Raw genomic sequence first — 208172 nt, 5'->3', positions numbered from 1 at the left:
ACGCCACTCGAAGCTGCGCTACCTAAGCCCCATGGCGTTCGAGGACCGAGCCATGCAAACCTAACCCGGTATCCACGGAACCGGCAGCAGGCCATGAACCTGGTGCCCTACATGCGCAGCCTGCAGGACAAGCCCGTCACCATGACCGTCGCGCGCCGCCTGCTGCGGGCCGAGCGCTCCGGCAACAACCGCCTGCGCGCCACCATCGGCACGGATTATTCCGATCACAGCTATACGCGGGAATTCGACCAGATCATCGTCAATCACGGCACGCTGCCGCTCGACGATCTCTATTTCGACCTGAGGCCGCTGTCGCGCAATCTGGGCGCGGTGGATCACGAGGCACTTCTGGCCGGGCAGCCGCAAACCCTCGCCCCCAACCCCGAGGGCGGCTTTCAACTGTTCCGGATCGGCGATGCGGTCAGCGCGCGCAACACGCATGCGGCGATTCACGACGCGCTGCGGCTGGTCAAGGATATCTGAACGCTTCGGAGCGCCCGCGGCCGGGCCCGTGGGCTTGAAATACACGACGAGATGACCGCCCTCGTCGCCCTCGACATGCACTTGTTGCCGGGGGATCCAGATCACGGGTTGGCGCGCCTCGTCGCCTGCCCGCCAGGCGCGATCCGTGACCACGCAGCCAGCCTCTGCCGCGCCGTAATCGGCCCTCGGCGGCACCTCGCGCATGAATAGGAGCCCGCGCACCAGCGTCTCGTCGCCGAGTGTGACATTGCCGCTGCCGAGCACTTTCGGCTCGACGCCACTGGTCAGGGTGGACTGCTGACGGCTCTGCGCCCAGACGCCACAGACCATGGTGCGCCCGTTCCGCTCGCGGATATCGGTGGCCACGGTGATGCCGCCACCGCTGGTGTAACTGCCGCCGCCCAACGCCGGGTCTGGCCCGAGCCGTGCGACCACCTGCGGCGCCAGCGTCGTCATGCAGGCGGCAAGACCGCCCAAGGCTGCGATCATGGTGAAAACGGGCCTGATCATCCTGCGCTCCATTGGTTGGACTCGGTTTTCATCCTAGAGGATATGCCGACCACCGCACAATGCCAGCCGCGCCCGGCTCACGCCTTTGCGACAAATGCGCCGGTTTCCTTGAGCATCTCGGGATACCACTCTTCCAGCGTCGGCAGGAAGGCCTCGCGCAGCCGCGCAACCTGAGCGGCGCTCAGATCGTCGCGCCAGACCCCGGCCTGCCCCTTGGCAAAGAACGCCTGCATACCCTGCGGGCGTTCGGCGAACCCGAGGGTCTCTTCCTGCTTCTTCATCGCCTCGAAACTCGTCGCCTTGACGGCGCGCGCAAGCTTGGGTCCGTCCACCTTGACGCGCAGGAACTTCTCCAGAAGCCCGCGCATGGTCTTGCCGGGGCTTTTCAGCATGTCCTCGTAGCGCACCACGTATTTCGGCAGGCCCGGCGCCTGCGTCCAGAGCCGGATATGATCGTCCCACCGGCCCAGAAGGTCGATGATCCCGTTCGGCGTTCCGGTCAGCGTCTCGGGATTGCACATCTGCGCGATCGCCGTATCCAGATCGCAGGACTGGTGTCGCGCGAAAGACGGCGCAAGGTCGAACGGATTGCGGATGATATAGATCGCCGCCGCGGTCACCTCAGGCGGGATCACGTCCTGATCGAAGACGCGGATGGTCTGGCAATGGGTCTTGACGAAATGGTGGTCGGGCTTTGACGCCGCGATCAGCCGCAGCGCGCGGCCGCGCACGCGCATCCAGTCCTCCAGCCCCTGCCCCCGGAACGGCGCGCCATTGGCCGCGTCGAAGAAATCCTGCCGCGTGTCGCCGGTGGTGAACTGGCGCAGGTTGTTGATGTCAGGGGCCTGACCGGCGGGCATGAAATAATGCGCGAGCAGGCTCCGCATCCAAGTGTTGCCCGATTTGGGATAGCTTGCCAGCCAGATGATGCGTTGCAGGTCGCTCATTCCAGATACCCGTATTTCTGCATGGTTTCCCCGAATCGCTCGCGCAGCTGATCGGCCAGCGCGGGATCGAGATCGGTTGTCCACTGATCCTTCTGGCCCTTGCTGAAGAACTTTTCGCTCTCCTTGGAACGTTCAATAAACCCTTGTTTTTCTTCTTGTTTCGACAGCTCATCGAAACTCGAAAAGCGGATCGCCCGGGCCAGCCGCTCAGGGTCGACGGGCACGCCGATATGCTCCAGCATCTTGCTGAAATGGGTCTCGGGATCGTCAAGCAGATCCTCGTAACGCACCAGAAGCCGCTTCCACGGCGCATAGGTCATCCAGCTGCGCACGTGATTGTCCCAGGAGCTTAGATATTGCGCCACGGTGCGTTCGGTCGGCAGGTTGGCGTTTTCGTGATGCGAGATCTGCCGGGCCGCCTCTTCCGGGGCGATACCGTAATGGCGCGCATAGGACAGCACCATGTCGAGCGGATTGCGCAGGATATAGATGGCAGAGCGGGTATAGCGGTCGGGGATCAGATCCATGCCGCTGGCGGCCAGCCGCGCGTTATGCGTCTTGACGAAATTCACATCGGCATCGTTGGCCACGATACCGCGCAGCACCTTGTCGCGCAGCTTCAGAACCTCGTGGAAGTTCTGAGGGTCGATCGGTCGCCCGGCCACCATATTGTACATGCGGACGATCGCGTCGCCCATCGCAAAGCGATGCGCCTCGTTGATCGGAAACGGTTGCGACGTGTTGGCGAGGTAATTGGCAAGGAAAAGCCGCGTCCAAGTGTTGCCGGATTTCGGATAGGAGGCCAGCCAGATGATGCTTCGCTTCATGCCCCGAAATTCCCCGTCTTTTGGCACGTGATGCGGCACACATAGAAAAGGCGGGGGGAAATGTCACCCCCCGCCCTCAAGTCTTTTGACCCGTCGATCAGAACGACAGGTTGATCGAGGTTCCGATCAGCGTGCCTTCGATTTCGCTGTTCGGGTTGCCGAACGTGCCGCCGAGATCCGCGTTAACGGTGCTTTCGGCGTACACGCCATAGACAGCCCAGGTCACGCCCGAGCCCAGCGAACGGCTGGCGACGAGCTGATAGGCTTCGTACTCGGACTTGTCGGAGGTGCCGTTCACGCCGTTGTACTCACCCTGGAAGGTATCGAGGCCAACCGACCACGGGCCTTCGATGTCGTAGGTCGCGCCGAGGCTCCAGCCTTCGGAGTTGAAGTTGCGGAAGCCGCCATTGCTGTTTTCGCCGTAGGAGCCGCCGAAAGTGAAGCCGGCATAGCCGAACTGCGCGCCAGCGGCCCAGACGGTCGGATCACCGTTGCCCGCGACATTGCTGTTGGCGGTGCCGTAACGGGCCGACAGGCCGATGTCGAAGCCGTTGAAGGTCTGGCTGTAGTTGGCGCCGATGTCGAAGATATCGGTCACGCCGGCATTGCGGTCGACACCGAGGTTGTTACCGGCGTTGTTGCCGCCACCTGCGACCGCTGCACGTGCTGCGGCAGTCCGGTCGGTGGTTGCTGCATAGGACACACCCACGGTCAGGCCGTTGAAGGACGGCGTGTAGTAGGTGATGCGCGGCACGTCGTTGTTGCCCAGAACCTCGGTGTAGGACGAGATGCCCGAATCACGGAAGACCCAAGGCGAGTTGCCGCCCGCGCCGGTCGAGATCGGAACGAAGCCCGAGAGCGACGGCGAGTTGATGCCGATGCCGCCGGACACCTGGGGAGCCGCGAGCGACAGCTTGTAGCCGGCCGAGTTCTCGTTGCCGAGGTCAATGCGGCCCAGCGTGTCGCTGGAGATCGACAGGAAGGTTTCGTCGATACCGACTGCACCGCCGCCGTTGTTGGTGCTTTCCATCTGCACGGTTGCACCGAAGGTCATGCCGTTGTCGAGCGTGACGGACGGGGTGAAGATGATTTCCGCGTTCTGGAAAACATCAACGCCGTCGAAGTCGCTGCCGACATGGACGTTGGTGGTGTCGAGGCCCATATACCCAACGTGTGCGTTGTGGAAACCGCCCCAGTCCATGTCCCATTCCTGGGCCGATGCCGGTGCGGCCATTGCGACGCCGAGTGCGATCGCGCTGGTGCTCAGAAGTTGCTTTTTCAAGGGTGTCCCTCCTCATAAGCAGGTTTTTTCGGATCCGCCGCACCAGTCATTGGAAACGGCTTGGACGAAGAAATGCGCCAAGAGGGACCAGACTGTCAACGTAACCCCCCGCCCGTTTCCGCATCACGCCCGACATGTGACGTAGAAACCACACAGAGTGGAGCAGCACCTTTGTAGATCCGGCGGACTTGAATTTTCATCTCTGGCGCGCGCCGAAGCCCGCGTTGCGAGGGGCGCAGGCGTGTTCCCGCGTCCCTCGCATCTTGCGTGACTGACCTTAGAACGTCAGGTTGATCGAGGTGCCGACCAGATAGCCCTCGACTTCGCTGTTCGCCAGACCGCCCGGAACGCCGGAGAACGACCCGCCAAGCTCCGCATTCACGGTGGTTTGGACATAGACGCCATAGACGGCCCAACTCACGCCAGCCCCGAGTTCGCGGTTGGCGATGATCTGGTAGGCTTCGTACTCGGCCTTGTCGCTGGTGCCGTTCACGCCGTTATATTCACCTTGATAGGTGTCTACGCCAAAGAGCCACGGGCCCGCCATGTCGTAGGTCGCGCCCAGCGCCCAACCTTCGGAGTTGAAGTTGCGGAAGCCGCCATTGCTGTTTTCGCCGTAGGAGCCGCCGACGGTGAAGCCCGCATAGCCAAAGCTCGCACCGAGGACCCAGAGGGACGGATCGCCATTGGCCGCGACATTGCTGTTGGCGGTGCCGTAACGCGCCGACAGGTCGACATCGAAACCGTTGAAGCTCTGGCTGTAGGCCGCCGCAACGTCGAAGATGTCGCTCACGCCGGCATTGCGGTCTACACCAAAGTTGTTGCCGGCGTTATTGCCGCCACCTGCGACGGCCGCACGTGCGGCGCCCGGCCGGTCCGTGGTCGCGGCATATGACACACCCACGGTCAGGCCGTTGAAGGACGGCGTGAAGTAAGAGATGCGCGGCACGTCGTTATTGCCCAGAACCTCGGCCCAGGCCGAAATACCCACATCGCGGAAGAGATAGGGCGAGTTGCCCCCGGCACTGATCGAAAGCGGGATAAAGCCCGAGACCGACGGCGAGTTGATCCAGATGCTGCCATCGACCTGCGGAGCCGAGACGGTCATCTTGTACCCGGCCGAGTTCTCGTTGCCGATGATGACCTTGCCCAGAGTGTCGCTGGACACTTCGAGATAGGTTTCGTCGATACCCACCGCACCGCCGCCGTTATTGGTGCTTTCCATCTGCACGTTGACACCGAAGGTCATGCCGTTGTCGAGCGTCACCGACGGGGTGAACTGGATCTCCGCCTCGGTGTAGACGTCGACACCGTCGAAATCGGTGCCGGCCAGAATGTTGGTGGTCTTGACATCGGCATAAGCGACATGGGCCGAGTGGTAACCGCCCCAGTCCATATCCCATTCCTGGGCCGATGCGGGCAGCGCCGCACCCACGGCGAGGGCGATTGCGCTGGTGTTGAGAAGTCTTTGTTTCACGGGTCTTCCTCCTGACAGGCCGGGCAATGAGCAATGAGTTGCCCGAAGTTTGCGATAAGCAGTGAACTCCGGGCGTTGCGCCCGACGCAGGAAAAGCGATGCTGATGCAATCCTGCCTTGTCCAAACACGAAGATGTGCGCTTCACGTGAAGTCCGCGAGTTTGGCAATTTTGCCACAGCTTGGCAGGGGGCTGACATCAGAATTTCATCATGATATCAATCATATGACAATTTATCTGGGATTACCGCCAAGCATATGACAGACGCGCCCAAGCCGCACACAGCGCCGCAGGATCAGGCTTGACAAACCATCCGCCGACTCACCCCGGCGCCTGATTTGAGGTGTGCCCCGCGCCACCGGCCCTGCTGCACCTGGCCCTTGATCCCCAGGTCCGATGCAGGGCGTGGACTCTGCCGCGACAAGGGCGCAAAATTCAGCCTGAATGATACAACCCATTGCAGGATCAAGGCAGGCTGAATTTGTCCATCAAGATCGAAATGCTCCGCTGTTTCCGCACCGTGGCCGATCACGGCAGCCTCTCCGAAGCTGCCGCGATTCTCGGGCGTACGCCCTCGGCGGTGTCGATGATGCTCAAGCAGTTCGAGGAGCATATCGGCGCGCCGCTCTTTGAAACCGCACGCAAATCCCGCCTTACGCCGCTGGGCGAGTTGGTGCTGCACGAGGCCGGGCGCGGGTTGTCGCATTTTGACCGGACGCTTTCGGCCATCGAGGGGCTGTCGCGTGCCGAGCGCGGGCATGTGCGTCTCGCAGTCACCCCCTCGGCGGCACAGGTCATCATGCCGCCGGTGCTGGAGCGGTTCCTCCGCGAGCGCCCCGGCGTGCGGATCGACCTCACCGACAGCGATTCCGCCACCGTGCAACAGGATCTTCTGGCCGAGCGCGCCGATATCGGTCTGGCCAGCCTGCCGCCCCTGCCGGGGCTGGAGCGCGACCTCATCCTGACCGATGCCTTCGGCCTCGTCTGCCGCGCCGACGACCCGCTGATCGGCAACTGGCCCGGGCACGGCTGGGCGGCCCTCGGGGAGACGCCCTTCATCGCCAACGGGCTTTGCAAGTATATTTCCGACCCGGCATTCGTGCCCGTCCTTTCCGCCGCGCCGCTGATGGTGCGCAACACCGCCTCGATCCTCAGCCTCGTGCGCGCGGGCGTCGGAGTGACGGTCTTGCCCGAACTGACCGTGCTGCCAGGGTCTCACGATCTGGCCTTCCTGCCTCTACCGGGCGCCGGGGCGCGACGCCAATTGTGGATGGTGACACAGCCCGCGCACCTGATGACCCCCGCAGCCCTGGTGCTGGCCACAGCGATTCGCAGCGCTCATCCACAGGCGCATCGCGGGCCAGCCTGAACCGCATCGCCCAATTGTGATCTGGCCGCACGGCTCATGCGTGCTAGTTTGTCGCAGGCAAGGGTGCTGCGATGAAAGGGAGGCCACGCATGACACGGACCATCGGAAACCCCCTCAGCTGGATGGCGGATGCCGCCTTTGGCGCGGGTCGCACCGCCGGCGAGGCGACAGAGGCGCTGCGCGGCACGGTCACCGCCCCGCCCGAAGTGCGCCGCCTGACGACTGCGGATCTGCGCGCGGCCCTGCGTAAGGGCATCGACGATTTCACGTCGCTGCGCAGCGACGTCATCTTCCTTATCGCGATCTATCCGATCATCGGAATCGCGCTCGCGCTTGTCGCCTTTCACATGGCGCGGTTGCCGATGCTCTTTCCACTGGCCGCAGGGTTCACCCTGCTCGGCCCGGTGGTCGCCACCGGGCTATATGAGATGAGCCGCCAGCGCGAGGCGACCGGTCAGGCTGGGTGGGGGGCGGCATTTTCGGTGATGACCGCCCCGGTGATCGTGCCGGTTCTGGTTTTGGGGTTGGTCCTGATGGGCCTGTTCATCGCCTGGATGTTCGCCGCAAGCCTGATCTACAATGTCACGCTCGGGCCGCAACCGCCCGCCTCGGTCAGCGGCTTTATCGCTGAGGTGCTGAGCACCGGGCCGGGCTGGACGATGATCGTGCTGGGCTTGGGCGTGGGCTTTGTCTTTGCCGGAGCAGTGCTGGTGATCAGCCTGATTTCCTTTCCGATGCTGATCGACCGGCGCGCAGGCATCCCGGTGGCGGTGCTTACCTCGCTCAAGGTGGCGCGGGAAAACCCGCGCATCGTTGCGACATGGGGTCTGCTGGTCGCCGTGGCGATGGTGCTGGGCACCCTGCCCGCCTTCCTCGGCCTGGTGCTCGTTCTGCCGGTTCTGGGTCATGCCACTTGGCATCTCTACCGGGCGGCCGTGCCGGGCGAGGCGTGAAGCGGGAGATACGGGGGCGTACAGATGAAGGCGCGGTGGGCTTTGCCGTCGTTTCCGCGCCGGGTCGGTCGCGCAGAGAACCGCTCCAGGACATATCCCCCCGTTCCCTTACCCCACCATCGGCGCAGGCGGCGGGCGCAGCGCGTCGGCAAGTTCGCCGTAGAGCGTCTTACGCTCGTCCTCTGACAAAAACGCCCCGATCTCGACCTCCCGGCCACTGCCCTTCAGCGTGATGTAACGCTCCACCGGGCCTCCCGTGGGATGCATCTGGACCTGCGCCCAGTAGCGATTGCACTCCCACGCCTGCACATCACCACGCGGATTGGTGCGGGTGAGGTGCACCTCGTCCGGTGAAATGACCAGGTTTTCGGTGACGCGGGCACTGCGATAGCTATGCTCCAACGCCCACCAGATGCCGCCTACAGCTGCCAGCATGAAGGGCAACAGCCCCCACAGCACCACCGTTCCCAGAAGTGGATAAAGCGGGATGGTGATCAGCGTGAAGGTGCCCAGCACGAACGCGGCAAAGCCCCGGCGCGGCAGCGACCGGTGCGGCCAGAGCGAAAGGCTGATATCTGGGTCTGCCCCGCGCGGCGGGGTGCTCCATTCATACGGCATGCCTCGTTTGTAGCCCTTGGGCGGAAAATGAAAAGGGTGCGCGGAGGGCCTGTAAGCCGGATTCTGTCCAGGGGTTGCCCCCTTGGATGACCATTCATCTTGACGCGCGGTTGCCCGCGCGCCTCAAGCTGCCAACCCGGACCGCCGGGCCAAGACGTGCCTGCGGGCGGTTTCGGTTGCCCGACCGGTCCCCGCGTGCGGTCCCTATTTGGCATTGCTCCCGGTGGGGCTTGCCGTGCCGGTCCGGTTGCCCGTCCCGCGGTGGGCTCTTACCCCACCGTTTCACCTTGACCCCGGCACTTGCCAAAGGCGAACCCTTGACACAGCTCCGGGGCTGTCTGTTTTCTGTGGCGCTTTCCCTCGGGTTGCCCCGGCCGGGCGTTACCCGGCACCGTTGTCTTGTGGAGTCCGGACTTTCCTCGATGCCCCTTGCAGGGCGCCGCGGCCATCCGGCCCTCCGCGCGAGGTTCGACTTAGGCGGTCGCGGGGTTCCGGTCAACTGGGAAGCGACGCGCGAGATCGGCGATCATCGCGCAATCCTCGGGCGCAAGCGGGCCAGCGGCATGCGGGCGAAAGCGCAGGCGAAAGGCGCGCAGCACATCCTGAGCGGTCACATCCTTGGGCAGTCCATAGCCGAAGCGAGCGGCATCGCGCAGGAAATCGCCCTCCGAAACCGGCCCGGCGGCAGAGACCTTCGGCCAGACCGACAGCCCCGCCCGCGCCAGCCCGCGCCAGTCAAACCCTGGCCCCGGATCGGATTTGCGGGCGGGGGCCATGTCGGAATGGGCGATCACCCGCGCGGGCGCGATCCGCCAGCGCTGCATGATGCCCGCCATGAGCCGCTCCAGCGCCACCATCTGCGGGGCGGGAAAGGGATGCGCGCCGGTATTGGCCAACTCGATGCCGATGGAACGGGAATTGACGTCCACGACATCCCCCCACTGCCCCACACCTGCATGCCAGGCGCGCATCTCCTCCTCGACCATGCGCCAGACGCGGCCGCGCTCACAGATCAGGTAATGCGCGGACACCTCAGCCTGCGCATCACAAAGGCGTTCGAGCGCCGCCTCGGGCGTCGCCATCGCGGTATGATGCAAGACGATCATATCAGGCCACACGCCGTCACGGCGCGGCCCGAAATTGGGCGAGAGACAGGAAGTCACCGGCTGGTGCGCCTCGGCGCACCCGGCCATCAGCCGCCGACCAGGTTCTGGTAGCGGGTCGGATCCCAGTCGCAGGCAAAGCCGTCGCCATCGGGATCAAGACCGAGGCGGTCGCGCTCCGGTCCGCCTTCGTGCAGAAAGTCGATCTGCGCCTCATCGGAGGAAGAATATTGCGCGCAGTTCCGCTCGAACTTGCTTGCCTTGTTGAACCCGACCCGGCTGTAGAGCTGCGTGCCCACGGGGTGCCGGTTGGCCAGTGCATAGGCCACAATATTGGGGCTGGCGTCATCAGGGCGGGTACCGATCGCCTCGGGTTCGATCACCTGATATTGCGCACGGTTCTGTGCAATGCGCGCCGCGTCCTCCTCGATGGAGCGTTCCGAGCCGACAGCATCGAAATCGTTCTCCTGCGAGATCCCCTGCGAATTGAGCACCGGCGGCGGTGGGTTCGAGGGGCTTGCCTGCACCGGCACTTCACCGGAATTGGCCGCCGCGAGCGCGGCCTGGGTTTCCGCCGCAAGACGCTCTGCCTCGCTGTCGCTCGCCGCCTGCCCGGTCGCGTCTAGCGGCTCGGACGAGACCGCATCGGGCGCAGGCAGGGCATTGCCCGCAAGGGCTGCCTCGCGCGCCGCTTTCTCGCGCTGATATTGGTCGTAATCCCCGAACCCGACCCCAGCCCCACTGTCGGGGATCGCCGGGGCACAGGCCCCGAGCGCCGCCATCATCACCAATCCAAGTGCGATCCGCATCTCTAAATGTCCTGCCTTGTGCCCGTTTGCAGGGGCGTTTACCACCATTTCGCGGGCTTGGCTACAAAGCCCGCCGCCTGTTCCAGCGCATAGGCGGTGTTGAGCAGATCGCCCTCGTCCCATGGCCGCCCGATCAGTTGCAGTCCGAGCGGCAGGCCCTGCTTGTCAGTGCCCGCAGGCACCGCGATGCCCGGCAGACCGGCAAGGTTGACGGTCACTGTAAAGACGTCGTTGAGATACATCTGCACCGGGTCGGCATCCGTCATCTCGCCCAGACCGAAGGCCGCGCTTGGCGTGGCCGGGGTGAGGATGGCGTCGATGCCCGCCGCAAAGACCTCCTCGAAGTCGCGCTTGATCAGGGTGCGAACCTTGCGGGCGCGGTTGTAATAGGCGTCGTAGAACCCGGCCGAGAGCACGTAGGTGCCAACCATGACCCTGCGCTGCACCTCATGGCCAAAGCCTTCGGCGCGGGTCTTCTCGTACATCTCGGTGATGCCGTCGCCCTGCGCCAGTTTTGCCCGGTGGCCGTAGCGCACCCCGTCATAGCGCGCCAGATTCGAGGATGCCTCGGCGGGCGCGATCACGTAATAGGCAGGCAGGGCATATTTGGTATGCGGCAGGCTGATGTCGCGGATCTCGGCGCCTGCGTCCTTGAGCATCGCGGTGCCATCGGCCCAGAGTTTCTCGATCTCGTCGGGCATGCCGTCCATGCGGTATTCCTTGGGGATACCGATCACCTTGCCCTTGATGTCGCCGGTCAGCATCGCCTCGAAATCCGGCACGGGGATATCCGCCGAGGTGCTGTCCTTGGGGTCATGGCCGCACATCGCGCCCAGCATGATGGCGCTGTCGCGCACCGTCTTGGTCATCGGCCCGGCCTGATCGAGCGACGAGGCAAAGGCCACGATCCCCCAGCGCGAGCAGCGCCCGTAGGTGGGTTTGATGCCGGTGATGCCGGTGAACGCCGCAGGCTGGCGGATCGAGCCGCCGGTATCGGTCCCGGTGGCCGCCAAGCAGAGGTCTGCCGCCACGGCACTGGCCGAGCCACCGGAGGAGCCGCCGGGGGTCAGCGCCGCCTCGTCATTGCCGCGCCGCCACGGGTTGACGACGTTGCCGTAAACGCTTGTTTCGTTCGACGATCCCATCGCGAATTCGTCCATGTTGAGCTTGCCCAGCATGACGGCACCGGCGTCAAAGAGGTTCTGCGTCACGGTCGATTCGTATTCCGGCTTGAAGCCTTCCAGAATGCGGCTCGCGGCTTGTGAGGGCACGCCGCGCGTACAGAAGAGATCCTTGATCCCCAGCGGAATGCCGCACATCGCGGGCGCATCGCCCTGCGCGATCCGCGCATCCGCCGCCTGCGCCTGCGCGCGGGCCAGATCCGGCGTGTCATGGACAAAGGCATTGAGCGCGCCTGCGCCCTGCACCGCCGAAAGGCAGGCTTCGGTCAATTCCACGCTGGTCACATCGCCCTTGCGCAGCGCGTCGCGGGCCTCGGCAATCGTCAGTTTGTTCAGTTCGGTCATCATTCAACCACCTTCGGCACGGCAAAGAAGCCCTCGCGCTCATCGGGAGCGTTCGACAGGATCTTGTCTTGCTGGTTGCCCTCGGTCACCACGTCATCGCGACGTTTCAGGCGCTGCGGGGTGACGGAAGTCATCGGCTCGACACCCGTCACATCCACCTCGCCCAATTGCTCGATAAAGCCGAGGATGGTGTTGAATTCCTGCGCCAGCGCGGGCAGCGCGTCCTCGTCCACGCGGATGCGCGCCAGCTTGGCCACCTTGGCCGCGGTTTCCAGATCGATCGACATGAGCCACTCCTCTTGTCCGGTTGCTCCCGCGTTTAGCGCCCGCGCGATATGGGTGCAAGACGGAGGCGGGCCCCGCCCCCCTTTATTCTGACCGCAGGCTTGTTACAGTCGCGCCAAATCGCAAAAGGGGAGACGACACATGAATATCATCTGGCTCGGACACAGCTCTTTCCGGATCGAGATCGGCGGGCAGGTGCTGCTGCTTGACCCGTGGCTGAACGGCAATCCGATGCTGCCCGAGGACAGTCACGAGGACGCAACCAGGGGGGCCACCCATATCCTGCTGACGCATGCGCATTTCGATCATGTCAACGACGTGCTGCCGCTGGCGAAATCCCTTGGCATTCCGGTGGTCGGCCAGTTTGACCTGATGGCACATTGGGAGCAGGCCGAAAAGATCGAGACCGTGGGCTTCAACAAGGGCGGCACGGTCGATCTGGAGGGCGTCAAGGTGACGATGGTGCATGCCACCCATTCCACCAGCTTTGGCACCGAAGCGGGGCCGCATGTGCCGGGCAGCGAATGTGGTTTCATGATCGCGGGCGAGGGGCATGTGATCTATGTCTCGGGCGATACTGACGTGATGGCCGATATGGGTGTCTTCCACGACCTGCATCAGCCCGATATCGGCATCTTGTGCGCGGGCGGGCATTTCACCATGGATATGCGCCGGGCGGGCTATGCGGCGAAAAAATTCTTCGACTTCAAGACCGTGATCCCCTGCCATTACAAAACCTTCCCGATCCTGGAGCAATCGGCGGAGGAGCTGGTCAAGGCATTGCCCGGTGTCAATGTGATCGAGCCCGAGGTGATGACGGCGATCAGTATCTGAGCGCGGAGTGGGGGCGCTGCCCCCACGCCCCCGGGATGCTTTCCGCAAGATGAAGCTGTCAGCGGCGGCGACGCTGCGGTTTGCGCTGCGGTTCTGCGGGCGATTTCTTGGTGTCGGGCTGGGGTTCGTCCGGCATCCCCAACTGGTCGCGCAGCACGCGGGGGCGGATTTCCTCGACCGCGCCGGGCTTGAGCTGGCCCAGCTGGAACGGCCCGTATGAGAGCCGGATCAGGCGGTTGACGACCAGGCCCACCGCCTCCATCGCGCGGCGAATTTCGCGGTTCTTGCCCTCGCGGATCGACACGGAGACCCAGGCATTGGCCCCCTGCTGGCGGTCGAGCGTCACCGTCATCGGCTGGAACTTCTCACCCTCGATCACCAGACCCTTGCGCAACGGATCGAAGGTGGCATCGGTCGGCCGCCCGTTGACGCGGGCGCGGTAGCGGCGCAGCCAGCCGGTGGAGGGCAGTTCCAGCTTGCGCTTCAACTCGCCGTCATTGGTCAGCAGCAACAGACCTTCGGAATTGAGATCGAGCCGCCCGATGCTCATCACGCGCGGCATGTCCTCGGGCAGGTCGTCATAGATCGTGGGGCGGCCCTGCTCGTCGCGGGTGGTGGTCACGCGGCCCACAGGCTTGTGATAGAGCCAGAGGCGCGCCGGTTCGGGCGCTGCAAGGGCGCGACCATCGACCACAATCTTGTCCGCAGGTGTGACGTTGAGCGCGGGCGAGGTGATCTTTTGCCCGTTCACGGTGACGCGGCCGGCCTCGATCAGGCGCTCGGCCTCGCGCCGACTGGCGCGGCCTGCGCGGGCGATGACCTTGGCGATGCGCTCGCCGGGGGGGGTGTTGGTGCTCATGGATCACGCGCATAGCGCAAAGCCGGGGCTTGCGAAAGCGCGGATCGCGGGGCAGAGACAGGTCATGACATTCCGCAGCCATATGGACACCGCCCTGACCGAGGCCCGCGCCGCCGCCGCGCGGGGCGAGGTGCCGGTGGGCGCGGTGGTGGTGGATGCTTCGGGCCGGATCGTGGCTCAGGCGGGCAACCGGACGCGCGAGCTCAGCGATCCCACCGCACATGCCGAAATCCTCGCGATCCGCGCCGCCTGCACTGCGCTCGGCTCGGAGCGGCTGGTGCGGCATGATCTCTACGTCACGCTGGAGCCTTGTGCGATGTGCGCCAGTGCCATCGCGGCGGCGCGGATCGCGCGGCTTTATTATGGTGCGGCTGATCCGAAATCGGGCGGCGTGGCGCAGGGCGCGCGGGTCTTCGCGCATCCGCAATGCCACCACGTACCGGAGGTTTATGACGGCATCGGCGCGCGGGAGGCCGAAGCGCTGCTCAAGTCCTTTTTTGCCACCCGGCGCAGGTCAGAATAGGGTCAGGCCATCGGCCAGAAACGGGTGCTGCCGAATCGCCGGATCGACGATGGCCTCCTTGAGAATCGGCTTGAGCCTGGCGGCCAGCGTCTCGGGCATGTCCTGCAAGATGCCCTTGCGCGCGATCACGCTGATCGTGCGCGTGAGCGGCGCCAGCGGCAATTCCAGCACGTCGATCTGATCGGCAAAGCGCCGCGCGCGCATCAACGCCAGTGGCGGCAGGATCGACCAGCCGGTGCCCTGCCCGACCAGCGCCAGGATCGAGTGATAGCTGTCCAGTTCGAAGCGATGCGGCAGGTTCAGCTTTTCGCGCACCAGATGCGCCGAGATCAGCCGCCCCATGTAATGCCGCTGCGTGTACTGGATGAGCGGCAGGCGCTTTAGCTGCCGCAGCACGTCGCGATCGGGGCGGATGACGCGGCGCGGCGCGACCACGGCAAAGCCTTCGCGCAGGACGGGATGCACCTCGGTCCAGTCCGCCGCGTCACCCAGTTCGGCGGCGACGATGAAATCGAGCGCGCGCGCGTCAAGCTGATCATAAAGGTGATGGCTCGCGCCGGTCTCCAGCAGGAACTGACAGCCCGTCAACTCTCCGGCCATGTGGGTGAGCAGTTGCGGCGTCACATCCGCCTCCAGATCCTCGATCATGCCGAGGCGAAAGCGGGTCAGCGTCGACAGGTGCGACATCGCCAGCTCGGCCCGCGCCTGCGCCGCCTCGTTCAGGATGACCTGAGCGCGGCGCTGCATGATCTCGCCCGCCGGTGTCAGGCGGATCGGGCGGGCGTTGCGTTGCAACAGCGTCGCGCCCACCGCGCCCTCCAGATTGGTCAATTGCTGGCTGACCGCCGAGGGGCTGGCCCCCAGACGCCGGGCGGCGGCGGAGATCGAGCGTTCGTCGGCGGCGGCCATGAACACCTCGATCCCCCACAGGGTGATCCGGCCCGGGCTTTCGACCATGGCGGCCTACTTGCTCATCTTCGACAACTTGCTCTGCAACTCCGCAAGCTGCTTCTTGATCTCGTCAAGATCGTCGCTGTCCTGCGCGGTGTCGCCATCGGGCTGCGGGCCGCTGCTGCCGATGCCCTTCAGCCCCCCGGTCATCGCCTTCATGAAGGCCTCCTGTTGGGCGCGCATCGCTTCCATCCCCGGCATCGCGGCGAGCGGATTGGCCTTGGTCATGTTCTCCAGCATCTTGGACTGGCCGTCGCGCAGCATCTCGAAGCTGGCGGCCAGGAATTCCGGCACCACGCTGGTGGCCTGCGTGGTATAGCTGCGCACCAGGTCGTTGAGCACGTTGATCGGCAGCACGCTTTCGCCGCGGCTTTCGTGTTCGGCGATGATCTGGAGCAGGTACTGTCGGGTCAGGTCGTCTCCCGACTTCAAGTCGATGATCTGAACCTCGCGCCCATCGCGGATGAATTCGGCGATGTCCTCCAGCGTGACGTAATCGGAGGTCTCGGTATTGTACAGCCTGCGGCTGGCGTAGCGCTTGATAAGCAACGGTTTCTGGGTGTCGGCCAAAGGATGTCCCTCCCGAGGAATGCGGCTGCAGCACAGACTAGACGCAAGTGCAGAAAAAAGAAAGGGCGAGCCTCGCGGCTCGCCCCTCGCAGTCCATACCCATCAAGGGAGGGGATCAGGGTATGTATCTGCGTGTTCTTACTTGGTCGAAGCGGTCGCTTTCTGAGTCGCTGCGGTGACGTCGTCGGTTGCTTTCTTGACAACCTTGGTGGCGTCTTCCTGCATGGTCTTGCCTGCGGCCATCATCAGTTCGACGGTTTCCATCTGAACCTTCTTGGCGATCTCGGCGAAGGCGGCCATGTTCTCGGCGGCGACTTCGGCATTGGCCGACGCGAAATCGGTCATCGCCTTGGCGTAATCGGCGGGCTCTGCTTTCGCTTTCGACATCTCGCTCAGCTTGGCCAGGGTTTCCTTGGTCCACTTGTTCGAGATTTCGGCCGACTGCTCGGCTGCGGTCAGCGCGACGCCTGACAGTTTCTCGTTCAGCGTTGCCTGATTCTTGAATGCATCTTCCATCGCCTTGGTGTCGACGGGGAAGGTGCCCATGACGTCTTTGAACATCGCGGTGAAATCTTGGTTCTTTGCCATTGGTAAGGTCCTCTCGGGTTAAGCGGAGTGTCCGCTGCTGTCTGCTACTGAGAGGAATATAGATGCTGCAGCGCGGCATTTCAAGATATTTTTCTGCACTGCAGCATTTTTCGATGACCTAGGGGGAAATCTTTTCAAAATCAGATAGTTGCCTTCTTGCGCACATAGGTCCCGGGGGCCGGGGCCAGTGCCGGATGTTCCGAATCGCCCGGCTCGCGGGCCGCAACCATCTTGCCCGACCGCTTCGCCAGCCAGGCCTCCCAGCGCGGCCACCACGACCCTTCGTGATAAGTGGCACTCGCCATCCACTCATCCGCCGACCCGCTCAGATTGTCGTTGATGTAATGCCCGTATTTCTTCTTGGCGGGCGGATTGACGATCCCGGCGATGTGTCCCGATTCCGACACGATGAAGGTGCGATCCTTCGCGCCGGTCTGCTGAAACCCGCGATAGCAATCCTTCCACGCGGCGATATGATCGTTCTCGCAGGTCACCGACATCAGCGGCACCTTGACGTCGCTGACATGCAGCCGTTCACCGCAGATCTCGAACCCGTCGGTCACGAAGTGATTACCCTGACACAGGCCGCGCAGATATTGCACCGTCATTTTCGCAGGCAGGTTCGCCCCGTCGCCGTTCCAGTAGAGCAGGTCGAAGGCGGGCGGAGCCTCGCCCATCATGTAACTACGCACGGCCGGCTGATAGATCAGGTCGCGCGAGCGCAGGAAGGACATGGTGCGCCCCATGATGAAGGAGCGCAGCACGCCTTGCGCGGCCACTTCCTTCTCGATGCCGTCGATGAAATCATCCTGAAGGAAGGGGGTGAACTCGCCCTGTTCGGCGAAATCGGTGAGCGCGGTAAAGAACGTGGCCGACTTGACCGAGGTGTCGCCGCGCTTGGCCATCAGCGCCAGCGTCAGATGCAGGGTGGTGCCCGCGATGCAATAGCCTACGGCGTTGACCTGTTTTTGCCCGGTGATCGCCTTGGCCTCGCGGATGGCGGTGAGAAACCCTTCCTCGATATACTCATCCATTCCGACATCGGCATGGCTCGAATCGGCATTGACCCAGCTCACCACGAAGAGCGTATAGCCCTGATCGGTGATCCACTTGATCAGGCTGTTTTGCGCCTTGAGATCGAGGATGTAGAACTTGTTGATCCAGGGCGGAAAGATCACTAGCGGGATGGCGTGGACCTGTTCGGTGGTGGGGCTGTATTGAATGAGCTCCATCATCCGGTTGCGATAGACCACCTCGCCGGGGGTGGTGGCGATGTTGGTGCCCAGGTCGAATGCCTTGTCATCTGCCAGCCGCACGACCAGCTCGCCATTGTTGGCCTCAAGGTCGGCGATCAGGTTCTCCATCCCCTTCACCAGGCTTTCGCCCTCGGTTTCGATGGCGCGTTCCAGCGCATCGGGATTGGTGCCTAGAAAATTGGTGGGCGACATCATGTCGATGATCTGATGCGCGAAATAATCGAGGCGGCGACGATCCTTCTCCGGCAGATCCTCGTCGATCTCCTCGAGCGCCTGTTCGATCGCCTGCGCATTCAGGGCATATTGCCGCTTGACGTATTTGAAATAGGGGTGTGAATTCCACAGCGGGTTGGAGAACCGCTTGTCACCGGCCAGCAGGTCGGGCGCGTCATCCGGCTCGGCCACCTCGCCGCGGATCAGCATCTGCTGGGCCTCCATGAAATGGCGCACCGATTTGCCCCAGTATTCCAGCTGCTGCTCGTAGATCTTGCCCGGATTCTCGAACATCTCGGTCCAGTAGGACGACGCGGCCTTGGCAAACAGGTCCTGCGACGGCGCGTTCAATGTCGGATTTGCAGGCTTGCGCGAGGCCAGCGCCTGGATCAGCCGCTGCGACAACTGCTCGACCTTGGCGAGATTTTCATTCATCTTTTCAACGTTTTCGCCTGCGACATCGTCTTGCGTTGCCATTTCAATCATTTCCCCTTAACATTTTCTGCTATGCAGCATACCGTCGCCATGACCGGAGGGGCAGTGCGACGAATAGAACCGGGTGCCCACCCGAAACAGGAGACGAATATGCGCTACATGGCCACCTACGACATGATGGAATCCCTCCGCAACGCCAACCAATGGCTCGGAGCCTCCGCCCTCTCCTTCGCATCCTATCCGATGTTCAGCATGGTGCCAAACCCTGCATTGCAATGGATGGCCGCCTGGGGCGAAGTCACCGAACGCAGCTATCAACGCATGATCTCCAAGCCCGACTGGGGCATCCGCACCTTCACCCATGAAGACGGACGCGATCATCTGGTGAACATCGAGACAGTGGTCTCGCGCCCCTTCGGCGATCTGATCCATTTCAATGTCACGGGACGCGAAGAACAGCCTCGCAAGGTGATGCTGGTGGCGCCGATGTCGGGCCATTACGCGACGCTCTTGCGCTCGACCGTCAAATCGCTGCTGGTCAATTGCGAGGTCTATGTCACCGACTGGCATAACGCGCGCGACATTCCCGTGTCCGAAGGCAAGTTCGATATCGAGGATTACACGCTCTATCTTGTCGATTTCATGAAGGCGCTGGGCCCCGATATCAACGTCATAGCCGTCTGCCAGCCCGCGCCGCTGACGCTGGCCGCCACCGCCTATCTGGCCGAACTCGAGCCAGAGGCGCAGCCGCGCACGCTCACCCTCATCGGCGGGCCGATCGACCCGGACGCAACACCGACGGACGTCACCGATTTTGGCCGCCGTGTGACCATGGGCCAGCTTGAAGAGACGATGATCCAGCGCGTCGGCTTCAAGTACAAGGGTGTGGGCCGCCAGGTCTATCCCGGCCTTCTGCAACTGGCCTCCTTCGTGTCGATGAATGCCGAGCGCCACGCCAAGGCCTTTACCGACCAGATCATGCGCGTCAGCCAGGGCGAGGCGAGCGATCACGACGCCCATAACCGGTTCTACGACGAATATCTCGCGGTCATGGATATGACCGCCGAGTTCTACCTCTCGACCGTGGAGCGAATTTTCAAGGGGCTGGAGATTGCGCAGAACCGATTCGAGATCAAGGGACACCGCGTCGATCTTGGCAAGATCACCAAGGTCGCCGTGAAGACCGTCGAGGGCGGCAAGGACGACATCTCGGCGCCTGGCCAATGCGTCGCCGCGCTCGATCTGTGCACCGGCCTGCCCGATCACATGAAGGCCAGCTATCTGGAGCCCGAGGCCGGTCATTACGGCATCTTCGCGGGACGTTCCTGGCGCAACAACATCCGCCCGGTGGTGCTCGATTTCATCGACGCGAATGCCCGGCCCAAGGCGGACCCCAAGGCCGAACCCAAGCCCGCGAATCGCAACGTTGCCGCGAATGGCTGACGCCGCCCCGGCGGCACCGCCCTGCGGTGCCGCCGCCGGGCGATGCGCTACGCGCAGGCTCACGGCGCGCGCTGCCGCCTGAGCCAGCGCCAAAGCGGCACGACATCGAGAGCGGCCACCGCAACCCCCAGTGGAACCATCCAGAACCCCAGCACCGGCAGAAACCCCAGCATTCCGCCGACAATCAGCAGCAGACCGGCGATCAGCCTTACTCCAGGCGGCAATCTGCGCCCGGTCCAGACCTGTACCCGACGGCGCAGTTGGCGCAACCTGCCCTTGGTGGAGCTTTCTGGCTTGCGCCTCGTCTCTGGTCCGGTCTCAGGCATCGACGCGATTCTGCAGCATCAACGGCCGTTGCAGCCAGCCACGCAGCGCCGCCGTCGTTACGTCGGGCTGCTCCAGCACCGGCAGATGCCCGGCCTCGGGCACCTGACACAGCGTGGCCGTGGGTATGAGATCAGCCAGAAAGCTGTGCCGCCGGGGCGGCGTCAGCCCGTCCAGCGCCCCGCACAGAACCAGCACCGGCACCTTGCAGCGGCGCAGCACCGCCTGATAATCGCGCCGCCGTTGCAGGGCGCGCGTCTGCCGGATGATCGCCTCGGGCCCGAGCGCGGTAGCCATCTCCACCACCTGCGCCAGAACCGTCCCACGGCCCGGTCCGGGGGCGAGCACATCGCGCCCCAGCATCATCTCGACCGCATCGGCCACCGGACCCGCGCGCAGCTTGATGATGAAGGGCTCGTATCCGGCGGCGGATTGCGGGGTTTCGGCCAGCGCATTGGTATCCATCAGCGCCAGTCGCGTCACCCGGTCAGGCGCACGTCGCAGGATCTCCATTGCCACGATGCCGCCCATCGACAACCCAGCCAGCGCAAAGCGGCGTGGCAGCACGTCGAGCAAACCCGAGGCGATCTCCTCGATCCGGTCCCCGCCGGTGATCGGCGCGACAGTGACCGCCATATCACGGCTCAGGTCGGCCAGTTGCGGCGCGAAAAGACGCGCGTCACACATCATGCCTGGAAGAAACACAACAGGCTCACTGCTCATCGGACATCTCGCACTCCCCGGGGGTCTGCGCCCCCGCTTTCGGGGATCAGAATGTCACCCCGCAGGACCAAAGTGCAAGCCCCGCCCGCCGCTGCGCGCTGGATTACGCCGGATTTACCGTCGCACTGTGCGCCTGACCGTGTCGCGCGATGACCTCTTCGAGCGTGGACCCGATCAGCGCCAGACAGGTCGGGTCCGAGAACCTGTGATCGGCGCCATCGACCAGAGTGAGCCGAATATCCGGCCCGGTTGAATGGTCCAAAAGCGACAAGGCCACCGATTTATCCACATCTTCATCGGCGGTTCCTTGCAGAAATCGAACAGGAAAGGGCAAATCGAGCGGGGTACGCAACACCAGGTTCTCCCGTCCTTCCTCGATCAGGCGGCGGGTGATGACATAGGGCTCGCCATAGTCGCTCGGAAGGGCAACCTGCCCGTGGTCCCGCAACGCCGCGCGCTGCGCCGCGTCAAAGCCCGCCCACATCGAATCCTCGGTGAAATCCGGTGCGGCCGCGATGGTGACCAACCCGGCCACGCGCTGCGGCATCTCGCGCGCCAGCAAGAGCGCGATCCATCCCCCCATGGACGAGCCCACGAGGATCTGCGGCCCCTTGGTCAGCGCCTCGATCACCGCCCGCGCATCCGCCGCCCAATCGCCGATGCACCCGTCGGTGAACGCCCCCGAGGATTGCCCGTGCCCGGAGTAATCGAACCGCAGGAACGCGTGGCCCATGCGCCGCGCCCACTCCTCGAGCCAGAGCGCCTTGGTTCCCTCCATGTCGGATTTGAAGCCGCCCAGAAACACCACGCCCGGCCCCTGCCCCGGCGTCTGATGATACGCCAGATCGCGGCCTTCCGCTGTGGTCAGATAAGACGGCCCCTGCATCGTGTCCTCCCTCGTCTTTCGAGGCGATCATGCATGGCGCGCCATGGCGACGCAAGCGTGGCTCGGAACCGCGACGAGAGACCGTCGATTCCCCCCCTCCAGCCGCGTTCAGCCGCCGATATAGGCTCCGCGACGCGGACGGTAAAAGACCTTCTGGTTGTGCAGGCGACCCAGCAGATCGTGTATCTGGCGAAGGGTGCCATCGGCATCTCGGTTGCTGTCCTCGGTCTTGTCGTGCTGTGCGGCCACCGGCACGGCACGCGCCGAAAGCTCGGATTTGGTCTGGCGCAGCGCCGCCTCGATCAGCTCCATATCCGCGACCGACAGTTCGAATCTTGAATTGTAACCCGGCATGTCTCTGGCCTCCTGAGCCCGTGCTGCGCGCCGACCGTGCAGGCGCAGCGTAATATTGTTTCGCGACCGATAAGCGGCATTTAGGCCATCAATTCCGACATGTCCAATGATTTTTCCGGCCTGCGGCAAAATGTTATCTTATACCATTGTATGCCGTCCATTTCAGAGGCGGGCCTTGACCTGCGGGCGCGCTGCGGGCATTAGGCGGCAACCATACCCGCAACCGGGCGTTCCGTGGGCGCCAAACCGACGAGGAGCCAGAGCAATGGCCGATATCTCCCTCACCTTCCCCGATGGCACTCCGCGCAGCTATCCCGCAGGCGTGACCCCCGCCGATGTCGCGGAAAGCATTTCGACGTCACTGGCGAAAAAGGCCATTTCGGCGCATGTCGACGGCCAGCACTGGGATCTGCAATGGCCGATCCCGCAGGACGCGGCAGTCAGCATCAACACGATGAAGGACGAGGCCCCGGCGCTCGAACTCATCCGCCATGATCTGGCGCATATCATGGCCCGCGCGGTGCAGGAACTCTGGCCCGATGTGAAGGTCACCATCGGACCCGTCATCCAGAACGGCTGGTATTACGATTTCGACCGCGCAGAGCCCTTCACCCCCGAGGATCTCGGCCTCATCGAGAAGAAGATGAAAGAGATCATCAACCTCCGCGACCCCGTGCGCACCGAGATCTGGGAGCGTCCGCGCGCCATCGAGCATTATCGCGGCACCCATGAGCCCTACAAGATCGAACTGATCGAGGCGATTCCCGGCGACGAGCCGCTGCGAATGTACTGGCACGGGCACTGGCAGGATCTGTGCCGTGGCCCGCATCTGCAACATACCGGTCAGGTGCCCGCCGACGCCTTCAAGCTGATGAGCGTGGCCGGAGCCTATTGGCGCGGCGACAGCAGCCGCCCGATGCTGCAACGCATCTATGGCGTGGCGTTCCAGTCCAAGGAAAAGCTCAAGGAGTATCTCACCTTCCTCGAAGAGGCCGAGCGTCGCGACCATCGCAAGCTGGGCCGCGAGATGGATCTGTTCCACATGCAGGAAGAGGCCCCCGGCCAGATCTTCTGGCACCCCAATGGCTGGACCATCTACACCACCTTGCAGGATTACATGCGCCGCCAGCAGACCCGCGGCGGCTATGTCGAGGTGAACACGCCGCAGGTTGTCGACCGCAAGCTGTGGGAGGCCTCGGGCCACTGGGAGAAATACCAGGACAACATGTTCATCGTCGAGGTCGACGAGGATCACGCGCGCGAAAAGGCGATCAACGCCCTCAAGCCGATGAACTGCCCGTGCCACGTGCAGATCTTCAATCAGGGGCTCAAATCCTATCGTGATCTGCCCCTGCGCATGGCCGAATTCGGCTCTTGCAACCGCTACGAACCCTCGGGCGCGCTGCACGGCATCATGCGGGTGCGCGGATTTGTGCAGGATGACGCGCATATCTTCTGCACCGAGGATCAGATCGAAGCCGAGACGGCGCGGTTCATCGCGTTTCTCTCGACGATCTACCGCGATCTGGGTTTTCCCGAATTCGAGGTGCTGTTTTCCACCCGCCCCGATGTCCGCGCGGGTAGCGACGAGGTCTGGGACCGCGCCGAGGCGGCACTGCTTGCCGCCACCCGCGCCGCCGGGGTCGAGCCGAAGGTGAACCCCGGCGAAGGGGCGTTTTACGGGCCGAAGCTGGAGTTCACCCTGACCGACGCCATCGGGCGCAAATGGCAATGCGGCACGCATCAAGTGGATTTCGTTCTGCCGGAGCGGCTGGATGCGACCTATATCGGCACCGACGGGGCCAAGCATCGCCCGGTGATGCTGCACCGTGCCGTGCTCGGAAGCTTCGAGCGGTTCATCGGCATCCTGATCGAGGAACACGCCGGGCGCCTGCCCTTCTGGCTCGCGCCGCGTCAGGTCGTGGTCGCCTCGATCACCTCGGAGGCCGATGACTATGTATTTGAGGCGGTTGATAAACTGACCGCCCTCGGCATCCGCGCCGAGGCCGACACGCGTAACGAGAAGATCAATTACAAGGTGCGCGAGCACTCCGTTGGCAAGGTGCCGGTGATCCTCGCCTGCGGCATGCGCGAGGTCGAAGAGCGCAGCCTGTCGGTCCGGCGTCTGGGCGAAAAACAGACCAGCATGCGGGCGCTCGACGAGATGGCGCAGGAGCTTGCACGCGAGGCCACCCCACCCGATCTGGCCTGATCCACGGGCCCCCGTCACGGCGCGCAGGGGTCCCGCGCGCTGCGCCCCGTGACGCATGCCGGGCCAACGAAACCACGTCTCTCCTCACGGAATAGTTAGGTTCAATTACAGTCGATATGTGCGACGTTCCGCGCGGGAGACCTTTGCGTCTTGTGACCGAAATGGAGAGACTATCATCATGAAACGCCAGCTTTTCGCCGCCGCCGCGACCCTCGCTGCCAGCCTCACATTGGCCCCCGTCGCCCATGCGGCCTGCGCCGTCGACGTGACCGATCCGTTCGAGCTTGACGCCGCCGCGATCGACGAAATCTATGCCTGCCTCAAGGACGAGATGGCCGAGAATTACGCCAAGGAAGGCAACGAGGTGGCCGCCGCCTATCGCGACTGGACCGTGAGTTCGACCCGCCCCGCCGTCGCGGGCGCGCATGGCAACCGTCTGCTCCAGACCTTTGCCAACGACATCGCCGCAGAGCAATACCTGAAATTCGCCGAAGAGGGCGTGGACATGCCCGCAGGCTCGGTGCTTGCCAAGGAAAGCATCACCATCTCCGCCAAGAAGAAAGAGGCCCGCACCGGCCCGCTCTTCATCATGACCAAGGGCGAGGAAGGCAGCGCGCCCGACACCGCCGACTGGGTCTATGCGGGCGTGCAGCCCAACGGCAAGCCGATGAAGTTCAAGCAGAGCTTTTGCCACGATTGCCACGTCGCATGGGAGGCGCAGGACATGCTCGCCTACCCACTCGAAGAGGTCCGCGTCTCGAATTGAAGCAGTCCACTCACGCAACCGCCCGGTCCCCTGCCAAGGGGGCCGGGTTTTTCTTTGCAAATACCGGAAAGCTGCGCCATTAAGCCCGGATGACACCACAGATGCGCGCGCTTTTAGTTCACCTTTTGACCGCTACCGGCGCGGTATTCGCGATGCTCGCCATGCTCGCCGCGATCAACCGCGAGTGGGAGCTGATGTTCCTGTGGCTGGTCGTGGCATTTGCGGTGGACGGTATCGACGGGCCGCTGGCGCGCAAATATGACGTGCAGCAATACGCGCCCGAATTCGACGGCGTGCTGCTCGACCTGATCATTGATTATCTGACCTATGTGTTCATCCCCGCCTTCGCGCTGTTCAGCTCCGATCTTCTGCCGGGCTGGACGGGCTGGCTGGCGATCATCGTGATCACCTATGCCAGTGCGATGTATTTTGCCGACACAAGGATGAAGACCAAGGACAACTCCTTTTCCGGCTTTCCCGGCTGCTGGAACATGATGGTGATCGTGATGTTCGCGATCAAGCCGTCGTTCTGGATCATTCTCGCGCTTGTGGTGATCCTGTCGGTGGCGATGTTCCTGCCGCTCAAGTTCGTGCATCCGGTGCGCACCGAACGCTGGCGCTGGCTGACGCTGCCGATGGCACTCGGCTGGACGTTCTTTGCGGGCTGGGCGGCCTGGGTGCATTTCGACCCGCAGAGCTGGGCGCATTGGGGGTTGGTGGTGACCAGCGTCTACCTGGTCTTTGCCGGTATCGTGCAGCAGATCATCCCGCCCCGCGACACTCCGATCTGAGACCGCGGGCCCCGCTCAGCCGTCAAGCCGCCCGAAGACCGCGTCGAGAATCGCCGTCAGCCGCGCCGAATCCTCAGCCGTGAAGGCGGCCGGACGGTCGCTGTCAATATCGAGAACCGCGATCAGCGTACCCGCCGCGTTGCGCACCGGCAGCACGATCTCCGACCGGGTCGAGGTGGCACAGGCGATATGGCCGGGAAAGGCATCGACGTCATCGACCAGCTGCACCTCGCCGGTGCGCGCCGCCGCGCCGCAGACCCCGCGCGAGAACGGGATGGTCAGGCAGCCATGCCCGCCCTGATAGGGTCCGATCTTGAGCATCTCCGGTCCCGTGACGCGGTAGAACCCGGTCCAGTCGAAGCGGTCGTCGGCATGGTGCAATTCGCACACCACCGTGGCCATCAGCGCCACGTCGTCGGTCTCGCCCTCGGTAAGGGCGGCAATGGTCCAGGCGATGCTGTCGTAATCAATGCGCATGCCGGGGATATGCCACGGCACGCGCTGCGGCGCCAGCCCCCACAATGTGACCGATCGAAAGCAGAATTTCCGACAACGTCTCCGGCAGAGCGGTGCCGCGCATCGCCTGCACGCCCTGTGGGTCGCCCCTGTCAGGCATGCCGCACGGCAATCATGTGGTCAGGGATCAACACAATTCAAATCAAAGTCGAGACGTCAAATGTCATTGTTGGCGTTTGACGAGGCTCGGATACACTCGACCTGCTGATCAATGGACTTCCGGGTGGACCATGAAAATCCTGTGTGTTGGTGATTCGCATTCCAGCTTGCTGGGCATCAAGCCCAACGAGCCGACATTCAGATACGGCCACATATCTCCGTCCCGTATACCCGGCTTCGAGCAGGCCCATATTCTCAGTCTCAAAGGGGCCACAGCCGCCGGATTTCGACCGAAGAGTGACAAGATGTCTTCCTTTGCCCGTGCGATGCGCGCGATACGGCGGCTCGATCCGGATGTCGTCTGCTTCGGTTTCGGACAGGTCGATGCGGAATTGAGCTGCTACTACATGGCGCTGCGCGACGGCACAGGGATACAGGAAGCGCTGGACGTCAAGTCATTGATATTAAATAGATATTTGTGCGACTGCATGCGGGCGGCCAAGGGTCGTCAGCTCGTCATCAAGGGGCTCAACACGTCGACCCTGCACGAGACCAAAGCCTTGCACAGGATGCTTCTCCGCAAGTTCCCCGACCAACTGCAAATGCCGCGCAGGCAAGTCGCGAAATGGCTTGTGGATCACGACGTCACCGTCACGTCTCATCATCGCATCAACACTGCCATGGCGGCAGCGCTTCATGGGGCTGCCGCGGCACTTGGCCTGCCATATTTCGACCTGCGCGGCTTGACAGGGACACCAGAGCAGCCAGGCCTGACACGCCCCGAGTTCTGCGGTCGCCGAGGCGATGTCCATCTTGCCGACACGGCGCAAATGGAAGCGGCCTTTGCCGAGGCCCTGGCAAATTCCATCGGCAAGGACCATCTCCTGTGTCGCGCGTGATGCCGGGCAGGCCGGGGCAAGGCCATGTCCGGGCGGCGTCAGCACGCCGCAAGGCACCATCCACCGGTCGGAGTTCCCGTCGCACAACCGGTGACTGCCCCCTGGCTTGCATCCCGCCCGCCTCCCGTGGCAAGCCCCGGACCCGAACCCGAATCCCACTTCAAGGAGAGGCCCGATGCCCCGGCTTACCCTGCACCGCAACCACCTCCGCGATCTTGCCCCATTGGCCCGCCTGCTGGCCGACCCCGACGATCTCGCCCTCGTCAACCCCCACGCCGCCCAGCCTTTCGACCCCGGCGAATGGGCGATGAAATGGGTGGGCGAGCGTGACGACGAGACCTTCTACCTGCTTGACCACGAGGGCCGCGAGGTGGGCTTTTTCGCGCTGCGCGTGGGTGTAGGCCCCGAGGTGCGGCACCTCACCTATGTCTTCGTCGAGGAACGCATGCGCGGCGGCACCGGCGAGGAACTGGCCCGGCTGGCCGAGGACGCCGCCCGCGATCTCGGCGCGCTGTCGATCACGCTCAAGGTCGAACTCGACAACGAGCCCGCCCTCAACCTCTATCGCAAGGCCGGGTACGAGGAACTCTCGCGCCGCGGCGGTATGGCCACGATGCGGCGCGATCTCGACGGCTAAACCCTCTCAGGCCCGCTCGATGGCAATCGCCGTGCCCTCGCCGCCACCAATACAGATTGCGGCGACGCCACGCTTGAGCCCGCGCTTTTCCAGCGCATTGAGCAGCGTCACCATGATCCGCGCGCCCGAGGCGCCGATCGGATGACCGAGCGCGCAGGCCCCGCCATTGACGTTCACCCGGTCACGGGGCAGCCCCATCTCGTGCATGAAGGCCATCGGCACCACGGCGAAGGCCTCATTGACCTCCCACAGATCCACGTCATCCACGCCCCAGCCCAGCCGTTTGAGCAGCTTTTGCGCGGCAGGCACGGGGGCGGTGGTGAACCAGCTGGGCGCCTGCGCGTGGCTGGCATGACCCAGAATGCGGGCGCGGATGTTGAGCCCCTGGGTCTCCGCCGCCTCGCGCGAGGCCAGCACCAATGCGGCCGCCCCGTCGCTGATCGAGCTAGAATTGGCCGCCGTCACCGTGCCGCCCTCGCGAAAGGCGGGCTTGAGCTGCGGGATCTTCTCGGGCCGCGCCTTGGCGGGCTGCTCGTCGGCAGAGATCACCACCTCGCCCTTGCGGGTGCTGAGCGTGACCGGCGCGATCTCGCCCTCGAAGGCGCCAGAGGCTTGCGCGTCGAGCGCGCCTTGCAGCGAGCCGATGGCGTATTCGTCCTGCGCTTGCCGTGTGAACTGGAACTTTTCGGCGCAATCCTCGGCGAAGGTGCCCATCAGGCGGCCCGTGTCATAGGCATCCTCCAGCCCGTCGAGGAACATGTGATCGACCACCTGCGCGTGCCCCAGCCGCGCGCCGCCGCGCATCTTGGGCAAGAGATACGGCGCGCAGGACATCGATTCCATGCCGCCCGCGATCATCGTCTGCGCATGGCCGAGCGCGATCTGGTCAAAACCCATCATCGCGGCCTTCATGCCCGAGCCGCACATCTTGTTGAGCGTGGTGGCGGGCACCTCTTCGCCCAAGCCCCCCAGAAACCCAGCCTGCCGTGCCGGGGCCTGACCCTGGCCCGCAGGCAAAACGCAGCCCATCAGCACCTCGTCGACGCTCGCCGCGCGCGCATCCCGCAGCGCCGCCGCGATTGCCGCTCCGCCCAGAACCGGGGCCGCGACGCCGTCGAAATCACCTTGGAACCCGCCCATCGGGGTGCGCGCGGCCCCGGCGATCACAACCTCTTTCATTTTGCATCCTCCCACTGAAATCCTGTGCCTGAATACCGGATGGTAAGGAATCAGGTCTAGCGTGTCCCGTATTACTACGTATCACGCCGGAGGCAGCATGGATCTCGCAACCAATCCCCATCCCGACCTGACGATCATCACGGTGAAGGCCGGGCGCATCGACGCCGCCGCCGCCATCGCCTTCAAGGACGCGATGCGCGCCGCGCTGGCGGATGGGCCCGATCACGTTGTGCTCGACCTCTCGCAGGTCACCTTCGTCGATTCGAGCGGTCTTGGTGCCATCGTCGCGGCGATGAAAATGACCGGCGCCGGGCGCAGGCTCGATCTGGCGGGGCTCACGCCGGATGTGGCCAAGGTGTTCCGGCTGACCCGAATGGATACGATCTTTACCATTCACCCCGATATCGACCGGCTGGTGCGCCGCGCCACCGGATGAGGCCCGCCAGCCCGATCGGTCGCCCGATCGAAACGCGACCCGGAGAGTAACGCAGAGCATGGCAGACAGCTTCCGCCTCGACTGCATCGGCACCGAAACCGCCGTGCGCGATCTGCTGATCGACCTGCGCACGCGACTTCTGGCCGCGCACCTGTCAGCCGAGCATTGCGGCACCATCGAAATCGCCCTTGCCGAGGCGCTCAACAACATCGTCGAACACGCCTACCCGTCGGATACGCCCGGCCAGATCGCGCTTCGGATTGATCTGAGCCCGGTACGGCTGCGCTGCGAACTGCGCGATCAGGGCACCGCCCTGCCGGCCCTTGCCCCGCCCGATACCGGCCTGCCGGACCTTGGCGGCCCGCGCGCAAGCCTGCCCGAGGGGGGATTCGGCTGGTCGCTGATTCGCACGCTGACCACGCGGATGAGCTACGAACGCGGCACCGATGAGAACCGGCTCACGCTCGAATTCAACCTTGACCCTGCGTGACTCAACCTTAGCGTGCCGGTGCCGCATTATCACCGCAATCCGGGCAAACTGGTGCCTCAGGCCACCATCATAACCGTTCCTGTAGCTGCATATGGCTTCCCTCGGCGTCGCGCGTAATTGCCCCCACCCAGTGTGCGGCGTCGAGGTTCTTCCCGAACTCACCCAAAATCACCGACGATTGGCAAAGCCCCGGATAGGTCGTACTGTCTGCCCCATTCACAAGATGAGGCACCAACATGCGCGACTTTCACCTGCCGGGCCGTTCGGCCACCTATGCCACCAACGGAATGTGCGCCACCTCGCACCCGCTCGCCGCCAAGACCGCCATCGACATTCTGGAACGCGGCGGCAACGCAATGGACGCGGCCATCGCCGGCGCCGTGCTTCTGGGCATCTGCGAGCCGCAGATGACCGGCATTGGCGGCGATTGCTTCGTGCTGTTCAACACGCCCGGCGACCAGACGATTCGCGCCCTGAACGGCTCGGGCCGTGCCCCCGCCGCCGCTTCCGCCGCCGCCCTGCGCGCCGAAGGACATGACGCGATCCCTCTGCAAAGCGCGCATGCCGTCACCATCCCCGGTGCCATCGACGCCTTCTGCCAGTTGAGCGCCGATCACGGCAAGCTGGGGCTCGATGCGCTCCTCGCCCCCGCGATCCGCTATGCCGAAGAGGGCGTGCCGGTGGCCCCCCGCGTAGCTTGCGACTGGCCCACGGCGGGCCAGGCGCTCCAGGCGCATGGACTCACCCACTTCATGCCCACGGGCACCCCTCCCGCCGTGGGCGACATGTTCCGCGCCCCCGGTCAAGCCGAAGTGCTGCGCCGCATCGCCCGCGATGGCCGCGCCGCCTTCTACGAAGGCGAGGTGGCCGAGGATATCCTCGCCGCGCTGAATGCGCTTGGGGGCCCGCACCGGGCGCAGGATTTTGCCGCGCAGCGCTGCGACTACACCACACCCGTCAGCGGTGAATACAAGGGCGCGAACCTGGTCGAGCACCCGCCCAACGGCCAGGGGGCCACGGCAATTCTGCTCCTGAACATCCTCAAGCATTTCGACATCGCCGGGATGGACCCGATGGGGGCCGCGCGCCTGCATATCGAGGCCGAGGCCACCAAGCTGGCCTATGACGCGCGCAACCGCTTCATCGCCGATCCCGGTCACACCATGCGACTCGACCACATGCTGTCATCCGAGACGGCGGCGCAACTGGCCGGGCTGATTGATCCGAAACGCGCCATGCCCGCCGCTGCCCCCCTGACCGAGGCGGTGCATCGCGACACCGTCTATATCACCGTGGTCGACCGCGACCGCATGGCGGTGTCGCTGATCTATTCGATCTTCCACGGCTTCGGCTCTGGCATCGCGTCGGAAAAGTTCGGCGTCCTGCTGCAAAACCGCGGCGCGGGCTTCACACTGGAAGAGGGCCACCCCAACGAACTGGGCGGCGGAAAGCGCCCGATGCACACGATCATCCCCGGCATGCTAACCGAAAACGGCCGCGTGACCCTGCCCTTCGGCGTGATGGGCGGCTCCTACCAGTCGACGGGACATGCGCGGCTGACGTCAAACCTGCGCGATTTCGGCATGGATGTGCAGGCGGCCATCGACGCGCCGCGCGCCTTCGCCGATCCCGCCGGGCTCAAGCTTGAACGCGGGTTCGCGCCGGAGGTGGCGCAGGCACTGACGGATCTTGGGCACGCGGTCTATACCCCTCCCGAGGCCATTGGCGGCGCGCAGGCGATCCGCATTCACGACAGCGGCGTGCTCGAAGGCGGCAGCGATCCGCGCAAGGACGGCTGCGCGCTCGGCTATTGAGCACCGTGGCGGGCCACGGCCCGCCACCCCTCAATTCAGTTGGAAATGCAGCGGGTAATGCCCGTCCTCGAACGGCCCGAAGAGATCGGGAATATCTGGATGATCGACCGGCTCGCCGGAATAATCGGCCACCAGGTTCTGTTCGCTCACATAGGCAATATAATAGCTCTGCTCGTTCTCGGCCAGCAGATGATAGAACGGCTGTTCCTTCGACGGGCGGCTGTCCTCGGGAATCGAGGCATACCATTCCTCGGTATTGGAAAACTGCGGATCGACGTCAAAGACAACACCCCGAAAGGGATGCTTCTTGTGACGGACCACCTGGCCCAAGTGATATTTCGCGCGTGTCTTGATCATTTCGTCTTGCCCCTAACACATATTATTAACGGTGCAAGGCCCATTTGTCCAACCATCGCCCGAACGATCAGGGAAACAGTCTGTGAACCATGTCTCGACAGCGGTCGCTCCGCGCGCCCTGCGATTTCGTGATTTCCCCCGGCCCGCGTTTCGGTTAGACTCGGCGAAAAACAAGAGAGCGAGAGGCAGATGAGCAGATCCCTTCGCGCCCTGGCCGTGCTATTCCTGCTGTCCTCCTGTGGCGGCGGAACGGGCTATGGTACGGCCCCGCGCAACCTCGACAACGCCTGCGAGATCATCGCAGAGCGGCCCGAATACGCCCGCGCCTTCCGTGCGTCCGAGCGCCGCTGGGGTGTGCCTGCGCATGTGCAGATGGCGACGATCTACCAGGAAAGCAAATTCGTCAGCGATGCGCGCACGCCGTTCCGCTGGTCGCTCGGGGTCATCCCGACAGGGCGGATCAGTTCGGCCTATGGCTACAGCCAGGCGCTCGATGGCACTTGGGAGGAATACAAGCGCGACACCAACCGCTTTGCCGCGCGGCGCAGCGATATCCACGACGCCACCGATTTCATCGGCTGGTACATGGCGGAATCGAGCCAGAGCCTCGGCATCTCGCCCCTCGACGCCCGCAGCCAGTATCTCGCCTATCATGAGGGGCGCACCGGCTTCAAACGCGGCACCTACAAGGGCAAGCCATGGCTGATGCGGGTCTCCGCAGAGGTCGATGCACGCGCCACCCGCTACCGCGCTCAGCTGGGTGCATGCCGACAGGGCCGCGGCCTCGTCTGAGCCGCGCGCCCGGTCTAGCGGTCGCGGCCCGCCTGCGGCTTGCCCGGGATCTCGAACCGCTCGTCATCGAGCCGCACACCGGTCCGCAGATCGCCCAGAATGACCGTGGTGCTGCTGCCGCTGCCGTCATGGATCACCCATTGGCGCAATTCCACCGGATCGCCGGTGAACACCAGGTCGATGCTGCCATATTCTGGATGTTCGGGATCCTGCGCGCGCACCGTGGTCGAGGTGCCGTCGCTCGTATGCCCGACCACCATCCGCTCGCGCGTCAGATCGACATTGTTGGCGAGGATGATCTTGAGCGGCGTGCGGTGCAGCGGATAGCCCTGAGGCCCGTCATTCGAGCGCGGGTCGATGATCCCCACCGTATCGCCATCGGCCACCACCAGCGTCTCGTCAGGCGGATCGTAGTCGAACCGCACCCGTCCGGGGCGCTTGAGCAAGATCTGCCCGGTGCTGATCGAACCATCCTCGCTGACCTGCGTGAACGCGCCCTGCGCGGACTTGAGCCGGTTGAGATAGGATGAGATTTCCCCGAGCGACAGCTTCTCCGCCGTCGCCGGGAGGGTCATCGCCGCCCAGAGGGCGGGGACCATCAGGATACGCAACTTTGTCATGCCCCTCACATAAGCGGCCCCGCGCGGGATTGCACCTGCGCGGGGCGTAAAATTTGCGTGGTCGAGCGATGCACCGCCGATGCTATTGCGGCTCCGGCACCAGCACCTCGCGTTTGCCGACATGGTTGGCCGAACTCACCACGCCCTCGTCCTCCATCTGCTCCACAAGGCGCGCGGCCTTGTTGTAGCCGATCGCCAGTTTCCGCTGGATATAGGAGGTGGAGCATTTGCGATCCTTGACGACAATCGCTACCGCCTGATCGTAGAGCGCATCCTCGCCATCGGTGTTGCCCCCCGTAGAGAGGCCCAGAACCGCGTCGATGCTGTCGGCCTTGTCCTCGTCGGGGCCTTGCAGCACGCTGCCCAGGTACTCCGGAGGACCGTAGGCCTTGAGATGGCTCACCACCTCCTCGACCTCTTCGTCGCTTACGAAGGGGCCATGGCAGCGGGTGATCTTGCCGCCCCCCGCCATGTAGAGCATGTCGCCCATCCCCAGAAGCTGCTCGGCCCCCATCTCGCCCAGAATGGTGCGGCTGTCGATCTTCGATGTCACCTGAAAGCTGATCCGGGTGGGGAAGTTGGCCTTGATCGTGCCGGTGATCACATCGACCGAGGGACGCTGCGTGGCCATGATGAGGTGAATGCCGGAGGCCCGCGCCATCTGCGCCAGACGCTGGATGCAGGCCTCGATCTCCTTGCCTGCGACCATCATCAGGTCGGCCATCTCGTCGACGATGACCACGATATAGGGCATCTTCTCGGGCGCGAATTCTTCCGTCTCGAATACCGGCTCGCCGGTTTCATCATCGAATCCGGTCTGCACCGTGCGGCTGAACATCTCGCGCTTTTTCTGCGCCTCCTCGACCCGGCCGTTATAGCCGTCGATATTGCGCACGCCCATCTTGGACATCTTGCGATAGCGGTCCTCCATCTCGGCCACCACCCATTTGAGCGCGACCACGGCTTTCTTGGGGTCGGTCACGACGGGGCTCAGCAGGTGCGGAATGCCGTCATAGACGCTCAGTTCCAGCATCTTGGGGTCGATCATGATCAACCGGCACTCATCCGGTGTCAGCTTGTACAGGAGGCTCAGGATCATCGTGTTGATCGCCACCGATTTGCCCGATCCGGTCGTCCCCGCGATCAGCAAATGCGGCATCTTGGCGAGGTTCGCCACAATCGGATCGCCGCCGATATCCTTGCCCAGGGCCAAAGGCAGCTTCTGATTGCCGTCACCATAGGCGCGGCTCGACAGGATTTCGCGAAAGCCCACCATCTCGCGGTTGTCATTGGGCAATTCAATACCGATCACCGACCGACCCGGCACCGTCGAGACGCGCGCCGAGAGCGCCGACATCGAGCGCGCGATATCGTCGGCCAGCCCGATCACGCGGGACGCCTTGAGACCGGGTGCCGGCTCCAGTTCATACATCGTCACCACCGGGCCGGGGCGGACGCTGACGATCTCGCCCTTGACGCCGTAGTCATCAAGCACGTTCTCCAGCATGCGCGCGTTTTCCTCCAGCGCCTCGTCGCTCAGGTGATGCCTCTCGATGCGCGCGGGATCAGACAGCAGGCTCAGCGGCGGCAAATCGTACTCGGGCAGCGCGGGCTCTTCGAATTGCAGCGCGGGCTGCGCCTCGGCGATGGCGCGGGCCGAGGGCTGCGGCGCCTTGCGGGGGACATGCTGCACCACCTTGCGCGGCTCGGGCACCGGGATGCGCGGCGCGACCTGCGGCTGCGCCGCGGGCTCGGCCATATAGGCCTCCATGTAATCATCCACATCGAGCTCCGGCGCATAGAGGTCCTCGCGCTCGATCAATGGCTCTTGGTCCTCTGCCGCGGGCGGCACCGGCGCGGCGTGACGCGCGGTCAGCGGCGGCTCGGGCGGCAGGGTGCCACGCGCCGCGGTGTTGAGGATCAGCGGATCGGGGCCACGTCCCCGCCCCTTGGTGAGCGGCGCGACGCTTTCGGCCCGAACCGCCGGATTCTGTCGCACCCGTGCGCGAATCACATCCGAGATACGCGCCTTGATGCGGTCGTCCTCGGGCCGTTTGGCCTCGCCCGCATAACTTTCCGATTCAACGAGTTCCGGCTCCGGCATCGGATCGGGGCGGCGCATCAGCATCGGCATACGCGCCAGCAACCCGCCGCTCTTTTCCGCCGCCGACGGCTGCGGCGCGCGGCCCAGAACCGGCTCGGACCGGCGCACACGCGGGGCCTCGATGACCGGTTCGTCATCCTCAAAGACCACCGTTTCGGCGCGCCGCGCGCGGCGCTCGGCCATGCGCGCCTGCATCGCCTGACCGGCCTGCGCCATGCCACCGGCCCCGCGACCCAGAAGGCGCATCAGCCCGGCATAGCTCACGATCACGCCGACCAGCAGGAACCGCGCGATCCGGCGCAGTTCAGGACGGGTAAAGCCCAGCACGAACGCCCCGAAGACCAGCACCCCGATCCCCATCGCCAGCGACAAGAGCCTGAGCCCGAGGCCCGGTGCCACCGGCAGCATACCCAGCAGCGTGCCAAGGATCGTATCGCCGAACAGCCCGCCCAGCCCGAAACTATGCGTCGCCGCCCAAGCCTCACCCGGAGCCAGCGTCGCGGCATAAAGCGACAGCACCGCCAGCCAGATCGGCGCAAATATCAGCCGCCCGGTCGCGCGTTCTTCGCCCTTGTGCAAGGCGAACCGCACCCCCCACGCGCCCAGCACGATTGCCAGACCCCAGGCCCCCCAGCCGATGATCATGAACAGCGGCGAGGCGATGGCCGCGCCCGCGCGCCCCATCCAGTTCTGCACCGGCGCATCGGTGACGCTCACCCAGCTTGGATCGTCGGGGCTGTAAGAGACCACCATCGCCGCCACCATCAGCCCGACAGCCAGCAGCGCGAGGCCCAGCAATTCCTTGCCGCGCTTCTCGATCACCTCGGCCGTCGTGCTATCCAGCAAGGGTTCGCGTCCACGTGTCTGATATGCCATCTCGTCCCTCGTCCTCGATCATCCGTAAAGACAGTCACGCAGGCGGGTCAACCCGCGCGCCATCTCGTCCTTCGGGGCCACCATGGCGACCCGGATATAGCCCTTGCCGGGGTTGTCGCCTCCGGCCTCCTGCCCCAGATAGGCCCCGGGCAGCACCCGCACGCCCGTCTCCTGCCAGAGCCTGAGCGTCGCCGCCTCGCCATCCGCGACCGGCAACCACAGGAAAAACCCCGCCTCGGGGCTGTGATAGCCCGGCATATTGCCGAAAATCTCGTCCGCGATCTCGTATTTCTCGCCATAAAGACGGCGGTTCTCGATCACGTGCTCCTCATCGGCCCAGACCCGGGCGGCGGCATGCTGCAACGGCATCGGCAGCGGGCTGCCTGCATAATTGCGCAACTGCTTCATCGCCTTGATGCTCTCGGGGCCCGCCGCGACGAACCCCGACCGCAACCCCGGCAGGTTCGACCGCTTCGACAGGCTGTGAAAGGCGACGATCCGCTCGGGATCGGCACCCAGATCCTGCGCCACCTGCAACACCCCCACCGGCGGGGCATCGCGGTAGATCTCGGAATAGCATTCATCGGCGAAAATGCGGAAATCGTGCTTTTCGGCAAGCCTGATCAGGTTCGCCCAATAGTCCCGCGTCGCCACCGCGCCCTGCGGGTTGGAGGGCGAGCACAGATAGACCACGCCGACCCGGTCCAGAACCTCCGGCGCAACCGCGTCGAAATCCGGCAAATGCCCGGTCGCCTGCGTGGCGTTGAGGAACATCGGCTGCGCCCCCACGCTGAGGGCTGCCACCATATAGACCTGATAGAACGGATTGGGCACGAGGACGATGGGTTTACCGCCGCGCTTTGTCTCGGGGCAAAGCGCCATCATCGCGTTATAGAGCCCCTCGCGCGTGCCGTTGAGCGCCATCACCCGGCTCTCGGGATCAAGCGTTACGCCATAGCGCCGCGCCACCCAGTCGGTTGCCGCCTCAAGCAGCGCGGGCATGCCCTCATTGACCGGATAATTGCCGAATCCTTCGGCATTTTGCGCAATGATATCAACGATCCAGCGGGGAAAGTCGTGCCTCGGCTCGCCGATCGTCATATGCACGACCTCGCCGCCGGGCGCATGGGCGTCAAGCAGGCTCCGCAGGCGCGGAAACGCATAGGCCGGAAGGTTCGAAAACCGCTCGGGAAACATCTGATACTGCCTCAAGGTTCGGGATCGTTCACGCCCCGTTTGAAGCGAATCTACTCAAGCCCTGCCTTCAGGTCCAGCAAAACCAAGGGCTTGACAGGGCGAATGTGGCATTTTTGGCAGCCCGGCCGCGGCTGCCCCCCGATCCGTGCCCGCAAATCGCCCTGCCCCGGCCCGCAACCCGCCTGCTTGTCATAGCCACACACGGGCGCGCGCCCTATAATCCGGGGCAGTGACGCCGCGAGGGGAGAGAGCATCATGTGGGAACGGATCGGGACAGTTTGGCTGGCCCTTGTCGTGGCGTTTGCCGCCGCTCCGGCGCTGGCAGAGCGCGACGGCGCGCGGCTGCATGTCTTCGGCAACAGCCTGATCAACCACCTCAGCGAGGCGGATGGCGATGCCACCACCGTGCCCTATTGGCTGGGCCAACTCACCCGTGCCTCGGGCCGTGATTTCGCCCTGTCGGGACAATGGGGCTTTCTGCGCGATTTCATGCGCGACGGGGCGGCACCGAACTGGTCCTTCAAGGGCGTGACCTCACCGCGCGGGCGGATCGACACGGTGATGATCAACCCCGCCAATTTCATCCAGTATCAGCCCCCCGATGCGCCCTATGAGGGAGACAATCCCGACGGCTCCAGCCCGCTCTCGGCCACGCTCGGGATCATTGACCGCGCGCAGGAGACATGGCCCGGTGCGCGCATCATGATCTACGAGGGCTGGCCCGACATGGGCGGCTTTGGCCGCAGCTTTCCGCCCTCCAATCGCAACCTGCGCCGCTGGCACGGCTACGCCCTCAGCGACTATCACGACTGGTATCGCGGCTATGTCGCACAGCTACAGGACGCCCGCCCCGAGACCGAGATCACCCTTGCGCCGGTCTCCTCGGTGCTCTCGGGGCTGCAAACCGGCCTGCTGGAGGATATCCCGGTCGAGGCACTCTTCACCGACAACGCCCCGCACGGCACGCCGACGCAGTATTTCCTGGCCGCGCTCGTGACCTATACCGCCCTCTTCGAGGCCCCCGCCCCCGCAGGTTTCGCGGTGCCCGAGGGCATTCACCCGGGCGTGCGCGACCGCTACGACCGGCTCACCGACGAGATCGCGCAGGCACTGGGGCTGGAAGATGCGCGCGCCGCAATCCCCGCCGCGACACAAGAGGCGCGCGCCGGCGTGGGGGTGGCCAATCCGGGCCTCGCCATGGGCCTCAACGGCATCGCCGACTGGTCGAGCCAGCACCCGTTCCTCAACGTGATGAAATCCGCCCGCCCCTGGATCGGCCACACATCCGACGAATGGGGCGCCTTCTCGACCGAGGCGCTGCGCACGGGCGGCTACCTGAACGAGACGGGCTATCCAGTGGCCCTCCCCGATGGCGCGAAATCACTGGAGGCGTTCCTGCTGACCGATCAGCCCGAGGATGCCACCCATCTCACCGGTCGCTACCTCTTGCGCTACGAGGGAGAGGGGGTCATCCGTGTGACCGGGCGCGCCGACAACCTGCGCTACAATTACGACACCCGTGAAATCCGCTTCGACTATCGGCCCGGCGACGGCCCGGTGGTGCTGCGCCTGCTGGAAACCAGCCGGGAAAACCCGATTCGCGATATCTCCATCGTCAAGCAAGAGCATCTGGCGCTGCACGAGGCGGGTGCGCTGTTCAATCCGCTCTGGATCGAGAAAATCGCCGATCTGCGCATGCTGCGGTTTATGGACTGGCAATTCACCAATGGCTCCACCCAGTCCACATGGGACGGTCGCCCCCGCCTCGAGGATGCCAGCTATGTCTGGCGCGGCGCACCGGTCGAGGTGATGGTCGCGCTTGCCAACCGGATCGGGGCCGATCCATGGGTCAACATGCCCCATGCCGCCGATGACGCCTATATGCGCGCCTTTGCCGAATACATGCGCGATCACCTCGATCCCGGCCTCAAGGCGCATGTGGAATATTCCAACGAGGTCTGGAATTTCATCTTCCCCCAGGCCGTCTGGGCCCGCGAGGCCGCCGAGGCACTCTGGGAGGACGCCGCAGGCGATGACGCCTGGATGCAATATGCCGGGCTGCGCGCGGCCCAGATGGTCACGATCTGGCGCGAGGTATTCAAGGGGCAGGAGGACCGGCTATCGGTCGTGGTGGCGACCCATACCGGCTGGCCCGGTCTGGAAGAGCCGATGCTACAGGCCCCGCTCGCGCTCAGGCACGGCCAGCTTGCCACCCCGCCGGTCGATCATGTCGACGGCTATGCGGTCACCGGCTATTTCGGCTTCGATCTGGGGTCCGAGGAAATGGCCGCAACGGTCGAGGGCTGGATCACCGCCAGCCGCGCGGTGGCCCGAGCCAAGGCCGTCGAGACCGATGCCAACCCCGACACCTATCTGGCGTCGCATGAATTCGACCTCGCCTATGATCTCGCCGCCGAGGCGCTGCGGCAGGGTTCGCTTGGCGAATTGCTGACGGATATCTTTCCCTATCACGCCGATCTCGCGGCCCGGCACGACCTGCAACTGATGATGTATGAAGGCGGCACGCATGTGGTCGGCCACGGTGCCGTCACCGAGAACGAGACGCTGACCGACTTTTTCACCGGCTTCAACTACAGCCCGCAGATGGGGCAAATTTACGAGGAATTGCTCGCGGGCTGGCAGGCGGCGGGCGGCACAGCCTTCAACGCCTTCGTGGATGTGGCCACCGCCTCGAAATGGGGCAGTTGGGGCGCGCTACGCCATCTCAACGACGACACCCCGCGCTGGCGCGTGCTGATGGAGGCAAACGCCACGCCCCCTGACTGGGCCAAGCCGCGCCCGCCCGGAACGTTCCTGCACGGCATCACGCAACAGGCAGGCGACGGGGGCGCAACCCTCACCGGCACGGCCAAGGCCGATATCCTGCTGGGCGGTGCGGGCGACGATGTGCTGATCGGCCATGGCGGCAACGACCGCCTGCATGGCGGCCCGGGCCACGATCTGGCGATCCTGCCCGGCGCGCGGACGGAGTATGGCATCGGACGTGACGGCCCGCGCGTGATCCTGCAGGGGCTGGCGGGCGAGATCACGCTCGTCGGGATCGAGGCGGTGCAATTCGGTGACGCGCCCGGCCAGCCGATCCCGCTCGGCGATCTGATGTAGCGCAGCCCGGGCTGCGGAAAAACCCGGCCAATCAGGCTTTTCTTGCCCGATCCGCCAAGAAACCGCCGCCCCGGTCTTGACGGGGTGGCACAGGATCAACAAGGTCAGACAGTTTTCAGAATTGCCAACCGGCCAAGGACTTCGACGTGAGCACGCAACTCTCCGATACCGTAGCCCTGCTGCGCGATCTCATCGCTTTTCCGACGATCTCCGAGGTCAGCAACCTCGACATGATCGCCTATCTCGCCCACCGGCTTGAATCGCACGGCGCGCGGGTCGACATCTTTCATGACGAGATCGGCCACAAGGCCAATCTCTTCGCCACCATCGGCCCTGACGACGTGGATGGCGGCATCGTGCTCTCTGGCCATTCCGACGTGGTGCCGGTGGCCGAACAGGACTGGGCCAGTGATCCGTTCGAACTGATCGAACATGACGGTCATCTCTACGGGCGCGGCACCTGTGACATGAAGGGCTTTATCGCCGCCGCCTGTTCTATGGCTCCGATCTTTGCCGAAAAGGTCCGCGACCGCCCCGTTCATTTCGCCTTCACCTATGACGAAGAGGTCGGCTGCTTCGGCGCGCAGGCGCTGGTCGACAGCCTGAAAAAACGCGGCATCCGCCCCGGCGTCGCGATCATCGGCGAGCCGACCCTGATGCGCATCATCGAGGGCCACAAGGGCTGCTATGAATACACCACCCATTTCAGCGGGCTGGCCGGGCATGGCTCGCATCCCGCACGCGGGGTCAACGCGGTCGAATACGCGGTGCGCTACGTCAACCGCCTGCTGGAGTTGAAAGAGTCGCTGCGCTTTCGCGCCCCACCCGACAGCCGCTTCGAGCCGCCCTGGACCACGATCAACACCGGCTCGCTCAAGGGCGGCGTGGCGCATAACGTGATCGCCTCGAACGCCACCCTCGAATGGGAAATGCGCCCGGTCAGCCTGGCCGATGCGGACTTCGTCAAGGAGGACATGCGCCGCTATTGCGAAGAGGTGCTGCTGCCGCGCATGCGCGGCATTCATCCCGAGGCCAGCATCACCACCGAGGTGATCGGCGAGGTCGACGGGTTGGAGCCGACCGAGATCAACGAGGCCAAGGACATCATGATGGAACTCACCGGCCGAAACGGAGCCGAGCTTGTGCCCTTCGGCACCGAAGCGGGGATCTTCCAGCAATACGGCATGTCGGCGGTGGTCTGCGGGCCCGGCTCCATCGAGCAGGCGCACAAGCCCGACGAATACGTCGCCCTCGACCAGTTGCAGCAATGCCTCGACATGCTCGGACGCTTGGGCGACAAGCTCGCTGCCTGACGCCTCAGACCCGCCGGAAGGTCAGGTAATGCGGCACCCGGCCCTCGCGCAGGGCCTTTTGCTCGTAGCGCGTCGAAATCCAGTCGTCCCACGGCTCCCGCCAGTCTGCGGGCCGCTCCGCCAGCCACTCGAACCCGTGGCGCGGCACCTCTTCCAAGGACTGGCGCACGTAATCCGGAATATCCGTCGCCACCCGGAAAATAGCACCGGGTTTCAGGCACCTGGAGAGCGGGCTTAAATGCTGTCCGGTCACAAAGCGCCGCTTGTGATGGCGTTTCTTGGGCCATGGGTCAGGGTAAAGCAGAAACGCCCGCGAAATGGAGCCCTCCGGCAGCACGTCAAACATGTTGCGGACATCCCCCGGATAAACCGCAACATTCTGCGCATCTGCCTCGCGGATCTTGCCCAACAGCATCGCCACGCCGTTGATATAGGGCTCACAGCCGATGATCCCCACATCCGGGTTTCGGGCGGCCTGATGCACCATATGCTCACCCCCGCCGAACCCGATTTCCAGCCAGACCTCCCGATCCCCGAAAAGCGCTTTCAGATCAATCGGTTTTCGTGCGGGATTTACGTCCCAATCGACCGGTCCGGGCGACAGCTTGCCCAGATCCTCGGCCAGATATTCCTCTTGCTTGGGGCGCAGGGCCTTGCCTTTGAACCGGCCGTGAAAATTGCGCCACGGCGCGCCGGTCGGGTGCTTGTCTTGGCTCATGCGACTTAAACTGGCGCGTGAGGTTCACGCGCCAGCCCCTTGATCAAACAGATTTTTTCAGCGCCTCGACCAGATCGGTGCGCTCCCAGCTGAACCCGCCATCGGCCTCGGGTGCGCGGCCGAAATGGCCATAGGCGGCGGTGCGCGCATAGATCGGACGGGTCAGCCCCAAATGCTCGCGAATACCGCGCGGGGTCAAATCCATGTTCTCTGCCACCGCTTTTTCGATCGCGGTTTCATGCACCTCGCCCGTGCCATGCGTGTCGACATAGATCGACAGGGGCCGCGCCACGCCGATCGCATAGCTCAGTTGCAGGGTGCATTTCTTGGCCAGCCCTGCGGCCACCACGTTCTTGGCCAGATAGCGCGCCGCATAGGCCGCCGACCGGTCCACCTTGGTCGGGTCCTTGCCCGAGAACGCGCCGCCGCCATGCGGGGCCGCCCCGCCATAGGTATCGACGATGATCTTGCGTCCGGTCAGACCGGCATCGCCGTCAGGGCCACCGATCACGAAGGTGCCCGTGGGGTTCACATGCCATTCGGTATGGCTCGTAAGCCACTCTTTCGGCAGCACCTCCCGGATATAGGGCTCGACGATGGCGCGAATGTCATCGCTGGTCTGCGCCTCGTCGGTATGCTGCGTCGACAGAACAAGCTGCGTCACCTCGACCGGCTTGCCATCCTCGTAGCGCAGGGTCAGCTGCGACTTGGCATCGGGCCCAAGCGTCGGCTCGGCCCCGGATTTGCGCACCTCTGCCAGCCGCTTCAGGATCGCGTGCGAAAACAGCAGCGGTGCCGGCATGAGCGCGTCGGTCTCATCCACGGCAAACCCGAACATGATGCCCTGATCGCCCGCGCCATCACGGTCCACGCCTTGCGCGATATGCGCCGACTGCGGATGAAGCATGTTGTGCAACTGCAAGGTATTCCAGTGAAATTCGTCCTGCTCGTAACCGATGTCACGGACGCACTCGCGCACGATCCCGTCGATCCGCCCCATGAAATCCGCAAGCCGCGACTTGTCCGACAGCCCTACCTCACCGCCGACAACCACGCAGTTGGTGGTGGCAAAGGTCTCGCAGGCGACACGCGCGTTTTCTTCCTCTGCGAGAAACGCATCGAGGATCGAGTCTGAAATCCGGTCACAGACCTTGTCCGGATGCCCCTCCGAAACGGATTCGGAGGTGAAGAGGTAATTCTGTCTTGCCATGAAAGTGCTCCATTATGTGACACGCCACGCCAGGAAGCCGTTGTGACGGTTGTGCAGTGTCGTTACGCCCCCCTCCGGCTGGCGTCAATGCAGAACTGCACCGGTTTGCCGCGCCCTGTGTCGCAGCCGTGACAGCCCCAGAAGGAAAACGAACAGCAAGATCATCGGCGTATCGCCCAGCCTTGAATACAGCGTCGGTGGCAAGGGCGGTGGCAGGGGCGCATCGCGCCAGCCCGCCTCGCCCATCGGAATGCGGGCGGTGATGCGCCCGGTCGCGTCAATCATCGCCGAGACGCCGGTATTGGCGACCCGGATCATCGGCAGCCCCATCTCGGCGCTGCGCAGCCTCGCCTGCGCCAGATGCTGGTAGGGGCCGGAAATCTTGCCGAACCAGGCGTCATTGGTAATGAGCAGCAGGAAATCCGCGCGCTCGGGTGCCGCGCGCAGATCGCGCGAGAAAACGCCCTCGTAGCAAATCAGCGGCAGCGCCCGCCCCAATCCCCCGAGGTCGATCACCTGCGCGCCGGGACCGGCGGAATAGCCCTGCCCGGCATTCGAGGCGAGTCCGTGAATTCCCCATTGCGCCAGCAGATCGCCAAACGGCATGTACTCGCCGAAGGGCACAAGGTGATGCTTGTCATAGACCGCCGCGACCGTGCCACCAGCCTCGACATAGGCCAGCGAATTGTAAATGCGCGGCCCGTCAAAGCGTTGAATGCCCAGCACCACCGGCACCCCGCCTGCCGCCCGCGAGATCGTCTCCAGCGTCGGCCCGGCGCGGTTGAGCAGCACCGGCACCGCCGTCTCCGGCCAGACGATCAGGTCGGGGCGCGGGCCGTCGCCTGCCGCCGTGAACTGCAACTGCCGGTCGTAAAACCCTTGGATTTTGTCGGGGTCCCATTTCTCGTGCTGCGGCGCATTGGGTTGCACAAGGCGCACGGTGGCGGCCTCGGCCCCCGCGCCCGCCTCGGGCGTGCGCCATGCTCCCAGCGGCCAGAGGACCACCAACGCCAGCAGCGCCAGCATCGACGGCACATGCCGCGCCGTCCCCGCCTGCCAGATCAGCGCCGAGGCCGCCAGCACCAGTGCCAGCAGCCCCGGCGCGCCCAGCCATGCCGCCCAGTGCAAGAGCGGCGTGTCAATGAGCACATGCCCCGGCTGCGCCCAGGGAAACCCGGTGAAAAGAAACCCCCGCGCCAGTTCCGCAAGGCCCATGCCGCCAATGAACCCGGGCAAACCGCCGCCCATCGCCCGCCCGACGCCCAGGCCCAGCGCCCAGAATAGTGCCAGCCCGGCACCCAAGCCCAACAGCGCAAAGGGTGCCATCCAGCCATGCCGCGCCACGTCCACAAGGAACGGCTCGACGATCCAGTTGAGCGCCATCAGGAAATAGCCGGTTCCGATCAGCCAGCCCAGCCAGGCCGCCTGCCGCCATCCCTCAGTCTTCCGAAACAGACCGTACACCACGGCCAGCGCCAGCAGCGTCACCGGCCACGCCCCGACCGGGGCCTGCCCCAGCGCCGCCAGCGCCCCGATCAGAAACAACAGCGCAACGCGCCGCCCGCACGGCATCAAGGGGATCTGCGCGACCATATCGGCCGCGCGCCCCTGATCAGCCATGCGCCGCCTCGACCAGCCGCACGCGCACCCGCTTGATCCGGCGCGGATCGGCCTCCATCACCTCGATCACCGGGCCCGCGGGGTGCTCGATCACCTCGCCGCGCACCGGCACCCGGCCCAACAGCATGAAGACCAGCCCGCCGATCGTGTCGATCTCTTCCTCGTCCACCTCATCCACATCGGTGAGCGACTGACCGATTTCGGCCTCGAACTCCTCCAGCGGGGTCTTGGCAAGCGCGACGTAGCAGCCCGGCTTTTCCTGGGTCCAGTACTGGCCCTCGTCGATATCGTGCTCGTCCTCGATCTCGCCCACCACCTGTTCGATCAGATCCTCGATGGTGACAAGGCCGTCCACCCCGCCATATTCGTCGATCACCAGCGCCATGTGCCGCCGCTCGGCCTGCATCTTCTGCAACAGCACCCCGATCGGCATCGAGGGTGGCACGAACAAAAGCGGGCGCAGCATCTTCTTGAGCGAAAATTCGGTGCCATTGCCGTTGAACCCGTGCTTCAGGGCAAAATCCTTGAGATGGATCATGCCGATGGGTGTGTCGAGCGTACCCTCGTAGACCGGCAGGCGTGTCATGCCGCTGTCGCGGAAGACATGCACCAGATCGTCCTTGTCGATATCGGCGGGGACCGAGACGATCTCGGCCTTGGGGATGGCCACGTCCTCGACCGCCATGTGGCGCAGGTTCCCGATACCGGGCGCGCCATTGGCGCGCTCGGCGGCGTCCCTTGCCTCGTCGTCGGTGTCCTCACCCGGGTTGAATATCCCAATGACACGGCGGAAGAACCCGCCTGTCTCTTCACTCTCGCTATGGCCTTCCGGCTGCGCGCTCTGCGCTGCGCTAGAAGACCCGTCCGTACTGTCGTCCATCCGTCTCTTTGTCCAAATGAAAGGGGGCGTGGCCCCTCGATGTCTAATATGGGTCACGAACCCCCAGTTTGCCAAGTATGGCCACCTCTGTCGCCTCCATCAAAGTGGCATCTTGGTCACGGATGTGATCGTAACCCAACAAATGCAACACCGCATGCACGATCAGGTGTGTCACATGATCACTCAGCGGTTTGCCGCCTGCCTCGGCCTCGCACGCGCAGGTGTCATAGGCAATCGCGATATCGCCCAGTTCCGGATCAGGCCCGGCCTCGGGCAGGTCGGGCCGCGTGCCGGGGATGTCGGTGCCGCGCTCCTCGCTCGGCCAACTCAGCACGTTGGTGGGCTGCGGCTTGGCCCGGAAATCGCCGTTCAGGACGGCGATCCGCGCATCGTCACAGCCCAGGATGCTGATCTCCCAGTCCCCGGGTGCCAGCCCCAGGTGCAGCAGCGTGGCCGTGGCCGCGCGCTCCGCCAGCGCCTCCAGCCCGGCCGCCTGCCAGCGCTCGTCCTCGATCATCACCTCGGTCAGCATATGCGCCTAGCCTTCGGCCTCATAGGCTTCGATGATCGCGGCCACCAGCGGGTGACGCACCACGTCCCGGGCGGTGAAATAGTTGAAGCTGATCTGCGGAATGGTCTTCAAGAGCCGCTCCGCATCCGCCAGCCCCGAGGGTACGCCGCGCGGTAGGTCGATCTGCGTGCGGTCGCCGGTGATGACCATGCGGCTGCCCTCGCCCAGACGGGTGAGAAACATCTTCATCTGCATCGAGGTGGCGTTCTGCGCCTCATCGAGCACGACAAAGGCATTGGCCAGCGTCCGCCCCCGCATGAACGCGAGCGGCGCGATCTCGATCCGCTTTTCCTCGATCAGTTTCTGCACCTGCTTGCCGGGCAGGAAATCATTGAGCGCATCATAGAGCGGCTGCATGTAGGGATCGACCTTGTCCTTCATGTCGCCCGGCAGATAGCCCAGCTTTTCGCCGGCCTCGACCGCCGGACGGCTCAGGATGATCCGGTCGACATGCCCCTCGATGAACATGTTCACGCCGACCGCCACCGCCAGATAGGTCTTGCCGGTGCCCGCAGGCCCGATGCCAAACGCCAACTCATGCGCGAAGAGCGAGCGCACATAGGCTTTCTGCGCGTCGGTGCGCGGCTCCACCAGCTTCTTGCGGGTCTTGATCTCGACCGCACCGCCCTTGAACATCTCCAGTTGATCCCCGGCAAGACCGCCGGGCTCGTCCTCGCCGCTCCCCATGCGCAATTCGCGGTCCACGTCGCCGCGCTCCACGCTCTTGCCGTTTTCCAGCCGCTCATATAGCGCGCCAAGCACGTCGGCCGCCGCATCGCGCGCCTCGTGCTCACCCACCACGACAAGCTGATTGCCCCGGCGCAGGATCTGAATGCCAAGGGATTTTTCGATATCGGCGAGGTTGCGGTCATATTCACCGCAGAGCTCGATCAGAAGACGGTTATCAGGGAATTCAACAAGGGTTTCGTGGCCTGCGGCCATATCCGGGGCGGGGGGCGGTGCGCTATGGACCAAACATGTCTCCCACTGCAAAAGATCTGAACTCAGAGTGCCAACATGCGGCGCGCGGTGCAAGCGTCACAGGCGGATTGTCACCGGCAGGTCACAAAAAAATGCGGGCCGCTCCCGGCCCGCATCGCGTTCTGCCCTGAAATGGGCCGACTCAGATCGGATCCCCCGTGATGCTGGTCGAGCCCTGTTTGAAGTCGCCGGTCGCCACCGTGGGCGGGGCCGAGCCAGAGCACACGGGCTTGCCGAACTTGTCGAGCCGCTGCGAAAGATAGCCTTCGACGCCGTCGTCGATGATCCAGTGATCGCAACCGTTGGGATCGACCCAGATGCCAGCCCGCATCGTGCTGAGATGATCCTGATCGAAGAGGTTGCGGTCTTCGGTCTTGTCCGGACCGACATCACAGGCGGCCAACAGGCCGACGACGGGAAAGGCGAGCAAAATCTTAATGGTGTTCATGACAATATTCCTCAGCGCCAGCACAGGATTTCGACACGGCGGTTCTGTGCCATGCCCTCGGCGGTGTTGTTCGACGCCTTCGGCATCCGTTCGCCATAACCCCGCACATCGGCGATCCGCGCGCCCGTGCTTGCGGCGACCGAGGCGACGGCATTGGCGCGTCTCAGCGACAGGTCCATGTTATAGGCGTCAGAGGCGCGGCTGTCGGTATGGCCCACGATGGTATAGGACACCGCCCCGGTGTTGCGGAAGAATTGCGCCAGCCGGTCGCGTGCCGAGGCATGGATGCGGGCGCTGTCGGTGGCGAAATGCTGATCCGTGTTGACCACGCCGCACAGGTTCGCCTCACGGCAGACCGGAATGCCCTGACGGCTGACATGCGGGCTCATATAGCCCTCCGCCCCGTCATCCATCACCCAATGCTCACAGCCATCGGGATCAACCCAGATGGTGGGAATGTATCTTTCGCCACTCACGATACGATCGTCCTGAGCGGTCGCTGTTCCAGCCGCCAGCGCCAGTGAAAGCGCCGTGACAGCGGCCCCCCTCACCAGACTGCGCAGCGTTTCCGACGTCAATTTAACCACGGCTACTATCCTTTTATTTCCCCCAGAAGGCGCATCCACCACGGAGGCCCGCGCCAACTCCAAATGCACTAAAAGTTTAACAAGAATGTCGTCAAAGTGAAGCAGTTTCTACCACATATTGTGGACAAATCGGAAACAATCCCAATTCACTGCCGCATTTTCGCCGCATTCCCCGCCGGGCCATGTGTTTCAGACCGAAACCACCCGCCCCGCCAGCGAGTTGGCCGCGCTTTCCACGATCTCGACCTGCGCCAGATTGCCCGGTTTCACACGGTCATCCGCCACATGAACAGCATGCAGATAATCCGACTTGCCGACCATCTGTCCGGCCATCCGCCCGGGCTTTTCAAAAAGCACGCCGACGGTCCGCCCGACCATCGCGTCCTGTGCGGCGCGCTGCTGCCGGGTGATCAGCGCCTGCACCCGGTGCAGCCGCTCGGATTTGACATCCTCGGCCACCTGCGCGCGTTCCGCCGCCGGGGTGCCGGGCCGGGTGGAATACTTGAACGAGAACGCATAGCCGTAGTTCACCGCCTCGATCAGGTCCATCGTGGCCTGGAAATCCGCTTCGGTCTCTTCGGGAAAGCCGACGATGAAATCCCCCGACATCAGGATATCGGGCCGCGCCGCGCGGATACGCTCGACCAGCCGCAGATAGCTTTCGGCGGTGTGGCTGCGGTTCATCCGCTTGAGGATGCGGTCACTGCCCGACTGCACCGGCAGATGCAGATAGGGCATCAGCTTTGCGCATTCGCCATGTGCCGCGATCAGGTCGTCATCCATGTCATTGGGGTGGCTCGTGGTAAAGCGGATACGCTCCAGCCCGTCGATGTCATTGAGCGCCCAGATCAGCCGCGCGAGGCTCCAGTCGCCGCCCTCTCCGGCCCCGTGATAGGCATTGACGTTCTGCCCCAGCAAGGTGATCTCGCGCACCCCGCGCTCCACCAGATCACGCGCCTCTTCCAGCACCCGCGCCGCCGGGCGGCTCACCTCGGCACCACGGGTATAGGGCACCACGCAAAAGGCGCAGAACTTGTCACAGCCCTCCTGCACGGTCAGGAACGCGGTGGGACCGCGTTTTGCCTTGGGGCGATGTCGCAGCGTGTCGAATTTGTCCTCCAGCGGGAAATCGGTGTCGAGCGCCTTGCCGCCCTCGCGCACCCGCGCCTCCATCTGCGGCAGGCGGTGATAGCTTTGCGGGCCGACCACCAGATCGACCAGCGGCTGACGACGCATGATTTCCTGCCCCTCGGCCTGCGCCACGCAGCCCGCCACGCCGATCTTGAGATCGGGCTTTTCCTCTTTCAGCGCGCGAAACCGCCCCAGTTCCGAATAGACCTTCTCGGCGGCCTTCTCGCGGATATGGCAGGTGTTGAGCAGGATCATGTCGGCCTCGGCCGCATCCTCGGTGGTGACATAGCCCGCCCCGCCCATGGCCTCGGCCATGCGCTCGCTGTCATAGACGTTCATCTGACAGCCATAGGTCTTGATATAGAGCTTTTTCACATCGGCCATGCGCCGGGCCTCCGCCTGAGGGGTTCAAGCCGGGTGACTACATCACCACAGGGGGCACTTGCAATGCCCGCGCGTTTGACGGAACCTGCCGCCAACAAGAGGACAGAGCAGCCCATGACCGCCCCGACCCTGACCGAATTTCTCGCGGCCCCCGGCACCGCCCTCGCCAAGGGGCCGGTCGCGATGGTCTTCGCCGAGGACGAGGTCGAGCTTGATTCCACCCTGCGCCACCATATCGACTCGGGCTTCAAGTCGGTGCTCTTCTTTGCCCCCGATGCATTCTCTCTGGCGCAGGACGTGGCCGATGACCCGCTCGTTCATCGCATCGCCTATGACCTGACGTCGGGCGACACCCTGACCGGGGCGGTCGATGCCATGATCAAGGCCGCTCCGGGGGTGTGGATGTATTACTGCTACAATGCCGAATACCTCTTCTACCCGTTCTGCGAGACGCGCACGGTGGGCGAGTTGCTCGCCTTTCACACCGAAGAACGGCGCGACGCGATGCTGACCTATGTGATCGACCTCTATGCCGGCGATCTCGCGCGGCACCCGATCGCCGTCTCGCTGGAAGAGGCGCAGATGGACAAATCGGGCTATTATGCGCTGGCCCGCAATGATCCCGCCAACCACAACCACCCCCGCGAACGGCAGCTCGATTTCTTCGGCGGCCTGCGCTGGCGCTACGAGGAACATATCCCCGTCGCCCGGCGCAAGATCGACCGCATCGCGCTGTTTCGCGCCAAGGAGGGCTTGCGCCTGCGCGAGAACCACACGTTCTCGGATGAAGAATACAACACCTATGCCTGCCCGTGGCACAACAATCTCACAGCGGCCATCGTGTCATTCCGCACCGCCAAGGCGCTCAAGCGCAATCCCGGCTCGACCTTCGATATCGACGGGTTCCACTGGCACAACTCGGTCCCCTTCGAATGGCACTCGCGGCAATTGCTGGATTTGGGGCTGATCGAGCCGGGTCAGTGGTTCTGACCCGCAGCCGGATGTCCTTAGGATGGCTCAAGCAGGCGCGTGCGCGCAACACGGTCGCCTGACGTTGGACAACCGCGCCGAAAGCCATCAGTTCAGGCCCTGCCTTGTCACGCGTCGGGCGGCGGATTGATGGCGTCACGCGGCGCTTTGGGCGGCCCGGCGCTGCAGGCGATTTGCCAGCAGAAAGCTGAAGAACAGGCAAATCGTCGACCATTCAACGAAGGAGGGGTGGCCAGAGTCGCCGGCGATCCAGACTCTGAAGATCGGAACGATTGGAAGAACCGCAATCCACTCCGGTCGGATCGGCAGGGCCCAGTAGGCGGGCTGTGTCGCAACGCGGATGACAAACACGAAGGCGGTGCCGAGGATGAAGACATAGACAAAGATGACCAGAAGAAAGGCAAAGATACCGGCATACATCCACGCGCTGAGGAACAGGTTGTGCACCGGCTGACCATTATATTCCGCCAACCCCGACCCCCAGAGCGGGTTCGCTTCGATCCGCTCGAGCGCCCAGGCATATTGCCGAAACCTGTTGCCCGAGGAATCGTCTGAAAAGCTGAAGCGGTCTGTCATCTGTGCGATCGAGGCAGAGTCCGTCGAGAGGATCAGGACGCTGACGATGATGATCCCGATATAGGCCGCGCTTTTGAAGATGAACTCGCCGGTGCTGTGGACGCCTCTGCGCATCATGCCGATCCATCCGGCCAGGGCCAGGCCCAGCACGACCATGAGCAGAACAGAGCGTGTGTTGAGTAGAAGCAGAACGCCCAGCACCAGCACCGTAACGATCTGCCCGAACCGGTCTGGAGCGGCCTTCACATGCCCTGCCCTGAACAGGATCAGGCCGGTCAGAATGGCCACGGCCGCCATGTTCTTTTCAGAGGCCTGCGCCTCGGAGCCGTTGGCCGCGACAAGCTGGAACAACTGTTTCAGGAACTGATAGAAGATGAATTCCAGATCTCCGGTCGCAAGGAACCTTTCGATCACCATCACCCAGCTCAGGCCCAACTGGCGCGCCAGCACCTCGACAACAGCGAGAAAGCCGATGATGGCGAGCAACCCGCCGTATCGGATGGCCTTGGCATTGGCTCCGCTGGCCACCAAGCCAAGGGCAAAGGTGCACCCGCAGATCAGAAAGAAAACCTGTCGAAGGACCATGCCGTTGGAGGAACCGCCGGCCAGACCGACATGCAGCACCACGAGGTAGAAGACATAGGCAATCAGCCAGGGGGCGATGAGCGTTGGCAGATGCTGCAGCCCAAGGGCCAATTGACCGGGAAACAGGCAGAGCGAGGCCCCGAGCAGGATTGCCATGACATAAGGCAACTGGAGATTGAAACCGCCAACCGTGGTCAGATTGATCCAGGTGAGCGGCATCGAGGCAATCGCCAGCATCACCGTGAAGGGCAGCAACCATCTGACCGCAGGGGGCAGATGAGACAGTGTCATCACCCACGCTCTCCCGCGCGTGCCTGCTTCTGCTGCGACAGCTTGTGGCTGCGCAGGCTCACCAGCTTGCCCCGATTCTGACTCGCCCGGGTGTAGACCTTGTAGGTCGCCCCAAGCCCGATCTCCTTGGTCGCCGGACAGGCATTCATCACGATTCCCGAAATCTTCGACCGCGACAGACGCTGGAAGGCCCTGACGGCCTCGTCGCGCAGGGTGTGGCCCCAGCGCACGACAAAAAGCATCTGATCACAGTATTTCGACAAGATGGTGCAATCCGCAAGATGCGCGACAGGCGGGCCGTCGATGATGATCAGATCGTAGCAATCCCGCGCAAGGTTCAGCATCTTGGGAAGGTGATGCGATTCAAGGGCATTCACGGGCATGTCCGACAAGACCCCGGCCGGCAGGATATCCAGTGTCCCTTCGCCCATGATGTCCATCGGTTGCCAGGTGGCACCCTGCAGAATATCGGCAAAGCCGATCTCATTCTCGAAGCCAAACTTCTCGGTCAACCCCGCACGCCTGAGATCCGCGTCAATGAGCAGGACGTTCTGCGAGGCAAGGCTCGCCGATTTCGCCAGAGCCGAGGCGATCGAGGTCTTGCCTTCACCCGCCCCGCTGGACAGCACCAGAAACACCGGCGCGCCGTTCTCGTCGGAACTCGAAGAGAGCATCATGTACCGCAGCACGGAGATCGTTTCACTGAACGGAGAAAGCGGCTCTTCTTCGATGATATCGGGGATTCTGCCTCCGTTTCTGAGGCGCGGGATCTGGGCGCGCACCTTTGACCCGAGCATCGCTTCCACCTGCTGGGCCGAGCGGAAGGTCGTATCCAGCGCGTCGCGGCACAGTCCGATCAGGATGGCAGTGGCGCCCCCGAACATCATGCTCAGGATGGCAAAGACGGTGACCGTCGGATAATAGTGGTCCAGCGGCACCGTGGCAGAGGTGACGATCTGTGTGCCGCTGGTGGTGAAGGATTTCAGTTCCGCCGCCAGACCGGCATTGTCCAGATAGCGCTGATAATGCTGGCGATAGGCCTCGGCGACGCGTTCCAGCTGGCGCAGCTCGACGCTGATCGTTGTTTCGAGCTTCGATTCGCCCCCCGCTTCCGACAACGCCTCGGACAGCAGCGTTGTCCGGCTTTCAAGCGTCTCGACTTCGTTCGCCAGCATCCCGATGATGCGTCCGACTTCGCCGTCCAGCTGGCGTTTCATCGCCTCGTATTGCTGGCGGACCTGAAACAGCCTCGGATTGGACTGGTTCGAACTGGCGCTGAGATCCCGCTCGCGCAATTCAAGCAGAAGCATCTGATTGCGCAACTCGTAGATCAACTCCGAACCCTGGACTTCGGGCAGGCTGAGCACGTCGCCGTCGCCGTCGGCCACGGCGCGGGCCCGTGCCAGTGCAGCGGTTTTCTGCGCAAGGTCCGCGCGGGCCTCGATCAGCGCGGTATTCACTTCGGTCAGTTGCTGGTCATTCAGCGATACGCCCTCTTCGTCGCTGAAAAGGTCGTGTTCCACGCGGTAATCGGTCACCTCTTTTTCCGCCGTGCTTACCTGCTGGCGGAGCTCTTCGGCGCGGGCCGTGATCCAGTCGCTGAACTCCTTGGCGTCCTGCCTGCGTTTTGCGAGGCGAAGCTCGACATAGGTGTCCGCGACAAGCGTTGTCACTCTCTGCGCCAGCGCCGGTGAATTCGCCCGGACACTGATCGTGATCACATTGGTGTCGCCTTCACGCTCCACGCTGAGCACGTCCGACAGGATGCTCTTGGCGGCCAGTGCTTGGCGCGAGGGGCCACCCTCCGGCAGGCCGCCCGTGTCCGGTTTGGGTCCAAGGATCGCGTCCTTGGCACGCGAGATGGCGCGCCAGACGACATTGGGAGGTTCCTTGTGGAAATAGGGAATCTCCGTCAATTGCCCCCTCTCGACGACCTGCAGAAGCGTGTCATCGGCCATGATCAGCAGGGTCTGGGCATCCACATATTCCAGCGTTGCCGAAGGGAAGCTCGAGGTTTCCACCTCGATCGGGCTCGACGGCACCGGATCTATCATCAGCTGGGCCGAACTCTTGTAGAGCCGCTCCATCTTCTGGGTAACGACCAGGGTCAAACACGCAAAAAGAAAACTGAACAGAAGGATCAGCCAGATATACCGGCGCAAAAAGGTCAGCGACTGCCGAAATACCTCGGACAGAGACGTGGGGTCCATCGCCCCTCCACCAGCCTGTACGCCGACGCTCGTTTTGTCAGGGTAATGCGTCATTGTCCCCTACGTTGCAAAACCACGTTGAAGGTCAGGAGCAACAGCCGGAGATCTCCGGTGAAATTTACCTTCTTGAAATAAGTTGCGTCCATCTCAACCCGTTCCTCGTACTCGACAATGCCGCGCCCGTAGACTTGCCACATACCGGTCAGGCCCGGGCGAAGCGCCAGATATTTCGGCAAATGCGCCTTGTACTTTCCGGTTTCTTCCAACGTGACGGGGCGTGGCCCGACAAGGCTCATATCCCCCCGCAACACATTAACCAATTGCGGCAGTTCGTCCAAGCTTGTCCGACGCAGCCATTTCCCCAAAAAGGTGATCCGGGGATCGTTTGCAAGCTTATGGTTCATTTTCCATTCTGCTGCGGCACAGGGGTCACTGTTGAGCAACGCCTCCAGCACGCGGTCCGCGTCCGGGCGCATGGTCCGGAATTTGAGGCACTTGAACCGACGCCCGTTAAGACCGATCCGTTCATGCGCAAAGATGGGCGCTGCGCCATCAAGCGATGCGACCACGCCGATCACCAGCAGAACCGGCGAGATCAGGGCTAAGGTGATCAAAGAAAAGACGAAATCGAAGCCTCTCTTGAGATAGTCCCGATAGAATTCGGTCGTTCTTGGTGACGTGGAATAAGAGCCCTCGGCCAGTACCGCGCCAACAAAATCTTGCTTGCCTCTATGTTGCATCAGCGAGTCCCCCAACTCTGAAAATTTCGATAATTGAACCCGATAAAAGCCGGTCACAATTTCGTCACAATCTAGTCGTGATTTCGCCATTGCAGTCAATTAAGGTTTTGATTTAACGTCTATTTTCAACGTACGGTTGCAATATTTGCGGCCGCAGCAGAAACAGTAATGGTCTTGCCGGTTGATTGTCCTGTTTGTAATGCCAATTATTTCACCAGAATGGGGCATTGAATGATGAGTGGCCGCCCTGGTGAGGGCAAATTGACCGAATCGGCGCCGACAGAAATCCAGGCATCGCAGCCGCTGCGCATGCTCAGTCTGTGTGAGACGGCGAATGGCGGCGTTGGCCGGTATCAGGAGAATCTTCTGGCTCTCTGCGCGCACGGAATCGCAACCCGCGTCCTGCTTCCCGAAAGCGACAAACACATTCTCTCGTCCGATGCCGACATGGTGACCTACCGGCGCAAACGGCGCGACATTGCCAGCCTGATCAGACTGCTGCGCGCATTTCTGACGCAGCGAAACCAGTTCAAACCCGACATCTACTTTTTCAACAGCACCTTCGCGCTTGTTCCGCTTCTGGTGCTGCGTCTCCTTCGGGACAAGACACCGGCGATCTATTGCGCGCATTGCTGGGCGATTGCCACCATCGACCCCGATGGCTGGAAGGGCCGTGTGTATCGGGCAATCGAAGGAACGTTCTGCGGTCTTGCCGATCTCGTGGTGAATGTTTCAGAGCACGAGGCCGCCACCGCGAAGCGCTTCGGCTATCGCGGCAGGCATGTCGTCGTCGTTCAGGCCGTGCGCGCGCCAGACCCTGACGCGCGGAGCGATCTGTTCGCGCGACAGGCGGACGATGACGTGCATCTGCTCTTCGTCGGCCGGTTCGATCGCCAGAAGGGGCTCGATATTCTGCTGCCGGCATTCGCCCGCGCCCGCGCGTTGAACCGACATCTGCACCTGCATCTTGTCGGCGGCGCGGTGCGGGACGTGGACACCCCGCATCTGGGCGATGGCGTGACCAGTCACGGCTGGGCCGGACCCGATGAGATCGACAGTCTTTATCGGTCGGCGGATGCCCTGATCGTGCCCTCCCGGTGGGAGGCAGGCATGCCTCTGGTGGTTCTGGAAGCCCTGCGCAACGGGACGCCCGTTTTCGCATCGACGGGCTGTGGCATGGGGGATTTTCTGGCGCGCAATGAATGCGGCGCCCGCTTTGATATTGACGGCGAGTCGCTCGAAGATCTGCTGGCCGGGCTGACTCTCACCGGGCTTGCCCGGATGCGGCCTCGGGCGCTGAATGTTTATTTTGACCAGAAATTCACCATTGCCCGCTTCACCGAGGATATGGCAGGCCACGTCCGTGACCTCACCCAGGGCCACACGCATGGCTGAGCGCGGGTTGACCTTGCCGTCGCTCTTCATTGCCGGGGCACCGAAATCAGGAACGTCTTCGGTGTTCCAATGGGTGGCGGATCACCCGCAGGCCCTTGGCTCGACGCCCAAGGAGCCATGTTTCTTCGCCGACCCGGGCAGCCATGTCTTCCGCCCCGATTTCAACGTGTCCTGCGGGCTCGAGCTCTACTCCACGGCGTTTGCCCCTGTCCCCGAGGGGGTCTCATTGATCCTCGACGGGACGCCCAGCTACATTTACAGCCTGACGGCACTGGAGCGTATTCCCGATCTGCCGACCCGCCCGCGCTGTCTGTTCATCCTGCGGGAACCTGCGGCGCAGGTCTATTCGACCTATACCTATTTCCAGAACAACTGGGCCGCGATCCCGGACAAGATGAGTTTTCAGGACTATCTGCATGCGCTCAGACAGCGCACCCATGACTTTTCCGGAAATGAACTGGCCCGCGATGCCTTGCAGAATGCAGCCTATGTCCATTGGTTGCGAAAATGGCGTGCGCGGCTCGGTCCCGACCGCATGAAGGTCTGCACCTTCGATGCACTGAAACAGGATGCGCGGGCATTCATGATGGACTTGGCATCATGGACAGGGTTGGACCCGGCCTTCTACGAGACCTACGACTTCCGGGTCGAAAACCAGAGTTACGTGCCCAGAAACCGCAGCCTTCAGCGGCTCAACATCGCCCTGCGGGACGCCCTGCCCAAGGGGGCGATCTATAGCCTGGCCCGCAGCCTTTACCGCCGGGTGAACACCCGCGCACCCGAACGGGGCGGGCAGGAGGAGACGCTGGCAAGATTGCGGGCGGATTTTTCCGCAGACAACAAGGCGCTGTCCGAGGAATTCGATCTCGACCTCTCGAGATGGGCGTGATGCCGCGTCATGCGGTCTCTTGCGACAGCATCTCTTCATAGATGTCCAGAAGCCGCTCCAGATGCCGTCTTGGCGATATCTCATCGGCAAGCGCGCGCGCGTCGAAGGCCGGGATTGTCGCCACCCGGGTCAGGCTGGCGGCGAGGGAGGGCACATCCGGCGCGCCGTAGACCACCCCGTTCACGCCGTGATCCACGACCTCTGCTGCCGCGCTCCATGATCCGCAGACCACCGGGACGCCGCGGACCAACGCCTCGATCGGCACCAGCGGCTGCCCTTCATACCACAGACTGGGAAAGACGAGCGCGCGCGCGGAGGACAAATATGCCTGCACGCCATCCGGGCTGACCCAGCCGGTGATGGTCGCATCCGGGTTGGCACCGCGGATCGCATCCGCCTCCGGGCCGTCACCAACGAAGACCGCCTTCACGTCGGCAATCTTCGCGGCCTTGGCAAAGAGCAGCCCCCCCTTTTCGGGCGAGAGGCGGCCAACGAAGACATAGGCCTCGTTCCGCCGCGTATCGACCGGCTCTCCGCCGATCTCGATGGGGTTTGGCAGGGCATGACGCCGCGCGGTCGCAGGCAGATAGGCATCCATCGCCCGCAACTGCGTTTGTGAGATATAGGCCACGTGCCGGAGCCCGCGCGGCATATGCCCGATGCTTCGTGCAATCGCGGAACGCGCCACCCGCCACGCCTTGTGCGAGACATGGCGGACATCGCAATTGGTACAGATGCAGCCCAGCGACAACGGGCGGCGGGTGCAGATTTCCCTTGTCTGATAGTCGAAGAAGCCGCCATTGGGACAGGCAAGGAAATACTCGTGCATCGTATAGATCACCGGGACCGGGCTTGCGGCGAGCGCGCGACCGACAGACGGCGACAGCACCTTGGCCCAGCCATGACAATGCACCACGCTGGACGCGGGATCGAGGGCCGCAATCTCGCGGCGCAGGGCCAGCAGTGCCGCGCGGTTCCAAAGACCGGTCGCCATGGCGTCGAAACGGCTGGGATTGCTGGTCAGCGTATGCTGGCCAAGACAAACGGTCCTGATCCGCGGATGGTTGAGCGTGGCGTCCGGCACACCCGACCCGGCGAAGAAAACCACGTCGAGCCCGGCATTCGCCAACAGCCGGGCAGAGTCGATCGCCACTTTCGCCTGGCCGCCGTTGATCTCCGCGAAATCCCCGACGATCAGGACGGTACGAACGCGCCGGTCACTCCGAGATGTGGTCATTGGGAAATGTCCTTTCGGGGATATCTGGTGCCGGGCTTGGCCTGCCGTCGTCCAGGCCGAAGATCCTCGCATGGACAGGGCACGCGATCCGAAGCCTCTGCAATCGCCGTCTTCGACACCAATGAGTGATTTGGTGGACATAAATGCTCTGCCCCTATGACAGGCGCCGGAGAGGATATCATCATTGCGGTATTCAAGCCCCTTGCACAGTCGACGTCGCACCGCTCATCGAAGCGCATCCTTCTTCGCTCTGGCCGGTACACGCTCAGATGAGGCCTGCGAGATCCGCCAGGCTGCTCAGAATTTGGCGGCTTCCCTGATACATCGTCGCGGTCTCGCACAAAAGCGCAAAAAGCGCGGCATGGAAAAGACCGGGGTGCCGGTCGCGGAAATCCAAAAGCTGACTGCGCGACAGCCACTGCGCGACCGGTCGGTGCAGCAGCACGGCAATCAACCCCCCGAGCATGGCGCCTGCCACGATATCGGACATCCAGTGAAACCCCAGCACAAGCCGTGGCAAGCTGATCACCACCGCCGCATGCATCAATAGCACGGCCCCCGCGACGCGGTGATACCAGAGCACGCTGCATGCCAGGGCAAAGTACATCAGGGCATGATCGCTCGGAAAGCTGCTGTCGTTGCTCAGCACGTCGGGCCTGAGCCCCCGCGCCAGCGCGAGGTCAAGCCCTTCGGCGTGCAGGGGTCTGGGCGAGAACGGCAACACCATCTGCAATATGCGCCCAAGAAAGATCGCGACGAAGACGACCACAAGCGTGGCACAGACCTTGGTGAGCCGGTCGGCCTCGTCCTCCCCGCGCGTGTTCAGGATGATCACCAGAACGAAGGCCGCAAAGAGGCCCTTCACCAGATACGACCCCTGCACGAAATCCAGGAACAGATCGAAGGCAGGAAATTTGCCGACAATCTGGTTCATATCCGCAGCCAGAGTCATGTCCATGGGGCGTCCTCGCTCGAAAGGTTAACAGGTCTAAGGGGCGGTTTGGGCATATCCATGTCCGGCCTCCGTCCTTTTTGTGATCTCTTCGCTAGGCCCTATTGCGCGTGTTTGGCAAGCTGCTATTGGCCAAATCCCGAGAAGCGGTCACACTGCGGTTCGGATCATTCAAGATCCGGAGCCGGCTATGTCGATCCTGCAACCTCGGTCGCCCTGCGGGCCGCTGATGATCGGCTCGGGTTTATGGGAACCGCGAACGGAGACGATGCATGCCGGAGAATGGCGATACCGCAGGCGGCAGTGTCACGGTGGCGATAGCCACGACCGGCCGTCCCGAGATCGTAGGCCATACGATCGCCTATCTTGCGGGGCTGAACGACCGCCCCGACCGGGTGATGGTCAGCATTGCGGACCGCGATGACATCGACCTCGAAAGCCTGCCCTCCCTGCCATTTCCGCTTGAGGTTCTGCATGGGCCCAAGGGCTCGAGCGCTCAAAGAAACAAGGTGCTTGATGCAGACCGCGCAAGCGCGGTGATCCTCTTTCTGGATGATGATTTCCTGATTGCCGACGGTCATATCTCGGCCCTTCGCCGTCTGTTTGGCCGGCACCGGGATGTGGTGATGTCGACGGGCCGGGTGCTCGCGGACGGCATCCACGGTCCCGGCCTGACGCATGACGAAGGCGTGCGCGTGCTGGCCGACGCACCGGAAACGCCCGATGTCCCGCAGATCACGGACACCTATTCGGTCTACGGATGCAACATGGCGATCCGTGTCTCGACCCTTGCAAGGTTTCCCGAACGCTTTGACGAGAACTTGCCTTTATATGCCTGGCTGGAGGATATGGATCTCTGCCGACGCATGGCTCACCACGGGCGAATCGTTTCAGATGAAAGCCTGCTCGGTGTCCATCTTGGAACCAAAACCGGAAGATCGGCCGGAGTGTTGCTGGGGTATTCACAAATCGCCAACCCCGTTTATCTCATTCGCAAAGGCACGATCAGGCGCGCGCCCGCGCTCAAGCTCATGGCACGGAACATCGTCGCAAATCTGGTGAAATCGGTGCGCCCCGAGCCGTGGATCGACCGGGCGGGCCGGATGCGGGGAAACATGATGGCCCTGTCTGACCTGGTGCGCGGGCGGTCGTCTCCGGATCGCATTCTCGAACTCGGACAGTCTCTCAGGCGGGGGGGATCCTGATGCACGCGGGATACCGGGCGAGTCCATACCCCCCCTCGGACAGACCGACTTGCCCGTGCTGGGACACCCTCCAGCCCCTCAGGTCCCGATATGCCCAGGGCTGACCCGCCGACACGGATGCGCACCCTTCTGGGGTGGGGGATTCTGGGCCAGCTTGTCTATGTGATCAGCCAGTTTTTGATGCTGCTGGCGCTGAGCCGGTTTGCAACGGTCGCCGAGGTCGGCATTTTCGGCCTCGCCTCGGCGGTGGTGATCCCGGTGTTCTTCTTTTTCGACCTGAACATGAGGGTGAATGTCGCGGCCTCCACAGCGTCGCCTTACAGCTTCCAGGATTTCCGTAACCTGCTGCTGGTGTCGGCATCAGCCGGGTTTGGGGTCGTGCTCATCATCGGCGGCACGGTGTTTTCCGGAACCGCGCAGACCATTCTGATCATCCTCGGGGCAACGAAACTCGCGGAAAGTCTCTCAAACCTCTCTTACGGCGTTTTCCAGCGCTTTGACCGGATGAACCGCGTCGCAGGCTCACTGATGCTGCGCAGCATAGGTGGAACCCTGGTCTTCGTCCTGCTTCTGCAAAATGGCGTTGCCGTGGAATTCGCGTTTCTTGGACAATTCGCGGTGTGGACCATCGTTGCCCTCTTCGTTGACCTGCGCGCCGCGCGCAGGCTCTGGAAGCTCAAAGCGGCTCCGGAAGGATTCGATCCGCGCCGGGCTTTCGACCTGGCCCGAAATTCGGTCTTTCTTGCCCTGAATGGCCTGCTTTCCGCGTTGCAGGGCAATACGCCGCGTTACGCGATCGGCTGGTTGCTGGATATCGTCGCCCTGGGGCAATTCACCGTGGTCGGCTACGCGATGCAGGCGATATCGACGGTCGCCATGGCCGCCATGCAATCCCTGACGTCGCGGTTCAACCGGCTGATCGAAGAGCAGGACCATGCGGCTCTTTGGCATGCTCTGCGCCGGATACTCGGGACGATGGCAGTCGGCGCGGTGATGGGTGTGTCGCTCAGTCTCTGGTTCGGTGACTGGCTGGTTCAGGCGGTGTTCGGGCCGGACTATGCCGATCTGGGCGGGTTGCTGGCGATCTGTGTGCTGGCGGCGGCGCTCAGATCGGTGGGTCTCGCGCTCCAGATGTGCCTGCTTGCCGGCCGCCGGTTCAAGCAGAACCTGCTGATCCGGCTTGGCTCATCGCTGGCCATGGTGGCAACCTGCCTCATCGGTGGCGCGCAAGCCGGCTTGACAGGTGTCGCCTGGGGCATGTGCGCCGCTCTTGTCGTGCATATCGTCGCGCTTGCCGTTGCCGTTCAGCCCCTCGGCAGACAGCCCGCACGATAAGCGGCATCCCGATTGCCTGCCACAATGGACAAGCCGTTGACTCTCACGTACCTGTGCAAACATTATCGGGCGCTGCCCTGCGGACTGAAGAGGTCGATGCCGAATTGGATACCATAAATCGCATCAGAAAGCTCAATCAGGCATTTCTGGACCGCACCGCACCGCAACGCTTCATCTTTCACCACGTCCCCAAATGTGGGGGCACGTCGGTGGCGCGGGCGCTTCGCAGGCGCTACCTGACCAGCCAGGCGACCGTCAAGCCGGAACCCAGCTTTCGGGCCTTCAAGGCGTTTACCGGGCGGACAGACACCGAACAGATGCTGATCGACGTGCTCGATCTTCGCAAGCAGATGATGCTTTATCTGCTTTACGACGATGTCCGCTGCATTTCGCTGCACGTCCCGTTCTCGGGTGTGGCCCATGCACAGTTCGGCGATCGCTACAAGTTCGTCACGATGCTGCGCGAGCCGGTGTCACGCTTCATCTCGCATTACAACTGGAGCACCCGCGGCACCGGCGAGCATGGTCAGCTCCGAGAGGACTTCGATACGTTCCTGACCACGGAACGGGCGCGGCGCATGGGGGCCGAGTTTGTCGAGATGTTTGCGGATCTGCCCAACGAGGCGGATATCCGCACGCCGCAGGCGATCTCGGCGGCGGTGGCAAATCTGCAGCGCTTCGATCTGGTGGGCCGCCTCGAGGATCTCGACGGCTTCTCCGAGGGTCTCAGGCAGGTCCTGGGCATCCGCATCCGCATTGGTCACGAGAACCGAACCGGGCGCGGCGCGGCCAAGGTATCGGGCCGGGATCTGACCGCCACACAGCGCGCGGCTGTTGACCAGGTCTGCGCACCGGACATTGCGGTCTGGAAGGCGCTCTTCGGCAGCGACTGAACGTTCGGTCAGGCCACCAGCCGACGGGCCAGCATCTTGGCCGCCGGGGTCGGGATGGATGTCATCAGGCTCACGGCGCAGGACCGGCGCAGCAGATCCAGGGTCCGTGGGCAGTCATCACGCTTGTGGTCGGGCGGCAATCCGGCCCAGCCCCAGGGATCGAACGCGGCGTGATGCATGCGCCGCTCCAGGATTGCGTCCCACTCCGTGTAGACGTGTTTCGAGCTGTCGAAAAGGCGACGAACGCCACGCTTCCCGGCATAGGCAATGGCCTCGTTCTCGCTGGCGAAGGTCACAGCCACGCCAACCGCCTCGTCGGGACTATTATGTGGGGCGACGGGCATATCGGCAGCCCTCAGCATCGTCTCCAGCAGGGCCGCTCTACGCCGCATGCGCGGCAAACGGCTCTGTAGTTTCGACAGTTGCACCCGCAGGATCGCCCCTTGTATCTCGTTGATCCTGTAATTGTTGCCAAGAAAGATCGGCAGATTGCCATTGCCCTTCTGGGCCCGGTAGCCAATCCCCATGTCATGGGCGTTCAGGGCCCGGTCATACAGGTCCGGATCGCTTGTCAGAACGGCACCGCCTTCTCCGCTGGTCATGTTCTTGTGCTGGTTGAAGCTGAATACGCCCATATCGCCCATCGTGCCGCAGAACGCCTGCTTGTAGCGCACACCGACGGCCTGCGAGGCATCCTCGATCACACGCAGCCGATTGTCGCGGGCAATACGCAGGATGGCGTCCATGTCGCACGGGAGGTTTATCATATGCACCGGGATGATGGCGCGGCTGCGCGGTGTCAGCTTGGCTTCCAGATCGACCGGGTCGATGGTCAACGTCTCGTCGATCTCGACAAGCACGGGAACCGCACCGACCAGAAGGGCCGCTCCGGCCGTGGCCATCCAGGTATAGGCCGGTACCAGAACCTCGTCGCCCGGCCCGATGCCACAGGCCTGCAGCGCGCAGATCAGACCCGCTGTTCCGCTGCTGACACCGATCGCTTGCCGTGCACCGGTAAAGCTGGCCAGTTCCGCCTCAAATCGACGGCACATGTGCAAGCTTTCCTCCGTCCGAAGCAGATGACCATTGGCAAACACACGCCCGACGGCGAGCCACTCCCGAAATCCAAGTCTGACCATCTGAATGCATTATCCTGAAAGCGGCCCGTTGCTCCGGGCGCCGTAGATCTATCACGTACGTCCCGCTCACCAAATGCGACGAACTATGGGGCTGTCAAGCGCGGGACCCGGCGCTATGGTCACGCTACTTGATCAGAAGGATCCCGTCATGACGGTTCACAGCATCGACGCGCTTTCGGAGGACGAGACCCTATCGGCGGATATCGTCATCGTGGGCGGCGGGGCCTGCGGCCTGACACTGGCCCGCGCGTTGTCGGGAACCGGGCTCAAGCTGCTGGTCATCGAAAGCGGCGGGCAGGACGAGGATTGTGACCATGCAAAGCTCAACACCGTTGAAATCGCAGAGGGATCCTGGCAGCCTGCCGAGTTCGCGCTGCGTGACAGATATCACCGAAATCTCACGCGCTTCTGGGACGGCCAATGCCAGACATACGGCGTGCGGTGCCGTGGGCTTGGCGGGTCGACGCAGGCATGGGCTGGCAAATCCGCGCCGTTTGACGCAATGGATTTCGCCGAACGACCATGGGTGCCGCTCTCGGGCTGGCCCATTCCCAGACAGAGCCTCGATCCTCACATCAAGAGCGCGTCGGATCTGCTGAACCTCGGACTCCCGGTTTACGACGAGACCCTGTGGGAGACGATGGGCCGACGCCCCCCGCAGCCGCCTCTGGGCGGTGCGGCCTTCCGGTCGACCTTCTGGCAGTTTGCGCGGTCACGCCGCAATCCGACCGATATCATGCGCTTCGGAGCCGACTACCTCGCGAAACCGCCGGATGACGTGCGCGTCCTGACGGAAGCGACCGTGACCCGGCTGCGCAGCACCCCGGACGGCCGGGTGTTCATCGGGCTCGACGCGCAAGGGCTCTCGGGAAAAAGGATACGTGTGAACGCCCGCACCTGTGTGCTCGCAGCCAGTGCCATCGAGAATGCACGCCTGCTGCTGTTATCGACCGACGCCAATCCCAATGGGCTGGGCAACAGCCATGACCGTGTCGGCCGCTGTCTTATGGATCACCCAACGGCCACGATTGCCCGGGCAACACCCGAACAGGTTGCGCCCATGGCGGCATGGTTCGGCCTGTTCGGCTTTCGCCGGGGCGCGCACACATCCGTCTATATGCATGGCTTGGCGCTGTCGGACACATACCAGCGAGACGCGCGCTGCCTGAACGGTGCCATCTTCGTGACGGAGGAACGCGCAAAGGACGATCCATTCGCAGCACTTCGGCGGCTGCTGCGCAGGCAGAGCGACAAACCCCTAGAAGACCTGCATTCGGTTGCCAAGAGCCCGGCCCGTCTCGCACGTGGGGTCGCGGCCCGCGCGCTGGAGCGCGGCTACCTGCCGGCAACCGTCAGCCGCGTCACCGTGGATTTGGCCCTGCGGCTTTTCCCCAACACCGTCGCACAGGATTATCAGTCGGGGCGCGTCCCGTTCAAACTGGCAGGACTGCGTTTCGAGGCGACAACCGAACAACCGCCGGACCCCGAGAACCGTGTGACCCTGTCCCCGAACCGCGACGCATTCGGCCTGCAGATGGCACGGGTCGCATGGACACCCGGCGACATGGCGCGACAGAACCTGTTGAAGATGGGCCAGGAATTCGCGGCCGCCTTCGTGAGCGCCGGTCTGACACCGCCACGGCTCGAATCCTGGGTCACCGAGAAGGATTCCGGCGCCGCGATTGCCATTGATCTGGGCCATTCCATGGGAACCACACGGATGTCCGCCTCGCCCAGGGACGGCGTGGTGGACGAGCACTGCGCCGTGCATGGTGTCGAGGGGCTCTACATCGCGGGCGGGTCTGTCCTGCCAACCTCGGGGCATGCAAATCCGACCCTTATGATGCTGGCGCTCACCCTGCGCCTCGGCAAAACCCTCCGTCATCGGTTTGGCAAGCATCCGGGTGGCGCGCCCTGAACGCGCTGGCCGGGTAGCAGCCCAGATGCACGCGCCTTGAGGTTGACCGCGGCGGGAGGGCCGACAGCGACAGGCCGGATGACGCCATCGGGTCCGCGCCGGGCGTGCTCTGCCCTGTAGTATCCCCTTACTACCCGCCCCTGCCCCGCGTTGGTAAACTTTCCGGACCAACTGCAACGATCCGGAGGGCATGATGGCCAAAGCCATTCACAGCATGATTCGCGTTCTCGACGAGGCGCGGTCGGTTGATTTCTACAAACGCGCATTCGGGCTCGACGTGGCCGACCGGCTGGATTTCGAAAAATTCACCCTCGTCTACATGTCGAATGACGAAAGCCCCTTCGAGGTGGAACTGACCGTCAACAAGGGCCGCACCGAACCCTATGACCTGGGCGACGGCTATGGCCATCTCGCCGTTCTGGTCGAGGATCTGGAGGCCGAGCACGTGCGGTTCGAGGCGGAGGGGCTCGCCCCCCGCAAGATCGTCGAATTCGCGCCCGACGGCAAACTCGTGGGCAAGTTCTTTTTCGTGGCCGATCCGGACGGCTACGAGATCGAGGTGCTGCAGCGCGGCGGGCGTTTCAAATGAGATAACAGGCGTGGCCGGGGAGGGCCGCGCCGCTTTCATGGGAGGAGAACCAATGACCGATACCAAAGCCCGACAGGGGCTCTCACGCCGCGACTTGCTCGCGCGATCCATGGCGGCGGGCGCAAGTTTCGTCGTCGGCAGCAGTTTCGTGGCCGCCACCGATGCCGCCTGGGCGCTGGAGACCACGGCGCTCAAGCCCGAGACCATGGCGACGCTCATTCAGATGGCGCGCGACATCTACCCGCATGACCATCTGGCGGATGAGTATTACGCCATCGCCGTCAAGGGCTATGACGTGCCCGAGGCCGCCGAGGGGGTCGAGGCCGGGATTGCCGGGCTGAACGCGGCGGCGCAGGGCAAGGGCCATGCCGATTACCTGAGCATCGGATGGGAGCGCGACCGCGTCGATATCCTGCGCGGCATCGAGGACAGCGCGTTCTTTCAGCAGGTGCGCGGTGGGCTGGTGACCGGCCTTTATAACCAAAAGGCGGTCTGGCCGCTGTTTGGCTATGAGGGCGAGTCCTATTCCAAGGGCGGCTACATCAATCGCGGCTTCGACGACATCACCTGGCTCTGAGCCATAGCCAACTGAGGAGGACCCCAACTATGGCTGCACCTTTTGATCTGAGCGACGACTCTGTGATCGTCGTCATCGGCACCGGCGCGGGCGGCGGCGTGCTGTCGAACGAGTTGGCGCAACGCGGCGTGTCCGTGGTGGCGCTGGAGGCGGGCGGGCGCTACCTGCCCGAGGATTACATCAACGACGAATGGGAAAGCTTTGGCCAACTGGCCTGGCTCGACCCGCGCACGACCTCGGGCGACTGGCGCGTCGCGCGCGATTTTTCCGGGCTGCCTGCGTGGATCGTCAAGGCCGTGGGCGGCACCACGACCCATTGGGCGGGCGCGTCCCTGCGCTTTCAGGACCATGAATGGAAGGCCGCGACCAACTATGGCCCGGTGCAGGGCGCTAATCTGCTCGACTGGCCCATCGACGGCGCGGAAATGGCCCCGTGGTACGACAAGGCCGAGAAAAAGCTGGGCGTGACCCGCACCAACGACATGCCCGGTCTGCCCGGATGCAACAATTACAAGGTGTTCGAGGCCGGGGCGAAAAAGCTGGGCTACAAGGAGGTCCATACCGGCCGCATGGCGATCAACTCCGAGGAATATGACGGGCGCATGGCCTGCCAGCAGACCGGCTTCTGCTTTCAGGGCTGCAAATGGGGCGCGAAATGGTCGGCGGCCTACACCGATATTCCGCGCGGCGAGGCGACGGGCAATCTCGAGGTGCGCGAAAAGGCGCATGTGGCGCGCATCCTGCACGATGATCAGGGCCGCGTGACGGGCGTGGAATATTTCGACGCCGACGGCAACCTGCAGATGCAAAAGGCGCGCGCGGTCTGTGTCGCCGGCAACTCGTTTGAATCGCCCCGCCTGCTGCTTAACTCCGCGTCTTCGATGTTCCCCGATGGCCTTGCCAATTCCTCGGGTCAGGTCGGGCGCAACTACATGCGGCACATGACCGGATCGGTCTACGGCATCTTCGACAAGCCGGTGAAGATGTGGCGCGGCACCACGATGGCGGGCATCATTCAGGACGAGGCACGGCACGACCCCTCACGCGGGTTCGTGGGCGGCTATGAGCTGGAAACGCTGGCGCTTGGCCTGCCCTTCATGGCGGCGTTTCTCGATCCCGGCGGGTGGGGGCGCGAATTCACCACGGCTCTGGATTCCTACGAGAACATGGCGGGGATGTGGATCGTCGGCGAGGACATGCCGCAGGAGACCAACCGCGTCACCCTCAACCACGCGGTCAAGGACCAGTACGGCCTGCCGGTGGCGAATGTGCATTTCGACGACCACCCCAACGATATCGCGATGCGCAACCACGCCTACAAGCAGGGGGCGGCGATCTACGATGCGGTGGGGGCCACGCGCACGATGCCGACACCGCCCTACCCGTCCACGCATAACCTCGGGACCAACCGGATGTCCGAGAACCCGCGCGACGGGGTGGTGAACAAATGGGGCCAGACCCATGACATTCCCAACCTCTTCGTCTCGGACGGGTCGCAATTCACCACCGGGGCGGCGGAGAACCCGACGCTGACGATCGTGGCGCTTGCCATCCGGCAGGCCGACCACATCGCGGGGGAACTGTCACGCGGCAACCTCTGAGACGAGGCGGCCCGTACTCTCCCGGTGCCCTCCTCTCCCCAGGGTGCCGGGGGAATTTTCCCGGCCTGCGTCGGCTCAGCCTTTCTGACCGATCTTCGGCTCCGTCCCCGCCCTGATCCGCGCGATATTCTCGCGGTGCCGCCAGAAGATCAGCGCCGTCAGCAGCACCATCAGGACGAGCGCACCGCCATAGCCCAGAAGCAGCACCCAGATCACCGACGAGGCTGCCGCCACCAGCGCCCCCATCGACGAGATCCGCGACAGTTTCGCCGCCACAAGCCAGGTCACGCAACAGGCCACCCCCACCGGCCAGGCCAGCGCCAGCATGACCCCGAGGAAGGTCGCAACCCCCTTGCCACCACGAAAACCCAGCCAGACCGGGTAGCAATGGCCAATAAGCGCCATGAGCGCGGCCAGTTGCACCGCATCGCCCCCCGCATAGGCCCGCGCCAGCAGCACCGCGACCGCGCCCTTGGCCCCGTCCAGAAACAGCGTCAGCGCCGCCGCCGTCTTGTTGCCGGTGCGCAGAACATTGGTGGCCCCGATATTGCCCGATCCGATCTCGCGCAGGTTTCCCAGCCCCATGACGCGCGCCAGCACCATGCCGAAGGGGATCGAACCGAGGCCGTAGCCGATCACGGCCCAGGGTAGAAGCACACTCAGATCGCTGTCAAAGGGGGGCATCACGCGGCCTCGTATACGCGGGTTCCGGCCACATAGGTCGCGGTGACCCGACCCTGTAGCCGTGCCCCGTCAAAGGGGGTGTTCTTGGATTTCGATTTCAGCGCGAACCGGTCCAGCACGAAGGGCTTGCCGGGATCGAACAGCACCAGATCGGCGGGCGCGCCCTTGCTCAGCCGCCCGCACTCCCGTCCCAGCCGTTTCGCGGGGTTGAGCGACATCGCCCGCCACAGCGTCGGCAGATCGAGCGCCTCGGCATGATAGAGCCGCAGTGCGGCAGGCAACAGCGTCTCCAGCGCCACCGCCCCGCTCGCCGCCGCCTCGAAGGGCAGGCGCTTGCTTTCCTCGTCCTGCGGGGTGTGCATCGAGGAAATGATATCAATCAGCCCCTCGCGCAGCGCCTCGATCACCTCCTGCCGGTCCTCCTCGGAGCGCAGCGGCGGCTTGACCTTGAAGAAGGTGCGATAGTCCGACACGTCCAACTCATTGAGCGTCAGGTGATGGATCGAGGTGCCGGCGGTGATATCCAGCCCGTTGCGCTTGGCCCGCCGCAGCGCGGGCAAAGCGCGGGCGGTGGTGATCTGATCGGCATGGTAGCGCGCGCCGGTCATCTCCAGAAGGGCTATGTCACGATCCAGCCCCATCCGCTCGGCCATGGGCGAGACCGCAGGCAGACCTTTGAGCGAGGCGAATTTTCCACTCGTCGCCGCCGCCCCCGCGCTCAGCCCCGGATCCTGCGGGTGCCCGATCACCAATGCGCCGAGGCTGCGCGCATAGCTCAGCGCGCGGCTCAGCACCTTGGTGTCGCGCACCACGTGGTCGCAATCGGTAAAGGCCACGGCCCCCGCATCCATCAGAAAGCCGATCTCGACCATCTCGCGCCCCTCGCGCCCCTTGGTCAGCGCGGCCATCGGCAGGACATTCACCGGGGCGGCTTCATTGGCGCGACGCTCCACGAATTCGAGCACCTCGGGCGTGTCGATGGCAGGCAGCGTGTCGGGTCGCGTGGCCATGGTGGTGACGCCCCCCGCCGCCGCCGCCAGACCGGCAGAGCGATAGCTTTCCTTGTGCCGCTCACCCGGCTCGCAGACCTTGACCCCGATATCGACGATGCCGGGCGCGAGGCACTGCCCGCCGCAGTCGATCACGGTTTCGGCCTGCGGCATGTCTGCACCTTCGCCGCGCGCAGCGATCACGCCCTTGTCGATCAACAGCCAGCCCGGCGCATCCGTCCCCGCCTCCGGGTCGATCAGGCGGGCATTGGTGAACAGGGTTCCGCTCATCGGCTGTGCTTTCTTGCTGAAATCCGTGTCTTGCTCATGCCGCCACCCAGACCATCACCACCGTGAGCGCCACGATTACCAGCAGCGCCAGCATCGCGATCTTGCCGGACATGCGCGGATCTTTCGGTTCCTGCATCGCTCAGCCCTCCTTCAGACCGGCGGCGGCGCGAAGGCGCGCCTCGGTGTCCGCGCGGTCGGCCTGATACTTGATCAGGTGCTTGTCCCCGGCGGCGGTCACCACCTGCACGGCGCTGCCCAGCCCCCGAACGGTTTTGATCTCGGCCAGCCGCACCGCGCGCGTCTGCGGGCCAAGGAGGCGACGGTCGGTCAGATCCCACCGCGCCTTGAGCTCGTCCGAGGCCACGTATCCCGCCCGCACGGCGATGGCGGCCAGCCCGCCGACCGCCCCGGTCCAGGCATGCGGATTGCCGATGGCCCAGAGGACGCCCATGCCAAGCGCCATCGCGCCCGCCGCCAGCCACGCATGATCGCGCCAATAGGTCGCCCGGTCGGGGTGAAAGCTGTGCAGCACCCGCTCGTCCTCGGCCAGCGCGGTGGTCGGCGTCATCGAATGAATGAGCCCCTCGCTCATGAGCCCCCCATCAGCACGAGCACCAGCACCGCCGCGCCAATGAGCAGCCCCACCAGCACCAGCGCCGCCCGGCGCATGCCGCGCGGGGTCTGCGCTGGCGCGCCCGTGCCCGCCACCGTGCCATGCGCGCCGCCCGCAGGCAGCGGGTCGAAACTGACCGGGGTCACGTCTTCCTCGAACCGGCCCACGAGACGCAGCGCACCGCCCACGCGCAGCTTCATCGCCTGCCCCTGAAAGGCCCGCGAGGGCAGGATCAGCACGCGACCCGTCAGCCCGTCCAACTGCCCGCGCATGTCCCTGAGGTCGGTCTCGGCGATGCCATGCCCCTCGGTCAGATAGGCCGACAGCGGCATGTCCTGCAGATCGGTCAGATCGAAGAGCTCGATCTCCTCTGAGCGCAGCTTGCCCTCGGCCCCCAGGGCCTCGAGCACCGCGGCATCCTCCAAAGGCGCGCCCGCCTCCTCGACCACGGAAAAGACCCGCACCACATGCGCCTCCTGCGCGGGGATATCGAGCACCGTGCTCATGCCGCGCGCCGCGCCCGCAGGCCCTGCGCCAGCAGGTCCATCGCCGCCATACGCACCGCCACGCCCATCTCCACCTGATCCTGAATAACCGAGCGGTTGATATCGTCGGCAATCTCGCCGTCGATCTCGACCCCCCGGTTCATCGGGCCGGGGTGCATGACGATGGCATCCGGCTTGGCATGGGCCAGCTTTTCGGCATCGAGCCCGTAGCGGTGGTAATATTCGCGCTCGGACGGGATAAAGCCGCCGTCCATGCGTTCCTTTTGCAGCCGCAGCATCATCACCACATCGGCCCCCTCGAGCCCGGCGCGCATGTCGTCAAAGACCTCGACGCCGAACTCCGCGATCCCCGTGGGCATCAGCGTCGGCGGGCCGATCAAGCGCACCCGGTTTTCCATCTTGCCCAACAGGATGATGTTCGACCGCGCCACGCGGCTATGCGCGATATCGCCGCAAATCGCGATGCTCAGCCGGTGCAGCCGCCCCTTGGCGCGGCGGATCGTCAGCGCATCCAAGAGCGCCTGCGTGGGGTGCTCGTGCCGCCCGTCGCCCGCGTTCAAGACCGCGCAGCGCACCTTTTGCGCCAAGAGATCCACAGCACCCGATTGCGGATGCCGCACCACCAGCAGATCGGGATGCATCGCGTTGAGCGTCATCGCCGTGTCGATCAGCGTCTCGCCCTTCTTGATGGAACTGGCCTGCATCGCCATGTTCATCACATCCGCGCCCAGCCGCTTGCCCGCCAGCTCGAAACTGGCCTGCGTGCGGGTGGAATTCTCAAAGAACATGTTGATCTGCGTGAGACCCGCCAGCGCGTCGCCATGCTTGGCATCGCTGCGGTTGAGCGTGACGTACTCCTCCGCCAGATCGAGGATCGCGGTGATGTCCTCTTGCGACAGCGGTTCGATCCCCAAGAGATGCGCGTGCGGAAATGTCATGCTGTCCTCCGACCGGTGTGCCGCCTTCTTAAGACCCCGGCCCCGCCGGGGCAAGGCGGGGATTGCACGCGGGCGGATCGGCCCTTCAGGCGTCCTGCGCCGCGCAGATCAGCGTATAAAGATGCCACGTCGCATGCCCCAGAAGCGGCAGCACGAGGAACAGCCCCAGAAACGCAGGCAGCATCGCCAGAAAGGTCAGCCCGGCAATCAGCACCGCCCAGATCAGCATCGGCACCGGGTTCGCGATCACCACATGCAGGCTGGTGATCATGGCGGTGACGAAATCCACCTCGCGGTCCAGCAGCATCGGCAGCCCCAGCACCGTGATCGAATAGAGCAGCAGCGCAAAGACCGCGCCCACCCCCGAGCCCACCGCCAGCATGCTTAGCCCTTCGGGTGTGAAATAGATCTCCAGCGACGAGGTCACGTTGGTCATGGTCGACAGGCCCAGAAAGAGCGCAAAGATCATATGCGCAAGGAAGAACCAGAACAGGAACACCATGATGATGATCGCGCAGATCGACGGCAATTGCCGCCGCCGCTGATGCGCGATCACCGCGAATATCTCCGACGCCACCAGCGCGCGGCCCTCGCTCAGCCGGTGGCTCACCTCGTAGAAGCCCACGGCAGCGAACGGCCCCACCAGCGGAAAGCCCACGGCGGCGAAGATCAGCCAGTAACTCTTGCCCGTGGCCGTCGTGATCCAGGCCAGCAGCAGCCCGATCGTCACATAGACCCCGGCAAAGATTACCGCATAGCCCGGAGCGCGCCGCATATCCGCCCAACCCCGGCGCAGCGCCTCGCCCAGCATGGCCACCCGCACCACCCCCATCTCCGGCACGCCCAGGGGTTTCGTCTCGCTTGCGGGCATCGCTTGTCCTCCCCCGATTTTCGGCAAAGGTTAGCGACAGCCGCATCTTATAGAAAGATGCAAGTTGAACTCAGCTTAGCGGCGGCGGGCGCTGCCCCGGCCAATCGGTCGCCGCGTGCCAGGCCTCGGCCAGCTCCAGCAACTGCCGGTCCGCGCCGCGCTTGCCGATCAGTTGCAGCCCCATCGGCAGGCCCTGCGGCCCGAACCCCGCAGGCACCGCCACCACCGGCAACCCGGCCAGCGAGGCGGGCACCACCACCTCCATCCAGCGGTGATAGGTGTCCATCGCCTGCCCGCCTACGGCACGCGGATAAACCTCCTCGGCCGGAAACGGCCAGACCTGCGCCGTCGGCAGGGCCAGCACGTCATGACGCTCGAAGAGCCGCGCGGCGGTGGAATACCACCCGCTGCGCGCCACGCTCGCGCGGTGCACATCAAGCGCGCTCAGCCGCCCGCCTTCCTCCACCTCCCAGACCGCCTCGGGCTTCAATCGCCCGCTCTCCAGCAGCGGCGCGAGATTGGCCGCCACCGCCCAATGGCGCAGCGTCACCCAGGCCTCCCAGAGCGCCTCCCGGCTATGGGGCGCGGCCAGCGCCTCGACCTGCGCCCCCAGCCCCTCCAGCACGCCAAGGGCGGCCTCGCAGAGCGTCAGGATGCCGTCCTCATAAGGCCAGGCCCCGCCCCAATCGCCCAGCCAGCCGATCCGCACGCCCGCCGCGCGCGGCGCGATCTCCGACAGATCCGGCGCCTCCATCCCGTGCGGCTGCCGCCCGTCGCGCCCGGCCATCACCGACAGCAATAGCGCCAGATCGCGCGGGTTGCGCGCCATCGGCCCATTGGTGGACAACTGATGCAGAAAGGTATCGGCGCGCGGCTCCGAAGGCACCAGCGACCAGCTTGGCCGCATGCCATAGACATTGCACCAGCCCGCCGGGTTGCGCAGGCTGCCCATCATGTCAGACCCGTCCGCCAGCGCCAGCATACCGCAGGCCAGCGCCACCGCCGCCCCGCCCGACGATCCGCCACAGGACCGCGCCGGATCGTAAGGGTTCACCGTCACCCCGTGCACCGGGTTGAACGTATGGCTGCCCAACCCGAACTCGGGCGTGTTGGTCTTGCCGATGAAGATCGCCCCCGCCGCGCGCATCCGCGCGACATGAAGATCATCACGCTCCGCCACCTGACCCGCGAAAAGCGGCGAGCCCTGCGAGGTCGGCAACCCCGCCACATTGGCCAGATCCTTGACCGCGATCGGCACGCCGTGCAGCGCCCCGCGCGGCCCGCCTTGATCCACCGCGCGCGCCTCGGCGATCAGATCTGCCTCGTCGCGCAGGCTGACAATCGCGTTGACCCGGGGATTGACGGCCGTGATGCGGTCCAACGTCTCGCGCATCACCGTCTCGGCGCTCACCTCGCGCCGCACCATCCGCCCGATCAGCCCTTCCGCCGTGCCCTCGATCATCTTCACGCCCCTGTTTCTTTATGGCAAAAATACTCAAAAAGCTGCGGGGTCACCCCGCGCGCCCGCGCGCCGTCTTCTTCTCCGCCACGACCTTTTCCGCCAGATCGCGCGCGATGGCAAAGGCCCCCTTGATCCGGTCCGCCTCGCCCTTCCAGTCGCGCCGCACGACGATCTTGTTGTCGCGCACCTTGGCCAGACCTTTCTGGTCGTTGATGAACTCCACCAACCCCTGCGGCGAGGCGAACTTGTCGTTGTGAAACTGGATCGTCGCGCCCTTGGGCCCGCCATCGAGCTTGGCAATCCCCGCCCGCTTGCACATCGCCTTGATCCGCACCACCAGCATCAGCATGTTGACCTCGCGCGGCAGCTTGCCGAACCGGTCAATCAGCTCGGCGGCAAAGCCTTCCATCTCGACCTTGCTCTCCAACCCGCTCAGGCGGCGATAGAGGCCGAGGCGCACATCGAGATCGGGCACATAGGTCTCGGGGATCAGCACCGGCACACCGAGGTTGATCTGCGGCGCCCATTGCTCATCGGCCTCCGACAGCCCGTCGATCTGGCCCGACCTGATCTTGGCAATCGCCTCTTCCAGCATGGACTGGTAAAGCTCATAGCCCACATCGCGCATCTGCCCCGATTGTTCCTCGCCCAAGAGGTTCCCCGCCCCGCGAATGTCGAGATCCTGAGACGCGAGCGTAAATCCCGCCCCCAGCGTGTCGAGACTGCCCAAGACCCGCAGCCGCTTTTCCGCGCCGGGCGTCAGCGGCACCCGCGGCTTGGTCGTCAGATACGCATAGGCGCGGGTCTTGGAGCGGCCCACCCGCCCCCGGATCTGGTAGAGCTGGCTCAGCCCGAACATGTCGGCGCGGTGAATGATCATAGTGTTGGCGGTCGGAATATCCAGCCCCGATTCCACGATCGTGGTCGCCAGCAGCACATCGTATTTGCCGTCGTAAAAGGCGTTCATCCGGTCGTCGAGTTCTCCGGCGGCCATCTGCCCATGCGCCACCACATAGGACACCTCGGGCACCTCATTGGCCAGGAACGCCTCGATCTCGGGCAGCTCCTTGATGCGCGGGACCACGAAGAACGACTGCCCGCCCCGGTAATGCTCGCGCAACAGCGCCTCGCGCACCGTCACCGTGTCGAACTCGCTGATATAGGTGCGGATCGACAGCCGGTCGATGGGCGGCGTGCCGATGATCGACAGATCCCGCACCCCCGACAGCGACAGTTGCAGCGTGCGCGGGATCGGCGTCGCGGTCAGCGTCAGCACATGTACGTCCGAGCGCAACTGCTTGAGCCGCTCCTTATGCGCCACGCCGAACCGCTGTTCCTCGTCGATGATCAAGAGGCCCAGATTCTTGAACCGCACGCTCTTGGCCAGCAACGCATGCGTGCCCACCACGATATCGGCCTCGCCCTTCGCCATCGCCTCGCGCGTCTTGCCCGCCTCGCCCGCGCTGACAAAGCGCGACAGCGGGCGCACATTGACGGGAAAGCCGCGAAAGCGCTCGGCGAATTCCTTGTAATGCTGCCGCGCCAGCAGCGTCGTCGGCGCGATCACCGCCACCTGCAGTCCTGACATGGCCGCGACAAAGGCCGCGCGCATCGCCACCTCGGTCTTGCCAAAGCCCACGTCACCGCAAATCAGCCGGTCCATCGGGCGGCCCGCCGACAGATCGCCCACCACATCCTCGATCGCGCGCAGCTGATCGTCGGTCTCCTGATAGGGAAAGCGCGCGGCAAACGCCTCCCAGGCGTGATGCTCGGCCTCCACCACCGGCGCACGGCGCAATTCGCGCTCGGCGGCCACGCGAATGAGGCGGTCGGCCATCTCGCGGATCCGCTCCTTGAGCCGCGCCTTCTTGGCCTGCCACGCACCGCCGCCCAGCTTGTCGAGCAGACCTTCGTCATGGCCATATTTCGACAGCAGCTCGATGTTTTCGACCGGCAGGTAAAGTTTCGAGCTTTCGGCATATTCCAGCACCAGGCATTCATGCGCCGCGCCTGCCGCCGTGACCACCTCCAGCCCCAGATAGCGCCCGATCCCGTGATCCACATGCACCACCAGATCGCCCTGGCTCAGCGCCTGCGCCTCGGTCAGGAAATTCTCGGCCCGCCGCTTGCGCTTGGCGCCGCGAATAAGGCGCTCACCCAGCACGTCCTGCTCGGCGATCACCGTCAGCCCCGGCGCGATGAACCCCTGTTCCAGCGGCCAGACCGCCAGATGCAGCCCGCGCTTGCCAAGCGCCCGCGCGCTACGGATGGTGACCGCGCCCAGCAGCCCCTCATCCTCCAACAGCCCCTCGATCCGCTCACGCGCACCTTCGGAATAGGACGCGACCACGACCGGCCCCTCGGCCATGCGTGCGTCAACATGATCCTTCAGAACACTGAAAAGGTTGATGTTTTCCTGCTGCCGCTCGGGCGCAAAATTGCGCCCGATGCGCCCGCCCGCGTCGATCACCCCCGGCCCGGTGGCCTGCGGCAGCGCCACGAATTGCAGCACCCGCCGATCCGCCACCGCCGCCTGCCAGCCATCGTCATCGAGATAGAGCAATCCCGGCGGCACCGGCTTGTAGACCGTATCGCTGCGGTTCTTCTGGTTCAGCGCATGCTGGCGCGCCTCGTATTGATCGGCAATGCTCTCCCACCGCGCCACCCGCGCCGGGCCGACCTGATCATCCAGCGTGATCGACGCCTCCGGCAGATAGTCGAAAATCAGCTCCAGCCGCTCATGAAAGAACGGCAGCCAATGCTCGACCCCGGCATGTTTGCGCCCCGCGCTCACCGCCTCGTAGAGCGGATCGTCGGTGCCCGCCGCACCAAATTCGATCCGGTAATTCTGCCGGAACCGCCGGATCGCGGCCTCGTCCAGAATGACCTCCGACACCGGGGCCAGCTCGATCCGCTCGAGCGTCTCGGTGGTGCGCTGCGTCGCCGCATCGAACCGGCGCAACCCGTCCAGCACGTCACCGAACAGATCGAGCCGCACCGGCCCCGCCTCGCCCGGCGGGTAGATGTCGATGATGCCGCCGCGCAGCGCGTAATCGCCGGGCTCGGTCACCGTGGGGGCCTGCGAAAACCCCATCCGCACCAGAAAATCGCGCAGCGCCTTCTCGTCGATCCGCTCGCCCACAGCGGCGGCAAAGGCGGCCTCGCGCAGCACCTCGCGCGCGGGCACGCGCTGCGTCGCGGCATTGAGCGTGGTCAGCAGCACGAACTGCCCCGGCGCGCCATGCACCAGCGTCGCCAGCGTCGCCATCCGGGTGGCGGATATGTCGGCATTGGGCGACACCCGGTCATAGGGCAGGCAATCCCAGCCCGGAAAGCGGATGACCGGCATGTCGGGGGCAAAGAACTCCAGCGCCGCCGCCATCGCCGCCATCCGCTTGTCGTCGCGCGCGACATGGATGACCGGCCCGCCGCGCGCCTCGGCCTCTTTCAGCACCAGCCGCGCGTCAAACCCTTCGGGCGCGCCGCCCACCTTGATGTGATCGCTCATAGCCTCACCCGTTCCGTCGCGCCGTGCCGGTCAGCTCAGCACGTTCGCGTTCATGTTCTGATACATGCCCCAAATCGCGGTGACAAAGATCGACGCCATGCCGATCAGCTGGATTTGCAGCCTGTGGCGCTGGATGCGCTTGACCAGCGTCTCGCCCGCCAGCGCCTGATCCTGAATGACATGCGCCGTGCGCACCGACAGCATGGCGACCAGCAGCAGGGGAAAGCCCAGCAAAAAAATCGCCTGCGCGAATTCGTTGCCATAGACAAACCCCAAAAGCGCCACGCTGGTCACCGCAAACGCCACCAACCCGGCCAGCAGCAACCCGCTCTCGCGCGCGACAAAGAGGATACGATTGGTGTTGATCCGCACCATGTCTTCGAAATCGCGCATCGCCTCGCCGCCGTCTGCCTTGCGCGCGCGCATCGCCATGTCCCACGGCACGCCCAGCACCCAATGCGAGGCCGACGACCACGTCACCGCAAGCGCGATCCAGTACCACAGATTGCTGAAGGAGCGCATGTCGATGAGCTCGAAAACGGTGTCATACCAGTCCAAGGCCGCGCCCCTGTTGCAATGTCGTCGCCCCTCTTAGCGCCGGTGCGCGGCAATTCCTACCCTTGAGATGCGCGAATTTCCATGCCACTCAATTGGCACCCCGAGATCACCAGAAAGTCCGCCCATGCGCCCGACCCAAGCCGCCTTCCCCGCCACCCGCCTGCGCCGCACCCGCCAATCCCCCGCGATCCGCGACATGGTGGCGGAAAACACGCTGACGTCGGCCGATCTGATCTGGCCGGTCTTCGTGCGCGACGGCGAGGATGTCGAAGAACCGGTGCCCTCCATGCCCGGCGTGCTGCGCCGCTCCATCGACCGCGTGGTCGAGGCCGCCCGCGAGGCCGCCGATCTCGGCATTCCGGCCATCTGCCTCTTTCCCTATACCTCCTCCGAGAACCGCACCGCCGACTGCGCCGAGGCCTGGAGCCCCGACAACCTCAGCAATCGCGCCACCCGCGCGATCAAGGCAGCGGTGCCCGACATTGCGGTGATGACCGACGTGGCGCTCGATCCCTATTCCGACACCGGCCATGACGGCTTTGTCGTGAATGGCGAGATCGTCAATGACGCCACCGTCGAGGCGCTGGTGAAACAGGCGCTCAGCCAGGCCGAGGCGGGCGTCGACATCATCGGCCCCTCGGACATGATGGACGGGCGCATCGGCGCCATTCGCGCCGCACTCGAGACAAACGGTCACCCGAACGTGATGATCATGTCCTACGCCGCCAAATACGCCTCGGCCTTCTACGGGCCGTTCCGCGATGCGGTGGGCGCGGGGGCGGCGCTCAAGGGCGACAAGAAAACCTACCAGATGAACCCGGCCAACACCGACGAGGCGCTGCGCCTCGTCGAGCGTGACCTGCGCGAGGGCGCGGATATGGTGATGGTCAAGCCGGGCCTGCCCTATCTCGATATCTGCCGACGGGTAAAGGATAATTTCGGCGCGCCCACCTTCGCCTACCAGGTCTCGGGCGAATACGCGATGATCATGGCCGCCGTGCAGAACGGCTGGATCGACGAGGACCGCGCCATGCTGGAAAGCCTGATGTGCTTCAAGCGCGCAGGCTGCGACGGGGTGCTCAGCTATTTCGCCCCCAAGGTGGCCCGCCTCTTGTCCTGAATTGGCTGTCACGCGCAAGAACCCGCGTAGCACCACAAGCGCTAGTGACAGCGGCGGCGTGCGCGCCTATACTCCGCACCATCAAGGCTGGCATCAGACCGGCACTCCCAGAGGCAACAAGACGGGCACAGACATGAGCACTCTTTCACGACGCGGTTTCACCCTTGGCCTTCTGGCTGGCACCCCTCTGCTTGCGGCCTGTGGCAACGGCGTGGGCAGTTCCGGTGCGACAAGGATCGACGCCCGCGTCGATGCAACCCTCAGCCACATGTACGCCAATTACCCCGGCACGCGGGAACTCGCCAACAAATCTGCGGGGATGCTGATCATGCCGGTGATCACCGAAGGCGGGTTTTTCGTCGGTGGCGGTTATGGCCAGGGTGCGCTTCAGATCAACGGCGTGACGGTCGATTACTACTCCGCCACCAAGGGCAGTTTCGGCCTGCAAATCGGCGCGCAGCAATTCGCGCATGTGCTCTTTTTCATGACCGACGAGGCGCTCGAACGCTTCCGCCGCTCCTCGGGCTGGGCTGCCGGTGGCGATATCGAATACGTGTTCAACGATCGCGGCGACAACCTGCGCGCCGAGACCACGACCGCGACGGCCCCGGTGGTCGCGGTGATCTTCGGTCAGGCCGGGCTGATGGCGGGCGTCTCGCTCGAAGGCATGAAATATACCCGCATCATCCCCTGACAAAAGGCAAGGGTCAGACAGGCGGCCGGTCCCGCACCGGCCGTTTTGCGTGGACCCCGGCCACCGCCCCCGCGCTTGCGCTTTCTTTTTGGCGGAAATACTCAAATCTCCCGCCTGCCCCCTGCGCCACATCCGCCAATCTTCCCCCTAGCAAGCCCGCCCCCCATCGCCTAAGTTTGTCCCAAGCGAAACCGGCCCCGGGGGCGTCATGAGTGAGACCGGACTACAGAAACTGGCCTTCTTCCTGCTGGTGGCACTGATCCTGTTCGTCGCCGCCGCAGGAGGCGTGTGATGGCGCAGCGCTTCGGCGGAAAATTCAGCCCCGACGGCGATGGCTCCCCGCCCCCCGCCCGGACCGGCGGCTATCGCGGCGCGCGGCGCACCCGCGCGGGTGGCCGTGTCAACCTACTCTTCATGGCCCCGCTGCCCCTCGCCGTGCGCGCCTTCACCTCCGGCCCGGTGGAAATGGCACTCAACCTCGCCGCCCTCGGGCTGTTGCTGCTCGCCGCATGGCTCACCCGCGAGGGCATTCTTGCGCAAGAGGCCTATGAGGCGCGCAAGATCGCCCGCCGTCCCGCCATCCCGCGCAAGATTTTCGCCTCGCTGCTCACCGGCGCGGGGCTTGGCGTCGCGGGCTTTGCCACCGGCGGCGGCCTCTTCGAGCCGCTGATCTACGCGGTCGCGGGCACCGCGCTCCACAGCCTCGCCTTCGGGCTTGACCCATTGCGTGACAAGGGCCGCGAGGGCGTCGACAGCTTCCAGACCGACCGCGTCGCCCGCGTCGTCGATCAGGCAGAGGACTATCTCAAATCCATGTCAGACGCGATCCGCCGCACCGGCGACCGCGCGCTTGAATCGCGGCTCGACCAGTTCCAGATCACCGTGCGCGACATGCTGCGCACGGTCGAGGATGACCCGCGCGACCTGACCCGCGCGCGCAAATATCTCGGCGTCTATCTCATGGGTGCGCGCGACGCTTCGGTCAAATATGCCGACCTCGCCACCCGCGCCCCGAACCCGCAAGCCCGCGAGAAATACCTCGCGCTGCTCTCGGATCTCGAACAGAATTTCACCGCCAAGACCCGCGCGCTCATGGCCGACAGCACCACCGATCTCGATATCGAGATCGAGGTGCTGCGCGACCGGCTGGAACGCGAGGGCGTGCACCTTGAAACCAAAGATTTAGCGTAAGAGGATATCCCGATGTCAGAGACCACCCGCCGACAGGCCCAAGCCGCCCTTGCCGATGTCGAATCCGTCAGCCGCGCGATGCTGCCCATGCCGTCGGACGCGGGGGCCATCGTGCCACTCGATCAGGCCGACGCGCCCCAGAGCGCCGAGATCACCCGCCGGATGGGTGAGATCGACATGGCCGACACCCAGTCCATCGTCTCTTTCGGCTCCGCCGCGCAGGCCGAATTGCAGGAGATTTCGCAGAGCATGCTACAAGGCGTGCGCAACAAGGATGTCGGTCCGGCAGGCGACAGCTTGCGCGGCATCGTCACCACGATCCGTGGCTTCTCGGTCTCCGAGCTTGACGTGCGCCGCGAGCGCTCCTGGTGGGAGAAACTGTTGGGCCGCGCCGCCCCCATCGCCAAGTTCACCGCCCGCTTTGAGGAGGTGCAGGGCCAGATCGACAGGATCACCGACGATCTGCTGGCGCATGAGCACACACTGCTCAAGGACATCAAGTCGCTCGACATGCTTTACGAGAAGACGCTCGCCTTCTATGACGAACTCGCGCTCTACATCGCGGCGGGCGAGGCCAAGCTCAAGACGCTCGACGAAGAGGACATCCCCGCCAAGGAGGCCGAGGTGCAGGCCTCCCCCGAGGCCGATCAGGTGATGACCGCGCAGGAATTGCGCGACCTGCGCGCCGCGCGCGACGATCTCGAACGCCGGGTGCATGACCTGAAACTGACCCGTCAGGTCACCATGCAATCCCTGCCCTCGATCCGCCTCGTGCAGGAGAACGACAAATCGCTGGTCACCAAGATCAACTCCACCCTCGTCAACACCGTGCCGCTCTGGGAAACCCAACTGGCGCAGGCAGTGACGATCCAGCGCAGCGCCGAGGCCGCAACGGCCGTGCGCGATGCCAATGACCTCACCAATGAGCTTTTGACCGCCAACGCCGCCAACCTGCGCGAGAGCAACAAGATGATCCGTCAGGAGATGGAGCGCGGCGTGTTCGACATCGAGGCGGTGAAAAAGGCCAATGCCGACCTCATTGGCACCATTCAGGAAAGCCTCGCCATCGCCGACGAGGGCAAGGCCAAGCGCGCCCGCGCCGAGGAAGACCTAAAGAAGATGGAGGCAGACTTGCGCGACACGCTGGCCTCGGCCAAGGCGCGCAAGGATGGCGTCGGCGACACCGCCGGCACCGCCGTGCCCAAGGGCTGACCCGGGGCATGCGGGCAAAGCGATACACGGCATGGATTGCGGGCGCGGCCCTTGCGGCGCTCGCGGCCTGCGATGTGGCGGGCCCTCCGCCGGGGCCCCGCCCCGTGGCGCGCCCGCCGGATGCTGCGCCCGCGCCCGATCCCGGCCCCTCCTACGAGAGCAGCGCGCTTGCCAGATATTACGCCCGGATCGAGCGTGACCTACTGTCACGCGGCCTGTTGCGCACCGATGGCGGCGGGCCGGACACGCCCTATACCGACACCGATCTCCTGCGCAATTTCGAGCGGATCGTGTTCTTCGACGAATACGCCCCCGGCGGCGGCTACCGCCCCTCCTCGGGGCGCGCGGGCGGCTTGCGCAAATGGCAGGCACCCGTGCGGATGGGGATCGAATTCGGTGCTGCGGTGCCGCGCGACCAGCAGGTGATCGACCGCAACAGCATCACTGCCTATGCCAACCGCCTGTCGCAGGCCGCACGCCACCCGATCAGCGCGAGCGCGCACAATCCCAATTTCCACGTTCTCGTCATGGCCGAGGATGACCGCGCCGAGGGCCTCGCCCGCATCCGCGAGATGGTGCCGGATATCGACCCGGCCACGATGGGCATCTTCCGCTCGATGCCGCGCAGTATTCACTGTCTTGTCGTGGCCTTCTCCGGCAAGGGCGATCCCCACATCTATACAAGGGCCATCGCCTGGATCCGGGCCGAACATCCCGACCTGATGCGCTCCTCCTGTGTTCACGAGGAACTGGCGCAGGGTCTCGGCCTCGCCGATGACAGCCCCGCCGCCCGGCCCTCGATCTTCAACGACGACGACGAATTCGCCTGGCTCACCACCCATGACGCAGAGTTGCTGCGCCTGCTCTATTCCCCCGATCTCAAACCCGGCATGACCCCCGACGAGGCCCGCCCCATCATCCGCCGTCTGCTGGATGAATGGCAGGCAGGGCCGGTCTGACCCCCGATTACAGGAGCTTTCACATGCCCATCTTCGATTTCCTCTCCGGCCAGTTCATCGACGTCATCCACTGGACCGACGACACCCGCGACACCATGGTCTGGCGCTTCGAGCGCGAGGGCCACGAGATCAAGTACGGCGCGAAACTCACCGTGCGCGAGGGGCAATCCGCCGTCTTCGTCCACGAGGGGCAATTGGCCGATGTCTTCACCCCCGGTCTCTACATGCTCGAGACCAACAACATGCCGATCATGACCTCCCTGCAACACTGGGATCACGGCTTTCGCTCGCCCTTCAAGTCGGAAATCTACTTCGTCGCCACCAACCGGTTCACCAACCTCAAATGGGGCACCAAGAACCCGATCATGCTGCGCGATCCGGAATTCGGCCCGACCCGCATCCGCGCCTTTGGCACCTATACCGTGCGGGTTTCGGACCCCGCGAAATTCCTCTCCGAAATCGTCGGCACCGACGGCGAATTCACCATGGACGAGATCAGCTTCCAGATCCGCAACATCATCGTGCAGGCGTTTTCCCGCATCATCGCGGGCAGCGGCATCCCGGTCCTGGACATGGCCGCCAACACGCGCGATCTGGGCAAGCTGGTGGCGGGAGAGATTACTGCCGTGGTCGCCGAATACGGGCTGGAGATCCCGGAATTCTACATTGAAAACATCTCCTTGCCGCCTGCCGTCGAACAGGCGCTCGACAAGCGTACCTCGATGGGGCTGGCGGGCGATCTTGGCCGCTTCACCCAATATTCCACCGCCGAGGCGATGACATCGGCGGCCAAGAATCCGTCGGGCGGCGGCGGCATCGGTGCCGGTCTCGGCATGGGGATGGGCATGGCGATGGCGCAGCAGATGGCCGACAAGGGGCCGTGGGGCGCACGGCCCGCGCCAGACCAACCGCCCGCAGCGCCCCCACCGCCGCCGCCCGTCGAACATGTCTGGCATATCGCCGAGAACGGCCAGACCCACGGCCCCTATTCCAAGGCCCGCCTCGGGCGCATGGTGACCGAAGGCAGCCTGACCCGCGACAGCCATGTCTGGACCGCCGGTCAGGACGGCTGGAAACGCGCCGAGGATGTGGCGGAACTGGCGCAGCTCTTCACCGTCATGCCGCCGCCCCCGCCGGGCGCGTGAGCCGATGCGCCGCCGCGCCACCATCACGCTGCACTGGCTGAACCTGTTGCTCCTGCTCTTCGTGCTGGGCGATGGCGGGGCGACCCCATGGCTCTCGCTGCTCTACGCGGCTTGCGCGCTCACCATGTGCGCCCTGGCGCTGGTCTTCGGGCTGATGAGCGGACCGGGACCAAAGCTTGAAGGCGCGGTGCGCGCCCTGCATCCATGGCTGCACCGGGCGATCTACGCGCTCCTCGGCTGGGGCGCCGTGGCGCTTCTGGCCGAAACGCTCGCCACACCCCTGCCCGGCCCCACCGCGCGCCAATTGCTGCTGACGCTGCTCGCGACGACCGCGCTGCACGCGGTGTTCAACCTCTGGCGGCACACCGCCCTTGGCGACGGGGCGCTGCGACGGATCACGCCGCGCGCCATTCACCATATTCTCTGAAGGCCACATGTCAGACACACCACCCCCCGCCCCCGCCACCGTCGAACACCGCTTCCCCTGTACAAGCTGCGGCTCGGATTACCGCTATGATCCCGGCGCGGGTCGGCTGATCTGCGACCATTGCGGTGACGTGGCCGAAATCGAGACCGGCGGCCCGTGGCAGGGCGGCATCAAGGAACTCGATTTCCGCGCCGCGCTCCGCGACCAGCTTCCCGCGCAGGAGATGGAAGAGACCCGCACCACCAAATGCACAAGCTGCGGCGCGCAGGTCGAACTGGGCGACGCCACCCACGCCACCGAATGTCCGTTCTGCGCCTCGCCGGTCGTCACCGATACCGGCACGCACCGCCATATCAAGCCGCGCGCGCTGCTGCCCTTCGCGCTGGACGAATCCCAGGCCCGCAAGGCGATGACCGATTGGCTGGGCCGTCTCTGGTTTGCTCCGAACGGCCTGCAGGACTACGCCCGCAAGGGCCGCAAGATGGAAGGCATCTACGTCCCCTACTGGACCTTCGACGCCGACACCAGGTCGCACTATCGCGGCGAGCGCGGCACCGTTTACTATGAGAGCCGCACCGTCATGCGCGACGGCAAGCGCCAGACCGTTCAGGTCGCCAAGGTTCGCTGGCGCGCCGTCTCTGGCCGGGTCGCGCGGTTCTTCGACGACGTGCTGGTGCTGGCCTCGCACAGCTTGCCCAAACGCTTCACCGACGCGCTGGAGCCATGGGACCTCTCGGCACTGGAGCCCTACACGCCGGAATATCTCGCAGGCTTTCGCGCCGAGGGCTACAGCGTCGACCTCGACGACGGCTTCAACCAGGCCCGCGACAAGATGGACGCCACCATCGCCCGCGACGTGCGCTTCGATATCGGCGGCGACCGGCAGCGCATCCACGACATCGACACCGCCATCAGCGATATCACCTTCAAGCATATCCTGCTCCCCGTATGGCTCGCCGCCTATAGATACCGGGGCGAGACCTACCGCTTCGTGGTCAACGCCCGCACCGGCCGGGTGCAGGGCGAACGCCCGTGGTCGGCATGGAAAATCACCGTGGCGGTGATTCTCGGTGCCGCGCTCGCAGGCGGCATCGGCTATCTCATCGCGCTGGAACAGGGCGGCTTATGATGCGCGCCACCGTCGCGATCCGGATCACCACGGCGCATGCGGGCGGTGAGGCGGGTTTCCCCATCATGGCGCCCTGCGCCACCCACCCGCTGTGGCCTCTTGGCGGCGATCCGCCCGAAAATCGCAGGCCGGGCATGGATCACCGCACAATCCACCCTTATGCTCGCCCCCGAAGACCCCTGGCCCGAGGGCTATCGTCTCTCCGACACATGGCCCGGCACAGAGGAGCCTGAATGACCAACGCCCACGACACGCTCCAGACCATTCTCGACGCGCGCCGATCCTGCCGCGCCTTCCTGTCCGATCCGGTGGCGACAGACGTGATCGAGCAAATCATACGCTCCGCCAGCCGCGCGCCCTCGTGGTGCAACGCGCAGCCCTGGAAGGTGACGGTCACGCAGGGCACGCAAACCGAGCGCTTTCGCCACGCCCTGCTTGAGGCCGTGACCCATGATACACCCGCCCCCGACCTGCCCTGGCCCGAAAGCTATCCGGGCGCGCATGGCGCGCGCCGCCTCGAATGCGGGCTGCAACTCTATGAGGCGGTGGGCATCGCCCGCAACGACCGCGCAGCCCGGGCCGAGCAGAGCATGCAGAATTACCACCTCTTCGGCGCGCCGCATGTGGCCATCGTCCATTCCGAGGCCGCCCTCGGGCCCTACGGCGCGATGGATACCGGCGGCTTCATCACCGCCTTCATGCTCGCCGCGACCGCGCTTGGCGTCGGCAGCATCGCGCAGGCCTCGGTCGCGGCCTACGCCCCGATGATCCGGCGGCATTTCGATCTGCCCGACAGCCGGCTGATCCTCTGCGCCATCTCCTTCGGCCTGCCCGATCCGGCGCACCCGGTGAACCGGTTCCGGACCACGCGGGCAGACCTCGACGAGGTGCTCGATCTGCGGGGGTCGTAGCGAAGGGCCTAGCGCTGCCGTTGGCCTCTAGCACCAATGCGCGGAATCGAGGTGCCGCAGGCACCGCCGCGCAGCGCCCGACCGCCCCCCGGGCGGGCGCTTTTGCCACGTATCAAGTAATTGAAAACGCGGAAGTATTGGGATGATATAAAGTGCCTTCCGGAAAGGGCGCCGCGCCCACCCGCGGTCAGGCACCGCGCGGCTTAGCTCTATAACCGCCAACGGCAGCTTCAGGCCCAACCTCCCCCTCACCCCCGCTTGATCGCCACCTTGCGCCCCTCCGGCGCGGCCGAGTCGCGCTTCGGGATCGTGACGCTCAGCACGCCATCCTTGAGATGCGCCTCCACCTTGCCACCATCGGCATCGGGCGGCAGCCGGAACGAGCGGCTGAAACTACCAAACTGGCGCTCGGTAAAGAACCACGTCTCGCCCTTTTCCTCGCGCGCGGCGCTCTTTTCGCCCTTGATGCTGACCACACCGTCATGCACCGACAACTCGATATCCTTTTCCTCGACACCGGGCAATTCCATCGTGATCCGATACGCCGCCTCGTCCGACGAGGCATCCGAGGCCGGGGCCAGCCAATCCGCGACCCGCGTGCCGAAATTGCGCAGCGGCTCATAGAGTTGCGGCCAGAACCCGGCAGTATGCGATTTTTCCACCATAGTGCGTCCTCCTTCACATTGAAGATGGCGCAAGCCTACTCTAACAGCGGCACCACGGCCTTGACCCGTATCAAATCCCCGCACCAAAGGTGGTTCCATGCGCGCCCTTCTGCAACGTGTCTCCCAGGCTTCCGTCACCGTCGAGGGCGAGACCATCGGCCAATGCGGCCCGGGCCTCTTGATCCTCGTCTGCGCCATGCAGGGCGACACCGAGGCCGAGGCCGACCGGCTGGCCGCAAAAATCGCCAGGCTGCGGATCTTCACCGACGACGCGGGCAAGATGAACCGCTCGGTCGTCGATGCGGGCGGCTCGGCCCTCGTGATCAGCCAGTTCACGCTCGCCGCCGACACGGCGCGCGGCAACCGGCCGGGCTTCTCCGCCGCCGCCGCCCCCGACGAGGGCCGCCGCCTCTACGAGCATTTCGCCGGTCAGATCGCGGCACAGGGCATCGCCACCGAAACCGGACGTTTTGGTGCGGATATGAAAGTGTCGCTGCTCAATGACGGCCCGGTGACCATCTGGATGGAAAGCTGAGCCGCAGGCACGGCCGGGCCTTATGCCCGATAATTGCCTCAATCTGTCTGAATTTTAACGAAAACCCCGCCCATTCCCGCCGCAGACGCTGTGTATCCATTCTGGAAACAACACGGTGCGGGTGCAATGCCGACGACATTCAACTGGATATATCTGGGGCCCTCGGCCCTTGTGCTGGACCCGACAGAGGGCAACAGCGACGCCGAAGGTGCCAGTCTCTTCGCCGGGCTGACCTTTGGCTCGTCCACCGATCCGCTCTATCAGCAGGTCACGCGCACCACCACCATTGACAATGGCGGCGCGGCGGGCGCGCTCGATATGAACAATGGGGTGACGAACGATCAGTTCACGTCCGATATCGGCAACGGGCCCCAGACCTTCACCTTTGACGGCCTCTCCACTTTCAACGCAACAATCACCTATACCGACGGCACGACCGCGTCCTTGCTCGCGGTGCTGGTTCAGGACACGACCGGCCAGCTATTCCTTGCCCCCCCGCTCAACACCAGTGCGGCCAATGCAGGCAATATCGCGGCCCTGACGGCGCGCCCGATCGAATCCGTCACCTTCAATTCCGTGAACACCTCGACCAGCACCAACCTTGGGGCGGACCGGGCCGAAATCGGCATCGACGACGGCACCGTAGACGGCACCGGCGGAAACGATGTCATCGACGCAACCTATGTCGAGCCCGTCGCCAACGGCTCTGACCGGGTGGACAACAACGACGGCGTGGGCAACGGCAATGCCGACGTGATCGAGGCGGGCGCGGGCAATGACACGGTGCTTGCGGGGCTGGGCGATGACACGGTGTTCGGCGGCACCGGCAACGATTCGATCCTCGGCGGCGCTGGCAACGACAGCCTGCTCGGGCAAGGCGGTGCCGACACGCTCATCGGCGGCGCGGGCGATGACACGGTGCTGGGCGGCGGCGGCGCGGACACGCTTTTCGGCGACGGAGCAGGCGGTCGCTGGGCCTATGAGGTCTATACCCAGGACTTCAGTTCCGCCAACGGGCAGGCCTTCACCATCGAGAACGGCACGCTCGCCGGATCGGGCACCACCGACACGCTCAATATCTCCCCGCTCGGGCAGGCCGCCACCGGCCAGACCGACCCCAACGATTTCGGGGTGATCCTGACATCGACGCTGTTCTCGCCCGACGCGGGCACCTACCGCTTCACCACCACCTCGGATGACGGCTCGACCATCCGCATCCTCGACAGCCAGGGCAATGCCCTCGACTTCACCAACCAGAGCGGCAACAACGGCACCTTTCTGGACAACGATTTCCACCAGGCGGCCACGACCCGTTGGGGCGATGTCACGCTCGAGGCCAATCAGGTCTACACAATCGAGCTGCGGTTCTGGGAAAACGCGGGCCAGCAGGTGCTTTCGGGCACGATCACGCCGCCCGGCGGCACCGCGACCAGCCTTGATACCAGCCCGCTCATCCTCGGGGCCGAGACGACGCCGGGCGACGATGTCCTTGACGGTGGCGCGGGCAATGACCTTGTGTTCGGCGGCGGTGGCGATGACACGATCACCATCGGGCTGGGCGACACGCTCTTTGGCGGCGATGGTGACGACTTCTTCGTGCTCGAGGATTTCGCGGCCCCGGGCGGAACCATCACCCTCACCGGCGGCGAGGGCGACGAGACCGATGGCGATACGCTTTTTCTCACACCCGATGTCGGCAAGGCCGATATCACCTTTACCAATGAGGATGATGCGGCGGGGGGCCTTTCGGGCTTTTTCACCACGCCCGACGGCACCCTGATCAACTTCTCGGAAATCGAGAACATCATCTGCTTCACCCCCGGCGCGCATATCCTGACGCCGCGCGGCCTGCGCCGCGTCGAGAGCCTGCACCGCGACGATCTGGTGATCACCCGCGACAACGGCCCGCAACCGATCCGCTGGATCGGCAGGCGCAGCGTGCCCGGCATCGACCGCTTTGCCCCGATCAGGGTGCAAGCACATGTGCTCGACGGGGCGACCGCACCGCTTCTGGTCTCGCCGCAGCACCGGTTTCTGTTCACCGGCTACAAGGCCGAACTGCTCTTTGGCTGCGACGAGGTGCTGGTCTCGGCCACACATCTGGTGGACGGGCGCGCGGTCGGCGCCGTGCCGCAACCCGTGGTGACCTATATCCACGTCATGTTCGACCGCCACGAGATCATCTATGCCGACGGCGCCGCGACCGAGAGCTTTCACGTCGGCGATATCGGGCTTGCCGCGATCTCCGATCCCGCGCGCGAAGAGTTGTTCGGCATCTTCCCGGAATTGCGCAGTCACCCCGACACCTACGGCCCGACCGCGCGCCCCTGCCTGAAACGCCACGAGGCAAGGCTTCTGCATTCAACCGGTTGAGAGGATCACATGAACCCCCAACCCCGTCCCGACCACGCCAATACCCCCGCATGCCCCCGCCGGGCTGCGGTTAATCCGATCTGGAGAGATTGCGGATATTCCATCTGCCCAGGGCCCGTTCGGAGAGGCGGGCCGCACCCCACCGCGTCAATGGAGGCTTGAAGTGACCGAACATGTCCCACAGCACAGTTTCAAGCGGGCCAACAGCGACTGGCTGGCCGACCGTGCCGACATGCCCGACCACGTCGCCGGAAATCCTGCGCGCCGCAGCGGTGCCGGGCTCGACAGCATCATCTGTTTCACCGCCGGCGCACGCATCCTCACTCAATGGGGCGAGCGCCCGGTCGAGACGTTGCGGCTTGGCGAGATGATCATCACCCGCGATCACGGCCTGCAACCGATCCGCTGGATCGGCAAGCGCACGCTGTCCGGGCGGGGCGATTGCGCCCCCGTCGCCATCGCATCCGAGACGATGGGCGGCTCCGAGGCATTGATCCTCTCACCGCGCCACCGGGTGCTCTTCACCGGCTACCGGGCCGAACTTCTCTTCGGCGCGAGCGAGGTGCTGGTCGCGGCCGAGCATCTGGTGAACGGACGTGACGTGACGGTCAAGCCGCGCGACGAGGTGACCTATATCCATATCATGCTCGACCGCCACGAGATCATCTACGCCGGCGGCATCGCAACCGAGAGCTTTTATGCAGGCGACACCGCCCTTTCGGCGGTGGAACCGGCAGCACGCGAGGAACTGTTTGCCATCTTCCCCGAATTGCGCAGCGCGCCCGGGCGCCACCGCAATACCGCGCGCCCCTGTCTCAGGCAGCACGAGGCGGCGCTGCTGCACGACGAAGACGCACTCACACCGGCCTGGTCGGGCTGAGCCCCGGACCGGTCAGGCACTGCGCAGCACCGGCGTCACCTGCCCCGCCGCCCAGGCCCGCACCGCATCGCCGAAGGCGGTGAACAGCGGGCGGCTGACGGGGTCGTTGGCGGCATTGTATTCCGGGTGCCACTGCACCGCGAGGGTAAAGCCCCGCGCCGCGTCCAGATAGAGCGCCTCGGGCGTGCCGTCATGCGCCCAGCCGTCGATCACCACGCCGTGCCCCGGTTTGACAACACCCTGTCCGTGGAGCGTATTGGTCATCACCTCCTCGGCCCCCATCAGCCGGTGAAACACGCCTCCGGACTGAAACCGCACCTTGTGGCGCAGGGCGAATTGTTCGTCCATCGTGCCCTCGGGCGGCATGCGGTGATTGTCTCGGCCCGGCAGATCGCGGATTTCGGGATGCAGCGTGCCACCCAGGGCGACATTGACCTCCTGAAAGCCACGGCAGATACCCAGGAACGGCTGTCCCCGCTCCAGACAGGCGCGCACCAGCGGCAGGGTAATCGCGTCGCGGGCCCGGTCGAACGCGCCATGCGCCTCGGTCGGCGCTTCGCCATATTCCTCGGGGTGGACATTGGGCCGCCCGCCGGTCAGCAAAAAGCCGTCGCACACCTCCATCAACTCCGCCACAGACACATAGCGCGGATCGGCGGGAATGATCAGCGGCAGACAGCCCGCCACATCGGCCACGGCAGAAGAGTTGATCGTGCCGCCCGCATGGGTGGGGTAGCGATTGTCGATCTGATATTGGTTTGCGATGATGCCGACGACCGGGCGAGTCATTTTTGTCCTTCTTGGGCAAGCGCATTGCGTCTCTTTTTCCTAAATTATACCTTGGAATGGAATAACAAAACATCAATTCCCGCACATATTCGCGTGCGCTGATGCGACTCTGCCCAAACACGCTGCACGGTTTGTTGACCTTTGCGCGGCATGCTGCGTGCCGTGGGCGGGGGTCGTGTCACCGGTCAAACGCATCCCGACCGGCCGCGGCTTTCCCGTCCACACCAGCCGGTTTGCGCCTCCTCCGGCAACGGTCCGAGCAATGGCGCACCTCGTCCCAGACCTTGGCCCATCTGCGCCGCCACTGCATCGGGCGGCCACAGGTGGCGCAGGTCTTGACCGGCAGGTCGGATTTGCGGCGCGCGCGGGCCATCTAGAGGTCGAGGCCCGGCGCCCACATCTCCGGTTCGGCGACATCGAGCGGACTCACCGGCGCGGTCCTGTCATGCCATGCGCTCTCATTCGACAACCACCTCCTCGCCGGTGCGTCCGTCGATCCTCACCTCCGGATCGACCGGCGTCTGCCCCTGCGAGGCGACCCAGCCGATCAGCCCCAAAAGCAGCACAAGGGCAAAGAGCACCGCCCCCCTTATTCCCATCAACGCGGGCTTGTGCTGTTTCTTCTGCTTTTCGACATTCGTCTCGGGTGCCGACATCGTGGCTCCTTTCCTATCCGTCCGCGCGCATATTGCATTGAAGCTGCGCGCGCATCGCCCTAACGTCCGGCGAAACCCTCATGTTCCAGCCGACGGAGACGCCCGCGATGAAAGACGCCTCACCCCAGACCATCTATCTCGCGGATTACACTCCGCCAGCCTTTCTGGTCGAAAATGTCACCCTGACCTTCCGCCTCTCACCGGAAAAAACCCGCGTTCTCAGCAAGATAGAGTTTTGCCCCAACCCCGCATCGTCAAGCCGTACGTTCTTCCTGCATGGCGAAAACCTCCGCCTCATAAGTGCGAAAATCGACGGCGCGGCAATCACCCCCGAGGTCACCCCCGAGGGCCTGACCGCCGATGTCCCCGACGCGCCCTTCACCTTCGAGGCCGAGGTCGAGATCGACCCGGCGGCCAACACCGCGCTGGAGGGGCTGTATCTCTCGAACGGGATGTTCTGCACGCAATGCGAGGCCGAGGGCTTTCGCAAGATCACCTACTACCCCGACCGCCCCGACGTGATGGGCGTCTTTACCGTGCGCATCGAGGGCGACATGCCGGTCATGCTGTCCAACGGCAACCCGGTGGCACAGGGCGACGGCTGGGCCGAATGGCACGACCCGTGGCCGAAACCGGCCTATCTCTTCGCGCTGGTGGCGGGCGATCTCGTTGCGCATCCCGACCGCTTCACCACCCGCTCGGGCCGCGAGGTCGATCTCAACATCTGGGTGCGCCCCGGCGACGAGGGCAAATGCGCCTTCGGCATGGAGGCGCTCAAGAAATCCATGACATGGGACGAGAAGGTGTACGGGCGCGAATACGATCTCGACCTCTTTAACATCGTCGCGGTCGACGATTTCAACATGGGCGCGATGGAGAACAAGGGCCTCAACATCTTCAATTCCTCCTGCGTTCTGGCCAGCCCCGAGACCAGCACCGACGCCAATTTCGAGCGCATCGAGGCGATCATCGCGCATGAATATTTCCACAACTGGACCGGCAACCGCATCACCTGCCGCGACTGGTTTCAGCTCTGCCTCAAGGAGGGTTTGACCGTCTATCGCGACTCAGAGTTCACCGCCGACATGCGCTCCGCCCCCGTGAAGCGCATCGGCGACGTGATCGCGCTCCGCGCCCGGCAGTTCCGCGAGGATAACGGCCCGCTCGCGCATCCCGTGCGCCCCGAAAGCTTTGTCGAGATCAACAATTTCTACACCGCGACGGTGTACGAGAAAGGGGCCGAGTTGATCGGCATGCTCAAGCGGCTCGTCGGGGATGACGCCTATGCCAAGGCGCTCGACCTCTACTTTGAACGCCATGACGGGCAGGCCTGCACTATCGAGGATTGGTTGCAGGTGTTCGAGGATGCGACCGGCCGCGATCTGACGCAATTCAAGCGCTGGTATACGCAGGCCGGAACACCGCGCCTACGGGTCACCGAGGACTACGAGGGCGGCACCTACACCCTGCAGTTCGAGCAACACACCCCGCCCACGCCGGGGCAGAAGGTGAAAGACCCCCGCGTGATCCCGATTGCCGTGGGGCTGCTGGGGCCCAACGGCGACGAAGTGATGGAAACCCAACTGCTGGAGATGACCGAGGCGCGGCAGAGTTTCACCTTCGACGGGCTGGCCGCCAAACCCGTCCCTTCGATCCTGCGCGATTTCTCCGCCCCGGTGATCCTGGAGCGTGAAACCACCAATGCCGAGCGCGCCTTCCTGCTCGCCCATGACACCGACCCGTTCAACAAATGGGAGGCCGGGCGCGCCCTCGCGCGCGACGGGCTTCTGGCGATGATCCGCGACGGTGCGGCCCCCGATGCCGCCTATCTCGACGCCGTCCACACCATGGCCCGCGACGAGACGCTTGATGCGGCCTTTCGCGCCCTCGCCCTCGGCCTGCCGAGCGAGGATGATCTGGCGCAATCGCTGCATGACGCAGGCCACACCCCCGACCCGCAGGCCATCTGGGAGGCGCTCGAGACGCTGCGCAACGCCCGCGCCGTGACGATGGAAGAGACCGCGCGCAGCCTCTACGACCGCCATCAGATCACCGCGCCCTACCGCCCCGACCCCGACCAGACCGGCGCGCGGGCGCTTGCCAATGCGGCGCTTGCCATCCTCACCCGGCGCGACGGCGGCGCACAGGCGCAGGCGCAATATGACACCGCCGACAACATGACCCAGCAACTTGCCGGGCTCTCATGCCTGCTGCAGGCGGGCAAGGGCAAGGCGGCGGCAGACGCCTTCTATCGGCAATGGCAGCACGACCGGCTGGTGATCGACAAATGGTTCAGCCTGCAAATCCTGCACGCCGCGCCAGAGGACACCGCCGACACCGCCGCGCGCCTGACCGGGCATCCGGATTTCACCATTCGCAATCCCAACCGTTTCCGCGCCACATTGGGCGCGCTCGCGATGTCACCGGCGGGCTTTCACCATGTCTCGGGCAAGGGTTACAGGACGCTCGCGGATTGGCTGATCGCGCTCGACCCGCTCAACCCGCAGACCACGGCGCGCATGTGCACGGCCTTCGAGACTTGGCGGAGATACGATGAAAACCGCCAGGCCCTGATCACCGCAGAGCTCGACCGCATCCTCGCCACCCCGACCCTCAGCCGCGACACCACGGAAATGCTCAGCCGTATCCGCGGGGCGTAAGCACGCTCACCGCGCCACCTGTGCCACCTGCGTGATCTGCGCCGGGCGCGCGCGCGGGCGCACCGTATAAAGCGGCTTGCAGTAGCTCTGCGCGCGCAACCACCGCTTCATGTCCTCGCGTTTCGCGCTGCTATGCAGCGGTCCCCAATCGGCGGCGACCCCGCGCATGCCGCGCGACACCACCCCGTCGCGCCGCACGGTATGGGCCATGATGCGGATCGCACAGGACAGGTTGTCCGGCCCGTGCCGCAGCGCCGCGCCATCGCCCGCCCGACAGCCATAGCCGCGCGCCGTGGCGGGCAGAATCTGCAACAGGCCATGCCACTGCCCGCCGCCTCCGACCGCGCCCGCGTTATAGGTGCTCTCATACTTGGCCAGCGCCGACAAAAACCCCACCCAGAAGGCGCGCCGCCCCTTGTCCGCCGACTGCGCATAGGCCGGGCACCACTCTTCGATATCTCCGGGCACCCGCTCGACCAGACCCGCGCCATGCGCCTTGAGTGCGGCAATCGCGCTGCGGGTCCAGAGTGCCGCTTGCGGCTGATGCTCCCAGCGGGTGCGCGGCAGATTGGCCTCACGCACGGTCGGGGGCGGCCCCGGAACCACCGCAGGCACACCCTGCGCGACGCCAGGCACCGGCACGACCAGCACCGGGACGACGAGTAACAGCAGAAGCGATACCATGCGCAGCATCGCCAGAGTTTGCCGCAGCCTCGCGGGTTTGGCAATCTCACGCAGAGCGGCTCGGCAATTCCTCGCCATCACCCAAGGCTCGCCCTGTTTTGGTCGAAATGCGGCGGCACTCTGCGCCGGAGAAAAGCCCCTGGAGATGCAATGCCATTCGATCCGATCGCCCCGCCAGAGCCCCCATCCGACCGCGCCAAACCATTGAAATCCCTCTTCACTCGGCGATTCGCCCGTTTGACATCCCGGTTCCGCCACAAGGAGACGCCGGACCTCGACAGCCTGACCAAAAGGATCCTGCTGCCCGCCCTGCCGATCAGCGACGAGGAACTGGCCCGCGCCACGCATCAGGACAAGGGCCAGAAACTTGCCCGACAAGAGCAGTGGGAGGATCTCGCGGAACTGATCGAATATGCCGATTCGGCCCGCCTGCGCACCCCGGGCGGGGAAGCCGCCACACGCCTGCTGGCCTATGGCGCGCGCGCCGATGTCGTCAGCGCCGCCGAAGACGCGCTGCATGACCGGGCAGAGCCCGACCCGAGCGGCATCGAGGCGCTGGAGGCGGTCCATGCCGACTTGCCCAGGTGCTATCCGGTGGCACTCGTGCTCGCGCATGCCCATGTCGATATCGGCCTGGCCTGGCGCGCCACTGCGAAAGACCCGCGCATCTCGGCCCACGAGCTGCGCTTTCTGGAGCATTTCCAGCGCGCCGAGGCGCTGCTCGCGCCGTTTGACGGGCCCGATCTCGATGCCCCGTCGCTGGCCGCCGCGCAATGCGCGTTGCTGGCGGCGCGGCCCACCCCGCGCCTGCGCGTGGCCGATGACTACGCCACGCTGATCGACCTCGACCCCGACACGCCCCGCCACATGCGCGCGCTCGGCGAGGCGCTCCTGCCGTCGCGCTACGGCGATTACGACAGCCTCGATCTCGAGGCGCGGCGCACCGCCTCGCGCACGCAGGAGGTCTGGGGCGCGGGCGGCTACACCTGGGTCTATCTCGATGCGCTCGCGCGCGATCGCGGCGCGCTTGCCCGGCTGGAGGCCGATTTCTTCATCGACGGGTTGCGCGATATCGTCGCCCGCCGCAGCAATCAGCATGTCGTCAATCAACTGGCCGCGTTTTGCGGGCTGGTCATGGCCCCGGCGACCGGCACCGTGGCGCTGCCCGCCGCGCAGGAAACCACCCGCGCGCGCATCCAGGACTGTCTCGGCTGGCTGCTCGAGAACCACTTGCAGGAACTGCATCCGCTGATCTGGTCGCAGACCCTGCTCAGGCCGGGTCTGACCCCCGCGCTTCCGTCACGACGCGCGCTGATCGCGCGCGGGCGGCAAGCGGCGCTGCGCGTGATCGCCGCCCGCTTTGCCGACGAAATCGCCGGCGGAACCTCGATCGCGTTTTCCAGCGCAGGCATGTACCGCCTGCCAACCCTCTGACCGGCTGGATCAGGGAACGCGGTCCGGCACCATTAACAACCTGAAGTTGTGTTCCAGACCAGACGACGTGACGGGCTCCCTGCCTTCACATCCCGTTGACCAAAGCTGACAAGCGCGTGACACCCCGCGTTAACCGGTTGCCTTTTGCGCATGACTTGCCACCTTGTAGGAAATGTCGCAGCGGAGGGGGACGAATGAGATACAACCCTTGGGTGATACCCGTGCTCGCGGTCTGGCTGTCCAGCCCCGCGATTGCGGCCGATGCCGAGCGCGGCGAACAAATCTTCCGCGATTGCCGTACCTGCCATTCGGTGATCGACGAGACCGGGCAGCCGGTGGTGCGGGGCGGGCGCACAGGCCCCAATCTCTATGGCGTCATTGGCCGCCATGCCGGAAGCGTGCCGGGGTTTCATTATTCCAGTTCGATGGAGACAGCCGGACAGTCGGGCCTGCGCTGGAACGAGGCGGATTTCGTGATCTACGTAAAGGACGCCACCGCCTTTCTGCGCGACTATCTCGACGATCCGGAGGCACGCGGCAAAATGGCCTACAAGCTGCGCGACACGCAGAAGGCCCGCGATGTCTGGGCCTATCTCGAACGTGTCGCCATTCCCGAAACGAACTGAGCCGGACCGTCACAGAGGTCAGCCCGCGCTGCGCATGCCCCGATCCGAGGGCGAACCGGGCGTATGAATCCTCGAGCAGCCACGCCCCGCATCCTTGGCCGCATAGAGCACCTGATCGGCATCGGCCATCATCTGGCCGATATCGAGTGTTTCGTAAAGGCAACTGAGCGTCGCCCCGATACTGGCCGAAACCCGGCAGGTCGCGCCGTCATGCTCGATCGGCTCTTCAAGTTTCGCGATCAGGCGCCGCGACAGGTCCGCCAGAACATCGCGCGCCTGCATCCCGTCAAGCACCAGGATGAACTCATCCCCCCCCACCCGCGCAATCACATCGCTCGGGCGCACCAGCGACAGCATGCGGCGCGCGACAATCTGCAACACATGATCTCCTGCCGCATGGCCATGGGTATCGTTCACCTGCTTGAAATAATCGAGATCGAGATGCACAAGGGCGAAACCCTCACCGCTCTGCGCCATGCGGTCGAGCACGTGATCCAGCGCGCGCCGGTTCTTGAGCCCGGTCAGCGTGTCGGTAAAGGCCTGTTCCTGCGCCGCGATCCGCGCCCCTTCCAGCCGCAGGTTGAGCTTGCGCGACTCCTCCATCGCCGCCGATTTCGCCTCCAGCATATAAAGCATTTCCGTGGTCAGGTCGGTCGCCGCGAAATCCGCCCCGGTCAGGCCGAAATCGCGCACCGCCTCGATCACCGAGATGCCGAAGGACAGGTTGACCAGCGCGCCACGTCCCTCCGCCATGTCGAGCGGCGCCAGAACCCCCTTGAACGCATGCAGCGGCCCCGCCCGCAGCCGCAGCCGCAAGCGTGCCCCGTCGAGCGCCAGCAGGCCCGCCATGTCCTGCACCCGTGCCGGGCGCACAATCTCGAACAACTCGAGAAATCGCGCCCCCGTCACCGCACGCTGCGCGATCACCTTGGACAGGGTGGGCCCCGCCTGCACGATGTGGCCGGTCGGCCCCAGCACCGCATGCATCGGGCAGATCCGGTGCAGCACCGGCTTGACCGCCTCGGGGGTCACCTGTCTCATCCCGCCTGCCGCCCCGCCCCCAGATCGAACGCCCGCCCGCTGGCAAAGCCCTCGTCCAGCAACCGCACCTCGATCAACTCCTCCGTCCCGGTGGCACCGCGATGCTCGAGGACCACCAGCGCGCCGTAATCGTCTGCCATGGCACGCAGAACGCCCATCACCACCGGGCCAAAGCGCAACCCCTTGCAATCGTGCAAGCCGACCTCCAGCCGATACAGCCCGGCCCCCTGCGCGTGCAGGCAAATGGGCGGCAGATCGAGATCCGCCACCGCCAGCCGCGCGCGCTCCGGCAGATCCTCCAGCGAATGCAGGAAATCGGCGAAATCGACGCCGCTGAAGCGCAACAGACGTCGGATCGGCTCCACCTTGGGATGCGACACCAGATAGGTGCCGACATCCTCCAGCAGATCATCACGTGACCGCCGCAACCGGCCACCGAGCGCCGCAAGCACCTGCTCCGTCACCTCCGGCTCATAGCGCATCAGCGGCTCGAACTCGCTATAGCCCAGATCGAGCCCCGACATCACCTCCTGCCACAGCCCGTCGCCATAGCTGTCGCGGGCAAATCTTTCCAAGGCGCGGTTCACCAACCCGTGCATGACATCTCTCCCCTCGTACCCGCGCAGCATGGCAACCAATCGTTAACATTCGCTGAACGGCTGACCACCGGCACACGCACGGCGCTTGCCAAGGATCGGCCCGGTTGCTACATCTGCCCCATCCGTTGGGGTGCCCCGCTTGTCGGGGCTGAGAGGCCACCCGGCCAACCCACCGAACCTGATCCGGCTCGCACCGGCGTAGGGAACGGAGTCCGCGCACGCGCGTCCCTCCCCCATGCCCGCGATCCGCCCGACCGAAAGGCCGCCCATGCGCCCCGACGCGCCCGCGCTCACACTCGACGGCACCGCCCGGATCGGCGGGTTGCACGTCTTTGGCCCGCTGCACCTCACCGTGCCCGCCGGGCGCATCACCTGCCTGCTCGGCCCGTCGGGCGTGGGCAAGACGACGCTCCTGCGCCTGATCGCGGGCGTCGACGACGTGACCGATTTCACCGGCACCATCACCGCCTCCGACGACCGCCCCCTTGCAGGGCGCATGGCGCTGATGGCGCAGGGCGATCTGCTGATGCCGTGGCTCGACGTGCTCGGCAATGTCACACTCGGCGCGCGGCTCCGGGGCGAGGCGCGCGACCGCACCCGCGCCCGGCGCATGCTCGCCCGCGTCGGGCTCGAGGATCACGCCCATAAACGCCCCGGCGCGCTCTCGGGCGGGCAGAAACAGCGCGTCGCCCTCGCCCGCACCCTGATGGAGGATCGCCCCGTTATCCTGCTCGACGAGCCCTTCTCCGCGCTCGACGCGCGCACCCGCACGCAGATGCAGGATCTGGCGGCAGAACACCTCAAGGGCCGCACCGTGCTCATGGTCACCCACGACCCGGCCGAGGCCGCGCGCATGGGCCACGCGATCCATATCCTCACCGAGACCGGGCTGGAGGACGTGACACCGCCCCCCGGCGCCGTGCCCCGGCCCGTGGACGATCCAGACACCCTCACCGCGCAGGGCCGACTGCTCGCGCGCCTGCGCGCCCCCGCCTGAAAGGACCCCCCATGCGCCCCACCGATCACCTGCAATCGCTTTGCGCCGAGGACTGGCAGGCCGCCACCCGCCACGCCTTCACCGATCAACTGGCGGCGGGCACCCTGCCCGAGGAGCGCATGCTGGCCTATCTGCGGCAGGATTATCTCTTCATCGACGGCTTTGTGCGGCTTCTGGCCTCGGCCATCGCCCATGCGCCCACCCTCCCCGACGCGATTCCGGCTGCGCAGTTCCTCGGGCTGATCTCGGGCCCCGAAAACACCTATTTCCTGCGCGCGATAGAGGCTCTGGGCGGTCAGGCAGAGCCCGCCGCCCCGGCCCATCCCGTCACCGCAGACTTCCAGACCGTCATGCGCGACGCCGCGCAATCGGGCCGCTATGAACAGATGCTCGCCGTGCTGGTGGTCGCCGAATGGTCCTATCTCGACTGGGCCACGCCGCATGCCGACAAGGCGGATGACCTGCCGTTCTGGTTCGGCGAATGGATCACGCTCCACAGTGGCGACGGCTTCGAGGGCGTGGTCGCCTACCTGCGCGGCCAGCTTGACGCGGTCTGGCTCGGCCTCTCCCCCGAGGACCAGCGCGCGGTCGAGGCAACCTTCACCCACGCCACCCGGCTGGAGCGCGCCTTCTTCGACGCCGCCCTCGCAGGCTACCCCGAAGCATGAGCCGCCTGATCACCATCGCCACCTCCACCGCGCTGGCGCTGGCGCTCTGGCAGGCGCTGGTGGTGCTGGCCGCACTCCCGCCCTTCATCCTGCCCGGTCCTGCCCGCGTGGCCGAGACCCTGTGGGCCAGCCGCGCGCTGATCCTGGAACACGCAGGCATCACCGCCGCCGAGGTGCTGATCGGGCTTGCCCTCGGCGCAGTGCTCGGCGGGCTCTCGGCCATCGGCCTCGCCGCCTCGCCCCTCGCGCGCCGCCTCATTCGCCCGATGATGGTCTTTTCCCAGGCGATCCCGGTCTTCGCCCTCGCCCCGATCCTCACCCTCTGGCTGGGCTACGGCCTCTGGTCCAAGATCGCCATGGCGCTCCTGATCATCTACTTCCCCGTCACCTCGGCCTTTTTCGACGCGCTGATGCGCACCCCGCAGCACTGGCTCGACCTTGGGCGGATCATGGGGGCGAACGGCCCGCGCCTGATGTGGCACATCCGCGTACCCGCCGCCCTGCCCGGCTTCGCCTCGGGGCTGCGGCTGGCCGCCGTCTACGCCCCCATCGGCGCGATCATCGGCGAATGGGTCGGGGCCTCCAAGGGGCTGGGTTACCTGATGCTGCTGGCCAACGGCCGCGCCAAGATCGACCTCATGTTCGCCGCCCTCATCGTGCTGGCGGTGTTCACGCTCCTGCTGCACATGGGCGTCGACCGTGCGTGTCGGCGGTGGCTGGACGGGGCGGCGGCGGGGTGAGTGCGAAGATTTGTGAGGGGTGGGGCGGCGTGAGGCTAGAGTCCGCTTGGTGCCCTCCCAACCTTTGTTGCGCGTTGAACCAATGTCAGATTCGGCGGGATACTCTTCGATGGAAAGGTATTCTTTTGCCATTCTCAGACTGACTTCGCGCTGTATTGCGCGTTCAGTTTCCTTTCGTCTACCGGGTCCACGGGGCGCGTCTTGATGCTTTGCGCGAAGCGCACAACGTAGCCGTCTGGGTCAGAGATCAGGAACTGGCGGCGCGTGTCCATGCAATCGGACTTCCAGATTTCGTCTTCGTACATTTCTACCAGCGGCTTTACGCCGCGAGAGAGAACTCTCTCGTAAAGCGCGCTCGCGTCGGGCACCATGAATTGAAGGTTCATCCCGCGACCATAAGGCTGGTTCATATCTTCCGGATGCCATGGCACCCAATTCCCATCCAGATTCCAGTGAGCAATCATGATTTGTGCTCCGTGCAACGAAAGGTAAGCGTGCGGATCGCCCCCCCGTTGCTGAGCGATGTCGAAGCCAAGCACATCGGTGTAGAAGTCCAGTGAAACTTCGAAGTTCGAGCACCACAGCTCCGGGACAAGCGAGTTGATCAAAAAAGTCATCCAATCCTCCCAGTATTCAAGGCAGTTGCCAACGTCTCTGGCCAGGCTGAGGTTACGCAAATTCCCTTCCATGACAGGCAGGGATTTGCCGCGTCGACGCAACCGGCAGCAACGTCCGCACAGAGGTCGCTCAGAAATTCATTCCCAAGCCTCAGCCCACCTTCTTCTTGGTCCAAATACTCATTCCCCGACCGCCAACCCCGCACCGCCGGAATACCGACAGAATACCGACGCACTACAGCCCCCGCTTTCACCCCCTCTTCAGAAATCCGTCGGGGCCCCGCCCTCGGCCTTGCGACGCTCGACAAACGCCGCCAGTTCCTCGCGGATACCCGCGTCCATCGGCGGGGCCTCGAAGCCTGCGATGATGTCCTGAAACACCTGATGCGCCCGTGCGGGCGTCCAGACGGCCCCCGCCGCCTCCCACGCCTCGTAGTTGCGCCAGTCGCTCAGGAAGGGCGCGTAGAACGCCGTGGTATAGCGGTCCTGGGTGTGCTGGATGCCGAAGAAATGGCCCTTGTCTCCGACCTCGCGGATTGCGTCGATAGCGATCTCGTCAGGGCCCGTCGCGGTCAGCATCGGGTCCATATACCGCTGAATATGCTGCAATATTTCGCAATCCATGATGAATTTCTCAGGGCTTGCGATCAGCCCGCCCTCGAGCCATCCGGCGGCATGATAGACCATGTTGGCCCCCGCCTGCACCGCCGACCACAGGCTGTTCGAGGTCTCCCACATCGCCTGCCCGTCGGGCACATTGGCGGCACAGACCCCCGAGGCCCGCATCGGCAGACGATAGAACCGCGCCAACTGCCCGGTCATCTGCGTTGCGCGCATGTATTCGGGCGTCCCAAAGGCAGGCGCGCCGGATTTCATGTCGACATTCGAGGTGAACGTGCCGATCGCACAAGGCGCACCGGGCCGGATCACCTGCGCCAGCACCACCGCACAGAGCGCCTCCGCCAGCGATTGCGCCACCGCCCCCGCCATCGTCACCGGCGCCATCGCCCCGGCCAGCGTGAAGGGCGTCACCACCAGCCCCTGCCCGCGCCGCGCCAGCCGCATCCAGCCGTCGAGCATCGGATAGTCGTGCTTCAAGGGCGAGGTCGAGTTGATGTTGGTATACATGCGCGGCGTCGCCTCGAATTCCTCATGGCTCAGCCCCCCCGCGATGCGCACCATCTCCATCACGTCCTCGACCCGCTCTTTGCCGAGGCAATAGGCATGCGCAACCTTGTCGGTCAGCGTCAGCTTGTCGTAGAGCACATCGAGGTGCCGGACGCTTGCGTGGATGTCCTGCGGCTCCACCGGATAGCCCCCAACGAAATGCACGCAGTTGAAATACTGGCTCAGTTTCAATAGGTTCTGGCACATCTCGCGGGTGCCCGTCACCTTGCGCCCGATCTTCATGTCCCAGTAACTCGGCGGCGAGGAGACATTGCCGAAATTCAGGTGATTGCCGCCGATGGTCAATTGCCGCGCCGGGTTGCGCGGCGTGATGGTCCAGCTTTCCGGCGCTTTCGCGATCATCTCCATGACGAAATCGCGGCCCATGCGCACGTTCTCGCCATTGATCTCGCAACCACCCGAGGCGCGCAGGATCGCAACCGCCTCGGGGTTGAGGAATTCGATCCCGATCTCTTCGAGGATGCGCATCGCGCCGTCATGGATCGCCTGCACCCCCTCGGGGCGCAGCGGTTCGGTGGGCCGGTCGGTATTGATCGGCGGGTTCCACGGCATCTGTTCGATCACCGCCGTGCCGCGCCGCGCGGCACTGCCCGCACGCCCGCCTGTCCGTTTCCTGCGCTTGAGATCCTCGGCCATGTCACGCCCTCCCGGTGCTCGTCCCGGTCAACGAAACACCGCGCCGATGCGCGCCACATGCCGCTTTGCGACTTATCTTGTCGTTTTTGCCTTGGCCGCTTTCACGTTTGCAGCGCGAGCCGCCGTCGTCCGGTGTGCCAGAGGTAAATGGCGAGGCTGCCGACCACGATCACGCCGCCCACCAGCATCATCGGCGTCGGCTCCTCGCCCACCCCGATCCAGACCCAGAGCGGCCCCAGCACCGTCTCCAGCAGCAAGAGAAGGCTGACATTCGAGGCATGGGTATAGCGCGACGCGAGCGACAGCGAGAAGAACGACACCGGCAGGATCACGAGGCCGCAGACCACGATCGCCCAGACCGTGCCCTCGGCCATCTGCGCCGGGCCGGTGATCGCAACGCCGGTCACCCCGGCAAGCGCCGCCCCCAGCCCGATCAGCAGCGGAATCGGCAGATCGGAGCGCGCGCGCAGGATCACGAAGTTGAGCGCCAGCACCATCGCCACACCCAGCCCCGCAAGCGCCCCCAGAAGCGCATCGGAAGTCAGCGTCACCGCCCCCTTGCCTCCAAAGACCGCCAATGCAATGCCGAACAGCACCACGATGATCGTCACCCATGTGGCGCGGCGCGTCGGCTCTCCGATGATCAGCCGGGCGAAGATGGCGGCAAAGACCGGCACCGTCGCCACCGCCAGCAACATCACCGCCACCGGCGCATGCGCGATCCCGAGGCTGAAGAGCGTGGCGTTGAAATACTGACACACCACGATGGCAAGGCCAAAGCCGCTCCCGATCAGGGCAAGATCGCGCCCCTTGCGGCGCGATGACAGCGCCCAGAGCGCCACCATCACTGCCCCCATCAACAGGCCACGCCAGCCCACCATCTGATAGCCGCCCATGCCCGAGAGCCGCATGAAAAGCGCGTCGGGCGTCAGCATCAACGCGCCGAACGTGGCGAGCAACAGGCCGAACAGCGGGTGGCGCGTCATGCCAGAAGCCAATCCGGCAGATGTCCGATATCGGGCAGCACCGCATCGGCCAGCGACGCAAGATCAGCTTCCACGGCCGTGCCGGTCAGCACACCCACCGTCTGCATCCCGGCGGCGCGCCCCGCGATCAGGTCATGCGCGCTGTCGCCCACCATGACCACGCGATCAGGCTCCAGCCCCATGGCGCTGGCAAAGGCCAGAAGCGGTCCGGGCGTAGGCTTGGCCCCATGCCCGGAATCGAAGCCGGCGACAAAGTGGAAATGCCCCAGAACGCCCGCCGTTGTCAGATGCGCCCGCGCGCCATATTCGGTATCATTGGTCATCACTCCAAGCCGCAATCCGCGCGCTGCCAGCCCGTCCAGGAAAGGCACCAGCGGCACGGCGGGGGCAAGCGGAGCCTCGGCGGCACTGAGCATGAGATAGGTCTCGATCTCGTCTATCGCGCGCCCCGGCAACGCCTGCGCGAGACATTCGGCGACCTCGCGGTTGGTGCAGGCGATGATCGGGCTGGTGGGCCGGAACGCACGCGTCGCCAGATCGTATTGTGCCACCTCGGCGATGCGCGCCATCACCCGCGCCTCGCCACCCGCCAGATGGTGTATCACATCATGCGTCCAGCCACTCCAGGTGGCATGAAAATCGAAAAGTGTGCCGTCCTTGTCGAAGAGGACCCCGTCGGCGCGACTCATGTCCAGCTCATCCGGGCCCCGCCAGGCAGGGCGGCACGCGCCATCATCGGCGTCTCGTAGCTCAGTCCCTGACTGTCGCAGAACCCCACCACCCAGGCATCGTCCATCATCAGAAAATCGAGCACCGCACCAAGAAACTCGGGCTCGGTCGCGCGCGACCGCATATCGGCCTCGGAGGCCCCGGTTGCCCCCAGGAAGACCGGGAGGAGTTCTTCATTTCCCGCAAGCCAGCCCAGGGCCTGCAAGGCGATCGTTTCGGCGGATTCCTGCTGCATCTTCATTCCGGTTAATTTCTGGAAAGGTTTTCTTAACCTCTGCCATGGATAGTCAACCTCATGCAAAGGGCAAGTCAGAAAGGCGTTGCGCCCATGTCAGGGAAAATTCTGATCGTCGATCAATTGGCCACCAACAGGATCGTCCTGAAGGTGAAGCTTTCCGCCACCCCCTACAAGGTGCTGCAAGCCGCCACCGCGCAGGAGGCGCTCGACATCGCCGCACGGGAGCGTCCCGATCTGATTCTCTCGAACAGCACGGTTTCGGGCCTTGCCCTGCATGAGTTCGTCGCCGCGCTGCGCGGCCTTGACCATGTCCGGGGTACCCCGATCATGCTGCTTCAGGCCGCCTGCTCCCGCGAAGAGCGTCACGCCGCCTTGCAATCCGGCGCCGATGATATCCTGACCAAACCGGTATCCGAACCGCTTCTGCTCGCGCGCTTGCGCAACCTTCTGCGCCAACATCACAGCGACCATGAACTGGCTGCGCAGGCGATCGGCGGGACACAAGGCGCGGGCTTTGCCGATGCGCAGTCCGATTTCGTCACCCCGGCGCGCGTCGCGATCGTCGGCCATAGCCGTGCCGACGCCCTTGCCTTGCGCGGCCAGATGATCCGGCAGAGCGGCCATTCCTACATCGCCCTGACCCTCGATGCCCCAACCCCTCCGGACGCGACCGACATCTACGTGATTCACATCGACATGGCGCAGGCCGAGGACGGGTTGCGCTTGCTTGCCGATCTCAAGGCGGCGCAGCGCTCCCGCGCCTGCCCGGTGATCGCGCTGCTCGGGCCCGATGCCACGTCGCTCGCGGTCACCCTGCTCGATATCGGGGCCGATGACGTGCTCACCGGTCCTGTCGATCACGTCGAACTCGGCTTGCGCATCGACAACCACCTGCGCCGCAAGCGCCATCGCGAGGGCTTGCGCGCGCATCTGCTGTCGGGTTTGCAGGCGGCGATCGTCGATCCGCTGACCGGGGCCTACAATCGCCGCCACGCCCTGCCCTATCTGGATCGCCAGATCACAGAATGCCGCAAGACCGGCACCCAGTTGACCGTCATGCTGGCCGATCTCGATTTCTTCAAGGCGGTCAACGACCAGCACGGCCATGCCGTCGGCGATGCGGTCCTGTGCGAGGTAACCCAACGGCTGCGCGCCCAGTTGCGCGAGCAGGATATGCTCGCCCGGATCGGTGGCGAAGAGTTCCTGATCGTGCTGCCGGACACCCCCCGCAGCCGCTCTCTGGACATCGCTGAACGGCTTTGCGATGCCGTCCGCCAGATGTCGGTACCGCTGCCCGGAACGGGCAGAGCGATCGGCGTCACCATATCCATCGGCGTGACCGTGGCCCGGCATCGCCCGGGCCTGCCCGGCCCTGCTGTCGCGGGGCTGCTCGAAGAGGCCGATCGCGCGCTCTATCTCGCCAAGGCGCAGGGGCGAAATCAGGCGAGTTTCTGCGCCCGCTCGGCGGCCTGATCACGGCCCGCGCGGAACGCGCGGGGTGACTGACCCCAGGCGTCGATAAAGGCGCGGGTAAAGGCGCTGCGACTGGCAAATCCCACCTTCTGCGCCACCCGCTTGACTGGCTCGCGCCCCTCGCTCAGCATCTGTGCCGCGCGCGCCAGCCGCAACTCGCGCAGGAAGCCCATCGCCCCCTGCCCATAGGCCGCCTGAAACCGTTCGGCAAAGCGCGACCGGCTCATTCCTGCCACCTCGGCGAGGCTCTCGACGCCGTGTGGCGCGCCCGGATCATCAAGCATCGCACGCAGCGCCCGCCAGAGGCTCGGATCGGACAACCCGGCCAGCCATGTGACCGCCGGATCGCGCTCCTCCAGCCGCTGGCGCAGCATCTCGATCATGCATTGCAGCAAGAGCGCGCGGACCATCGCATGTGTGCCAACCCGCTCCGCGCTCATCTCGACCAGCAAGGCCGCCATGGCCTGCGCCGCCACCGGTGTGCCCGCCACATCGAGGCTCAGCGGCGCGCGCAGAAGGTCGATCAGCCCGTGTGTCGCCCGCAGCCCCAGCGAGATCGTCGAGCAGAGCACGATCATGTTGCCACCAGCCTCGCCGCGCGCAATGTGGGCCTCCAGGTCAAGGCCTGCGGGCTGACAGGCCGACAGCCCCACCTGCCCGCCGCCAAGATTGCACAGGCTGTGGCGCATCGCAGCCGGTACGAGAACCAGCCGTCCCGGCTCCAGCAGCAGTGGCGTGTGCCCGGGCAGCCGCAATTCCCCCCGCCCGCCCAGCACGTAATGCAGTGTCGCGCGCGGTGCCCGACCCAGCCCCAGGCTGCACGCCCCCTCCAGCGCACAGATTGCGAACGGGTCCGCGCTGATCTCCAGCTCGCTCAGGATACGGTCGTGATCGGCGTAGGTCGTCATGTCGGCAACTTGCCGGATCCCGGAACGAAAGGCACCAAAATAATCGTGGTTGCCACATATTCGGGACGCAAAGGCACGTCGATCCACCTAGCCTCGGGCTCGGACGAATTGCTGAACCCCCTAAGGAGGACACCCCCGATGTGTAACGGACATGACCACGATCCCAAATTCACCCGCCGTCAGGCCCTGACCGGCAGCGCCGCGTTGGCCGCCGCCGCGACGACACTTGCCGCCACCGGCGCGCAGGCGCAGGACAACCCCTACGCCCCCCCGGCAGAGCCTTTCCTGCCGCCGAGCGACATGCAGCTCGATCTTACCCGCGCGGCTCTCGTCGTCACCGACCCGCAGGTCGATTTCCTGTCGCCCGACGGGGTCGCCTGGGGCGCAGTCGGCGACAGTGTCAAGCGCAACAACACCGTCGACAACATCGAACGTCTCTTCAAGGCGGCCAAGGGCGCAGGCATCCCCGTCGCCGTCTCGCCGCATTACTACTACCCCACCGATCACGGCTGGAAGTTCGAGGGCGCATTGGAAAAGCTGATGCACAAGATCGGCATGTTCGATCGCAAGAGCCCGCTCAGCCTTGAGGGGTTCGAGGGCTCAGGCGCCGACTACATGCCACAATACAAACAATATATCGAGGACGGCAAGACCATCCAATGCTCGCCCCACAAGGTCTACGGCCCCGAGACCAACGATCTGGTCCTGCAGCTGCGCAAGGCCGGTGTCGATCAGGTGATCCTCGCCGGCATGTCGGCCAATCTCTGCACCGAGAGCCATATGCGCGAACTGCTCGAACAGGGGTTCGAGGTGGCGGTCGTCTCTGACGGCACGGCGGCGGCGATGCTGCCCGAGGGCGATGGCTATCTCGCGGCTCTGACCAACTTCCGCTACATGGCCAACGCCCTGTGGTCCACGGATGAGGTCGTGGCGATGCTCGGCTGAGCGCGTCACCTGGCCCCGCCCTCGGGGATGAGGGCAAGCCCGCCCGCGCGGATCACGGACCGCGCGGGCATTTTCTTTTTCGCGGAAACCGCCTACTCCTGTGACAGCATCAATCAGGCGGGGATGGCGGGACATGACACAGACGAGGATCGGCGTGATCGGCGGCTCGGGGCTTTACGAGATCGACGGCTTGCAGGACGCCACATGGCAAACGGTAGAGACCCCATGGGGCCCGCCCTCCGACGCGATCCTGACCGGCACGCTTGGCGGCGTCGCAATGGCCTTTCTGCCCCGCCATGGGCGCGGCCATGTGCACACGCCCTCCTCGGTGCCCTACCGTGCCAATATCGACGCCCTCAAACGCCTCGGCGTGACCGATGTGATCTCGGTCTCGGCCTGCGGGTCGTTCCGCGAGAACCTGACCCCGGGTGATTTCGTCATTCTGGATCAGTACATTGACCGAACCTTCGCCCGCGAGAAAAGCTTTTTCGGCCCCGGCTGCGTGGGCCATGTCAGCGTCGCAAACCCCACCTGCCCGCGCCTCTCGGACGCCTGCGAGACGGCGGCGCGCGACGCGGGCATCACGGTGCACAGGGGCGGAACATATCTCGCCATGGAAGGCCCGCAATTCTCGACCATGGCGGAATCGAAACTCTATCGCGAGGCCTTCGGCTGCGACGTGATCGGCATGACCGGCATGCCCGAGGCCAAGCTCGCCCGTGAGGCCGAACTCTGCTACGCCTCGGTCGCCATGATCACCGATTACGATAGCTGGCACCCGCATCACGGCGAGGTCGATATCTCCGACATCATCGCCACCCTCGCGGGCAATGCCGACAAGGGCCGCAACATGGTGCGCCGCCTGCCCGCTCTGCTCGGCCCCGAGCGCGTGCCCTGCCCGCATGGCTGCGACCGCGCACTCGAGTTTGCCATCCTCACCGCCCCCGACAAACGCGACCCGGTCCTCGTGGCGCGGCTTGATGCCGTGGCGGGGCGTGTTCTGGGCTGATCGCGCGCCGCTCAACTCTTCGCGCGCGGGGTGTCACAGCACTGGACGCCCGCGCGCGCAACGCCCATTAACAAGGGCATGACACGGATCATTGCCACCCTCACCGACCAGAACTGGCGCTATGGCGTGGGCCGCCGCTTCGAGGCGCTGACCGATGAGATCTTTCAGGTGATCCGCTGGGTTCTGATGGTGGGTTTCGCCAGCTACCTCGCCCGTATACGCGACAGCCTCATCCTCGACCTGACCTATTGGGGGCTCTCCGCGTTGCTCTTCGGATATATCGCCTCGCGCTTTCTGCTGCGCCCCGAGATCCCGTTTCTCGGCAATCCGACGGGGCATCTTGCACGCTTCGTACAATCGGCATTGAATTTTCTGCTCTGCGTCGTGGTCTTCGCCTTTGTCCTGTGGATCGTCACCAACCTTACAGAAGCGATTGCAACCTATCGGGGTGGTCAATGACGCGCCGGACAGGGCGTCACCGTCTTCGGCACGCTGTGAAAAACCCGGCCCAGCATCACATTCGCGTGTAATTTCTCAACACGAACATCACGCTCGACACAAGTTCCTTTATTAGTTGATTTTTCCCCATACTATCCTTATGAGCCATAGCTGAAAAATGTGATTTATGCCACAAACGGCTCGCACAACAACAAGCGCGACAATCAAAAACAGAGCGACCGTCTGCTGGATTGCGTGAAAATGTAAGAGATTATAGTTTTGGAACGGGTAAAAGTGCTGGGGACAAGTCACATGTCATATGAACACCTGGAAAAAGCAGGGTTCGACATCGAGGCGTTTCAGAAACGGCTGACGCATTACATGAATGAGGCAGGCATGAACGCTGCTCAACTGTCCCGACGCGCGGGCCTGAACGCCCGGGCCGTGACGGATATTCAACAAGGCCGCATCAAGAGCCCTCGCGTGCAAACGGTCATGGCGCTCGAAGCCGCACTGGGAGTCAATCCCGGGACACTCCTCGGATTTGCTCCGGCGACAGTATCGACGGAATTGCAAGCGCTTCTGCATGAGCTTGACGAAGCAACTCAGCAACAGCTTCTGGCGACGCTTCGATCGCTTCGCAAGACGTGAACCCATAGCATCTCATTTTCGTCGCGAAAATAAGGCGGGCTTTCTCGTCCATGATGGCGCTGAACTCCGCCATGAAATTCGCCTGTTCCATTCGTCGCGCCTCACATGTCTTGCAGCCCTCGCAGCGCATGCGCGAACCCTCAGCCGTAACGACCTATGACCCATGCCGCAGCCTCGCAAGCACCGTTCCTATGCGCCGGAGCGCGTTCTGCGGCATGCGCCATTATATGATTGTTTCACCGTCACTGCTTCGTGATTTATCACCTGCCCTCACATGGCGTCAAGAAATGCCATAAATTACCTTGGGTTGAGCAATACTTTGCTCATCCTGTTAAATTTTCATATTTCTTCTTTTAATTGCAATCTATAACCTCCAATATACACGCTATAGGTGTTTTACGAGCCAGGCCCTGAAACCCAAACTGCGGATCAAAACCATAAGGGACTTGAAATCTGTGATATATCACGTATCTTGTCTGTCAGGTCGTCATGGAGGGTCCGATGAGTTTTGAATCGTTGAAGATACCCGAGCGCTTGTCACTTTTCGAGCGACTGTCGTCTTACATCAAGCCGACACCCTCGTCCGCGCGACCGCGTTGGGACAAGCCGCAGGAGCCCGGCCTTGCGACCCGCCTGTTCCGGGAAAGCGAGCGGCGTCTGGATGCAGTGGGTCTCGACAGTCCGCAAGCCACGGCGCGCGAGATCGAGATGCGCAGTGCGTTCACGAACCAGACCGTCCTGATCCTCGCCAAGCCGTCGCGTAACATCACCAACTTGCAGGTTTGGCTCGAAACGATCTTCGGCCTCGACGTGACCGTCGTCCATGATCCTGCCTATTTCTACGAATGGTTGTTCCGTTTTGCCGGTCTCGCCGACATCGTCATGATCGACCGCGACAGCTTCACCGACCAAGGGCCCGCCTTCGGCACGTTCCTCAGCGCCGCCGGCGAAGCTTGCGATGAGTGTCCGGTGATCGTCCTGTCTGAGGATTTCGAGGTCAACGATTTCGCCCCGAGTTGGCAGGATAAGTGGGATATCACGCTCAAGACGCCGGTGGCGCAGACCACGCTCTGGCTGGCTGTCAAGACAGCCGCGGATATGGCACTCAACGGCAAGCCGCGCTGAGCGCCCCCAAGATCGGTTGGTGTCAGTCCCCAGCTTTCACCAATCGCGCAAGCAGCGCCGGAATGCGGGTTCCCCCAGACCCTGTTCCGGTGCTGCTTCCCTTATCGATGTGACGAGGCCGCCTCCTTGGCCGCGCCGGGATATGCGCCCTCGTCCGAACGCCGCGCGCTCTCCTTCAGACGTCGAGGATACTGTTGAGGTTGTTGAATATCGCGGCCCACAGGAATGCCCCGCCAACACAGAGCGTCATCCGGAACACTCCGGTCAGTGGGTCCAGACCTGACGGCGATTAGTGGCGAAATTATCACCATACCCGCCGGGGCGAATGTTGGTCTTGCGCTTGTGCGGCTCCTGAACCACGGCGTCGATGCCATGCTCCTTGGCATATTGCAGCGCAGCTTCCTTGGTGGCAAAGCGCAGCCGCACCTGCGCTTGGGTGTCCTCATTCGAGGTCCAGCCCATCAGTGGATCGACCTCGCGCCTGGTTTCCGACACAAATTCCAGCACCCAGTGCTTGGTCTTGGCCGTGCCCGACTGCATGGCGTTACGTGCGGGTTTGTAGATGCGCGCGGGCATGAGCCTCTCCGTGTTTGATCTGGTGAGGTTTATCCCAAATCGCAGGGGGTTGGACAAGAGGCGAATAGCCGCTGTCCAGAACGATAGGCGCAGGTATTAGGCTGAAGCAGACATAAGCGCATCCCGCGCGAAACGCACCGAAGGTGCCAACGACAGCTTCGTCCCCTTCACGCCGCCTCGCCATCGGTGAATTGCAGCCGCGCCAGACGCGCATAAAGCCCGTTTTCCGCCACCAGACTGTCATGCGTGCCCTGCGCCACGATGCGGCCCTGATCCATCACCACGATCCGGTCGGCCTTTTTCACCGTGGCCAGACGGTGCGCGACGATGATCGTGGTGCGGGTCCGTGCCATCGCATCGACCGCCTGCTGCACCGCACGCTCGCTCTCGGCATCGAGCGCCGATGTCGCCTCATCAAGCAGCAGCACGGCGGCGTCACGCAGGATCGCACGGGCGATGGCGATGCGCTGTTTCTGCCCGCCCGAGAGCATCACGCCGCGCTCGCCCACATAGGTGTCATAGCCCTCGGGCAGGCGCGCGATGAAGTCATGCGCATTGGCCGCGCGCGCCGCCGCCTCGATCTCGGCATCGCTCGCGTCAAGACGGCCAAAGCGGATATTCTCGCGCGCCGAGGCGGCGAAGATCACCGGGTCCTGTGGCACAAGCGCGAGATCGGCGCGAAATTCGTGCCGGGCCATGTCCCAGAGCGCCACACCGTCAAGCGTGATCCGGCCCTCATCGGGGTCATAGAAGCGCTGGATCAGCTGAATGACAGAGGTCTTACCAGCCCCCGACGGCCCCACCAGCGCCACCGTCTCGCCGGGCTTGATGGACAGGTTGAAGTCGTCAAGCGCCGGGGTTTCGGGTCGCGCGGGATAGGCAAAGCGCACGCTGTCAAACGCGATCTCGCCACGCACCGGGCGCGGCACCGCCACCGGTGCGCCGGGATCCTTGACCGGGTCATCGGCCTGCAACAACTCGACCAGCCGCTCGGTCGCCCCTGCCGCGCGCTGCAACTCGCCCCAGATTTCCGACAGCGCGGCCACGGCACCCGCCACCATCACCGAATAGATCACGAACTGCACCAGGCTGCCGGGCGTCATGTCGCCCGCCCGCACATCGCGCGCCCCGATCCACAGCACGCCGACGATGCCGGTGAACACCAGGAAAATCACGATCACGGTCATCAGCGCGCGGGTGTTCACCCGGCGGCGCGCGGCGTCATGGCTGCGCTCGGTCACATCGGCAAAGCGCGCCCGGCTCTCGCCCTCATGGGTAAAGGCCTGCACCGTCTGCACCGACAAGAGCGCCTCGGAGGCATTGCCGGAACTGTTGGCAATCCAGTCCTGGTTCTCGCGGCTGAGCACGCGCATCTTGCGGCCCAGAAAAAGGATCGGAAATATCACCAGCGGCACGATCAGCAGGACAAGCCCGGTCAGCTTGGCCGAGGTCAGCAGCATCAGGGCCATGCCGCCGATGAACAACAGCAGGTTGCGCAGCGCGATCGAGATCGACGAGCCGATGACCGAGAGGATCAGAGTGGTGTCAGTGGTGATCCGGCTCAGCACCTCGCCGGTCATCAGCCGCTCGAAGAACGCGGGACTCATGCCGATCACGCGGTCGAACACAGCCTTGCGGATATCTGCCACCACGCGCTCGCCCAGACGGGTCACCAGCAGGTAGCGTGCCCCGGTGCCAAGCGCCAGCAAAGCCGCGACAAGGAGCGCGCCTGCGAAATACTGATCGAGCAGCGCGCCATCCTCGGTGCCGAAATTGTCGACCACCCGGCGCACCGCCATCGGCAGCACCAGCGCCACCGCCGCCGTCAGTACCAGCGCCGCAATCGCCGCAGCCAGTAGCCGACGATAGGGCCGCAGGAACGGCCATAATTCGGCCAGCGCGCTCACGTGCTTCGATCTCTCGCGATCCAGATGATCAGCCCCGTTTTCGGCCTTTCGCACCATCGGTCCTCTTCTCTCGTCGTTTCGCACAGGGTCTTGGCGCGCGGGCGCGCCGGGGTCAAGGGGCTGTTCAGCCGCAGGGGGAAAGGATTGGAGCGGGCGACGGGAATCGAACCCGTATCATCAGCTTGGAAGGCTGAGGTCTTACCATTACACAACGCCCGCTCAACGGCTCCGTTGTTAGTGGAGCATGAGGCGAGGGTCAAGACGCCAAGCGGCACTCAGTAGTTCTGCGCCTTGCGGATGCGGGTCATCCGCCCCTCTTCGGTGATCGCACCGCCAAGCGTGGTCACGCCCTTGGCCTGCAAGAGGTCCAGCATGCGCACGAAGACCTCGGCCGTGGCCACCGTGTCGCCCATCGCGGTATGGCGCGCCTGCGCCGGAATGGTGATGCCGAACCGGTCGCAGAGCGCGTCGAGCGTGTGCTGACCGGTGTGATCAAACAGCCCAGCAGACATCAGCACGGTACAGAGCACCGGATTGTCGAACCGCCGCCCGATCACCTGCTCCTTGAGCCGCAAAAACGCCAGATCGAACGGCGCGTTATGCGCGACCAGCACCGCACCCTTGCAGAAATCATGAAATCGCTGCCCGGCCTCGGCGATACCCGGCGCATCCTCGACCATCGCGTCGGTGATGTGATGCACCCTTGTCGAGGCGCGCGGGATGGCGCGGCCCGGGTTGACCAATGTGTCAAAGGTCTCGCCGCGCAGGATGCGGCCGTTGACGATGCGCAGACCGGCAATCTGCACGATTTCATCCCCGCCGCGCGGCGAGAGACCCGTGGTCTCGGTGTCGAAGACAACAAAGCTGATATCCGACAGCGGCCTGTCAGAGAGATCGCCGCCGGGCGCGTCGGGCAGGTTGAAATCGTAGAATTCGGGTCGCGCATCACCGGGGGCCAAGGGCGGCGCGGCCGAGGCCAGCGGCAGCACGATGCAGTGGTCGGCAGCATGGCTTTCGGCCCAGATATCGGTCTGATGCGCGGCGAGCGCATCGCGTCCGGAATAGGCGCCGTAAGCCTGCGAGAGCGGCGCGCCCAGCCAGCCGGTCAACTGCCCGTCGGTCACCGCCTCGCCCTGCCAGCCAAGGATCAGCCGGGTCTCGGCCCCCTCGACCTCGGACGAGAGGGTCAGCGCCTCGCGCGTGCCGTCCTCGGTCAGGTGGCGCAGGATGGTGGCCAGCAGCGTGGCCACGGCAAAGCCGTCGCAGGCCAGCATCGCCTCGCTGCGGGTGACGCTGACATCGGTACCTCCATGGGCGCGCACCCCGTCGAAGACGTGGTTGACAGCCACCGGTGACATCGGCCAGCGGCGCGACTTGATCGCGGCGTGGCGGGCGCTGAAATCATCGAGGCAGGAGAACAGCCGCGCGACCTCGTCCTCGATCCCCTGCCGCATCTTGGCGCGGTCCTCGGGGGCGAGATCATCCACCGATTGCAGCACCTCCAGCAGCGCGCCGATGGTGCCCGCGGGGCGGCGCACCCCCTCCATCAGCGCGGTGAAGAGGTGATCATGGGCGGCATGTGCGCTCAGATCCTCGGTCGCGTCGCGGAAGATCAGCACATGGCCCGACAGTTCCTCATCCGACAGGATCGGGCTGACACGGCCCAAGAGGAACCGCTGCCCATCGGCCGAGGCCGCGAGAAAGGTCTCGGCGGTGACCTCACCGCGCACGCGGGCCTTTTGCATCCGCGACAGCGCATCCATCACCGGCTCAGGCCGCAGGAAGGCCGAGAGCGGGCGGTCAAGGCCGATCTCGCCCAGCAACTCCTGCGCCATCCTGTTGTAGAGCATCACGCGATTGTCGGGCGTGGCCACCACCGCGCCCTCGCCCAGATCCCGAAACAGCGCCTCGAACAGCGCCTTTTCCCGGGCAATGCGGGCGGTCTCACGCTCGACCGCGCGTTGCCTTGCGGCGCGCGCCTCTGATAGCGCGGCGTTGATCGCGTTGGCGGCGGGGGCGAGCGTGCTGAGATGCTTGGCCTGCCCCTCGTCGATCTGCAAATCGACATCGGCGCGGGCGCGGGTGGTGAGGTCCGAGGCGAGCGCCAGGATCGGCTTGGCGACGTTTTCGTCAAATAGCAGCCCGATCCAGGCCGCCAGCCCGAGCAGCCCGAGCGCCCCGATCAGCCCCGCGATCACGTAGCCATCGGGCGGCCCGCCCGCGCGGGAATAGCCGAAAACCAGCGCCCCCGCGATCAGCACCGCGCCACCCAGCCCGAGGGCGGCAAAGAAGAGCGCAAAGCGCAGCCGCAGGCCAAGCCGCTTGGTGAGACGCTCGATCATGCCCCCTCCTCCGCCAGCAATGCGTTGATCTGCGCGGTCAGATCGGCGGCGGCAAAGGGCTTGGTCATGAAGGCATCAGCCCCCACCGCCATGCCCTTGCGCCGCTCCACCTCGCCGCCGCCTGCGGTGATCATCAGCACCTTGATGCCCCGCAGCGCCGCATCCCGGCGGATCAATTGGCAAATCTCGTAGCCCGAACGCTCCGGCAGCATCACGTCGAGCACCACCAGATCGGGGCGCTCCTCGGCCAGCGCCTCGAGCGCGGCATTGCCCGACGCCACCCGGCGCAGGGCATAGCCCGCCCGCCCGATCAGATGGGTGAGCGCCAGCGCGATATTGTCCTCGTCCTCGACGAGCAGAACGGTTTTTTGCGACATAGCGGGCCTCCTCTCCCGGTCATGTCCGGCAGCATCACGTCTGGCAGAGCGCCTCGCTCAGCGGATCGTCCTCGGCCATGCTCCTCCACGTGGCCTCGGATGGATCAGCCAGCGCCGCACCACTCACATCGGCGCGCGCGCTCTCTGCGCAGTTCACAAGTTGCGGGCGTTTCGCGGGCGGCGTCCAGCGCGCAAAGAAATAGAGATCGGCCAGCAGGATACCGGGCGCGTCCGGGTTGGTCTGCACGCTCTCGCGATCCAGCGCCATGATCCGCGTGGTCTGCGGGATGACGTAGGTCCAGGGCTTCCAGAACCGCGTTTCCTCGACCGTGACCAGCACCTCCACCCCCTCGGGCAGCCCGTCGGTGGTGCGCCCGGCCCAGCTATATTCCGACCAGATCGCATAGCCCAGCATGGCCAACCCGGCCACCACCGGCGTGATCCATTTGGGCAGGCGTCCGCCGCTCAGATGCCCCGCGATGAGCGCGAGACCGGCAGCGACAGCGCCTGCGGCGAATGTGGCGATGAGTTCAAAGAACATGATTTATCCCCGTGCCCCTCTGGCCTGTCCAAGGGCCGATTGCATTGTCTTGACCACCATGAAGGCATCGCGCAGGTGATTGCGTTCCAGATCCGACAGATCGGACGGGTTCATGAAATTGTCCGGGGCCTTGCCGCCCGCGATCTGCGCCGCCTGATGGCGCAGGCGGGTCTCGGCGATGAGGTCATAGGCATCGAGCAGATCATGCGCACCGCTTTCCGAGATCACGCCGCCCGCGCGCGCGCCCTCGATCCGGTCGCGGGTGCCCGCCTCTTCCAGTGATCCGAGCAGCGCATAGATCCGCCCCAGATCGACCACCGGCACGACGCCGGAATGCTTGAGGTCGATGGTGTTCTTGTGCTCGCCCGAGCGAATCAGCGCAAAGCCCCGCAAGAGGCCCAGCGGCACCGTATGCTTGAGCGCATTCGAGATCATATGCGCCACGAAGATCGAGTTCTTCTTGGCCTGCGCCAGCACCTCGGCCTGCAGGTTCTCAAAGAGCGCCGCCTCGTCCGCGATGGCGCGCAGGTCGAACATGACCGAGGCCAGCATCTGCGCCTCGTTGTCGGGCTGCGCGATCCAGCCTGCGAAATACGCGCGCCACACCCGGCGCGGCTGCCGCCAGCGCGGGTTGGTCGCCATCATGTCGCCGGGGCAGTAGAAGAAGCCGCAGGTATCGAGCCCGTCGCTGACGAATTTGGCCAATGCCGCGAAATAGGCGTCGTGTTCCGCCGCATCGAACGCGTCGTCGAGGATCAGGCAATTGTCCTGATCGCTGACCCCGGTCTGCTCGCGCCGCCCCTGAGAGCCGCAGGCAGCCCAGAGATACGGCACCGGGGCAGGCCCCAACTGCGCCTCGGCCAGTCGCAAGAGCCGCCGGGTGATCGCATCGGTGATGTCGGTGATCCGCCGGGTGATCGAGGCCGGCTTGACCCCCGCCTTCACCAGTTGCGCCAGAAGGCCCGGCACCCGCTCCATCACATGGGCCATATCCTCGGGCGTGTCGGCATGGGCGATATCGGCGACCATGTGGCTCGCCGTCGCGGCCTGTTGGCGGAAAAGGTCGGTCTTGCCTATCATCCCCACCACGCGACCGCCTTGAGCAACCGGCAGGTGATTGACCTTCAACTCCGACAGCAGCATCAGCGCGTCGAGACCCAGACGGTTGGGGGCAATGGTCACCGGGTCGGGCGTCATCACCTGGCCCACCCTGATCTGCCCATCCAGCCCCTCGGCCAATACCTTGTTGGTCAGGTCATGGGCCGTGATGATGCCCGTCAACTGATCCTTCTGCATCACCACGACCGAGGAAATCACGTGGTCGCGCATCAGCCGCGCCACTTGCGTGATCGTCGCCTCCGGCCCGCAGGTGACGGGATGTTTCGCCATCAGGTCAGAGACCTGAAGCGCAGTCAGGCCGGTCGCATAGGGCCCGGTGTCGGCAGGGTCGGTGGGCCGCGCGCGGGCGAACCAGCGGGCGATGTCGTCGCATTCCTCCATCAGTACCAGGAACTCCGCACCGGGGATGAGGATCAGCCGCGCCGACTCTGACGCGCGGGCGCTCAGCTGCGCGGTGCCGTCGCGAAGCAAGCCGCGCTCGCCCATGATGTCACCGGGTCCCCGGTGCGACACCAGATCCTGCGCGCCGGTGCGGATGTCGAACGCCCCCGACACGATCAGATAAAGCCCCTTGAGCGGCGCGCCCTTGTCAAAGAGCGTCTCACCCCGCGCCACCTCCACCGCCGTCAGACCGGGGGCCAGCCGCGCGCGCATCGCATCCGTCAGCGCATCAAAGGGCGGCTGCGCACAGAGCGTGTCAATGAGGGCGGGGTCGGTCTCGGGCATCGCCGGGCCTTTCTGGGGTGTTCGGGATCAATAACCTAAAAGCGCCCGGGATGGCCGCAAATATCGGCGGGGCGAAAAGACGGGGGCGGCCCGAGAGCCGCCCCTGCCCGGATCATTTAGTGACCGGCCGCCGCGGCCGCCGCGCCCTTGGGCACGCGGACGCTTTCGACCAGGTCCTCGATCTCTTGCGGGATCGGGGCCGTCATCTTGGAGATGGTGAAGGCCACCGCAAAGTTGATCATCGCACCCACAGCCCCGAAGGATGTCGATTTGATCGTGCCAAGCAGCGGATCAGCATCGGTAAAGCTGTTGGTGTCTGGAATAAAGAACCACCCTTTGTGCAGGAAGATGTAGATCAGCGTCACGATCAGACCGGCCAACATCCCTGCCACGGCACCCTTGTTGTTCACCTTCGTAAAGATGCCCATCATCAGCGCCGGGAAGATCGAGGCAGCCGCCAGACCAAAGGCCAATGCGACCGTCTGCGCCGCGAATCCCGGAGGGTTGAGGCCCAGATAGGTCGCCACCGCAATCGCCACAGCCATGGCCACTCGCGCCGCCATCAACTCGCCTTTTTCCGAGATATTCGGGTTGAGTTGACCCTTGATCAGGTCGTGGCTCACCGCCGACGAAATCGCAAGAAGCAGACCCGCAGCCGTCGAAAGCGCCGCAGCGAGCCCCCCTGCCGCAACCAGTGCGATCACCCAACCCGGCAGGTTGGCGATCTCGGGGTTGGCAAGAACGAGGATGTCACGGTTGAAGTTGGTCAGCTCATTGCCTTCCCACCCGTTCGCAGCCGCTTTTTCCTGCATGGCAGCATTGGCGTCGTTGTAGTATTGGATCCGTCCGTCGCCGTTCTTGTCTTCCCAGCCCAGAAGACCGGTTTTCTGCCAGGTGGCCATCCAGTCATACTTGGGGTCGGTCTCGATATCCTCGACGGAAACCGCCTGCGCATCGGTGCCGTTGGGCCACATCAGTTCGGTGATGTTGAGACGCGCCATTGCACCCACAGCCGGAGCCGTCAGGTAAAGCAGGGCAATAAAGACAAGCGCCCAACCCGCCGACCAACGCGCGTCAGCCACGCGAGGAACGGTGAAGAAGCGCATGATCACATGCGGAAGGCCAGCCGTGCCGATCATCAGCGACAGCGTGAAGAGCACCATGTTGAATGTATCGCCATGATGGGCGGTATATTCGTTGAAGCCCAGTTCGCGCACGATCTGGTCAAGCTTGGCCAACAGCGGCTCGCCAGAGGCGACGTGATCGCCAAACAGACCCAGCGGCGGGATCGGATTGCCAGTGAGTTGCAGCGAAATGAAGATGGCGGGGATCGTATACGCCATGATCAACACGACATACTGTGCGACCTGCGTATAGGTCACGCCCTTCATGCCGCCAAAGACTGCATAGGCGAAAACCACACAAGCACCGATCAACAGACCGCTGGTGTTGGAGATTTCAAGAAACCGGCCAAAGGCCACGCCGACGCCGGTCATCTGACCGATCACATAAGTGGTCGACGCCACGATCAGACAGACCACAGCGACCATACGTGCCGTCGGGCTGTAAAACCGGTCACCGATGAATTCCGACACGGTGTATTTGCCAAATTTGCGCAGATAGGGTGCAAGCAGCAGCGCCAAGAGCACGTAGCCGCCAGTCCAGCCCATCAGGAAGGTGGAGTTGTCATAGCCGGTAAAGGCAATGAGGCCCGCCATCGAGATGAAAGACGCGGCAGACATCCAGTCGGCCGCAGTGGCCATGCCGTTGGTCACGGGGTGAACCCCCCGGCCAGCCGCATAGAATTCAGAGGTCGATCCGGCGCGTGCCCAGATCGCGATGCCGATATAGAGCGCGAAGGATGCGCCCACGAACAGCAGGTTGAGTGTAAACTGATCCATTGTCCCCGGCTCCCTTATTCTTCACCGACGCCGTGTTCGGCATCGAGTTTGTTCATCCGCCAGGCGTAGAAGAAGATCAGCGCCAGAAAGACCAGGATCGAGCCTTGCTGTGCGAACCAGAACCCAAGGTCGGTGCCGCCCACGGCGATCCCCGACAACATGGGGCGCAACAGAATGCCGAACCCGAACGAGACCAGAGCCCAGATCACCAGGCTCCAGAGAATGATGCGCACATTGGTTTTCCAATATGCCTTTGCGGCTTCCTTATCGGACAAAGCGTGTCCTCCCTTTTGTCAAAGGTTTCCTCCTGACCGGGCCGGGACCATCCCGGCGCGGGCCTTCCCTTACGCGGTCGCCTGTCTGACGATCGTGTTCAGCTCTTGCGCCACGGTGCCGATCTCGGCCATGGCATCGACGCGGACGAGCACGCCCCGCGCGTCGTAATAGTCGATCAGCGGCGCGGTCTGCGCGTGATAGGCGCGCAGGCGGCTCTCCACCGTTTCGGCATTGTCATCGGCGCGGCGGGTCATCTCCGTGCCGCCACACTTGTCGCAGGTGCCGGGGGTGGTGGGGGCCTTGAACGTGTCGTGATAGCCCTCACCGCAGCCCGCGCAGGTGAACCGCCCGGAAATCCGCGTCACCATCGCGGCGTCGTCCACTTCGAGGCTGATCGCCGCCCGGATGCCCGCGCCCAGATCGGCCATCAGCCCATCCAGCGCCTCGGCCTGCACCGTGGTGCGCGGAAAGCCGTCGAGAATGACACCCTGCGCGCAATCCGGCTCCGCCAGCCGGTCACGCAGGATCGCGATGACGATCTCGTCGGACACCAGATCGCCCGCCTCCATCACCGCCTTGGCCTGTTGGCCCGCCTCGGTGCCCGCCGTGACGGCGGCGCGCAGCAGGTCTCCGGTCGAGAGTTGCACCAGCCCGAATGCGTCTTCCAGCATCCGCGCCTGCGTGCCCTTGCCCGCACCCGGCGGCCCGAGCAGGACCAGATTGGCGGCGGTTTGTGCTGACTTGGTTCCGTCCATTGTCACAGCCCCCTCATGCCCCGGCGCGGTTGGTGATGAGATCATCCACCACCGAGGGATCGGCCAGCGTCGAGGTGTCGCCAAGGCTGTCAAAGTCATTCTCGGCGATCTTGCGCAGGATGCGGCGCATGATCTTACCCGAGCGGGTCTTGGGCAGGCCCGGCGCCCATTGGATGACATCCGGCTTGGCGATCGGGCCGATTTCCTGACGGACCCAGTTGGCAAGCTGCGTGCGCAACTCGTCCGTGGCCTCGACCCCGTCCATCAGGGTGACATAGCAATAGATGCCCTGCCCCTTGATATCATGCGGATAGCCCACAACCGCGGCCTCGCTGACGGTCGCATGCGCGACCAGCGCGCTTTCGACTTCCGCCGTGCCCATCCGGTGCCCCGAGACGTTGATCACGTCATCGACACGACCGGTAATCCAGTAATCGCCATCCGCATCGCGGCGGCAGCCGTCGCCGGAGAAATAGTAGCCCTTGAACATCTCGAAATAGGTCGAGACAAAGCGCGAATGGTCGCCCCAGATCGTGCGCATCTGGCCCGGCCAGCTGTCCTTGATCGCAAGCACGCCCTCGGTCGCCCCGTCCAGCTCATTGCCCTGATCGTCGAGCACCACGGGCTCGACACCAAAGAACGGCTTGGTCGCGGAGCCGGGCTTGGGGTTGGGCGTCACACCGGGCAGCGGGGTGATCAGGATGCCACCCGTTTCGGTCTGCCACCACGTGTCCACGATGGGGCAGCGGCCCTTGCCGACATTCTCGTTATACCAGTTCCAGGCCTCGGGGTTGATCGGCTCGCCCACCGAACCGAGCAGGCGCAGGCTCGACAGGTCCGATCCTTCGACGGGCCCTGTGCCCTTGCCCATCAACGCACGGATGGCGGTTGGGGCGGTGTAGAACTGCGTGACCTTGTGGCGCTCGCAGACCTGCCAGAACCGGCCCGCATCGGGGTAGGTCGGCACGCCCTCGAACATCACGGTTGTGGCCCCGTTGGCCAGCGGCCCATAGACGATATAGCTGTGCCCGGTGACCCAGCCCACATCGGCGGTGCACCAGTAGATATCGCCCTCGTGATAATCGAAAATGTATTCATGCGTCATCGACGCATAGGTCAGATAGCCGCCGGTGGTATGCACAACACCCTTGGGCATGCCGGTGGAGCCGGAGGTGTAGAGGATAAACAGCGGGTCTTCGGCGCTCATTTCCTCAGGGGCGCAGTCTGCACTGACCTTATCAGCCTCTTCATGCCACCAGAAATCCAGACCCTGCCGCCACGCCACCTGATCGCCGGTGCGCTGCACCACAAGGCATTTCACATCATCGGTGTCATGCAGCAGCGCCTGATTGACGTTGTCTTTGAGCTTGGTCTTGCGCCCGCCGCGCGGGGCGTGATCGGCGGTGATGACAACCTTGGCGTCACAGCCATTGATCCGCGCGCCCAGCGCGTCCGGCGAAAAGCCAGCGAAAACGATGGAGTGAATGGCGCCGATCCGGGCACAGGCCAGCATCGCATAGGCCGCCTCGGGGATCATCGGCAGGTAGATCACCACGCGGTCGCCCTTCTCGACACCCAGAGACTTGAGGACGTTGGCCATCTTGCCGACCTGCGCGTGCAACTCGCGGTAAGAGATATGCAGCGCCTCATCGGTGGGCTCGTCCGGTTCCCAGATGATCGCGGTCTGATCGCCGCGTGTCGCCAGATGCCGGTCAACGCAATTGGCCGCGACATTCAGCGTGCCATCCTCGAACCACTTGATCGACACGTTGGCATAGTCGAACGAGGCATTCTTCACCTTGGTGTAGGGCTTGATCCAATCGAGCCGCTTGCCGTGCTCGCCCCAGAACTCTTGCGGATCCTGAATTGACTGCGTGTACATGCGGTCATAGGCTTCGGCGTCGATGTGATATCCACGCGCGTTCGCACCTGCAGCATTAATGACATCATCCATGGCTTTAAGTCCTCCATCCCTGACACCAGATGACAGCCGGTCATGCGGTGTTGTGCTCCATGGGATACTATACCGAGGAATACGTAAAAAATTAACACTTTCGCCATAAACATGACGATTTATGTGAAAATCTCTAACTTTCTCCACAAGATTTTTGTAAATTCTTTTACTGAGTGGCTTTCGTTGAGCTTTTGCGCGCCCGGCGCTGCAATTCCTGCGGGTGGCACATGTCGCAGTGCCGCATTCCGGTCATAGAACGCCGCCACCCGCGTGGCTGCGGCACTCGGCCGCACGGCATTGAAATGACGTGGCGTCATATCCGCTCCCGACGATTCGCGTCGCCGGGCATCGGCCAGAGGAAGGGGCTTGCACCCGTCGCGAGACACGCCATCTTTGGCACAAAGGAGACCCGCGATGCCATATGCCCATTCCGACAGCTCCGAAGCGGTCCTCGCCCACCCCGCGCCGGATGTGAAAACCCGCGAAAAGCTCGAAGGCGGCAAACGCTTCGTTCTTGCGACCACGTTCGAACCTGCGGGCGATCAGCCCACCGCCATCGCGGAACTGAGCGAGGGCGTGCGCACGGGTGAGCGCGATCAGGTGCTCTTGGGCGCGACCGGCACCGGCAAGACCTTCACCATGGCCAAGATCATCGAGGAGACGCAGCGCCCCGCCATCATCCTTGCGCCCAACAAGACGCTGGCCGCGCAACTTTACGGCGAGTTCAAGCATTTCTTTCCCGAAAACGCGGTCGAATACTTCGTCAGCTACTACGACTATTACCAGCCCGAAGCCTATGTCGCCCGCTCCGACACCTATATCGAGAAGGAATCCCAGATCAACGAACAGATCGACCGGATGCGCCACTCTGCCACCCGCGCGCTTCTGGAACGCGACGACGTGATCATCGTGGCCTCGGTCAGTTGCATCTACGGCATCGGTTCGGTCGAGACCTATGGCGCGATGACGCAAGACCTGAAAACCGGCGAAAGCTATGATCAGCGCAAGATCATGGCCGATCTGGTGGCGCAGCAATACAAGCGCAACGATCAGGCCTTCCAGCGCGGCAGCTTTCGGGTGCGCGGAGACAGCCTCGAAATCTTTCCCGCCCACCTCGAGGACCGCGCCTGGCGGCTCAGCTTCTTCGGCGAGGAGTTGGAGAGCATCACCGAATTCGATCCGCTGACCGGCGAAAAGACCGACACTTTTGACCAGATCCGGGTCTACGCCAACAGCCACTACGTGACGCCCAAGCCGACGATGCAGCAGGCGATCATCGGGATAAAGAAGGAGCTGCGCCAGCGGCTCGACCAGCTTGTCGGCGAGGGCAAACTCCTGGAGGCGCAGCGGCTGGAGCAGCGCACGCAGTTCGATCTGGAGATGCTCGAGGCGACCGGCGTCTGCAACGGCATCGAGAACTATTCACGCTACCTTACCGGCCGCGCCCCCGGAGAGCCGCCCCCCACGCTCTTTGAATTCATCCCCGACAACGCCATCGTCTTCGCGGATGAATCCCACGTCTCGGTGCCTCAGATCGGCGGCATGTACAAGGGCGACTACCGGCGCAAGTTCACTTTGGCCGAGCACGGCTTTCGCCTGCCCTCCTGCATGGACAACCGCCCCCTCAAGTTCGAGGAATGGGACGCGATGCGCCCGCAATCGGTCTTCGTCTCCGCCACCCCCGCCAAATGGGAAATCGAGCAGACCGGCGGCGTCTTCACCGAACAGGTGATCCGCCCCACCGGGCTGCTCGATCCGCAGGTCGAAATCCGCCCCGTCGAGACCCAGGTCGACGACCTCCTCGACGAGGTGCGCCGGGTCTCCGAGGCGGGCTATCGCACGCTCTGCACGACGCTGACCAAACGCATGGCCGAGGACCTGACCGAATACCTGCACGAACAGGGCATCCGCGTGCGCTACATGCATTCCGACATCGACACGATCGAGCGGATCGAGATCCTGCGCGACCTGCGCCTTGGCGCCTTCGACGTGCTCATCGGCATCAACCTTCTGCGCGAGGGGCTGGATATCCCCGAATGTGGTCTCGTGGCCATACTGGACGCCGACAAGGAAGGGTTCCTGCGCTCCGAAACCTCACTCATCCAGACCATCGGCCGCGCCGCGCGCAACGCCGAGGGGCGCGTCATCATGTATGCCGACCGCATCACCGGCTCGATGCAGCGAGCGATGGACGAGACCGACCGCCGCCGCGCCAAGCAGATCGCCTATAACGAGGAACACGGCATCACCCCCGCCACGATCCGCAAGAATGTCGATGACATCCTGCAGGGTCTCTACAAGGGCGACGTGGACATGAACCGCGTGACCGCGAAGGTCGACAAACCTCTGGCCGGGGCAAACCTGCAAGCGGTGCTGGAAGGGCTGCGCACCGACATGCGCAAGGCCGCCGAGAACCTCGAATTCGAAGAGGCCGCCCGCCTGCGCGACGAGGTCAAGCGGCTGGAAGCGGTGGATCTGGCGGTGGCCGACGATCCTCTGGCCCGGCAGCAGGCGGTGGAAAAGGCAAGCGACGCCGCCGTCGGCTCGCGCGGTCGCTCCACGGCGGGGCGTCCGGGACAAAGGGGCGGGAACGTGAAGCGGCGGAAAAAGGGCGCATGATTGCGCTAAAAGACCCCGTCATCGCCCGGCTTGACCGGGCAATCTCTCTCAGGGATGCTCCGGTCAGGCCGGAGCATGACACCCGTTAAATCGAAATGATCGCACCCGCCCTCTGGCGACCCAGCACCTCATTTGCTATTGTTCAGGTATGGATACCCGGCTTCGACCCCTGATGGAACGCGCCGACGCCCACCTTGACGCCGCATCGCGCCACGCTGGCCGAGATCGTGGATGGCTTCATCGCCCCCATGCAGGTGCGCCAGACTTCACCGAAGACGAACGTGCCCACTTGCGCGCGATTGATGCAGAGCCGTTCACGCGCGTCGACAGCGAGACCGTGGCTGCCCTCTCCGCGCGGCGTGGTTGATCCGCTCCGGTCGGTCCGCGCTCTGGCCAGCCAGACAGCCCAAGACGACCATCTCCGCCCCCTCAACCCCACCGCCGCGAATGCTGTGCTGTCAGAGGTCGAACGTAACCGCGCCACTGACACCGCCTGCCTGACGCTTGCCTCTGCCGTCGCGTAGTAGAAACTGCGGAATGCGGTCTTCCAGTCGCTCATGTCGACCCCCTTTCAAAGCTCACGGTCAGGCGCCGATCCTGTCCAGCCAGGCCTGTCCCAGCCGTGCGGTGGTCTCGGCAAAGCCCGGCGCGAGCGCCTGCGGCTCGGGGGCCTCGATATGACTGCCGATCCAGGCCAGAAGGGCCATGCGGCGCAGCATCACGAAGGTATCGATCTCGGCCTCCTCCTCGGGGCTCATCGCGCGCACGGAACGATAGCCGCGCACCCAGGCGGCCTTGAGCTCCGGTATACGCGGATCGTCCTCGATGAAGCTGATCGCGGCGGCAAAATCGTAGAGAAACCATCCCCAGCCGCAATCGTCGAAATCAATCAGCCGGGTGCCCTTCGCATCCACCAACAGGTTCGCGAGCCGCATGTCGGCATGGATGAGATTGAAACGTTCGGGGGCCTTGCCAAAGGCACGCAGACGCCTGCGCGTCTTGTCTTCCACCTTCTCCAGGACCGCGGCGACCTCCCGGGTAACGTCCGGCGCGTCGCGCCAGTCGCCCCAAGTGGGATCGGGACCAAAGACCGCCGTCTCGTCCCAGGTCAGGCGGCGGAAGTCATCTGGCTTTCGCCAACTCAGCACGTGGTCGTGACAGCGCGCGGCGATCTGGCCGAGTTCCTCGAACCCGCCGGTCATATCACCGCTCTCGTCCGGGGCATCGCCCTCTACGAAGTGGAACAGCACCATGAAACGTGGCTCTGCCAACCCGTCGATGCGACCTACCTGAATTGGATCGCCATCGCATCCGACATGGACACCGGGCGTGGTCACCACACCCTTGGCATCCAGCGCCTCAAGCCAGGCCAATTCGCACTCGATGGCTCGGCGGGTATGGTAATTTTCGCGGTGGATGCGCAGCACTGCGCTGAACCCACCCGATGCCTCCACAAGATAGGTGGCGTTCTCCGACACGTTGATGAACCGCGCCCGCGCACCCTCGGGCAGGTCCCAGAGAGCGAGCGATTGCTGTGCCAGCCTGCCCAGATGGACCAGCAAGTCCTCCAGCGGCATGTCTGTTCCCGACATATTATCCCTCCTGCGGCGGTCAGATTTCCTCGAGCGCTTCGTGCGGCTGCGGCAGGATCTGGCCGCCATCCACGACAATCTGCTGACCGGTGATGTATCCGGCCTCGTCGGAGGCGAAGAACAGCGCGGCATTGCCGATATCCTCGACCGCGCCGAGCCGCTTGAGCGGAATCGAGGCGGCCATGATATCAAGGTAATCCTGCCCGAGATCCTGCAGCCCCTCGGTATAAATATTTTCCGGCATCACTGCGTTGATCGTCTTATTGTAGCGTGAAAGCTCCATCGCGGCAGTCTTGAGAAAGCCGAGTTGCCCGGCATTTGGGGAGCCGTAATGCGTCCAGCCCGGGAAGCCGGTAATCGGCCCGGTGATTGACGAGGTAACCACCACGCGTCCCTTGCCCGCCTTTTCGAAATGCGGAATCGAAGCCTTCACGCAGAGAAAGGTCGAGCGCGGGTTGGTCGCCATGGCCCGGTCCCATTCCGCCGGATCCATATCAACCATCTTGGTCTGCGGAAATGCCCCCGCATTGGCGCATATTACATCCAAACCACCCTGCACGGCGGCCGTACTATCCACCATCGCCTTGACCGACTCCCAGTCCGAGACGTCACAGATCTCATAGCGCACCTCGCCGTCGATCTCGTTGGCCGCGGTCTTGAGGTCGGCCTCATTGCGTGCTGCGATCGTAACCCTTGCGCCCTGGCGGGCAAAGACGGTGGTGATGCCACGGCCGATGCCTTTCGATCCGCCGGTCACAATGACGCTCTTTCCCTTGAGTGATGTAAGCATGGTCTGACCTTGACCTGCCACTGAGCTTTCGTCCAGCCGGAACCGGAGCCCGTTGGGTTGATACGCCGATGCCGGTGTCATCATCCTGAGGGGACGCGGAGATGAGATCGACCGGGTCCTCGGGCTCGAGCTCGGGGCCGACGACTACATCGCAAAACCGTTTGAGATCAGAGATCTGAGGGCGAAGGCCGTCCTGCGGCGTGTTCCGACCGCGCGACAGCCGGTTCAGGATGTGTCCGCACCCAAGAGCACTGGCGGTCAAGTATTGCACGGGTTGACGATTTCAAGTGAATCCCGGATTGTTCGGGATAGCTCGGGTCATGACATCGAACTGACGACCCTTGAACTCGACGTGCTGTGTGTCCTCGCCGCACGTCCCAATCGCCTATTATCCAGTGATCAGATGATGGATAATGTCAGAGGGGTCCGACTGGGCCGCATATGATCGCTCGGCCGACGGATTGATCAGCCGGTTGCGGCCAAAACTGTTCACGGATGGCAGCGGCACGAATAAGATCAAGACCATCCGTGGCGTCGGTTATGTGCTTGCGGACGAGAAATAAAGTTTCAGGGTAGCGCGTTGGCGCGGACAAAAAATCGCAATCAGGATTGACCGAGTACCTTGGCCTGCGCGATTGACCCACAACTCTCTAAATGGAGGACGCCATGACAAAAGCCCCTGTGATGTCTCGCTCGGCGCTTGGTGCTTACGACCATCTCTCGCACCCGGTCTGGCTGTTCTCGAGCGAGAGCCTCCGGATCGTATTCGCGAATGACGCCGCGCAGGACTGGTTGGGCCATGATACCCGAGAATTGCAATCCATGACCATCGCGGACCTGCGGCCTGACGCTGAACGGCGCCGTATTACCGATCAGGTTCGTCAGTTCGAGGGGCTCGCAAGCGATGCGGGAACCTGGACCATCATCGGAAAATCGGGAACTCGATTCTCCGCGTCGTTCAGCTGGAGAAAGGTCACGCTGGACGGGGAAGAGGTAATCGTGGCGAGCATTCGTGACGTCACGCAGGTCAAGCACGCCGAAACCTGGGCGAAAGCCCTGAGCATAGAAAACAGGGAGCTTGACCGAAAAGCGCGCTTGTCAGCCGAACATCTGGCGCGGCTCTTCGATGGGTTGCCGGGAAAGATGCTCGTTCTGACGCCCGGCGACTACAGGATTGTCGCGGCCACGGACGAATACGCGAACGCCGTGATGCTGAGCCGCGAGACACTTCTTGACCAGCGTTTGCTCGATCTCTTCCCGGATGATCCCTCCGAGCCCGAGGCAGATGGCATGCGCAACCTTCTTGCGTCTCTGCAGCGTGTCGAATCTCTGGCCGTGACCGATATAATGAACTTGCAGAGTTATCCTTTACGCCTGCCGGACGGCACCTACCAGGAGCGTTTCTGGCTGCCGCGCAACAAACCCGTGCTCGATGCGGACGGGCATATCATCCATATCATCCACCGAGTTGAAGACGTGACCGACGTTCTGAACGGGGCGGACCTGGAGCCTGAAAACGCGCCTGGCACATACAAAATCGACATCCAGAAACTGGCAGAGAGCCGCACCGTACTGCACGCCCTTCAGGAACGCGAAACTCGCCTGAAAACCGCCGAAAGACTGCTCGACCTCGGGTCTTGGGAATATGATGTCCAGAGCGGCGCGCTCAATTGGTCGGCGCGGGTGTTCGACATTTACGGGGTGCCGCACGAGCAGGGTGCGCCGGATTTCGACAGCTACGTGGCTCTTGTCCACCCGGACGACCGCGAGCAGATGGTGGAACACCATACCCGGTTCTTTGAGGGCAATGCGCCGGATTTCGAGTTTCAGCACCGGATCATCAGGCAGGACGGTCGGATCACGCATGTGCGCGGAGTGGGCATGCGGCATACGGCGGACGGTCGGGAGATTGTCATCGGCTTCGTGCAGGACATTACTTCGATCAAACAGGCCGAAGAGGAACTGTTGCGCCAGGCCCGGCGGCGCAGGCTCGCGGGGCGCTTGGTCCGTCTTGGCAGTTGGCGTGTCGGTATCGGGGATACCCACGTCATGTGGTGCGAGGAAACCGCAGCCATTCACGAAGAGCCCGATGGCACATCACCGACGCTTGAGGACGGGATAAACTACTACATCCCTGAACACCGGGAGCGCATCCGCACACGCTTTGACGCCTGTGTAAGTGAGGGCGAGCCGTTTGACGAGATCGTGCAGATTGTGACCGCCAAGGGGCGGCGGGTCTGGGTGCGCACCCTCGGCGAGCCGATCCGAGATGACACAGGACAGATCGTCGGTGTCGAGGGCGCATTCCAGGATATCACCGACCTGATCGCCGCCCGCGACAAGGCCGCGCAACTCTCCGCACGGCTGCGCCGGACGCTCGAAGGCATGAGCGACGCCTTTTTTCTGCTGGATGACGACTGGAACTTTGCGTTCGTCAATTCCCAGGCCGAATCCTTGCTGCAACGCACAAAGGAGGACCTGGTTGGCAGGAACATCTGGGACGTGTTTCCCGAGGCGGTCGGCACCATATTTCAGCACGAGTATGAACGTGCCGTGTCCGAGGGCCGCCCCGTCCAGTTCAGAGAGTCGTTTCCTCCGCTCGACGCGTGGTTCGAGGTCAGCGCCGATCCCACACCGGCGGGGCTGGCCGTTTATTTCGAGGATATAACCCGGCAACGCGCCCGCGACATGCAACTGCGCCTGCTCGAATCGGCAGTGTCCCGGCAGAACGACATCCTGGTGATCACCGAGGCCGCGCCAATTGACGCGCCCGGCGGCCCCAGGATCGTCTATGTCAACGATGCCTTCGAAAGGCGCACCGGATATTCGCGCGAAGAGGTGATCGGGCAGACCCCGCGTATCCTGCAAGGCCCGAAAACCCAACGTGACGAGTTGGACCGTATCCGCGCGGCCCTGGAGCAGTGGCAGCCGGTGCGATCCGAACTCATCAACCACACCAAGTCGGGAGAAGACTTCTGGATTGAACTGGATATCGTGCCGATTGCCGATGAAACAGGCAGGTTTACGCATTGGGTGGCCATCGAGCGGGACATCACCGCCCGCAAGGAGGCTGAGGAGGCACTGCAAGCCAACGAGGAACGGTTCCGTCTTGTGACCAAGGCTGCGGGCACCGCCATCTGGGACTGGGATGTGCAAAGCAAACAGCAGTGGTGGAGCGAGGGCCTGCACGATATTTTCGGACATGTCGCAGACCCGTCTGGCGCGGTGCCGACAATATGGCGCCAACACCTGCATCCCGATGACACGGCGCGGGTCGACGCGGCCTTCCAACGCCTGATCTCGGGTCAGGACACTCTCATGCGCGAACAATATCGCTTCCGGCGCGCCGACGGAAGCTGGGCCTTCGTCGAGGACAAGGCCTTTGCCTTGCATGACGACAAGGGCGACGTTCTGCGTGTTCTCGGCTCGATGACCGATGTGACCGAGCAACGGCTGCTCGAAGACCGGCTGCGCCAGGCCCAGAAGATGGAGACCGTCGGCCAACTGACGGGCGGCGTGGCGCATGATTTCAATAATTTGCTGACGATCATCCTCGGGAATGCGGAACTGCTGGAAGAGGATCTCGAAGATCAGCCGGATTTACGCAACATGGCCAGGGTGACCGCCGACGCCGCCGAACGGGGGTCTGACCTGACGCAGCGGTTGCTGGCCTTCTCGCGAAAGCAGGTGCTGGAACCCAAGATCATTGATGTCGCGCAGCTGATCCAGGGTATGGATGGCCTGTTGCGCCGCACGCTGCGCGCAGATATCGACATAAAAATATTCCGCGCTGGCGGGTTGTGGAAAATCGAGGCTGATGCAGCCCAAGTCGAATCGGCGGTTCTCAATCTCTGTGTGAACGCACGCGACGCGATGCCGGGCGGCGGCTACCTGACCATCGAAGTGGCCAATGCCATGCTTGATGACGATTACGTGGCACTGGAGCCGGATGTCAGGCCGGGCCAATATGTCGTTATCACCGTCACCGATACAGGCCACGGAATTCCTTCTGATATCGGGGACCGCGTGTTCGAGCCGTTCTTCACCACCAAGGACACCGGCAAAGGCTCGGGGCTGGGGCTCAGCATGGTCTTCGGCTTTGTCAAGCAATCCGGCGGGCATATCCGAATTTACTCGGAACTGCACAAGGGCACCGCGGTCAAGATGTATTTCCCGCGCTCGAAATCAGAACCGGAACGCATCGTGACCGAACAGACACGGCGCAGGATCACCGGCGGCAACGAGACGATCCTGGTCGTCGAAGACGATGCCGCCGTGCGCAAATTTGTAACCACGCAACTCGGCAGCCTGGGCTATCACGTTCTGGAAGCAGCAAGCGGGGCCGAGGCCATGGACGTCCTGACACGCACGCCTGTCGACCTGTTGTTCACCGACGTCGTGATGCCCGGCACCATGGGGGGCCGCGAACTCGCATCGGCGGCGCGCGAGGTCTACCCGGAGCTCAGGATTCTTTTCACATCCGGCTATACCGAGAACTCGATTGTCCACCATGGCAGGCTGGATCAGGGTGTCAGGCTTCTGAGCAAGCCCTACCGCCGGGAGTTGCTGGCCAAGAAAATTCGTGAGGCTCTGGATGACGCCGGGTCCAAGGCTCCCGACGCTGACTGAGTTCCAACGGCGATTAACGCAGGGCCGCCGACCCGCTGCCGACCGCGTGGAAGGCTCTTGTTTCCTGCTCCGATATTGACCGGCACAAATCAACCGAAGCCGCCTGCGTCAGGCCGAAGGGATCGGATACTCCGGCATGCGCATAGCGCATCAGGATCGCGGAATGCGTGGCAGTCGGCGCGATGCCATGCCTTTGCCATTTGGCAAACAGTCAAAGCGTCCCAGCTTGGATACTTACAGCAGCCTCTGCAAAGCCAACACGGTCCTTTCATGGCGGATGTTCGGCGATACGGATCAGGACAGCGCCCCATCCGGCGATCGGTTTCAAACCCTAGTCCAACGACCCAAGGCCGATATGCCGCGTGGTCTCGATCTTTGGAGATTTACCGCAGGTAAGCACGGCCATAAGCTGGACTCTTGTGAACGGCTTGGTCAACACGACATAACGGATGTCGGGCGAAAGACGCTCGACCTCGTCTTGCTCTTGTCGGTTGCACAGGAAGACGGTGAACAGTCTCGAAAAAACGCACCGATGCGTCTCGACAAACGCCGCGACATCGCCAGCCTCTCCAAGGGTGGCCACTTCGAGGATAAGTGTCGACCAGCTGTGCGGCGTGTCGCCGATCATGGCAATCAGGGGGTCGGCCTCCGGAGAGAAGTCAACCTCGAACGCCTCCCGGGAGATCCAGTCGCGGAACTTCCGGCCATTGCGATCATCAGACGCCGAGATTGCCACCCTCGGACGGCGGCTGACAGCCTCACCACCGTTGCCGCGAGAGGGCCAGACCGGGCTGCACACCCCGGCCACCCTTTGGTCGTTCTGATCAAACGGGATGACACACGGCGCTTTCAGTCCACGGCGCGCTGTCATGATTGATCCGCTTGTGCGACCGCGCTGGTCTCATCTGACCTTACCATTCGCAGCGGAGCGGGTCCGGGTCTGCGCCCCTGCACGTCCCCCTGAACCACACGCAGGTAAGGCAACAGATAGTGAGAGTCGGTGCCAAAGTCGCGCAAAACGTCGCGCTCGCTCCTGTTGTCTGGTATGATGACGGGGTCGAATTCCTGCCAGTCTGCGGGCGTCGCTGCCCCGGTTCGGTCGCGGAGTTGCAGCGCCTCGACCACGCGCAGGGTTTCTTCGATACTGCGCCCTATGAAGATCGGGTATTCGAAAATCATCCGGATGCGCATCCGTGGGTCGAGTATGAAGGACTTTCGAATGGGCCAGGTCTTGTGCTCCTGATCATGGCGCATCCCGAACAGCGCGGCGAGCTGCCCGCCGGGGTCGGCGGCGGTCGGAAACCAGACATCCGTGTTGAAAAACGCCTCGATTTCTTCGTGCCAGCCGAGTTGTTCTTCAATCGTCGACCCGGTCAAGCCAAGCGCCTTGACACCAAGCGCCTTGAAGTCGTCCTCGTTTTCTGAGATCGCGCCGAGTTCCGTTGTGCAGACAGGGGTTCGTGCCGCCGGGTGGCTGAACAGAAAGGTCCAATTGCCGTCCGACCAATCCCAAAAGTTCAACTCGCCCTGTGTCGTGTTCGCGACAAAATTCGGGAATATGTCGCCAATCTGCGGAAGCCATTTCACCGAACGCCTGTATGTGCTCGGGATCCGCATGTTACTCCCGTCCGCGCCGCGAGGCGAAAAAAACTGGATGCTCACATTATGTTCCTTTTTTAGTCCAAGAATCCGATTGCTGCTCAAATCATGGATAACGTGAGTCTGAAGCTTTCATTTCAGCGCGACATGCAAGCATGTGCAAGAATGTGTACATCGTGGCGAAATGATGGCTCTGGGCCTGTAGAATGTCACTGAGAACCGATGCGGTGGATCCCCCCTCCCGACAGCATCGCACTGCGCCAAGGCGATGTGGGTCACATCACGCGGCGGAGGAAGTATCGATGACTGAAAGTCCCATTGTTGGTCTGGACTTGGCAAAGCGGGTTTTCCAAGTTCATGGTGCCACGGCGGATGGCGGCGTCGCGCTTCGGAAGAAACTGTCACGGGATGAGGCGGGAAAACTCTCGCCACGGGCGGTAGAAGGTTCGGGGTCCGACCACTCCCAACGGACCACCCAACTGCGGGACAGCGTCCGGTCGCCTGCCGTCTAAGCGCTTGAAAAATTTGGTAGCGGAGGAGGGACTTGAACCCCCGACACGCGGATTATGATTCCGCTGCTCTAACCAACTGAGCTACTCCGCCAAACCGTGGCGGTAGTTAGGATAGGCAGGCGGGGGCGTCAAGGTGGAAAATGCCCACGCTTGCCGAACTTGTGGACGTCCGGGCTTTGCCGCAGTATCGGCGCATGACAAATGCGATTGATCCCGCCCTCGACGACTTGCGCAACCTGATCGGCGCCCGCCATGTGCGGACCGGCGCCGATATGGCCCCCTGGTCGCGCGATTGGGCGGGGCAGGCCACTTGGTCGCCGCGCGCCGTGCTGCACCCCGCCGATGCGCAGGAGGTGGCGGCCATCCTGCGGCTCGCCAATCGGTGTGGCCTGCCGGTGGTGCCGGTCTCGGGCAATACCAACCTCGTCAAGGGCACGCGCGCCGACGGCGCGCTGATGCTGTCGCTGGCGCGGCTGAACGCGATCCGCGAAATCCGGCGCGAGGCGCGCATTGCGGTGGTCGAGGCCGGGGTGCTGGTCGAGACCCTGCAACAGGCCGCCCAAGCGCATGACCTGCTCTTCCCGCTCAGCTTCGGGGCGCGCGGCTCGGCCATGGTGGGGGGCGTGCTCTCGACCAATGCGGGTGGCGCGAATGTGCTGCGCTACGGCAATACCCGCGATCTGTGCCTCGGGCTGGAGGTGGTCACGCCGACGGGCGAGGTGATGAACCTGATGAGCGCGCTGCACAAGAACAACGCGGGCTATGACCTGCGCCACCTGATGATCGGCGCCGAGGGCACGCTCGGCATCATCACCGCTGCCGTGTTCAAGCTCTTCCCTCGTGTGCGCGCCCATGCCACGGCGATGGTGGCGGTACCCTCGGTCGGCGTGGCGCTGCGGCTGCTCAACCGCTTGCAGGACGACACCGGCGGCGCGGTCGAGGCGTTCGAATACATGCCGCGCAGTTTTCTGGACGCGCTCCTGCACCGCTTTCCCGAGATGCGCCCGCCCTTTGCCGAGCGCCACGCGGTCAACGTGCTGGTGGAACTCGGCGCGCGCGCGCCGCGCGACGTGACACCGGGGTCGGACGGGGACCTGCCCATCGTGGCGCAGTTGGAGGCGGTACTGGCCGCCGCCTATGAGGCGGGCGAGGTGCTGGATGCCACCGTCGCGCAGAACGCCGCGCAACGGGCCGAGATCTGGGCGCGGCGCGAGGCCTCGGCGCAGATCCTGCGGGTGCGCAGCCCGGTTGTCGAGAACGACATCGCCGTGGCCACCGACCGGATGGAGATGCTGCTCGACCGAATCGAGTTCATCAGCCGCGCGATTGATCCCGGCATCGAGAATACCGGTGTGGCGCATCTGGGCGATGGCAACCTGCATTACGTGGGCTGGCCGTCGCGCGACGATCCGGCGCTGTGTCGCGCCATTCAACAGGCGGTCGAGGCGGAGGTGATCGCGCTTGGCGGCAGCTTCTCGGCAGAGCATGGCATCGGGTTGTCGAAACGGCCCGCGATGGCGGCGCACAAGGACCCGGTGGCGCTGGCCACGATGCGCGCGATCAAGGCGGCGCTCGATCCCAACGGCATTCTCAATCCCGGCAAGGTCTTGCCCGACCCGTGATCCGCCGCAGCCCTCACTCGCGCCAGTCGAAAAACCCTTCGCCCGCCTGCGACAGCAGCTTGGCGGCCATCGCGCGGCCCAGGTCCGCACCATCCTCGATCGGCGCGCTCTGGTCGTCGCTCAGGCATTCGCTGCCATCAGGGCGCAGGATCTCGCCGCGCAGGCGCAGCGTGCCGCCCGAGAGTTCCGCAAGACCCGCAATCGGCGTCTCGCAGGAGCCGTCGAGCGCGGCGAGAAAGGCGCGCTCGGCGGCGAGGCGCTGGCCGGTTTGCGTGTCATGCAGCGCGCTCAGCATCTCGGCGGCGCGGTGGTCGTCGGCGCGCCGCTCGATGCCGATGGCGCCTTGCGCCACGGCGGGCAGCATCACCTCGGGGGCAATCGCCGCGGTCGCCACATCGGCGCGGTCCAGCCGGTTCAGCCCCGCCATGGCGAGGAAGGTGCAGGCGGCAACACCGTCGTCGAGTTTCTTCAACCGGGTCTGCACATTGCCACGAAATTCCACGACCTCCAGATGCGGATAAGCGACCAGAACCTGCGCCCGGCGGCGCAGCGACGAGGTGCCGACCTTGGCCCCCGCTGGCAGATCGGCAAGCGCGGGCGCGCGGGGCGAGACGAAGGCATCGCGCACATCCTCGCGCGGCAGGTAGGTGTCGAGCACCAGCCCACCGGGCTGCAGCACCGGCATGTCCTTCATCGAATGTACCGCGATGTCGATCTCGCCGGACAACAGCGCCTCTTCGATCTCGCGGGTGAACAGCCCCTTGCCGCCGATCTCTTTCAGCGGGCGGTCGATGATCCGGTCGCCGGTCGTCTTTATGACCGAGATTTCAAAGGCATCCTCAGGCAGATCAAAGGCGGCCTGAAGCCGCGCGCGGGTCTCGTGCGCCTGCGCGAGCGCCAGCGGCGAGCCGCGTGTGCCGATCTTGAACGGTTTGGTCGGGGTGGGCAGATCACGTGTCATGCCGCAGGTTTAGACGCGACAAAGGAAGGTGACAAGCGGCGTGATGCTTGACATCGGCGGCGGGGGCGGCGACGAGACTTAAAACGGAGGAATTCATGCCCGCTCAAAAGACCATTCTGCGCGCCCTTTCCGGCGAGACCCTGCCCACCCCACCCATTTGGATGATGCGTCAGGCAGGCCGCTACCTGCCGGAATATCGCGCGACGCGGGCGCAGGCCGGGGATTTCCTGTCGCTGTGCTACAACAGCGAATTGGCGACCGAGGTGACGCTGCAACCGATCCGGCGCTATGGCTTTGATGCGGCGATCCTGTTTGCCGATATCCTGCTTTTGCCACAGGCGCTTGGCGCGGATCTGTGGTTCGTCACGGGCGAAGGGCCACGCCTCTCGACGATCACCGACAGGGCCGGGTTCGACAAGCTGAAACCGGTCGAGGATATTCACGAGACGCTGAACCCGATCTACCAGACGGTGCGCAATCTGGCGCGCGAATTGCCCAAGGATGTGACGCTGATCGGGTTCGCAGGGGCGCCCTGGACGGTGGCGACCTACATGATCGCGGGCAAGGGCACACCGGATCAGGGCCCCGCGCATGCGCTCAAGGCCGAGAACAGGCCGGTCTTCGAGGCGATCATCGACCGGCTGACCGAAGGCACCATCGCGTATCTGTCAAAACAGGTCGAGGCCGGGGCCGAGGTGGTGAAGATCTTCGACAGCTGGGCCGGTTCGCTGGAAGGCGAGGATTTCGACCGCTACGCGCTGGCCCCCGCCAAGCGCATCATCGCCGAGTTGAAGGCGCGGCACCCGGGAATTCCGGTCATCGCCTTCCCGCGCCAGGCGGGCGACAACTATATCGGCTTCCACGAGAAATCCGGGGCGGATTGCGTGGCCGTGGACGATTCCGTGACCGCCGAATGGGTGGCGCGGCACGTGCAGCCCTCGGGCTGCGTGCAGGGCAACCTCAAATCCTCGCATATGGTGACCGGCGGCGAGGATCTGGTGCGCGAGACCCGCAAGATCGTCGAGGCGCTGCAGAACGGCCCCCATATCTTCAACCTCGGGCACGGGATCACGCCGGATGCCGATCCGGACAATGTGAAACTGATGATCGACACGGTGCGCGGGGCCTGAGCCGGGCCGGTGATCGGCCCTCGCATCATGGGCTTAAATAGCCTTCCGCGCGAAAGCTGACCTCGCCCGCGCGCCCGATCACAACGTGATCGTGCAGCGTGATGCCCAGCACCTCGGCGGCGCGGGCGACCTGCGCGGTCATGTCGATATCCGCCGCCGAAGGCGTGGGATCGCCCGAGGGGTGATTGTGCACGAGGATCAGCGCGCTGGCATTGAGATGCAGCGCCCGCCGGACCACCTCGCGCGGGTAGACCGGCACGTGGTCCACGGTGCCGCGCGCCTGTTCCTCGTCGGCGATCAGCACGTTCTTGCGATCGAGATAGAAGACCCGGAACTGTTCGGTCTCGCGATGCGCCATGCTGGCCCGGCAATAGGACAAGAGCGCATCCCAGGACGAAATGACCGGCCGGTTCATCACCCGCGCCTGTGCCAGCCGATGCGCCGCCGCCTCGACCACCTTCAACTCGCAGATCACCGCCTCGCCCACGCCGGGGACACCCGAGAGCCGCTCCGCCGGGGCCGAAAGCACGCCCGCGAAATCACCGAACATATCCAGCAGCGCGCGCGCCAGCGGCTTCACGTCGCGGCGCGGGATGGCGCGAAAAAGCACCAGTTCCAGCATCTCGTAATCGGGCATCGCCCGCGCGCCGCCATCCAGAAACCGTGCGCGCAATCGCTGCCGGTGATCGCGGATATAGGAGGGGTGGCGCGCGCTCGCGGGCACCGCCGTCTCGGACGCAAAGAGCGGCAGGGGCCGCTCGGAAAAGGCAGGGGCATCTGTCATGCCCCCACCTTGCCGAGGGAACGTTAGAAAAGCGTTAATGCCAGACCGGCATCAGCTTTTCATCGAGTCCCAGAACGTCTTGACCGAGGAGAAAAAGCTCTTGCTCTCCGGGTTGTTATCCTCGCTCAACGCGTCGAACTCGCGCAGCAGCTCTTTTTGTTTCGAGGTCAGGTTCACCGGCGTTTCCACCGCCAGTTCGATGAACATGTCGCCATGCGTGCCACTGCGCAGGGCCGGCATGCCCTTGCCGCGCAGGCGCATCTGACGACCGGATTGAGAGCCTGCAGGGATTTTCACCCGGCTGCGCCCACCCTCGATCGTCGGCACCTCGATATCGCCGCCAAGTGCGGCCTTGGCCATCGACACCGGCACCCGGCAGAAGAGGTTGGTATCCTCGCGCTCGAAAAGCTCGTGCTTGGCGACCTCGATGAAGATATAGAGATCGCCCGCCGGGCCACCGCGCATCCCCGCCTCGCCTTCTCCGGCAAGGCGGATGCGGGTGCCGGTCTCGACGCCTGCGGGGATGTTCACGCTCAGCGCGCGCTCCTTCTGCACACGACCCTGTCCCTGGCAGACCTTGCAGGGATTCTTGATGATCTGCCCCAGCCCGCCACAGGTGGGGCAGGTGCGTTCCACGGTAAAAAAGCCCTGCTGCGCGCGCACCTTGCCCATACCCGAACAGGTCGGGCAGGCGGTCGGTTGCGCGCCGCCCTCGGCGCCCGAGCCGTCGCATTCGTCACAGGGCACCGCCGAGGGCACCTTGATGCTCTTTTGCAGACCGGCATAGGCCTCTTCCAGCGTCACACGCAGGTTATAGCGCAGGTCGGCCCCACGCGCCGCGCGCTGCCGCCCGCCACCGCGTCCGCCGCCGCCCATGAAATCGCCGAACAGATCATCGAACACGTCCGAGAAGGCCGAGGCGAAATCGCCCTGCCCGGCCCCGCCGCCGAACCCGCCACCGGGACGCGCGCCACCGCCGCCGCCCATGCCACCCTCGAAGGCGGCATGACCGAACCGGTCATAGGCGGCCTTCTTCTCGGGGTCTTTCAGGACGTCATAGGCCTCGCCCGCTTCCTTGAACTGCTTTTCGGCATCGGGATTGTCGGAATTGCGGTCGGGGTGAAGCTCTTTCGCCTTGCTGCGATAGGCTTTCTTGATCTCGTCTGCCGAGGCGCCCTTGGAAAGCCCGAGCACTTCGTAATAGTCACGTTTGGCCATCTGGGATCTCCTTGATATCGGAGTATCGGAGCCGGTCCGGCATCATGCCGCACCGGCCCCGAATGGTCCGAAACGTGCCTCAGGCGCGCTTGTTGTCGTCGAGATCCTCGAAATCGGCGTCGAGGATGTCATCGTCGTCGCCGCGTGTCTGATCGGCGCCCGCGGGCTCGTCCTGGCCTTCATCCTGGCTGGCCTTGTAGATCGCCTCGCCCAGCTTCATCGACGCCTCGGCGACGTTCTGGATGCCGGACTTGATCTTGTCGACATTGTCGCCCTCAAGCTCGTCCTTGAGCGCGGCAACGGCCAGTTCGATCGCCTCGACGGTCGTGGGATCGACCTTGTCGCCATGCTCCTCGAGCGATTTCTCGGTCGAGTTGATCAGGCTCTCGGCCTGATTCTTCGACTCGACAAGCTCGCGACGGGCCTTGTCGGCATCGGCGTTCTCCTCGGCCTCCTTGACCATGCGCTCGATATCCTCTTCCGAGAGGCCGCCCGACGCCTGGATGGTGATCTTCTGCTCCTTGTTCGTGCCCTTGTCCTTGGCCGAAACCGAGACGATGCCGTTGGCGTCGATGTCGAAGGTCACCTCGATCTGCGGCATGCCGCGCGGCGCGGGCGGGATGTTCTCGAGGTTGAACTGGCCGAGCATCTTGTTGTCGGCCGCCATCTCGCGCTCGCCCTGGAAGACGCGGATCGTCACCGCTGACTGGCTGTCCTCGGCGGTCGAGAAGATCTGCGACTTGTTGGTCGGGATCGTGGTGTTGCGGTCGATCAGACGGGTAAACACACCGCCAAGCGTCTCGATCCCGAGGCTGAGCGGGGTCACGTCGAGCAGCACGACATCCTTGACGTCGCCCTGCAGAACACCGGCCTGAATGGCGGCACCCATGGCCACGACCTCGTCGGGGTTCACGCCCTTATGCGGCTCCTTGCCAAAGAACTTGGTCACTTCCTCGATCACGCGCGGCATCCGGGTCATGCCGCCCACCAGAACGACCTCGTCAATCTCGGAGGCGGAAATGCCAGCGTCCTTGAGCGCTGCGGCGCAGGGTTTCATCGACGCCTTGATCAGGTCACCCACCAGGCTTTCGAGCTTGGCACGGGTCAGTTTCACGACCATGTGCAGCGGCGAGCCATCAGAGCCCATCGAGATGAACGGCTGGTTGATCTCGGTCTGCGAGGACGAGGAAAGCTCGATCTTGGCCTTTTCGGCGGCTTCCTTGAGGCGCTGCAGCGCCATCTTGTCCTTGGTCAGGTCGACGCCATGCTCTTTCTTGAACTCGTCGGCGAGGTAGTTGACGATCCGCATGTCGAAATCTTCACCACCCAAGAAGGTGTCGCCGTTGGTCGCCTTGACCTCGAAGAGACCATCGTCGATTTCGAGCACGGTCACGTCGAACGTGCCGCCGCCAAGGTCATAGACCGCGATCGTGTGCGTTTCCTTCTTGTCGAGACCATAAGCGAGCGCCGCCGCCGTCGGCTCGTTGATGATGCGCAGCACTTCAAGCCCGGCGATCTTGCCGGCATCTTTGGTGGCCTGACGCTGGGCGTCGTTGAAATAGGCAGGCACGGTGATGACGGCCTGCGTCACCTCTTCGCCGAGATAGCTCTCGGCGGTTTCCTTCATCTTGCCGAGGATGAAGGCGGAAATCTGGGAGGGGCTGAATTTCTCGCCGCGCGCCTGCACCCAGGCATCGCCATTGCCACCGTCGATGACGGTGAACGGCATGTTCTTCTTGTCCTTGGCGAGATCGGGGTCATCGACGCGACGACCGATCAGGCGCTTGACGCCGAAGATGGTGTTTTCGGGGTTGGTGACGGCCTGCCGCTTGGCGGGCTGACCGACGAGGCGTTCATTCTCGGTGAATGCCACGATCGAGGGCGTCGTGCGCGCGCCTTCGGAGTTCTCGATCACGCGCGCCTGAGCGCCGTCCATGATCGCGATGCAGCTATTCGTGGTGCCGAGGTCAATACCAATCACTTTGGCCATGTTTTCGATCCCTTCTACTTAGGCGATATGACGAAGGCCCGACCCGTTTCGGCATCAAGCCCCCGATGAGGAACAGGCCCGCGACGTTCCGCAGTGCCTGCGTTTCTGCGCGAATATAGTCAGGGCAATGTAGGGCTGCAAGCATTCGCAGAGGATCGAAACGTGCAATTTGGTCTAAAATGTCCATCTGAAGCAAAGAGGAGACAGCATGCCCCGACCGACCCTGACCCTGCGCGGCGTGGCGATCTACAAGGGCTGGCTGCCGCCCGAGGCGCAGGCGGCGATGCTGGACGACCTGCGCGCCGTGGTGGCGCAGGCCCCGCTTGTCGCGCCGGTCACCCCCTCGGGCAAGGCGATGAGCGTGCGTATGACCGCCGCCGGGCGCTATGGCTGGGTCACCGACCGGCGCGGCTATCGCTACGAGCCGACCCACCCCGACGGCATGGACTGGCCCGCCGTTCCGGAGAGCGTGCTGGCGATCTGGCGCAGGCTGGTCAGCGAGAGCCGCCTGCCCGATTGCTGCCTCGTCAATCATTATACCGGAAACGCAAAGATGGGCTTGCACCAGGACCGGGACGAGGCCGATTTCTCCTGGCCGGTGCTGTCGATATCTCTGGGCGATGACGCACTCTTTCGCATCGGCAACACCACCCGCGGGGGGCCGACGGAATCGATCTGGCTCAACTCGGGCGATGTGCTGGTGATGGGTGGCGCGGCGCGGCTGGTCTATCACGGGATAGACCGCATCCGTCCGGGCAGTTCCTCGCTGCTGCGGGGCGGCGGGCGGATCAACCTGACCTGCCGGGTGGTGGACTGAAGCAGTTTCAGAAATAGGTGATAGACGATCTCGGTTCGAAATTGCGCAAAATCTCTGATCCGCCCTGCCCCGTCAGTCGACGCCCATGTCCCGCATCATCGCCTCGAGCCGGTCCACATCCCCGGGATTGTTCAACTCCCAGAATTGCCGCCCCCGCGCCTCGACCTCGACGCAGAGCACGGCACGCCCGTTTTCCAGAAACCGCAGCTGTTCCAGCCCCTCCAGCCCTTCAAGCGGGCCCTGCACCCAGCCGGGATAGGCCGCTAGCGCCTCGGGGCTGTAGGCATAGACGCCGACGTGATGAAAGACCGGCGTTTGCGCCTCGTCCGCATAGCGCGCCGGGGTGAACGGGATCACTTCCTTCGAGAAATAGAGCGCGTGGCGCGTGCGGGTGAATACCGCCGTCGTGCCACCGACGCGACCCGCCGCACGATCCGCCAGAAACCCGTTGAGCGCGGCACCGTCGCAGCGCAGCACCGGCGTCGCCACCTCGGCCTCGGGATCGGCGCGCAGCCCCGCGATCAGGTTCTCGACGAACCACGGCGGGGTGAGCGGCGCGTCGCCCTGCAGGTTGACCACGATATCAAAGCCACCACCAAGGACAGCCTGCGCCTCGGCGCAGCGTTCGGTGCCGTTGGCGCAGGTCTCCGAGGTCATCACCACCTCGGCGCCAAACGCCTCGGCAGCGGTCCGGATCCGGTCGTCATCGGTCGCCACCACCACCCGGTCGACGCCCGAAACCGCGCAGGCCGCCTCCCATGACCGACGGATCAGCGAGCGCGCCGCGCCCCCTGCCCCGCGCAACGCGACCAGCGGCTTGCCGGGATAGCGCGTCGAGGCATAGCGCGCCGGAATGACGATCAGAACACCCATCTCAGGCAGGCTGAAGCGCGACGCCCGGCGCATGGGCGATGAAGAACGGATTGGCAAATCCCGCCTTGCCATAGCGCAGCGGGCTGTGATCGTCGAACCGCACCACCTGCCCGCCTGCCCCCAATAGCACGGCATGGCCTGCGGCGGTGTCCCATTCCATGGTGCGCCCGACACGCGGATAGAGATCGGCCTCGCCGGTGGCCACCAGACAGAACTTGAGCGACGAGCCCGCACTGGTCATGTCCTTGACGGCATATTTGCCGATATAGTCGTCGGTCGCCTGATCGCGATGCGATTTCGAGGCCACCACCATCAGCGCGGCATTGTCCGGCGCGGCCACGCGAATGGGGCGTTGCGCGCCAGGGGTCTCGATATCGAAAGGGCCGTCCTCCTCGACCGCCGTACCGTCGGCGCGGGTGTAGAACATCCGGCCCTTGGCCGGGGCATAGACCACGCCACGGGTCGGCACGCCCGCCTCGACATAGGCGATATTGACGGTGAAATCGCCGCGCCGGTTGATGAATTCCTTGGTCCCGTCCAGCGGATCGACGATCAGGAACGTCTCCACGCTCTGCCCGTGCGAGGCAGCCTGTTCCTCGGTCACCAGCGCCACCTCGGGAAAGGCGGCGCGCAGCCCCTCGGAGATCAGTGCATCTGCGGCCTCGTCGGCCTCGGTCACCGGGCTTGCGTCGGACTTCACCTTGACGTCGAAATCGTCGGCCTCGTAGATCTCCATGATCCGCGCGCCGGCCTCCAATGCCAGCCGCCGCATCTGCACAACAAGTGTTTCGTACTTCAAATCGCCGCTCCTTTGCCCGGAAGACGCCACTTTGCGCCCTTAATGAATGGATTACACCTGCGCCCTTATGCTAGGCTCGGCGCGGGACGGCAAGAATCCCGTGCAACAAATTCACCGTCAACAGGCAGATTTCCGATGTTCAAGACCGCACGCCCAAAATCGAGCCTGCATTCGGCGGTCGTGATCCTCGAACTGATCTATCACGCCACGGTGCGCGACATCCGCAAGGGCCATGGCAACGCGGTGATCGCCCTTGTGTTGAACATCATGACCGCGATCATCATGGTCATGGCCTTCTATGTCATGTTCTCGGTGCTCGGAATTCGCGGCGCCAAGCTGCGCGGCGATTTCCTGCTGTTCATGATGTCGGGCATTTTCCTCTACCTCACCCATATCAAGGCGCTTGGCGCGGTGGCGGGCGCCGAGGGACCGTCCTCGCCGATGATGCAGCATGCGCCGATGAACACGATCATCTCGATTTCCTCGGCCGCGCTCGGCGCGCTCTACATCCAGGTGCTGTCGATGTTCGTGATCCTGTTCGTGTATCACGTGGCCTTTGTCCCGATCACCATCTATCAGCCGATCGGCGCCTTCGGGATGGTGCTGCTGGCCTGGTTCACCGGCGTGGCTGTGGGGCTTGTGCTGCTGGCGATCAAGCCGTGGTTCCCCACCTTCGTCTCGATCTTCATGACCGTCTATCAGCGCGCCAACATGATCGCCTCGGGCAAGATGTTCGTGGTCAACAGCCTGCCGCCCTTCATGTTCAAGATGTTCGCCTGGAACCCGCTGTTTCACAATATCGACCAGGCGCGGGGCTACGTGTTCATCAACTATTTCCCGCACAAGACATCCCTGACCTACCCGCTTTACGTGGCTCTCGCCCTTGTGGTGGTCGGGCTCATGGGCGAATTCTACACCCGGCAATACGCCTCCAAGAGCTGGTACGCGCGCCGTTGATCCGAGGTGGTGGCGGGCCGCGTCACACCCGGTGATAGGGGCTGCCCGCGAGGATAGAGGCGGCGCGGTATAGCTGCTCGCTCAGCATCACGCGGGCCAGCATATGTGGCCAGACCATCTTGCCGAACGACAGCGCGAGATCCGCCTGCGCGCGCAGCCCCGGTGCGATCCCGTCCGCCCCGCCGATGACAAAGGTCACGTCGCCGCGCCCGGCATCGCGCCACCCGGCAAGCCGGTCGGAAAACTCTGGCGAAGTCATGACCGTGCCGCGCTCATCGAGCGCCACGATCACAGCCCCTTTGGGGATCGCACGCTCCAGCAGGGCGGCCTCGGCCTCGATGCCGCCGCCCTTCTTGTCCTCGACCTCATGGAGCGTGAGCGGGCCAAGGCCCAGCGCCCGCCCCGTTCGGTCGAACCGGGTGATGTAATCGTCGATCAATGCGCGTTCCGGGCCGGTCCGCAACCGGCCCACCGCGCAGATATGCACCCGCATTCAGGCCTGGGTCGCTGCCGTCTGCCCGGTGGGCATCCACATCTTCTCAAGCTGGTAGAACTCGCGCACTTCGGGACGAAAGACATGGACGATCACGTCGCCCGTGTCGATCAGCACCCAGTCACCGGTGTCCTTGCCCTCGGTGCGGGCCGGAACGCCGTGCTCCTGCTTGAGCCGATCCACCAGTTTCTCGGCAATCGCCGAAACCTGACGCGACGACCGGCCCGAACAGATCACCATGTAATCGCCCATGGCGGTCTTGCCGCGCAGGTCGATCTGCACGACATCCTCGGCCTTGTCGTCGGAAAGGGATTGAAGGATCGCCGCAAGCTGCGCTTCGCTGTCTGCGGTCGTGACGGGCGTCATCGGATACGCCCCCTGCTCAGCGGCGCCTGCCGCATGCATTGTAAAAGACAGGACATAGTCCTCCTCTCTGGCGCACCGCAAAGCCCCGGTGCCGGGCATATCTCAAAGGTAGCAAGACAAACGTGACTTTTCAATGAAGCGCAACGCATGCAAGGCCAAATGCACGCGAATATGCGCCGAATTTACCCAGGCGGGGCCCCGTCGCCCAGCATCCGCACCTCGCGCTGCGGGAACGGGATCGAAATGCCGCCCGCCTGGAACGCATCCCACAGCGCCAGATAGACATTGCCGCGAATGTTGGTCAGTCCCTGCGTGGGGTCGCGAATCCAGAACCGCAGGATGTAATCCACGCTGCTGTCCCCAAAGCCCACGATATGGCAGACCGGCGGCTTGGTGGTCAGCACCCGGTCGACGTTCTTGGCCGCGTCTATGGCGATCTTGCGCACCGTGTGCGGGTCGTCGCCATAGGCAGTGCCGAAATAGATATCGAGCCGCACAAAATCGTTGGAATGCGACCAGTTGACCACCTGCCCGGTGATCAGATCCTCGTTCGGGATCAGATATTCGCGCCCGTCGCGCGTGGTGATCGAGACATAGCGCGCGCCGAGGGCGTTGATCCAGCCAAAGGTCTCGCCCAGGCTGATCACGTCGCCGGGCTTGATCGACTTGTCGAGCAGGATGATCACCCCCGAGACAAGGTTCGACACCACCTTTTGCAGGCCAAACCCAAGCCCCACGCCGATCGCCCCCGACAGCACCGCAAGGCCCGTCAGATCCACCCCCACCGTGCGCAACCCGATGAAGAAGGCCGCGCCATAAAGCAGCACTTGCAGGAACTTGACCACCAGCACCTGCATCGACGGCGAGATATCGGCGTTCTTGCGCACCTGCGCCGCGCTCGTGGTCGAGATGAAGCGCGCGAGAACAAAAAGCGCCCCGATCAGGATCACCGCCTGCACGATCAGCCAGAGCGACAGCCGCGTCTCCCCGAACTCGAAGGCCCAGCCATCGAGCAGCGTCTGCGCCTCCTCGGTCAGGTTGAGGATGATCAGCGTCACCCATATCCAGCCCGCATAACGCACCAGCGCGCGCAGAAAGCTGTTGCCGATGAGCCGCGTCGCGATGGCGATCACCAGCCACGCGAGCGCCAGTTCCGCAAAGATCGTCAGCAGATAGGACCGGCTGGGCCAGGTGTAGCTCTGCATCAGCCAGACCACCGGCCAGATCAGCATCACGAAAAAGATCAGCCTTAGCCGCCGGTGCAGCATCACCAGCAGGCGCATCCGCCATTTCGGCCAGCCCTCGCGCCGCCGCATCCACTCCCGGCAGACCGGGCCAAGCAGGGCGTTGAGAACATGCGCCAGCCCAAAGAGACCCGCCGCAATCACAATCTGATACGCGTTCCACGGCCGCATCAGGCTGCGCAGGAACAGCTCCAGCTGCGCCCAGAGACCGAGCGCGATATCCTGTGTCAACGTGACCGCATCGCCTTCCATGCCGTCAGAGTGGCATGTGACCTGTGCGCCCACAAGGCTGCTCTGGACAAGGGACAAAAATCCGGTTCTCTTCCCCGGGAACCGAAGGAGGAGCGCCATGACCACTGCCCTGATCACCCATCCCGATTGCCTGGGGCACGAACCGCCCGACGGCCATCCCGAACAGGTGGCCCGGCTGGAGCGGGTTCTGAAGGCACTGGATGGCAAGGCCGTGACCCGTGTCACCGCTCCGCTGGTGGCCGAGGACGATCTGCTGCGCGTGCATCCCAGGCGTTATATCGAGGCAATCCGCGCCGCCGCCCCCGAAGAGGGTCTGATCCAGCTTGACGGCGACACATGGATGTCGCCGGGCAGCCTCGCCGCCGCGCATCGCGGCGCAGGCGGCGCGATCCGGGGCGTCGATCTGGTGCTGTCGGGCGAGGCCCGCAACGCCTTTGTCGCCACCCGCCCGCCCGGCCACCATGCCGAGCGTGAAACCCCGATGGGCTTTTGCCTCTTCGGCAATGTCGCGGCGGCGGCGCAATATGCGCTCGATCATCATGGGCTGGGCCGCGTCGCGGTGGTGGATTTCGACGTGCATCACGGCAATGGCACGCAAGACCTGCTCGAGGACGAGCCGCGCGCCTTGTTCGTGTCGTCGCACCAGTTCCCGCTCTGGCCCGGTACCGGCGCCCCGCATGAGACCGGACCGCATGACACCATCCTCAACGTGCCGCTCGCCCCGCGCTCGGGCAGCGATGCGTTCCGCCGCGCCTATGAGGACACCGTGTTTCCCCGCCTGCGCGCCTTCAAACCCGATCTGATACTCGTCTCCGCGGGCTTTGACGCGCATCGCGACGACCCGCTGGCAGAACTGATGCTGGAAACCGGAGATTTCACCTGGATCACCGAACGGCTCTGCGATCTGGCGGATGAACTCTGCGATGGCCGCCTCGTGAGCTGTCTTGAGGGCGGCTACAACCTGCATGCCCTCGCCGAGAGCGCGGCGGCGCATGTCGATGTGCTGATCAAGCGCGGCACCGCCTGAACGCAGCCCCCAAGAGGAACCCCGCCCCATGCGTGCCGGTCTGGCCCTGCTGTGCCTCGCCTATGTGCTGAGCCAGTTCTTCCGTGCGTTCCTCGCGGTGCTCAGCGGGCCATTGGCGCGCGATATCGGCACCACGCCGGACGATCTGGCCTTTGCCTCGGGGCTGTGGTTCGTGATCTTCGCCGCCATGCAGATCCCGGTCGGTTGGGCGCTCGACCGGATCGGCCCGCGCCGCACCACCGCCATGCTCCTGCTGATCGGCGGTGGCGGCGGTTCGGCCCTCTTCGCGCTGGCCATCACACCGCTGCAGATAAGTCTCGCGATGGCGCTCATCGCGGTGGGCTGCTCGCCGGTGCTGATGGCCTCCTACTACATCTTCGCGCGACAGTTCCCGCCCGCGCGTTTTGCCACGCTTGCCGCCTTGATGCTGGGGGTGGGATCGGTCGGCAATCTTGTGGCCGCCTGGCCAATGGCCTGGGCGGCGGAAACCATAGGCTGGCGCGCGGCGCTCTGGGGGTTGGCGGGCGTGGCGGCGGTGATCGCCCTCGGCATTCAGACCCTCGTGCGCGATCCCGAGGCGGTCACCGGCGAGCCGCGCGGCTCGATCCTCGACCTGCTGAAAATGCCCGCCCTCTGGGCGATCCTGCCGCTGATGTTCGTGGCCTACGCGCCCGCCGCGGCGCTGCGCGGGCTCTGGGCCGGGCCCTATCTGCGGGATGTCTTCGCGCTCGATACCGGGCAGGTCGGACAGGCGACGCTGGTGATGGGGCTGGCGATGGTCGCGGGCACGCTGGCCTATGGCCCGCTCGACCGGCTGTTCCAGACCCGCAAATGGGTGATCTTCACCGGCAACCTGATCTGCGCGCTGGCCACCTTCGCGCTGATGCTCTGGCCGGAGACGAGCCTTGCGCTCTCCATCACCCTGCTGGCGATCATCGGCTTTTCGGGCGCGACCTTTCCGGTCATCATCGCACATGGCCGCAGCTTCTTCCCGCCGCATCTGGCCGGGCGGGGTGTCACGCTGCTCAACCTCTTCGGCGTCGGCGGGGTCGGCGTGGCGCAATTCGCCTCCGGCCCGCTGCACGCGGCGGCGGTCGCCACTGGCCCGCTGGCGGGATATGTGGCGATCTTCGCGCTGTTCGGGGTCGCGCTGCTGGCGGGGCTGGTGATCTATCTCTTCAGCCGCGACAACATGGGCTGAGCGCGCTCAGAACCCCGAGACCAGCAAATCCACGGCGGCGATGATCTCGTCGCGCAACGGGAAGGCATCGCCGACAACCATCCCGATTTCCGACCCCGGCAGAGCGACAAGCTGCGACATGAGGATGACATGCGCCACACCCTCCAGCGCAAAGGGGATATGCAGCCGGGGCACAAGCGCGCCCCAACCGGCCTGCGGCACCACCGGCGCACACAGGATATAGGGCGTCTCAAGGCCAAGATCGCTCTGAACGCGGCAGACCAGTTCACCGCCGCCGCGCAGCTGATGGATGCGGCCCTGTGCCATGCTCGCCGCACTCACACCCGGCGAAACCGCGCAAGGCTCGGCCCTTCGCGGTCAAGCTGTCGGGCCTCGTCGGCCAGCCCCTCGCGCGCAGCGGCAATCCAGGCGGCGCGCTCACGCTCGGCGCGCGCCGCCGCGATCCCCGCGTCGATCCAGTTGCGCACGACCTCCGCGATGGACAGCCCCCGTGCCGCGGCCTCTTCTTCGAGAGCGGCCTTTCGATCCTCACCAATGTCACGAATGTTCAGCGGTGATGGCATCCTGACCTCGCATCGGTGTCCATGTGATGCCGTCATGATACACACTACGCAACACAATCCGCAAGTGTCGGCTGACAACCCGCCCCTTTCACATCCCCCGCAATCCCTGTATGACCCGCACCGCAACCCCGATCAGGAGGCATGATACACATGGGTTACAGAATCGCCGTCGTCGGTGCCACGGGCAATGTGGGCCGCGAAATGCTGAACATCCTCGCCGAGCGCGAATTCCCGGTAGACGAGATCGCGGCACTTGCGTCGCGCCGCTCACTCGGCACCGAAGTCAGCTTTGGCGACCGAACTCTCAAGACCCTCGATCTCGACGCGTTCGATTTCACCGGCTGGGATATCGCGCTCTTCGCCATCGGCTCTGACGCGACCAAGATCTATGCCCCCAAGGCGGCCAAGTCGGGCTGCATCGTGATCGACAACTCCTCGCTCTACCGCTACGACCCCGACGTGCCGCTGGTGGTGCCCGAGGTGAACGCCGCAGCCGTCGAGGGCTATGCCAAGAAGAACATCATCGCCAATCCCAACTGCTCCACCGCGCAGATGGTCGTGGCGCTGAAGCCTCTGCATGACCGCGCCCGGATCAAGCGCGTCGTCGTCTCGACCTACCAGTCGGTTTCCGGCTCGGGCAAGGAGGCGATAGACGAGCTGTGGGACCAGACCAAATCCGTCTACAACCCCACCGACAATTATCAGGCCAAGGTGTATCCCAAGCAGATCGCCTTCAACGTGATCCCGCAGATCGACGTCTTCCTCGAGGACGGCCAGACCAAGGAAGAATGGAAGATGGTCGCCGAGACCAAGAAAATCCTCGATCCGAAGATCAAGCTGACCGCAACCTGCGTGCGCGTGCCGGTCTTCGTCGGCCATTCCGAGGCGATCAATATCGAGTTCGAGGACCATCTCGACGAGGCCGAGGCCCGCGACATCCTGCGCGAGGCCCCCGGCATCATGGTGATCGACAAGCGCGAAGATGGCGGCTACGTCACCCCCATCGAATGCGTCGGCGACTACGCCACCTTCATCAGCCGCATCCGTCAGGACCCGACCATCGACAATGGCATCAACCTGTGGTGCGTCTCCGACAACCTGCGCAAGGGGGCGGCGCTCAACGCGGTGCAGATCGCCGAAACGCTCGGGGCAAGGGTGCTGAAGAAGGGCTGATCCACCCACAGGGCCGGCCGATGCGGGCGCGTCCTCGGACGCGCCCGTTTGCTGTCCGGGGCCGGGACGGGAACCGGCGGCGGGGGTTTACATTGCCGGGCGGCTCGCGTCATCTATCGCCGACAAAACCAGTCCCGGAGCCTCATGACCACCCTGACCGTTCAGCGTTCCAACCTGATCGGCGCCGCCTATGCCTTGGCGGCGGTGATGTGCTTTTCGATCAACGATGTGGGGATCAAGTTCCTCTCCGATGCCTATGCCCTGCATCAGGTTGTGTTCATCCGCGCATTGGTGGGCCTCACGGCGTTCACCTGCTTCGTCATGCCCTTCGCCGGTGGCCCGCGCCTATTGCGCACGCGGCGGCCGGTGGTTCACCTGATCCGGGGGCTCTGTGTGGTGTCGGCCAACATGTGTCTCTTTCTGGGTCTGGCCGCCCTTCCCATCGCCGATGCCACCGCGATCTTCTTCGTCTCGCCGCTGGTGATCACCGTCTTTTCGGTGATCTTCCTGAAAGAGGTGGTCGGCCCGCGCCGTTGGGCCTCCATCGCCATGGGCTTCATCGGCGTTCTGGTCATCGTCAAACCGGGCACATCGGCGTTTCAACTGGCCTCGCTCCTGCCCATCGTTGCCGCCTTCCTCTACGCCACGCTGCACATGCTCACGCGCAAGATCGGCGGCACTGAATCCGCCCCCACCATGGCCTTCTATATCCAGCTGACCTTTCTCTTCGCCAGCACCGTGATCGGGCTGGGGCTGGGCGACGGGCGTTTTGCCGGGTCGGGGCACCCGTCGCTGGAATTCCTCTTTCGCGCCTGGGTCTGGCCGCCGGTCGGGGATTATCCGATCCTGATCCTGCTGGGCATCTCCGGCATGCTGGGCGGGCTGTTCATTTCTCAGGCCTACCGCCTGTCCGAAGCCGCCTTCGCCGCACCGTTCGAATATGTCGCCATGCCGATGGCGATCATGTGGGGGGTGACGGTGTTCGGCACCTGGCCCGATGCCACCGCCTGGATCGGCATTGCCCTCATTGTCGGCTCCGGTCTCTATCTGGTGTGGCGCGAGTCGGTGAAGGATGCGAGGCTGACACCCAGGACAAACCGATACCGACGCTAAACCGACATGATACCGACGCGATACCGAGGAGGAAAAGATGAGCCTGACGATCATTCCATTCGCCGAAGGCGAGGCGCATCTCGACTGGCTGGGCCTCTGTGCGGCATTGCAAGCCGGGCACGATCTGCCCCGCGCCGAGATCGCCGACACCTTCCTCTATCGCGGCAAGGACACGCTTCTGAACCGCTCCGCCTGGATCGACGGGATGGGCATCGCAGTGAAATGCGCCACGATCTTTCCGGGCAACCCGGACAGGGGCGATCCAATGATCAACGGCGCGGTCAACCTCTATGACGACGCCAACGGGACGCTTACGGCGCTGGTCGATTTCCACCTTGTCACCAAGTGGAAAACCGCCGGCGACAGCCTCTATGCCGCCACGCGTCTGGCCCGCGCTGACAGCGAAAATATCCTTATCGTTGGTGCGGGTACGGTGGGCCGCTCGCTCTGGCAGGCCTATTCCGCCGCCTTCCCCAAGGCGCGCTTTACCGTCTGGAACCGCACCCGCGCCAATGCCGAAACCATGGCGGCAGAGTGCGGCGGCATGGCCGTGGCCGATGATCTTGAGGCCGCCGTACGCGCCGCCGATATCGTCACCTCCGCCACCATGTCCACCGACCCGCTGATCAAGGGGGACTGGTTCCAGCCCGGCCAGCATATCGACCTGATCGGCGCCTACCGCCCCGACATGCGCGAGGTGGATGACCAAGCCCTGCGCCGCGCCCGGGTCTTCGTCGACAGCTACGACACCACCGTCGCCCATATCGGCGAGATCAGGATCCCGCTGGAAACCGGCGCGATATCCCGCGATCACCTGGTGGCGGATTACTATGAGCGCGAGAAATTTCACCGCCAAAGCGATGACGAGATCACCCTCTTCAAGAACGGCGGCGGCGCACATCTCGACCTCATGACCAGCCGCTACATCCTCGATGCCTGGCGGGCAGCGGGATGATCTGGCTCGGGCTCCTGGCGCTGGCCCTCGGGCTGCTTGCCGCAGCACCCTTTCTGCGCGAGATGTCCAAGTCCGAGATGGACGACACCGCCCGCCGCCATGCGCCCGGCGCCTTCGCCACCCTCTCGCGCGGTGTCACGCATTACCGCTGGATGGGGGCCGCGCGCGGCCCGGTCGCGGTCTGCGTGCACGGGCTGACCACGCCGTCCTTCGTCTGGTACGGCATTGCGCAAGGGCTGGGAGCGATCGGCTTTCGAGTGCTGATTTACGACCTTTACGGGCGCGGCTACAGCGACCGCCCCGACGGCCCGCAGGACAGCGCCTTTTTCGTCACCCAGCTGGAGGATTTGCTGGAGGATCAAGGCGTTGACGGCGACATCACCCTTTTGGGCTATTCCATGGGCGGGGCCATCGCCACGGTCTTCGCCGCGCTTTACCCCGAGCGCCTGCGCCAGATCGTGCTGATCGCCCCGGCGGGGCTTGGCCATGATCTCGGCCCGGTGGCGCGGCTGGTGGCGCGGGGCAACGTGATCGGTCGGTGGATCATGCGCACGGTCTTTCCACACATGTTCCGAAAGGGAACCGAAGCCGAGCGAAACCTGCCCAGCAGTGTCGAGGGCATCGTCGATCTGCAACAGGCTGAACTCGGCTATCGCGGCTTCGTGCCCGCGATCGAACGCTCGATGAGCGGTATGCTGTCCGAGAACCTGGCCGAGGCGCATGGCGATGTGGCCGAGACGGGTGTGCCGGTGCTGGCCGTCTGGGCGCGCGAGGATGCGATCATCCCGCTCAGCGCGATGGGGCGGCTTGCCCAACTCAATCGCAGCGCAAGGCAGGAGGTGATCGAGGGGGCGGGCCACGGCCTGACCTACACCCATACCGAGGAGGTGCTGCACGCGATGCGCGATCTGATGCGCCATAAGCGGTGACATGATCAGACGCCGCCTGCCCCACATGTTCGGAATTCACGAAAGTTAAGTCCAGATAACAAGAATTGATCAGGCCTGCACCGCCGTGACCGTCGCTCCGGCTTGCAATAAAAGCGGTGATGGGGCTAAGGGATAGCATGCAGATATACCTCCCCATAGCCGAGGTCTCGGTCAACGCCTTCCTGCTTCTGGGATTGGGCGGGCTCGTGGGCGTGCTTTCGGGCATGTTCGGGGTCGGCGGCGGGTTCCTGATGACGCCGCTTTTGTTCTTCATCGGCATCCCGCCCGCCGTTGCCGTCGCGACCGAGGCCAATCAGATCGTCGCCTCCTCCTTTTCCGGGGTGCTCGCCCATCTCAGGCGAAAGACGGTGGATCTCCGAATGGGCACGGTGCTGCTCATTGGCGGCCTGTGCGGGGCCGCCCTGGGCGTGGTGCTGTTCAACTACCTGAAATCCATGGGTCAGGTCGATCTTCTGGTCAAGCTGTGCTACGTCGTCTTTCTAGGCATCGTCGGTGGCATGATGTTCGTCGAGAGCCTGCGCGCCATTAATAACACCCGGCGCGGGACGGCCCCCAAGCGCAAGAAGCATGGCTGGGTGCACGGGTTGCCGTTCAAGATGCGGTTCCGCACCTCGGGCCTTTATATCTCTGTCATCCCGCCGCTTCTGGTCGGCGTGAGCGTCGGTATCCTCGCCGCGATCATGGGCGTCGGTGGCGGCTTCATCATGGTGCCCGCGATGATCTACCTGCTGGGCATGCCGACCAAGGTGGTGGTGGGCACGTCACTCTTCCAGATCATTTTCGTGACCGCCTTTACCACGATGCTGCACGCAACGACCAACTTTACCGTGGATATCGCGCTTGCCGTGCTGCTGCTGGTGGGCGGCGTGATCGGGGCGCAGTTCGGCACCACCATCGGCACGCGGATGAAGGCCGAACAACTGCGCATTCTGCTGGCGATCATGGTGCTGGTGGTCTGTGGCAAGCTGGCCTTCGATCTGCTGGTGCAGCCTGCGGAACTTTACTCGCTCGGCGCGGGGGGAGGGCATTGATGCTCTGGCGTCTGGCAGCCCTGCTGATCCTCGCCGCCCTGCCCCTGCGCGCTGAAGAAGTGGTCCTGGGCCTGTCGAGCGACAAAGTGGCGATCACCGCGACCTTCGAGGGCTCGGACATCCTGATCTTCGGCGCGGTCAAGCGCGAGGCCCCGATCCCCGAGACACCGCTCGATGTGGTCATCACGGTCTCCGGCCCTTCGCAGCCGGTGCAGGTCCGGCGCAAGGACCGGCAGTTCGGCATCTGGATCAATACCGACATGGTCGATCTCGATGCCGCGCCGAGTTTCTATGCGGTGGCCACCACCGGGCCGCTCGACAAAGTGCTGTCCAGTACCGAGGACCTGCGTCATCGCGTCTCGATCCCGCGCGCGATCCGCTCGGTGGGTGCCGCGAGCATGGCACCCAATGTGGATGTCGAGAATTTCACGGAGGCGCTGATCCGGATCAAGCGCGATCAGGGGGCCTACCAGATGCGCGAAGGGGCGGTAGCCTTTGACGAGCAAACGCTCTTTCGCACGGCCATCGCCCTGCCCGCGAACCTGACCGAAGGGGCCTATCAGACCCGCATCTTCCTGACCCGTGAAGGCCGCGTCGTGTCGCAGTACCAGACCGTGATCGACGTGCGAAAGGTCGGGCTGGAGCGCTGGCTGTTCACCATGTCGCGCGAACAGCCGATGCTCTACGGCCTGATGTCGATTGCCATCGCCATCGCCGCCGGTTGGGCGGCCTCGGCGGCGTTCCAGGTGATGCGGCGAGGCTGAAAAAATACAAGTCCCGGCAGCCCTTCAGGCAGTCGCTCGCTCCGACCGATACCGACGCCATTGCAGCACGATCACCGGCGACCAGAGCAGAAGGCCAAGCGCCATGGTCTGCAGGCCCGGCGCGATGAAAAGCAGCGACACCAGCCCGACCCACCAGCGCTCGGCCCGGGTCATCATCGCCAGGAAATAGCCGGAGAACGCTACGCCCAGCCCGCCGATGCCCAACATCGCGCCCGTGAGGGTGATCGCAAAGGCAGACCAGGTGAACCCTTCGGTCACAATCAGGAGTGCGGGTGAGTAGACGAAGACGAAGGGCACCAGCGCCTTGGCAATCCCGAGGCGAAAGGCGGTGTTGCCGGTGCGGAACGGATTGGCCCCGGCGATCCCTGCCGCCGCATAGGCGGCAAGCGCCACAGGGGGCGTGATATCGGCCAGAACGCCGTAATAGAACACGAAGAAATGCGCGACCAGCGGCTCGACCTGCAACTGCGCGAGCGCCGGGGCAGCGACCGCGACAAGGATGATATAGGTCGCCGTGGTGGGAATCCCCGCCCCCATGATGATGCAGGCAATGGCGATCAGGACAAGCGAGACGAAGAGTGCCCATTGCTGCACCGTGAAGACGCTGAGCGGCCACAGCGCGCTGAGCGTCGTGCCGAGATCGGTGGCGGTCTGCACCACGACATAGCCGAGGCGAAAGCCCACTCCGGTCAGGGTGACGACGCCCACGACCACGCCGACGGTCGCGGCGGCGGCCCCGACGGCCAGCGTGTTGCGCGCGCCATCGGCCAGCGCCTGCCACAGGTCACGCAGGGTCAGCCGGTTGACCGGGTTGAGAAATCCCACCACGACGCAGGCGATGATGCCGTAGACGGCCGCGTAATCAGGCGTCTTGCCGCTGAGGATGAGGTAGACGAGGATCGCGAGAGGAATGATAGACAGCCAGTGTTCGCGCAGCACCAGCCCCGCCTTGGGCAGTTCCTCGGCACGCAGACCGCGCAGGCCCAGCTTGCGGGCCTCCAGATGCACCATGATGAAAATGCCGAAATAATGCAGCAAGGCCGGGAAAAGCGCCGCTGCTAAAATGTCGCGCAGCGGGATTTCCAGGTACTCGACCATGATGAAGGCCGCCGCCCCGAGGATCGGCGGGGTGATCTGGCCACCCGTCGAGGAGGTCGCCTCGACCGCACCGGCGAAATGCGCCGGATAGCCCACCCGTTTCATCGCCGGAATGGTCAGCGCGCCGGTGGTCACGGTATTGGCGATCGAGGAGCCGGAGATCGTGCCCATGAACGCCGAGGAGAAGATCGCCACTTTGGCCGGTCCGCCCGCGTAGCGGCCAGCGATGACCATGGCGAGGTCGATGAAGAGCTGGCCCAGACCGATGCGCGTCGCCAGCACCCCGAAGAGGATGAACAGAAAGACGTATTGCGCCATCACCCCGATGGCGATGCCGTAGATGCCCTGATTGGTCATGTAGAGATGGTTGATCAGCCCGTCCCAACTCGCCCCGCCATGCTTGAGCGCACCGGGTGCCCAGGGGCCGAAGATGGCGAAGCCGACAAACACCAGTGCGATGATCGGCAGGGTCGGCCCGACCGAGCGCCGCGTCGCCTCGAGCGTGAGCATCAACAGCGCGGTGCCCATCAGCACATCGGTCTCGGACGGGTTGCCGACGCGCACCGAGACCACCTCGGGCGGCAGCAGCGGCAGGTAGATCGCCGCCCCCACGGCGAGCAGTGCAAACAGGATGTCGAGCACCGGCACGCCGGAGACACGCAGCCATGCCGGGCCGCCGGGCGCATCGCCGCGCCGCCACGAGAACAGCAGGAACACCAGACCGAGCACGAATGACAGGTGGATGCCCCGGTGCAGCAATTCGCGGATGAGGCCAAAGCCCGACGCGTAGAAATGATAGACCGACATGGCGACCAGGCAGGCCGAGATGAACAGCGCGATGCCACGCCCGGTTGGCCGAAAGGCCAGTTCGGGGTCGTATTTGCGCTCGATCTCGTGCAGCTCTTCGGCTGTCAGTTCGCGATCCGTGTCGGGCTTGGGGCGGGCAGCCATGCTATCGGTTCCGGGATATGACGTGAAAAGAAACCCGGCCACCGTGGGGGTGGCCGGGCCGCGTGTGCTCTATCGCGTGCTCACTTGATGAGCCCGGCTTCCTTGTAGAAACGTTCCGCGCCCTCATGCAGCGGCACGCCGATCCCGCTCAACGCGGTCTCGGGGGTGATGGTCTTGCCCTTGGCGTGTCCCACATCCAGAAGCTTGCGGGAATTGTCGTTCCACAGCGCCTTGGTGATCTCGTAGATCAAATCCGGGTCTTCCTCGGCGGAGGTGAACCACTGCGCACCGACGGCGACGGTCTCGGTTGCCGGAACGCCCTCATAGGTGCCCTCGGGGATAGAGCTTTGCGCGAAGAACCCGTATTCCTCGGTCAGTTGCTCGGCCCCCTCACCCGCGATCGGCACCAGTTTGATATCCTCGGCCGAGGCCAGTTCCACCAGCGAACCGGTTGGATAGCCCGCGACCACGAAGAACGCGTCGATCTTGCCGTTGCGCAGCGCCTCTGAGGCGGCGTTGCCCTTGAGCGCCTCGGCGGTCACGTCATCGACCGACAGCCCGTTTGCCTCGAGAATGAGCCCGGCATCGACATAGGTGCCCGAACCCGGCTCATCCAGCGAGACGCGCTTGCCGGCCAAATCCTTGACCGAATGGATGCCGCTATCGGCAAGGGCCACGAGGTGGATATGCTCTTCGAACAGCGCGGCGATGGTGCGCAGGTTCTCGGCGGGGGGCTGACCCTCCATCGTGCCGGTGCCGGTATAGGCCCAATAGGCCACATCCGACTGGGCAAAGCCAGAATTGCGCAGCCCCGAGACGATGGCGTTCACATTGTCCACCGAGCCGCGCGACGAGACCGCCGAGGCGATCAGCCCGTCGACGCCGCAGCTGCCGCCCTCGTCGCAGGGGCGCGAGCCCGGCGGCTTGGAGATCGCGTTGGCGATGACACCGCCCACCGGATAATAGGTGTAGGCCGTGCCGCCCGTTCCGATGGTGAAAAACTTGAGATCCTGCGCGATCGAAGCCGTCGCGAGACCCGCGACGAGCGCCGCGCCCGCAAGCACGATCCGCGCACCCCTTTTGAAACCGTCCATCTCTATCTCCCTGTTATAGGGGGCGTTTTCAGCCGCGCCCCGGTTTTGACATGGCAAGCCTCCGGCCTGCCCTGCCCGGACGTTATGGGAAGCGATGCGGCATGGCAACATGCCGCAGGGCTGCCCGCGTGATTTGCGGACCGCCCTGCGGCACTGGCCTCTCAGCCGAGGTGATGCACCTCCTGCAACCCGTAGACGGGTGTCGCAATACCCTCCATCCGCGCCTTGAGTTGCAGCGCGAGGAACTGCGAGTAATGCCGCGACTGGTGCAGGTTGCCGCCATGGAACCACAGCGCCTCGGCTTGGGTGGGTTTCCACATATTGCGCTGCTCGCCCTCCCACGGGCCGGGATCCTTGGTGGTGTCCGAGCCAAGCCCCCAGACCTTGCCGACGCGGTCGGCCATCTCCTGCCCCATCAGATCCGCGACCCAGCCATTCATCGAGTTGTAGCCGGTGGCGTAGACGATCAGGTCGGCCTCCAGCTTCTCGCCGGTGTCGAGGATCACACCATCCTCGACCACCTCGGTCACCTGCCCCTTGGCCAGCTTCACCTCGCCGTCGATGATCAGCTGGCTAGCGCCCACGTCAATGTAATAACCCGAGCCACGGCGCAGGTATTTCATGAAGAGGCCAGAGCCGTCATCGCCCCAGTCGAGCCTGAACCCGGCCTTTTCCAGCCCGTCATAGAACTCCTTGTCGCGCTCCTTCATCTGCTCGTAGAGCGGGATCTGGAACTCATGCATGATCCGGTAGGGCAGTGAGGCAAAGATCAAATCGGCCTTTTCCGTGGTCATGCCGCCACGCACCGCCTCTTCGGAATAGAGCGCACCGAGGCCGATATCCATCAGCGTGTCCGAGCGCACGATATGCGTCGACGACCGCTGTACCATGGTCACGTCGGCGTCATGCTCCCAAAGGGCCGCGCAGATGTCATGCGCCGAGTTGTTGGAGCCGATGACGACGCATTTCTTGGCGACATAGGCATCCGGGCCGGGATGCTGCGACGAATGATGCTGCTCACCCTTGAACCTCTCCATGCCCGGAAAATCAGGCATACGCGGCTTGCCCGACATGCCGGTGGCCATGACAAGCTGCTTGGGGCGCAACGTCACCTCTTCGCCATCGCGATCCACCACGATGGTCCATTCGCCGCTGGCGTCGTCATATTGGGCCGATTTCGCCTCGCTGCGGATCCAGTAATTGAGCTCCATCACCTTGGTGTACATTTCCAGCCAGTCACCGATCTTGTCCTTGGGGGCAAAGACCGGCCAGGTGTCGGGAAACTTGATATAGGGCAGATGGTCGTACCAGACCGGATCATGCAGGCAGAGCGACTTGTAGCGCCGCCGCCAGCTGTCGCCGGGGCGGTCGTTTCTTTCCACGATGATCGTCGGCACGCCCAGTTGCCGCAGCCGCGCGCCAAGCGCGATGCCGCCCTGCCCGCCGCCGATGATCACGGTATGGGGCTGTGTCTCGTAGCCAAGCGTCGCGGCCTCATGCTCGCGCTCTTCCTTCCAGGTGGCCTGATTCTTGCCCGCACCATGCTTGGCCCCGAGCGGGCGGTCAAAGCCCTTGGGTTCCTCATGGCCCTTCAACTCGGCCATCGTGGTGAGCAGCGTCCAGATCCGGCCGTCCCTGAGGCGGATGAGACCATAGCCGCGCGCCACCCCGGTCTCGAACTCGATCCAGGCGGTAATCACACCATCGGCCTCGTCGGGCAGTTCGCCTTCGGCAATTTTCCAGCCGCGCGGCTGGGTGGTGGCCAACTGATGGCGCAGCATGTCCTCAACCTGATCCTTGCCCTCCACGGTCTTGAGGTTCCAGGTGAAGCTGACAAGATCGCGCCAGTAGCAATCGTCCTGGAACATGTCGCGCGCGGTAGCGATATCGCCAGCCTCCAGCGCCTTGCCGAAATCGTCCAGAAAGGCCTGGGTCCGGTCTGTCACAGTCGTATCGAGCATGGTCTCCTCCGTTTGTTGCGGTCTCCCGACCCAAGGCTGACACGCGCCAGATGATCCTGACCATGTTTTTGTGGACGGGCGATGTCGAATGCCGCCTGATCGGCCCTACGGCGTTGCACGCGCAACAAGGTGCAACACGCGACACCTCTTGGCTTGATTTCTGCGCGGCAACGCGCTCACATGGGCGTGACAGGATGGAACGCGGTTTGCGTTCCGCCGACGGACACCTACATCTGTCCCATAGCTGACATGCGCGGCGCGCCGCGTTTCATACGAACCAAAGGAGATATTGGCGTGAACCTCCCGATGATATCCGAAACACGAGACCGGGCGACGCCGTTCCGAGCGCTGTGGCTGATGGCGCTCGTGCTGGGCCTGCTTGTGGCGCAGGCCATCGCCGCGCAGGCCCGGCCGGAAAGCTTTGCCGACCTGGCCGACAAAGTCAGCCCCTCGGTTGTCAACATCACAACCTCGACCGTGGTCGAACGCGGCACCGGCCCCGCGCCGATGGTGCCCGAAGGCTCGCCCTTCGAGGATTTCTTCGAACAGTTCCGCGACCGCATGGGAGAGGGTGACCGGCCCCGGCGCTCTTCGGCGCTCGGCTCGGGCTTTGTCATTTCCGAGGACGGCTTCGTGGTGACCAACAACCACGTGATCGAGGCTGCCGACGAAATCAATATCGAGTTCTTCTCGGGCGAGATGCTGCCTGCCGAAGTCGTCGGCACTGATCCCAAGACCGATATCGCGCTGCTCAAGGTCAAGACCGACAAGCCGCTACCCTTCGTCAGTTTCGGGGACAGCGACACTGCGCGCGTCGGTGACTGGGTGCTCGCCATGGGCAACCCGCTCGGTCAGGGTTTTTCGCTCTCGGCGGGTATCGTCTCGGCGCGCAACCGCGCGCTCTCGGGCACCTATGACGACTACATCCAGACCGACGCGGCCATCAACCGGGGCAACTCGGGCGGCCCGCTCTTCAATCTTGAAGGCGAAGTCGTGGGTGTCAACACCGCGATCCTCAGCCCCACCGGCGGCTCGATCGGGATCGGCTTTTCAATGGCGGCGAACGTGGTCAAGCGGGTGGTCGATCAGCTTCAGGAATTCGGCGAGACGCGGCGCGGCTGGCTGGGTGTCCGCATTCAGGACGTGACCGAGGACGTGGCCGAGGCCATGGGGCTCGAGAAAGCCGAAGGCGCTCTTGTCACGGATGTGCCTGAGGGCCCCGCCGAAGAGGCCGGGATGCTCGCCGGTGACGTGATCACATCCTTCGACGGCAAGGAGGTTGCGGATACCCGCAGCCTCGTACGGCAGGTGGGCAACACCGAGGTTGGCAAGACCGTGCGCGTGGTCGTGTTCCGCGATGGCAAGACCACGACGCTCAAGGTTACGCTCGGCCGTCGCGAAGACGCAGAGAGTACCGTGGAGGTTGTACAGCAGGGCGAAGACCCGTCCGATCCGCAGCAGAAGGAAATCTTCGGCCTGACCATCCAGCCGCTTGATGACGAACTGCGTGCACAGCTGGAACTGGACAGCGATGCAACCGGTCTGGTCGTGACGGATGTGGACGAATTGTCCGAGGCCTATGAGAAGGGCCTGCGCGCAGGCGACGTGATCACCGAGGCCGGCCAGCAAAAGATCACCTCGATCAGCGATCTCGAGGGCCGCATCGCCGAGGCACGCGAAGCGGGGCGGAAATCGCTTCTGCTACTGATCCGCCGCGCCGGGGAGCCGCGCTTTGTGGCGCTGTCGCTCGACAACGGCTGACCCTCTTACGGATCAAACGGCAAAGGGGCACCCTCGGCGGTGCCCCTTTTCATGTCCGGACGGACGACACCACGTAATGCAGGCTTCTCACAACCCTCACGATTGGCTATCAAGTCGACGCAAACATATTGGTATCCTGGGGTTTCAGATGAGAGTTTTGCGCGTCGTGTTGATCGGGATCGTCGGTGGTGCGCTCGCGCTCGTCCTTGCGGCGGTTGTCATGGCACCGGAAACCAGACACGCGGCTCCTGTCCCCGAACACTCGACGACGACCGAGACACATGTTGGCACGCTGCTCGAACGGCGGCGCGGCTTGCTCACGCCAGCGATTCCCGATCGGTTCGACTACACCCCCTCCGCCGAGGTCGCGCGGCAAAGCACCCGGCACCAGAGCGACGGGCTGACCTGGCACGCGCTCGTGCCGCCCAGTGGCACGCCGACCCCGGTGGTCGTGCTTCTGCACGGGGCCAACCGCGACGGCCTCTCTATGCTCGACATGTGGCAGCGGGTGGGGCGCACGCGCTCGGTCGTGCTGATCGCTCCGGATGCGCCGGGCAAGACCTGGGCGGCACAGGATATCACGGGAGAGCGGATTTCGGCGATGCTCGACACCATCGCCGAGACGCGTGCCATCGACCGGGATCATGTGTATCTCTTTGGACATTCGGCCGGGGCAAGTTACGCCGCGCTGCTCGTCAATCGCGGGATCGGTCCCTGGCGCGCGGCGGCAGTGCATGGCGGTTATGGGCCCCCTGACCAGTATCGCCCCACGCCCGCGGCACGCCCCCTGCGCATCTATCTCGGCGAGCGCGATCGCGTCTTTTCGGTGGCGGGCGCACAGGCGGCAGCAGAGGCGCTCGCAGCGGCAGGCCATGACACGGAACTGCACCTTATCCCCGATCACACCCATTGGTTCTACGAGATCGGCCCCAACCTCGCCGCCGATGCCTGGGGCTGGTTCGAAAGCCTTGACGATCCGTCCTGAACCGGAGCATCACGTCAGCGCAGGAAAATCCATCAACGCGGTATCCTTGCGCAGATAAAGCGGGTGCTTGGCCGATCCGTCCTTGTTCAGCCCGAGGCATCTGAGCGGGCGGCCGGTCTCGGCAATCGCGCGCAAGGCCTCATCCACCACGCCCGCATAGCGCGCATGCAGCTTGCCATAGGCCATCACCACGCAGTCCGCGTCCTGCGCCATCGCCACCAGCGCGGGGATATTGGCGGGGCTGCACGCCAGCGACGGATCCGGCGGCAGATCGCGCGGCGAGGTGGCCCGCCAATCCAGCACATTGCCCTTGAGATAGCGGGTAAAACCCCAGTCGCGAGCGAACATCAATTCCCGGTGGCAGGTGGGGTCGGATACCTCCGCCCCGGCCACCGACGGGTTCATCCCCACGAAGAGCACCGCGCGCGCCGCCTCTCCCTCGGGCGTCCAGTCGCGGGTCAGCGCTTGCCGATACCGTCCGCACTCGGAGAACGTCGCCCCGCCGATCACCCCGTCGGGCAGGCGCAGCCGCACCTTGCCGCCCGGATCATGCAGGTGGTCGGGGGCGTTTGCGGTCATTGGTTGAATACCCGGCTCGGGTGCAACTCACCTGCCTTGAACCGGCCCACGGCCACCGCGCGCCCGTCCTGCGCGGCCCAGCATTCCTCGCCATACTCCACGTCATTCGCGATCACCATGCCGGGGTTGCCATTGCGCAGCCGTGCCGCGCCCTCTTGCGTGGCGGCGACCATGGGCAGGTCGCTCAGCCCCTCTTCCAAGGGCCGCAGATACGTGTCGAGATCGGGCGACTGCGCCATCGCCTCGATCTGCTCGATGCTCAGCCCGCCTTCGGCCTCGAACGGACCCGACCAGACCCGCCGCAGCGCCACGACATGCCCGTAACACCCAAGCGCCGCGCCCAGATCCCGAGCGACCGAGCGCACGTAACCGCCCTTGCCGCAGACCATTTCCAGCACCGCGTGATCGGCATCCGGCCGGTCGACCAGCAGCAATTCCTCGACCCAGAGCGGGCGCGCAGCGACCTCGAATGTCTCGCCCTCGCGGGCCAGTTTATAAGCACGCTGCCCGTCGATCTTGACGGCGGAATATTGCGGCGGCACCTGCATGATATCGCCGACGAACGCCCCGAGCGCGGCCTTGATCTCTTCATCCGTGGGGCGCGTGTCGCTGCGCGCGATCACCTCACCCTCGGCATCGTCGGTATTGGTGGCCTGCCCCAGCCGGACCGTGAATTCATAGGCCTTGAGCGCATCTGTGATGTAGGGAACAGTCTTGGTCGCCTCGCCAAGCGCCACCGCCAAAACCCCCGTCGCGTCGGGGTCGAGCGTGCCCGCATGGCCCGCCTTTTTCGCCTGAAGCGCCCATTTCACCTTGTTCACCACGCTGGTCGAGGTCATGCCCGCAGGCTTGTCCACCACCAGCCACCCGTTTACGTCGCGCCCCTTGCGTTTGCGTGCCATTTGCGGCCTTTTCCTGCTTCTGAACGAAGCGTAGGGCTAATCCAGCGGGGTCTCGGCGTCAACCACAAGCCCCACCATCGGCCCGAGCGGAAACCCGAGGTCATTGCGGCCCAACCCGGGCGCGTATAGCCGCGACACCTTGCCATCGAAATAGAGCGCCTGATCGACGCCCAGATGATCGCGGAACACCCGCGCGAAGCGATGGAAATTCACCGGATCATCGGAAATCACAAACCACGCCCGGCCATCGGCGGCGGTGCCCACGCCGTTGCGGATATAGCGGCTGTCGCTGTCTGTCAGAAAGCGCGGATGCAGGTCGCCGTCGATCACCAGCATCGGACCGGATTGGCTGGCATAGCGGCAGGTGGGTCGCTCCTGCGCATAGCGCAGCGTCTCGATCACCTGCGCGCGCCCGTCGCTCAAGCAAAACACCCCGTTGGGCAAAAGCCCGAAATTGCCGGGGCCCTCGCGGGTGACAAGCGGCGCGGCTTCTCGCCCCTCTTCGATATAGAGCCCCACGGGGCTGCGGTCCGAATGATACATCCCGGCATTCATCGCAAAGCCGAGCCGCTTGCCCTCGCGCGCAAGCTGTCGGTCGATGCTGGCGAAACTGCCAAGCGGCACGCCGCTCTCGGCGTCATTGAGGAAAAGCCGCAGGTCGGCCGCCGCCTCCACCGCGCAAATGACATAGCCCTGTCCCTCGACCCGTTCCGACCGGCACGCTGCCGCCGCAGGGGCCGCGAGCGAAAGTGCCGCAAGCGCCGTGAAGACCCTAGTCCTCCACATCTCGCCGCACCTCATCCTGCGCGAACAGCCTGCGCGTCTCGTCGATCTGATCGAAGGTCTCATCAAGACGAAAGCGCAGGTCGGGGGTGAACTTGAGCCCTGCCTTGCGCCCGATGATCCGGCGCAACTCCGCCTTGTTGCGGGCCAGCAACTCGATCACCTCGCCCTGCCCGCTGCCACCCAATGGCATGACATAGGCGGTCGCGATCTTGAGGTCGGGAGAGGTGCGCACCTCGCCCACGGTGACCGACAGGCGGTTGAGATCGGGATCGTGGATATCACCACGCATCAGCACATCCGACAGGGTCCTGCGGATAAGTTCTCCGACGCGAAGCTGACGTTGCGAGGGGCCGGACCCATCGTGGAATTTGTTCTTGGCCATGCGTTGCATCTAATCGTAGTGCCCGCGCATTCCAAGCGCGGATTGCGGGGACTCGGCAAAATCCCTCACGCCGCCCCCGCCCGCCGCACCCGCGAAATGCCCCGCATGTCTGGTCCGGCGCGCCGCAGAAGAACCGAGAGCCGCGCAAAGCTGTTGGCGATGCCTTTCCTCTCGGGATCGGCGAGAAAGGCGTCGAGTTCGGGCCAGATCCGCACTGCCTGATCGAGATCGGGGTCGCTGCCCTCGACATAAAGCCCGGCCCGGATCATCGTCTCCGACCGGGCATACCGCCCGAGCAGCCCGCGTGCCTGCGCCAGAAGTGCGTTCTCGTCATCGCTTGCCGCCCCGGGCAGGCTACGCGAGACCGAGCGCAGCAGGTCGATGGCAGGGAAGCGCCCGCGCTCGGCGATCTGCCGGTCAAGCACGACATGCCCATCGAGCACGCCGCGCAGGATGTCCGCGACCGGCTCCTCCATGTCGGAGCCCGCCACGAGAACGGTCAGAAGTGCTGTGATGTCGCCCGCGCTGCCCGCGTCGCCCGGCCCTGCCCGCTCGCACAATGACATGATGGTATGCGCTGTGGAGGCCGGAAATCCGCGCAGCGCCGGCAATTCCCCGGCCGCGGTGGCAATCTCGCGATGCGCCTCGGCAAAGCGGGTCACCGAATCGGCAAGGAACAAGACCTGCTTGCCCGCATCGCGGAAATGCTCCGCGACCGCCATCGCCGTCCAGGCACAACGGCGGCGCATCAGCGGCGAGCGATCCGAGGTCGCCGCGACGATCACCGCGCGCGCCATCCCCTCGGGGCCCAGCACGTCGCGCACGAATTCGCCAAGTTCGCGCCCGCGCTCGCCGATCAGCGCGACGACCACGACATCGGCCTGCATATACCGCGCGAGGTGACCCAGAAGCATGGATTTGCCAACCCCCGACCCGGCGAAGAGCCCGATCCGCTGCCCGCGCACCACCGGCAAGAAGGTGTTGAACACTGCCATGCCAGTCTCCAGCCGCGCGCCGAGCGCCCGGCGGCGCGGGGGCGCAGGCGGGTCGGCGCGGACCGGGCGCGTCTGCCCCCCGCGCAGCAGCGGGCGACCGTCGAGCGGCTGACCGTAGGGGTCGATCACCCGTCCGATCCAGCCCGCCGAAGGGGCGATGATGGCCGCGCCGAGCAAGGTCACCCGGTCGCCGAGCGCCACGCCCTCCGCCGCCTCTTCGGGCAGAACCAGCACCGCCACTTGTTGCAGTTGCAGCACCTCGCCATGCAACACCGCCCCGGCCCTAGTCTGGATCCGCACCCGATCGCCAAGCCGCGCCGCCCGGGACAGGCCCGAGACATGCAGCGCGCCGCCCTGCACCGCCGTCACGCGGCCGATCGGATGCGTGGCGCTGAGCGCCGAGAGTTCTGCCCTGAGGCCCTCAAGCTGATTTCCGGTCATCCGTGCGCTCCAATCATGATCTGAAAACAATTTCTAAAGGAATCAGGGTTAAGCCTTGGTTGAAGCCAATCGAGGGAGACGCCCCGATGTTTGAAAATCTCGACATCTTTCGAATGTCGCACGCGATGGCCCGCCATGCCGGTGCGCGTCAGGCCGTGGTCGCGCAGAACCTGGCCAATGCCGACACGCCCGGCTACGCCGCCCGCGACATCGCGCCATTTACCGCGCTCTATGAAACCGGGGGCCGCGGCGAGGCACCCCGCGCGACGCGGCCCGGGCATCTGCTCGGCGGCGGACGGGGCGGGTTCGAGCTTTTCACCGACGAGGCGGCGACGCGCGATCCCAACGGCAATTCCGTGTCGCTGGAAACCGAAATGCTGCGCGCCATCGACGTGCAACGTCAGCATGACCGTGCGCTCGCCATCTACCGCTCGTCGCTGACCGTGCTGCGCACTGCATTGGGACGCGGATAAGGAGGATTAGAATGAGCGAATTTTCCAAAGCCCTCTCGGTGTCGTCCAGCGGCCTACAGGCACAGGCCCGGCGGCTGCAGCATGTCTCCGAGAACATCGCCAATGCCGACACGCCCGGCTACCGGCGCAAGACCGTCGCCTTCGAGACCGCGCTCGGCCCGCGCGACGCGGTCGGCACGGTCGAGACCGGGCCGGTGCGCCTCGATCGAAGCGACTTGCAGCGGGTCTATGACCCCGGCCATCCGCTCGCCGACGAAAGCGGGCATTTCGACGGCTCCAATGTCGACCTGATGATCGAGATCGCGGACGCCCGCGAGGCGCAGCGCAGCTACGAGGCCAATCTCAAGATGTTCGATCAGACACGGCAAATGTCGTCGCGCCTGATGGAACTGCTACGACGCTAACCCGCAAAACAGGAGATCCAGAATGGATATCAGCGCAATCAACGCCGCGCGGCAATACGCGGCCACCCGACCGGCCACCGAACCCGAGCCGCAGGCGGCCGGTGCCGCTTTCCAAGGGCTCGCCCGCGATTTCGCCGCGACACTGCAACAAAGCGAGGATCTCGCCCAGGCGTCGATGACCGGCGGCGCGGATCCGCATGCGCTCGTGCAGGCGCTCGCCCAGACCGAGCTTGCGGTCGAGGCGGCGGTCACGGTGCGCGACCGCGTGGTCGAGGCCTATCAGGAAATCCTGCGGATGCCGGTCTAGGCCGATGCTGGATGAGGTTCTCTTTTTCGACACGCTGCGCGAGGGGCTTTGGGTCTCGGTGATCATCTCCTTCCCGATCCTCGCCGTGGCGCTTGTCGCCGGGCTTCTGGTCGGTCTCTTTCAGGCGCTGACCTCGATCCAGGAACTGACCCTCACCTTCGTGCCGAAACTCGGTGCCATCGTCGTGGTGTTCTGGCTGACCATGGGATTCATGACCCAGACACTGGTGACATTCTTTCAGGACCGGCTCGTGCCGATGATCACAGGAGGCTGACCATGGAAGCCGCAGGCTATACCACCCTGACCCGCCAGACCGGGCTGATGCGCGAGATGCAGATCATCGCCAACAACATCGCCAATGCCGCGACCACCGGCTTTCGGCAAGAGGGGCTGGTGTTCTCAGAATATGTCCGGCGCACGGCGGATGACACCTCGGTGTCGATGGCGCAGGGCAATGTGCGCAGCCTCTCCAGCCTGCAAGGCCCGCTTAACCATACCGGCGGACCGCTCGACATGGCAATCGAGGGCGATGGGTTCTTCCTGATCGAGACCCCGGCGGGCGAACGGCTGACCCGGGCGGGCAGCTTCTCGCTCTCGGCGGCGGGCGATCTGGTCACCGGCGACGGGTTCCGCCTGCTCGATGCGGGCGGGGCGCCGGTCTTCGTGCCGCCAGATGCGACCGGTCTGGGACTCGCGCCCGATGGCACGCTCAGCTCCGACGGGCGTCCGCTGGCGCAGATCGGCCTCGTGCGCCCCGCCGAAGCGGCCGTGCTGCTTCGCGAGGACGGGGTGATGTTCCGCGCCGAAGGCGGCTTTGAGCCCGAGCCGAATGCCCGCATTCTGCAAGGCTTCATCGAAGGCTCCAACGTCGATCCGATCGGCCAGATCGCGCGCATGGTCGAAGTGCAGCGCGCCTACGAGATGGGCCAGAGCTTTCTCGAGTCCGAAAATGAGCGGGTGATGAACGCGCTCGACTCCTTCATTCGCTGACCCTGAAAGGATCACCCGATGCGTATTCTCAAGATCGCCGCGACCGGCATGGCCGCCCAGCAGATGCGGGTGGAGACGATTTCCAACAATCTCGCCAACATGTCGACCACCGGCTACAACGCGCGCCGCGCCGAATTCGCCGATCTGCATTATCAGCAACTGACCCGCGCCGGCACGATCAACGCCGCCGATGGCACGGTCCTGCCCACCGGCGTGCAACTCGGCCTCGGCGTGCGCCCCTCGGCAATCTCGGTCGATCTCGCACAGGGGCCGCTGAGCGCGACCGGCGGCGATCTCGACCTTGCGATCGAGGGGCTGGGCTATCTCGAGGTGACCTTGCCCTCGGGCCAGTCGGGCTATACCCGCGACGGCGCGCTCAAACGCTCGGCGGACGGGCTGATCGTGAATTCCGAAGGCTACCCGGTCGCCCCCGAGGTCACCATTCCCGAAGACGCGCGCAGCATCTCGATCAATGCCGAGGGTGAGGTCTTCGCCTTCTTTCAGGACGAGGCCGAGGCGCAGTCCATCGGCCAGCTAAACCTCGTCGGCTTCAGCAATGCCAAGGGGCTCGAGGCGATAGGCAGCAATCTCTTCATCGAGACCGAGGCGTCGGGGCCACCCAATGTGACGACCGCAGGCCAGGACGGTCTCGGAACCCTGCGGCAGGGCTATCTCGAGGACAGTTCCGTCGATCCGGTGCGCGAGATCACCGAGCTGATCGAGGCGCAGCGCGGCTACGAGCTGAATTCCAAGGTGATCACCGCCGCCGACCAGATGCTCGCCGCGACGACACAGGTGCGCTGATGCTCCGCGCGCTGATCCTGCTTTTTTGCGTCGCGGGCCCTGCCCTCGCCGATGTGATCGTGCCCACCCGCACGATCCGCGCGCAGGAGATCATCGGCCCCGGCGATCTGCTGCTCAGGCCCGGCGAGGGGGCAGGCACCATCACGCTCGCTGATCTGATCGGCATGGAGGCGCGGGTCGCGCTTTATCCGGGGCGCCCGGTGCAGGCCCATCACGTGCAACCGCCCACGCTGATCGAGCGCAACCAGATCGTGCCGCTGATCTATGCCCATGGCGGCCTGCAAATCCTGACAGAGGGTCGTGTGCTGTCGCGGGCGGGGGCGGGCGAATATGTACGTGTGATGAATCTGGTCTCGCGCGCCACGGTCACGGGGCGCGTGACGGAAGATGGCCGGATTGCGGTATCGCGATGAACCGAAGGGAAAGCACAGCCATGTTCCGGACATTCACCCTGATCGTCACCACCTGCGCGCTCGGTGCCTGCGCGCGCCTCGACCATATCGGCAAGGCACCTGATTTCACCTCGACCATGGACTCGCGCGAGCAGCTCGCTATGTTCAACCCGGGCCTTCCCCGGCACGCGCAGGATTCTGCCCTGCTGGAGCGCGCCTCGCTCTGGAGTGGCGATCGTCAGTCGCTTCTCGGCGACCGGCGCGCCGCGACGCGAGGCGACATCCTGACCGTGGTGATCGAACTGGACGAGGAGGCGGAGATTTCCAACACCACCGAACGCTCGCGCAGCGGCTCGGAAGACCTGGGTATCCCGGATTTCTTCGGTCTGCCGCAACGCATCAATCGCAGCCTGCCCGAAGGCGCGAGCCTTGATCGGGCGGTCGGCATCAATTCCTCCAGCCAGTCGGGCGGCGACGGCTCGGTCAGCCGCAGCGAGGAAATCACCCTGCGCGTGGCCGCCACGGTGACGCAGGTGCTGCCCAACGGCGTGCTGGAAATTCAGGGCTCTCAGGAAGTACGGGTGAATTTCGAACTGCGCGAGCTTCTGGTCACCGGCTTCGTGCGGCCCGAAGATATCTCGCGGCAGAACGAGATCACCTATGACAAGATTGCCGCGGCGCGCATCTCCTATGGCGGGCGCGGCCAGATCACCGATGTCCAGCAACCGCGGATCGGCCAGCAGGTGCTGGACGCGATCCTGCCCTTCTGACCCCGGCAACGGAGACCGACCCGATGATGCGCATGCTTTTGCCCCTTCTCCTCGCCCTCCTCGGAACCGGCGGCGGCATCGCGGCGGGGCTTGTCCTGCGCCCCGCCCCGCAGGACCAGACCGCCGTGGAACAGACACAGGACAGCGCGTCGGAAACGGACGGGCCCGACACCGCAACCGATCATGCCGAAGAGCCAGCGGGCGACAGCGAATTCGTCAAGCTCAACAATCAGTTCGTCATCCCCGTGGTCAACGAGGACCGGATCGGCGCGATGGTCGTGCTGTCGCTCAGCCTCGAGGTCCCCAGCGGTCAGACGCAGACGGTCTATGCGCGCGAGCCCAAGCTGCGCGACGGGTTTCTCCAGGTTCTGTTCGATCACGCCAATATGGGGGGCTTCGACGGCGAATTCACCGGCGCGGACAGAATGGATGCCTTGCGCCGGTCGCTGCGTGACGTGGCCACGCGCGTTCTGGGCGAGGTCGCCCGCGATGTGCTGATCACCGAGATCGCCCGCCAGGACGTGTGAGCCGCTCAGCCGCTGCCGCCACGGTCTCGCAGCAGCGACAGCCGGGCGAGGGTCGCACTCTCATGCGCCAGCCGCGCCCGCGCATCGGCCTCTCGCGCCTCGGCGCGCAGCTGGCGCATAGCCTCCGCCTTGCCGAACCCCGTGCGCAGCTTGCGCAGCGCACCGGCCTTGCGCACCAGAACGCGTGCCAGCTCTTGCTGCAACTGCGCCCGGTTGCGCCCGACCCATCCCTGCCACAGAACATCCCCGCCGATCCGCCGCAACCCGTCGAGATCGGCCTCGGGCAGCGCTCGGTTGGCCTGATGGTGCGCCGAGAGCCGGGCCAGTTCCTGCCGGAGCCGGGTCTCGTCACGCAGAATGTCCTGCGCGCGTGCCAACTCGGCCTGGTAGAGCGCCTCCGTCACCTCGGCCAGATCGTCGAGCACCGCACGGCTCATGCTCGGTGCCCCGCCTTGCGCCGCATCGCCTCGGCAAAACGGATCGCGGCGGCGACGGCGCGGTAATGCGCCGGATCGATCTCTTCGCCGATCTCGGTCCCGGCATGCAGGGCGCGCGCCGTGGGCGGATCGCTATGCACCGGCACGCCATGCTCGAAGGCCAGGTCGCGGATCGCATGCGCCATGTGATCGACGCCCTTGGCCACGCAGACCGGTGCCGAGCCGGGCGCACGGCTCCACTTCAGCGCCACCGCGTAATGGGTCGGGTTCACGATCACCACGTCGGCCTTCGGCACATCCGCCATCATCCGGTTGCCCGCGATCTGCATGGCTTTCTGTCGCCGTTTCTGCTTCATGTGCGGATCGCCCTCGTGCTGCTTGTGCTCGTCGCGCAGCTCCTTGTGCGACATCATCTGCTTGCGGCGGTGATCGTAATGCTGCCAGAGGTAATCCACCGCGCCTATGGCGAGCGCGATGAGCAGCACCACCAGCAGGAATTCCAGCGTCATCTGTGCCATCAGCGCGCCGATGATCCGGGGCTCGCCATGCAGGGCACCGGCCATTTCGGGCAGCCGCCGGGTCAGATAGACCCCGAGCAGGACGCCGTAGAGCAACAGTTTCACCGCGCTCTTGGCGAACTCGAAAATCCCGCTCAGCCCGTATTTGTTGCGCGCGTTCGCGACCGGGTCGATCCGAGAGAATTTCGGCTCCAGCCGGGAGGGGGCAAAGACCAGGCTGCGCTGCGCGAGCACCGACAGCAGCGCCACGATGCCGGGCAGCACGAACCAGATCGCGAGCGCCGCGATCAGCCCCCACAAGGCGCCGCCAAGCGCCGCGCCCCCGCCGCCACCATCAGCCGCGAAAACCAGTTCGGCGAGCCGTTCCGGCCGGTCGAGAAAGGACATCAGAAGTGAACTCGTATCGGTGATCGAGGCCCCTCCCGCCGCCAGTGCCGCAAGCACGAACCCACCATAGGATCCGGCAGTGTTGAGATCGGCCGAGCGGGCCAGCTCACCTTTCTTGCGCGCCTCGTCGAGCTTGTGCTGCGTGGGTTCGTGGGTCTTGTCGGCGTCGTCCTCCGCCCCCTGCATCAGCCGCCTCCCACGGGATCGGCGAGAAAGCTCTGCAACGCCTCGACCCAGATCGCGAGCATGGTGGGCGCAACCAGCATCAGCAGGAACAATCCCGCCCCGGTGATCGCGGGCGCGCCGACAAAGACAACCATCAGCTGCGGCATCGCGCGATTGATGATACCGAGTGTCAGGTTGTAAAGCATCGAGGCGATCACGAAGGGCGCCGCCAGGGTGAAGGCAAAGCCGAACGCATGCGCCACCCGCCCGACCCCCCATTGCGCGACCTCGGCCCCCGCAAGCCCCTCAGCCAGAGGAAAGGTCCGATAGCTCAGCACGACCATTTCCGCCACACGCACATGCAGATCGAGGATCATCGCAAGCGCGACCGCGCCGCTGACGAGCACATGCCCCATGGCCGGCATCGGGGTGATGCTGGCATTGCCGAGGATCTGCGACAGCGAGGTGGATTGTGCCGCGATGGAGCCCGCGGTCTGCAAGGCGAGCACGAAAAGCCGAACGCCGATGCCGAGCAAGAGGCCGATGCCGGTCTCGATCAGAACCAGCCGGACGAGGGAAACCGCGCCCCGATCAGGGCCCGCCATGCCGGGCACGACCGCCGCCGCAACCACCACCGTGAGCGCGAGCGCAAGGCCCAGCTTGATCCGGATCGGCACGGAACGCTCACCAAGGCCCGGAAAGAGCGCGATCAGCGGCGCGACCCGCAGAAAGACAATGAAATGCAGGATCAGGATGTCCCTTGACAGCGCGATCAGGTCCGCAAGCCCGCTCATGCCGCCACCACGCCCACCAGCGCAGGCCGCGCATCGAGCCCGATTTCCTCGAATGACAGTACCGGCACGCTGACATGCTTGGCCGCGAGCGCCGTTTGCAGAAAGCGCCGCCGTTGCGTCGAGGTGACCACGGCTGGCGAAATGCCCTGTTCGGCGGCGCGGCTGACCTCTGCTCCGATGGCGTCGGTCAAGCTGTTGAAAAGTTCGGGCGGCAGCGCCACGTCGCGCCGCCCCTTGTCGCCCTCGACCTGGTACCCGGCAAAGGTGTCCTCCCATTCCGGGGCCAGTTGGATCAGCGGCAGCGTCCCGTCCGGGCGCTGCAACTCGGCCACGATCTGGAAGCCGAGGCGCTGGCGCACATGTTCGCAGATGGCATCGGGGTTGGGCAGGATCTGACGCCCTTCCGCCGTGGCCTCGATGATCAGCGGCAGGTTGCGGATCGAGACCCGTTCGGCCAGCAACAGGCGCAGCACCGCATGCAGCAGGTCGGGCGTGATCCGGTCGGGGATGGTCTCCTCGATCAGCTTGCGATTTGCCTCGGCGCGGGCGCGGTCGGTGAGGTTGACCATCTCGTCTAGCAGGCGGCGCATGGCCTTGAGCGTGAGCAACCGGCTGAGGTTGCGCCGGATCACCTCGAGCAGATGGGTGGCGAGCACTTCGGTTGGCGCGACCAGTGTCACACCATCCAGTTCCGCCGCATCGCGCTCCGCCGCCGAAATCCAGCGCGCCGGGGTGCCATAGACCGGCTCGGTGACCGTTTCCCCGGGCGGCAATGCCGGATGACGATCCGGATCGAGCGCGAGCACCGCCTCGGGACGCAGCGTGCCACGGGCCTGTTCGGCCCCATGCACTCGGATCGCGTACCCTCCCATGGGCAGCCCGGACTCGTCCGTCAGGCGGATTTCCGGCAGGATCACCCCATATTGCGTGGCCGTATAGCGGCGCATGTTGGCGATCCTAGCATCGAGCCCGAGCCCCGGATCAAGCACCATGTTCACGAGATCAGGTGCAAACTCGACGTGGATATCGTCCAACTCAAGCAGATCGCCCATCGACATCTGCGGCGTGTGCGGCGCAATTTCTTCGGAAAGCACCGCATCCACCGCGCTCTTGCCGCGACGCAGACTCAGCATCGCCGTCAGCCCGAGGATGGCCGCGCCCAGGATGAACGGCACGAAGGGCAGGCCCGGCACCAGCGCGAAAAGTCCCATCAGCACCGCCACGGTGGCAAGCGCCGAGGGGTGTCGGCCAAGCTGAACGGAGATCGCCGTATCGGTGGCCCCGAGCGTACCTCCGCGGGCCAGCATCAGGGCCGAGGCTATCGAGATGACAACCGCCGGGATTTGCGTTACCAGCCCGTCCCCCACGGTCAGGATCGTGTAGGTCTCGAACGCCTCGCCTACCGGCATGTCATGCACCACCGTCCCCATGATCAGGCCCATGACGAGGTTGAGCAGCGTGATCAGCAGCCCGGCGACGGCATCGCCCTTGACAAATTTCGACGCCCCGTCGAGTGATCCGAAAAACGTGGTTTCCTGCTGTTCGCGCTCGCGCCTTTCGCGGGCCTCTTCATGGGTGATCGCACCCGCAGACATGTCGCTGTCGATGGCCATCTGCTTGCCCGGCATGCCATCAAGCGCGAACCGCGCACCTACCTCGGCCATACGTGCCGCGCCCTTGGTGATGACCATGAAATTCACGATCAAGAGCACGCCGAACACGACAAGACCAAGAAAGGCGCTGCCACCCATGATGAAATCGGCAAATCCCCGGATCACCTCGCCCGCTGCGGCAGTGCCGGTATGCCCCTGGCCGATGATCAGCTTGGTCGAGGAGACATTGAGCGACAGCCGCAGCATGAGCGACGCAAGCAGGATCGTCGGGAAGGCCGAGAAATCCAGCGGGCGTTCAATGAAGAGCGTGATCGTGAAGATCAGGATGGCCAGCGCGAAGGACAGGGCGAGACCGACGTCAAGAATCCATGGCGGCATCGGCAGGATCATCATCACAATGATCGCCATGAGCGCGAGCGCCAGCATCACGGTCGGCTGGAAGAGGTTGGCGACGGACAGCGATTTCATCGCTCACGATCCCCCAAGCGCGATGAGAGGCGCGCGCGTCGCATTGTCCAGTGGAACCAGCGAGGCGAGACCGCCCGATCCCGGCGTGCCGCCGAACAGGGGATAGGAATTTTCTTGGCGCGCGACAGGCAGGCGCACAGAGCGGGGCTCCGGCGCATCGCGCGCCGCACCCGCATCGGGCAGGGCGTTGCGGATCCGTTCAAACCGTGTGCGATACCGGCCCGCGAGTTCGGGCGTACGGGAATGGAAATACCCCGCCGCGACCGACCAGTCGCCGGTCTCGTCATGGAGCGTCTTCAGAAACCGGGCGGCGTAGCTTGCGTTGGCCTCGGGATCGAACATATGGGCGATCGACCGGAATTCGGCTCCGTGCCACTTGTAGTTGATCTGGAAGCACCCGACATCAAAGCTGCGCGCGCCCTGACGAAACGCCTGATCAACATACGCGCGCGCCGCGACGGCATCACCGAACCAACGCCCCTCGCCCGCCATGTTGACGGTCCATGGCCAGGGCTCCATCCGGCCCGCATGCACGCGCCCGGTCTCGGTCCGCGTAATCGCGCGCAGTACCTCAAGGGGCACGCCATGCGCGCGCGCCGCGCGCTCCGCGGCCCGGTCACAAAGATGCGACGGCCGCGCCGCAGCGGCATTCGGCAGGGCAAGGAGGCCAATCATGAGCAAGATCACATGCCCTCGCCTCGACCACGCAACTGGCAAGCGAACGGTCGGTCGACAGTGAAGTATCCTATGCATTTTGGGCCCTTTCTGGGTCATGGATCTCGCCGTCCGTGATCATCGATAGCGGCGGAACGTTGAGATTGCGTAAGCACCGGCAGACATCATCAATTGATCGGGATATCCGGGCTCGGCGTCGCGGCCAGAAGTCGGCCGAGCACCTGTCGCGCCGTACCCGCCGCGTCGAGCGCCCGGCGGTGGCGCCCGAGCGGCGGCGCCTCGGGGCCGGGTTCGGCGGCATCGGGCTCTTGCAGCAGGCTGGCGACATCCCGCAAGACCGGGTTCCCTGCAGCGGCCAAAGAACCAGGGTCCGCCGCGAAAAGGGCCGCCCGATCGGCCGCATCGGCCTGCCCGCCAAGCGCATTGAGTCGTGCCGCGGCGGCGTGATCTCCGGCAAGGCTGCGCGCGCGGGCGCGCAGCCCCGCGGCCTCTGGCCCCGCGAGCCACAGCAACTCTGCTTCGGCGGCGCGCGGGCGCTCTTGCGCGAGGGCGATCTCGGCGCGCAGCAGCCGCGAGCCCGGGGTGTCATGCCCGACAAGCTGCGGAGCCACGAACCCGCCTGCCCGGTCTGGAAACCCGACAGCCAACAGGCGGCTCGCGATCGCGCGCGCGATCTCGGGGGCGACATCTCCCGGTTCCCCGAACCGGCCGGACAGCACATGACGCAGGAAGGTGACATCGTCGGCATGCCGCGCCATCTGGCCGATCAGCATGTCGGCGGTCTCCTGATCCGCACGCAGCCTGTCGAATTCGCGCACCGCTTCCCCATAGGCGCCAGCATGCGCAAGGGCCGCGATATAGGCAGCTGACATGCGATGCCCGAGCGCAGTGCCACGATATTCCTGCGCATAGGCACCGGCGAGTTCGGCCCGGTCAAGCGGAACCGGTTCGCCTTTCTCCAACGCCCCCTCGACCAGTGCCAGAAGGGCCTCTGCCGAGGCGGGCGAGTTCCCCTGCACCGCGACGTGCAACGCACTCTGCGCCAAATCGGGATCCTGCCGGACGTGGGCCAGTTCCGCGCGCGCAAGCGCGGTTTCCGGATCATCCGCCTCCTGATGGCGGTCGATGACGCGCAGGATCGATTGCGACGTCTCGCGATGCCCGGCGCTCAGCAAGCGCCGGGCAAGAGCCGGTCCGAGCGACCGCCGCAAGCCGTCCGGCAAGAGCGCGAAGGCACGCAGCAAGCCTTTGTGATCGAGGGGCAGATCCTTTGACAAATCCGGATTGGCCAGGATGCCCCAGAGCATCGTCGTCGCGTCGCAAATCAGCGCGAGCGTCAGTTTGGGCCGCTCTCCGACCGGTTTGTGATCGACGATGAACGACATCTCCCGCAGGAGCTCCGCCTCCGCGTCCGAGTGGCTGCGCAGGGTCAGAGCCAGCCGCGCCTCGGCACCGAATCCGTAATGCAGATAGAGGCGGGCCAATTCGAGTGCGACCGTGTCGTTCGGGCGGTCGAACTCGCCCAGCAGGTCGCGATTGAGGCGACCGAGCTCTTCGTGGAACGGAGCCGTACCGCCCCATGCGGCGACATCCGTCCAGTCAGGTTCCGGACAGGTTTGCGCCTGAACGGGACCGGCCGGAGGCCGCGCTGCCCCGACAATCGCCAGATCAACACTGCTATGTGCGCGCATGTTGAGGGCTGCACGCGGCGCGGACGCGGGGGGGGCCGTCTCAGCCTCTTTCGTCGGCTCGTGCGTCTCGCTGCGGGGCCGTCCGGCTCCCGGTCCGGTGACATCGCGGCGCGCGGGGGTCAGCAATCCCTGGCTCGCCGCGCGGCCAAGCTGTTCGATCAGCGCGCCACGCATGGCGCTGAGGTCCGGCTCAACGCCCGGCGTGTCCTCCGGCGTCCCGTCCTCGTGCATAGGGGCAGTATCGGCGGCGGCCATGACGTCGAGCCGGTCCGACAGCGAGATCAGCGCGGCAGATCGCTGGCCAAGCGCCGAGCTGTCGCGCATTGACCGTGCAAACGGTCGCGCCGGGCGCTCATCCGACGCCGTTTGCGGCGGGGTGGCGATATCGAGCACCAGCATGCGCGCGCCGTGCCAGAACGCGCTCAGTTCGCAGGCGCAGGCGAATTCGATCTCCAGCCGCCCGGGCGCGGACGAGACCGCACGCACCCTCTCGCGCCCGATGCGCTCGAAGACGGCGTCGAGATCGAAATCGAGCCCGGGCGCATCGAAGATCAGCGCTGCACCCGATTTTCGCTCCTGTAGGCGCCACGCAATCCGGCGCGGCATATCGAGAACGAGACGCGTGAACTCCGCATGCGCCCCGGAGCGCACCGGCACCGTCTGTGCCATGGCCATCGCAGGCAAGAGCAGCGCGAGCAGGGTGACCAACAGCCGGATCATGCGGCATCCTGCTTCAGGGCCCTCAAAGCCTCTTCCAGATCGCCAAAGCTGGGGCGTTTATGCGCCGGGGTGTTCTGCCGTCCCACCTCGATGCAGATGTTTGCAGCATGGTTGTGGAGATTGGCGACCAGGACTTCGCGGATCAGCTTGTAGAAATGGGCATCCTCCTCGACCACGTCGCGCACCTTGCTGGCGAAGGGCCCGACGAGCCCGTAAGACAGAAACACCCCGAGAAACGTGCCGACCAGCGCCCCACCGATCATCTTGCCGAGGATTTCCGGCGGCTGGTCGATCGACGCCATGGTCTTGATCACGCCAAGCACCGCCGCCACGATCCCGAGCGCGGGCAGACCGTCGGCCATGGTCTGCAGCGCGTGGCTCGAATGCAGGGCGTGGTGCTGGCTCGCCTCCATGCGCTTGTCGAGTACCTCCTCGACCTGATGGGGATCGTCGTAGTTCATCGAGGCCGAGCGCAGCGTGTCGCCGATCAGCGCCACAGCCTCTCGATCCGCGAGAATGCGCGGATATTTGGTGAAGATCGCGGAATCCTGGGGCGCCTCGATATGTTCCTCCACCGCGACCGGGTTCTGGCGCCCGAGGCGGATCAGGCTGAAGAGCAGACACAGCAGGTCGCGGTAGTCCTCCGGCTGCCATTTCGGCCCCTTGAACACCTTGGCAATATCGCGAAGCGTATGTTTGACCGCCCCCGCGTCATTGCTGATCAGGAACGCGCCGATCGCCGCGCCGCCGATCATCATCAACTCGAACGGCAGGGCGTGCAGGATGATGCCAATCTTGCCCCCGGCGGCAAGGTAACCCCCAAAGACCATCACGAAAATCACCACAATGCCAACGAGCCCTATCATCGTCCTCTCCGCCATTCAGTCCTGAGGGCAGTCTTTCACCGCCGGGTTAAGAAAAGCTGAGCGCCAGCCGATCATTCGCTCGGTACGTCGGCGTTGCGCCCGGCAAGGACGACGCTGAACATATGCGCCGCAGTCGGTGTCAGGCCTGCCATGATCTCGGCAGCGGCCTCGGGGCGCATGCGGGCAAGAAACCCCGCAGCGAATCGCGGATCCATCTGCTCGAAGAGGGCAGCGGCCTGTTTCGGCTTCATCGTCTCGTAGACCTTGGTCAAGCGGCCAAGATCATCCTCGGCTGCGGTTTCCGCGATCTCAAGCGTGGCGCGCAGGCTCTCCTCGGCGTCTTCGAGGGCGGCCAGCCTGCGCGTGACTTCGCCATCGGCGATGCGCAAGGCCTGCATGCGGTCGGCAAGCGCGGCCTCCCGTTCGTCGAGACGGGCCTCGCGGTCTTGCAGGGCGGTCAGCATGGTCTGCAGATCCTGCGGGCGTTCACAGGTTGCCGGTTCATGACCCTCCGGCAGATCCGCTACCGCCTCAACCGAGGCGCGCGCGACCGCCTGACCGGCACCGCCCCCAAGCCGCACCAGGGCAGAGGTCACCAGCAGGGCCGCGATCAACACCAGCGCACCGCGGGCTCTCGGGCGCGTCTGGCGGCGGCGTGCGCGCGGCATCATCTCGCCCCCGCGTCGCGGGTCATCGGATGGCGGTGAAAGACCGCGCCGTCCTGCGGACCAGCAGCCGCCGCTGTCCGGTTCGGCATCTGCCGCTCGTCCGGCAAGTCATGCATCGATGCCACCATGAGTTCGAGCCGTTTGGCCACGCGCTCGGCCCGGTCGGTCAGATCATCGAGCGACCGGGTCGATTCGCCCGCCGTCTCCCGCGCCGCGCGCAGCGTCCGCGTGAGATCATCGACCTGCGCCGAGAGCACCGCCACGGCCCCGCCGACACCGTTTTCCAGATCGTTGAAGCGACTCAACCGGCGGGCAAGCACGTAACAGTAAAACCCGGCCCCCAAGGCCCCGGCAACCAGCAGAATATCGGCGATCAGTTCCATCCCGTCCCCTTTCAGTTCAATACGAATTCCATCACCAGAAGATCGTTTATCCGGCCCGCGCCTGCGACGATCTGCACCCGGCGCAACATCTGTGCGCGCAAGCGCAGCAGCGCGGCGCGCTCCTCCATGTCGGCAAGGCTCAGCGCGCGCAGATAGGTATTGAGCACATCGACGATGCGCGGCATGAGGCGCGTGACTTCGCGTTCATGGGCATGATCGACCTCCAGTTCGGCGCGAAAGCGCAGGTGGCGAGTGACCCCGTCTTGCGAGAGCGAGATCACCAGCGGCTCCACCGGGACAAAAACAACATTGCCGAAATCGACCGCCGCCGCACCCTCCGCCAGCTGCGATGGCGGCGCGCCAAGCGGCAAGAGGCCGGACGAGGCTGCGTAGAACCCGGCCCCACCACCGGCAAGTGCCAGCCCGAGCCCGAGCACCAGCGGCCATTTCCCGCGTTTGCGCCCCGCCTCGGGGAGGTCTTCGGTCTTGTCCTCATCCGCCATGCTGAAATCCTCGACTTGCATCGCGGCCAATATGGCCCAGAGAAACTAACCGATTGTTAAGCCTGATCGGCGAATGATGACCGCATCGACCGGCAGAACGCCGCAGAGCAGGAGGCAACACCTTGCAGCAGATCGTGACCCTCTGGCACTCCCTCGACATGCGGCGGCGCGTGATCGTCGGGCTGGCGACCCTCGCCATGTTCTGGGCGGTGCTGGCGCTGGCCCGCATGGTCTCGGAGCCGCAGCTGAGCCTGCTGTACGCGGGGCTTGAAGGCGGCGCTGCAGGCGAGGTGGTGGCCGCGCTGCAACAGAGCGGCGTGGCCCATGAGGTGCGCGGCGATTCGATCTTCGTCGATGGCTCGCAACGCGATGCGCTGCGCATGACCCTCGCCGGAGAGGGGCTTCCGGCCTCCTCCACCAAGGGCTACGAGCTGCTCGACGGGCTGTCGGGCTTCGGCACCACCTCGCAGATGTTCGATGCCGCCTATTGGCGCGCAAAGGAGGGGGAACTTGCGCGCACCATTCTCGCCCATCCCGCGATCCGCAGCGCGCGCGTGCATCTCGCCTCCACCGGAAGCAATCCGTTTCAACGCGACATTCGCCAATCCGCATCGGTTTCGGTCACGACGCAACCGGGCGGAATCAGCCCCAAACATGCGCGAGCGCTCCGGTTTCTCGTCGCCTCTGCGGTACCGGGGCTGACCCCGGAGGATGTCGCGATCATTGATGCAGAGGGCGGGCTGATCGGCGTCGAGGAGGCCCCGGCCAATGCCCCCGACGACCGCGCCGCCGCTCTGCGGCAACGCGCCGAGCGCCTGCTCGAGGCGCGGGTCGGGCGGGGCAATGCCGTGGTCGAGGTGACCCTCGAGACCGTGATGCGGAGCGAGGCGATCCGCGAGCGGCGATTCGATCCCGAGAGCCGGGTGGCGATCAGCACCGATAGCGAGGAGAGTGCAGAGACCTCCTCCGATCAGGGCGGTGGCGTCACCGTTGCCTCGAACCTGCCCGACGGCGATGCAGGGGCCGAGAACACCTCGACGAGCCAGAACACCGAAACCCGCGAACGGGTGAATTACGAGGTCTCGACGACCGAACGCGAGATCACCCAAGGGCCCGGCGCGATCAAACGGCTGAGCGTCGCGGTGCTGGTCAACGGGATCACCGGAACCGATGCCAGCGGTGCTTCGACGGTCGAGCCGCGCCCACAGGAGGAACTCGACGCGCTGCGCGAACTGGTGGCCTCGGCGGTTGGGCTTGACCCTGACCGCGGCGACGTGCTGACCCTCAGGACGATGACATTCGAGACCCTCGAACCGGCAGGCACGCTGGCCGTGCCGGGGCTCTTCGACCGGCTCGCGCTGGACGCCATGTCGCTGATCCAGGCCGCTGTTCTGGCGCTCGTGGCGATCATCCTGGGGTTGTTCGTGGTGCGGCCTATCCTGGCCCGCCCCCCGGCGCACGCCGCGGCGCAGCTTGCAGCGCCGCCCCGGCCTGAGTCCGCCCTGAACGAGACCGCGAGCGCGGCGCCGTTGACCGGTGAAATCGACGAGGGCGAGTTCGACAGCAGTCGGCTTTCGCTCGTCTCCGACAAATCGACGGAGATGCCCGGGCGGATCGGAGAGGATCAGGATCCCGTGGCGCGCCTGCGCACCCTGATCGGTCAGCGGCAGGAGGAAACCGTCGAGATCCTGCGCAACTGGCTTGAAGGCGAGGAAGAGGAGAAGGCCCGATGACCATCTCCCATCTGCTCGAGGATTTCGGCGAGAGCCTGCGCGGTGCCGCGATCTCGATCACCGATATCTCGCTCGAGGAAGAGCGGCTGGCCGCCTTCGAGACCGGCTATCAGGCCGGGTGGGACGACGCGGTCAAATCCCAGAAGGAAGATGAGCGCAGGATCGCCGCCGACCTGGCCCAGAACCTTCAGGATCTCACCTTCACCTATGAGGAAGCCTATGCCGCCGTGCTCAATGCCCTGCACCCGTTGCTCGAACAGATGGTGGCGACGGTCCTGCCGCCCCTGAGTCAGGACACGCTCGCGCCCCGTCTGGCCGAAATCCTGCAGGAAAAGGCCCTTGACCACGGCCGCCAGCCCATCGTGATCGCGGCTGCCCCCGGCGACATGACCCGCATGGAAACGCTGATCGAGACCTTGCCCGGCCTAGACATCGCGCTTGCCGAGGATGACACGCTGGCCCCCGGCCAGATCTTCCTGCGCTTCGGCGAGACCGAGGAGGAGATCAACCTCGATTCGGTGCTTAGGGCGATCGAGCACGCCGTCTCCGGCTTTTTCCAAGAGAACAGAAAGGCTATTGCATGACCGAACCCGCGACCGCCCCGCCGACAGCGCCCAAGCCGGATCTGACCAATCCGTTCTCCACCGTACCGATCGAGATCACGATCTCGGTCGGCAAGGCGCGCCCCCTGATCCGCGACCTGCTGAAACTCGGCAAGGACGCGGTGCTGCCGCTCGACCGCCGGGTCGATGACGCGGTCGAGCTCTATATCGGCGAACGGCTGATCGCGCGCGGCCAACTCGAGGAGATGGAGGGCGACCAGGCGGGCCAGCTCGCCGTGCGCCTGACCGAGGTGGCCAATCTTCAGGACGGTCTCGGATGACGATCCTGCGCGCGCGGGTCTGGCTGATCGCCGCACTGACGCTCTTCTGCGCGGGCGCCGCGATGGCCCAGGACCTGTCGATCTCGCTTGGCGAGGGCGGCTCGATCACCGCGCGCACGGTGCAGTTGATCGCGTTGGTTACCGTGCTCAGCCTCGCACCCGGCATCGCCATCATGATCACCTGCTTTCCGTTCATCGTGACCGTGCTGTCGATCCTGCGCACCGGCATCGGGCTCCAGCAATCTCCGCCCAACATGTTGATCGTCAGCCTCGCGCTCTTTCTGACCTATTTCGTGATGGAGCCGGTCTTCTCCGAGGCCTGGACGCAGGGCATCGCGCCGCTGATTGAAGAGACGGTGCCACTCGACGAGGCGCTCACCCGCGCCATCGCCCCGTTTCGCGGCTTCATGGCCCAGCGGCTCGACCCCGACACATTCGCCGCAATGGCGGCACTGCGCCCCGATGCCAGTCAGATCCCGAGCGGGCCGGAGGCCCCGCTTTCGGTGCTGATCCCCAGCTTCATGCTGTCCGAGATCGCGCGGGCCTTCCAGATCGGGTTCCTGATCTTCCTGCCCTTCCTGATCATTGATCTGGTGATCGCGGCAATCCTGATGTCGATGGGCATGATGATGGTGCCGCCGGCCATCGTCTCACTGCCGTTCAAGCTCGCGTTCTTCGTGATCGCCGATGGCTGGACGCTGCTCGCCGAGGCCCTGGTGCGCGGCTACATGTGAGCGCGGCGCGGTGTGGCCTGCACCCGGCGCCGAGCGCGCCACATCCCGCTTTCAATCCAGGGCAAACTCCTGTATGGCGCGCGCATCTGAGACGTGATGCCTTTGACCCCGGGCGCATGTGAATGATTGGGGTCGGCGGCAATGGGGCCGTCATTGTAACGGGAGACCCGGGATACGCCCGGGAGTGCTCTCAGCTAGGAAACGACAGATGTTCAAAGAGACGAAAAAATCGATGCAGTGGGGGGAGGAAACTCTCACACTGGAAACCGGCAAGATCGCCCGTCAGGCCGACGGCTCGGTGATTGCCACCCTGGGCGAGACCTCGGTCATGGCGAACGTGACCTTTGCCAAGGAACAAAAGCCGGGAATGGATTTCTTCCCGCTGACCGTTCATTATCAGGAAAAATACTATGCGGCGGGCAAGGTGCCGGGTGGCTTCTTCAAGCGTGAGGCCCGCCCGACCGAGAAAGAGACGCTGACCGCGCGTCTGATCGACCGTCCGATCCGCCCGCTGTTCGTGCCGGGTTTCAAGAACGAAACGCTGGTGATGTGTACCGTCCTCAGCCACGATCTGGTCAATGATCCGGATATCGTCGCGATGATCGCGACCTCCGCCGCGCTGACCATTTCCGGCGCGCCGTTCCGGGGCCCGATCGCAGGCTGCCGCGTCGGCTACTCGGAGGGCGAATACATCCTCAACCCCGAGATCGACGACATGCACAACCTGCGCAACAACCCCGAGCAGCGTCTCGATCTGGTTGTCGCGGGCACCAAGGACGCCGTGATGATGGTCGAGTCCGAGGCGTATGAGCTGACCGAGGAAGAGATGCTTGGCGCGGTAACCTTCGCGCATGAGCAGATTCAGCCGGTCTGTGACCTGATCGTCTCGCTCGCCGAGGATTGCGCCAAGGAGCCGTTCGACTTCTCGCCGCCGGATTACTCCGACCTCTACGCCGCCGTCAAAACGGCGGGCGAAGAGCAGATGCGCGCCGCCTTTGCCATTCGCGACAAGCAGGAACGCACCCATGCGATTTCCGCTGCCAAAGACGCGATCAAGGCACAGCTGACCGAAGAGCAGCTTGAGGACGGCAATCTCGGGGCTGCCCTGAAAAAGCTCGAGTCGGTCGTGCTGCGCGGCGATGTCGTCAAGAATGGCAACCGTATCGACGGCCGTCGTCTGGATGAAATCCGCCCGATCGTCTGTGAAACCGGCCTCTTGCCGCGCACCCACGGCTCGGCGCTGTTCACCCGTGGTGAGACGCAGGGCCTCGTGGTCACCACGCTCGGCACCGGCGACGACGAGCAGTTCATCGACGCGCTGCACGGGAATTTCAAATCGAACTTCCTGCTGCATTACAACTTCCCCCCCTATTCGGTGGGCGAAGCCGGGCGCGTGGGCCCTCCGGGCCGTCGTGAAATCGGCCATGGCAAGCTCGCATGGCGCGCGCTTCAAGCGGTTCTGCCGCCCGCGACCGATTTCCCCTACACCATCCGTCTGGTGTCGGAGATCACGGAATCCAACGGCTCCTCCTCCATGGCCTCGGTCTGTGGCGGGTCACTGTCGATGATGGACGCGGGCGTACCGCTCAAGACATCCGTTGCCGGTGTGGCCATGGGGCTCGTGCTGGAAGAAGACGGTTCTTTCGCGATCCTGTCGGATATCCTGGGCGACGAAGATCACCTGGGCGACATGGATTTCAAGGTGGCTGGCACGTCCGAGGGCATCACCTCCTTGCAGATGGATATCAAGGTCGCGGGCATCACGCCCGAGATCATGAAGCAGGCACTGGAACAGGCAAAAGCCGGGCGCATGCATATCCTGGGCGAGATGGACAAGGCGCTTTCGGGGGCCGCTGATTTCAGCATCCACGCCCCGCGCATCGAGACCATGCAGATCCCCACCGACAAGATCCGTGAAGTCATCGGGTCGGGCGGCAAGGTGATCCGCGAGATCGTCGAGGTATCGGGTGCCAAGGTCGATATCAACGACGAGGGCATCATCAAGATCGCCTCGCCCAACGGCGAGTCGATCAAGAAGGCCTATGACATGATCTGGTCGATCGTGGCCGAGCCGGAAGAGGGCCAGATCTATGACGGCAAGGTCGTCAAGATCGTCGATTTCGGTGCTTTCGTGAACTTCTTCGGCAAGCGCGACGGGCTGGTGCATGTCAGCCAGATCGAGAACCGCCGCCTGAACCACCCGAGCGACGTGCTCAAGGAAGGTCAGGACGTGAAGGTCAAGCTTCTGGGGTTTGACGATCGCGGCAAGGTCCGGCTGTCGATGAAGATGGTCGATCAGGAAACCGGCGAGGAAATCCAGCCGGAGGCGCGCGAAAAAGACGACGCCTGACTCGAATTGATCCGAATGAAAGGGCCCCGTCGCATCGCGCCGGGGCCCTTTTGACGTAACGTCACCGCCATTTCCGCGCAAAAGGTAAGGTTTTCCATACGAGACAGGCGGCACATTTTTTCTCATGACAGCTACATCCGATCGAATGTTGTTCGAGATGCGAGTGATCTGGTTTCGAGTAGAGTTCAGGTGCGTCATCACTCACGGTTTCGCGTACCAGTGGGCCCCGGTGGCAACACCGGGGCCGCCCTTGGGGTCGCCTTTCATTGTCCAGTGGTCACAGCGGCAGGGCTGTGGTTGAAAAGACCGTGCGCAGGGCAAAACTCGACTGCATCTTGGCCACGCCCGGCAACCGCGTCAGATATTGCCGGTGAATGCGGGCAAAGTCCTCGGTATCCTCGGCCACGATCTTGAGAATGTAATCCGCCGCCCCCGCGGTCAGATGACATTCCAGAACATCGGGCACCCGCGCCACCGCCTTCTCGAACGCATCGAGAACCTCATCCGCCTGCGTGCTCAGCGTGATCTCGACAAATACCGTGGCCGGCACCCCCATCTTGCGTACATCCAGCAGAGCGACATAGCCCTTGATATAGCCATCCGCCTCCAGCCGCTGCACCCGCCTGTGACAGGCCGAGGCCGAAAGATTGACCTCCTCTGCGAGGTCGGCGTTGGAGATGCGGCCGCGCCGCTGCAGCACCTGCAACAAGCGCCGATCTGTCTGATCGAGGGACATACGCACAAGACCTTTCGAAGCAAATGCAATTCCTGTGAACATTATTCACAAAAAAGCGTTCTGGACGAGGGAAATTTCAACCGCCTTGCGCGCCATCTGCGGCACTCTCCGGCCAAGTCAATCGGAGGAGAATCCAGACATGAGAATCGGCTGCCCCACGGAAATCAAACCCCAGGAATTTCGCGTCGGCATGACACCCAATGCCGCAAAGGAAGCCGTGAGCCATGGTCACGAGGTGATCATTCAGGCAGGCGCGGGCATCGGCGCAGGCTTTGACGACGCCGCCTACGAGGCGACGGGCGCCACCATCATCGACACCGCCGCCGAGGTATTCGCGACCGCCGACATGATCGTCAAGGTCAAGGAGCCGCAGGCCGCCGAGCGCAAGATGCTGCGCGAGGGGCAGTTGCTCTTCACCTACCTGCATCTGGCACCCGACGAGGCACAGACGCGCGACCTTCTGGCGTCCGGCTGCACCGCCATCGCCTATGAAACGGTGACGGACCGCTCCGGCGGCCTGCCGCTGCTGGCACCGATGTCCGAGGTGGCGGGCCGTCTGGCCCCGCAAGTGGGCGCCTGGACCCTGCAAAAAGCCAATGGAGGGCGCGGTGTACTGATGGGCGGCGTGCCCGGTGTGGGCCCGGCCCGCGTCATCGTGATCGGTGGCGGTGTGGTCGGCACTCACGCCGCCAAGATCGCGGCGGGCATGGGCGCGGATGTCACGGTGCTCGACCGCTCGCTGCCGCGTCTGCGCTATCTCGACGACGTGTTCGGCGGCACCTTCAAGACCGGTTATTCCTCGGCCGGTTTGCTGGAGGAATTGCTGCCGCTCGCCGATATGGTGATCGGTGCGGTGCTGATCCCCGGGGCCGCCGCACCCAAGCTGGTGCGCCGCGATCAATTCCCGATGATGAAGCCGGGTGCTGTGCTGGTGGATGTGGCGATCGATCAGGGCGGATGCTTCGAAACCTCGAAGGCCACCACGCATCAGGATCCGATCTACGAGGTGGACGGCATCATGCATTACTGCGTGGCCAACATGCCCGGTGCGGTGGCGCGCACCTCGACGCTGGCGCTTGGCAACGCAACCATGCCCTTCATGCTGGCGCTCGCCGACAAGGGTTGGAAACAGGCCTGCGCCGACGATCCGCATCTCCTGAACGGCCTCAACGTGCATGCCGGGCAATTGACCTATGCCGCCGTGGGCGAGGCGCTCGGGATCGAGACCATCGATCCCGAATCGCTGCTCTGAGCGTTATCTGCGTCCCCGACCCGCCCGGGGCGGGGGCGCAAACCGACTATCCATGTCGCAAATGATGCTGGACCGACCGCGCCCTGTAGACTAGCGTTTTCTGAAAACGCCAACAGGGGGCGCTAAATGGCCACGTTCATCCTGCGCAGGCTCGGGGTTATGATCCTGACTGCGCTTTGCCTGACCTTTGTCGTCTTCTTCCTGACGAATCTCTATCCCAATCTCGAAAAACTGGCCAAGACGCAGGGCAATTTCCGCATGACGGATGAGGAGGTTGCCAGCTATCTCGGGCGCAACGGCTATCTGGAACCTCTGCCGGTCAAATACGGGCAATGGATGGGCGTGCTGCCCGGCTGGACCATCCAGGCCGAGGACGGCACCCTGCGCGGACGCTGCATCGAGCCCGGCAGGCCAGCCGAGCAGGCCCCGCGGCTTTGCGGCATCCTGCAGGGCGATTGGGGCTATTCCACCGTCTTCAAGAAGGACGTGGGCGAGATCATCGGCGAAAAACTGGCCCTGACCGGGCGGCTGATGTTCTGGGTGATGCTGCTGATGGTGCCCTCGGCGCTGATCCTCGGCGTCATGGCGGGGATGCGTGAAGGCTCGCGCACCGACCGGACGCTCTCGACCGTTGCCATCACCACCACGGCCACGCCGGAATACGTCTCGGGCGTGCTCTTCATCGCGGTCTTTGCCAGCACCGCCGTGGGGCTGAAATGGTTCAAGGGCACGGCGACAAGCGCAATGGAGAACCCCACATTCGAGAATTTCTTTCTGCCGGTGCTGACCATCTCGCTTTACGGGATGGGCTATATCGCGCGGATGACCCGCGCCTCGATGGCCGAAGTCATGACCGCGCAATACATCCGCACCGCGCGGCTCAAGGGGGTGAGTTTCCCCAATATCGTGATGAAACACGCGTTGCGCAACGCGCTCATCGCGCCCTTCACGGTGATCATGCTGCAATTCCCGTGGCTCTTGAACGGCGTGGTGATCGTCGAGACGCTGTTCAACTACAAGGGCTTCGGCTGGACGCTGGTACAGGCGGCAAGCAACAACGATATCGAATTGCTGCTCGCCGTGTCGGTGGTGTCGGTGATCGTCGTGCTGGTGACGCAGCTCATCTCGGATATCGGCTATGTCTATCTCAACCCCCGGATCAGCGTGACATGAGCGCCGGTTTGCCCCAAGGCACCGCGTCATTGTCCGGCTTGACCGGACACTCTGCGCTGCGGTTTGCGGCCGGGGCGGAGATGCCCCGGTCGAGCCGGGGCATGACGGCGGGATGCGGGGCCGGACAGGCCAGAACAGGAAGGGCCGAACCATGGACGCACTAAGCTGGGGCGAGATCATCCTGCGGATACTGGGGCAGTTCACGCCCGTCTGGATCGCGCTCATCGCCACCTTTACCCTGTCGATCACCTTCAAGCGGCGGCTCGGGCTTTATGGCAAGCTCTTTGACAGCCCCATCGGCATGGCGGGCTTTGCCCTCGTGATGTTCTGGGTGTTCACCGGCATCCTCGGTGGCGCGTTCGATCTGATCACCACGCATGACGTGCTCGACCAATCGGCCTCGATGAAGAACAAGGTCCCCGGCACGCCCTATACCAAGATGATGGGTGAGGTGGCCGAGGGTGCCTATCCCTATTACCTGCTGGGCGGCGACAATCTCGGCCGCGACGTGTTCAGCCGCATGGTCGTGGGCGCGTGGGAGGTGATCAAGATCGCCCCGTTCGCGAGCCTCTTCGCCTTCATGGTGGGCATCACGCTGGGCCTGCCAGCGGGCTATTACGGCGGCAAGCTCGACACCTTCCTGTCGTTCCTCGCCAACCTGATCCTCGCCTTCCCGGTGATCTTGCTGTTTTACCTGCTGGTCACACCGGAGATCGTGCTGACCGGCATTCCGGTCTACATGGCGGCGGTGCTGTTCATCTTTCCCATCGTGTTCCTTGTGCTGTTGTGGAATTCGCGGTTTCACACCCAGCCCGCGACGCGCAACCTTTATGTCGGGGTGACGCTGGTGGTGGGGCTGTGGCTCTATGCCGGGATCGCGTGGAATGCCGACCCGCTGGGCCTCGTGAGCTTTCCGCCCAACCTGCTGGTGGTCTTCGTGGCGGTTGTCTTCGTCAACTCGCCCACCGTGTTCCGCATCGTGCGGGGCCTCACCATGGACATCAAGACGCGCGATTACGTCGCCGCCGCGCAAACCCGTGGCGAGGGGGCGTGGTACATCATGCTGTGGGAAATCCTGCCCAATGTGCGCGGGCCGCTGCTCGTGGATTTCTGCCTGCGCATCGGTTATACCACGATCCTGCTCGGCACGCTGGGGTTCTTTGGCCTCGGCCTCAGCCCCGAGAGCCCGGACTGGGGCAGTACGATCAATGAGGGGCGCAAGCTCTTGTCGATGTATCTGCACCCGGCCCTGCCGCCCGCCTTCGCATTGCTGAGCCTCGTTCTGGGGCTCAACCTGCTGGCCGACGGGCTGCGCGAAGAGAGCCTGCGGGATTGAGTATTTAGGGAAAGGTGAAGCAGATGGACATGGCCACGCTGGAACAGGACGGACCGATCCTAGAGATCGAGAACCTGTCGATTTCCTTTTTCACCCGGCTGCGTGAGATCCCTGCGGTGATGGATTTCTCCGTCACGGTGCGGCCCGGCGAGGCGGTGGGGCTGGTGGGCGAATCCGGCTGCGGCAAATCCACCGTGGCGCTTGGCGTGATGCAGGATCTGGGGGTGAATGGCCGGATCGTGGGCGGCACGATCCGTTTCAAGGGGCAGGAGCTGAGCAAGATGAGCGCGGCGGAGTTGCGCCATATTCGCGGCAACGAGATCGCGATGATCTATCAGGAGCCGATGGCGTCGCTGAACCCCGCCATGAAGGTGGGCCGCCAGCTGATCGAAGTGCCGATGATCCATGAGGGCATTTCCGAGAAGGACGCCTGGGCGCGCGCGCTTGAGGTGGTGAATGACGTCAAGCTGCCCGATCCCGAACGGATCATGAAGAGCTATCCGCATCAACTTTCAGGCGGGCAGCAGCAGCGCATCGTGATCGCAATGGCGCTGATGTCGAAGCCGTCGTTGCTCATTCTCGATGAGCCGACCACCGCGCTTGATGTGACGGTCGAGGCGGCGGTGGTGGAACTGGTCAAGGATCTGGGCCGCAAATACGGCACCTCGATGCTGTTCATCAGTCACAATCTCGGGCTGGTGCTGGAGACCTGCGACCGGATCTGCGTGATGTATTCCGGCGAGGCGGTCGAGACCGGCAGCATCAAGGACGTGTTCGACAAGATGCAGCACCCTTACACGCAGGCGCTCTTTCGCTCGATCCCGCTGCCCGGTGCGGACAAGAACAGCCGCCCGCTGAAAGCCATTCCCGGCAATTTCCCGCTGCCGCATGAGCGCCCGCCGGGCTGCAATTTCGGGCCGCGCTGTGACTATTTCACCACCGGATTGTGCGACAAGTTCGAGATTCCGATGTCGCCGATCCCCGGGGATGATCGCCATTACAGCCGCTGTCTGCGGCATGACGATATCGACTGGCACGCCCCTGTCGAGGCGATGGCGCAGCACGAGGCGAGCACACCGGGCAAGGTCGTGCTGAAGATGGACAAGCTCAAGAAATATTACGAGGTCGCGGCCAATGCGCTCTTTGGCAGCGGCGGGGCGAAGAAGGTGGTGAAGGCCAACGAGACGCTCAGTTTCGAGGCGCGCGAGAGCGAGACATTGGCCATCGTCGGAGAATCGGGCTGCGGGAAATCCACCTTCGCCAAGGTGCTGATGGGGCTGGAGACGGCGACCGAGGGGCAGATCCTGCTCGACAATCGCAATATCGAACAGATCCCGATCCAGAAGCGCGACACCCAGACCGTGGCCGATGTGCAGATGGTGTTCCAGAACCCGTTCGACACGCTCAACCCGTCGATGACCGTGGGCCGCCAGATCATCCGGGCGCTCGAGGTGTTCGGCATCGGGGCCACGGATCAGAACCGCCGCGACGAGATGCTGCGCCTGCTCGATCTGGTCAAGCTACCGCGCGAATTCGCCGACCGCATGCCGCGGCAATTGTCGGGCGGGCAGAAACAGCGTGTCGGCATCGCCCGCGCCTTCGCAGGCGGCGCGCGGATCGTTGTGGCGGATGAACCCGTCTCGGCGCTGGATGTGAGCGTACAAGCGGCAGTGACGGATCTGCTGATGGAGATCCAGCGCAAGCAGAAGACGACATTGCTCTTCATTTCGCACGATCTCAGCATCGTGCGCTATCTCAGCGACCGGGTGATGGTGATGTATCTCGGTCATGTCGTGGAACTGGGCACCACCGATCAGGTCTTCTCGCCCCCCTATCACCCCTATACCGAGGCGCTCCTGTCGGCGGTGCCGATCGCCGATACTAGTGTCGAGAAGCGCCATATCGTGCTGGAGGGGGACGTGCCCTCGGCCATGAACCCGCCGCCCGGTTGCCCGTTCCAGACGCGCTGCCGCTGGAAATCCGAGGTGCCGAACGGGCTCTGCGAGAAAGAGGTGCCGCCGGTGCGCGACCTCGCCCCCGGTCATCAGGTCAAATGTCACCTGTCGCAAGAGATGCTCGACCGGATGGAGCCGGTGATCAAGATCGCGGCGGAGTGAACGGGGCGGCGTTGGCCGCCCCTTTCCAGGTTACTGTGCCGCGATCATTTCGGCCTGTTTGACGATCACCTCGGCCTGCTTGATCGAGGCGATATCGACCAGACGGCCCTTGTAGGTCGTGGCCCCCTCGCCGCGTGCGGTCGCCTCTTCCATCGCCTGAAGGATCTCGCGCGCTTCCGCGACTGCCACGTCGGAGGGGGTGAAAATCTCGTTGGCGAGCGCGATCTGCTTGGGGTGGATCGCCCATTTGCCAACCATCCCGAGCGTGGCCGACCGCCGCGCCTGCGCGCGGAACCCCTCGTCATCCGAGAAATCGCCGAACGGGCCATCGACCGGCAAAATACCATGCGTGCGGCAGGCGGCGACAATCGCGGTCTGCGCCCAATGCCAAGGATCAGACCAGTATTTCGCGCCCTCATGCAGCATGTAGTAATTCTCCTGCGTGCCGCCAATGCCGGTTGTGGACATGCCCATCGAGGCAGCAAAATCGGCAGCCCCGAGGCTCATCGCCTGCATGCGGGGGCTGGCGGCGGCGATCTCCTCGACATGGGCAATACCGGCGGCGGATTCGATGATCACCTCGAAGCCGATCCGCTTTTTACGCCCCTTTGCGGCCTCGATTGCGGTGACGAGCGCATCGACCGCATAGATATCCCCGCCGCATCCCACCTTGGGGATCATGATCTGATCGAGCCGGTCACCGGCCTGTTCAAGCAGGTCCACCACGTCGCGATACCAGAACGGCGAATCGAGGCTGTTGATGCGCACCGAAAGAGTTTTCTTGCCCCATTCCACCTCGTTGATCGCCTGAATGGTATTCTTGCGCGCCACATCCTTGTCGGTGGGGGCCACCGAATCCTCGAGGTCGATGTTGATCACGTCCGCAGCACTTGCCGCCATTTTCTCGAACAGCTTGGTGTTGGAGCCGGGGCCGAACAGCTGGCAGCGGTTCGGACGGGCGGGGGGCGGCGGTTGCAGGCGAAAGCTCATCTTGGGGTCGCTCCGTTGGTTAAGGAAATTGCGTGAACGTCGCGGCTTTGCGTATGAAATTGCGTACTGCTGTGCAAGCGGCTTTTCCGTCGCGGATCACGCTGGCCGGGCTTGGGCACGGATCGCAGAAAATTCGGGCGAGTGGATAATTTGCGACAGGATCATGCGATATTTCTGCCTTTCGCATTGAAATGTGTATGAAATCGCGTTTGAATCGTCCGAAATTGCCCTGAATTCCGACCGCTTGGAGCATCTGCCATGATCGAGACCCCCTATCTGTTGTTCTTGGGCGATGCGCCCGACATGCTGGCTGCCAAGGTGGCCATCGGCATCCGCGACTGGCGCCCCGAGAATGCCCTGGGCCAGTTCCGGCTGCCCGGCTGTGGGGCCGATCTGGGGCTGACCGACATGACACTGGAGGAGGCGAAAGCCGCGGGCGTCAAGACCGTCGTCATCGGCGTCGCCAATCGTGGCGGCATCATAAGCCCGGAATGGAAGAAGGTGCTGGTGGCCGCGCTCGAAGAGGGCTTCGATCTCGCGTCCGGGCTGCACAACCTGCTGCGCGACGAGCCGGACCTCAAGGCCGTGGCCGAGGCGACCGGTCGCAAGCTGCATGACGTGCGGGTGCCGTCGGTCAAATACCCGATCGCGGATGGCACCAAACGCCGCGGCAAGCGCTGCCTCGCCGTGGGCACCGATTGCTCGGTCGGCAAGATGTACACCGCCATGGCGATGGAGCGCGAGATGCACGCGCGCGGCATGAAGGCGACCTTTCGCGCCACCGGGCAGACCGGCATCCTGATCACCGGTGACGGCGTGCCGCTCGACGCGGTGGTGGCCGATTTCATGGCCGGGTCGGTGGAATGGCTGACGCCCGACAACGACCCCGACCACTGGGACCTGATCGAGGGTCAGGGCAGCCTCTTTCACGTGTCCTTCTCGGGGGTGACCATGGCGCTCATCCATGGCGGGCAGCCCGACGCGCTGATCCTCAGCCACGAGCCGACGCGGCAGCACATGCGCGGCTTGCCCGGATACACGCTGCCCACGCTAGAGCAGTTGCGCGACACCGCGCTGCCGCTGGCACGCATCGCCAATCCGGCCTGTCAGGTGGTGGGCGTGTCGGTCAACACGCAGCATATGGGTGAGGCCGAGGCGCGTGCCTATCTGGAGCAGGTGGAGCGCGAGATGGGCCTGCCCGCGACCGACCCGTATCGGTTCGGCTCGGCCAAGCTGGTCGAGGCGCTTGTCGCGATTTGAGCCGGTGGACGCCTCCGGCGGGAGTATTTTTGGCAAGATGAAAGGGGGCCGCGTGGAGATTTCAGTGACGCGCGACGTGTTCCGGCTGGCGCAGGTGTTTACCATCAGCCGGGGCTCGCGGACCGAGGCGCAGGTCTTGACCGTGCGGGTGCAGGCGGGCGGCGTGACCGGCTGGGGCGAATGCGTGCCCTATGCCCGTTATGATGAGACGCTGGAGAGTGTCACGGCGCAGATCGAGGGGTTGCCGGATAATCTGACGCGCGAAGGGCTCTATGATCTACTGCCCGCCGGGGCGGCGCGCAATGCAGTGGATTGCGCGCTGTGGAATTTTGACGCAAAAACAAGGGGTTGCCGGGTTTGGGATCTGGCCGGGCTGCCCGCGCCGGGGCCGGAGATCACCGCCTATACCCTGTCGCTGGACAGCCCGGAGGCGATGCAGGCGCAGGCCGCAAAGCATGCGCATAGACCGCTTCTCAAGATCAAGCTGGGCACGCCCGATGACATGCCTCGGCTGGAGGCGGTGCGGCGCGGTGCCCCGGAGGCCCGGATCATCATCGACGCCAATGAGGGTTGGAGTGCTGCAGTCTATGCCGACCTCGCGCCGCATCTGATGCGGCTTGGCGTGGCGCTGGTCGAACAGCCCTTGCCCGCAGGCGAGGATGACGCGCTCATAGGCATGGCGCGCCCGGTGCCGGTCTGTGCTGATGAGTCCTGCCATGACCGGGCGAGCCTGGCCGGTCTCAAGGGCAAGTACGACGTGGTCAACATCAAGCTGGACAAGACCGGCGGGCTGACCGAGGCGCTGCGGCTGCGCGATGCGGCGCGCGCGGACGGCTACGGAATCATGGTGGGATGCATGGTGGGCAGCTCTCTGGCCATGGCCCCGGCGGTGCTGGTGGCGCAGGGTGCGATGGTGACGGACCTTGACGGCCCGCTTCTCTTGGCCGAAGACCGGGAGAACGCTTTGAAATTCGATGACGCCGGGGTGCATCCGCCCGAGGCCGCTTTGTGGGGGTAGGACCATGCGCACTGTCTATGTAAACGGCGAGTATCTGCCGGAGACCGAGGCCACCGTGTCGATTTTCGACCGCGGTTTCCTGATGGCCGATGGCGTCTATGAGGTGACGAGCGTTCTGGGTGGCAAACTGATTGATTTCGCGGGCCATCTGGCGCGGCTGGAGCGGTCGCTCTCGGAGCTCGACATGAAGAAGCCCGCCGCCTTTGTCGATCTGCTGGAGATCCATCGCGAGCTGGTGCGTATCAACGCCATCGAGGATGGGCTGGTCTACCTTCAGGTCACACGCGGCAGCGATGGCGACCGCGATTTCGTCTTTCCCGATGCGGAGACGACCGAGCCGACGCTCGTGCTGTTTACCCAGTCGAAGCCTGGTCTGGCGGATAATCCGGCGGCCAAAAAAGGCATAAATATCATCAGCATAGAGGATATTCGCTGGGGCCGTCGCGATATCAAGACGGTGCAGCTGCTCTACCCGTCGATGGGCAAGATGATGGCCAAGAAGGCCGGGTGTGACGATGCCTGGATGATCGAGGACGGGCATGTGACCGAAGGCACGTCGAACAACGCCTATATCGTCAAGGGCAACCGGATCATCACCCGGCATCTGTCGAATGACATCCTGCACGGGATCACCCGCGCCGCCGTGCTGCGGTTTGCCCGAGAGGCGCAGATGGAGGTGGAAGAGCGCAGCTTTACCATCGACGAGGCGCGGGAGGCGGATGAGGCCTTTGTGACCTCGGCAAGCGCCTTCGTGATGCCGGTGGTGGAGATCGACGGGGCCCCCCTGGGCGACGGCACACCGGGGCGCGTGGCGATACGGCTGCGCGAGATATACCTTGACGAGAGCCGCAAGACAGCCGTGTGAGCGGACGGCGGGTGTAGAGGTCTGCGCATGAAGGCAGTAAATCAACCGTCTCCGCTTTCATGCACATGAACTGGGCGTATTCGAGGAATTGCGCGGTTGGCGCGCAGGTGCCACTCTGGTGTCGACCAAGCAAAGGACGACACCATGACCCCTGTTGACCCCGCCACCCGTATCGGCCACGTGCATCTCAAGGTCTCCGATCTTGAGCGCGCCATCGGCTTCTATTCCGGCGTGCTCGGGTTCGAGCTCACGCAATATTATTCCGGCGGTCAGGCGGCGTTCCTGTCGGCCGGGGGCTATCACCATCATATCGGGCTCAACACCTGGGAGAGCCTCGGCGCGACGCCGCCGCCCAAAGGGCATACCGGGCTATTCCACACCGCGTTCCTCTACCCCGACCGGGCCGCATTGGCCGATGCGCTGCGGCGTTTGGTGGAGGCCGGTATCGAGATCGAGGGCGCGGCGGATCACGGCGTGAGCGAGGCGATCTATGTCTCCGACCCGGATCGCAATGGCGTGGAACTATATGTCGACAAGCCCGAGGCGGAGTGGCCGCGCGCTGCGGATGGCACGCTGGCCATGGTGAACAAGCCGCTCGATCTCGAACGCCTCATGGCAGAGACCCCGGCGCGGGGCTGATCGCTCTGGACCCTCTCGCAAGACCGGCCTAGGGTCTGGCCGAAACGAGGCAGGGAGGAACGACATGCCGACCGGAAAGAACATCCGCACCTATTTCAATGGCCAATGGCATGACGGCGATATCGCCGTGATGAAGGCCGCCGATCACGGCATGTGGCTGGGCAGCAACGTGTTTGACGGCGCGCGCTACGCGCATGGGCTGACGCCGGACCTCGACAAGCATTGCGCGCGGGTCAATGCCTCGGCTGCGGCGCTGATGGTGACGCCGACGGTAGGCACCGAGGACATGGTCGAGATCGTGCGCGAGGGGCTGCGCGCCTATCCCGAGGACGCGGCAGTCTATATCCGCCCGATGTATTGGGCAATCGACGGGGGTATGGCGGCGATCGTGCCCAAGGAGGGCGGCGATACCGGCTTTGCCATCAGTCTCGAGGAAATTCCGATGGCGCCCGCAGGCTTTACCACCACGCTGAGCCGCACGCGGTTTCGCCGCCCGGTGATGGAGGATGCCGTGGTTAATGCCAAGGCGGCCTGTCTTTACCCGAACAATGCCCGCATGCTGGCCGAGGCACGCTCGCGCGGCTTTGGCAATGCACTGGTCGCCGATGCCCTCGGCAACGTCGCCGAGGCGGCGACGGCGAATGTCTTTGCCGTCAAGGATGGCGAGGTGTTCACGCCGGTGCCGAATGGCACGTTTCTGGCCGGGATCACCCGGGCACGGCATATCGCGAACCTGCGCGCCGAGGGCATGATGGTGCATGAATGCGTGATGAGCTTTGCCGATTTCGAGGCGGCGGACGAGGTGTTCCTGTCGGGCAACATGATGAAGGTCACGCCGGTCTTGGCCTTTGAAGAGCGGCAGTATCAGCCGGGCCCGGTGACCGAACGGGTGCGCGAGATGTATTGGGACTGGGCGCAATCGGATGCTGCACGCCGCGCCTGACCGGCGGCGGCCTGCCTGCGCCTCAGCTTTCTTGCCGCACCGCGCCCACGATCTTGCCCATGACATGGTCGAGCACGGCGGGGTCGAGCGCCTCGGCCATCACCCGGATCAGCGGTTCGGTGCCCGATTCGCGGATCAGGAGCCGCCCGTCACCGCCCAGTTCCCGTTCCGCCTCGACCATCGCGCTTTGCACCGCGTCGGACTTGAGCGGCGTCTTGCCCTTGGCAAAGCGCACATTCACCAGTTTTTGCGGAACCGGCGCGAAAACCTGTGCCAGCGTGCTGGCTCTCTGCCCGGTCTCGACCATCGCGACGAGGAATTGCAGCGCCCCGATCAACCCGTCGCCGGTGGTGGCATAGTCGGTCATCACGATATGCCCGGATTGCTCGCCTCCGAGGTTGTAGCCGCCCGTGCGCATCGTCTCGACCACGTGGCGATCCCCGACCGGCGTGCGTTCGAGCGCGATGCCCTGCGCCTCGAGATGCCGCTCCAGCCCCAGATTTGACATCACCGTGGCGACCAGCGTATTGCCCGCCAGCCGCCCCTCACGCGCCCAGCGGGTCGCAATGAGCGCCATGAACTGGTCGCCGTCGGCGACCCGCCCCTGCTCGTCGATCAGCACCACACGGTCGGCATCGCCATCAAGGCAAATCCCGAGATCGGCGCGCGTGTCGAGCACCTTGCGCGCGGCGGCCTCGGGCCGGGTGGAGCCGCAATCGAGGTTGATGTTGAAGCCGTTGGGCTCCACCCCCATCGGGATCACCTCGGCACCCAATTCCCACAGCACCTCGGGTGCCGTGCGATAGGCCGCGCCGTTGGCGCAATCCAGCACGATGCGCAGCCCGTCGAGGCGAAGACGACGCGGAAAGGTGGTCTTGGCATATTCGACGTAGCGCCCCCGCGCATCGTCGATCCGGCGCGCCCGCCCGATGTTTTTCGGCAACGCGGGAGCCACGCCCTCGTTCAACAGGTGCTCGATGGCGGCCTCGGCCTCGTCACTCAGCTTGTAGCCGTCGGGGCCGAACAGCTTGATCCCGTTATCGGAGGCCGGGTTGTGGCTCGCCGAGATCATCACCCCCACATCGGCACGCAGACTGTGGGTAAGATAACCGATGGCGGGCGTCGGCACCGGCCCCAGCAGGAACACGTTCATCCCCGTCGAGGTGAATCCGGCGGTCAGCGCGTATTCCAGCATATAGCCCGAGAGGCGCGTATCCTTGCCGATCACCACCCGGTGTTCCTGCTTGTCCTGGCGAAAATAGCGCCCCGCCGCAGCACCGAGCCGCAGCGCCATGTCGGCGGTCATCGGCCAGGCGTTGGCCTGCCCGCGCACGCCATCCGTGCCGAAGAGTTTGGTGCCCATCGGTGAAGTCTCCAGAGTAATGGTCTGCCGAAAGCATTGCCCGGCAACGCTTCTTAGCGCGGCGGGCGGGATCTGTCCAATCCTTGCGACACTACCCGACGGTGATGCGCCGGATCAATTGACAGATCCACGCCCGCAACATCGGGCCAACGCGGCGGCGTCAATACTCCACCACGGCGCGGATCGACTCGCCCTTGTGCATCAGCTCGAAGCCGTGGTTGATCTGGTCCAGCGTCAGCTTGTGGGTGATCAT

201 protein-coding genes, 2 tRNA genes, 1 other RNA gene, 2 pseudogenes and 2 riboswitches are annotated in these 208172 nt (G+C 64.5%); of the genes and pseudogenes, 94 read left to right on the top strand and 112 right to left on the bottom strand.

Features of this window, described 5'->3' with window-relative positions:
• Positions 1-90: 90 nt before the first annotated feature.
• Positions 91-483, top strand: a pseudogene (locus ACSSV4_RS11625) (N-methylproline demethylase); the annotation flags it as partial.
• Between the two features lie 587 nt (positions 484-1070).
• On the opposite strand, the gene ACSSV4_RS11620 reads toward ACSSV4_RS11625, so the two are convergent.
• The 4 genes from ACSSV4_RS11620 to ACSSV4_RS11605 form a co-directional block, all read right to left on the bottom strand.
• Positions 1071-1940 (bottom strand): sulfotransferase domain-containing protein, encoded by an 870-nt coding sequence (locus tag ACSSV4_RS11620; RefSeq protein WP_454275308.1) that lies wholly within the window; start codon positions 1938-1940, stop codon positions 1071-1073.
• On the bottom strand, positions 1937-2767 hold the full coding sequence (locus tag ACSSV4_RS11615) for a sulfotransferase domain-containing protein (RefSeq protein WP_454275307.1): 831 nt from the start codon (positions 2765-2767) through the stop codon (positions 1937-1939). Before ACSSV4_RS11615 ends, ACSSV4_RS11620 begins: the two co-directional genes overlap by 4 nt.
• A gap of 97 nt (positions 2768-2864) precedes the next feature.
• Entirely contained in the window at positions 2865-4049 is a 1185-nt protein-coding gene (locus ACSSV4_RS11610; RefSeq protein ID WP_454275306.1) for a porin, read from the bottom strand.
• A 277-nt stretch (positions 4050-4326) separates the two neighbouring features.
• Positions 4327-5526 carry a porin gene (locus ACSSV4_RS11605; protein ID WP_454275305.1) on the bottom strand — a complete coding sequence of 400 codons (1200 nt, stop codon included), beginning with the start codon at positions 5524-5526 and terminating at the stop codon, positions 4327-4329.
• A gap of 480 nt (positions 5527-6006) precedes the next feature.
• Between ACSSV4_RS11605 and ACSSV4_RS11600 the strand changes: the two genes are divergently transcribed.
• A complete protein-coding gene (locus tag ACSSV4_RS11600; RefSeq protein ID WP_454275304.1) occupies positions 6007-6894 on the top strand; it encodes a LysR family transcriptional regulator in 888 nt (295 codons plus the stop codon).
• An 89-nt stretch (positions 6895-6983) separates the two neighbouring features.
• A complete protein-coding gene (locus ACSSV4_RS11595) occupies positions 6984-7847 on the top strand; it encodes a DUF2189 domain-containing protein (RefSeq protein WP_454275303.1) in 864 nt (287 codons plus the stop codon).
• Positions 7848-7955: 108 nt separating this feature from the next.
• Here the strand turns inward: ACSSV4_RS11595 and ACSSV4_RS11590 are convergent, their stop codons facing one another.
• From ACSSV4_RS11590 to gatC, 6 genes are all read right to left on the bottom strand, one after another.
• On the bottom strand, positions 7956-8465 hold the full coding sequence (locus tag ACSSV4_RS11590; protein ID WP_454275302.1) for a DUF2244 domain-containing protein: 510 nt from the start codon (positions 8463-8465) through the stop codon (positions 7956-7958).
• 36 nt (positions 8466-8501) lie between these two features.
• Positions 8502-8926: RNase P RNA component class A (gene rnpB, locus ACSSV4_RS11585), an RNA gene on the bottom strand.
• Positions 8927-8938: 12 nt separating this feature from the next.
• Entirely contained in the window at positions 8939-9571 is a 633-nt protein-coding gene (locus ACSSV4_RS11580; RefSeq protein ID WP_454275301.1) for an N-acetylmuramoyl-L-alanine amidase, read from the bottom strand.
• Positions 9572-9657: 86 nt separating this feature from the next.
• Positions 9658-10377 (bottom strand): hypothetical protein, encoded by a 720-nt coding sequence (locus ACSSV4_RS11575; RefSeq protein ID WP_454275300.1) that lies wholly within the window; start codon positions 10375-10377, stop codon positions 9658-9660.
• Between the two features lie 38 nt (positions 10378-10415).
• Entirely contained in the window at positions 10416-11903 is a 1488-nt protein-coding gene (gene gatA, locus ACSSV4_RS11570) for an Asp-tRNA(Asn)/Glu-tRNA(Gln) amidotransferase subunit GatA (RefSeq protein WP_454275299.1), read from the bottom strand.
• Positions 11903-12190, bottom strand: coding sequence for an Asp-tRNA(Asn)/Glu-tRNA(Gln) amidotransferase subunit GatC (gene gatC / locus ACSSV4_RS11565; protein ID WP_454275298.1), 288 nt, complete (start codon positions 12188-12190; stop codon positions 11903-11905). The genes gatA and gatC overlap by 1 nt, the downstream gene beginning before the upstream one ends.
• A 139-nt stretch (positions 12191-12329) precedes the next feature.
• Here gatC and ACSSV4_RS11560 point away from each other — a divergent pair, with 139 nt between their 5' ends.
• On the top strand, positions 12330-13022 hold the full coding sequence (locus ACSSV4_RS11560) for a metal-dependent hydrolase (RefSeq protein ID WP_454275297.1): 693 nt from the start codon (positions 12330-12332) through the stop codon (positions 13020-13022).
• A gap of 58 nt (positions 13023-13080) precedes the next feature.
• On the opposite strand, the gene ACSSV4_RS11555 is transcribed toward ACSSV4_RS11560, so the two are convergent.
• Positions 13081-13881 carry a pseudouridine synthase gene (locus ACSSV4_RS11555; protein ID WP_454275296.1) on the bottom strand — a complete coding sequence of 267 codons (801 nt, stop codon included), beginning with the start codon at positions 13879-13881 and terminating at the stop codon, positions 13081-13083.
• Positions 13882-13945: 64 nt separating this feature from the next.
• Here ACSSV4_RS11555 and ACSSV4_RS11550 point away from each other — a divergent pair, with 64 nt between their 5' ends.
• Positions 13946-14404, top strand: a complete 459-nt coding sequence (locus tag ACSSV4_RS11550) for a nucleoside deaminase (RefSeq protein WP_454275295.1) — start codon at positions 13946-13948, stop codon at positions 14402-14404.
• Here ACSSV4_RS11550 and ACSSV4_RS11545 read toward each other — a convergent pair.
• The 4 genes from ACSSV4_RS11545 to ACSSV4_RS11530 all read right to left on the bottom strand — a co-directional run bounded on the left by ACSSV4_RS11545 (position 14396) and on the right by ACSSV4_RS11530 (position 18459).
• A complete protein-coding gene (locus ACSSV4_RS11545; protein WP_454275294.1) occupies positions 14396-15361 on the bottom strand; it encodes a LysR family transcriptional regulator in 966 nt (321 codons plus the stop codon). The two genes, ACSSV4_RS11550 and ACSSV4_RS11545, sit on opposite strands and share 9 nt — an antisense overlap.
• A 6-nt stretch (positions 15362-15367) precedes the next feature.
• Positions 15368-15925 (bottom strand): polyhydroxyalkanoate synthesis repressor PhaR, encoded by a 558-nt coding sequence (gene phaR, locus ACSSV4_RS11540; protein ID WP_454275293.1) that lies wholly within the window; start codon positions 15923-15925, stop codon positions 15368-15370.
• A 138-nt stretch (positions 15926-16063) separates the two neighbouring features.
• Positions 16064-16513 carry a phasin, PhaP gene (locus tag ACSSV4_RS11535; RefSeq protein WP_454275292.1) on the bottom strand — a complete coding sequence of 150 codons (450 nt, stop codon included), beginning with the start codon at positions 16511-16513 and terminating at the stop codon, positions 16064-16066.
• A 140-nt stretch (positions 16514-16653) separates the two neighbouring features.
• Positions 16654-18459 carry a PHA/PHB synthase family protein gene (locus ACSSV4_RS11530; protein ID WP_454275291.1) on the bottom strand — a complete coding sequence of 602 codons (1806 nt, stop codon included), beginning with the start codon at positions 18457-18459 and terminating at the stop codon, positions 16654-16656.
• A 108-nt stretch (positions 18460-18567) separates the two neighbouring features.
• On the opposite strand from ACSSV4_RS11530, the gene phaZ reads away from it, so the two are divergent.
• Complete coding sequence (gene phaZ, locus ACSSV4_RS11525; protein ID WP_454275290.1) at positions 18568-19860, top strand: polyhydroxyalkanoate depolymerase; 1293 nt, start codon at positions 18568-18570, stop codon at positions 19858-19860.
• A 59-nt stretch (positions 19861-19919) separates the two neighbouring features.
• Here phaZ and ACSSV4_RS11520 read toward each other — a convergent pair whose 3' ends face one another.
• From ACSSV4_RS11520 to ACSSV4_RS11505, 4 genes are all read right to left on the bottom strand, one after another.
• Positions 19920-20186 carry a hypothetical protein gene (locus tag ACSSV4_RS11520; protein WP_454275289.1) on the bottom strand — a complete coding sequence of 89 codons (267 nt, stop codon included), beginning with the start codon at positions 20184-20186 and terminating at the stop codon, positions 19920-19922.
• Positions 20179-20907 carry an alpha/beta fold hydrolase gene (locus tag ACSSV4_RS11515; protein ID WP_454275288.1) on the bottom strand — a complete coding sequence of 243 codons (729 nt, stop codon included), beginning with the start codon at positions 20905-20907 and terminating at the stop codon, positions 20179-20181. Before ACSSV4_RS11515 ends, ACSSV4_RS11520 begins: the two co-directional genes overlap by 8 nt.
• A gap of 103 nt (positions 20908-21010) precedes the next feature.
• Positions 21011-21793: an alpha/beta fold hydrolase gene (locus ACSSV4_RS11510; protein WP_454275287.1), complete on the bottom strand. Its 783-nt coding sequence runs from the start codon at positions 21791-21793 to the stop codon at positions 21011-21013.
• Between the two features lie 108 nt (positions 21794-21901).
• Entirely contained in the window at positions 21902-22147 is a 246-nt protein-coding gene (locus ACSSV4_RS11505) for a hypothetical protein (RefSeq protein WP_454275286.1), read from the bottom strand.
• A gap of 265 nt (positions 22148-22412) precedes the next feature.
• Between ACSSV4_RS11505 and thrS the strand changes: the two genes are divergently transcribed.
• From thrS to ACSSV4_RS11490, 3 genes are all read left to right on the top strand, one after another.
• Positions 22413-24359: a threonine--tRNA ligase gene (thrS, locus tag ACSSV4_RS11500; RefSeq protein ID WP_454275285.1), complete on the top strand. Its 1947-nt coding sequence runs from the start codon at positions 22413-22415 to the stop codon at positions 24357-24359.
• Between the two features lie 178 nt (positions 24360-24537).
• On the top strand, positions 24538-25125 hold the full coding sequence (locus ACSSV4_RS11495) for a cytochrome P460 family protein (RefSeq protein ID WP_454275284.1): 588 nt from the start codon (positions 24538-24540) through the stop codon (positions 25123-25125).
• A gap of 89 nt (positions 25126-25214) precedes the next feature.
• Positions 25215-25916, top strand: a complete 702-nt coding sequence (locus ACSSV4_RS11490) for a CDP-alcohol phosphatidyltransferase family protein (protein WP_454275283.1) — start codon at positions 25215-25217, stop codon at positions 25914-25916.
• A gap of 15 nt (positions 25917-25931) precedes the next feature.
• On the opposite strand, the gene ACSSV4_RS11485 is transcribed toward ACSSV4_RS11490, so the two are convergent.
• Positions 25932-26393, bottom strand: a complete 462-nt coding sequence (locus tag ACSSV4_RS11485; RefSeq protein ID WP_454275282.1) for a GAF domain-containing protein — start codon at positions 26391-26393, stop codon at positions 25932-25934.
• A gap of 305 nt (positions 26394-26698) precedes the next feature.
• Between ACSSV4_RS11485 and ACSSV4_RS11480 the strand changes: the two genes are divergently transcribed.
• Both ACSSV4_RS11480 and ACSSV4_RS11475 read left to right on the top strand, forming a co-directional pair.
• Complete coding sequence (locus ACSSV4_RS11480) at positions 26699-27430, top strand: hypothetical protein (protein ID WP_454275281.1); 732 nt, start codon at positions 26699-26701, stop codon at positions 27428-27430.
• A 175-nt stretch (positions 27431-27605) separates the two neighbouring features.
• On the top strand, positions 27606-28067 hold the full coding sequence (locus ACSSV4_RS11475) for a GNAT family N-acetyltransferase (protein WP_454275280.1): 462 nt from the start codon (positions 27606-27608) through the stop codon (positions 28065-28067).
• 6 nt (positions 28068-28073) lie between these two features.
• Here ACSSV4_RS11475 and ACSSV4_RS11470 read toward each other — a convergent pair whose 3' ends face one another.
• The gene (locus ACSSV4_RS11470; protein WP_454275279.1) at positions 28074-29246 is read right to left on the bottom strand and encodes a thiolase family protein; all 1173 of its coding nucleotides are present in this window, start codon (positions 29244-29246) and stop codon (positions 28074-28076) included.
• A 97-nt stretch (positions 29247-29343) separates the two neighbouring features.
• Here ACSSV4_RS11470 and ACSSV4_RS11465 point away from each other — a divergent pair, with 97 nt between their 5' ends.
• From ACSSV4_RS11465 to ACSSV4_RS11455, 3 genes are all read left to right on the top strand, one after another.
• On the top strand, positions 29344-29682 hold the full coding sequence (locus ACSSV4_RS11465; RefSeq protein ID WP_454275278.1) for an STAS domain-containing protein: 339 nt from the start codon (positions 29344-29346) through the stop codon (positions 29680-29682).
• A gap of 58 nt (positions 29683-29740) precedes the next feature.
• Positions 29741-30172: an ATP-binding protein gene (locus tag ACSSV4_RS11460; protein ID WP_454275277.1), complete on the top strand. Its 432-nt coding sequence runs from the start codon at positions 29741-29743 to the stop codon at positions 30170-30172.
• 236 nt (positions 30173-30408) lie between these two features.
• Positions 30409-31986 carry a gamma-glutamyltransferase family protein gene (locus ACSSV4_RS11455; RefSeq protein ID WP_454275276.1) on the top strand — a complete coding sequence of 526 codons (1578 nt, stop codon included), beginning with the start codon at positions 30409-30411 and terminating at the stop codon, positions 31984-31986.
• 30 nt (positions 31987-32016) lie between these two features.
• Here the strand turns inward: ACSSV4_RS11455 and hspQ are convergent, their stop codons facing one another.
• The gene (gene hspQ / locus ACSSV4_RS11450) at positions 32017-32343 is read right to left on the bottom strand and encodes a heat shock protein HspQ (protein WP_454275275.1); all 327 of its coding nucleotides are present in this window, start codon (positions 32341-32343) and stop codon (positions 32017-32019) included.
• 189 nt (positions 32344-32532) lie between these two features.
• Between hspQ and ACSSV4_RS11445 the strand changes: the two genes are divergently transcribed.
• Positions 32533-33135, top strand: a complete 603-nt coding sequence (locus ACSSV4_RS11445; protein WP_454275274.1) for a transglycosylase SLT domain-containing protein — start codon at positions 32533-32535, stop codon at positions 33133-33135.
• Positions 33136-33149: 14 nt separating this feature from the next.
• On the opposite strand, the gene ACSSV4_RS11440 is transcribed toward ACSSV4_RS11445, so the two are convergent.
• The 3 genes from ACSSV4_RS11440 to ACSSV4_RS11430 all read right to left on the bottom strand — a co-directional run bounded on the left by ACSSV4_RS11440 (position 33150) and on the right by ACSSV4_RS11430 (position 37932).
• A complete protein-coding gene (locus ACSSV4_RS11440; protein ID WP_454275273.1) occupies positions 33150-33755 on the bottom strand; it encodes a LolA family protein in 606 nt (201 codons plus the stop codon).
• Between the two features lie 82 nt (positions 33756-33837).
• A complete protein-coding gene (locus ACSSV4_RS11435; RefSeq protein WP_454275272.1) occupies positions 33838-36735 on the bottom strand; it encodes a DNA translocase FtsK 4TM domain-containing protein in 2898 nt (965 codons plus the stop codon).
• Positions 36736-36753: 18 nt separating this feature from the next.
• The gene (locus ACSSV4_RS11430) at positions 36754-37932 is read right to left on the bottom strand and encodes an aminotransferase class I/II-fold pyridoxal phosphate-dependent enzyme (protein WP_454275317.1); all 1179 of its coding nucleotides are present in this window, start codon (positions 37930-37932) and stop codon (positions 36754-36756) included.
• A 255-nt stretch (positions 37933-38187) separates the two neighbouring features.
• On the opposite strand from ACSSV4_RS11430, the gene ACSSV4_RS11425 reads away from it, so the two are divergent.
• On the top strand, positions 38188-41055 hold the full coding sequence (locus ACSSV4_RS11425) for a calcium-binding protein (protein WP_454275271.1): 2868 nt from the start codon (positions 38188-38190) through the stop codon (positions 41053-41055).
• 146 nt (positions 41056-41201) lie between these two features.
• Positions 41202-42368 (top strand): acetylornithine deacetylase, encoded by a 1167-nt coding sequence (argE, locus tag ACSSV4_RS11420; RefSeq protein WP_454275270.1) that lies wholly within the window; start codon positions 41202-41204, stop codon positions 42366-42368.
• A 4-nt stretch (positions 42369-42372) separates the two neighbouring features.
• Here argE and trmB read toward each other — a convergent pair whose 3' ends face one another.
• The 9 genes from trmB to miaB form a co-directional block, all read right to left on the bottom strand.
• Positions 42373-43086, bottom strand: a complete 714-nt coding sequence (trmB, locus tag ACSSV4_RS11415; RefSeq protein WP_454275269.1) for a tRNA (guanine(46)-N(7))-methyltransferase TrmB — start codon at positions 43084-43086, stop codon at positions 42373-42375.
• Positions 43087-43129: 43 nt separating this feature from the next.
• The gene (gene metK / locus ACSSV4_RS11410; RefSeq protein ID WP_454275268.1) at positions 43130-44296 is read right to left on the bottom strand and encodes a methionine adenosyltransferase; all 1167 of its coding nucleotides are present in this window, start codon (positions 44294-44296) and stop codon (positions 43130-43132) included.
• A 5-nt stretch (positions 44297-44301) separates the two neighbouring features.
• Positions 44302-44348, bottom strand: a riboswitch (SAM-SAH riboswitch).
• Positions 44349-44380: 32 nt separating this feature from the next.
• Positions 44381-45916, bottom strand: coding sequence for an apolipoprotein N-acyltransferase (lnt, locus tag ACSSV4_RS11405; RefSeq protein ID WP_454275267.1), 1536 nt, complete (start codon positions 45914-45916; stop codon positions 44381-44383).
• On the bottom strand, positions 45909-46796 hold the full coding sequence (locus ACSSV4_RS11400) for a hemolysin family protein (protein ID WP_454275266.1): 888 nt from the start codon (positions 46794-46796) through the stop codon (positions 45909-45911). Before ACSSV4_RS11400 ends, lnt begins: the two co-directional genes overlap by 8 nt.
• 43 nt (positions 46797-46839) lie before the next feature.
• Positions 46840-47328, bottom strand: a complete 489-nt coding sequence (ybeY, locus tag ACSSV4_RS11395) for an rRNA maturation RNase YbeY (protein ID WP_454275265.1) — start codon at positions 47326-47328, stop codon at positions 46840-46842.
• A gap of 6 nt (positions 47329-47334) precedes the next feature.
• Positions 47335-48309, bottom strand: coding sequence for a PhoH family protein (locus ACSSV4_RS11390; protein WP_454275316.1), 975 nt, complete (start codon positions 48307-48309; stop codon positions 47335-47337).
• Positions 48310-48490: 181 nt separating this feature from the next.
• A complete protein-coding gene (locus ACSSV4_RS11385) occupies positions 48491-48796 on the bottom strand; it encodes a hypothetical protein (RefSeq protein ID WP_454275264.1) in 306 nt (101 codons plus the stop codon).
• 11 nt (positions 48797-48807) lie between these two features.
• The gene (locus ACSSV4_RS11380) at positions 48808-49383 is read right to left on the bottom strand and encodes an OmpA family protein (RefSeq protein WP_454275263.1); all 576 of its coding nucleotides are present in this window, start codon (positions 49381-49383) and stop codon (positions 48808-48810) included.
• A gap of 189 nt (positions 49384-49572) precedes the next feature.
• Positions 49573-50898 carry a tRNA (N6-isopentenyl adenosine(37)-C2)-methylthiotransferase MiaB gene (miaB, locus tag ACSSV4_RS11375; RefSeq protein WP_454275262.1) on the bottom strand — a complete coding sequence of 442 codons (1326 nt, stop codon included), beginning with the start codon at positions 50896-50898 and terminating at the stop codon, positions 49573-49575.
• A gap of 114 nt (positions 50899-51012) precedes the next feature.
• Here miaB and ACSSV4_RS11370 point away from each other — a divergent pair, with 114 nt between their 5' ends.
• On the top strand, positions 51013-51888 hold the full coding sequence (locus tag ACSSV4_RS11370; protein ID WP_454275261.1) for a hypothetical protein: 876 nt from the start codon (positions 51013-51015) through the stop codon (positions 51886-51888).
• A 135-nt stretch (positions 51889-52023) separates the two neighbouring features.
• On the opposite strand, the gene ACSSV4_RS11365 is transcribed toward ACSSV4_RS11370, so the two are convergent.
• From ACSSV4_RS11365 to ACSSV4_RS11355, 3 genes are all read right to left on the bottom strand, one after another.
• A complete protein-coding gene (locus ACSSV4_RS11365; RefSeq protein ID WP_454275260.1) occupies positions 52024-53340 on the bottom strand; it encodes an O-antigen ligase family protein in 1317 nt (438 codons plus the stop codon).
• Positions 53340-55451: a GumC family protein gene (locus ACSSV4_RS11360; protein ID WP_454275259.1), complete on the bottom strand. Its 2112-nt coding sequence runs from the start codon at positions 55449-55451 to the stop codon at positions 53340-53342. The genes ACSSV4_RS11365 and ACSSV4_RS11360 overlap by 1 nt, the downstream gene beginning before the upstream one ends.
• Before the next feature lie 149 nt (positions 55452-55600).
• A complete protein-coding gene (locus ACSSV4_RS11355) occupies positions 55601-56380 on the bottom strand; it encodes a sugar transferase (RefSeq protein WP_454275258.1) in 780 nt (259 codons plus the stop codon).
• Positions 56381-56524: 144 nt separating this feature from the next.
• Here ACSSV4_RS11355 and ACSSV4_RS11350 point away from each other — a divergent pair, with 144 nt between their 5' ends.
• Entirely contained in the window at positions 56525-57685 is a 1161-nt protein-coding gene (locus ACSSV4_RS11350) for a glycosyltransferase family 4 protein (protein WP_454275257.1), read from the top strand.
• On the top strand, positions 57678-58574 hold the full coding sequence (locus ACSSV4_RS11345; protein ID WP_454275256.1) for a sulfotransferase domain-containing protein: 897 nt from the start codon (positions 57678-57680) through the stop codon (positions 58572-58574). Before ACSSV4_RS11350 ends, ACSSV4_RS11345 begins: the two co-directional genes overlap by 8 nt.
• Before the next feature lie 7 nt (positions 58575-58581).
• Here ACSSV4_RS11345 and ACSSV4_RS11340 read toward each other — a convergent pair whose 3' ends face one another.
• Together ACSSV4_RS11340 and ACSSV4_RS11335 are read right to left on the bottom strand one after the other, a co-directional pair.
• On the bottom strand, positions 58582-59811 hold the full coding sequence (locus ACSSV4_RS11340; protein ID WP_454275255.1) for a glycosyltransferase family 4 protein: 1230 nt from the start codon (positions 59809-59811) through the stop codon (positions 58582-58584).
• A 265-nt stretch (positions 59812-60076) separates the two neighbouring features.
• The gene (locus ACSSV4_RS11335; RefSeq protein WP_454275254.1) at positions 60077-60769 is read right to left on the bottom strand and encodes a phosphatase PAP2 family protein; all 693 of its coding nucleotides are present in this window, start codon (positions 60767-60769) and stop codon (positions 60077-60079) included.
• Positions 60770-61035: 266 nt separating this feature from the next.
• Here ACSSV4_RS11335 and ACSSV4_RS11330 point away from each other — a divergent pair, with 266 nt between their 5' ends.
• From ACSSV4_RS11330 to ACSSV4_RS11320, 3 genes are all read left to right on the top strand, one after another.
• On the top strand, positions 61036-61968 hold the full coding sequence (locus ACSSV4_RS11330; protein ID WP_454275253.1) for a glycosyltransferase family 2 protein: 933 nt from the start codon (positions 61036-61038) through the stop codon (positions 61966-61968).
• Positions 61969-62085: 117 nt separating this feature from the next.
• Positions 62086-63303 carry a lipopolysaccharide biosynthesis protein gene (locus tag ACSSV4_RS11325; protein ID WP_454275252.1) on the top strand — a complete coding sequence of 406 codons (1218 nt, stop codon included), beginning with the start codon at positions 62086-62088 and terminating at the stop codon, positions 63301-63303.
• 104 nt (positions 63304-63407) lie between these two features.
• On the top strand, positions 63408-64196 hold the full coding sequence (locus ACSSV4_RS11320) for a sulfotransferase family 2 domain-containing protein (RefSeq protein ID WP_454275251.1): 789 nt from the start codon (positions 63408-63410) through the stop codon (positions 64194-64196).
• Between the two features lie 8 nt (positions 64197-64204).
• Here the strand turns inward: ACSSV4_RS11320 and ACSSV4_RS11315 are convergent, their stop codons facing one another.
• Positions 64205-65248 (bottom strand): DegT/DnrJ/EryC1/StrS family aminotransferase, encoded by a 1044-nt coding sequence (locus ACSSV4_RS11315; protein WP_454275250.1) that lies wholly within the window; start codon positions 65246-65248, stop codon positions 64205-64207.
• Positions 65249-65483: 235 nt separating this feature from the next.
• Here ACSSV4_RS11315 and ACSSV4_RS11310 point away from each other — a divergent pair, with 235 nt between their 5' ends.
• The 4 genes from ACSSV4_RS11310 to ACSSV4_RS11295 all read left to right on the top strand — a co-directional run bounded on the left by ACSSV4_RS11310 (position 65484) and on the right by ACSSV4_RS11295 (position 70020).
• The gene (locus ACSSV4_RS11310) at positions 65484-67253 is read left to right on the top strand and encodes a GMC oxidoreductase (protein WP_454275249.1); all 1770 of its coding nucleotides are present in this window, start codon (positions 65484-65486) and stop codon (positions 67251-67253) included.
• Between the two features lie 193 nt (positions 67254-67446).
• Positions 67447-67842, top strand: a complete 396-nt coding sequence (locus ACSSV4_RS11305) for a VOC family protein (protein WP_454275248.1) — start codon at positions 67447-67449, stop codon at positions 67840-67842.
• 52 nt (positions 67843-67894) lie between these two features.
• Complete coding sequence (locus ACSSV4_RS11300) at positions 67895-68419, top strand: Twin-arginine translocation pathway signal (protein ID WP_454275247.1); 525 nt, start codon at positions 67895-67897, stop codon at positions 68417-68419.
• 29 nt (positions 68420-68448) lie between these two features.
• Positions 68449-70020, top strand: a complete 1572-nt coding sequence (locus tag ACSSV4_RS11295; protein ID WP_454275246.1) for a GMC family oxidoreductase — start codon at positions 68449-68451, stop codon at positions 70018-70020.
• 75 nt (positions 70021-70095) lie between these two features.
• Here ACSSV4_RS11295 and plsY read toward each other — a convergent pair whose 3' ends face one another.
• The 9 genes from plsY to ACSSV4_RS11250 all read right to left on the bottom strand — a co-directional run bounded on the left by plsY (position 70096) and on the right by ACSSV4_RS11250 (position 80440).
• Entirely contained in the window at positions 70096-70704 is a 609-nt protein-coding gene (gene plsY / locus ACSSV4_RS11290) for a glycerol-3-phosphate 1-O-acyltransferase PlsY (protein ID WP_454275245.1), read from the bottom strand.
• Positions 70704-71984, bottom strand: coding sequence for a dihydroorotase (gene pyrC / locus ACSSV4_RS11285; protein ID WP_454275244.1), 1281 nt, complete (start codon positions 71982-71984; stop codon positions 70704-70706). Before pyrC ends, plsY begins: the two co-directional genes overlap by 1 nt.
• Positions 71985-72123: 139 nt before the next feature.
• Positions 72124-72576 carry a hypothetical protein gene (locus ACSSV4_RS11280; protein ID WP_454275243.1) on the bottom strand — a complete coding sequence of 151 codons (453 nt, stop codon included), beginning with the start codon at positions 72574-72576 and terminating at the stop codon, positions 72124-72126.
• Positions 72573-73103, bottom strand: coding sequence for a hypothetical protein (locus ACSSV4_RS11275; protein ID WP_454275242.1), 531 nt, complete (start codon positions 73101-73103; stop codon positions 72573-72575). The genes ACSSV4_RS11280 and ACSSV4_RS11275 overlap by 4 nt, the downstream gene beginning before the upstream one ends.
• On the bottom strand, positions 73100-74041 hold the full coding sequence (locus ACSSV4_RS11270) for an aspartate carbamoyltransferase catalytic subunit (RefSeq protein ID WP_454275241.1): 942 nt from the start codon (positions 74039-74041) through the stop codon (positions 73100-73102). Before ACSSV4_RS11270 ends, ACSSV4_RS11275 begins: the two co-directional genes overlap by 4 nt.
• 85 nt (positions 74042-74126) lie before the next feature.
• Entirely contained in the window at positions 74127-74912 is a 786-nt protein-coding gene (locus ACSSV4_RS11265; protein WP_454275240.1) for a DUF2189 domain-containing protein, read from the bottom strand.
• A 70-nt stretch (positions 74913-74982) separates the two neighbouring features.
• The gene (locus ACSSV4_RS11260) at positions 74983-76374 is read right to left on the bottom strand and encodes an amidase (protein ID WP_454275315.1); all 1392 of its coding nucleotides are present in this window, start codon (positions 76372-76374) and stop codon (positions 74983-74985) included.
• A gap of 49 nt (positions 76375-76423) precedes the next feature.
• Positions 76424-79882, bottom strand: coding sequence for a transcription-repair coupling factor (gene mfd, locus ACSSV4_RS11255; protein ID WP_454275239.1), 3459 nt, complete (start codon positions 79880-79882; stop codon positions 76424-76426).
• A gap of 30 nt (positions 79883-79912) precedes the next feature.
• Complete coding sequence (locus ACSSV4_RS11250) at positions 79913-80440, bottom strand: component of SufBCD complex (protein WP_454275238.1); 528 nt, start codon at positions 80438-80440, stop codon at positions 79913-79915.
• Positions 80441-80564: 124 nt separating this feature from the next.
• Between ACSSV4_RS11250 and hemB the strand changes: the two genes are divergently transcribed.
• The 10 genes from hemB (at position 80565) to ACSSV4_RS11200 (ending at position 89228) form a co-directional block, all read left to right on the top strand.
• The gene (hemB, locus tag ACSSV4_RS11245; protein WP_454275237.1) at positions 80565-81560 is read left to right on the top strand and encodes a porphobilinogen synthase; all 996 of its coding nucleotides are present in this window, start codon (positions 80565-80567) and stop codon (positions 81558-81560) included.
• 133 nt (positions 81561-81693) lie between these two features.
• Positions 81694-82254, top strand: a complete 561-nt coding sequence (locus ACSSV4_RS11240; protein WP_454275236.1) for a lipid-binding SYLF domain-containing protein — start codon at positions 81694-81696, stop codon at positions 82252-82254.
• Positions 82255-82545: 291 nt separating this feature from the next.
• Positions 82546-83445, top strand: a complete 900-nt coding sequence (locus ACSSV4_RS11235) for a 5-bromo-4-chloroindolyl phosphate hydrolysis family protein (protein WP_454275235.1) — start codon at positions 82546-82548, stop codon at positions 83443-83445.
• A gap of 12 nt (positions 83446-83457) precedes the next feature.
• On the top strand, positions 83458-84657 hold the full coding sequence (locus tag ACSSV4_RS11230; protein WP_454275234.1) for a toxic anion resistance protein: 1200 nt from the start codon (positions 83458-83460) through the stop codon (positions 84655-84657).
• Positions 84658-84665: 8 nt separating this feature from the next.
• A complete protein-coding gene (locus ACSSV4_RS11225) occupies positions 84666-85616 on the top strand; it encodes a DUF2927 domain-containing protein (protein WP_454275233.1) in 951 nt (316 codons plus the stop codon).
• Between the two features lie 23 nt (positions 85617-85639).
• Positions 85640-86761 (top strand): SPFH domain-containing protein, encoded by a 1122-nt coding sequence (locus ACSSV4_RS11220; protein WP_454275232.1) that lies wholly within the window; start codon positions 85640-85642, stop codon positions 86759-86761.
• 4 nt (positions 86762-86765) lie between these two features.
• Positions 86766-87188 (top strand): hypothetical protein, encoded by a 423-nt coding sequence (locus tag ACSSV4_RS11215; protein WP_454275231.1) that lies wholly within the window; start codon positions 86766-86768, stop codon positions 87186-87188.
• A gap of 7 nt (positions 87189-87195) precedes the next feature.
• Positions 87196-88317 (top strand): primosomal protein N' (replication factor Y) - superfamily II helicase, encoded by a 1122-nt coding sequence (locus tag ACSSV4_RS11210; protein WP_454275230.1) that lies wholly within the window; start codon positions 87196-87198, stop codon positions 88315-88317.
• A 36-nt stretch (positions 88318-88353) separates the two neighbouring features.
• Positions 88354-88554, top strand: coding sequence for a proline racemase family protein (locus ACSSV4_RS11205; RefSeq protein WP_454275229.1), 201 nt, complete (start codon positions 88354-88356; stop codon positions 88552-88554).
• Entirely contained in the window at positions 88551-89228 is a 678-nt protein-coding gene (locus ACSSV4_RS11200; protein ID WP_454275228.1) for a nitroreductase, read from the top strand. The genes ACSSV4_RS11205 and ACSSV4_RS11200 overlap by 4 nt, the downstream gene beginning before the upstream one ends.
• A gap of 248 nt (positions 89229-89476) precedes the next feature.
• Here ACSSV4_RS11200 and ACSSV4_RS11195 read toward each other — a convergent pair whose 3' ends face one another.
• Positions 89477-89893 carry an Hsp20/alpha crystallin family protein gene (locus ACSSV4_RS11195; protein ID WP_454275227.1) on the bottom strand — a complete coding sequence of 139 codons (417 nt, stop codon included), beginning with the start codon at positions 89891-89893 and terminating at the stop codon, positions 89477-89479.
• A gap of 97 nt (positions 89894-89990) precedes the next feature.
• Here ACSSV4_RS11195 and dtd point away from each other — a divergent pair, with 97 nt between their 5' ends.
• The 3 genes from dtd to ACSSV4_RS11180 all read left to right on the top strand — a co-directional run bounded on the left by dtd (position 89991) and on the right by ACSSV4_RS11180 (position 93681).
• A complete protein-coding gene (gene dtd / locus ACSSV4_RS11190) occupies positions 89991-90428 on the top strand; it encodes a D-aminoacyl-tRNA deacylase (protein WP_454275226.1) in 438 nt (145 codons plus the stop codon).
• A gap of 126 nt (positions 90429-90554) precedes the next feature.
• Entirely contained in the window at positions 90555-92801 is a 2247-nt protein-coding gene (locus ACSSV4_RS11185) for a Hint domain-containing protein (protein WP_454275225.1), read from the top strand.
• Positions 92802-92964: 163 nt separating this feature from the next.
• Positions 92965-93681: a Hint domain-containing protein gene (locus ACSSV4_RS11180; RefSeq protein WP_454275224.1), complete on the top strand. Its 717-nt coding sequence runs from the start codon at positions 92965-92967 to the stop codon at positions 93679-93681.
• Between the two features lie 12 nt (positions 93682-93693).
• Here ACSSV4_RS11180 and ACSSV4_RS11175 read toward each other — a convergent pair whose 3' ends face one another.
• From ACSSV4_RS11175 to ACSSV4_RS11165, 3 genes are all read right to left on the bottom strand, one after another.
• Complete coding sequence (locus ACSSV4_RS11175; RefSeq protein ID WP_454275223.1) at positions 93694-94470, bottom strand: gamma-glutamyl-gamma-aminobutyrate hydrolase family protein; 777 nt, start codon at positions 94468-94470, stop codon at positions 93694-93696.
• 178 nt (positions 94471-94648) lie between these two features.
• Entirely contained in the window at positions 94649-94843 is a 195-nt protein-coding gene (locus ACSSV4_RS11170; RefSeq protein ID WP_454275222.1) for a DUF2256 domain-containing protein, read from the bottom strand.
• A gap of 85 nt (positions 94844-94928) precedes the next feature.
• Positions 94929-95126 (bottom strand): hypothetical protein, encoded by a 198-nt coding sequence (locus ACSSV4_RS11165; RefSeq protein WP_454275221.1) that lies wholly within the window; start codon positions 95124-95126, stop codon positions 94929-94931.
• A gap of 107 nt (positions 95127-95233) precedes the next feature.
• On the opposite strand from ACSSV4_RS11165, the gene pepN reads away from it, so the two are divergent.
• Positions 95234-97786 carry an aminopeptidase N gene (gene pepN / locus ACSSV4_RS11160; RefSeq protein ID WP_454275314.1) on the top strand — a complete coding sequence of 851 codons (2553 nt, stop codon included), beginning with the start codon at positions 95234-95236 and terminating at the stop codon, positions 97784-97786.
• A gap of 6 nt (positions 97787-97792) precedes the next feature.
• On the opposite strand, the gene ACSSV4_RS11155 is transcribed toward pepN, so the two are convergent.
• Positions 97793-98479 carry a transglycosylase SLT domain-containing protein gene (locus ACSSV4_RS11155; RefSeq protein ID WP_454275220.1) on the bottom strand — a complete coding sequence of 229 codons (687 nt, stop codon included), beginning with the start codon at positions 98477-98479 and terminating at the stop codon, positions 97793-97795.
• Positions 98480-98707: 228 nt separating this feature from the next.
• Here ACSSV4_RS11155 and ACSSV4_RS11150 point away from each other — a divergent pair, with 228 nt between their 5' ends.
• Together ACSSV4_RS11150 and ACSSV4_RS11145 are read left to right on the top strand one after the other, a co-directional pair.
• Positions 98708-99904 carry a hypothetical protein gene (locus ACSSV4_RS11150; RefSeq protein WP_454275219.1) on the top strand — a complete coding sequence of 399 codons (1197 nt, stop codon included), beginning with the start codon at positions 98708-98710 and terminating at the stop codon, positions 99902-99904.
• 194 nt (positions 99905-100098) lie between these two features.
• Complete coding sequence (locus ACSSV4_RS11145) at positions 100099-100530, top strand: c-type cytochrome (protein ID WP_454275218.1); 432 nt, start codon at positions 100099-100101, stop codon at positions 100528-100530.
• Positions 100531-100548: 18 nt separating this feature from the next.
• Here the strand turns inward: ACSSV4_RS11145 and ACSSV4_RS11140 are convergent, their stop codons facing one another.
• Positions 100549-101571 carry a diguanylate cyclase domain-containing protein gene (locus ACSSV4_RS11140; protein WP_454275217.1) on the bottom strand — a complete coding sequence of 341 codons (1023 nt, stop codon included), beginning with the start codon at positions 101569-101571 and terminating at the stop codon, positions 100549-100551.
• Complete coding sequence (locus ACSSV4_RS11135) at positions 101568-102170, bottom strand: heme NO-binding domain-containing protein (protein ID WP_454275216.1); 603 nt, start codon at positions 102168-102170, stop codon at positions 101568-101570. The genes ACSSV4_RS11140 and ACSSV4_RS11135 overlap by 4 nt, the downstream gene beginning before the upstream one ends.
• 116 nt (positions 102171-102286) lie before the next feature.
• Positions 102287-102392: riboswitch (TPP riboswitch) on the top strand.
• Between the two features lie 46 nt (positions 102393-102438).
• Between ACSSV4_RS11135 and ACSSV4_RS11130 the strand changes: the two genes are divergently transcribed.
• Genes ACSSV4_RS11130 through ACSSV4_RS11120 form a run of 3 tightly spaced genes read left to right on the top strand, consistent with a single transcriptional unit; the run spans position 102439 to position 104575 of the window.
• Positions 102439-103167, top strand: coding sequence for an ABC transporter ATP-binding protein (locus ACSSV4_RS11130; protein ID WP_454275215.1), 729 nt, complete (start codon positions 102439-102441; stop codon positions 103165-103167).
• A gap of 11 nt (positions 103168-103178) precedes the next feature.
• The gene (locus ACSSV4_RS11125) at positions 103179-103835 is read left to right on the top strand and encodes a TenA family protein (protein WP_454275214.1); all 657 of its coding nucleotides are present in this window, start codon (positions 103179-103181) and stop codon (positions 103833-103835) included.
• Positions 103832-104575, top strand: coding sequence for an ABC transporter permease (locus tag ACSSV4_RS11120; protein WP_454275213.1), 744 nt, complete (start codon positions 103832-103834; stop codon positions 104573-104575). Before ACSSV4_RS11125 ends, ACSSV4_RS11120 begins: the two co-directional genes overlap by 4 nt.
• A 134-nt stretch (positions 104576-104709) precedes the next feature.
• Here the strand turns inward: ACSSV4_RS11120 and ACSSV4_RS11115 are convergent, their stop codons facing one another.
• The 5 genes from ACSSV4_RS11115 to ACSSV4_RS11095 all read right to left on the bottom strand — a co-directional run bounded on the left by ACSSV4_RS11115 (position 104710) and on the right by ACSSV4_RS11095 (position 108972).
• The gene (locus ACSSV4_RS11115) at positions 104710-105192 is read right to left on the bottom strand and encodes a VOC family protein (RefSeq protein ID WP_454275212.1); all 483 of its coding nucleotides are present in this window, start codon (positions 105190-105192) and stop codon (positions 104710-104712) included.
• Positions 105193-105453: 261 nt separating this feature from the next.
• The gene (locus ACSSV4_RS11110; protein WP_454275211.1) at positions 105454-107016 is read right to left on the bottom strand and encodes a trimethylamine methyltransferase family protein; all 1563 of its coding nucleotides are present in this window, start codon (positions 107014-107016) and stop codon (positions 105454-105456) included.
• Between the two features lie 101 nt (positions 107017-107117).
• Entirely contained in the window at positions 107118-108002 is an 885-nt protein-coding gene (locus ACSSV4_RS11105; RefSeq protein WP_454275210.1) for a DMT family transporter, read from the bottom strand.
• Positions 107999-108691, bottom strand: coding sequence for an HAD family hydrolase (locus ACSSV4_RS11100; protein ID WP_454275209.1), 693 nt, complete (start codon positions 108689-108691; stop codon positions 107999-108001). Before ACSSV4_RS11100 ends, ACSSV4_RS11105 begins: the two co-directional genes overlap by 4 nt.
• Positions 108688-108972: a DUF3572 domain-containing protein gene (locus tag ACSSV4_RS11095; protein WP_454275208.1), complete on the bottom strand. Its 285-nt coding sequence runs from the start codon at positions 108970-108972 to the stop codon at positions 108688-108690. The genes ACSSV4_RS11100 and ACSSV4_RS11095 overlap by 4 nt, the downstream gene beginning before the upstream one ends.
• An 87-nt stretch (positions 108973-109059) precedes the next feature.
• Between ACSSV4_RS11095 and ACSSV4_RS11090 the strand changes: the two genes are divergently transcribed.
• On the top strand, positions 109060-110442 hold the full coding sequence (locus ACSSV4_RS11090) for a diguanylate cyclase (RefSeq protein ID WP_454275207.1): 1383 nt from the start codon (positions 109060-109062) through the stop codon (positions 110440-110442).
• On the opposite strand, the gene ACSSV4_RS11085 is transcribed toward ACSSV4_RS11090, so the two are convergent.
• On the bottom strand, positions 110409-111350 hold the full coding sequence (locus tag ACSSV4_RS11085) for an AraC family transcriptional regulator (protein WP_454275206.1): 942 nt from the start codon (positions 111348-111350) through the stop codon (positions 110409-110411). The genes ACSSV4_RS11090 and ACSSV4_RS11085 overlap by 34 nt on opposite strands.
• Positions 111351-111488: 138 nt before the next feature.
• Between ACSSV4_RS11085 and ACSSV4_RS11080 the strand changes: the two genes are divergently transcribed.
• From ACSSV4_RS11080 to ACSSV4_RS11060, 5 genes are all read left to right on the top strand, one after another.
• On the top strand, positions 111489-112295 hold the full coding sequence (locus ACSSV4_RS11080; protein WP_454275205.1) for a cysteine hydrolase: 807 nt from the start codon (positions 111489-111491) through the stop codon (positions 112293-112295).
• Between the two features lie 133 nt (positions 112296-112428).
• The gene (locus ACSSV4_RS11075; RefSeq protein ID WP_454275204.1) at positions 112429-113304 is read left to right on the top strand and encodes an S-methyl-5'-thioadenosine phosphorylase; all 876 of its coding nucleotides are present in this window, start codon (positions 112429-112431) and stop codon (positions 113302-113304) included.
• Between the two features lie 78 nt (positions 113305-113382).
• Positions 113383-113763 (top strand): hypothetical protein, encoded by a 381-nt coding sequence (locus tag ACSSV4_RS11070; RefSeq protein WP_454275203.1) that lies wholly within the window; start codon positions 113383-113385, stop codon positions 113761-113763.
• A gap of 291 nt (positions 113764-114054) precedes the next feature.
• Complete coding sequence (locus ACSSV4_RS11065) at positions 114055-114393, top strand: helix-turn-helix domain-containing protein (protein ID WP_454275202.1); 339 nt, start codon at positions 114055-114057, stop codon at positions 114391-114393.
• A gap of 501 nt (positions 114394-114894) precedes the next feature.
• Positions 114895-115518 (top strand): hypothetical protein, encoded by a 624-nt coding sequence (locus ACSSV4_RS11060; protein ID WP_454275201.1) that lies wholly within the window; start codon positions 114895-114897, stop codon positions 115516-115518.
• A 264-nt stretch (positions 115519-115782) separates the two neighbouring features.
• Here the strand turns inward: ACSSV4_RS11060 and ACSSV4_RS11055 are convergent, their stop codons facing one another.
• The 12 genes from ACSSV4_RS11055 to ACSSV4_RS11000 all read right to left on the bottom strand — a co-directional run bounded on the left by ACSSV4_RS11055 (position 115783) and on the right by ACSSV4_RS11000 (position 128309).
• Positions 115783-116094 carry an ETC complex I subunit gene (locus ACSSV4_RS11055; protein WP_454275200.1) on the bottom strand — a complete coding sequence of 104 codons (312 nt, stop codon included), beginning with the start codon at positions 116092-116094 and terminating at the stop codon, positions 115783-115785.
• Between the two features lie 167 nt (positions 116095-116261).
• The gene (locus ACSSV4_RS11050) at positions 116262-118058 is read right to left on the bottom strand and encodes an ABC transporter transmembrane domain-containing protein (protein WP_454275199.1); all 1797 of its coding nucleotides are present in this window, start codon (positions 118056-118058) and stop codon (positions 116262-116264) included.
• 88 nt (positions 118059-118146) lie between these two features.
• Positions 118147-118220 (bottom strand) — tRNA-Gly (locus ACSSV4_RS11045).
• A 56-nt stretch (positions 118221-118276) separates the two neighbouring features.
• The gene (locus tag ACSSV4_RS11040) at positions 118277-120343 is read right to left on the bottom strand and encodes an exonuclease domain-containing protein (RefSeq protein ID WP_454275198.1); all 2067 of its coding nucleotides are present in this window, start codon (positions 120341-120343) and stop codon (positions 118277-118279) included.
• Entirely contained in the window at positions 120340-120720 is a 381-nt protein-coding gene (locus ACSSV4_RS11035) for a response regulator transcription factor (RefSeq protein WP_074786131.1), read from the bottom strand. Before ACSSV4_RS11035 ends, ACSSV4_RS11040 begins: the two co-directional genes overlap by 4 nt.
• Positions 120721-120754: 34 nt before the next feature.
• On the bottom strand, positions 120755-121261 hold the full coding sequence (locus tag ACSSV4_RS11030; RefSeq protein WP_454275197.1) for a hypothetical protein: 507 nt from the start codon (positions 121259-121261) through the stop codon (positions 120755-120757).
• Between the two features lie 3 nt (positions 121262-121264).
• On the bottom strand, positions 121265-123106 hold the full coding sequence (locus ACSSV4_RS11025) for a DUF294 nucleotidyltransferase-like domain-containing protein (RefSeq protein ID WP_454275196.1): 1842 nt from the start codon (positions 123104-123106) through the stop codon (positions 121265-121267).
• A 116-nt stretch (positions 123107-123222) separates the two neighbouring features.
• Positions 123223-125007 carry a sodium:solute symporter family protein gene (locus tag ACSSV4_RS11020; RefSeq protein ID WP_454275195.1) on the bottom strand — a complete coding sequence of 595 codons (1785 nt, stop codon included), beginning with the start codon at positions 125005-125007 and terminating at the stop codon, positions 123223-123225.
• 14 nt (positions 125008-125021) lie between these two features.
• The gene (locus ACSSV4_RS11015) at positions 125022-125282 is read right to left on the bottom strand and encodes a DUF4212 domain-containing protein (RefSeq protein ID WP_050662583.1); all 261 of its coding nucleotides are present in this window, start codon (positions 125280-125282) and stop codon (positions 125022-125024) included.
• Between the two features lie 69 nt (positions 125283-125351).
• A complete protein-coding gene (locus tag ACSSV4_RS11010) occupies positions 125352-126038 on the bottom strand; it encodes an adenylate kinase (protein ID WP_454275194.1) in 687 nt (228 codons plus the stop codon).
• Between the two features lie 13 nt (positions 126039-126051).
• A complete protein-coding gene (gene acs, locus ACSSV4_RS11005) occupies positions 126052-127992 on the bottom strand; it encodes an acetate--CoA ligase (RefSeq protein ID WP_454275193.1) in 1941 nt (646 codons plus the stop codon).
• A 119-nt stretch (positions 127993-128111) separates the two neighbouring features.
• A complete protein-coding gene (locus ACSSV4_RS11000; RefSeq protein ID WP_454275192.1) occupies positions 128112-128309 on the bottom strand; it encodes a hypothetical protein in 198 nt (65 codons plus the stop codon).
• A gap of 97 nt (positions 128310-128406) precedes the next feature.
• Here ACSSV4_RS11000 and uvrB point away from each other — a divergent pair, with 97 nt between their 5' ends.
• Positions 128407-130611: an excinuclease ABC subunit UvrB gene (gene uvrB, locus ACSSV4_RS10995; protein ID WP_454275191.1), complete on the top strand. Its 2205-nt coding sequence runs from the start codon at positions 128407-128409 to the stop codon at positions 130609-130611.
• A 142-nt stretch (positions 130612-130753) separates the two neighbouring features.
• Here uvrB and ACSSV4_RS10990 read toward each other — a convergent pair whose 3' ends face one another.
• The 3 genes from ACSSV4_RS10990 to fabG are packed head-to-tail and all read right to left on the bottom strand — an operon-like array spanning position 130754 to position 132993.
• Positions 130754-131170, bottom strand: a complete 417-nt coding sequence (locus ACSSV4_RS10990; RefSeq protein WP_454275190.1) for a hypothetical protein — start codon at positions 131168-131170, stop codon at positions 130754-130756.
• Positions 131171-131195: 25 nt separating this feature from the next.
• Positions 131196-132203, bottom strand: a complete 1008-nt coding sequence (locus ACSSV4_RS10985; protein ID WP_454275189.1) for a phosphotransferase enzyme family protein — start codon at positions 132201-132203, stop codon at positions 131196-131198.
• 19 nt (positions 132204-132222) lie between these two features.
• Entirely contained in the window at positions 132223-132993 is a 771-nt protein-coding gene (fabG, locus tag ACSSV4_RS10980) for a 3-oxoacyl-ACP reductase FabG (RefSeq protein ID WP_454275188.1), read from the bottom strand.
• Positions 132994-133406: 413 nt separating this feature from the next.
• On the opposite strand from fabG, the gene ACSSV4_RS10975 reads away from it, so the two are divergent.
• Both ACSSV4_RS10975 and ACSSV4_RS10970 read left to right on the top strand, forming a co-directional pair.
• On the top strand, positions 133407-133556 hold the full coding sequence (locus ACSSV4_RS10975) for a winged helix-turn-helix domain-containing protein (protein ID WP_454275187.1): 150 nt from the start codon (positions 133407-133409) through the stop codon (positions 133554-133556).
• A gap of 103 nt (positions 133557-133659) precedes the next feature.
• On the top strand, positions 133660-137622 hold the full coding sequence (locus ACSSV4_RS10970; protein WP_454275186.1) for a PAS domain S-box protein: 3963 nt from the start codon (positions 133660-133662) through the stop codon (positions 137620-137622).
• Between the two features lie 331 nt (positions 137623-137953).
• Here ACSSV4_RS10970 and ACSSV4_RS10965 read toward each other — a convergent pair whose 3' ends face one another.
• Complete coding sequence (locus tag ACSSV4_RS10965; RefSeq protein ID WP_454275185.1) at positions 137954-138493, bottom strand: hypothetical protein; 540 nt, start codon at positions 138491-138493, stop codon at positions 137954-137956.
• Positions 138490-139284 carry a redoxin domain-containing protein gene (locus ACSSV4_RS10960; RefSeq protein WP_454275184.1) on the bottom strand — a complete coding sequence of 265 codons (795 nt, stop codon included), beginning with the start codon at positions 139282-139284 and terminating at the stop codon, positions 138490-138492. Before ACSSV4_RS10960 ends, ACSSV4_RS10965 begins: the two co-directional genes overlap by 4 nt.
• A gap of 239 nt (positions 139285-139523) precedes the next feature.
• Here ACSSV4_RS10960 and ACSSV4_RS10955 point away from each other — a divergent pair.
• Positions 139524-139634: pseudogene (locus ACSSV4_RS10955) on the top strand (IS110 family transposase); the annotation flags it as partial.
• Positions 139635-139747: 113 nt separating this feature from the next.
• Here the strand turns inward: ACSSV4_RS10955 and ACSSV4_RS10950 are convergent.
• A tRNA-Met gene (locus ACSSV4_RS10950) sits at positions 139748-139824 on the bottom strand.
• A gap of 103 nt (positions 139825-139927) precedes the next feature.
• On the opposite strand from ACSSV4_RS10950, the gene ACSSV4_RS10945 reads away from it, so the two are divergent.
• A complete protein-coding gene (locus tag ACSSV4_RS10945) occupies positions 139928-141355 on the top strand; it encodes an FAD-binding oxidoreductase (protein ID WP_454275183.1) in 1428 nt (475 codons plus the stop codon).
• 13 nt (positions 141356-141368) lie between these two features.
• Here the strand turns inward: ACSSV4_RS10945 and hemC are convergent, their stop codons facing one another.
• Positions 141369-142316 (bottom strand): hydroxymethylbilane synthase, encoded by a 948-nt coding sequence (gene hemC, locus ACSSV4_RS10940; protein WP_454275182.1) that lies wholly within the window; start codon positions 142314-142316, stop codon positions 141369-141371.
• A gap of 95 nt (positions 142317-142411) precedes the next feature.
• On the opposite strand from hemC, the gene hemE reads away from it, so the two are divergent.
• A complete protein-coding gene (gene hemE, locus ACSSV4_RS10935; protein ID WP_454275181.1) occupies positions 142412-143446 on the top strand; it encodes a uroporphyrinogen decarboxylase in 1035 nt (344 codons plus the stop codon).
• A 25-nt stretch (positions 143447-143471) separates the two neighbouring features.
• Here the strand turns inward: hemE and radC are convergent, their stop codons facing one another.
• The 3 genes from radC to dnaK all read right to left on the bottom strand — a co-directional run bounded on the left by radC (position 143472) and on the right by dnaK (position 147438).
• Positions 143472-144230, bottom strand: a complete 759-nt coding sequence (radC, locus tag ACSSV4_RS10930) for a RadC family protein (RefSeq protein WP_454275180.1) — start codon at positions 144228-144230, stop codon at positions 143472-143474.
• A 51-nt stretch (positions 144231-144281) separates the two neighbouring features.
• Complete coding sequence (dnaJ, locus tag ACSSV4_RS10925) at positions 144282-145448, bottom strand: molecular chaperone DnaJ (RefSeq protein WP_454275179.1); 1167 nt, start codon at positions 145446-145448, stop codon at positions 144282-144284.
• A gap of 79 nt (positions 145449-145527) precedes the next feature.
• Positions 145528-147438: a molecular chaperone DnaK gene (gene dnaK, locus ACSSV4_RS10920; RefSeq protein WP_454275178.1), complete on the bottom strand. Its 1911-nt coding sequence runs from the start codon at positions 147436-147438 to the stop codon at positions 145528-145530.
• Between the two features lie 208 nt (positions 147439-147646).
• On the opposite strand from dnaK, the gene ACSSV4_RS10915 reads away from it, so the two are divergent.
• Positions 147647-148255, top strand: a complete 609-nt coding sequence (locus tag ACSSV4_RS10915; RefSeq protein ID WP_454275177.1) for an alpha-ketoglutarate-dependent dioxygenase AlkB family protein — start codon at positions 147647-147649, stop codon at positions 148253-148255.
• Between the two features lie 72 nt (positions 148256-148327).
• Here the strand turns inward: ACSSV4_RS10915 and ACSSV4_RS10910 are convergent, their stop codons facing one another.
• Positions 148328-149128, bottom strand: coding sequence for a 3-deoxy-manno-octulosonate cytidylyltransferase (locus ACSSV4_RS10910; RefSeq protein ID WP_454275313.1), 801 nt, complete (start codon positions 149126-149128; stop codon positions 148328-148330).
• Position 149129: 1 nt separating this feature from the next.
• On the bottom strand, positions 149130-149927 hold the full coding sequence (cysQ, locus tag ACSSV4_RS10905; protein WP_454275176.1) for a 3'(2'),5'-bisphosphate nucleotidase CysQ: 798 nt from the start codon (positions 149925-149927) through the stop codon (positions 149130-149132).
• 135 nt (positions 149928-150062) lie between these two features.
• Between cysQ and ACSSV4_RS10900 the strand changes: the two genes are divergently transcribed.
• Positions 150063-150884, top strand: coding sequence for an ABC transporter permease (locus ACSSV4_RS10900; RefSeq protein WP_454275175.1), 822 nt, complete (start codon positions 150063-150065; stop codon positions 150882-150884).
• A 22-nt stretch (positions 150885-150906) separates the two neighbouring features.
• Here the strand turns inward: ACSSV4_RS10900 and rlmH are convergent, their stop codons facing one another.
• From rlmH to ACSSV4_RS10885, 3 genes are all read right to left on the bottom strand, one after another.
• Entirely contained in the window at positions 150907-151377 is a 471-nt protein-coding gene (gene rlmH, locus ACSSV4_RS10895) for a 23S rRNA (pseudouridine(1915)-N(3))-methyltransferase RlmH (RefSeq protein ID WP_454275174.1), read from the bottom strand.
• On the bottom strand, positions 151378-151743 hold the full coding sequence (gene rsfS / locus ACSSV4_RS10890) for a ribosome silencing factor (RefSeq protein ID WP_454275173.1): 366 nt from the start codon (positions 151741-151743) through the stop codon (positions 151378-151380).
• Positions 151744-151925: 182 nt separating this feature from the next.
• Positions 151926-153239 carry a mechanosensitive ion channel family protein gene (locus ACSSV4_RS10885; RefSeq protein WP_454275172.1) on the bottom strand — a complete coding sequence of 438 codons (1314 nt, stop codon included), beginning with the start codon at positions 153237-153239 and terminating at the stop codon, positions 151926-151928.
• Between the two features lie 97 nt (positions 153240-153336).
• On the opposite strand from ACSSV4_RS10885, the gene ACSSV4_RS10880 reads away from it, so the two are divergent.
• Together ACSSV4_RS10880 and ACSSV4_RS10875 are read left to right on the top strand one after the other, a co-directional pair.
• A complete protein-coding gene (locus ACSSV4_RS10880; RefSeq protein WP_454275171.1) occupies positions 153337-154266 on the top strand; it encodes a histone deacetylase family protein in 930 nt (309 codons plus the stop codon).
• A 28-nt stretch (positions 154267-154294) separates the two neighbouring features.
• Positions 154295-155467, top strand: coding sequence for an MFS transporter (locus ACSSV4_RS10875; RefSeq protein WP_454275170.1), 1173 nt, complete (start codon positions 154295-154297; stop codon positions 155465-155467).
• A gap of 6 nt (positions 155468-155473) precedes the next feature.
• On the opposite strand, the gene ACSSV4_RS10870 is transcribed toward ACSSV4_RS10875, so the two are convergent.
• Both ACSSV4_RS10870 and ACSSV4_RS10865 read right to left on the bottom strand, forming a co-directional pair.
• Positions 155474-155773, bottom strand: coding sequence for a CcdB family protein (locus ACSSV4_RS10870; protein ID WP_454275169.1), 300 nt, complete (start codon positions 155771-155773; stop codon positions 155474-155476).
• A gap of 11 nt (positions 155774-155784) precedes the next feature.
• The gene (locus ACSSV4_RS10865; protein ID WP_454275168.1) at positions 155785-156030 is read right to left on the bottom strand and encodes a hypothetical protein; all 246 of its coding nucleotides are present in this window, start codon (positions 156028-156030) and stop codon (positions 155785-155787) included.
• A gap of 150 nt (positions 156031-156180) precedes the next feature.
• Between ACSSV4_RS10865 and ACSSV4_RS10860 the strand changes: the two genes are divergently transcribed.
• From ACSSV4_RS10860 to ACSSV4_RS10835, 6 genes are all read left to right on the top strand, one after another.
• A complete protein-coding gene (locus ACSSV4_RS10860; protein WP_454275167.1) occupies positions 156181-157203 on the top strand; it encodes an aspartate-semialdehyde dehydrogenase in 1023 nt (340 codons plus the stop codon).
• A gap of 144 nt (positions 157204-157347) precedes the next feature.
• Positions 157348-158316 carry a DMT family transporter gene (locus ACSSV4_RS10855; RefSeq protein ID WP_454275166.1) on the top strand — a complete coding sequence of 323 codons (969 nt, stop codon included), beginning with the start codon at positions 157348-157350 and terminating at the stop codon, positions 158314-158316.
• 37 nt (positions 158317-158353) lie between these two features.
• A complete protein-coding gene (locus ACSSV4_RS10850; RefSeq protein WP_454275165.1) occupies positions 158354-159271 on the top strand; it encodes an ornithine cyclodeaminase family protein in 918 nt (305 codons plus the stop codon).
• Positions 159268-160200 carry an alpha/beta fold hydrolase gene (locus ACSSV4_RS10845; protein ID WP_454275164.1) on the top strand — a complete coding sequence of 311 codons (933 nt, stop codon included), beginning with the start codon at positions 159268-159270 and terminating at the stop codon, positions 160198-160200. The genes ACSSV4_RS10850 and ACSSV4_RS10845 overlap by 4 nt, the downstream gene beginning before the upstream one ends.
• A gap of 137 nt (positions 160201-160337) precedes the next feature.
• Positions 160338-161252: a sulfite exporter TauE/SafE family protein gene (locus ACSSV4_RS10840; RefSeq protein WP_454275163.1), complete on the top strand. Its 915-nt coding sequence runs from the start codon at positions 160338-160340 to the stop codon at positions 161250-161252.
• The gene (locus ACSSV4_RS10835) at positions 161252-162016 is read left to right on the top strand and encodes a TIGR02186 family protein (protein ID WP_454275162.1); all 765 of its coding nucleotides are present in this window, start codon (positions 161252-161254) and stop codon (positions 162014-162016) included. The genes ACSSV4_RS10840 and ACSSV4_RS10835 overlap by 1 nt, the downstream gene beginning before the upstream one ends.
• A gap of 24 nt (positions 162017-162040) precedes the next feature.
• Here ACSSV4_RS10835 and ACSSV4_RS10830 read toward each other — a convergent pair whose 3' ends face one another.
• The 3 genes from ACSSV4_RS10830 to ACSSV4_RS10820 form a co-directional block, all read right to left on the bottom strand.
• Positions 162041-164086 carry a TRAP transporter permease gene (locus ACSSV4_RS10830; protein WP_454275161.1) on the bottom strand — a complete coding sequence of 682 codons (2046 nt, stop codon included), beginning with the start codon at positions 164084-164086 and terminating at the stop codon, positions 162041-162043.
• 80 nt (positions 164087-164166) lie between these two features.
• Positions 164167-165180, bottom strand: coding sequence for a TAXI family TRAP transporter solute-binding subunit (locus ACSSV4_RS10825; protein ID WP_454275160.1), 1014 nt, complete (start codon positions 165178-165180; stop codon positions 164167-164169).
• Between the two features lie 161 nt (positions 165181-165341).
• Complete coding sequence (locus tag ACSSV4_RS10820) at positions 165342-167141, bottom strand: NAD(P)-binding domain-containing protein (RefSeq protein ID WP_454275159.1); 1800 nt, start codon at positions 167139-167141, stop codon at positions 165342-165344.
• A gap of 50 nt (positions 167142-167191) precedes the next feature.
• Here ACSSV4_RS10820 and ACSSV4_RS10815 point away from each other — a divergent pair, with 50 nt between their 5' ends.
• From ACSSV4_RS10815 to ACSSV4_RS10805, 3 genes are all read left to right on the top strand, one after another.
• A complete protein-coding gene (locus ACSSV4_RS10815) occupies positions 167192-167389 on the top strand; it encodes a hypothetical protein (RefSeq protein ID WP_454275158.1) in 198 nt (65 codons plus the stop codon).
• Between the two features lie 109 nt (positions 167390-167498).
• Entirely contained in the window at positions 167499-168902 is a 1404-nt protein-coding gene (locus tag ACSSV4_RS10810; protein ID WP_454275312.1) for a DegQ family serine endoprotease, read from the top strand.
• 148 nt (positions 168903-169050) lie between these two features.
• Positions 169051-169887 (top strand): alpha/beta hydrolase, encoded by an 837-nt coding sequence (locus ACSSV4_RS10805; RefSeq protein WP_454275157.1) that lies wholly within the window; start codon positions 169051-169053, stop codon positions 169885-169887.
• A gap of 9 nt (positions 169888-169896) precedes the next feature.
• On the opposite strand, the gene ACSSV4_RS10800 is transcribed toward ACSSV4_RS10805, so the two are convergent.
• From ACSSV4_RS10800 to ACSSV4_RS10780, 5 genes are all read right to left on the bottom strand, one after another.
• Entirely contained in the window at positions 169897-170466 is a 570-nt protein-coding gene (locus tag ACSSV4_RS10800; protein WP_454275156.1) for a DUF1643 domain-containing protein, read from the bottom strand.
• Entirely contained in the window at positions 170463-171368 is a 906-nt protein-coding gene (gene truB, locus ACSSV4_RS10795; protein WP_454275155.1) for a tRNA pseudouridine(55) synthase TruB, read from the bottom strand. The genes ACSSV4_RS10800 and truB overlap by 4 nt, the downstream gene beginning before the upstream one ends.
• A gap of 36 nt (positions 171369-171404) precedes the next feature.
• Entirely contained in the window at positions 171405-172154 is a 750-nt protein-coding gene (locus ACSSV4_RS10790; RefSeq protein ID WP_454275154.1) for a phosphodiester glycosidase family protein, read from the bottom strand.
• Positions 172141-172536, bottom strand: coding sequence for a 30S ribosome-binding factor RbfA (gene rbfA / locus ACSSV4_RS10785; RefSeq protein WP_454275153.1), 396 nt, complete (start codon positions 172534-172536; stop codon positions 172141-172143). The genes ACSSV4_RS10790 and rbfA overlap by 14 nt, the downstream gene beginning before the upstream one ends.
• A 65-nt stretch (positions 172537-172601) precedes the next feature.
• Positions 172602-173972: a FliI/YscN family ATPase gene (locus ACSSV4_RS10780; protein ID WP_454275152.1), complete on the bottom strand. Its 1371-nt coding sequence runs from the start codon at positions 173970-173972 to the stop codon at positions 172602-172604.
• A gap of 86 nt (positions 173973-174058) precedes the next feature.
• Between ACSSV4_RS10780 and ACSSV4_RS10775 the strand changes: the two genes are divergently transcribed.
• The 9 genes from ACSSV4_RS10775 to ACSSV4_RS10735 are packed head-to-tail and all read left to right on the top strand — an operon-like array spanning position 174059 to position 178639.
• On the top strand, positions 174059-174445 hold the full coding sequence (locus ACSSV4_RS10775) for a FlgB family protein (protein WP_454275151.1): 387 nt from the start codon (positions 174059-174061) through the stop codon (positions 174443-174445).
• An 11-nt stretch (positions 174446-174456) separates the two neighbouring features.
• The gene (gene flgC / locus ACSSV4_RS10770) at positions 174457-174849 is read left to right on the top strand and encodes a flagellar basal body rod protein FlgC (protein WP_454275150.1); all 393 of its coding nucleotides are present in this window, start codon (positions 174457-174459) and stop codon (positions 174847-174849) included.
• A gap of 22 nt (positions 174850-174871) precedes the next feature.
• Positions 174872-175156: a flagellar hook-basal body complex protein FliE gene (fliE, locus tag ACSSV4_RS10765; protein WP_454275149.1), complete on the top strand. Its 285-nt coding sequence runs from the start codon at positions 174872-174874 to the stop codon at positions 175154-175156.
• A 4-nt stretch (positions 175157-175160) separates the two neighbouring features.
• On the top strand, positions 175161-175430 hold the full coding sequence (locus tag ACSSV4_RS10760) for a flagellar biosynthetic protein FliQ (protein ID WP_080458237.1): 270 nt from the start codon (positions 175161-175163) through the stop codon (positions 175428-175430).
• 2 nt (positions 175431-175432) lie between these two features.
• On the top strand, positions 175433-176146 hold the full coding sequence (locus ACSSV4_RS10755) for a flagellar hook-basal body complex protein (RefSeq protein WP_454275148.1): 714 nt from the start codon (positions 175433-175435) through the stop codon (positions 176144-176146).
• A gap of 18 nt (positions 176147-176164) precedes the next feature.
• Positions 176165-176950, top strand: a complete 786-nt coding sequence (gene flgG / locus ACSSV4_RS10750; protein WP_454275147.1) for a flagellar basal-body rod protein FlgG — start codon at positions 176165-176167, stop codon at positions 176948-176950.
• Complete coding sequence (gene flgA / locus ACSSV4_RS10745) at positions 176950-177363, top strand: flagellar basal body P-ring formation chaperone FlgA (RefSeq protein WP_454275146.1); 414 nt, start codon at positions 176950-176952, stop codon at positions 177361-177363. Before flgG ends, flgA begins: the two co-directional genes overlap by 1 nt.
• 20 nt (positions 177364-177383) lie before the next feature.
• Positions 177384-178112, top strand: a complete 729-nt coding sequence (gene flgH / locus ACSSV4_RS10740; protein WP_454275145.1) for a flagellar basal body L-ring protein FlgH — start codon at positions 177384-177386, stop codon at positions 178110-178112.
• Positions 178113-178138: 26 nt separating this feature from the next.
• A complete protein-coding gene (locus ACSSV4_RS10735) occupies positions 178139-178639 on the top strand; it encodes a flagellar basal body-associated FliL family protein (RefSeq protein ID WP_454275311.1) in 501 nt (166 codons plus the stop codon).
• 5 nt (positions 178640-178644) lie between these two features.
• Here the strand turns inward: ACSSV4_RS10735 and ACSSV4_RS10730 are convergent, their stop codons facing one another.
• The 10 genes from ACSSV4_RS10730 to ACSSV4_RS10685 form a co-directional block, all read right to left on the bottom strand.
• Positions 178645-179076: a hypothetical protein gene (locus ACSSV4_RS10730; protein ID WP_454275144.1), complete on the bottom strand. Its 432-nt coding sequence runs from the start codon at positions 179074-179076 to the stop codon at positions 178645-178647.
• On the bottom strand, positions 179073-180167 hold the full coding sequence (locus ACSSV4_RS10725) for an EscU/YscU/HrcU family type III secretion system export apparatus switch protein (RefSeq protein ID WP_454275143.1): 1095 nt from the start codon (positions 180165-180167) through the stop codon (positions 179073-179075). Before ACSSV4_RS10725 ends, ACSSV4_RS10730 begins: the two co-directional genes overlap by 4 nt.
• Positions 180167-180940, bottom strand: a complete 774-nt coding sequence (locus ACSSV4_RS10720; RefSeq protein WP_454275142.1) for a flagellar biosynthetic protein FliR — start codon at positions 180938-180940, stop codon at positions 180167-180169. The genes ACSSV4_RS10725 and ACSSV4_RS10720 overlap by 1 nt, the downstream gene beginning before the upstream one ends.
• Positions 180937-183021, bottom strand: coding sequence for a flagellar biosynthesis protein FlhA (flhA, locus tag ACSSV4_RS10715; protein WP_454275141.1), 2085 nt, complete (start codon positions 183019-183021; stop codon positions 180937-180939). Before flhA ends, ACSSV4_RS10720 begins: the two co-directional genes overlap by 4 nt.
• A gap of 3 nt (positions 183022-183024) precedes the next feature.
• Positions 183025-183696 carry a lytic transglycosylase domain-containing protein gene (locus ACSSV4_RS10710; RefSeq protein WP_454275310.1) on the bottom strand — a complete coding sequence of 224 codons (672 nt, stop codon included), beginning with the start codon at positions 183694-183696 and terminating at the stop codon, positions 183025-183027.
• Positions 183697-183863: 167 nt separating this feature from the next.
• The gene (locus ACSSV4_RS10705; protein WP_454275140.1) at positions 183864-186107 is read right to left on the bottom strand and encodes a hypothetical protein; all 2244 of its coding nucleotides are present in this window, start codon (positions 186105-186107) and stop codon (positions 183864-183866) included.
• Positions 186104-186973, bottom strand: coding sequence for a flagellar motor stator protein MotA (motA, locus tag ACSSV4_RS10700; protein ID WP_454275139.1), 870 nt, complete (start codon positions 186971-186973; stop codon positions 186104-186106). Before motA ends, ACSSV4_RS10705 begins: the two co-directional genes overlap by 4 nt.
• Before the next feature lie 71 nt (positions 186974-187044).
• Entirely contained in the window at positions 187045-187641 is a 597-nt protein-coding gene (locus ACSSV4_RS10695; RefSeq protein WP_454275138.1) for a MotE family protein, read from the bottom strand.
• Positions 187641-188024, bottom strand: a complete 384-nt coding sequence (locus tag ACSSV4_RS10690; RefSeq protein ID WP_454275137.1) for a DUF6468 domain-containing protein — start codon at positions 188022-188024, stop codon at positions 187641-187643. The genes ACSSV4_RS10695 and ACSSV4_RS10690 overlap by 1 nt, the downstream gene beginning before the upstream one ends.
• 11 nt (positions 188025-188035) lie before the next feature.
• The gene (locus tag ACSSV4_RS10685; protein ID WP_454275136.1) at positions 188036-188527 is read right to left on the bottom strand and encodes a flagellar basal body-associated FliL family protein; all 492 of its coding nucleotides are present in this window, start codon (positions 188525-188527) and stop codon (positions 188036-188038) included.
• A 122-nt stretch (positions 188528-188649) separates the two neighbouring features.
• Between ACSSV4_RS10685 and fliF the strand changes: the two genes are divergently transcribed.
• The 5 genes from fliF to pnp all read left to right on the top strand — a co-directional run bounded on the left by fliF (position 188650) and on the right by pnp (position 194227).
• Positions 188650-190260 carry a flagellar basal-body MS-ring/collar protein FliF gene (gene fliF, locus ACSSV4_RS10680; protein ID WP_454275135.1) on the top strand — a complete coding sequence of 537 codons (1611 nt, stop codon included), beginning with the start codon at positions 188650-188652 and terminating at the stop codon, positions 190258-190260.
• The gene (locus ACSSV4_RS10675) at positions 190257-190844 is read left to right on the top strand and encodes a flagellar biosynthesis protein (protein ID WP_454275134.1); all 588 of its coding nucleotides are present in this window, start codon (positions 190257-190259) and stop codon (positions 190842-190844) included. The genes fliF and ACSSV4_RS10675 overlap by 4 nt, the downstream gene beginning before the upstream one ends.
• On the top strand, positions 190841-191143 hold the full coding sequence (locus tag ACSSV4_RS10670) for a FliM/FliN family flagellar motor switch protein (protein ID WP_454275133.1): 303 nt from the start codon (positions 190841-190843) through the stop codon (positions 191141-191143). Before ACSSV4_RS10675 ends, ACSSV4_RS10670 begins: the two co-directional genes overlap by 4 nt.
• Positions 191140-191877 (top strand): flagellar type III secretion system pore protein FliP, encoded by a 738-nt coding sequence (fliP, locus tag ACSSV4_RS10665; RefSeq protein WP_454275132.1) that lies wholly within the window; start codon positions 191140-191142, stop codon positions 191875-191877. Before ACSSV4_RS10670 ends, fliP begins: the two co-directional genes overlap by 4 nt.
• 208 nt (positions 191878-192085) lie before the next feature.
• Positions 192086-194227, top strand: coding sequence for a polyribonucleotide nucleotidyltransferase (gene pnp, locus ACSSV4_RS10660; RefSeq protein ID WP_454275131.1), 2142 nt, complete (start codon positions 192086-192088; stop codon positions 194225-194227).
• 277 nt (positions 194228-194504) lie between these two features.
• Here the strand turns inward: pnp and ACSSV4_RS10655 are convergent, their stop codons facing one another.
• Positions 194505-194963, bottom strand: coding sequence for an Lrp/AsnC family transcriptional regulator (locus ACSSV4_RS10655; RefSeq protein WP_454275130.1), 459 nt, complete (start codon positions 194961-194963; stop codon positions 194505-194507).
• A gap of 139 nt (positions 194964-195102) precedes the next feature.
• Between ACSSV4_RS10655 and ald the strand changes: the two genes are divergently transcribed.
• From ald to ACSSV4_RS10635, 4 genes are all read left to right on the top strand, one after another.
• On the top strand, positions 195103-196215 hold the full coding sequence (gene ald, locus ACSSV4_RS10650; protein ID WP_454275129.1) for an alanine dehydrogenase: 1113 nt from the start codon (positions 195103-195105) through the stop codon (positions 196213-196215).
• Between the two features lie 126 nt (positions 196216-196341).
• Positions 196342-197388 carry an ABC transporter permease gene (locus ACSSV4_RS10645; protein WP_454275128.1) on the top strand — a complete coding sequence of 349 codons (1047 nt, stop codon included), beginning with the start codon at positions 196342-196344 and terminating at the stop codon, positions 197386-197388.
• A gap of 151 nt (positions 197389-197539) precedes the next feature.
• Positions 197540-198724, top strand: coding sequence for an ABC transporter permease (locus tag ACSSV4_RS10640; RefSeq protein WP_454275127.1), 1185 nt, complete (start codon positions 197540-197542; stop codon positions 198722-198724).
• Positions 198725-198747: 23 nt separating this feature from the next.
• On the top strand, positions 198748-200841 hold the full coding sequence (locus ACSSV4_RS10635; RefSeq protein ID WP_454275309.1) for a dipeptide ABC transporter ATP-binding protein: 2094 nt from the start codon (positions 198748-198750) through the stop codon (positions 200839-200841).
• Between the two features lie 30 nt (positions 200842-200871).
• Here the strand turns inward: ACSSV4_RS10635 and ACSSV4_RS10630 are convergent, their stop codons facing one another.
• Complete coding sequence (locus ACSSV4_RS10630) at positions 200872-201831, bottom strand: L-malyl-CoA/beta-methylmalyl-CoA lyase (RefSeq protein ID WP_454275126.1); 960 nt, start codon at positions 201829-201831, stop codon at positions 200872-200874.
• 258 nt (positions 201832-202089) lie between these two features.
• Here ACSSV4_RS10630 and dgcN point away from each other — a divergent pair, with 258 nt between their 5' ends.
• From dgcN to ACSSV4_RS10605, 5 genes are all read left to right on the top strand, one after another.
• Complete coding sequence (gene dgcN / locus ACSSV4_RS10625) at positions 202090-203091, top strand: N-acetyltransferase DgcN (protein ID WP_454275125.1); 1002 nt, start codon at positions 202090-202092, stop codon at positions 203089-203091.
• Between the two features lie 52 nt (positions 203092-203143).
• A complete protein-coding gene (dgcA, locus tag ACSSV4_RS10620; protein ID WP_454275124.1) occupies positions 203144-204109 on the top strand; it encodes an N-acetyl-D-Glu racemase DgcA in 966 nt (321 codons plus the stop codon).
• Positions 204110-204113: 4 nt separating this feature from the next.
• Entirely contained in the window at positions 204114-204974 is an 861-nt protein-coding gene (locus tag ACSSV4_RS10615) for a D-amino-acid transaminase (protein ID WP_454275123.1), read from the top strand.
• A 144-nt stretch (positions 204975-205118) separates the two neighbouring features.
• Positions 205119-205613: a VOC family protein gene (locus ACSSV4_RS10610; protein ID WP_454275122.1), complete on the top strand. Its 495-nt coding sequence runs from the start codon at positions 205119-205121 to the stop codon at positions 205611-205613.
• Positions 205614-205677: 64 nt separating this feature from the next.
• Positions 205678-206556, top strand: coding sequence for a branched-chain amino acid aminotransferase (locus ACSSV4_RS10605; RefSeq protein ID WP_454275121.1), 879 nt, complete (start codon positions 205678-205680; stop codon positions 206554-206556).
• A 22-nt stretch (positions 206557-206578) separates the two neighbouring features.
• Here the strand turns inward: ACSSV4_RS10605 and glmM are convergent, their stop codons facing one another.
• Entirely contained in the window at positions 206579-207919 is a 1341-nt protein-coding gene (glmM, locus tag ACSSV4_RS10600) for a phosphoglucosamine mutase (protein WP_454275120.1), read from the bottom strand.
• Positions 207920-208172 lie beyond the last annotated feature (253 nt).

The organism is Roseovarius sp. MBR-154 (genome assembly GCF_053628595.1).
Note: the sequence above shows the minus strand (reverse complement) of the source record. Positions and strands in the feature narration are given on the sequence as shown.

Bases quoted from the DNA above. Each gene is read 5' to 3' on its own strand.
- ACSSV4_RS11620 (WP_454275308.1), bottom strand. From the start codon at position 1,940: ATGAGCGACCTGCAACGCATCATCTGGCTGGCAAGCTATCCCAAATCG.
- ACSSV4_RS11615 (WP_454275307.1), bottom strand. From the start codon at position 2,767: ATGAAGCGAAGCATCATCTGGCTGGCCTCCTATCCGAAATCCGGCAAC.
- ACSSV4_RS11595 (WP_454275303.1), top strand. From the start codon at position 6,984: ATGACACGGACCATCGGAAACCCCCTCAGCTGGATGGCGGATGCCGCC.
- ACSSV4_RS11590 (WP_454275302.1), bottom strand. From the start codon at position 8,465: ATGCCGTATGAATGGAGCACCCCGCCGCGCGGGGCAGACCCAGATATC.
- ACSSV4_RS11580 (WP_454275301.1), bottom strand. From the start codon at position 9,571: ATGATCGTCTTGCATCATACCGCGATGGCGACGCCCGAGGCGGCGCTC.
- ACSSV4_RS11575 (WP_454275300.1), bottom strand. From the start codon at position 10,377: ATGCGGATCGCACTTGGATTGGTGATGATGGCGGCGCTCGGGGCCTGT.
- gatA (WP_454275299.1), bottom strand. From the start codon at position 11,903: ATGACCGAACTGAACAAACTGACGATTGCCGAGGCCCGCGACGCGCTG.
- gatC (WP_454275298.1), bottom strand. From the start codon at position 12,190: ATGTCGATCGATCTGGAAACCGCGGCCAAGGTGGCCAAGCTGGCGCGC.
- ACSSV4_RS11560 (WP_454275297.1), top strand. From the start codon at position 12,330: ATGAATATCATCTGGCTCGGACACAGCTCTTTCCGGATCGAGATCGGC.
- ACSSV4_RS11555 (WP_454275296.1), bottom strand. From the start codon at position 13,881: ATGAGCACCAACACCCCCCCCGGCGAGCGCATCGCCAAGGTCATCGCC.
- ACSSV4_RS11550 (WP_454275295.1), top strand. From the start codon at position 13,946: ATGACATTCCGCAGCCATATGGACACCGCCCTGACCGAGGCCCGCGCC.
- ACSSV4_RS11545 (WP_454275294.1), bottom strand. From the start codon at position 15,361: ATGGTCGAAAGCCCGGGCCGGATCACCCTGTGGGGGATCGAGGTGTTC.
- ACSSV4_RS11535 (WP_454275292.1), bottom strand. From the start codon at position 16,513: ATGGCAAAGAACCAAGATTTCACCGCGATGTTCAAAGACGTCATGGGC.
- ACSSV4_RS11530 (WP_454275291.1), bottom strand. From the start codon at position 18,459: ATGGCAACGCAAGACGATGTCGCAGGCGAAAACGTTGAAAAGATGAAT.
- phaZ (WP_454275290.1), top strand. From the start codon at position 18,568: ATGCGCTACATGGCCACCTACGACATGATGGAATCCCTCCGCAACGCC.
- ACSSV4_RS11520 (WP_454275289.1), bottom strand. From the start codon at position 20,186: ATGCCTGAGACCGGACCAGAGACGAGGCGCAAGCCAGAAAGCTCCACC.
- ACSSV4_RS11515 (WP_454275288.1), bottom strand. From the start codon at position 20,907: ATGAGCAGTGAGCCTGTTGTGTTTCTTCCAGGCATGATGTGTGACGCG.
- ACSSV4_RS11510 (WP_454275287.1), bottom strand. From the start codon at position 21,793: ATGCAGGGGCCGTCTTATCTGACCACAGCGGAAGGCCGCGATCTGGCG.
- ACSSV4_RS11505 (WP_454275286.1), bottom strand. From the start codon at position 22,147: ATGCCGGGTTACAATTCAAGATTCGAACTGTCGGTCGCGGATATGGAG.
- thrS (WP_454275285.1), top strand. From the start codon at position 22,413: ATGGCCGATATCTCCCTCACCTTCCCCGATGGCACTCCGCGCAGCTAT.
- ACSSV4_RS11495 (WP_454275284.1), top strand. From the start codon at position 24,538: ATGAAACGCCAGCTTTTCGCCGCCGCCGCGACCCTCGCTGCCAGCCTC.
- ACSSV4_RS11490 (WP_454275283.1), top strand. From the start codon at position 25,215: ATGACACCACAGATGCGCGCGCTTTTAGTTCACCTTTTGACCGCTACC.
- ACSSV4_RS11485 (WP_454275282.1), bottom strand. From the start codon at position 26,393: ATGCGCATTGATTACGACAGCATCGCCTGGACCATTGCCGCCCTTACC.
- ACSSV4_RS11475 (WP_454275280.1), top strand. From the start codon at position 27,606: ATGCCCCGGCTTACCCTGCACCGCAACCACCTCCGCGATCTTGCCCCA.
- ACSSV4_RS11470 (WP_454275279.1), bottom strand. From the start codon at position 29,246: ATGAAAGAGGTTGTGATCGCCGGGGCCGCGCGCACCCCGATGGGCGGG.
- ACSSV4_RS11465 (WP_454275278.1), top strand. From the start codon at position 29,344: ATGGATCTCGCAACCAATCCCCATCCCGACCTGACGATCATCACGGTG.
- ACSSV4_RS11460 (WP_454275277.1), top strand. From the start codon at position 29,741: ATGGCAGACAGCTTCCGCCTCGACTGCATCGGCACCGAAACCGCCGTG.
- ACSSV4_RS11455 (WP_454275276.1), top strand. From the start codon at position 30,409: ATGCGCGACTTTCACCTGCCGGGCCGTTCGGCCACCTATGCCACCAAC.
- hspQ (WP_454275275.1), bottom strand. From the start codon at position 32,343: ATGATCAAGACACGCGCGAAATATCACTTGGGCCAGGTGGTCCGTCAC.
- ACSSV4_RS11445 (WP_454275274.1), top strand. From the start codon at position 32,533: ATGAGCAGATCCCTTCGCGCCCTGGCCGTGCTATTCCTGCTGTCCTCC.
- ACSSV4_RS11440 (WP_454275273.1), bottom strand. From the start codon at position 33,755: ATGACAAAGTTGCGTATCCTGATGGTCCCCGCCCTCTGGGCGGCGATG.
- ACSSV4_RS11435 (WP_454275272.1), bottom strand. From the start codon at position 36,735: ATGGCATATCAGACACGTGGACGCGAACCCTTGCTGGATAGCACGACG.
- ACSSV4_RS11430 (WP_454275317.1), bottom strand. From the start codon at position 37,932: ATGTTTCCCGAGCGGTTTTCGAACCTTCCGGCCTATGCGTTTCCGCGC.
- ACSSV4_RS11425 (WP_454275271.1), top strand. From the start codon at position 38,188: ATGTGGGAACGGATCGGGACAGTTTGGCTGGCCCTTGTCGTGGCGTTT.
- trmB (WP_454275269.1), bottom strand. From the start codon at position 43,086: ATGAGCCAAGACAAGCACCCGACCGGCGCGCCGTGGCGCAATTTTCAC.
- metK (WP_454275268.1), bottom strand. From the start codon at position 44,296: ATGGCAAGACAGAATTACCTCTTCACCTCCGAATCCGTTTCGGAGGGG.
- lnt (WP_454275267.1), bottom strand. From the start codon at position 45,916: ATGGCTGATCAGGGGCGCGCGGCCGATATGGTCGCGCAGATCCCCTTG.
- ACSSV4_RS11400 (WP_454275266.1), bottom strand. From the start codon at position 46,796: ATGGACGACAGTACGGACGGGTCTTCTAGCGCAGCGCAGAGCGCGCAG.
- ybeY (WP_454275265.1), bottom strand. From the start codon at position 47,328: ATGCTGACCGAGGTGATGATCGAGGACGAGCGCTGGCAGGCGGCCGGG.
- ACSSV4_RS11390 (WP_454275316.1), bottom strand. From the start codon at position 48,309: ATGGCCGCAGGCCACGAAACCCTTGTTGAATTCCCTGATAACCGTCTT.
- ACSSV4_RS11385 (WP_454275264.1), bottom strand. From the start codon at position 48,796: ATGAACACCATTAAGATTTTGCTCGCCTTTCCCGTCGTCGGCCTGTTG.
- miaB (WP_454275262.1), bottom strand. From the start codon at position 50,898: ATGGCCGATGTGAAAAAGCTCTATATCAAGACCTATGGCTGTCAGATG.
- ACSSV4_RS11370 (WP_454275261.1), top strand. From the start codon at position 51,013: ATGACCGCCCCGACCCTGACCGAATTTCTCGCGGCCCCCGGCACCGCC.
- ACSSV4_RS11365 (WP_454275260.1), bottom strand. From the start codon at position 53,340: ATGACACTGTCTCATCTGCCCCCTGCGGTCAGATGGTTGCTGCCCTTC.
- ACSSV4_RS11355 (WP_454275258.1), bottom strand. From the start codon at position 56,380: ATGGCGAAATCACGACTAGATTGTGACGAAATTGTGACCGGCTTTTAT.
- ACSSV4_RS11350 (WP_454275257.1), top strand. From the start codon at position 56,525: ATGAGTGGCCGCCCTGGTGAGGGCAAATTGACCGAATCGGCGCCGACA.
- ACSSV4_RS11345 (WP_454275256.1), top strand. From the start codon at position 57,678: ATGGCTGAGCGCGGGTTGACCTTGCCGTCGCTCTTCATTGCCGGGGCA.
- ACSSV4_RS11340 (WP_454275255.1), bottom strand. From the start codon at position 59,811: ATGACCACATCTCGGAGTGACCGGCGCGTTCGTACCGTCCTGATCGTC.
- ACSSV4_RS11335 (WP_454275254.1), bottom strand. From the start codon at position 60,769: ATGGACATGACTCTGGCTGCGGATATGAACCAGATTGTCGGCAAATTT.
- ACSSV4_RS11330 (WP_454275253.1), top strand. From the start codon at position 61,036: ATGCCGGAGAATGGCGATACCGCAGGCGGCAGTGTCACGGTGGCGATA.
- ACSSV4_RS11325 (WP_454275252.1), top strand. From the start codon at position 62,086: ATGCGCACCCTTCTGGGGTGGGGGATTCTGGGCCAGCTTGTCTATGTG.
- ACSSV4_RS11315 (WP_454275250.1), bottom strand. From the start codon at position 65,248: ATGTGCCGTCGATTTGAGGCGGAACTGGCCAGCTTTACCGGTGCACGG.
- ACSSV4_RS11310 (WP_454275249.1), top strand. From the start codon at position 65,484: ATGACGGTTCACAGCATCGACGCGCTTTCGGAGGACGAGACCCTATCG.
- ACSSV4_RS11305 (WP_454275248.1), top strand. From the start codon at position 67,447: ATGGCCAAAGCCATTCACAGCATGATTCGCGTTCTCGACGAGGCGCGG.
- ACSSV4_RS11300 (WP_454275247.1), top strand. From the start codon at position 67,895: ATGACCGATACCAAAGCCCGACAGGGGCTCTCACGCCGCGACTTGCTC.
- ACSSV4_RS11295 (WP_454275246.1), top strand. From the start codon at position 68,449: ATGGCTGCACCTTTTGATCTGAGCGACGACTCTGTGATCGTCGTCATC.
- plsY (WP_454275245.1), bottom strand. From the start codon at position 70,704: ATGCCCCCCTTTGACAGCGATCTGAGTGTGCTTCTACCCTGGGCCGTG.
- pyrC (WP_454275244.1), bottom strand. From the start codon at position 71,984: ATGAGCGGAACCCTGTTCACCAATGCCCGCCTGATCGACCCGGAGGCG.
- ACSSV4_RS11280 (WP_454275243.1), bottom strand. From the start codon at position 72,576: ATGAGCGAGGGGCTCATTCATTCGATGACGCCGACCACCGCGCTGGCC.
- ACSSV4_RS11275 (WP_454275242.1), bottom strand. From the start codon at position 73,103: ATGAGCACGGTGCTCGATATCCCCGCGCAGGAGGCGCATGTGGTGCGG.
- ACSSV4_RS11270 (WP_454275241.1), bottom strand. From the start codon at position 74,041: ATGACATTTCCGCACGCGCATCTCTTGGGGATCGAACCGCTGTCGCAA.
- ACSSV4_RS11265 (WP_454275240.1), bottom strand. From the start codon at position 74,912: ATGCCCGCAAGCGAGACGAAACCCCTGGGCGTGCCGGAGATGGGGGTG.
- ACSSV4_RS11260 (WP_454275315.1), bottom strand. From the start codon at position 76,374: ATGATCGAGGGCACGGCGGAAGGGCTGATCGGGCGGATGGTGCGGCGC.
- mfd (WP_454275239.1), bottom strand. From the start codon at position 79,882: ATGAGCGATCACATCAAGGTGGGCGGCGCGCCCGAAGGGTTTGACGCG.
- hemB (WP_454275237.1), top strand. From the start codon at position 80,565: ATGCGCCCGACCCAAGCCGCCTTCCCCGCCACCCGCCTGCGCCGCACC.
- ACSSV4_RS11240 (WP_454275236.1), top strand. From the start codon at position 81,694: ATGAGCACTCTTTCACGACGCGGTTTCACCCTTGGCCTTCTGGCTGGC.
- ACSSV4_RS11235 (WP_454275235.1), top strand. From the start codon at position 82,546: ATGGCGCAGCGCTTCGGCGGAAAATTCAGCCCCGACGGCGATGGCTCC.
- ACSSV4_RS11230 (WP_454275234.1), top strand. From the start codon at position 83,458: ATGTCAGAGACCACCCGCCGACAGGCCCAAGCCGCCCTTGCCGATGTC.
- ACSSV4_RS11225 (WP_454275233.1), top strand. From the start codon at position 84,666: ATGCGGGCAAAGCGATACACGGCATGGATTGCGGGCGCGGCCCTTGCG.
- ACSSV4_RS11220 (WP_454275232.1), top strand. From the start codon at position 85,640: ATGCCCATCTTCGATTTCCTCTCCGGCCAGTTCATCGACGTCATCCAC.
- ACSSV4_RS11215 (WP_454275231.1), top strand. From the start codon at position 86,766: ATGCGCCGCCGCGCCACCATCACGCTGCACTGGCTGAACCTGTTGCTC.
- ACSSV4_RS11210 (WP_454275230.1), top strand. From the start codon at position 87,196: ATGTCAGACACACCACCCCCCGCCCCCGCCACCGTCGAACACCGCTTC.
- ACSSV4_RS11205 (WP_454275229.1), top strand. From the start codon at position 88,354: ATGCGGGCGGTGAGGCGGGTTTCCCCATCATGGCGCCCTGCGCCACCC.
- ACSSV4_RS11200 (WP_454275228.1), top strand. From the start codon at position 88,551: ATGACCAACGCCCACGACACGCTCCAGACCATTCTCGACGCGCGCCGA.
- ACSSV4_RS11195 (WP_454275227.1), bottom strand. From the start codon at position 89,893: ATGGTGGAAAAATCGCATACTGCCGGGTTCTGGCCGCAACTCTATGAG.
- dtd (WP_454275226.1), top strand. From the start codon at position 89,991: ATGCGCGCCCTTCTGCAACGTGTCTCCCAGGCTTCCGTCACCGTCGAG.
- ACSSV4_RS11185 (WP_454275225.1), top strand. From the start codon at position 90,555: ATGCCGACGACATTCAACTGGATATATCTGGGGCCCTCGGCCCTTGTG.
- ACSSV4_RS11175 (WP_454275223.1), bottom strand. From the start codon at position 94,470: ATGACTCGCCCGGTCGTCGGCATCATCGCAAACCAATATCAGATCGAC.
- ACSSV4_RS11170 (WP_454275222.1), bottom strand. From the start codon at position 94,843: ATGGCCCGCGCGCGCCGCAAATCCGACCTGCCGGTCAAGACCTGCGCC.
- ACSSV4_RS11165 (WP_454275221.1), bottom strand. From the start codon at position 95,126: ATGTCGGCACCCGAGACGAATGTCGAAAAGCAGAAGAAACAGCACAAG.
- pepN (WP_454275314.1), top strand. From the start codon at position 95,234: ATGAAAGACGCCTCACCCCAGACCATCTATCTCGCGGATTACACTCCG.
- ACSSV4_RS11155 (WP_454275220.1), bottom strand. From the start codon at position 98,479: ATGCTGCGCATGGTATCGCTTCTGCTGTTACTCGTCGTCCCGGTGCTG.
- ACSSV4_RS11145 (WP_454275218.1), top strand. From the start codon at position 100,099: ATGAGATACAACCCTTGGGTGATACCCGTGCTCGCGGTCTGGCTGTCC.
- ACSSV4_RS11140 (WP_454275217.1), bottom strand. From the start codon at position 101,571: ATGAGACAGGTGACCCCCGAGGCGGTCAAGCCGGTGCTGCACCGGATC.
- ACSSV4_RS11135 (WP_454275216.1), bottom strand. From the start codon at position 102,170: ATGCACGGGTTGGTGAACCGCGCCTTGGAAAGATTTGCCCGCGACAGC.
- ACSSV4_RS11130 (WP_454275215.1), top strand. From the start codon at position 102,439: ATGCGCCCCGACGCGCCCGCGCTCACACTCGACGGCACCGCCCGGATC.
- ACSSV4_RS11125 (WP_454275214.1), top strand. From the start codon at position 103,179: ATGCGCCCCACCGATCACCTGCAATCGCTTTGCGCCGAGGACTGGCAG.
- ACSSV4_RS11120 (WP_454275213.1), top strand. From the start codon at position 103,832: ATGAGCCGCCTGATCACCATCGCCACCTCCACCGCGCTGGCGCTGGCG.
- ACSSV4_RS11115 (WP_454275212.1), bottom strand. From the start codon at position 105,192: ATGACTTTTTTGATCAACTCGCTTGTCCCGGAGCTGTGGTGCTCGAAC.
- ACSSV4_RS11110 (WP_454275211.1), bottom strand. From the start codon at position 107,016: ATGGCCGAGGATCTCAAGCGCAGGAAACGGACAGGCGGGCGTGCGGGC.
- ACSSV4_RS11105 (WP_454275210.1), bottom strand. From the start codon at position 108,002: ATGACGCGCCACCCGCTGTTCGGCCTGTTGCTCGCCACGTTCGGCGCG.
- ACSSV4_RS11100 (WP_454275209.1), bottom strand. From the start codon at position 108,691: ATGAGTCGCGCCGACGGGGTCCTCTTCGACAAGGACGGCACACTTTTC.
- ACSSV4_RS11095 (WP_454275208.1), bottom strand. From the start codon at position 108,972: ATGAAGATGCAGCAGGAATCCGCCGAAACGATCGCCTTGCAGGCCCTG.
- ACSSV4_RS11090 (WP_454275207.1), top strand. From the start codon at position 109,060: ATGTCAGGGAAAATTCTGATCGTCGATCAATTGGCCACCAACAGGATC.
- ACSSV4_RS11085 (WP_454275206.1), bottom strand. From the start codon at position 111,350: ATGACGACCTACGCCGATCACGACCGTATCCTGAGCGAGCTGGAGATC.
- ACSSV4_RS11080 (WP_454275205.1), top strand. From the start codon at position 111,489: ATGTGTAACGGACATGACCACGATCCCAAATTCACCCGCCGTCAGGCC.
- ACSSV4_RS11075 (WP_454275204.1), top strand. From the start codon at position 112,429: ATGACACAGACGAGGATCGGCGTGATCGGCGGCTCGGGGCTTTACGAG.
- ACSSV4_RS11070 (WP_454275203.1), top strand. From the start codon at position 113,383: ATGACACGGATCATTGCCACCCTCACCGACCAGAACTGGCGCTATGGC.
- ACSSV4_RS11065 (WP_454275202.1), top strand. From the start codon at position 114,055: ATGTCATATGAACACCTGGAAAAAGCAGGGTTCGACATCGAGGCGTTT.
- ACSSV4_RS11060 (WP_454275201.1), top strand. From the start codon at position 114,895: ATGAGTTTTGAATCGTTGAAGATACCCGAGCGCTTGTCACTTTTCGAG.
- ACSSV4_RS11055 (WP_454275200.1), bottom strand. From the start codon at position 116,094: ATGCCCGCGCGCATCTACAAACCCGCACGTAACGCCATGCAGTCGGGC.
- ACSSV4_RS11050 (WP_454275199.1), bottom strand. From the start codon at position 118,058: ATGGTGCGAAAGGCCGAAAACGGGGCTGATCATCTGGATCGCGAGAGA.
- ACSSV4_RS11040 (WP_454275198.1), bottom strand. From the start codon at position 120,343: ATGATCGAGCGTCTCACCAAGCGGCTTGGCCTGCGGCTGCGCTTTGCG.
- ACSSV4_RS11035 (WP_074786131.1), bottom strand. From the start codon at position 120,720: ATGTCGCAAAAAACCGTTCTGCTCGTCGAGGACGAGGACAATATCGCG.
- ACSSV4_RS11030 (WP_454275197.1), bottom strand. From the start codon at position 121,261: ATGTTCTTTGAACTCATCGCCACATTCGCCGCAGGCGCTGTCGCTGCC.
- ACSSV4_RS11025 (WP_454275196.1), bottom strand. From the start codon at position 123,106: ATGCCCGAGACCGACCCCGCCCTCATTGACACGCTCTGTGCGCAGCCG.
- ACSSV4_RS11020 (WP_454275195.1), bottom strand. From the start codon at position 125,007: ATGGATCAGTTTACACTCAACCTGCTGTTCGTGGGCGCATCCTTCGCG.
- ACSSV4_RS11010 (WP_454275194.1), bottom strand. From the start codon at position 126,038: ATGGACGGAACCAAGTCAGCACAAACCGCCGCCAATCTGGTCCTGCTC.
- acs (WP_454275193.1), bottom strand. From the start codon at position 127,992: ATGGATGATGTCATTAATGCTGCAGGTGCGAACGCGCGTGGATATCAC.
- ACSSV4_RS11000 (WP_454275192.1), bottom strand. From the start codon at position 128,309: ATGACGCCACGTCATTTCAATGCCGTGCGGCCGAGTGCCGCAGCCACG.
- uvrB (WP_454275191.1), top strand. From the start codon at position 128,407: ATGCCATATGCCCATTCCGACAGCTCCGAAGCGGTCCTCGCCCACCCC.
- ACSSV4_RS10990 (WP_454275190.1), bottom strand. From the start codon at position 131,170: ATGAGCGACTGGAAGACCGCATTCCGCAGTTTCTACTACGCGACGGCA.
- ACSSV4_RS10985 (WP_454275189.1), bottom strand. From the start codon at position 132,203: ATGTCGGGAACAGACATGCCGCTGGAGGACTTGCTGGTCCATCTGGGC.
- fabG (WP_454275188.1), bottom strand. From the start codon at position 132,993: ATGCTTACATCACTCAAGGGAAAGAGCGTCATTGTGACCGGCGGATCG.
- ACSSV4_RS10975 (WP_454275187.1), top strand. From the start codon at position 133,407: ATGTCAGAGGGGTCCGACTGGGCCGCATATGATCGCTCGGCCGACGGA.
- ACSSV4_RS10970 (WP_454275186.1), top strand. From the start codon at position 133,660: ATGACAAAAGCCCCTGTGATGTCTCGCTCGGCGCTTGGTGCTTACGAC.
- ACSSV4_RS10965 (WP_454275185.1), bottom strand. From the start codon at position 138,493: ATGACAGCGCGCCGTGGACTGAAAGCGCCGTGTGTCATCCCGTTTGAT.
- ACSSV4_RS10945 (WP_454275183.1), top strand. From the start codon at position 139,928: ATGACAAATGCGATTGATCCCGCCCTCGACGACTTGCGCAACCTGATC.
- hemC (WP_454275182.1), bottom strand. From the start codon at position 142,316: ATGACACGTGATCTGCCCACCCCGACCAAACCGTTCAAGATCGGCACA.
- hemE (WP_454275181.1), top strand. From the start codon at position 142,412: ATGCCCGCTCAAAAGACCATTCTGCGCGCCCTTTCCGGCGAGACCCTG.
- radC (WP_454275180.1), bottom strand. From the start codon at position 144,230: ATGACAGATGCCCCTGCCTTTTCCGAGCGGCCCCTGCCGCTCTTTGCG.
- dnaJ (WP_454275179.1), bottom strand. From the start codon at position 145,448: ATGGCCAAACGTGACTATTACGAAGTGCTCGGGCTTTCCAAGGGCGCC.
- dnaK (WP_454275178.1), bottom strand. From the start codon at position 147,438: ATGGCCAAAGTGATTGGTATTGACCTCGGCACCACGAATAGCTGCATC.
- ACSSV4_RS10915 (WP_454275177.1), top strand. From the start codon at position 147,647: ATGCCCCGACCGACCCTGACCCTGCGCGGCGTGGCGATCTACAAGGGC.
- ACSSV4_RS10910 (WP_454275313.1), bottom strand. From the start codon at position 149,128: ATGGGTGTTCTGATCGTCATTCCGGCGCGCTATGCCTCGACGCGCTAT.
- ACSSV4_RS10900 (WP_454275175.1), top strand. From the start codon at position 150,063: ATGTTCAAGACCGCACGCCCAAAATCGAGCCTGCATTCGGCGGTCGTG.
- rlmH (WP_454275174.1), bottom strand. From the start codon at position 151,377: ATGCGGGTGCATATCTGCGCGGTGGGCCGGTTGCGGACCGGCCCGGAA.
- rsfS (WP_454275173.1), bottom strand. From the start codon at position 151,743: ATGACGCCCGTCACGACCGCAGACAGCGAAGCGCAGCTTGCGGCGATC.
- ACSSV4_RS10885 (WP_454275172.1), bottom strand. From the start codon at position 153,239: ATGGAAGGCGATGCGGTCACGTTGACACAGGATATCGCGCTCGGTCTC.
- ACSSV4_RS10880 (WP_454275171.1), top strand. From the start codon at position 153,337: ATGACCACTGCCCTGATCACCCATCCCGATTGCCTGGGGCACGAACCG.
- ACSSV4_RS10875 (WP_454275170.1), top strand. From the start codon at position 154,295: ATGCGTGCCGGTCTGGCCCTGCTGTGCCTCGCCTATGTGCTGAGCCAG.
- ACSSV4_RS10870 (WP_454275169.1), bottom strand. From the start codon at position 155,773: ATGGCACAGGGCCGCATCCATCAGCTGCGCGGCGGCGGTGAACTGGTC.
- ACSSV4_RS10865 (WP_454275168.1), bottom strand. From the start codon at position 156,030: ATGCCATCACCGCTGAACATTCGTGACATTGGTGAGGATCGAAAGGCC.
- ACSSV4_RS10860 (WP_454275167.1), top strand. From the start codon at position 156,181: ATGGGTTACAGAATCGCCGTCGTCGGTGCCACGGGCAATGTGGGCCGC.
- ACSSV4_RS10855 (WP_454275166.1), top strand. From the start codon at position 157,348: ATGACCACCCTGACCGTTCAGCGTTCCAACCTGATCGGCGCCGCCTAT.
- ACSSV4_RS10850 (WP_454275165.1), top strand. From the start codon at position 158,354: ATGAGCCTGACGATCATTCCATTCGCCGAAGGCGAGGCGCATCTCGAC.
- ACSSV4_RS10845 (WP_454275164.1), top strand. From the start codon at position 159,268: ATGATCTGGCTCGGGCTCCTGGCGCTGGCCCTCGGGCTGCTTGCCGCA.
- ACSSV4_RS10840 (WP_454275163.1), top strand. From the start codon at position 160,338: ATGCAGATATACCTCCCCATAGCCGAGGTCTCGGTCAACGCCTTCCTG.
- ACSSV4_RS10835 (WP_454275162.1), top strand. From the start codon at position 161,252: ATGCTCTGGCGTCTGGCAGCCCTGCTGATCCTCGCCGCCCTGCCCCTG.
- ACSSV4_RS10830 (WP_454275161.1), bottom strand. From the start codon at position 164,086: ATGGCTGCCCGCCCCAAGCCCGACACGGATCGCGAACTGACAGCCGAA.
- ACSSV4_RS10825 (WP_454275160.1), bottom strand. From the start codon at position 165,180: ATGGACGGTTTCAAAAGGGGTGCGCGGATCGTGCTTGCGGGCGCGGCG.
- ACSSV4_RS10820 (WP_454275159.1), bottom strand. From the start codon at position 167,141: ATGCTCGATACGACTGTGACAGACCGGACCCAGGCCTTTCTGGACGAT.
- ACSSV4_RS10815 (WP_454275158.1), top strand. From the start codon at position 167,192: ATGATCCTGACCATGTTTTTGTGGACGGGCGATGTCGAATGCCGCCTG.
- ACSSV4_RS10810 (WP_454275312.1), top strand. From the start codon at position 167,499: ATGGCGCTCGTGCTGGGCCTGCTTGTGGCGCAGGCCATCGCCGCGCAG.
- ACSSV4_RS10805 (WP_454275157.1), top strand. From the start codon at position 169,051: ATGAGAGTTTTGCGCGTCGTGTTGATCGGGATCGTCGGTGGTGCGCTC.
- ACSSV4_RS10800 (WP_454275156.1), bottom strand. From the start codon at position 170,466: ATGACCGCAAACGCCCCCGACCACCTGCATGATCCGGGCGGCAAGGTG.
- truB (WP_454275155.1), bottom strand. From the start codon at position 171,368: ATGGCACGCAAACGCAAGGGGCGCGACGTAAACGGGTGGCTGGTGGTG.
- ACSSV4_RS10790 (WP_454275154.1), bottom strand. From the start codon at position 172,154: ATGTGGAGGACTAGGGTCTTCACGGCGCTTGCGGCACTTTCGCTCGCG.
- rbfA (WP_454275153.1), bottom strand. From the start codon at position 172,536: ATGGCCAAGAACAAATTCCACGATGGGTCCGGCCCCTCGCAACGTCAG.
- ACSSV4_RS10780 (WP_454275152.1), bottom strand. From the start codon at position 173,972: ATGACCGGAAATCAGCTTGAGGGCCTCAGGGCAGAACTCTCGGCGCTC.
- ACSSV4_RS10775 (WP_454275151.1), top strand. From the start codon at position 174,059: ATGTTTGAAAATCTCGACATCTTTCGAATGTCGCACGCGATGGCCCGC.
- flgC (WP_454275150.1), top strand. From the start codon at position 174,457: ATGAGCGAATTTTCCAAAGCCCTCTCGGTGTCGTCCAGCGGCCTACAG.
- fliE (WP_454275149.1), top strand. From the start codon at position 174,872: ATGGATATCAGCGCAATCAACGCCGCGCGGCAATACGCGGCCACCCGA.
- ACSSV4_RS10760 (WP_080458237.1), top strand. From the start codon at position 175,161: ATGCTGGATGAGGTTCTCTTTTTCGACACGCTGCGCGAGGGGCTTTGG.
- ACSSV4_RS10755 (WP_454275148.1), top strand. From the start codon at position 175,433: ATGGAAGCCGCAGGCTATACCACCCTGACCCGCCAGACCGGGCTGATG.
- flgG (WP_454275147.1), top strand. From the start codon at position 176,165: ATGCGTATTCTCAAGATCGCCGCGACCGGCATGGCCGCCCAGCAGATG.
- flgA (WP_454275146.1), top strand. From the start codon at position 176,950: ATGCTCCGCGCGCTGATCCTGCTTTTTTGCGTCGCGGGCCCTGCCCTC.
- flgH (WP_454275145.1), top strand. From the start codon at position 177,384: ATGTTCCGGACATTCACCCTGATCGTCACCACCTGCGCGCTCGGTGCC.
- ACSSV4_RS10735 (WP_454275311.1), top strand. From the start codon at position 178,139: ATGCGCATGCTTTTGCCCCTTCTCCTCGCCCTCCTCGGAACCGGCGGC.
- ACSSV4_RS10730 (WP_454275144.1), bottom strand. From the start codon at position 179,076: ATGAGCCGTGCGGTGCTCGACGATCTGGCCGAGGTGACGGAGGCGCTC.
- ACSSV4_RS10725 (WP_454275143.1), bottom strand. From the start codon at position 180,167: ATGCAGGGGGCGGAGGACGACGCCGACAAGACCCACGAACCCACGCAG.
- ACSSV4_RS10720 (WP_454275142.1), bottom strand. From the start codon at position 180,940: ATGAGCGGGCTTGCGGACCTGATCGCGCTGTCAAGGGACATCCTGATC.
- flhA (WP_454275141.1), bottom strand. From the start codon at position 183,021: ATGAAATCGCTGTCCGTCGCCAACCTCTTCCAGCCGACCGTGATGCTG.
- ACSSV4_RS10710 (WP_454275310.1), bottom strand. From the start codon at position 183,696: ATGATTGGCCTCCTTGCCCTGCCGAATGCCGCTGCGGCGCGGCCGTCG.
- ACSSV4_RS10705 (WP_454275140.1), bottom strand. From the start codon at position 186,107: ATGATCCGGCTGTTGGTCACCCTGCTCGCGCTGCTCTTGCCTGCGATG.
- motA (WP_454275139.1), bottom strand. From the start codon at position 186,973: ATGATAGGGCTCGTTGGCATTGTGGTGATTTTCGTGATGGTCTTTGGG.
- ACSSV4_RS10695 (WP_454275138.1), bottom strand. From the start codon at position 187,641: ATGCCGCGCGCACGCCGCCGCCAGACGCGCCCGAGAGCCCGCGGTGCG.
- ACSSV4_RS10690 (WP_454275137.1), bottom strand. From the start codon at position 188,024: ATGGAACTGATCGCCGATATTCTGCTGGTTGCCGGGGCCTTGGGGGCC.
- ACSSV4_RS10685 (WP_454275136.1), bottom strand. From the start codon at position 188,527: ATGGCGGATGAGGACAAGACCGAAGACCTCCCCGAGGCGGGGCGCAAA.
- ACSSV4_RS10675 (WP_454275134.1), top strand. From the start codon at position 190,257: ATGACCATCTCCCATCTGCTCGAGGATTTCGGCGAGAGCCTGCGCGGT.
- ACSSV4_RS10670 (WP_454275133.1), top strand. From the start codon at position 190,841: ATGACCGAACCCGCGACCGCCCCGCCGACAGCGCCCAAGCCGGATCTG.
- fliP (WP_454275132.1), top strand. From the start codon at position 191,140: ATGACGATCCTGCGCGCGCGGGTCTGGCTGATCGCCGCACTGACGCTC.
- pnp (WP_454275131.1), top strand. From the start codon at position 192,086: ATGTTCAAAGAGACGAAAAAATCGATGCAGTGGGGGGAGGAAACTCTC.
- ACSSV4_RS10655 (WP_454275130.1), bottom strand. From the start codon at position 194,963: ATGTCCCTCGATCAGACAGATCGGCGCTTGTTGCAGGTGCTGCAGCGG.
- ald (WP_454275129.1), top strand. From the start codon at position 195,103: ATGAGAATCGGCTGCCCCACGGAAATCAAACCCCAGGAATTTCGCGTC.
- ACSSV4_RS10645 (WP_454275128.1), top strand. From the start codon at position 196,342: ATGGCCACGTTCATCCTGCGCAGGCTCGGGGTTATGATCCTGACTGCG.
- ACSSV4_RS10640 (WP_454275127.1), top strand. From the start codon at position 197,540: ATGGACGCACTAAGCTGGGGCGAGATCATCCTGCGGATACTGGGGCAG.
- ACSSV4_RS10635 (WP_454275309.1), top strand. From the start codon at position 198,748: ATGGACATGGCCACGCTGGAACAGGACGGACCGATCCTAGAGATCGAG.
- ACSSV4_RS10630 (WP_454275126.1), bottom strand. From the start codon at position 201,831: ATGAGCTTTCGCCTGCAACCGCCGCCCCCCGCCCGTCCGAACCGCTGC.
- dgcN (WP_454275125.1), top strand. From the start codon at position 202,090: ATGATCGAGACCCCCTATCTGTTGTTCTTGGGCGATGCGCCCGACATG.
- ACSSV4_RS10615 (WP_454275123.1), top strand. From the start codon at position 204,114: ATGCGCACTGTCTATGTAAACGGCGAGTATCTGCCGGAGACCGAGGCC.
- ACSSV4_RS10610 (WP_454275122.1), top strand. From the start codon at position 205,119: ATGACCCCTGTTGACCCCGCCACCCGTATCGGCCACGTGCATCTCAAG.
- ACSSV4_RS10605 (WP_454275121.1), top strand. From the start codon at position 205,678: ATGCCGACCGGAAAGAACATCCGCACCTATTTCAATGGCCAATGGCAT.
- glmM (WP_454275120.1), bottom strand. From the start codon at position 207,919: ATGGGCACCAAACTCTTCGGCACGGATGGCGTGCGCGGGCAGGCCAAC.